The sequence below is a fragment of the Pseudomonas sp. TH07 genome (genome assembly GCF_016651285.1).
In the GTDB taxonomy this organism is placed as follows: Bacteria; Pseudomonadota; Gammaproteobacteria; order Pseudomonadales; family Pseudomonadaceae; genus Aquipseudomonas.
Genome location: NZ_JAEKED010000001.1, coordinates 2,833,122 through 3,060,289 on the forward strand (window position 1 = coordinate 2,833,122; position 227,168 = coordinate 3,060,289).

Sequence of the window (227,168 nt, forward strand, 5' to 3'; positions counted from 1 at the left end):
TGATATGGGGGACGTCGATCAAGGTGTAGATGCTCAGGTTGCGGACCCGGGCGCTGGCTTCTTCGGCGGTTTCGCGGATGGCGGCCTGTTCGATGGTCTCGCCGTTTTCCATAAAGCCTGCGGGCAGGGTCCAGTAGCCACGGCGTGGCTCGATGGCGCGGCGACACAGCAGCACCTGGGTGCCCCAGGTCGGCACGCAGCCGGCGACGATATTCGGGTTCTGGTAGTGGATGGTCTGGCAGTGGTCGCAGACAAACCGCAGGCGTGAGTCGCCCTCGGGAATACGCTGGGTTACCGGTTTACCGCACTGGCTGCAAAATTTCATGCTGGGCTTCCGAAAAGGCTGGGCCTATCTTGGCGTGCGGCCAGTTTGTCGGCAAGTTGTCGTTAAGCGACATGCCAGGGGCCGGGGGTTGGGCCGATGCCGGGATTGGTGCATGATGCACGGTAGCCAACAGATCGAGATGACTCATGCTGGACGAGCTACTTCATCGGGTAACCAACCATACGCCACGAACGCTGGAGACTGATCGCCGTTTTCCGGAGGCGGCGGTGCTGGTGCCTATTACCCGCAGTGAAGAGCCGGAACTGGTGCTGACCCTGCGTGCCAGCGGGCTGTCGACCCATGGCGGTGAAGTGGCGTTTCCCGGTGGAAGGCGTGACCCGGAAGACCCCGACCTGATCTTCACCGCACTGCGCGAGGCGCAAGAGGAGATCGGCCTGCCCCCGGGCCTGGTGGAAGTCATTGGTCCCTTGAGCCCGCTGATTTCGTTGCACGGGATCAAGGTCACTCCCTATGTCGGGGTGATTCCCGATTATGTCGAGTACCTGGCCAACGACGCCGAGATTGCCGCGGTGTTCAGTGTGCCGCTGGAGTTCTTCCGCCAGGACCCGCGCGAGCATACCCACCGCATCGACTATCAGGGCCGCAGTTGGTATGTGCCCAGTTATCGCTTTGGCGAATACAAGATCTGGGGTTTGACGGCGATCATGATCGTCGAACTGATCAATCTGCTGTATGACGCCAAAATCAGCCTGCATCACCCCCCCAAGAGCTCTATCAATATTTGAAGCCATCGCTCGTATGGCATGAACCCGCGGCCGCCTGAGCCCTGAGGATAAGAAGATGAAATACCGCCTGGGCGATGCCCGAGTTGAAACCCACCCGCAAAGCTGGGTCGCCCCGAACGCCACGCTGGTGGGCAAGGTCAAGCTGGAGGAGGGCGCCAATGTCTGGTTCAACGCGGTGTTGCGTGGCGACAACGAACTGATCCTGATCGGCAAGAACAGCAATGTGCAGGATGGCACGGTGATGCACACCGATATGGGCTACCCGCTGACCATCGGCACCGGCGTCACCATCGGTCATAACGCCATGCTGCATGGCTGCACCGTTGGCGATTACAGCCTGATCGGTATTAATGCGGTGATCCTCAACGGGGCGAAAATCGGCAAAAACTGCATCATTGGCGCCAATTCGCTGATTGGCGAAGGCAAGGAAATTCCCGATGGCTCGCTGGTGATGGGTTCGCCCGGCAAAGTGGTGCGCGAACTGACCGAACCGCAAAAGAAAATGCTCGAAGCCAGTGCCGCGCACTATGTGCATAACGCCCAGCGCTACGCCCGTGACCTGGTCGAGCAAGAACAATGACCAGCGCCGAGCGCCCGGTTGCCTCGCCCTGCGTCAGCATCTGCGCCCTGGATGATGACGACATCTGCACCGGCTGCCAGCGAACCGTGGATGAAATCACCCGCTGGAGCCGCATGGACAACGACGAGCGGCGCAAAGTGCTCGGCCTGTGCCACGAGCGAGCCAAAGCCAGCGGCCTGGTGTGGATGGTGGGCACCTCCAACTGACCTGTAGCCGCTGCCGCATGCTGCGCTGGCCATCAGACACCGTCCATTCCATCCGGATTCACGATCTCTTTTAGGGCCAGCGTCCGAACGCGGCCCGACCCTGCGGCAGCGGCACCGGTGGGATGATTGGAGGGCGGCAGATTTTGCGTGCGCCTGGCCGCTCAAGTACCCTGTGCGCCTTATCTACAGGTACCTTTCGCGCCATGCTCTTCCTGATCGCTTACATCAGCAGCGTCGTGCTGATCAACTACGCCTTTTCCAGTGCCCCGCATCTGGACATCATCTGGTCGGCCTGGGGTGGGTTGGTGTTTGTGCTGCGCGATATGGTGCAGACCCGCTTCGGCCACGGTGCACTGCTCGCCATGCTGGCGGCGCTGGTGCTGTCTTACGTGACCTCCGATCCGACGATCGCCCTGGCCAGCGCCACGGCATTCGCGGTCTCCGAGTGCATCGACTGGCTGGTGTTCAGCATTACCAAGCGCCCGCTGCACGACCGGCTATGGATCAGTTCGGCGCTGAGCATCCCGCTGGACACCTTTATCTTCTTCGGCCTGATCGACGCGCTGACGCCTGGAGTCGTGCTCACCGCCCTGGGTTCCAAATTCGCCGGCGTGACGGTGGTCTGGCTGGCCATGGCCTGGCGCTTGCGCAAGGCGACGTGCGCCAGCTGAGGCCAAACCTCGCGGTTCATGTAAAATGCCGCGCTTTCTCCCCATGGGTCGCCCGTCTGGTGCGCGGCCCTCGATGATCCGCTCCTTTTGAGGACCTGCAGATGACCCGTATCGGAACTCCATTGTCGCCAACCGCGACCCGCGTTTTGCTTTGTGGCTGTGGCGAGTTGGGCAAGGAAGTGGTGATCGAGCTGCAGCGCCTGGGCGTTGAAGTGATTGCCGTGGATCGCTATGCCAATGCGCCGGCGATGCAAGTGGCTCACCGCAGCCACGTCATCAACATGCTCGACGGCGCGGCCCTGCGGGCAGTGATCGAGGCGGAGAAACCGCACTTTATCGTGCCGGAGATCGAAGCCATCGCCACGGCGACCCTGGTCGAACTGGAAGCCGAAGGCTTCACCGTGATCCCGACTGCGCGTGCCACGCAACTGACCATGAACCGTGAAGGCATCCGCCGCCTGGCCGCTGAAGAGCTGGACCTGCCGACCTCGCCCTACCACTTCGCCGACACCTTCGAGGACTATTCCAAGGCGGTTCAAGACCTGGGCTTCCCCTGCGTAGTCAAGCCGGTCATGAGCTCCTCGGGCAAGGGTCAGAGCCTGCTGCGCAGCGCCGACGACGTGCAGAAGGCCTGGGATTACGCCCAGGAAGGCGGACGTGCTGGCAAGGGCCGGGTGATCATCGAAGGCTTTATCGATTTCGATTACGAAATCACCCTGCTGACCGTGCGTCACATCGGCGGCACCACCTTCTGCGCGCCGGTCGGGCACCGTCAGGAGAAAGGTGACTATCAGGAGTCCTGGCAGCCCCAGGCCATGAGCCCCAAAGCCCTGGCGGAATCCGAGCGCGTGGCTAAAGCCGTGACCGAGGCGCTGGGTGGCCGTGGCCTGTTTGGCGTCGAGCTGTTTATCAAGGGCGATCAGGTGTGGTTCAGCGAAGTGTCGCCGCGCCCGCATGACACCGGCCTGGTGACCCTGATTTCCCAGGACTTGTCGCAATTTGCCCTGCATGCGCGGGCGATCCTGGGCTTGCCGATTCCACTGATTCGCCAGTTCGGGCCATCGGCTTCGGCAGTGATTCTGGTGGAAGGCCAGTCGACCCAGACCGCATTCGCCAACCTGGGCGCCGCCCTGAGCGAGCCAGACACCGCCCTGCGCCTGTTCGGCAAGCCGGAAGTCAATGGTCAGCGCCGCATGGGCGTGGCCCTGGCGCGTGACGAGTCGATCGAGGCCGCACGGGCCAAGGCGACCCGCGCTTCGCAAGCGGTGGTGGTCGAGCTCTAAAGGCCGCGCCGGCAAGCTGGCCCCTACAGGTGTGCGTTTAACCGTGTAGGGGCCGGATTGCCGGCGATCCGTTCTATCAAGCGACCCGATTCAGGTCGTTATCCCGCGTTTCTTTCAGGCACAGCACAGCGATCAAGCTGAGCAGCGCTGCCGCCGACACATACCCGCCGACATAACTCAGGCCGCCCATCGCCACCAGCTTCGTGGCAAAGAAGGGCGCCGCCGATGCGCCGACAATTCCGCCCAGGTTATACGCCGCCGAAGCGCCGGTATAACGCACGCGGGTCGGGAACAGTTCCGGCAGCATAGCGCCCATCGGGGCGAAGGTCACACCCATCAGGAACAGTTCCAGGGCCAGGAACAGCGCCACTGCCCAGGTCGAGCCGTGGGTCAGCAGCGGCTCCATGGTGAAGCCCGACAGGATGGCCAGCACCGCGCCGACGATCAGCACCGGCTTGCGCCCGTAACGGTCGCTGGCCAGGGCGGCAATCGGTGTCGCCAGGCCCATGAACAGCACGGCGAAGCACAAGAGTCCGAGGAAGGTTTCACGGCTGTAGCCCAGGGTCGACACGCCGTAGCTCAGGGAAAACGCCGTGGTGATGTAGAACAGCGCGTAACACACCACCATTGACGCCGCGCCCAGCAGGACCGGCAGCCAATGCTGGCTGAACAGTTCTACCAGCGGCACTTTGACGGGCGCTTCGTGGGCCACCGCGTTGGCAAACACCGGGGTTTCATGCAGCTTCAAGCGGGCATACAGGCCAACCATCACCAGCGCGGCGCTGAGAATGAACGGGATGCGCCAGCCCCAACTGCGGAACTGCTCGTCGCTGAGGTTCATGGCCAGGATCAGGAACAAGCCGTTGGCTGCCAGGAAGCCGATGGAGGGTCCCAGTTGCGGAAACATGCCGAACCAGGCGCGCTTGCCCTTTGGCGCGTTTTCGGTGGCCAGCAACGCCGCGCCGCCCCATTCGCCGCCGAGGCCCAGGCCCTGGCCGAAGCGCAGTACGCACAACAGGATCGGCGCCCAGGCCCCGATGCTGTCATAGCCGGGCAGCAAGCCGATCAGCGTGGTACAGACCCCCATCAGCAGCAGGGAGGCCACCAGGGTCGATTTGCGGCCGATGCGATCGCCAAAATGGCCGAACAGCGCCGAACCCATGGGGCGGGCGATAAAGGCAATGCCGAAGGTCAGGAACGAGGCAAGCATCTGCGCCGTGCCGGAGGTTTGCGGGAAAAACACCGGGCCGATCACCAGCGCGGCGGCCGTGGCGTAGATGTAGAAGTCGTAGAACTCGATGGCAGTGCCAACGATGCTCGCCGTGGCAACGCGAGCGGTCGAGTTGGTCGGGGCGGCGGTCGCGGCCTCGTTATAGGTGGTGCTCATTGAAATATCCCTGACGGTCATTGCGCGTTTGGACGCGGATTATTATTAGTCGTACACCCCCTGGGTCAGGGGCGTGCGCGGGGTGGCTCGGGATGGGAGCAAACACCGTTCAGACACAATAAAGCGGTGCCTGGACGCGCTGAGTGCGGGTAGCACGCGGTCGGGCGGGGCTTGGGTAAGCCAGGGGATTATAGGAAGGGGGCTATCGATTCAACAAGGGGGAAAAACAGCGTTTTTTTTCAGAAAACAGCCGCTATCTTGCGGGTTTAATCGCTATGAGGCGGCTGTTTTGCGCTGATTTCGCCTTCGCTTGAGATTTATCTCGTGACGGGTGTCGAGCTGGTGTGCCAGATCAACACGCGGCTGATGCGGTTGTCTTCGGTCTCGAGGATTTCCAGGCGATAGCGGCCGATCTTCAGGCAGACGGCGCTGTCGGGGATGGTTTCCAAGGCTTCGGTGACCAGGCCGTTGAGGGTTTTCGGGCCATCGCTGGGCAGGTGCCAGCCCAGGCTCTTGTTCAACTCGCGAATCGACGCGGCCCCTTCGATCACGTAGCGACCATCGGCTTGCGGGTGGATGTGCGGGTTGTCGAGGCTGTGTTCGCTTTCGAACTCGCCGACGATTTCTTCGAGAATGTCTTCCAGGGTGACGATGCCCAGGACTTCGCCGTATTCGTCGACCACCATGCCCAGGCGGCGCTGCTGTTTGTGAAAGTTCAGCAGTTGCAGTTGCAGCGGTGTGCTTTCCGGCACGAAGTAGGGTTCGTGGCAGGCGCTGAGCAGAGCGTCCTTGGTCAGGCTGGCATCCGGCAGCAGATGGCGGATCTGCCGGGTGTTGAGCACCGCCTCGACCTGGTTGATATCACTGTGGAACACCGGCAGCCGAGTGCGCTTGGAGACGCGCAGCTGCTCGATGATGTCTTCGATGGGGTCGTCGAGGTTGATCCCGTCGACTTCACTGCGCGGCACCAGGATGTCGTTGACCGTGATGTTGTCCAGGGCATGGATGCCCGACAGCAGGTGCGGGCGGCAGTTGGCAGGTTCGTGGCTCGACGGATGTTCCGACTCGGGCGCCAGGTCATCCTCGCTGTGCTTGACCACGCCGACCTTCGGGGTAAAGGGGCGCAGCAGCAACAGGCTGATGGCATTCAGCAACCAGGCGCCCGGATAGATGATCTTCAGTGGTACGCCCAGCAGGGTATTGCCCAGGGCCAGAACCCCTTCCGGGTAGCGCACGGCGAGGGCTCGCGGCAGGTAGTCGGCGAGCACCAGGAGCAGGCAGGTGGCGATCAGGCAGGCCATCCACGGGCCGTTCTGTTCCCAGTAGAACAGCGCGAGCAGGGTGCTGAGGATCACCGTCAGCACCCGGCACAGGGTGTTGCACAGGATCAGGCTTTCGCGAGGGAAGCTCAGGCGGGCCAGGGGCCTGTCGCCGGAGCGAGAGGCGTTGCGCAGGGTCAGCAGGTGCTGCTGGGCGATTTCGATGGCGGTGAACAGTGCCGACCATAAAACCAGCAAGGCCAATACAGCGAGCATCGGCCCTATGGGCAAGTTGTCCATGATGGCTGCTCGTCAGATATGCAGGATGTATTCGCGGACCAGCTTGCTGCCGAAATAGGCCAGCATCAGCAGGCAGAAACCGGCCAGGGTCCAGCGAATGGCCTTGTGGCCGCGCCAGCCGAGGCGGTTGCGCCCCCACAGCAGCACGCTGAACACGATCCACGCCAGGCAGGCCAGCAGGGTCTTGTGCACCAGGTGTTGGGCGAACAGGTTTTCGACGAACAGCCAGCCGGAAATCAGCGACAGCGACAGCAGGGTCCAGCCGGCCCAGAGGAATCCGAACAGCAGGCTTTCCATGGTTTGCAGCGGCGGGAAGTTCTTGATCAGTCCGGAGGGGTGCTTGTTCTTGAGTTGATGGTCCTGCACCAGCAGCAGCAAGGCCTGGAACACGGCGATGGTGAACATGCCGTAGGCCAGGATCGACAACAGGATGTGGGCGAGAATCCCCGGCGCTTCGTCGATGATCTGCACCGTGCCGGTGGGCGCGAACTGCGCCAGCAGCACCGTGGCTGCACCCAATGGGAACAGCAGCAACAGCAGGTTTTCCACTGGGATCCGCGAGCAGGCCAGCAGGGTCAGCGCGATCACTGCAGCGGCAATCAGGCTGGCGGCGCTGAAGAAATCCAGGCCGAGGCCGACCGGCGTCATCAGGTGGGTGAAAAGGCTGGCACTGTGGGCCAGCAGGGCGAGGATGCCCAGCGTGACCAGCAGGCGCTTGTTCGCCTTGGCGCCCTTGGCCAGACGAGTGCCTTGATAGAAGGTCGCAGCGGCATATAAACAGGCGGCGGCGAGAGTGGTTAGCAAGCTGGGTGACAAGGGGAGCATAAATCCTGTGAGACAAGCCCGAAAGGCGTTGAGTTTGGCATAGAACCCTTATGGCACGAAAGACCGCGCAACCAGACAGCGAGGTGTCCGCCGCGCGCAGTCTTCGCTATAATCCGCGACCTGCCCACGCCGCAGGCTCGCCGAGCACATGTTGATTCCGGTCTGGGCCGCCATTATCCCGGTCTACACAGGGCCTGAAAGGATCGCGCAATGTTTGAAAACTTAACCGACCGTCTCTCGCAGACGCTGCGCCATGTCACCGGCAAGGCCAAGCTGACCGAGGACAACATCAAAGACACCCTGCGTGAAGTGCGCATGGCGTTGCTCGAAGCCGACGTCGCCCTGCCGGTGGTCAAGGACTTCGTCAACTCGGTGAAGGAGCGTGCGGTCGGCACCGAAGTGTCGCGCAGCCTGACACCGGGCCAGGCCTTCGTGAAGATCGTCCAGGCTGAACTCGAAAGCCTGATGGGCGCGGCCAACGAGGACCTTAACCTCAGCGCCGTACCGCCTGCCGTGGTGTTGATGGCCGGTTTGCAGGGCGCGGGTAAAACCACCACCGCCGGTAAACTCGCGCGCTTCCTTAAAGAGCGCAAAAAGAAATCGGTGATGGTGGTGTCCGCCGACGTTTATCGTCCGGCAGCCATCAAACAGCTGGAAATGCTCGCAGGCGAAGTCGGTGTCACCTTCTTCCCGTCCGACCTGAGCCAGAAGCCGGTCGATATCGCGCAAGCAGCTATTAAAGAAGCAAAACTCAAATTCATCGACGTGGTAATCGTCGATACCGCCGGTCGCCTGCACATCGATGAAGAGATGATGGGCGAGATCAAGGCCCTGCACGCCGCGATCAACCCGGTAGAGACCCTGTTCGTGGTCGACGCCATGACCGGCCAGGACGCCGCCAACACGGCCAAGGCCTTTGGCGATGCGTTGCCGCTGACCGGTGTGATCCTGACCAAGGTCGACGGCGATGCCCGGGGTGGTGCCGCGCTGTCGGTGCGGGCCATTACCGGCAAGCCGATCAAGTTCATCGGTATGGGCGAGAAGAGCGAAGCGCTCGAGCCGTTCCACCCCGAGCGTATCGCTTCGCGGATCCTCGGCATGGGCGACGTGCTCAGCCTGATCGAGCAGGCTGAAGCGACCCTCGACAAGGACAAGGCCGACAAACTGGCCAAGAAGCTGAAGAAGGGCAAGGGCTTCGACCTCGAAGACTTCCGTGATCAGCTGCAACAGATGAAGAACATGGGCGGCCTCGGCGGCCTCATGGACAAGCTGCCGAATATCGGTGGCGTCAACCTGGCGCAAATGGGCAATGCCCAGGGTGCGGCAGAGAAGCAATTCAAGCAGATGGAAGCCATCATCAATTCCATGACCCCGGCCGAGCGCCGCGACCCTGAGCTGATCAGCGGTTCGCGCAAGCGTCGGATCGCCATGGGCTCCGGCACCCAGGTGCAGGACATCGGTCGCTTGATCAAGCAGCACAAGCAGATGCAGAAGATGATGAAGAAGTTCTCCGCCAAGGGCGGAATGGCCAAAATGATGCGCGGCATGGGCGGAATGTTGCCCGGCGGCGGCATGCCGAAGATGTAAAGAATCCGCGTCGGCAGTCATGCCGGCGCTTTCCACGGGGACGTGGAATCTCCAGCAAACCCGCACTTGGGGGCGCTGACCAGCCGTTGTTCGCAATGGCTCCATAGCAAATCTGGATGGCGAGCCGATAGGCGCCGGAAAAAGACATTTGCAAAAGTCCGGATATTCCTTAGAATATGCGGCCTTTCGGGCACCTATGCCCGCTGTGCATTTAGATTTGCAGCACCGACTACAGGAACGATGTTCACATGCTAACAATCCGTCTTGCCCTTGGCGGCTCCAAAAAGCGCCCGTTTTACCACTTGACCGTGACCGACAGCCGTAACCCACGCGACGGTTCGCACAAAGAACAAGTTGGTTTCTTCAACCCGATCGCTCGTGGTCAAGAAGTCCGCCTGTCCGTGAACCAAGAGCGCGTAGCCTACTGGCTGAGCGTTGGTGCACAACCTTCTGAGCGCGTTGCTCAGTTGTTGAAGGATGCATCTAAGGCTGCGGCCTGAGCAATATGAACGCGACGCCTGCCATTGCTGATGATTTGATCGTTATCGGCAAGATTTATTCTGTTCATGGCGTTCGCGGCGAAGTGAAGGTTTATTCCTTTACTGATCCAACCGAAAACCTGTTGCAGTACAAAACCTGGACGCTCAAGCGCGAGGGTAGTGTGAAACAGGTCGAGCTGGTCAGTGGACGCGGGAGCGATAAGTTCCTGGTCGCAAAGCTCAAGGGTCTTGATGATCGTGAAGAAGCTCGTCTTCTGGCTGGTTATGAGATCTGCGTGCCGCGCAACCTGTTCCCTGAATTGACCGACGGCGAGTACTACTGGTACCAGCTAGAAGGTCTGAAGGTTATTGATCAACTTGGGCAATTGCTCGGGAAAATCGATCATCTTCTGGAAACCGGCGCCAATGATGTAATGGTGGTCAAGCCTTGCGCTGGCAGCCTGGATGATCGTGAACGCTTGTTGCCCTATACCGGGCAATGCGTGTTGGCCGTCGACCTGGCAGCGGGCGAGATGAAGGTGGAATGGGACGCGGACTTCTAAGCGTGGCTAATTTGCGCGTTGAAGTGATCAGTTTGTTTCCCGAGATGTTTTCCGCCATCAGCGAGTACGGCATCACCAGTCGTGCGGTGAAACAGGGGCTGTTGCAGCTCACCTGTTGGAATCCGCGAGACTACACGACGGATCGACATCACACTGTGGACGATCGCCCATTTGGCGGTGGTCCGGGCATGGTGATGAAGATCAAGCCCCTGGAAGATGCTCTGGTTCAGGCCAAGGCAGCCGCCGGGGAGGCGGCGAAGGTTATTTACCTGTCCCCCCAAGGCCGTCAACTGACTCAGTCGGCGGTACGCGAGTTGGCGAATGAGGATGCACTGATCCTGATTGCCGGCCGCTATGAAGGCATTGACGAGCGTTTTATTGAAGCTCATGTCGATGAAGAGTGGTCGATTGGCGACTATGTACTCTCCGGTGGCGAGCTGCCGGCGATGGTCCTGATAGATGCGGTTACACGACTGCTGCCTGGAGCTTTAGGGCATGCGGACTCCGCCGAGGAAGATTCCTTTACGGACGGTCTGCTTGATTGCCCGCATTACACCCGACCGGAGGTGTATGCGGATCAGCGTGTTCCCGACGTGTTGCTAAGTGGCAACCACGCACACATCCGGCGTTGGCGTTTACAGCAGTCCCTTGGTCGGACCTTTGAACGACGCGCCGATCTTCTGGAAAGCCGCTCGCTTTCTGGAGAAGAGAAGAAGCTGCTCGAGGAATACATCCGCGAGCGGGACGATAGTTAACAACGTATCGATGGTAAGTCAGACGATTTACCTTAGGAGCACAGCATGACTAACAAAATCATTCTTGCACTCGAAGCAGAGCAGATGACCAAAGAGATCCCTACCTTTGCCCCGGGCGACACTATTGTCGTTCAGGTGAAAGTGAAGGAAGGCGACCGTTCGCGTCTGCAAGCGTTCGAAGGCGTCGTAATCGCCAAGCGTAACCGTGGTGTGAACAGTGCTTTCACTGTTCGTAAAATCTCCAACGGTGTTGGCGTAGAGCGTACTTTCCAGACCTACAGCCCGCAAATCGACAGCATGGCTGTTAAGCGTCGCGGTGACGTACGTAAAGCCAAGCTGTACTACCTGCGTGACCTGTCGGGTAAAGCAGCTCGCATCAAGGAAAAACTGGCTTAAGTCCAGCTTCCGATGCAGAAAAAGCAGCCTACGGGCTGCTTTTTTATTGCCTGGCATTTAGCGCCCTGACGGATTCAGCAGGGCGCAGACGGTATTGGCGATCCTCTCCAGCAGCACCTCGTCATACGGCAGCCAGGGCAGGGCAGCCAACTTGCCACTTTGCGCCGCCAACGCCACATCCGCCGGCGCTCCGTCGCGCGACACGCGCCCGGTGACCAGGTGCACCGCGTAATCCCCGACCCGCACATGACGCCCATCCATCGCCACCTTGCCTTCCTCGATCAGCGGGGCGAAGGCCGTGCTCAGTACCTGTCGGCGCATCAGCGTCATCTGGTTGAGATTGTGTCCAGACAGAAGCTCCAGGCGTTGCTCCCTCTTGCCTGGGGGCATTGGGCTGATGGGCTCGCCAGCGGCGTTCTGCGTCAGCTCCTCGATGGCGAAACTGCTGATGCTGACCAGTAGATCGATGGCCCGGCAGGCTTCTGAAAATACCTGTGGCGGCACATTTTTCAGCAGCACGGGCCGCCAGTGTTTCTCGCTACGCCGGGCGAAATGTACGGCGCCGGACAGGCAGTGGCCTTGCAGGCCCGGGTAGAGTTCGGCTCCCACTTCGAAGGTGACCCGGATATCCCCCAGGTTCCGGTTCAGGCCGCCGTCGCGGTCGATCTTCCAGCCTTCGCGACGCGCCAGGCCGATCAGCGGGCGGATGGACAGGCTGTGCCCGGCGAATAGCTGACTGGTGTGGCTCTCCGGTTCCTCTGCTGGCGGCAGGTAGTACTCGCGAAACACCTGGCGCACTGGTTGCTTGATCCGGCGTTCGATGATCAGGCGTTGCCAGGCCTGGCGTTCCGCTGCGGCGGCTGACAATGGATGCCACAGCGAAATCCGGCCCCCGGCCTCCAGTGTCAGCGGCTGACCCTGGGCATCAACCGCATGGGCGTTGGCGTTCAGCACAAAGCTGCGATCTGGCCCCTGGTCCTGATGGGCAACCCATATCAGTGAGCGGGCAAAGGGCGCGCCTACGGCGGAGTCCGCCAGTTGCGCTCGCCAGTCGCTAAAAGACAGCTCAAAGGGCTGCCACAGCCCGGACTCCAGGCAACTGGCCAGGAGTGCGTGCTGGGCCTTGCCGGGCGCGCTGGTCGGTGCCAGGCGCAGGGCGATTTCGGGGCGTTGCGCCAGGCCGCGTTCGGCAGGCTTGAGGTTGCGCGTGAGTTTTTTCTGGACGCTGGCATGCCGCACCAGGCTCAAGGCGCTGCGCAGAGCCTGCACGCTTTCCGGAGTGGGGACCTGCTCGATGCAGTGACCCAGGGCGATGGCCAGGGATTGCGACGGCGCGGTCTTGGCCTGGGTCGGGGCGACGCAGGCCTTGGGCAGCAAGCTATCCATCAGCGGCGGCAGCCACGGGGCATCGCGCATTAACGCGACCCGGGCAGCGCGGGCGATCACCGGCGTGTCATCGATGGTGAAGGCGCCATCGGCCACATAGGGCGTGTGACCGCTGTGGATATCTTCCAGGCGCCGGGCGGCGAGGTTGAGGATGTGCTGCGAGAACTCGACGTACACGGCGTCCCCCATCAGCACCCAGGCGGGATCGGCGCTCAGGTGGTGATGACCGGTCCAGTAGTCGCTGCCGGCAAGGGCCAGCCGTGATTGTGGCTCCAGGTGCTCAAGCAGCTCGAATTCCTGTCGGGCATAGGGCGCATTGGCGTAACGCTCTTGCACGCAACGTCGCAGCGCGGCCTGGGCTTCTTCATCGACCCACTGCGTCAGGACGTAGGCCTGGTGGTAATTCGCCGCCCAGTGCGCAGAGGGTTCATCGAGGATCCTGCGCAGCTCGCTGGCCAATGCGGCGCTCGGCTGGCCGGTGGCATAAGCCAGTTGCTCCACAGCTTCCTGCCAGTTCAGGCAAGTGCGCAGGGCCTCCAGCAGGGTGCCTTGATCGAGAGTCGGGCTCAGTTCCAGCTGCGTGACCTGTTGCAGGATCGAGGTCGCCATCTGTTGCGCAGCCGGGTTTGCATAGTCGCGCAGGGCCCGGTGAATGGCCGGCCAGAGGCTGCCCAACTGAGCGGGTGTCAGGGGGCTGATATCGATCGGTGCGCCAACAAAGGCTGGATGATCCGGCCTGTCGGTGCTCAGGCGTTGCAGCAGGTGCTCGACGAGCAAGGGCGTGGGCAGGGCATCCATGGCGCATGGGTCTCCTTTTTCGGTGCGCGGATAATCGCATTTTTTTGTGGCTGAGCGTCGCCTCTGGCGTATCGCGGGTTCTATCGGCCCCAGGCGGGCGGCGATATACTCGCCGCCCCAATAAAGTGTGATCGCCCGAGCCATGCAGCCTGCATGGGCCAGAGGGTGCGTCACATCCTCCCGGCGGCCCCGGCCTGTTGTTATCCACAGGCGGGCGGCCACCCCGTTGTTCCCATCGAGCCCCTGGTCGCTGCCGTGCAGCGCTCATCGGCCCTTTATGCCCGCAGCGTGCCCATGCGCGGATCGACCCATTCAGGCAGTAGACCCATGACCCTTCGTGAGCAAGAAATCCAGCGCCGTACCGAGCTGTCGGTCACCCGTGTGACCAAGGCGGTCTTCCCCTCCACCACCAACCACCACAACACCCTGTTCGGCGGCACGGCCCTGGCCTGGATGGACGAAGTGTCGTTTATCGCCGCGACCCGTTTCTGCCGCCTGCCGCTGGTGACCGTGTCCACCGATCGCATCGACTTCAACCACCCGATTGCCGCCGGCTCGATCGTCGAGCTGGTGGGGCGGGTGGTGAAAGTGGGGAATACCAGCCTCAAGGTCGAGGTCGAGGTGTTTGTCGAAAGCATGAGTTGCGATGGGCGTGAAAAGGCCATTCACGGCCTGTTCAGCTTTGTCGCGATTGACGAAGACAAACGCCCGGTCCCGGTGCTGCCGGGTTTTGCCGTCTGAGTAACGCCTCAGGCGCTGTCCTTCTCGATCAGCGCCAGCAAGGTCCAGCCGGCAGTCGGTTGCAATGCGCTCTCTGGCGTGACCACGTGCACCCAGCCGCTGCTGTCGCGGGCGAAGAGCAGGGTCGCGCGTTCGCCGTGCAGGGCCTGGTAGTCGTCCCAGGTGAACCCGGTGGTCAGGTGGGTGCTGTAGAGCTCGGCGCCCTGATTCAGCAGGCTGGCCAGCCTGTTGTAGGTCAGGGTTTCACTGCCCAGCAGGTGCCCGCGGTGCTCAAGGCTGGCGCGGTGTTTGTCGGTGCGACGGTTTTCCAGGCCGCTGGTCAGGGTGAACAGGCGCTGGTGGCCGAAGTCGTGGCGAAAGCGCATGGCGGCCACGGCATTCAGCTCGCCAGCGGGAGACAGCGCCAGCAGGTGGCCGAGGCCGACCAGGTCCAGGTGGGCGTCGGCATGCTGTGACGCCGGGTTGCCGAAGTAGGTCGGCAGGCCGTCCATGCGGGCGGCGCGGATGTTCTCCCAGTTGGAGTCGGTGAGCAGTACCCGGCTGCCCAGTTGCTGCAGGGCTTTGCCGATGGTTCGCGCGGGTGTGTTGGCGCCGACGATCAGAAAGCCGCTGGGCGCCGGCTCCGCGACTTTCAGCAGGCGCGCCAGTGGGCGTGCGGTGGCGCTTTGCAGGACCACAGTGCCAATGATCACGGCAAAGGTCAGCGGCACCAGCAGCAAGGCGCCTTCGTGGCCGGCCTGGTCGAGGCGGATGGCGAAGATTGCCGACACGGCTGCGGCGACGATGCCCCTGGGGGCAATCCAGCAGAGCAGGGCGCGCTCGCGCCAGTTCAGGCTTGAGCCGGCGGTGGACAGCATGACGTTCAGCGGGCGGGCGATGAACTGGATCACCAGCAGCAGAATCAGCACCAGTGGCCCGAGGGCGATCAGTGCCTGCAGGTCCAGGCGCGCCGCCAGCAGAATGAACAGGCCGGAAATCAGCAGCACACTGAGGTTTTCCTTGAAGTGCAGGATCTGCCGCACATCGACGCCCTTCATATTGGCCAGCCACATGCCCATCACCGTCACCGCCAGCAGGCCCGACTCGTGCATCACCTGGTTGGCGGCAATGAAAATCCCCAGCACCGTGGCCAGGGTGGCGAGGTTGTGCAGATACTCCGGCAGCCATTGATGACGCATGACACTGCCCAGGGCCCAGCCGCCGCCGATACCGAACAGGCTGCCGCACAGGATCACGCCGCCAAAGGTCATCAGGCTGTGGCTCAGGCCGTCGCCGGATGCGCTGGCAATGATGAAGCTGTAGACCACCACCGCCAGCAGGGCGCCGATGGGGTCGATGACAATCCCTTCCCAGCGCAGGATGTTGGCGATCGAGGCCCGGGGGCGCACCACCCGTAACATCGGCACGATCACTGTGGGGCCGGTGACCAGGGTCAGGGTTCCGAACAGCAGGGCCAGCATCCAGTCGAAGCCCAGCAGCCAATGGGTTGCCAGGCTGATCACGGCCCAGGTCGAAAGGGCGCCGATGGTCACCAGGCGCCGCACGACTCGGCCGATTTCGTGCCACTCGGAAAGGCGCAGGGTCAGGCTGCCTTCAAACAGGATCAGCGCCACCGCCAGCGACACCATGGGCATCAGCAGCGGGCCGAACAGCTCTTGCGGGTCGAGCCAGCCGAGCAGCGGGCCGGCGAGGATCCCGCTCAGCAGCAGGAACAGGATGGCCGGCAGCTTCAGGCGCCAGGCCAGCCATTGGCAGCCCAGGGCAGCGACGCCGATGCCGCCGATGGCCAGCAGTATCTGTTGTTCGTTCATTGAAGCTCCCTGTTCCTTGAAATAGCCGGCTATGAAAGACTAGCGACCCTCAGCACAGTTCACTATTTATTTAAGCGCGGCCTTTGGCCTGCGCCTTTCGAGTATTTATGGCCGCCATCGACCATCCCCTGATCGACCGTTTTCTCGATGCGCTGTGGCTGGAAAAAGGCCTGTCGGACAACACCCGCGATGCCTATCGCAGTGACCTGGCGCTGTTCAACGGCTGGTTGCAGGAGCAAGGGCTGGAGCTGCCCAATGCCGGGCGCGAGCTGATCCTCGATCACCTGGCCTGGCGCGTCGAGCAGGCGTACAAGCCGCGTTCCACCGCGCGTTTTCTATCCGGGGTGCGGGGCTTCTACCGTTACTTGCTGCGGGAAAAACTGATCGCCGTCGACCCGACCCTGCAAGTCGACATGCCGCAACTCGGCCGGCCGCTGCCCAAGTCGCTGTCGGAAGCGGATGTCGAAGCCCTGCTGGCCGCGCCGGACTTGAGCGATGCCATCGGCCAGCGCGACCGCGCCATGCTCGAAGTGCTGTATGCCTGCGGCTTGCGGGTCACTGAATTGATCAGCCTGACCCTGGAACAGGTCAACCTGCGCCAGGGCGTGTTGCGGGTGATGGGCAAGGGCAGCAAGGAGCGCCTGGTGCCCATGGGCGAGGAGTCGATTGTCTGGGTCGAGCGCTATATGCGCGATGCCCGGGGCGAGTTGCTCGGCGGACGGCCCAGCGATGTGCTGTTCCCCAGTCAGCGCGGTGAGCAGATGACCCGCCAGACCTTCTGGCATCGCATCAAGCACCAGGCCAAGGTCGCCGGGATCGGTAAGTCGCTGTCGCCCCACACCTTGCGCCATGCCTTTGCCACCCACCTGCTCAACCATGGCGCCGACCTGCGCGTGGTGCAGATGTTGCTGGGGCACAGCGACCTCTCGACCACCCAGATCTACACCCATGTGGCCCGCGCCCGCCTGCAGGATCTGCATGCCCGGCATCATCCGCGCGGCTGATCGATAACCGACCGCTGCCAACGCTCTTGCGTCAGCTGTAGTCGGCCCCTGCGGGCATATGTGATAGGCTTTGCCGGTTTGCAAAGTGGGCGGTTATGACCCGGTGTTCCAGTACGGGCGTTCTACCCGTCCCATTTGTCCGCCTCCAGGAGTTCCCATGCGCGTGACCCAGATTATCGCCGCCGCAGCCATTGCGTTGGTCAGTACCTTTGCCGTTGCCGATGACGGCGCTGAAAAAGCCATTCGCAAGAGCCTTGAAAGCCTGCAGCTTGAAGTGCCGGTGGAAAGCATCACCCTCAGCCCGCTGCCCGGTCTGTACGAAGTCAAGCTCAAGGGCAGTCGCGTGCTGTACGCCAGCGCCGACGGCCAGTTCGTGATGCAGGGTTACCTGTTTCAGCTCAAGGACGGCAAGCCGGTCAATCTGACCGAAAAAACCGAGCGCCTGGGCATTTCCAAATTGATCAACGGCATCCCTGTTGCGGAAACCGTGGTTTACCCGGCCATCGGCGAAACCAAGACCCACATCACTGTCTTTACCGACACCACCTGCCCTTACTGCCACAAGCTGCACGCCGAAGTGCCCGAGCTGAACAAGCTGGGTATCGAAGTGCGTTATGTTGCGTTCCCGCGCCAGGGTCTTGGCTCGCCGGGCGACGAGCAGTTGCAGGCGGTCTGGTGTTCGGCGGATAAAAAAGCCGCCATGGACAAGATGACCGACGGCAAGGAAGTCAAGGCGGCCAAGTGCGCCAACCCGGTTTCCAAGCAGTTCGCCCTGGGCCAGTCGATTGGTGTGAACGGTACGCCGGCCATCGTTTTGGCTGATGGCCAAGTGATTCCGGGCTACCAGCCTGCGCCACAAGTCGCCAAACTGGCGCTGGGTGCGAAATAATCCTGCGTCGTCGAGCCTTTGACGATCATGGCGTGGCGCTTTCGGTCGCTGCGTCATTAATAGAGAGCCGCGCGGTCTGCGGCTGATTTCCACGGCCGACCTTGAGTCGGCCGTTTTATGGGGAGTTCAAAGTGAATCCGGTCAAAGTAGGCATCTGTGGGCTGGGTACCGTCGGTGGCGGCACCCTCAACGTACTTCAGCGTAACGCCGAGGAGATTGCCCGCCGTGCCGGGCGTGGAATCGAAGTGGCACAAATTGCCATGCGTACGCCAAAGCCTCAGTTCCAGACGACCGGTATTGCGATTACCAACGATGTCTTCGCCGTGGCCACCAACCCTGAAATCGATATCGTCATCGAGTTGATGGGTGGCTACACCGTGGCCCGCGAGCTGGTGCTCAAGGCCATCGAAAACGGCAAGCACGTGGTTACCGCGAACAAGGCGCTGATTGCCGTCCACGGCAATGAAATCTTCGCCAAGGCCCGTGAAAAGGGCGTGATCGTCGCCTTTGAAGCCGCAGTGGCCGGCGGTATCCCGGTGATCAAGGCGATTCGTGAAGGCCTGTCAGCCAACCGCATCAACTGGGTGGCCGGGATCATCAACGGCACCGGTAACTTCATCCTCACCGAAATGCGCGAGAAGGGCCGTACCTTCGAAGACGTGCTGGCCGAAGCCCAGGCCCTGGGCTATGCCGAAGCCGATCCGACCTTTGACGTCGAAGGCATCGATGCGGCGCACAAGCTGACCATCCTGGCGTCCATCGCCTTTGGTATCCCGCTGCAATTCGACAAGGCCTACACCGAAGGCATCACCAAGCTGACCACCGCCGACGTGAACTACGCCGAGGCCCTGGGCTACCGCATCAAGCACCTGGGCGTGGCGCGCAGCACCGCTGCCGGCATCGAGTTGCGCGTGCACCCGACACTGATCCCGGCTGATCGCCTGATCGCCAATGTCAACGGCGTGATGAACGCCGTGATGGTCAATGGCGACGCCGCCGGTTCGACCCTGTTCTACGGCGCTGGCGCCGGCATGGAGCCGACCGCTTCGTCGGTGATCGCCGACCTGGTGGACGTGGTTCGTGCCATGACCAGCGACCCGGAAAACCGCGTGCCGCACCTGGCCTTCCAGCCGGACTCGTTGTCGGCCCACCCGATCCTGCCGATCGAGGCCTGCGAAAGCGCCTACTACCTGCGGATCCAGGCCAAGGATCATCCTGGCGTGCTGGCCCAGGTGGCGAGCATTCTGTCGGAGCGCGGCATCAACATCGAATCGATCATGCAGAAAGAAGTCGAAGAGCATGACGGCCTGGTGCCGATGATCCTGCTGACCCACCGCGTGGTGGAACAGCGCATCAACGATGCGATCAACGCCCTGGAAGCCCTGCAGGGTGTCGTGGGTCCGGTGGTCCGCATCCGTGTCGAACATCTGAATTAACAGCAGCTGCAAGCCTCAGGCTTCAAGCTGCAAGTGAGAGCAGAGCCGCTTTTCACTTGTCGCTTGCAGCTTGCAGCTTGCAGCTCAAACCGAAGGTTTGCTCCTATGCGCTATATCAGTACTCGTGGCCAGGCACCGGCCCTGAATTTCGAAGATGTGCTGCTGGCAGGTTTGGCCAGTGATGGTGGTCTCTATGTGCCGGAGTGCCTGCCACGTTTCACCCAGGAAGAAATCGCCTCCTGGGCCGGCCTGCCGTATCACGAGCTGGCGTTCCGGGTCATGCGCCCGTTCGTTGCAGGCAGCATTCCGGATGCGGATTTCAAGAAGATCCTGGAAGAGACCTACGGTGTGTTTTCCCACAGCGCCATCGCCCCATTGCGTCAGCTGAATGGCAATGAGTGGGTCCTGGAGCTGTTCCATGGCCCGACCCTGGCGTTCAAGGACTTCGCCCTGCAACTGTTGGGTCGCCTGCTCGATTACGTGCTGGCCAAGCGTGGCGAGCGCGTGGTGATCATCGGCGCGACCTCCGGTGATACCGGCTCGGCGGCGATTGAAGGTTGCAAGCATTGCGAAAACGTCGACATCTTTATCCTGCACCCGCACAAGCGTGTGTCGGAAGTGCAGCGTCGGCAGATGACGACCATCTTTGGCGAGAACATCCACAACATCGCCATCGAAGGCAACTTCGACGACTGCCAGGAAATGGTCAAGAACAGCTTCGCTGACCAGGGCTTCCTCAAGGGCACGCGGCTGGTGGCGGTGAACTCGATCAACTGGGCGCGGATCATGGCCCAGATCGTCTATTACTTCCACGCAGCTCTGCAGTTGGGCGGCCCGGCACGTTCGGTGGCGTTCTCGGTGCCGACCGGCAACTTCGGCGACATCTTTGCCGGTTACCTGGCGCGCAACATGGGCTTGCCGATCAACCAGTTGATCGTCGCCACCAACCGCAACGACATCCTGCACCGCTTCATGAGCGGCAATCAGTACGTCAAGGAAACCCTGCACGCGACCCTGTCGCCGTCCATGGACATCATGGTCTCGTCGAACTTCGAGCGTCTGCTGTTCGACCTGCACGGTCGCAACGGCGCGGCCATCGCCGGCCTGATGGACAGCTTCAAGCAGGGTGGTGGTTTCAGCGTTGAAGAAGAGCGCTGGACCGAAGCCCGCAAGCTGTTCGATTCCCTGGCCGTGGATGACGCACAGACCTGCGAGACCATCGCTGAAGTCTTCGCCCAGTGCGGCGAGCTGCTGGACCCGCACACCGCCATCGGCGTGAAAGCGGCCCGCGAGTGCCGTCGCAGTCTGGATACGCCGATGGTGATCCTCGGTACCGCACACCCGGTCAAGTTCCCGGAAGCGGTGGAGAAGGCCGGTGTTGGCAAGGCCCTTGAGCTGCCGGCGCACCTGTCCGATCTGTTCGAGCGCGAGGAGCGCTGCACGGTCCTGGCCAACGACCTGAAAGCGGTCCAGGGGTTTGTCAGCCAGCACGGTAACCGCGGCAAGCCGCTCTGATCGAGCAGGCTGCGCAGCTCTTGAAGCCCGTCTGATGACGGGCTTTTTTGTGGTTGTCGCCCAGGCGGATTGTGCCGATGGGAACCGGTCTGTGTTTTATCCTTGTCATCTTTGCCGTGCATGCTCGCAAGACTCGGGTCGGCATGACCTGGGGCCTGCTGACGAACTTTCTTCTCGGGCCGGTGGTCACTTATTGTGGACACGCCCTAAAGCACTGTGTTTTCGGACTATTGAGTGGTGATCGAGATGGAAAGTATCAGCCTATTGCTGGGTGAAGCTTTGAGCCCGTATCAGGTAACTCTGACCCCGTCGGGTGCCCATGGCGAATGCCTGGTGACCTTGAAAAATGTGCAGGGCGCCATCGTGCTCGAACGTGAGATCAATCAGGCGCAGTTGACTGACAAGCGCCTGTTGACCGATGTCGTTGATGGCCTGCACCGAGATTTGTTGATTGCCGAAGGGCGTCTGGAACCCTGCGTGATTGCAGCCTTGCGCAATGCGGCGCAAGAAAAGGCCTTCGACAGAAGGCCCTGATTTAACTTTTTGCGGAACCTTCCTGCCCCAGGGTCGTCAGACCTTGTATCAGCAGGATCAAGCATTGTGCTCCGGTGCTTGTAGCTTGTTGTACTGGTCTTTGTAGGCCACGTTTAACCCCGAGTCGTCTCCCCACTTCTCGGGGTTTCTTTTGTCCGGCGTTTATTACTGCTCGGGTTTTTCGCGAAAAAGCGCCAGGGCATCCTTGCGGTATTCCTCGCGTATCGGCGGCTCCAGCCAGGCGGCATACAGCTCGATCAGGCGGTTCTGGCGCAGTTGCAGCAGGGTCTGGTTGATGCGCTCGATGGCGTGTCGCCCCTTGGCCGTGTTCGAGCAGCCGACATGCACCGCCTGGTATTTTTGTACGCCAATAATCGGATAGAACTCCAGACTGCTCGGGTCGATGCCTTGCTGTTGCGCCTGGAAGCGGATTTCCGGCTGGTAGCCGATCAGGGTCTTGAGCCTGCCCAGGCGCTGCATCTGCAGCAGGTTGGCGATGGCGCTGTTGCCATAGTGGGCGGTCAGGGCGTCGCTGGGGGCTTTGCCCAGCAGGCTGTCGATCTGATCGCCATAACTGCGCTCGGCGACGATGCCGACGCTACGCGGTCCGCTGGCCAGCAACGCTGCCAGGTCCAGCCGACCGTCCTGGATAAATGGCCGCAGGCTGGCATGATCCTGGCGCAGGGCTGCCACGCCATTGCTGAAGGCGCGAAAACTGATTTTGGAAAACGCCACCCACTGCGCGCGCTGCGGGGTCAGCATCAATGATGGGTCGCAGGCGAAGGGCGAGTCGCGGAGCATCTGTATGCCGCGGGCGCGGTTGACGTGGACGATGGTGTGTTCGTATTCCGGCATGCTGGCGAACAGGGCGGGCAGTATTTGATCGACCACGCCCTGGTCTTTTTGCGGGCCATCGAAAATCGTGGTCGGCGGCAGGTCGCGTAACAGCCAGAGTAGGGTTTCCTTGGCCTGGCCGATCTGTGGAAACCCGCTCAATACCAGCAGCAGCGGCAGGATGCGCTTCACGGAAGTGGTTCGCCGGCTGCTGCGTGGGTCCATCAGGGGGTCGATTCTCTGTGGCAAACATTCATCCTGCTGCATCCTCGTCAGGGGCTAGATCGCCCCGGCTGCGCGCAGACGGCTGATCTGCTCGCGGTCATAACCCAATGCGTCCAGCACCTGCGTGGTGTGCTCGCCCAATTGCGCGCCGACCCATTCGCAAGTACCCGGCGTCTCAGAGAGTTTCGGCACGATGCCGGGCATCTTGAAATCTTTCCCGTCCGGCAGCTTGGCCTGGAGGAACATTTCCCGGGCCAGAAACTGCGGGTCGCTGAACATGTCCTCGGCGCTGAAGATCCGGCTGGCGGGCACTTCGGCGCGGTTCAGCTGTTCGACCACCTGGTCCAGCGGCAGCGAACTGACCCAGCGATCGATCACCCCGTACAGTTCGTCTCGCCGGCTGTCACGCCCGTCATTGCTGGCCAGGACCGGGTCGTTAGCCAGGTCTTCGCGACCGATCAGCAGCATGAAGCGCTTGAAAATCGCATCGCCGTTGGCCCCGATCTGCACGTGTTTGCCGTCGGCGCTGGTGTGAATGGACGAGGGGGTGATGCCGGGCATGATATTGCCGGTGCGCTCGCGGATAAAGCCGAATACATCGAACTCCGGAACCATGCTTTCCATCATCGCGAAAATGGCTTCATACAACGCCACGTCGACCACCTGGCCCTGGCCGCCGTTGACCTCTCGATGGCGGAGCGCCATCAATGCGCCGATCACGCCCCACAGGGCGGCAATCGAGTCGCCGATGGAAATCCCGGTGCGTACCGGCGGGCGATCCTCGAAGCCGGTGATGTAGCGCAGGCCGCCCATGGATTCACCGACCGCGCCAAAACCCGGCTGGTCCTTCATGGGGCCGGTCTGGCCGAAGCCGGAGAGGCGCACCATCACCAGCTTCGGGTTGAGGGCGTGGAGGACGTCCCAGCCCAGCCCGAGTTTTTCCAGGACGCCGGGGCGGAAGTTCTCGATCAGGATGTCGGCATCGCTCAATAACTGTTTGAGGATGGCCAGGCCGTCGGGGTGCTTGAGGTTGAGGGTCAGGGACTTTTTATTGCGTGCCTGGACAAACCACCATAGCGAAGTGCCCTCATACAGCTTGCGCCACTTGCGCAGTGGATCGCCGCCATCCGGGGACTCGACTTTGATCACCTCGGCCCCGAACTCGGCGCAGATGCGCGAGGCAAAGGGGCCGGCAATCAGGGTGCCGAGTTCGATCACTTTCAATCCGGCGAGAGGCTTGCTGAGGGTATCCATGGGGCGTCCGCGAGGCAGGAAAATCCGCCTAGCCTAGACCATTGATGGCGTTTAGGGCACTGCCGGGCGCTGGCCTTTTTCCTGGGCGGCGTGGCGTGGCCGGGCAATTGGTGCTTCTCATTCAGGGCTCCAGCGGGTTTAATTGCCGTCTGCCAAGGATTGCGCGCTTCGGAAAACCAGGGAAAGGTCCTCGTGTCTTGTTTACCTCCCTCCCTTTTTCCGGCTTCAGGCGTGCCCTGAGGTTTTGTTTTGCGTGCCGAAAAAATGTCTTTTTAGTATCACGCGTGATGCTATTGAAATTCTCACGCGTGATGAATTAATCTCTCTTCCATGCAAACCGAGTCCTCAGTTAATACCCACGAATATTTCGCCAACGCCTGCATGACCGGGGCCCGGTGGAAAAGGAAGGAGACATGAGCATGCCGCAAACCTGGAATGCCCAAGCACTGTGTCAGGCCCTGGCCGGCACCGAGTTGTTCAGCGCTGGCGATGCCAGTGTCGAGTTGCTCGACGGCGCCGACGCCAGCCTCCACGTGACGATGCATGAATACGGCGACTTGCCGCTGTTCGTGGCCTTGCACGGAGGGCAGATCCTGGTTGAGGCGCTGCTCTGGCCGCAGAGCGCGGTGAGTGATGTGGCGGCTTTCAACGAGGAAGTGCTGCTCAGTCGCCAACTGTTTCCGCTGTCGAGCATCGGTCTGGACGCCCAGGCCGATGGCGAACGCTGCTACAGCATGTTCGGCGCCTTGAGCGCGACCTCGCTGCTGTCCAACGTGCTGTACGAGATCGAGACCCTGGCCAGCAACGTGATTCGCGCGACCGAGGCTTACGAAGGCTATCTCAAGGCTCAGGCCTGATTGGAGGAATGCACATGAACGTTTGGAGCAAATTGCTCACCGCTCTGCGTGGTGGCGCGACGGAAGCCGGCGAGGCCCTGGTGGACAGCCAGGCGCTGCGTATTCTCGATCAGGAAATCCGCGATGCCGAGCAGGCGTTGCGCTCATCAAGAGAGTCTCTGGCGCAGATCATGGCGCGCCAGAAGCTGGCGTCCGAGCAGGTGCAGAAAACCGCGGCCCGTGTCAGTGAATACGAAACCCATGCCCTCAAGGCCCTGGAAGTCGGCAACGAAGCCCTGGCCCTGGAAGTGGCAGAGAAGATCGCCCAGCTCGAAGCCGAGTTGCGTGCCGAGCGGGAACAGGCCGAGGGCTTTGCCGCCAGCGTCAGTCAGTTGCGCAAGGCGGTGAATCAGACCGAGGGCAATATCAAGCATTTGAAACAACAGGTGGATACGGTCAAGGCCACCGAAAGCGTGCAAAAGGCCCAGTTGGCCGTGGCCCAGCGTTATGGCGGTACCCAGAACAAACTGCAAACCGCGGTCGAGTCCCTGGAGCGCATCAAGCGCCAGCAGGCTGAACGCGCGGCGCAGATGGAGGCGGCCGAGGAGTTGGCCAGCGCCGCCAGCCCCGAGGACGCGCTGCATGCCAAGCTGCGGGCCGCCGGGATCATTGAAGACCGCCATAGCGCCAACAGCGTGCTGGCGCGTCTGAAGGACCAGGGCAAGACCTGATTCACCGTTGTCGATGGGCGGGGCCAACTGGCCTTGCCCGCTTTTTTCAGGGATAGGAACGCGATGGAAATCTTCCTGCAGACCGTATTGTCATTTCCCACCGTGCTGTTCAGCTTCATGCTGTGCCTGGCGGTCATCTACTGGGCGATCGTCGCCCTGGGCATGATCGACATCGACCTGCTGGACGTCGAGGCCGACTCGCTGCTCGAAGGCACTGGCAACGCCGAGGGCCTGGCCGGCCTGCTGATCAAGTTCAAACTCAACGGCATTCCGCTGACCCTGGTCCTGACCCTGCTGTTTTTCTTCAGCTGGTTCATTACCTATTTCGCCGAGCTGTTCGTTCTCAGCCACCTGGACCTGGGGCTGTTGCGCTATCCCCTGGGCCTGGTGCTGGCCGTGATCGCGCTGTTTATCGCCGCGCCCATCAGTGCGCTGGTATGCAGCCCGTTGCGGCCCTTGTTTCACAAGATGGAAGCGCCCAACAGCCGATCAGTGATCGGGCAAACGGCGGTGATACGCAGTGGCCGGGTCACCCTGGAGCACGGCGAAGCCATTCTGCAAGACGGTGGCGCGGGCCTGATCCTGCGCGTGCGTGCCGATGAGGCACTGGCTTTCAAACGCGGCGATCGCGTCGTGTTACTGGAGTATCTGGAGGCGCAACACGCCTATCGGGTCATTACCGAGGCCGAGTTCCGGGGCATCTGACCCCGACTCCCTCAGATCAAAGGAGATTGATTTCAATGAACTTACCGTCACTGCTGCCCATCCTGTTCGGGGTCGGCCTTGTCGTTCTGGTGGTCTTCGGCCTGCTGGCGCTGTTCAAGGCGTTCTACATCAAGGTCCCGCAGGGCACCGCGCTGATCGTCAACGACATGTCCTCGACACCCAAGGTGCATTTCACCGGCGCCCTGGTGTACCCGGTCATCCACCTCAAGGAGTTCATGAAGATCTCCCTGCTGACCCTGGAAGTCGACCGTCGCGCCAAGGACGGGCTGATTTGCCGTGACAACATGCGCGCCGACATCACCGTGGCTTTCTACCTGCGGGTCAATGAAACCCAGGAAGACGTGCTCAAGGTGGCCAAGGCCATCGGTGTCGATCGTGCCTCCGATCGCTCGGCAGTCAACGAGCTGTTCAACGCCAAGTTCTCCGAAGCCCTGAAAACCGTCGGCAAGCAGTTCGACTTCGTGCAGCTGTTCGAGAACCGCCAGGATTTCCGCGATCGCATCATCGAAGTGATCGGCAACGACCTCAACGGCTATGTGCTGGAAGACGTGGCCATCGATTACCTGGAACAGACCGCCAAGCACTCCCTGGACCCGAGCAACATTCTCGACGCCGAGGGCATTCGCAAGATCACCGAACTGACCGCCATGCAGAACGTGATCACCAACGAACTGGAGCGCAACCAGGAACTGGCGATCCAGAAGAAAAACGTCGAGACCCGCGAAGCCTCGCTGTCCCTCGAACGCCAGCAGGCCGATGCCGAAGCGCGGCAGAAGCGCGAGATCGAAACCATCCGCGCCCGCGAAGAAGCCGAGACCTCCAAGGTCCAGCAAGAGGAGCGCCTGAAGTCCGAGCAGGCTCGCATCCAGACCCAGCAGGAAATCGACGTACGCACCGAGAACCATCAGCGCGAAGTCGAAGTGGCGCAGCAGAACCGCCAGCGTGCGGTGGTGATCGAGGTGGAGAAAGTCACCCGCGCCAAAGACCTGGAAATCGTCTCGCGCGAGCGTGAAGTCGAGCTGCAACGCATCGACAGCGAAAAAGCCCTGGAAGAGCAGCGCAAGAACATCGCCGTGGTGATTCGTGAGCGCGTGGCGGTCGAGAAGACCGTGGCCCAGGAAGAAGAGCGGATCAAGGAAGTGCGCGAGATCTCCCAGGCCGAGCGCGCCAAGCAGGTCGTCGTACTCCAGGCGCAAGCCGAAGCCGAGCAGGAAATGGTCCGCCAGGTGAAACAGGCCGAAGCCGACGAAACCCGCTCCAAGCATCGCGCGGTGGAAATCAACAACCTGGCCCAGGCCGATCTGGAAGCCGCATCCAAGCAGTCCGAAGCCAAGAAACGCCTGGCCGAAGGCCTGGAAGCCGAACGCGCTGCACCTGGCCTGGCCGATGCGCGGGTTCTGGAAGTCACCGTCGCCGCGCAAGAGAAGGAAGGCATGGCCCAGGCACGGGTTCGCGCCGAGCAGATGATCGCTGAAGCCCGTGGCGAGCAGGAAAAAGGCCTGGCCGACGCCCGCGTCATGGAAGCCCAGGCGCAAGCCAAAGAGAAAGATGGCCTGGCCGAAGCCAAGGTCATGGAAGAGAAACTCGGTGCCCAGGCCCGTGGCGAAGCCCAGTTGGGCGCGGCCAAGGCCCAGGCCACCAAGGACATGGGTTCGGCCGAGGCCGAAGTATTGCTGGAGCGCCTGAACGCCGAAGCCGAAGGCCTGGGCAAGAAGTTCGGTGCCCTGGATTCCCTCAGCGACAGCGCCCGTCAGCACGAAGAGTTCCGCATGCAGCTGGAGAAGAACTTCGAGGAAGCGATGGCTGCCATCGCCGCCAACAAGGACATCGCCAAGGACCAGGCACAAGTGCTGTCCGCCGCCCTCAGCAAGGCGAAGATCGAAATCGTCGGTGGCGAAGGCGACTTCTTCAACTCCTTCGCCAAGTCGCTGTCGGTGGGCAAGGCCATCGAGGGCGTGGTCGGCAAGAGCCCGGTGGTCCAGGACGTCCTGTCCCGCTTGCTCAATGGCAAAGGCATTCCCGCCGTAGCCGCCGAGCTGGCCGCCGCTGCTGCCGAGCGCAAGCTCGAAACTCCGGCAGCCGAAGCCTGATGCACCTGTAGTCGCTGCCGAGCCCGCGAGGCTGCGCTGGCCCTGACAACCCTCCGGATAACCCCGGAAGATCAACGGTTTGTCAGGCGCCAGCGCCCTCAACCTTCAGCAGCCACGCCAGCTACAGCCCATCGCATCAACTAGCAGCGCCCAGTTTCTTTTTTTGTACACCGCCGTAGATCCAGGAAGGCCACGATGTCGGACGCACAAGCCGCAACTCCCGCACAGGATGTATTGGACAAGGCCGTCGCCGAAGGCGGCGCCTATGAGGTGCTGCAAAAGCGCCTGCTGGACCAGGGCCAACGCCTGCGGCAAACCGCCGAAGGCCTCAACCAGCGCCGCCTGGAAGAGTTCGGCAACAGCCGCATGGAAGTGGTCGGGCGCGTGCGCATCCGCACCGAAAACAACTGCATCGCCCGGGACATCGTCCAGGTCGGCGACTGCCTGCTGTTTGGCTACAACGTTTTTATCGGCCTGAAGAAGGAGACCAGCGTCGCCGACGTGTTCTCCCTCTATCGGCTGGTGGAAGAGGGCGAAGGCTACGAGGCCGAACCCGTGCCGCTGGAAGGCACTTTCCTTGCCGCCCAGGGCTTTCTCAACGACTTCAACGAGCTCTACACCTATTACAAGAACACCCGCCTGCTGCAACTGGCGATTCGCGACGGCAAGCTGCTGGCGAGTTTCCAGATTGGTGAACGCATCACCGACGTGCGGGTGTTCCGTTGGTCCATCTCCCTGGATGGGCGCGACGTGCGCTACATCGACAACCGCGGCGAGCGCGACATAGCGCTGCCGGCCCCGTTCGATTTCGAGTGGCGCAAAGCAACCCGGGAAATGGCCGTCGAAGGCCGTTTCCCGCACATGAACATCCTCGACACCGTGTTCGTCGAAACCATGGGCGGCGACCTCACCGTCAAGGTCGAGAACAACACCGAGGATGGCCTGGGCATCTACCGCGAAGAGGTGCTGGACAAGACCCAGTCCCTGGACGACGGCCAGATCGAATTCGCCCGCCTGGGCAGCCTGATCCTGCTCAAGATCCTGCCGTACCGCGAAGAGCAGTGGCGCTACCTGGTGTTCAACAGCCTGACCCGTCAGGTCGAGCGCATCGATGCCATTGGCCTGGCCTGCGTGCAGCTGCCGGAAGACCACGGCATCATCTTTCCCGGTGGCTACTACCTGCAGAGCGGCGAGTACAAGACCTTCGAGCAATCGATGGAAGGCATGCGCTTCAAGCGCTCGGTACGCTCGCCCAACGGCGAAGACGTGCAGTACATCTTCTATCACCCCGAGCAGGGGCGTTCGGTCCTGCTCACCTACAACATGATCAACCGCCAGTTGCAGAACCCCTTGTTCGGCCACGGCTACGCGCGCCTGGAAGACGGGCGCATGGTGATCTTTGCCGCCGAAGGTGATGAGCCGACCCGTATCCACCCGATGCAGGTCTGGCAGACGCCGTTTTTCACCGAGGAATACGCGGCTCGTCAGCCGGCGCGCAGCGGTTTCCTGGGGCGTATCGGCAATGCCGAGCTGGTGCGCAGCGTGTCCGACCTCTACGACCTGTGCCGTGAGATCGGCACTCCGGCGGTGTCGGTGCAGCGCTATTCGCTGCTGTGCCAGAACACCCGTCGCCTGTTCGACGTCTACCACTGGCTGGGCAGCGAGGAAGTCGGCGGCCTGGCGCCGCTGCTGCGCGAAGTGGCCGCCACCTCGGAGCTGGTGCTCGATGAGTACGAGAAGGTCGAGGGCATTCGTCGCCAGTCCGACCAGGCCATGCTCAGCGCCGAGGACAAGCAGAAAGCCCTGCTCGCCGGCCTGCTGGTGGACAGCTGGGACCAGGTGCAGAACTTCGTCGATGCGCTCAACGCCATCACCGCCCAGCGCGGCCTGCTGCTGACCATTCGCGAATACCGCTACATCGACGTGGCGCGCATCGACGCCATGGAAGCCGAGCTGCTCCAGGCCCAGGAACGCACCGCCGCTGGCACCGCGACCTTCCTCGCCAGCGAGCAGGCGCTGCAGCCGTTTGTCACGCGCCTGGAGGCCCTCGACGGCGAGGCGCAGAAAGCCCAGACCGTGGCTCAGTTGGCCGAGCCGCTGAAGGCCTTGCAAGCCATGGCCGCCGACCTGGACATGCTGTCCGGACTGATGGCTTCGCTGCAGATCGACGACGCGACCCAGCGCACGCGGATCATCGAGTCCATCTCCGAGATCTACGCCCGCCTGAACCAGGCCAAGGCCCGCGCCGAACAGCGGCGCAAGGCCCTGGGCTCGACCGAGACCGTGGCCCAGTTCGGCGCCCAGTTCAAACTGTTCAGCCAGGGCATCACCAATGCCCTGGCACAGGCCCAGGACCCGGAGCGTTGCGACGAACAATTGTCGCGCCTGCTGGTGCAACTGGAGGAGCTGGAAAGCCGCTTCGGCGATCACGAACAATTCATGGGCGACATCCTCACCAAGCGTGAGGAGTTGCTGGAAACCTTCGAAGCCCACAAGCAATCCCTGCTCGACGAGCGCCAGCGCAAGGCCCAGGGCCTGCTCGACGCCGCGCGGCGGATTCTCGACAGCCTGACCCGGCGTACCGCCAAGTTCACCCAGGCTGAAGAGCTCAATGCATTCTTTGCCGCCGACCCGCTGATCCTCAAGTTGCGCGAGTTGGCCGAACGCCTGCGCCAGCTCAAGGACAGCGTCAAGGCCGATGACGTCGAGGCCCGCCTCAAGGGCGCTCGCGACCAGGCGGTTCGGGCCTTGCGCGACAAGACCGAGCTGTTCGAAGAGGGCGGCAATGTCATCAAGCTCGGCCCGCGCCATCGCTTCAGCGTCAACACCCAGGAACTCGACCTGACCCTGATGCCCCGGGGTGACGAGTTGCACCTGCACCTGACCGGCACCGATTTCCTCGAGCCGTTGCACGATGCCGAACTCGAAGCGCTGCGCGACTTCTGGCAGGTGGCGCTGGAGTCCGAATCGGCCCAGCTGTACCGCGCCGAATACCTCGCCGGCCAGGTGCTGGATGCGGCCGATGCCGGGCAGGAAGGCCTGAGTCTGGAACTGCTCAAGCCGCTGTTGGCGCAGCCGGAAGAACTGGCGCGGGTGATTCGTGATTTCGCCGCGCCACGCTACAAGGAAGGCTACGAAAAAGGCATCCACGATCACGACGCGGCGGCGATTCTGATCCAGCTACTGCCGCTGCGCGAAAGCGCCGGGCTGCTGCGCTACGGCCCGCTGCCACGGGCCTTCGCCAGTGTGTTCTGGAACCTGCAACGCAGCCTTGAAGCCCCGGCGCAGTGGCCCGAGCGAGCGCGCACCAGCCGGCATATCCAGCAACTGTTCGGGCGTCGCGAAGGGCTGTTGCAATTGCAGGCGGAAATCGCCACGGCGATGCAGCAGTTTTTGCTTGAACAACCCCTGGCGCTCAATGGCTCGCAGGTGGCCGAGGCCGCCGAGTACCTGGTCCAGGAACTGGCTGCCGAACGCATCGAATTCACCTTCAGCAAGTACGCCAAGCAACTGCAGGAAGCACTCAAGGTGCGCTTGCAGGGCGCGCGCATGTGGGACGACTACCAGCAGGCGCTGGCGCGGCTTGAGGATCGCCCGGCGGCGCAATGGGCGCTGGCCGGCAACTGGCTCGATGGCTTGTGCTCGGAGGCCGAATTGGCCGCCTTGGCGGACTACGTGCCCGAGGCCGTGGCCCTGTCGCTGCTGCCCCAGGACTTCGCCAAGCGCATTACCGAAGTCGATCTGCGGTTCAGCGTCGACAACCTGATGGGTGAACACCCGCGGATCAAGGAGCGCAGCTTGACCCTGGCGGTGGACGAGTTCTTCGCCCGCCTGCGCAGCCATCGCGAGCACTTCCTGCCGGGCCTGCAGCGCTACCAGGCATTGCGCCAGGGCATCATCGGCCGCGAGCGCGAGGCTTTGCGCCTGAGCGAATTCAAGCCGCGTCCGTTGAGTTCCTTCGTGCGCAACAAGCTGATCAACGATGTGTACCTGGGGGTGATCGGCGACAACCTGGCCAAGCAGATGGGCACGGTCGGCGAGAACAAGCGCACCGACCTCATGGGCCTGTTGATGCTGATTTCGCCACCGGGCTACGGCAAGACCACCCTGATGGAATACGTCGCCCATCGCCTGGGCCTGATCTTCATGAAGATCAACGGTCCGGCCCTGGGGCACGACGTGCGCTCCCTGGACCCGGCCCAGGCCCCGGACGCCACCTCGCGCCAGGAACTGGAGAAACTCAACCTGGCCCTGGAGATGGGCAACAACGTGATGCTGTATGTCGACGACATCCAGCACACCCATCCCGAGTTCCTGCAGAAATTCATCTCGCTGTGCGACGGCACCCGGCGCATCGAAGGCGTATGGAAGGAACGGACCAAGACCTACGACATGCGCGGCAAGAAGTTCTGCGTAGTGATGTCGGGCAACCCGTACACCGAGTCCGGCGATGTGTTCAAGATCCCCGACATGCTCGCCAACCGGGCCGATATCTATAACCTGGGCGACACCCTGGGCGGCATGCAGGAATCCTTCGCCCTGAGCTACATCGAAAACGGCCTGACCTCCAACCCGGTGCTGGCGCCGCTGGCCACCCGCGACATGGCCGACGTCTATCGCTTCGTGGCCAAGGCCGAGGGCAAGCCGTTCTCCAGCAACGAGTTGAGCCACAGCTACAGCGGTGCCGAGATCAACGAGATCACCACCACCTTGCAGCGCCTGATGCAAGTGCGCGACGTGGTGCTCAAGGTCAACCAGCAGTACATCGCCAGTGCGGCCCAGGCCGACCAGTACCGCACCGAACCGCCGTTCAAGTTGCAGGGCAGCTACCGCAACATGAACAAAATGGCGGAGAAGATTTCCGCGGTGATGAACGACGCCGAGCTTTTGCAATTGCTCGCCGATCACTACCAGGGCGAGTCCCAGCTGCTGACCACCGGTGCCGAGGAAAACCTGCTCAAGCTCGCCGAGCTGCGCGGTAACCAGACACCGGAGCAGGTGCAACGCTGGACGCAGATCAAGCGCGACTTCCAGCGCAACCGCTCCATGGGCGGCAGCGACAGCGACGTTGGCAGCCGCGTGGTGGCCCAGCTCAACGACCTGGTGGAAGGTGTGCGTGGCCTGGCGCGCCAGCCTGCGGCTGAAAATGCCGAAGGCGGCTTGCCATGGCGCGAGCTGCTGGCCGGGCTGGAGCAGTTGGGGCGCCAGCCGACCAACATCGAGGTCGAAGTGCTGGCGCCGGAGCAAAAGGGCCTGCGCGAGGTCCTGGAAAGCCTGGCGGTGAACCTGGAGAGCAGTTTCTTGCCGCTGATCAAGGTCATGCACAAGAAGATCGACGTCGACCTCTACACCCACCACCGCATCACTGACATCTCCAACCGTCTCAATGAGCTGGGGCAGATGCTTGGCAATGGCCAGGTGCCGACCCTGGACGACAAGCAGCCTTGAACCGGGGCGCCCGGGTCAAGGCTGCGGGCGCCACTTGCGTGGATCTGAACAACAGGGAGTTTGCATGGACTTTGAAGGGCTGGACCGTCAACTGCGCGACAGCGTGCTGGACCTGCGGCTGAGCAACGAAGAGCGCGACGAGCTGCGCCAGCTGGGCAGTGAACTGGGTCAGGACCAGGTGCGCTACATGCGTAACCGTGCCTTTGACCTGGTGCGCGAGCTGGCCCTGGCCGACAGCGCCAATGTGCTGCCGGCGTTGAAATGGCTGGAGCAGGTGATCAAGACCCTGGATGTCAACAACGCCCCGGTGCGAGACCAGGCGAGCGCCCACTTCAGCCCTGGCGAAGACTGCCGGCGCAAGATCCGCGATCTGTGTCGCCAGGCCCGAATCTCGGTGGATATCTGCGTGTTCACCATTTCCGATGATCAACTGAGCGATGAAATCCGCGCCTGCCACCAGCGCGGCGTGGCCGTGCGGGTGATCAGCGACAGTGAAAAGCAGTTCGATGTCGGCAGTGATATCGCCGCGTTGCGCGAGGCCGGCGTGCCGGTACGGATCGACGACACGCCGTTCCACATGCACCACAAGTTCGCTGTGTTCGATGGCCGTACCTTGCTCAACGGCAGCTTCAACTGGACCCGCAGCGCCACCACCGGCAATGAGGAAAACCTGCTGGTGATCGACCATCCGCTACTGGTGACCAGTTATCTCAAGGAGTTCAACGAGCTCTGGAGCCGCTACGCGCCGCGTTAAGGCGTGCAGCGGCTGGCCTCGACACGGCCTCAGGCAGCGTTCGGGTAACCCCAGGCGCTCTCGGCAGCCAGGCTGTCGATCAGTTTCTGGCGCAGCCCCTGGGCTTTTTCCGGGGCGCTGTGGCTCAGGGTTTCCAGGGCCAGGTGCAACTGTTGCACCGGGTTTTCGCCGATAAACAGATTGCGCAGCTCCAGGCCGGCAATCGCCTCCTCAAAGCGTTGCTGGCGGATATGGTTCAGCACCATGGCCTGGCTCAACTGGTGGGTGAAGGTCGCCTGTTGTTCCAGGCGGGTCTGCAGCGCGAGCGCTTTTGCCTGGTCGTCGATGTAGACGTAGCTCAGCGCCAGCTGTTCCAGGAACAGGTTTTTTTCCCCAGGTTCCAGCGCCGCATTCTGACTCTCGTCGTCGAGGGCTTGCACGGCCTGGTCCAGCAGTTCGCCGGCTTGCCGGGTCTGCTCCAGGTCGTGCAGCAGCTTGGCCTGCAAGGCCTGTTTCATCGGGCGATCGGCGTATTCGAGCTGGGTGCTGAGGCGCGCCATCTCCTCCAGGTTGTTGCGGATCAGCCAGCTGTCGCGGCGCAGGCGCGGCAGGTCGGCCTGGACCCGCAGTTGGGTTTCCAGGATCAGCAGGCGCAACCACGGCCATTGCTCATCGCCACGCAAGGTCTCCAATGCCTGCAAGGCCTGCTCCAGCAGGTGGGCGCACCATTGCGCGTGTTCCTCGACGTAGGTGCCCCACAGGCAGATCAGGCACCAGATACGCTGCCCGGTCGAAACGGCACAGGCCTGCAAGGCCGACTCGGCTTCGGCCATCTCATTGCGCGCGACATGCCAATTCAACAGGCTCAACAGCAGCTCGCTGGCGTAGGTCTCCGGCACCTGGGCGATCAGCTGTCGCGCCAGGTCCGGGCGGTTGGCGTCCAGGATCAGCTTGAGCAGCGGCGGGTAGCCGAAGTAATCGTCGGGCTCGGGGTTCTGCTCCAGCACGTCGAACGCGGCGTCGAATTCCCCGGCCTGCATCAGCAGCACTACCACGATGATCTGCGCCGACTCGGGCAAATGCGCGGCCATGGCCGGGAACTGCGCATCCTGTCCCTGGGCCCGGTACTCGAGCAGGGTCTGTTCCACTTCATGCGGGTCCAGCTCGTTGGCCGGCTGTTTCAGCAGCAGTTGCCAGGCCAGGCCGATGCTGATGGCGGCTTTGTCGGCCAGGCCCAGGCTGCGTTGCAGCATGGCCAACTGACGGTACTCGCGGGGGGCGTCCGGGCTCGACGGGTTGACGCCGAAGGTCACCAGCAGCGCGCGGGCCTGCTCGTGTTCACCCATGGCCACCAGCAGCGGGATGCGCAGCATGGGCGCTGACGGCAGGGGTTGATGCAGGCGCTCCAGCAGGCTCAGCACCGCCTGCGGGCCCTCTTGGTCGAGCAGGGTTTCGAGCAGTTGGTTCAGCGCCATGGGCTGGTAGGTTTCATCGAGTTCGGCCAGTACTTCCAGGGCCTGCTCCTGGTTTCCCTGCTTGTACAGCGCTGCGGGCATCTGGAACAGCCCCAGCTGCCGGGCCTTGCCCGTCAGGCGCTGGGCCAGTTGCAAGGCCACCTGGGGTTCGATGACGCTGAGGTGGGCGGCGCGATTGATCTGCGCCGCTTCGCCCTCGGTGATGCCCAGGGCATTGCTGGTGCTGCTGCTCTTGTGGGCATACACCACCAGCAGCGAGATCACGCCGGTGATGAGCAGCAGGATGATAAACACTTCCATGATTCGATTTTCCTCTGGTACGGGTCAGGGCCGGCGTGGACCACCGGGCTGCGGCTAGGCGGGTATCAGTCCGGGGTGCCTGTGGTCAGCGAGCTATTGATCAGGGTGTCGAGCAGTTGCTGGTGCAAGGCGTGGGCCTGCTCCGGTTGCTGCAACTGCAAGTGCTGCAAGGCCTGGTACAAGGCCGTCAGCACGCGGTTCGGGTCGATCAGGATGCTGAAATCGATGGCGGCGATGGCCTCGGCAAAGCGCTGGTGCTGGACGTGGTTGAGCACGATGCCCTGGATCAGTTCGTGACGGTAGAGCGCCTCAAGTGTGCGCAAATCCTCGTGCAGCGCGATGGCCGGCTCGACCTGGTCGATGCCCAGATAGACCCGCGCCACTCGCTCCAGATCGAACAGCTGCTCGATGTCATCCGCCTCCTGATTGCCGCGAAGTTGCTGCACCAGGTGATCGAGGAGCTGGACGGCGTATCCAGTCTGGCCAAACAGGTGCAGGAGTGGGGCCTGGGCGCAGTAGCGATCGAGCTTTTCTTCCAGGTTCAAGTCCGGGTTGAGTACCTGCAGTTGCGCCAGATTGTGGCTGATCAGGTTTTGGTCGCGACGAGCCTCGGGCAGGCGGGCCTGGGCCTGCAACTGGCCTTCCAGGATCAGCAGGCGATGCCAGTTGTCGGCTTCACCGTGCAGGGTCACTGGCAGAAACTCCGAGGCCCGATCCAGGAGTGCGGCACTCCATTGCGGCTGGCTGGCATGGCTCATGTTCACCAGCCTGAGCAGCACCTCCAGGCGGTGTTCGGGAGGGTGGATGCGGGTTTCCAGCAGTTCCTCGGCGAGGGTGGTGGCGCCGCGTTTCGCGTGCCAGTTCATCAGTCCCAACAGCAATTCATGGTGTTCGTAGGCGGGGGCGAGTTCGATCAAGCGCTCGGCCTTGTCCAGCTCGTCGGCGGCCAGGGCCTGGCGCTGCAACTGCTCGTAGGCGTCGTGAGGCAGGTGTTTGCCGGCTTCGCCCAGCAGGGTCATGGCGGGTTCCAGATCACCGAATTCGAACAGCACGCTGGCGGCGATGGCTTTCTCGCTTGCGTGCAGTTGCTGGGCCAGCTCAATCACCCGCGTAGCGCCGTCCTGCAGGTAGAACTCATGCAAGAGGGCACGCAGTTTTTTCGGCGCCAGGCTGCCGTCTGCCTCGCGTGCATTGATCCAGGCCCAGGCGATGCTCATGGCGGCGCACTCGGTCTGCCCGAACTGGCGTTGCAGCGGGGCGATACGCAGGCTGTCGTGGGCCGAGACCAAGTCCGCGCCTGACTGGGTCTGGACACTGCCGATCATCTTGAGTATTTGCAGGGCGCCGTCTTTGTCGCCTTTGGCGAACCGCAGTTTCATCAGCGCGATATGCCCGTCGACTGGCATCAATACCCCGGTCTGATCCAGCAGGGCCTGTGCGGCCAGGTGATCACCCTGGTCCAGCAGCAGCTCGACCACTTCCTTGAGGGGCTGTGGCAGGTTGTTTTTTTCCAGCTCGCCCAAGGCCTGCAGGCCTTCCTGGCGGTAGCCGGCACCGACCAGCAGCGGGGCCAGGCCTTGCAGGGCGATTTGCCGGGCATGGCCATCCAGCTGCCGGGCTATCTCAAGGCCCACCAGGGGGTTGCTGCGCGCCAGGAGCAGGGCGCGATTGATCACCGCCCACTGCGACGCCGTCACGCGCAGGGTCAGGGCGTTGCGGTAGCGGTAAAAGCTATAGGCCGCGACGCCGGCAATGGCCACGGCCAATCCGGTTGCTGTGAGTGTATCCATGAGCTTTCCTGTACATGGCGGGTGGTGCCCGCGTCCGTCAGCGGCGCGCGGGCATCTGGGTCATGGCGCTGGCTAGAGGTCGCCGTTGATCAAGGTGTCGAGGAGCTTTTCCCGCAACTCGCGATAGCGGGTCGGGGCTTGTGCCTGCAACTGTTCAATGGCCTGGTGCAGCGGCGCCAGCAGGTTTTCACCGCCTGTCAGGGTGCTCACATCGATCGCTTCGATGGCTTGCGTCAGGCGCTGGTGGCGGATGTGATTGAGCGCGATCTGCAGCGACACGTCACGGCACGGATAGTCGTGCCGCTCGAGTTCATCGCGCAGGGCAATGGCGGGCAGCGGATGGTCGATCCGCAGATAGGCCTCGGCCACGCACTCCAGGTCCAGTTTCTGGCTGAAGCCATAGCTGCCCGGGCCTTCGTCCTCCTCCTCGTCATCTTCATCCGGATGGTCCTTGATGTACTGCGCCAGCGCCTGCAGCCGCTGGCCGGCAGCATCGTCCTGGCCCAGGGCATGCAGGAGCACGGCTTGTGCTTCATAACGCTCCTGGATGGCCGGCATTTCCAGCGCGGTGTTGAGCTCGGCGATCTGTTGCAGAAGGTTGCCTATCAGCGCCTGATCGCGGCGTGCTACGGGCAGGTGAGCCTGGGCCTGCAACTGGCCTTCCAGCACCAGCAACTGATACCACACCTCGTTTTCTCCACCCTGCAAATGCTCCAGCTGTTGCTCGGTGCGCTGGCGCAAGGCAAGGCTCCATTGCGGCTGGTAGGCGTGGCTGAATGTCGCCAGCTCCAGACCCAGCGTCAGGTACTGCTCGGGTGTTTTCAGGCGGGCCTGGATCAGGGCGTCGGCGGCTGCGGTTTCACCGCGCTGCACGTGCCATTGCAGCAGTGTGAGCAGCAGATCGTCGGTGTTGTACTCAGGATCCGCGTCAATCAGGCGCAGGGCGTCATCCAGGCGCTCGGCAGCGAGGGCCAGCGCCAGCAGTTGCGGGTAAGTTTCATAGGGCAGATCCGCGCCGGCCTGGCCCAGCAGGATAAAGGCCGGTTCCAGTGCGCCACCTTCAAACAGCACGCTGGCGGCGCAATCCTTATAGGACTCGGGCAGTTGCTCGGCGAGTTCGATAACCCGCGCGGCGCCGTCCTGGGCGAAAAACTCCTGGAGAATGGCGCGTATTTCCTGGCGGTCCAGGGTGCCATCGGCGCCCAGGGTCGACCAGGCCCAGGCGATGCTCACGGACGCGGCTTGCTTCATATGCATGGCGCGCTGGCGGGCCGCCATTTTCAGGCTGTCGGCGCGCGACAGGACAAAGGCCCCGGCGACTTCCTGGAGTTCAGTGATGGCTTTGAGTTGTTGCACCGCCGAGGCCTTGTTGCCGGTGGCCAGGGCCAGGTCGATGCCGACGATATGCCCGTCGATCGGCAGTTGCGAGCCCTTGATATCCAGCAGCTCCCGGGCGGCTTTGGGATCGCCTTGTTCGAGAAGGATCTCGAGGATGGTTTTCAGCGGGTCGGCGTGGTTGGGCTTGACCAGTTCGGCCAGGGCCTGGAAGCCGGCGGCGCGGTGCCCGTTCCTGACCAACTGCGGGGCCACATATTGCAACGCCAGCTGCCGCGCATACCCTTCCAGGCGTTGGGCGATTTCCAGCGCCAGCAGCGGTTCGCTCCTGAGCACCAGATTGACCCGATTGATCTGGGCGACGTCGTGGGGGCTAAGGCGCAGGGCCTTGGCTTTCTTGTGCCGGTAAAACCAATAGCCTGCCGCGACCACGGCAACCACGGCACCGATTCCTACAAACACTTCCATGAGCTTCCTTTTCCGTTGATGGCTTCAGGTCGACACAACGCACATCCTGAATCGCGCGAGCGTTATAAAGCCCTCGGCGCCTGGGAACAACCCCTGCTAGCGCGGATCGTGGCAATCGGTGCCAGGGTCTTGCCTTCGCCTGCCTGCTTGGATAGCGGCCGCCGGGCTGGCGTGGGGTGGCGCCAGGTGCCCGACGGCGGGTCATCGGCCGGGCAGGGGGAAAGGTTTCGGGTTAGACTTGCCGCCTTTTCGCACATCAAGAAGCGCGCACATGGCCCAGCCGTCCACCACCTACAAGTTTGAACTGAACCTCACCGACCTCGACCGTGGGGTGTACGAGAGCGTCAAGCAGACCATCGCCCGTCATCCTTCGGAAACCGAAGAGCGCATGACCGTGCGGCTGCTGGCCTACGCCTTCTGGTACAACGAGCACTTGTCGTTCGGTCGCGGCCTGTCGGATGTGGATGAGCCGGCCCTGTGGGAAAAGAGCCTGGATGATCGCGTCCTGCACTGGATCGAAGTCGGCCAGCCGGATGCCGACCGCCTGACCTGGTGCTCGCGTCGCACCGAGCGCACCAGCCTGCTGGCCTACGGCAGCCTGCGTGTGTGGCAGACCCGGGTGGTCGACACCCTGAAGAACCTGAAAAACGTCAACATCGCCGGCGTGCCCCAGGACGTGCTGGAGACCCTGGCCAAGGACATGCCCCGGGTGATCAAGTGGGACGTGATGATCAGCGAAGGCACGATCTTCGTCACCGATGACCGTGGCCAGCACGAAGTCCAGCTCGAATGGCTGATGGGCGATCGCGGCTGATTGCCAACCGTTCGTTCCCGTCCTCTGACGTCACCCTGCATTAGAAGAGAAGCCCCAATCGCCCCATGCGTATCGAACCCCGTGAGTTGCCCGCCACCCTGCCGTTTCTCGGTGATCTGCCGCCCTTGCTGACCCGCCTGTACGCCGCCCGCGGCGTGCAGTCCGAGGCCGAGCTGGATAAGAGCCTGGCGCGGCTGATTCCCTATCAGCAACTCAAGGGTATCGATGCCGCCGTGGATTTGCTGGTGGTGGCCCTGGAGCAGCGCCAGCGCATTCTGATCGTCGGCGATTTCGATGCCGACGGTGCCACCGCCAGCACCGTGGGCGTGCTGGGCCTGCGACTGCTGGGGGCGGCCCATGTCGACTACCTGGTGCCTAACCGCTTCGAATACGGCTACGGCCTGACCCCGGAAATCGTCGCCGTGGCCCTGCAGCGCGAGCCGCAGTTGCTGATCACGGTGGACAACGGTATTTCCAGCGTCGAGGGCGTGGCCGCAGCCAAAGCAGCGGGTTTGCAGGTGCTGGTGACCGACCACCACTTGCCGGGCCATGAGCTGCCGGCGGCCGATGCCATCGTCAACCCCAATCAGCCGGGTTGCGAGTTCCCGAGCAAGGCCCTGGCCGGGGTCGGGGTGATCTTTTATGTGCTGATGGCGCTACGCGCTCGCCTGCGCAGCCTGGGCAAGTACGAGCAGCAGCCGCAGCCGAACATCGGCGAGCTGCTGGACCTGGTGGCCCTGGGCAGCGTGGCCGACGTGGTGCCGCTGGATGCCAATAACCGGATCCTGGTGCATCAGGGCCTGGAGCGGATTCGCGCCGGGCGTGCGCGGCCGGGGCTCAAGGCGATTCTTGAGGTGGCCAAGCGCGATCACGCCCGTATCACCTCCACGGACCTCGGTTTTATCATCGGCCCACGCTTGAACGCGGCGGGGCGCCTGGACGACATGAGCCTGGGCATTGAATGCCTGCTCACCGCCGATGTGGCGGCAGCGCGGGAAATGGCCGGGCAGCTCGACGAGCTGAACCAGGACCGCAAATCCATCGAGCAGGGCATGCAGCGCGAGGCCCTGGCCCAGCTCAAGGACCTGCCGCTGGAGTCCATGCCGTTCGGCCTGTGCCTGTTTGATGCCGACTGGCACCAGGGGGTGATCGGGATTCTCGCGTCGCGCCTCAAAGAGCGTTATCACCGGCCGACCATCGCCTTCGCCGATGCCGGCGAGGGCATGCTCAAGGGCTCGGCGCGCTCGGTGCCGGGGTTCCATATTCGCGATGCGCTGGACGCGGTGGCCGCCAGGCACCCGCAGTTGATCAGCAAGTTCGGCGGGCATGCCATGGCGGCCGGTTTGTCGTTGCCTGAGGGGAATTTCCCGGCATTTGCCGAGGCGTTCGATGAAGAAGTCCGACGCCAGTTGCAGGAGGAAGACTTGACCGGACGCCTGCTGTCGGACGGTACCCTGGCTATCGAAGAATTCCACCTGGAACTGGCCCGGGCCCTGCGTCATGCCGGGCCCTGGGGGCAGCATTTTCCGGAGCCGCTGTTCCATGGTGTGTTCCAGTTGGTGGAACAGCGCGTCGTCGGCGAGCGCCATTTGAAGGTGGTGCTGCGCAGCGAGTGCGGTTCGCTCAAACTCGACGGCATTGCCTTCGGCATCGACCGCGAAGTCTGGCCCAACCCGACCATCCGCTGGGTGGAGCTGGCCTACAAACTCGACGTCAACGAATTCCGGGGCCAGGAAACCGTGCAATTAATGATCGCCCATATCGAACCCCGCTGATCCTGATGGCCAGCACCGCCTGACACCCCTCGGCCGGCTCCTGTAGCCGCCGCCATTCTCCCGATACTCCAGCGCCTACCCTTCAGGGGCTTTTTACCAGGAACCCTGCTCCGGCCAATGTTGTCGACTAGTCTCTAAGCACTGTCTGATTGGCCTTGTGACCTCTTGTCCTTTTTCACCCCGCGGGGGCGGGCGTTGCACCTTGTTGTCACTCGTCGACTTTTCAAACAGAACCCTGGAGCCTGACCATTGATCGAGAGGTGCCCCATGAGTCTGCTGCTTGAACCCTATACCCTGCGTCAACTGACCCTGCTCAACCGCATCGCGGTTTCACCCATGTGCCAATACTCCGCCGTCGATGGCCTGGCCAACGACTGGCATCTGGTCCACCTGGGCAGCCGTGCCGTGGGCGGTGCCGGGCTGATTTTCACCGAGGCCACGGCGGTCACCGCCGACGGGCGCATCACCGCCCAGGACCTGGGCCTGTGGCATGACGAACAGATCGAACCCCTGCAACGCATCACCCGCTTTATCGCCGCCCAGGGCGCGGTAGCCGGGATTCAACTGGCCCACGCCGGGCGCAAGGCCAGCACCCATCGGCCATGGCTGGGCAAGCATGGCAGCGTCAAGGTCGAAGACGGCGGCTGGACCCCGGTCGGGCCTTCGCCGATTGCCTTCGACCCGCAGCACACGCCACCGACCCAATTGGACGAGGGGCAGATCGTCGAGGTGATCCAGGCCTTTGTCGACGCCGCCAAACGCGCGCTGGTTGCCGGTTTCAAGGTGGTCGAAGTGCATGCGGCCCATGGGTACCTGCTGCACCAGTTCCTCTCGCCGTTGAGCAATCAGCGGCGCGATCAGTACGGGGGCTCGTTTGACAACCGGATTCGCCTGGTGCTGCAAGTCAGCGAAGCCGTGCGCGCGGTCTGGCCGCAAGAGCTGCCGCTGTTTGTGCGGGTGTCGGCCACCGACTGGGTGGAAGACGGCTGGAACCCGGATGAAACCGTAGAGCTGGCACGCCGCCTGAAAGCGTTGGGGGTGGACCTGATCGATGTTTCGTCCGGAGGCACGGCGGCCAATGCCGAGATTCCTGTCGGCCCCGGCTATCAGACGCGCTTCGCCGAGCGGGTGCGCAAGGATGCCGGGATTGCCACCGGCACCGTCGGCATGATCACCGAGCCGGCTCAGGCCGAGCACATCCTGCGCACGTGCCAGGCCGATATCATCTTCCTTGCTCGCGAACTGCTGCGCGATCCGTACTGGCCGCTGCACGCCGACGATGACCTGGGCGGACGCAAGGCCACCTGGCCGGCGCAGTACCAGCGGGCGACCCACAGGGACCAGCCGATTCATGAATCGGATCTGCGCGACTGACAAACCCGCGGCATAAAAAACCGGCCCTGTCGGCTAATGCCAGTCAGTTAAGGGCAAGCACCGTCATTGTGGCGAGGGAGCTTGCTCCCGCTGGGCCGCGCAGCGGCCCCAAAAATGGGGTTGCTACGCCCCGGAGCTCCGGCCGGCCCCACGGGAGCAAGCTCCCTCGCCACAGGTCATGTTTCGTGCGCTCTAGCGCTTAACTGATCGGCATTGGCCCTGTAGACCGGTTTTTTATGGCGCGCCGTAATCGAAGGGTCGGTAAAAGCATCGAGTACAGCTGACACGGCACGGCGCCCTTTTGGGGCCGGCGCAGCCTGCGGCAGCGGCTACAGAGTGTGTGCCGCTGCCGGGCTGCGAGGTTACGGGTCAGGGGTATTTGCGTTTTTCCGGGGCGGGCGGGAAGTACTGGTACAGCCAGGTTTCGCTCAGGGTGCGGTCGTGGGTGCGGATGAACAGCCGCAGCTCTACCGGATCGACGCTGTCGTTGGTGGGGAACCAGTCGAAGGTGATGCGGTAGCCCTTGATTTCGTCCAGCACCAGCACATTGAAGTCCTTGACCTGACCGTTGGAGGCGGTGACCACCGGTTCGATGCCGGTGCCGGCCGGCAGGCGATCGAGGCCGCCACCGGTGAAGTCCACGGCAAAGCGCCGGGCCCAGACCTCGGGGTAGTGCTCGCCCGGGGCCCAGCCCTCGACGAAGCCGCCCATGCCCGAACGCGTGGCATGCACCCGCGCCAGCGGCGTGCCCACCGGTGGCAGGGCGCTCCAGTACAGCTTGTAGCCATAGTTCAGCGATTCGCCGGCGGCCACCGGTTTTTTCGGGGTCCAGAAGGCCACGATGTTGTCCAGGGTCTCGCCGGTGGTCGGGATCTCCAGCAGGTCGATCGAGCCTTCGCCCCAGGCCGTGGTGGGTTCGACCCACAGGCTCGGGCGCCGGCTGTACCAGTCCACGGTGTCCTGATAGCTGGCGAACTCGTGGTCGGTCTGTACCAGGCCGAAACCTTTCGGATCCTTGTCGGCGAAGGCGTTGAATTGCAGGTTCGCCGGGTTATTCAGCGGGCGGCAGATCCATTCGCCATTGCCGCGCCACATGGCCAGGCGGTCGGAGTCGTGGATCTGCGGGTGGATGGTGTCGCACATGCGCCGCTCATGGGTGCCGCAGCTGAACATGCTGGTCATCGGGGCGATGCCCAGTTGCTCGATGGCGGTGCGCGCGTTGATATGGGCGTCGATGTCCATCACCACGCGCTCGGCCTGGCAGTCGATGTCGAAGCGATAGGCACCGGTGGCGCTTGGCGAGTCGAGCAGGGCGTAGACCACGAAGCGGGTGCTGTCCTTGTCCGGGGTTTCGAACCAGAACTGGGTGAAGTCGGGGAATTCTTCGCGTTTTTTGGCGTAGGTATCAATTGCCAGGCCACGGGCTGACAAGCCGTACTGGCCGGTGGCGTCCACCGCGCGGAAGTAGCTGGCGCCGAGGAAGGACACCACGTCGTGCTTGTCCAGCTCCGGAGCCTTGAACAGCTTGAACCCGGCAAAACCCAGGTCGCCCTTGAGCTGCGTGGTGTCGACGCTGGTGTTCTGGTAGTTGAACAGCGGCGGACGGAAGTGCACTTCCCGCGCCTGGCGGGTCTTCGGATCGACGCTGTGCATGCGCACCGGCTGCTTGAAGCCCATGCCGACGTGGAAGAACTGCACGTCCAGCTGGCCATTCAGGTCGTTCCACAGCGAGTGTGCGCCGTCGTACTGGATGGCATTGAAGTTCTGCGGGGTCATGGTCGCCAGGGTGGGCGGCAACACCTGCTTGGTGTCCTGGTAGCGACTGCTGGCCAACTGCTTGGCCTGGGCCTTGAGGCCCTCGAAATCAAAAGTCTGCGCCTCGCCATCGGCAGCGCCGGCCCAGGCACGGGCCGCCAGCAGGCCGCTGGCCGAAAGGCCGGTGTAGGCAGCCAGAGCCATGGAGGCTTTGAGTAGATTCCTGCGGTGCATAGGTGAACCTTGTTCTGGGGATCCCGAGGCCTTCCTGGCTGCGCGCTGGATCGCTATGTGAGGTTCGGTCATGCCTTCGGCCAAACGCAACGGACTTTAAACAGATGCCGCAGAGGATAAACGGTTCGCCATATCTGAAAAAATGATTAGCTGTATCCATTGGTAAAAAAGCCATCGCGCCAGCAAAAAGCCCTTATTCCCCCCCGGTTTTGCTGGCCGAAAGCATGGATCAGCGGCGCCAGTCCATTGCCCGATACACTCAACCGGCGGTCGGTGCCGGGGCTTGCAGGCAGCTGACCCCAGGCTGTGGCACCTTGCCTTCCTTGGCGTAGTGGACCAGGTTCTGCAGCACGCTCGGCTCATGGCGGTCGGCGGCTTCCTTGAAGCAGGACAGGGCACGCGGCAGGTCGGTGGTGCCCCAAAGGCCTTCGCTGTAGCCATAGCCGAGCGTGGCATAGGCCATGCCGGTGTCGAACTGTCGGGCGGCCTGGGTCACGGTGTCTTCGGCCTGGCGCGGCGCCTGGCATTTTCGTTCCGACACCTGATTGCCACGGAAGCAGTAAAAGTCCGCCAGCAGCAGCTTGGCCTCGACGTCCGATTCGGCATAGGTGCTCAGCAGGGATTCGATCCGTGCCGGCTCCACTTCCGGTGACATCCCCGAATAACCCAGGATCACGGCCCGGGTGGCGCCGGCGGCCGAGCCGTTGTCGGCGGCGTGCAGGTCGATGCGCTGCGCCAGCTCGAAAAAGTACGTGGTCAGCGGATACAGCTCCACCGCGCCATAACCTTCGAACAGGTCGGCTTTGCGCAGCTCGCGCTGTAGGGGCGTTTCATTGGCCGGCACCCGCTCATCGAGCAGGCCTTGCAGCGACCACTGTTCGACCCGGACCAGGGTCCAGCACGGCAACTGCTGGAACACAAAGACCTGCAGCACATCGCCCAGGCTGTCGTGCACCACCAGGCTGCGCTTGTCGATCCAGAAGGTCTGCAAACCGGCCTTGCCCTGGACCTTAGGGTCGAGCAGGGCCAGGCTCGCGGGGTTGGCGGCGGGCACTTTGTGCAGGGTCGTGACCCCATAGCCCTGATCGCCATAGGCCGGGCGCTGTTCGATCAGCGGCGAGCGAGTGAAGGTCTTTTGCAACTCGGGGCTGCTGGCGAACGCCTGGACGAAGCTCGGCAGATCGCCGTTCGGACAGCCGGATTCCGCCGCCATCAGGGCCGGGGGCGCGAGGCTGATCAGCAGCCCGATCAGGGCCAGGCCCAGGGTGTTGAAGGGAGAGGGCATCGAGAGCTCCGTCGCGGGTGGGGCAAAAGGGATTATTGGCTGTCCGGGTCGCAGTACAGCACCGAGCCGCCGGGATTCTTCGGGTCGGCAATCAACAACGGGGCCTGTACACCGTCGCCGTCGAAGCCTTGGCCCAGTTGCTGGCGCGCCGTCTGCACATCGGCGTCAAGGTACAGCGCGTGCACTGAAAACGGCCCGCGATACGGAATGCCGATGGCATGCACCGCCAGCCCGTGGAACTGGTCCTTGACGCAAAAGCGCGCACCTTCGTCGAGGTCGCAGGGTTGCAGTTGGCGCTCGACAAAGTACTGGCCGCTGAGCTGCTGGTTGCTGGGGTCGAGAAACACCTGCTCGACGCTGCAACTGGCCAGGCCGGCGAACTGCTGGTCCAGGCTCATGGCCAGGCAATTGCCGCTTGCGCCCAGCACCAGCAGCAGGCTCAGGTACCGAAGGGGCGCCGACAGGCGCAGGCCATCACTCATGGGGCAGGTCCTTGGGGCGTAGCAATCGATGCAGGCGCTGCGCCAGCCAGATCGCCAGTAACGGCAAGCCGCTGGACAAGGCGCAATACACCATTCCGCGTATGGGGTTGCTGGGGAAAAACATCCAGGCGCTGGCCAGCACCGGCAGCAGGATCAGGCCCAGCTTGAGCTTGAGGTTGGGCACCAGCGCGGCCAGTACGTTGACCCCGATAAACAGGATGAACAGGTAATAGACCCCAAGCCCCACCGCGACACCACGCGAGATCGAGCCGAACAGCTGCAGGTAGAGCGGCACGCCCAGCAGATGCGCCAGGTAAAACAGCGCCACCGCCAGGCCGTGTGCCAATAGCGCGCAGCCTATGCGGATGAACGTGTCGCGGCTCACGGGGCGCAGGCTCGTTTCGCCCTTGGGCTGAGCAACTGATGCAGCCCTCGGGACAGATAGATCGCCGCCAAGGGCAGCAGGCCGAGCTCCGAGCAGTAGACCAGGCCACGAATCGGGTTGTGGGGGAACATTATGTAAGCGGTCAGCAGCAACAGCGGCAGGATCAGCAACAGCTTGATCCTGAGCACCGGAATGATAGCGATCAGCAGATTGACCCCGACGAACAGGCAGAACAGGGTGCGCATCATCGGGCCAAAGCCAAAAAACTTGCTGATGCTGCCGAACATCTGCTCGTAGAACGGGATGCCGTAGTAATCGATCAACACGCAAGCGGCCACCGCGAGGCTGTGGGCCAGAAGGGCGGTGATCAGGCGAATCAGCTCGTCACGGGCGGAAGTCATCGCCGGGCGCTCCGCAGCGGAGTCGACCCGCTTCGGACGGACAATGGTGGGTATGACATGGGGGCGTCCTTGCTACCTGGGTACGTTTCAAGCGCCCCGGTGGAGGGCGGCGGGCACTTTATGGCGGCGGATAGTGCCGCAACTTGATTCGCTTATCCAGAACTCGTTCAATGGCGCCTTTTCAGGGAGATCAGGTCAATGAATTGCAGCCTCCAGGGCGCTGCCCGATGAAGCTCAGGAAGACCGTTTTCGGACTGCTGATACTGCTTGCCTGCGGCGCCGGGGTGTTCATCCAACAGTTGAGTGAGGTGCTCAATCGCGAGCCTTACACCAGCAGAGGATCCTCGGGACGCTACCTCTTGCAGCATGTCCATGCCGGTAACCTGTTCATACCCTTCAGGCACCTGGGGTATCTGCAGGTGGTTGACCTCCAGAACCCGCAGCGGGTTTACCGCTCGCCCTTGATCTACGACGATTCGCTGGACATGCGCATGTCGGAGAGTGCCCGGGAACTGAGTATTTTCGGCGTGACATTCAACACCGAGACCAAGACCTACTTTATCCAGTGGCGGGACTGGGAGCCCCATTGGCTCAACTGGTTTATCAGCAATACGCCGTATGGGGTGTGCAGCGACGCCGAAGGCACCTGCTTTTGAGCCGCGGCACGTTGCAAGCGGCAAGTTGCGAGTAGAACCCGCGCTCATTTGCAGCTTGTAGCTCGCCGCCAGCAACTGCTCCTAAAGGTCGGTACCATGGCGGGCCATGATGTGCCGTACCACGCTGTAGTCCTGCAGCGAATCACTGGACAGGTCCTTGCCGTAGCCGGAGCGTTTCAGGCCGCCGTGGGGCATTTCGCTGACCAGCATGAAGTGGCTGTTGATCCAGGTGCAGCCGTATTGCAGGCGCGCCGCAACCTGCATCGCCTTGTCCAGACTCTGGCTCCAGACCGAGGACGCCAGGCCGTATTCCGAATCGTTGGCCCAGTCCACCGCCTGGCTCAGTTCGTCGAAGCGGGTCACGGTGACCACCGGGCCGAACACTTCGCGCTGGACGATTTCGTCACTTTGCTTGCAGCCGGCGAGCAGGGTCGGTTGGTAATAGAAGCCAGGGCCTGTGTGCACGGCGGCTCCGGTGACCCGCTCGATATGGGGCTGGCCCAGGGCGCGTTCGACAAAGCTGGCCACGCGGTCGCGCTGGCGGGTGCTGATCAGCGGCCCGATTTCGTTGTCGGTGTCACGCTTGCCGGCAAAGCGCAGGCTGCTGACGGCGGCGCCGAGTTCGGCCACCAGACGGTCATGGATTCCGGCCTGGGCGTAGATACGGCAGGCGGCGGTGCAGTCCTGCCCGGCGTTGTAGTAGCCATAGCTGCGCACGCCGGCGACCACCGCCTGCAAGTCGGCATCGTTGCAGACAATCACCGGCGCCTTGCCGCCCAGTTCCAGGTGGGTGCGCTTGAGGGTCTTGGACGCGGCCTGGAGGATTTTCTGCCCGGTGACGATATCCCCGGTCAGCGACACCATGCGCACTTTCGGGTGGCTGACCAGGTGGCTGCCGACGCCTTCACCGCCGCCACAGATGATGTTGATCACCCCGCGCGGCAGCAGTTGGGCCAGGGTCGGCGCCAGGGCCAGGATCGATAGGGGCGTGTGCTCCGAGGGCTTGAACACCAGGGTATTGCCGGCGGCCAGGGCCGGGGCGATTTTCCAGGCGGCCATCATGATCGGGTAGTTCCACGGCGCAATCGACGCCACCACGCCGATCGGATCGCGGCGCACCATGCTGGTAAAGCCCGGCAGGTATTCGCCGGACAACTGGCCGGTCTGGCAGCGCACCGCACCGGCGAAGAAGCGAAACACATCGACGGTGGCGCTCAGGTCGTCCTGGCGCGCCAGGTGCAATGGCTTGCCGCAGTTCAGGGATTCAAGGCGGGCCAGGTGATCGGCGTGTTTTTCAATGGCGTCGGCGATGGCCAGGAGGATGTTCGAGCGCTGCTGGGGCGTGGTCCGCGACCAGCCGGAGAAGGCGCGGTGCGCGGCCAGAATCGCGCTCTCGACCTGTTCGGTACTGGCTTCGGCAATGTGCGTCAGCACGTCCCCGGTGGCCGGATTGATGATCGGCTCGACAAAGCCCTGGCCGGCCACCAGTTCACCATCGATCAATAACGCGGTCAGTAACGGAGTGTGCACGCCAGCCATTTTGCGGGTTCTCTTTTCTTGCGTAGCCATGGTTGCTCCCGGGTGCCCGGTGTCCGACCACCGCCGCTTCCGGAGTGGGAAGAGACTAGTGGCCGGGCAGAAGGGCGACAAATACTAAATACAGAATTGAACATTCGATTAAATCGATGGCTTGCGCCCACCGTGGGGCTGCTCGCGGGCCACGGTCAGGAACGGGTCCACCAGTGCCGGACGGGCGGTGCCACGGCGCCAGGCCAGGCCGACGTCGAGGGTCTGGCCGAGGTCCGCGAGGGAGCGTGCCTCGATGATGTCGCCCTCCAGCGACCACGGGCGGTAGGTCATGTCCGGCTGGATCGACACCCCCAGCCCGGCAGCCACCAGGCTGCGCACCGCTTCGGTGGATGCCGTGCGCAGGGTGATTCGCGGTTGCAGGCCGGCGCCGGTCCACATGCGCTGGGCGTTGTGGTCCATTTCATCGACGTTGAGCTGGATCAGCGGCTCGCCGGCAACGTCTGCCAGGCTGATGCTGTCGCGCTCCAGTAGCGGATGCTGGGCCGGCAGCCAGAGCCGGTGCGGCGAGTGGGTCAGGACCTCGGTCTGCAGCGCGTGACGGTCTTCCAGGTTGGAGATGATCAGCACCCCGACATCGATCTCGCCGCTGACCAGCAGGTGCTCGATGTACGGGCGTTCGTCCTCCATCACGCGGATTTCCACATTGGGGTAGGCACGCTGGAAACGGGTCAGCAGGTCCGCCAGGTAGTAGCCGGCCACCAGACTGGTCACGCCGACGATCAATTGCCCGGCCACCTGGTCGGTGCTCTGTTGCAGGCTGCGCTTGGCGTTGTCGACGGTGGCCAGGATCAGGTGCGCCTGGCGCAGGAACTGGTGGCCCTGGTGGGTCAGGGTCATGCCTTTGGCGTGGCGATTGAACAGGTTGACGCCGATCTCCTGCTCCAACTGCTGGATCGCCAGGGTCAGGGTCGATTGCGAGATGAACACTGCCTGGGCGGCGGCGGAGATCGAGCCGGTTTCGGCCACGGCGATAAAGTGACGGATCTGGCGCAGGGTCATCATGGTGGGGGATACCGGTTGGACGGTTTTATAGATTTTTCGCAGTGTATATCTTTTTAATCGATGGGCCGCTGCGTCCAGGCAACATCCCGAAGCACTCTCGAGCACAGCGCACGGGCACTTCCCACTAGGCTGGTGGCCTTATTTAGCCACTGAACCGAAGTTTCCGGAGGTCGCAATGAATACCCGTGGATTGCTCGATCAATTGCTCAAGTCCGGCCAGGACCTGCTGCAGAACAAGGCCTCAGGCGCATCGGGCAAGGCCCCGGCCGGCAAGGGCGCGCTGGGCGGTTTGCTCGGTGGCAGTGCCGGCGGTCTGGGCGGCCTGTTGTCCGGTGCCGGCGGCGGTGCATTGGCCGCCGGCGCCATGGGCCTGCTGCTGGGCAATAAAAAAGCCCGCAAGTTCGGCGGCAAGGCGGTGGTCTATGGTGGCCTGGCCGCCCTCGGGGTGATCGCCTACAAGGCCTATGGCAACTGGCAGGCGCAGCAGGGAACCGCTCCCCAGCGCGAACCCCAGACCATTGACCGCCTGCCGGCGCAGCAGGTCGAACAGCATAGCCAGGCGATCCTCAAGGCGCTGGTGGCCGCGGCCAAGGCCGACGGGCATGTCGATGAGCGCGAACGGGCCCTGATCGAGGGCGAGTTCACCCGCCTGGATAACGATCAGGAGTTGCAGCACTGGCTGCACGCCGAGCTCAACAAACCGCTGGATCCGGCGGATGTCGCCCGCGCCGCCAGCACCCCGGAAATGGCCGCGGAAATGTACATCGCCAGCGTGATGCTGGTGGATGAAGAGAACTTCATGGAGAAGTCCTACCTGGACGAACTCGCGCGTCAGCTCAAACTCGAGCCGGGGCTCAAGCGCGAACTGGAAAACCAGGTGCGTCTGGCCGCGACCTGAGGCCAGGGGCGGGGACGTTGCGGCGTGGGTGCGCCGGGGGCAGGGTGGATGGCGGATATGCTGGCTGTATTTACCGAAACAGCACTGGCTCGCGCTCGGTCATATGGCGGAAAGTAGCCACCCAGAGCCCACGCAGGCTTTAGCGCCGAGTGAGACCTGGTGCGCAAACCGCAGATAAATGATGGCCCGCCCTCGGCTATACTGCCCCCCATTTGAACGGCCCCGAGGACTGACTGTGAAGAACTGGACGTTGCGCCAACGCATTTTGGCGAGCTTTGCGGTGATTATCGCCATCATGCTGTTGATGGTCGTGGTCTCGTACTCCCGTCTGTTGAAAATCGAGGCCGGTGAAGAGCGCATGCGCACCGACGCCATCCCCGGGGTTTATTACAGTTCGATGATTCGCAGCGCCTGGGTCGACAGCTACCTGCTGACCCAGCAGATCCTCGGGTTCAAGCAAGGGCAGGGGATCAGCCCCGAAAACGCCGCGGACTTCAAATCCTTCGAACAACGCCTGCAGCAACACATGGCCAGCTACAGGGCCACCATCAACGGCCGTGAAGATCAGGTCGAGTTCGACGCCTTCGAAACCCAGCATCAGGAATTCAACCGGATCCAGGCGGTGGTTCTCGACCTGCACCAGCAAAACAAGGATGCCGAGGCCAATCGCACTTTCAACGAACAACTGACCCCAGCCTGGATCGCCGGGCGCATGCGTCTCAACGATGTGATCAGCGAGAACAAGTCGGTGGCCGATGCCGCCACCACGGCGATCGATGATGCCGTGGCCGCGGCCAAAGTGAGCATGGGCCTGTCGCTGTTGATCGCGGTGCTGGCCGCCGGATTGTGCGGGCTGCTGTTGATGCGCGCGATCATGGCGCCGATGAACCGCATCGTGAAGATTCTCGACGTAATGCGTACGGGTGACCTCAGTGGGCGCCTCAACCTCGACCGCAAGGACGAATTCGGCGCAGTGGAAACCGGCTTCAACGACATGATGACCGAGCTCACGGCCCTGGTGTCCCAGGCCCAGCGCTCTTCGGTGCAGGTCACGACCTCGGTGACCGAGATTGCCGCCACTTCCAAGCAGCAACAGGCCACCGCCACGGAGACTGCGGCCACGACCACGGAGATCGGTGCCACTTCCCGGGAAATCGCCGCCACATCCAAGGACCTGGTCCGCACCATGACTGAAGTATCGACCGCCGCCGACCAGGCGTCGGTATTGGCGGGCTCCGGCCAGCAAGGCCTGGCGCGGATGGAAGACACCATGCACTCGGTGATGGGCGCGGCCGACCTGGTCAACGCCAAGCTGGCGATCCTCAATGAGAAGGCTGGCAACATCAACCAGGTGGTGGTGACCATCGTCAAGGTCGCCGACCAGACCAACCTGTTGTCGCTCAACGCTGCGATCGAGGCCGAAAAAGCCGGTGAGTACGGACGCGGGTTTGCCGTGGTGGCGACCGAAGTCCGGCGCCTGGCGGACCAGACCGCCGTAGCCACCTATGACATCGAACAGATGGTGCGCGAGATCCAGTCGGCGGTGTCGGCCGGGGTGATGGGCATGGACAAGTTCTCCGAGGAGGTGCGCCGCGGCATGTCCGAGGTGCAGCAGGTGGGTGAGCAACTGTCGCAGATCATTCATCAGGTCCAGGCGCTGGCGCCACGGGTGCTGATGGTCAACGAAGGCATGCAGGCCCAGGCCACCGGCGCCGAGCAGATCAACCACGCGCTGGTGCAACTGGGCGATGCCAGCAGCCAGACCGTTGAATCCCTGCGCCAGGCCAGCTTCGCCATCGACGAGTTGAGCCAGGTGGCCGTGGGGCTGCGTAGCGGCGTCTCGCGTTTCAAAGTCTGATGAGCGATCTCGCGGCCAGGCGCGGCTCACAGGCGCCGCCGAAGAAGGTGTTGTTTCTGGTGTTTCGCATCGGCAACCAACGTTATGCCCTGCAGGCCACCGAGGTGGTCGAAGTCCTGCCGCGCCTGTTGCTCAAGCCCATCGCCCAGGCCCCGGCCTGGGTTGCCGGGATCTTTGCCTATCGGGGCGTGGTGGTGCCGGTCATCGACCTCAGCGCCCTGACGTTTGGCCAGCCGGCACAGGCACGGACCAGCACCCGCCTGGTGCTGGTGCACTATCGCGCGAGCCCCGGGCAGGCCGGCCAGTTGCTGGGCTTGATCCTGGAGCAGGCCAGCGACACCTTGCGCTGCGACCCGGCGCAGTTCCAGCCCTACGGCCTGGATAACCGGCAGAGCCCGTACCTGGGCCCGGTGCGTGAAGACGAGCACGGCCTGCTGCAATGGGTGCGGGTCGACGACCTGCTCGATACCCAGGTGCGTGCGCTGCTGTTTCCGTCTCCGCCGCTGGATCCGGCGCTGCTCGAGGAACTGCCGTGAGCCGCGACCAGCGTTTTTTCGATTTTCTCAAGGAGCGCATCGGCCTCGACGTGGCGTCGGTGGGCGAGGCCATCATCGAGCGCGCGGTGCGCCAACGCATGACCGCGCAACAGGCCCGGGATGCCGAGGAGTACTGGAACACCCTGCGCGGCAGCAAGGATGAGCAGCAGGCACTGATCGAGGCAGTGATCGTCCCGGAGACCTGGTTCTTTCGCTATCCGGAGTCTTTCGCAACCCTGGCCAAACTGGCCCAGGCGCGCCTGGCCGAGATTCGCGGCATGCGCGCCCTGCGCCTGCTCAGCCTGCCGTGCTCCACCGGTGAAGAACCCTATTCCATTGCCATGGCCCTGTTGGATGCCGGCATCGCGCCGCACCAGTTCAAGGTCGATGGCCTGGACGTCAGCCCGCTGTCGGTGGAGCGGGCCAAGGCGGCGGTGTATGGCAAGAATTCCTTTCGCGGCCAGCAGAGCGGATTTCGCGAGCGCCACTTCAGTGCCGAGGACGAGCGCTATCGACTGGATGAGCGGGTCCGCGAGCAGGTGCGCCTGCAAGTCGGCAACTTGCTCGACCCCCACCTGCTGGCCAATGAGCCGCCCTATGACTTTGTGTTCTGCCGCAATCTGCTGATCTATTTCGACCAGCCGACCCAGCAGCAGGTGTTCGAGGTGCTGAAGCGGCTGACCCATGTCGACGGCGTGCTGTTTATCGGCCCGGCCGAAGGCAGCCTGTTGGGCCGCCTGGGCATGCGCTCGATCGGTATTGCGCAGTCCTTTGCCTTCAGTCGCCATGTCGAGCCGGCACCGTTGCCGGTTCCTGCCCCGGTCCTGGCGCCACCGGTGTTGCCCCTGGCGCCGCGCCAGCCACTGCGCAGTGTGCCGCCGCCGGCACCACGCGCTCGGCCTTTCAGTTCCATGCCGGCGCCTGCGCGGCCGGCTCCGGCAGCGCCGCCCAGCGACGCCAACGCCTTGTTGGCGAAGATTGCCGCGCTGGCCAATGAAGGCAAGAGCGCCGAAGCCCGTGCCGCCTGCGAGCTGTATCTGCGTAGCCATGAGCCGGTCGCCCAGGTGTTTTACTGGCTGGGCCTGCTCAGTGATGTGGCCGGCAGTACCCTGCAAGCCCAGGGTTTTTATCGCAAGGCCCTGTACCTGCAGCCGCAGCATCCCGAGGCGCTGGCGCACCTGGCCGCCTTGCTGGCCTCCCAGGGCGATACCGCGGGTGCCCGTCGATTGCAGGAGCGTGCCGCCCGCAGCGTACGCACCGTTGACCGTGAGCCTGAACGATGAGCAGCTCCTATTCATTGAACGTGACCCATGAAGATGCCCAGCAGATCGATGACTGCTGGAATCGCATCGGCATCCATGGCGACAAATCCTGTCCGCTGCTGGTCGAGCATATCCATTGCCGCAACTGTTCGGTGTACTCGGCGGCGGCCACCCGCTTGCTCGATCGCTATTCGTTGCAGCAACAGGACCGCGTGCAATCCATGGCGCTGGAGGTCGACAGCGACATCGTCACCCGTTCGCTGTTGATGTTCCGCCTGGGCGAGGAGTGGCTGGGCCTGCCGACCCGTTGCCTGGTCGAGGTGGCGCCGTTGCAGACCATTCACTCGTTGCCTCACCAGCGCTCGCGCGCCCTGCTGGGCGTGGCCAATGTGCGCGGCGCGCTGGTGGCCTGCCTGTCCCTGGTCGAGCTGCTGGGGCTGGATGCGACTGTCGGCGTGGCGTCGGGCGCACGGATCATGCCGCGCATGCTGATCATCGCGGCCCATGGCGGGCCAGTGGTGGTGCCGGTGGATGAGGTGGACGGCATCCACGCCATCGATGAGCGCACCCTCAATGCCGCTTCGGTTTCGGGTTCGCAGGCCAGCGCCCGCTACACCCGTGGCGTGTTGCAGTGGAAGGGGCGCAGTTTGCGCCTGCTGGATGAAGAGCAATTGCTCGCGGCCGTGACCCGGAGCCTTTCATGACCCCCGATCAAATGCGCGACGCATCGCTGCTGGAGTTGTTCAGCCTGGAGGCCGAGGCCCAGACCCAGGTGCTCAGCGCCGGGCTGCTGGCCCTGGAGCGCAACCCGACCCAGGCCGACCAGTTGGAAGCCTGCATGCGCGCGGCGCACTCCCTCAAGGGCGCGGCGCGGATTGTCGGCGTCGATGCCGGCGTCAGCGTCGCCCACGTCATGGAAGATTGCCTGGTCAGTGCCCAGGAAGGGCGCCTGTACCTGCTGCCTGAACATATTGATGCCTTGCTCCAGGGCACTGACTTCCTGATGCGCATCGCCACCCCGGGCAGTGCCAATGTCGGGCCCCAGGATATCGAGGCCTATGTCGAGCTGATGGCGCGCCTGCTGGCGCCGGCAACGCCTGGCGCGAGCCCGGTCCCGCCGCCCGTGGCGCCTCCGCCGATGGCCGAGTTACAGTTGCAGGCGCCGAGTAGCGAGCCCGCTGCCGAGCCCAACCCCGAGACGCTGCTGCCCGAGGCTCCTGCGGAGTCCGTGGCGGCCCCGGTGCGCAAGGGCTCGCGCCTGACCGAAGGCGGCGAGCGAGTATTGCGGGTCACCGCCGAACGCCTCAATAGCCTGCTCGACCTGTCGAGCAAGTCGCTGGTGGAAACCCAGCGCCTGAAACCTTATCTGGCCAATCTGCAGCGCCTCAAGCGCATGCAGAACAACAGCCTGCGCGCCCTCGAAAGTCTCAATGTGCACCTCAAGGAGCACGCCCTGAGCCTGGAGGCCCAGGAAGCGCTGGAGGATGCCCGCCGGCTGTTGGCCGAATCGCAACAGTTGCTCGCGGAAAAGACCGCCGAGCTCGACGAGTTCGGCTGGCAGGCCAGCCAGCGCGCCCAGGTGCTCTACGACACCGCGCTGGCCTGTCGCATGCGCCCGTTCGCCGATGTGCTGGCAGGCCAGGTGCGGATGGTCCGCGACCTGGGCCGCAGCCTCGGCAAGCAGGTGCGCCTGGAGATTGAAGGTGAAAAGACCCAGGTCGACCGCGATGTGCTGGAAAAGCTCGAAGCACCCCTGACCCACTTGCTGCGCAATGCCGTCGATCATGGCATCGAGCCGCCGGACCAGCGTCTGCTGGCCGGCAAGCCGGCCGAAGGCCTGATCCGCTTGCGGGCCTCGCACCAGGCCGGCCTGCTGGTATTGGAGCTGACTGACGACGGTCACGGCGTGGACCTGGACCGGCTGCGGCAGAACATCATCGAACGGCAATTGTCCCCGGCGGAAACCGCCGCCCAGCTCAGCGAAGAAGAGCTGCTGACCTTTCTGTTCCTGCCCGGCTTCAGCCTGCGTGACAAAGTCACCGAGGTCTCGGGACGGGGCGTGGGGCTGGATGCGGTGCAGCACATGGTTCGCCAGCTGCGCGGCGCGGTGGTGCTGGAGCAGACCGCCGGTGAAGGCAGTCGCTTCCACCTAGAAGTACCGCTGACCCTGTCGGTGGTGCGCAGCCTGGTGGTGGAGGTCGGCGGCGAGGCCTATGCGTTCCCGCTGGCCCATATCGAACGCATGTGCGACCTCGCGCCCGAGGACATTGTGCAGGTCGAGGGGCGCCAGCATTTCTGGCATGAAGGCCGCCACGTCGGCCTGGTGGCCGCCAGCCAGTTGTTGCAGCGCCCCGCGGCGCAAGGCAGCCAGCAGACCCTGAAAGTGGTGGTGATTCGCGAGCGCGACGCGGTGTATGGCGTGGCGGTAGAGCGTTTTATCGGCGAACGGACCCTGGTGGTGCTGCCGCTGGATGATCGGTTGGGCAAGATCCAGGATATTTCCGCCGGTGCGCTGCTCGACGATGGTTCGGTGGTGCTGATCGTCGATGTCGAAGACATGCTGCGTTCGGTGGACAAACTGCTCAATACCGGGCGTCTGGAACGGATTGCCCGGCATGACCGGCCCCAGGCCGAGGCCGCGCGCAAGCGCATTCTGGTGGTCGACGATTCGCTGACGGTGCGTGAGTTGCAGCGCAAGCTGCTGCTCAATCGCGGTTATGACGTGGCGGTCGCGGTCGATGGCATGGATGGCTGGAACGCCTTGCGTTCCGAAGACTTCGACCTGCTGATCACCGACATCGATATGCCCCGCATGGACGGTATTGAATTGGTCACACTTTTACGTCGCGACAACCGTTTGCAGTCGCTACCGGTGATGGTGGTTTCCTACAAGGATCGGGAAGAGGACCGCCGTCGTGGACTGGACGCCGGAGCCGACTATTATCTAGCCAAAGCCAGTTTCCACGACGACGCCCTGCTCGACGCGGTGGTGGAGTTGATTGGAGGAGCGCGGGCATGAAAATCGCTATTGTCAACGACATGCCCATGGCCGTGGAGGCCTTGCGCAGAGCCCTGGCTTTCGATCCGAGCCATGAGTTGGTGTGGGTTGCCACCAACGGCGCGGAGGCGGTCAAATACTGCGCCGAGCTGACCCCGGACCTGATTCTCATGGACCTGATCATGCCGGTCATGGACGGCGTGGAGGCGACGCGGCGGATCATGGCCGAATCTCCCTGCGCCATTGTGATTGTCACCGTCGACCGCCAGCAGAACGTGCACCGGGTGTTCGAGGCCATGGGCTATGGCGCCCTGGACGTGGTCGACACCCCGGCCCTGGGCGCCGGCAATGCCCAGGAGGCGGCCGCGCCACTGTTGCGCAAGATCCTCAATATCGGCTGGCTGATCGGCCAGCGTGGCAGCCGCGTGCGTTCGGCGCCGGCGCCCTTGCGCAGCAGCGCGCCGCGCCAGAGCCTGGTGGCCATCGGCTCCTCCGCAGGCGGTCCGGCGGCCCTGGAGGTCCTGCTCAAGGGCTTGCCCCAGGACTTTCGCGCCGCCATTGTGCTGGTCCAGCACGTTGATCAGGTGTTTGCCGCGGGCATGGCCGAATGGCTCAGCAGCGCTTCCGGGCTCAAGGTTCGCCTGGCCCGGGAAGGCGAGCCGCCGCAAAGCGGCACGGTGCTGCTGGCGGGCACCAATCACCATATCCGTCTGTTGAAGAACGGCACCCTGGCGTACACCGCCGAGCCGGTGAACGAAATCTATCGACCCTCGATCGATGTGTTTTTCGAGAGCGTCGCCACCTACTGGAATGGCGATGCGGTTGGCGTGCTGCTGACCGGCATGGGGCGCGACGGTGCCCAGGGCCTCAAACTCATGCGTGATCAAGGCTATATGACCATCGCGCAGGACCAGAACAGCAGCGCGGTGTATGGCATGCCCAAGGCGGCCGCTGCCATCGACGCCGCCGTAGAGATTCGCCCACTGGACAAGATCGCTCCACGTTTGCTGGAGATATTTGCCAAATGACTGACACACGCAGCTGTCCTGGCCAGGTAGCAATTCAGGTGACAACCCATGAATGATTTACAGCTCGACGAATTCAAGACCGATGAAAATGCCGCCATGGTGTTGTTGGTCGATGACCAGGCAATGATCGGTGAAGCTGTCCGGCGTGGGTTGGCCAATGAAGAAAACATTGATTTCCACTTCTGTGCCGATCCGCACCAGGCCATCGCCCAGGCGATCCGTATCAAGCCGACGGTGATTCTGCAGGACCTGGTGATGCCCGGTCTCGACGGCCTGACCCTGGTGCGTGAGTACCGCAATCACCCGGCGACCCAGAACATTCCGATCATTGTGCTTTCGACCAAGGAAGACCCGCTGATCAAGAGTGCGGCCTTCGCTGCCGGGGCCAATGATTACCTGGTCAAGCTGCCGGACAACATCGAGCTGGTGGCGCGTATTCGCTACCACTCGCGGTCCTACATGACCCTGTTGCAGCGTGACGCGGCCTACCGGGCCCTGCGCGTCAGCCAGCAGCAACTGCTGGACACCAACCTGGTGCTGCAACGGCTGATGAATTCCGATGGCCTGACCGGGCTGTCCAACCGCCGCCACTTCGACGAATACATGGAGCTGGAGTGGCGCCGGGCCATGCGCGATCAGACCCAGCTGTCGCTGCTGATGATCGATGTCGACTACTTCAAGTCTTACAACGACAACTTCGGCCACCTGGAGGGCGACGAGGCCCTGCGCAAAGTGGCCACGGCCATCCGCGAGGCCAGCAGCCGGCCTTCGGACCTGCCGGCGCGCTATGGCGGTGAGGAGTTCGCCCTGGTGCTGCCCAACACCTCGCCGGGCGGGGCGCGCCTGGTGGCTGAAAAGCTGCGCCAGACCGTTGCCATGCTGAAAATCCCCCATCTGGCGCCGACCGAAGGTTCGAGCCTGACCATCAGCATCGGCCTGTCGACCATGACCCCGCAGCCCAACAGCCACTGCCGGCAGTTGATTTCGGCGGCGGACAAGGGCCTGTACCTGGCCAAGCACAATGGGCGCAATCAGGTCGGGATCGAGTAGGCGTTTTCAGCGTGCCGCCTGTGGGACGGCCTCGTTGGCGACAACCTGCGCGGGTGTCGCTTCGACCAGGGTCTCCCGGAACAGGTAATAGCTGACGGCCGAGGTCTGCGGGCAGGTGAGTGTGACCGCCTCAATGCGGTACTGGGTGTGGGTGTTGAGGGTGTTGTCGATAAACCAGTTGTTCAACAGGTTGCTGCCGGCAATCGTGTAGTCGCCAAAGCGATAGTCGAAGTGGAAGTTCCGGTGGGCATACACCGGGTGTGCGCTGAAGCTGGCTAGCAGCCATTGGGTTTGCGCGCCGACCTCATCGACCATCGCTCGCAGGCGGTAGCAGACCCACCACCACAGAAAGATCAGCCAAACCAACCCCAGCACGCAGGCCAGCTCCGGCGAGACAATCAGCCAGACCCCCATCAACGGCATAAAGACCAGTGCACTGAGCAGCGCCGAGATGAACGCCTGGCCACCCCTGAGGTTTCGGCGCTCCCGGCGCTTGATGTGTTCGATCTCGGCGTGGCTGAGTCGTCTGCCCATGGTGCCTGCTGCTTCCTTGTCATTTCGCCCGGGGATTGTATAGCGCGGGCCGGTCCCGGGGTACCGTGGTTGTCCGCGGCTACGAGGGGGCGGGGCGATACGCGGGATCAAATTGCTCGTACAGCAGGTTTTTGCAGGCCTTATCGGCAAAATTAGATGGCCGATTCGCCGCTAAACCCGCTAAGCGGGCTGCCGTGAATCGGCGATTCCGTTATACTCGCCGGCTTTCAAAAGTTCGCCAACGAGTGCTGCCCGCCATGGAAATCAACCCGATCCTTAACACCATCAAGGACCTGTCCGAGCGCTCCGAAACTATTCGGGGGTATCTTTGACTACGATCAAAAGCATGAGCGTCTGACCGAGGTCAATCGCGAGCTTGAAGATCCGAGTGTCTGGAACAAACCTGAATACGCCCAGGAACTGGGCCGCGAGCGCGCTGCGCTGGCGCAGATCGTCGAAACCCTCGACGAACTGAACACCGGTCTGGGCGATTGCCGCGACCTGCTGGACATGGCCGTCGAAGAAGATGACGAGAGCGCAGTGGGCGATGTTGTCGCCGAGCTGGCCCGCCTCGAGGAAAACCTCGCCAAGCTTGAATTCCGCCGCATGTTCAGCCACGAAATGGACCCGAACAACGCCTACCTGGACATCCAGGCCGGTTCCGGCGGCACCGAGGCCCAGGACTGGGCCAACATTCTGCTGCGCATGTACCTGCGCTGGGCCGACAAACGCGGTTTCGACGCGACCATCATGGAGCTGTCGGCCGGTGAAGTGGCCGGTATCAAGGGCGCGACCGTACACATCAAGGGTGAATACGCCTTTGGCTGGTTGCGGACCGAGATCGGCGTGCACCGTCTGGTGCGCAAGAGCCCATTCGACTCCGGCAACCGTCGCCACACCTCGTTCTCCGCGGTGTTCGTCTCGCCAGAGATCGACGACAAGGTGGAAATCGAGATCAACCCGGCCGACCTGCGGATCGACACCTACCGTTCCTCCGGTGCCGGTGGTCAGCACGTAAACACCACCGACTCGGCCGTACGTATTACCCACGTACCGACCAACACCGTGGTCAGCTGCCAGAACGAACGATCCCAGCACGCGAACAAGGACACCGCCATGAAAATGCTGCGGGCCAAGTTGTACGAGCAGGAAATGCAGAAACGCAACGCCGCTTCCCAGGCGCTGGAAGACACCAAGTCGGATATCGGCTGGGGTCACCAGATCCGTTCGTATGTGCTCGATGCATCGCGGATCAAGGATCTGCGCACTAACATCGAACGCAGCGACTGCGACAAGGTGCTCGACGGCGATATCGACGAATACCTGGAAGCCAGCCTGAAATCGGGGCTGTAAACCGTCAGCCTAGACCTTAAGTCCCCTGCCACCCGTGGGGGCAACGAACCTGTGATGGAATTTCAAAAGACATGAGCGACCAACAACTCGACCCGCAAGCCCTGCAACAGGAAGAAAACACCCTGATCGCCCTGCGCAAGGAAAAGCTTGCTGCCGAGCGCGCCAAGGGCAACGCCTTCCCCAACGACTTCCGCCGTGACAGCTACTGCCAGGACCTGCAGAAGCAGTACGTCGACAAGACCAAGGAAGAGTTGGCAGAGGCTGCGATCCCGGTCAAGGTTGCTGGTCGCATCATGCTCAACCGTGGCTCGTTCATGGTGATCCAGGACATGACCGGGCGCATCCAGGTCTACGTCAACCGCAAGACCCTGCCGGAAGAAACCCTGGCCGAGGTGAAAACCTGGGACCTGGGCGACATCATCGCTGCCGAAGGCACCCTGGCCCGTTCCGGCAAGGGTGACCTGTACGTTGAAATGACCAGCGTGCGTCTGCTGACCAAATCCCTGCGCCCGCTGCCGGACAAGCACCACGGCCTGACCGACACCGAGCAGCGTTATCGCCAGCGCTACGTCGACCTGATCGTCAACGAAGAAGTACGCCAGACGTTCCGCGTGCGTTCGCAAGTGATCGCCCACATCCGCAGCTTCCTGATGCAGCGTGACTTCCTGGAAGTCGAAACGCCGATGCTGCAAACCATTCCTGGCGGCGCGGCAGCCAAGCCGTTCGAAACCCACCACAATGCGCTGGACATGGAAATGTTCCTGCGGATCGCCCCGGAGCTGTACCTCAAGCGCCTGGTGGTTGGCGGCTTCGAGAAAGTGTTCGAGATCAACCGCAACTTCCGTAACGAAGGCGTTTCGACTCGTCACAACCCTGAATTCACCATGTTGGAGTTCTACCAGGCCTACGCCGACTACGAAGACAACATGGACCTGACCGAAGAGCTGTTCCGCGAACTGGCGCAACTTGTTCTCGGGACAACCGACGTGCCTTACGGCGACAAGGTGTTCCACTTCGGCGAGCCGTTCGTGCGCCTGTCGGTATTCGACTCGATCCTCAAGTACAACCCGGACCTGACGGCCGATGACTTGAACGACATCGACAAGGCCCGTGCCATCGCCAAGAAAGCCGGGGCCAAGGTCCTGGGCTTTGAAGGCCTGGGCAAGTTGCAGGTGATGATTTTCGAAGAGCTGGTGGAACACAAGCTGGAGCAGCCGCACTTCATTACCCAGTACCCGTTCGAAGTGTCGCCGCTGGCCCGTCGCAACGATGAGAACCCGAACGTCACCGACCGTTTCGAACTGTTCATCGGTGGCCGCGAAATCGCCAACGCCTACTCCGAGCTCAATGACGCGGAAGACCAGGCCGAGCGCTTCATGGCCCAGGTGGCCGACAAGGACGCCGGCGACGACGAAGCCATGCATTACGATGCCGACTTCGTACGTGCCCTGGAATACGGCATGCCGCCGACCGCCGGTGAAGGCATTGGTATCGACCGCCTGGTGATGCTGCTGACCAACTCGCCGTCGATCCGTGACGTGATCCTGTTCCCGCACATGCGGCCGCAGGCGTAAGTGCCTTGAATAATCAGCCGCCTTTATCAGGCGGCTTTTTATTGTCTGTGTGGAACTGACGTACCGCTTTTAATTCTGTGTGATTTTTAAGAGGAAGACCTGTCGTGAACCGTGCAATTGCTCAAGAAGGCGCAGCGGGTATCGCCACTGCGGTAGCTGAAAGCGTTCAGTACCAGGGGCGCAAAGCCAGCCGGCAGGGCAGCGAGCAACGGCGACAGGACATTCTCGACGCCGCCATGCGCATTGTCGTGCGTGACGGCGTGCGCGCCGTGCGCCATCGCGCGGTGGCCGCCGAAGCCGGTGTACCGCTGTCGGCCACCACCTACTACTTCAAGGATATCGATGACCTGCTCACCGATACCTTTGCCCAATACGTCGAGCGCAGTGCCGCGTACATGGCCAAGTTCTGGACCAACAATGAAGGCCTGCTGCGCGAGATGGTGGCCTACGGCGACGGCAGTCCCGAGTCGCGCTCCCATCTGGCCGATGACATTGCCCGGCTCACGGCTGACTACGTCCAGCGCCAGTTGCAAAACCGCCGCGAGCACCTGATGGCTGAACAGGCGTTCCGCCAGGAAGCCTTGCTCAACCCGCGCCTGGCGCTGTTGGTGCGCTCGCACCAGCAAATTCTGTTGCAGGGCACTTGCCAGTTTTTTCAGGTATTGGGTTCCCGGGAGCCACAACAAGATGCCAAAGTGTTGACGGCGATTATCGGACGGATGGAATATCAGGGCCTGCTCAACGGCGCAGAGCCTCTGGCTGACGAAGACATGCTCGGTATCCTCACCCGCTACATGCACCTGGTGCTGGCCTCGGTCTGAGGTTCACCGGTCACCGCCGCCGGCCCACTGTTGTGTCCATTAGGAGTGTTGAATGAAAGCCTGGCGTGCCCTGATCGCCTTGTCGTTTCTCCTGCTCAGCGGCTGCCTGGTGACCTTCAAGGACCCGCTGCCCGCCGATCAGGCCGCGCCTGCGGCGTTGCTGGGCAAATGGACCAGCAAGAATGCCTGGGGCGAGCCCCTGAGCCTTGAACTCAAGCGCATTGCCAGCAATCGCTACCAGGCCGTGACGTCTCACCCGGGGCAATCCCGGCAGCGCGAGAGCTATGATTTCACCGTGTCGCGCCATGGCAACCGCTGGTACCTGTCGGCGGCGGTTCCCCAGCGTCTGGGCGGACGCTTCACCATCGCCGGTTTTGAACTCAACGAGCAGCACGAACTGGTGCTGTACAACCTCGATCTGGAACAGATCAACCAGGCCCTGGGTCAAAGAGCCCTGAGCGGCGAAGCCTTTACTACCAACGAAGGCGATGGCGTGCTGATCAGCAGCCCGTTGCCTGAGGTTTTCGCGTACCTGGACGACCCGGCCAACTCTGACGTGTTTGTCGAGGCGGCGCGCTTCACCCGCGCGGGCAAGTAACCAGGGCGCGGCACAAACGTTATCAAGAGGAACTTCGGGTGGACGATTACCAGCAGACGATACGCACCTTGTCCGATCGCATAGTGCTGGCACAAACGCCAATCCGGGTACTGGATGCGGTGAAGTGGGACGACAACATCCGCAAGGGCTTCCTCAAGGCCCAGGGCAAGGAAATGCCTGCGGTCGACCGTGATTACTACCAGAACCGACCCCTGTCCTTCGACTCCAGCGCGGTCAAGCTGGAGTTCCAGAACATCGAGCGCGACATCACCCGCCAACTCGGGCAGTTCAACCCGGTCGGGCAGATCATGCGGCGCATGTGCAAGGAATACCGCATGGTGGTGCGCATGCTCGAAGCCCGCGGCACCGAGGACTTCGGCCTGATCTCCCAGGAGCTGTACGGCGCCGCATCCGATGCGTTTCACGCCGGCGACCCGACCCTGGCCGACCTCGGGCTGATGCTTTCCGACTACCTGAACAACATCGACGGCCGTGGCGACCTCAAGGACGAGCCCAAGACCCTGACCGCCAAGGACGCCGTAAGCCTGCTGCAAAGCCGGCTGAACAAGGTGTTCGGCGAGGCCGAGGAAACCATTCGCGTATTCGAGTCGGACGGGATCGTCGCCGATGCCGCGGCTGGCGCCGACTACATCAAGATCCGCGCCGACGCCATGTTCAACGACCGTGACGTGCGCGCCCTGGAAGTCCACGAAGGCCTGGTGCATGTGGGCACCACCCTCAATGGGCAGAACCAGCCGATCTGCACCTTCCTGTCCAAGGGGCCGCCTTCGTCGACCGTGACCCAGGAAGGCCTGGCGATCCTGATGGAGATCATCACCTTCGCGTCCTACCCCAGCCGCCTGCGCAAACTGACCAACCGTACCCGGGCGATCCACATGGTGGAGGAGGGCGCCGACTTTTTGCAGGTGTTCGAGTTCTTCCGCGAGCAGGGATTTGAAATGGCCGAAAGCTACGGCAACGCCAGCCGGGTGTTCCGTGGTTCGGTGCCGACCGGGCTGCCATTTACCAAAGACTTGTCCTATCTCAAGGGCTTTATCATGGTTTACAACTACATTCAGTTGGCCGTGCGTAAAGGCAAGCTGGAGCAAGTGCCGCTGTTGTTCTGCGGCAAGACCACCCTGGAAGACATGCGTACCCTGCGCCAGCTGGTGGACGAAGGCCTGGTGGTGCCGCCCAAGTACCTGCCGGACCAGTTCCGCGACATGAACGCGTTGTCGGCCTGGATGTGCTTCTCCAACTTCCTCAATCACCTGAGCCTGGACCGGATCGAGGCCGACTACTCCAATATCCTTTGACGCTCATGGGGGCTGCACATGGACGCTTCACCCACCACTTGTAGCCGCTGCCGCAGGCCGCGCTCGACAGCGCTGCCGACGCCCAGCGTGAGCTCACCCCTGACCTCAAAAGTCGCCACCGGGGGCGCGCGATGATCCGAATCGTTGCCGCCCTGGCGCTGCTGCTCTCTCTCAGCGCTTGCAGCTCACTGCTGTTCTACCCCGAGCAGGGCCTGCCCTTTACCCCCGAGCGCGCCAAGCTCGAGTACCGCGACGTCACCCTGACCACCGCCGATGGCCTGAAGCTGCATGCCTGGTGGCTGCCGGCCAAGGCCGGGGTGCCGCTCAAGGGCACGGTGCTGCATCTGCACGGCAATGGCGGCAACCTGGCCTGGCACCTGGGTGGCAGTTGGTGGTTGCCGGAACAGGGTTACCAGGTGTTGCTGGTGGACTATCGCGGTTATGGCCTGTCCCAGGGCGCGCCCAGCCTGCCGGCGGTCTATCAGGACGTCGATGCCGCCTTCAAATGGCTGGACCAGGCTCCGGAGGTCCAGGGCAAGCCGCTGATCGTGCTCGGCCAGAGCCTGGGCGGCGCGCTGGCGATTCATTACCTGGTGGAGCACCCGGAGCGTCAGCGCCAGCTCAAGGCCATCGTGCTCGATGGTGTGCCGGCCAGTTACCGCGATGTCGGGCAGTACGCCCTGAGCACCTCATGGCTGACCTGGCCGTTGCAGGTGCCGCTGTCGTGGCTGGTGCCGGACGCCGACAGCGCCATCCACGCCATACCGCGCCTGACCGGGGTGCCGAAACTGCTGTATCACAGCATCGATGACCCGATCGTGCCCCTTTCCAATGGCATCCGTCTGTATCAAGCTGCGCCCGCGCCGCGGGTGCTGCAACTGACCCGAGGCGGCCACGTGCAGACCTTTGCCGATCCGACCTGGCGCCAGGTGATGCTGCGCTACCTCGAGGATCCGCTGCACTTCAACGGCCTGCGCCGCCTTGGCGAGATCCCGAACTACCCGACACCCCCGAATTCAGAAGTTGAACCTCCAGAGAGTCCGCAATGAGCGAAGAACGTAACGCCATCCCCCTGATCATCACCGGTATCTGCACCATCCTCGGCACCGTGGGTTGCCTCTGGTACTACGGTTACCTGCACTTCGCCAAACCCGAGGATGCGCTGCTGCTCAGCGATTTCACCATGCTCAAGACCGTGCCGGGCGAGGACTACAAGGTTTCCCTGGAACCGGCGGCGCAAGTTGCCCAGTGCATCGACGGCGTGCTGGTGCTGTTCGATACCGAGCAGAAGGGCCTGAGCGGCGTGCTGATCAACAGCAAGAAAAAAGCCGTGCGCTGCATGGGCCAGGAAACCCCGCAGCTGCAACAGTAAGCACACGGGCGAGAGATCGCGGTCAAAAAAAAGCCCCGCCTATCTGCATAGGCGGGGCTTTTTACTGGCGGTTACCAGGCTGGGGGCGACCCCGGCTTAGTTGCTCATCGAAGAACGTGGGGCAACCGGCTGGTTGTCGTTGGAAATGGTGACTTCCACACGACGGTTCATGGCACGACCGGAAACGCTGGTGTTATCCGCTACCGGGTATTCCTTGCCATAGCCCTGGACCACGATGCGCGATGGATCGACACCCATCTTGATCAGCGCAACCTGCACGGAAGTGGCGCGACGCTCGGACAGCGACTGGTTGTAAGCCGCCGAACCGGTGCTGTCGGTGTAGCCTTCGACAATCACTTTGCGATCAGGGTTTTCCTGAAGGAACTGCGCCAGCTTGTTGATGTTCACCAGACCGCTGGATTTCAGGTCGGCCTTGTTGGTGGCGAACAGCACGTCACCGAAGGTCACCAGGGTGCCGCGTTCGGTCTGCTTGGCGTTGAGGCTGTTCTGCAGTTGCTTGATCTGTGCGTCACGAGCGTCCAGGCGGGCCTGGGCACGTTGCGCAGCGGCATCTTTCAGATTGGCTTCAGCGGTGCGCAGGGCGATGGTCTGCTTGGCCACTTCAACGCGCTGGTTGGTCAGGTAAGCCAGTTGGTCGACCTTGGCCTGGTCTTCCTTGTTCATATAGGCCTTGTCGGCCTTGTCCAGCCAATCGCTGGCGTCCTTGGTTTCCAGGGCCGCTACTTTGCTGGCCTGAGGGTTGGCTTGCAGCGCCGAGTAATTGGTCCGGGCTTGTTCCAGGTTCACGTTTGGCTGTGAGGAACAGGCCGCCAGGCCAACGCTCAGGGCCAGAAGGGCTGGGATCATCAATTGTTTACGCATAATGGTTCGTCCTTTCTATCGGTTGAAACTTCAGGTAACGAGGTTCGGTAGGCGTGGGCACGGTGCTTATTGCACGGTGCGCTGGCTTTCCTGACGCAGTTCCTGAACACCTTTCTGAGAGTCCTTCACAGCCTGTTCGGCTTTGGCGGCCTGGGCCTTGCGTTCGGCGACGCGGGCGTCCCACTCGGCCTGTTCGGCCAGACGCTTGGCTTCGTCATACTTTTTGTCGTGCATGGCAATCTCGGCTTGCTTGAGCTTGTCCTGGGCCGACTTCATTTCCACGGCAGCAAACTCGGTACCGCCGGCGCTGACGGCGCTGTTGACCGCAGATTGGGTCACAGCGTACTGCTCGGTTGGCGGGTTGCCGGCACAACCGGCCAGAACCAGGCTGCTACCGAGGGCCAGGGCGGCCAGTTTGAGCCCGCGCAAAGGGTTAGACGAGGATGTGGCAGTGCTGATCTTCATGGTCTTCAACTCCATTGGGTAACTCCTGGAAAACATCTAAATCCATCCCGGTTCTAGCGCCGCGACCCTGAGTGGCAGTGACGCTCTTCACAAAATTTGAAACGGCTGTTCCAGTGATGGCTACTGGCTGTGACCCGAGGCTTTTTTGAATAGTTCAGCGCAGATGGCGAATTGCCTAAAAAAATTTCTGACCGAACGGACAGCGCTCTAGGCCGGGAACTTTTGCGGCGCGCAGGGGTATTCCCGACCCGGGGACGGGTCAGGAATAACGCTGTGCAAGGTCAGGAAAGGGGCAGTTGGATCAGTGCTTTTGTTCGTCGGGTTGCGCCGACAAATCCTGCAGATGACGCCGGGACAAGGCCAGGAAGCGCGGTGTAGGGCCGACGTCCTCGTACAATGGATCGCCCTCCTCATCGGTAGCAACGACGTGCTGGCCCTGGACGTAGGGGAAGCTGGCTTCCAGTTCTTCGAGGGCGGCGCCGATGAGTTCGCCCAGCAGTTCCTCGGTCTGGCGTTTGGGGTACATCTCGGCAATGGCGGCCAGGCGTGCAGCGGCTTCGACATCCAGATGGATCACATAGCCGGTCTTGGTCAGGCGACCCTTGGCGTTTTCTTCCCAGTGTTGCGCGAGCTCACGGATTTTCATGGCGACCTCAATCGACACCTGCTCGTGGCAGGGGTGGGTGAATGACCGGCCCGGGCCGGCGCTGCGCCGTTGTGCGGCGTACTCTTGAGACTAGCCGCAACGCGCAAGGTTTAAAGTCAGTTGGTCGCGCGCTTGCTAAGCACCTTGTGCTGACGGCACTCTTGAAGCTTGCGAGCCGCCCCGAATCAGCCGGAGAACAGGTACATGAGCGATATTGATGCGCGCCTGCGCGAAGATGTTCACCTCTTGGGTGAGCTGTTGGGCAACACCATCCGCGAGCAGTACGGGGAGGGTTTTCTCGACAAGATCGAGCAGATTCGCAAGGGCGCCAAGGCCGACCGGCGTGGTTCGGCCAGCGCCGAACTGAGTGCCAGCCTGGACCAGTTGAGCGAAGACGAGCTGCTGCCGGTGGCCCGGGCCTTCAACCAGTTTCTCAACCTGGCGAACATCGCCGAGCAATACCAATTGATTCACCGTCGCGATGAGTCGCAACCGGCGCCGTTCGAGGCGCGAGTCCTGCCCGAGCTGCTGGCGCGGCTGCGTGCCGAGGGCCACGGTGCCGAGTCCCTGGCCAAGCAGTTGGGGCGCCTGGAAATCGAACTGGTACTGACCGCGCACCCCACCGAAGTGGCCCGTCGCACCCTGATTCAAAAGTACGATGCGATTGCCGCGCAATTGGCAGCCCAGGACCATCGCGACCTGACCAGTGCCGAGCGCGCGCAGATCCACGAACGCCTGCAACGGCTGATCGCCGAAGCCTGGCACACCGAAGAAATCCGCCGCACCCGGCCGACGCCGGTGGACGAGGCCAAGTGGGGCTTTGCGGTCATCGAGCATTCCCTGTGGCAGGCCATCCCGAGCTATCTGCGCAAGGCCGACAAAGCCCTGCATGCGGCGACCGGCCTGCACCTGCCGCTGGAGTCGGCACCGATCCGCTTCGCTTCGTGGATGGGCGGCGATCGCGACGGCAACCCCAATGTCACGGCCGCAGTGACCCGCGAGGTGCTGCTGCTGGCACGCTGGATGGCGGCGGACCTGTACTTGCGCGATATCGATCACCTGGCGGCCGAACTGTCCATGCAACAGGCCAGTGCCGCCCTGCAGGCCAAGGCCGGGGACAGCTCTGAACCCTATCGCACGGTGCTCAAACAATTGCGCGAGCGGCTGCGGGCGACCCGCAACTGGGCGCAGGCGGCGCTCAAGGGACCGGTGCCGGCCACCCCGGATGTGCTGCAGAACAATCGCGACCTGCTTGATCCGTTGCTGCTTTGCTACCACTCGCTGCACGAATGCGGCATGGGCGTGATCGCCGATGGGCCGTTGCTCGATTGCCTGCGCCGGGCGGTGACCTTTGGCCTATTCCTGGTCCGCCTGGATGTGCGCCAGGACTCCAGCCGCCACAGCAGCGCCATGAGCGAAATCACCGACTACCTGGGGTTGGGCCGTTACGAGGACTGGAGCGAAGAGCAGCGCATCGAGTTCCTGATGCGCGAACTGAGCAACCGTCGTCCCTTGCTGCCGGGCCATTTCAAACCCTCGGCGGACACCGCCGAAGTGCTGGCCACCTGTCGCGAAGTGGCCGCTGCGCCGGCTGCGTCCCTGGGTTCTTACGTGATTTCCATGGCCGGCGCCGCCTCGGACGTCCTTGCGGTGCAACTGCTGCTCAAGGAATCCGGCGTGCTGCGGCCGATGCGCGTAGTACCGCTGTTCGAGACCCTGGCCGACCTCGATAACGCCGGTCCAGTGATCGAGAAGCTGCTGCTGTTGCCGGGCTATCGTTCGCGCTTGCACGGCCCGCAGGAAGTGATGATCGGCTACTCCGATTCGGCCAAGGATGCTGGCACCACCGCGGCCGCCTGGGCGCAGTACCGGGCCCAGGAACAATTGGTCGAAATCTGCCGCGAGCAGCAGGTCGAGCTGCTGTTGTTCCACGGCCGTGGTGGCACCGTAGGGCGGGGCGGTGGCCCGGCACACGCGGCGATTCTGTCCCAGCCGCCGGGGTCGGTGGCCGGGCGTTTCCGCACCACCGAGCAAGGGGAAATGATTCGTTTCAAATTCGGCCTGCCGGACATCGCCGAGCAGAACCTCAACCTGTACCTGGCCGCCGTGCTGGAGGCGACGTTGCTGCCGCCACCGCCGCCGCAGCCGGCCTGGCGCCACCTGATGGACGAACTGGCCAGCGATGGGGTCAAGGCCTACCGCGCGGTGGTGCGCGAGAACCCGCAGTTCGTCGAGTATTTCCGCCAATCCACACCAGAGCAGGAGCTGGGCCGCTTGCCCCTGGGCAGCCGGCCGGCCAAGCGCCGCGCCGGCGGCATCGAAAGCCTGCGCGCCATCCCGTGGATTTTCGGCTGGACCCAGACCCGCCTCATGCTGCCGGCCTGGCTCGGCTGGGAAGCGGCCCTGAGCAAGGCATTGGAACGCGGCGAGGGTGAGTTGCTGGGGCAGATGCGTGAGCAGTGGCCGTTTTTCCGCACCCGTATCGATATGCTGGAAATGGTCCTGGCCAAGGCCGACGCCGACATCGCCCGCTCGTATGACGAGCGCCTGGTAGAGGCGGATCTGCTGCCTTTGGGCGCCCATTTACGCGACCTATTGTCGCAGGCGTGCACCGTGGTCCTGGGCCTGACCGGCCAGTCGCAGTTGCTGGCACATAGCCCGGACACCTTGGAGTTCATCCGCTTGCGCAACACCTACCTGGACCCGCTGCATCTATTGCAGGCCGAACTGCTGGCACGCTCGCGGCAACCGGATGTGGTCCAGGGCAGCCCGGTAGAACAAGCGCTGCTGGTGTCTGTAGCGGGGATCGCCGCCGGGTTGCGCAATACCGGTTGAGGTATTTGCCGGTATTTCAGGGGCTTGGCGCCGTCGGCCGGTAACCGTGCGTCGGGCCCTGGTCAGCGTCGCCAGGCGACAGTTTGTTATGGGGTTGCGACTTGTCGCACCCCGTCGCCAGGGCACAAAGGGAGCGGGTTCCTCCGACTTTCGGCTGCTTGTGTGCTCTGTGTCGGCTGTGTATCTTGATCAGCCTTTGGCCGTTTGGGCGGCCGCGATCCTATTTCCGAGATTGGCCCCACGAGGCGAATCCGAGCGTTTCTAAATAAAAAATTGAGGAGCACATCGATGCGCGTAATTCTGCTGGGAGCTCCCGGGGCCGGTAAAGGTACTCAGGCTAAGTTCATCACCGAAAAATTCGGCATTCCGCAAATCTCCACCGGCGACATGCTGCGTGCAGCGGTCAAGGCCGGCACCGAGCTGGGCCTGATCGCCAAGAGCGTCATGGACAGCGGTGGCCTGGTATCCGACGACCTGATCATCAACCTGGTCAAGGAACGCATCAGCCAGGCTGACTGCGCCAACGGTTTCCTGTTCGACGGTTTCCCGCGCACCATTCCCCAGGCTGAAGCACTGGTCAAGGCCGGCGTCGAGCTGGACAACGTGGTCGAAATCGCCGTCGATGACGAAGAAATCGTCCAGCGTATCGCCGGTCGCCGTGTACACGAGGCCTCTGGCCGGGTTTACCACACCGTCTACAACCCGCCGAAAATCGCTGGCAAGGACGACATCACCGGTGAAGAGCTGGTGCAGCGCAAAGACGACACCGAAGAAACCGTGCGTCATCGCCTGTCGGTCTACCACTCCCAGACCAAACCGCTGGTCGAGTTCTACCAGAACCTGGCCGCCAGCCAGGGCAAGCCAAAGTACAGCCACATCGCTGGCGTTGGCTCGGTAGAAGCGATCACCGGCAAGGTGCTTGAAGCACTGAGCTGATAAGTCGGTTTTGCTGCATCTTCAACGGCCCGCTTGCGGGCCGTTGCTGTTTATAATGCGTGACTTTTTTACTCCCACTTTGTAACGGAAACATCGATGAGCACCTTGCTGGCCCTGGACACCGCGACTGAAGCTTGCTCCGTTGCCTTGCTGCATGACGGCAAGGTCACGAGCCATTACGAGGTGATCCCGCGCCTGCATGCGCAAAAACTGTTGCCGATGATTCAGCAACTGCTGGCCGATGCCGGCACCACCTTGCAGGCGGTCGACGCGATTGCCTTTGGCCGGGGCCCGGGGGCTTTCACCGGGGTGCGGATTGCGATCGGAGTGGTCCAGGGCCTGGCATTTGCCCTGGAACGCCCCGTATTGCCGGTGTCGAACCTGGCGGTGCTGGCCCAGCGCGCCCTGCGTGAACACGGCGCCACCCAAGTGGCCGCGGCCATCGATGCGCGGATGGATGAAGTCTACTGGGGCTGCTATCAGGAAACCGCCGGCGAGATGCGTCTGGTCGGTGCTGAAGCGGTGTTGCCACCCGAAGCGGCAGCGCTGCCTGTCGATGCCAGCGGCGATTGGTTCGGTGCCGGCACCGGCTGGGGTTATGCCGAACGCATTGGCGTCAAAACGGCGGGGCAGGATGCGGCCATGCTGCCCCACGCCGAAGACCTGCTGAGCCTGGCGCGGTTTGCCTGGGCTCGGGGCGAGGCGATTGCCGCGGATGACGCGCAACCGGTGTATCTGCGCGATAAAGTGGCCACGCCCAAGGCCCGCTGAGGCTGGCTGCCAGGTTGCCCGGCGTGCCGACCACGCCGGATTTTCTGCGGTTTTCTCTTTAGGATCTGGTCAATCGTCTGGTTTTCATGCCAGATTTCCCCGGTTTTTAAACCTTTTACGTTTTCTGTGTTCTAGTTATCACTTGGGCATTTGCTAAGTCGGTGTTGTGCCGCTAAATTGCCATCATTGATACCGGGCATGTATTTATGCGCATCGACGGCGTTTCCTCTCACTCGTATCCCATCAAGCGCAAGCCTCGCAAAGGTAATGTGCTGGTTGACGAGTCCCTGGAAGATGCCGATGCCGTTGACGTTCAAGCCGACGCCAGCCCCGCCCAACCGCGTTCCCAGGCATCCGCCGGACGCACCAGCAATCTCCCCGCCCGCCAGCAAGACATGATTTTCCAGCGCGCCATGAGCAAAAGCGTGGCCAATGCCCTGGCCAGTTACCTGACCACCGCCGGTTTTGTTGATTGGGACATGGAAGTGCTGGGGCTCGATCTGCATATCTGATGCTGCCGTATTACCTGGGTTGCCCTTCCTGGAGCGAAAACGCCTGGCGTGAGTACCTGTACCCGGATAACGCGCGCCCGACGGACTTCCTCGGGCTGTACAGCCAGGTGTTCAACGCGGTGGAAGGCAATACCACGTTCTATGCCAGGCCCTCGGCCAGTACTGTGGAGCGCTGGGCGCAGATCATGCCCGAGACGTTTCGCTTCACCGCCAAGTTCCCCGGCGACATCAGCCACGGCGGTGACCTGCGCGAGCAACTGACCGCCGCCGAAACCTTTGTGCAGTTGCTCAGCCCCATGGGTGCGAGGGTTTCGCCCTTGTGGTTGCAACTGCCGGCAAGCTTCGCCCCGCAGCGCCTGGCGGAGCTCGCGGGCTTTATCGATGGCCTTGAGCGGCCGTTGGCGGTGGAGGTCCGGCACCCGGAGTTCTTCGCCAAGGGCGATGCCGAGCGCATGCTCAACCGCTTGCTGCTGGAGCGCGGCGTGGAGCGGATCTGCCTGGATCCACGAGCGTTGTTCAGCTGCACTTCCACCGCGCCATCGGTGCTCCACGCCCAGTCGAAAAAGCCCAAGGTGCCACCACGGCCCGCGGCCTTCACTCAGTTTCCCCAGGTGCGCTTTATCGGCCATCCGGAGCTTGAGGCCAATGATCCGTTCCTGGTGCCCTGGGTCGAGAAAATCGCCGGCTGGATCGAGGAAGGGCGCACCCCCTATATCTTCCTGCACACCGCCGACAACCGTCTGGCTGCCGAGCTGGCGCGGCGTTTTCATCAGCAACTGATGGCACGTTTGCCTGGCTTGCCCGCCTTGCCTGAGTTATACAGAGAACCCGCCGCGGAGCAGCTCGGTTTGCTCTGACGCAGGTTCCCGACCTTCTTCAGGAGTGAGCCCATGGATGCTCAAACCCGCCGTGCCCATGCCTTCAAAGCCCTGCACCAGCGCGATGGTGCTTTTGTAATCCCCAACCCCTGGGATGCCGGTTCAGCCAGGATGCTGGCGAGCTTGGGTTTTGAGGCATTGGCCACTACCAGCGCCGGTTTTGCCTTTTCCCTGGGGCGTCCGGATGCCGAAGGCGCGTTGTCCCTGGAGGACACCCTGGGCAATGTGCGGGCGATTGTCGGCGCCAGCGACCTGCCGTTGGCGGTGGACCTGGAGAACGGCTTCGCCGACAGCCCGGCCGGTTGCGCCCAGGCGCTGTTGCAAGCGGCCGCCAGTGGCGCGGTCGGCGCCTCGATTGAAGACGCCACGGGCCGCGCCGAGGACCCTATCTATGACTTCCAGCTGGCTGTGGAGCGCATCCAGGCCTCGGTCACGGCAGTGCGCAGTCTCGGCCTGCCTTTCACCCTGACGGCGCGCGCCGAAAACCTGCTGCATGGCCGCAATGACTTGGCGGACACCATTCGCCGCCTGCAGGCATTCGCCGAAGCCGGCGCCGATGTGCTGTATGCCCCGGGGCTGCGGACCCCTGAAGAGGTCCTGGCGGTGGTGCGCGCGGTGGCGCCAAAACCGGTGAACGTGCTGATGTCCGGCGGCCTCAGCCTGACCGTGGCCGAGCTTGGGGCCCTGGGGGTCAAGCGAATCAGTCTCGGCTCGACGCTGGCCTGCGCCGCCTACGGGGCGTTTTATGCGGCGGCACAGGAGATTCAGGGCCAGGGGCGCTTTGACCTGGCCAACCAGGCGATGCCGTTCGGGCAGATCAATCAATTGTTCAAGAACTGATCAGCCAGGAGTTGTCGTGCGGTCCTTGAAAGTGCTTTTGCCGTTACTGCTCATCATTGCCCTGTTTGTCCTCAGTGCCTGGCGCGACTGGTTGCCGCCGGCCTGGAATCCCTGGGCGCCGCTGGATGTGCGCGCCGAACCGAACCTGCTGACCCGCTACAAGCTGAGCCGCCTGCGGGACAACCCGCAATTGTGCGATCAGGTGCTGAGCCGGTCCGGCCTGCGGGTGACCCGCCAGCAGGACAGCCGCCCGGATGTGACGTGCCCGCTGAGCAATACCTTGCGGGTGCAGGGCGGTGAGGTGGCGTTGAGCAGCAGCTTTCTCGCCAGCTGCCCGTTGGCCGTGGCCTTTGCCCTGTTCGAGCGTCACGGGCTGCAGCCGGCCGCTCAAGCGGTGTATGGGCAGGCGGTGGTGCGGGTCGATCATCTGGGCAGCTTTGCCTGCCGCAACATGTACGGGCGCGAGCAGGGTGCCCGCAGCCAGCATGCCAGTGCCAATGCCCTGGACATCGCCGGCTTTCGCCTGGCCGACGGGCGCAGCATCAGCGTACTCAAGGACTGGCCCAAGCAAGGGGCGGACGCGCGTTTTCTGCGCCTGGCCCGGGATGGGGCCTGCGACAGTTTCAATGTGGTGTTGGGCCCGGACTACAACGCTGCCCATCGCAATCACTTCCATCTGGATGTGGGACCGTGGTGGATCTGTCGCTGAAGCGGGTAGGGGTCAGGCGGCGATGCGCAGGTTCTGCAGGACCAGCGGGCGCGCCCAGCCGATATCGAAATCGAACTGGCGGTTCTGCTCGATGATTTCCTGAGGCGGGAACGGCTCGGCCGGTTTGTCCAGCAGGTCCATTTCAAACTCGGCGATGGGCAGGTGCAGCGGCCGTGGCTCGGGCGCCGGGCCCGGCTCAGGCAGTGGCTGGCCGGCGTTGAGCACGATTGGGCGGACCCAACCGCTCTCGAAATCCTGCTGGCGCTGCTGGGCGGTGATTTCTTCCGGCGGGAAGGGCGGGAACGGTTTGTCCAGCAGGTCGGTCTCGAACTCGGCGATGGGCAGGAACAACGGTTCCGGCGGACGGACTTCGGTGTCTTTTACGTCGCACTGGCGCTGGCTGACGATCTGCATCAACAGGTCACTGCCGGCGCTGGGTTCGACTGCAGGGTCAAGTTCTGCCAGCGGCTGGTCGCCAACAGCCTTCGCTCCATCACCCTGTTGCTCGGCCAATGCCCGGGCAAAGAAATCCTGCCACAGATGGCTGACGCCGCTCAGTGCCTGGGAATTGCGCAAGCCGTAATCGCCATAGGGCGAGATAAAGCCTACTGGGATGGATTGAATGTCTGACATTTCTCTCGGTCGACGCTCAGCTCTGGCAAAATGCCTGATAGTTCTTTTATCGGCAGTTTTTGCCGATCATTAATTTTTTGAGCGTGTTTTAACGATGAGTGAGCAACCAGCGGCCTGCCGCATCAGAGTCGAGGCCTTGGCCGAGGCGTTCGCCGACCCGGCACGGCAGTGGGCCGAGCGCCTGGGCTTGCCGTTGCAGGACGCAGATGCCGAGTTTGCCCTGCAGTTCGGCGAGCAGGGGTTGCAGTTGCAGCAACTGGGGCCGGACGCTCCGGGGCCGGTGCGGGTCGACTTTGTCGAGGGTGGTGCGGCCCATCGCAGGCTGTATGGCGGCGGCAGTGGGCAGATGATCGCCAAGGCAGTCGGCGTCGCCCAGGGTGTGCGCCCCAGGGTGCTGGATGCCACCGCCGGGCTGGGCAAAGATGCATTCGTGCTGGCCAGCCTGGGTTGTCAGATGAGCCTGATCGAGCGCCAGCCGCTGATCGGTGCCCTGCTGGAAGATGGCCTGTTGCGGGCTGCCGCGGATTTTGAAGTGGCGCCGATCGTCGCGCGCATGCAGTTGCTCAAGGGCAACTCCATCGAGTTGATGCGCAATTGGCAGGGCGAGCCGCCTCAGGTGATCTACCTCGACCCGATGTTCCCCCACCGCGAGAAAACCGCGCTGGTGAAAAAAGAAATGCGCCTGTTCCGGCCCTTGGTTGGCGACGACCCCGATGCCCCAGCGCTGCTTGAGGCGGCCCTGGCCTTGGCCAGCCACCGGGTGGTGGTCAAGCGGCCGCGCAAGGCGCCCTGCATCGAGGGGCCCAAGCCCAGCCACGCGCTGGACGGCAAGTCCAGCCGCTACGACATCTATCCGAAAAAAGCGCTCAAGGCCTGATGGCCGCCGCGTCGGTCCTTGCAGGTCATGCCTGCAGGGGCCGACCTGCCAGGGCGTTATTTCTCAGGCCGGTTCAGGCCGATAAGCCCGCATAAACAATTCCACCACTTCCAGCAGGTGAGCTTCTGCTGCGTCGCCGATCAGGACGTCGCCGCAGCCGAACAACAAACGGAAGTTGGCGCCGCCCTTGACCAGGCAAAAGAAGTGTTCGGCGGCATTGTGCGGTTTTTCAATGTGCAGGGTGCCGAGCTGATGGACCTTGCTCAGCAGGCGCTCCATGCCTTTGAGCACGCGTTCGGGCCCGGCTTCGAAGAAGATCAGCGACAGCTTCGGGTCCTGGCTGCCCAGGGCCATGATCAGCCGATGCAGGTTCACCGAGTCTTCACTGTTGATCAGCACGTTGAAACCGCGCGCGATATTGAGCAGCACCTGCTTGATCGGCACGCCGTCCGGCAGCTCGAACATCAAGTTCGGCAATTGGGTCTCGCACTTGGCCACCACGGCGGCCGAGAACAGGGTTTCCTTGTCGGTGAAGTGGCTGTAGACCGTGAGTTTTGACACGCCGGCTTCGGCGGCTACCGCATCCATGCTGGTGTTTGCATATCCGTTGCTCAAAAACAGTTTTTTAGCTGCTTCGAGAATGGCCTGGCGTTTTGCCAGGTCCTTGGGGCGGCCGGGGCCGGTGGATACGGAATTATTGTCTGACATTCTTCGCTTTTAATACTGGACTGGTGAGTTTGCTATTAATAACATACCGGCCAGTATAATTATTCCAAGCGCCATTAGCGAAAGGTCCGCCACCATGTTCCGCTATGCCCTGCCCATCGCCCTGCCAGTCAGTCTGGCTTTTTTATTGTCTGCCTGCGGGCATGAAGAACCGGTGCAGACCACCGTGCGTCCGGCCATGGTGGTTCAGCCAGAGCCATCGGCGCGCGGCATGGACAGCTATCCCGGTGAGGTGCGGGCACGCTACGAGCCGGATCTCGCGTTCCGCATCCCGGGTAAAGTCAGCCGACGACTGGTCGACGAGGGTGAGCGGGTCAAGGCCAACCAGCCCCTGGCGGAGCTCGATCCCCAGGACGTGCGCCTGCAACTGGAGGCCAGTCGCGCGCAGGTCGCGGCGGCCCAGGCCAACCTGAGCCTGGTGCGGGCCGAGCGTGATCGCTACAAGACCTTGCTCGAGCGGCAGATGGTCAGTCGTTCGCAGTACGACAACGCCGAAAACCTCTACCGTTCCGGCGAAGCACGTCTCCAGCAGATCAAGGCCGAGTTCGACGTCGCCAATAACCAGGCTGGCTACGCAGTGCTGCGTGCGCCCCAGGATGGCGTGGTGGCCAAGCGTGCGGTGGAAGTCGGACAAGTGGTGGCGGCTGGGCAAACCGTGTTCACCCTGGCCACCGATGGCGAGCGTGAAGTGCTGATCAGCTTTCCCGAGCAGAGCTTCGGGCGTTTCAAGATCGAGCAGCCGGTCTCGGTCGAACTCTGGACCCAGCCGGGCCAGCGTTTTGCCGGGCGGATCCGTGAGTTGTCGCCGGCGGCCGACCCCAAGTCGCGGACTTTCGCCGCGCGTATCGCCTTCAGCACCGGCAAGGTTCCTGCTGAGCTGGGGCAGAGCGCCCGGGTGTTTATCCAGAGCGCCGATGTGGTGCCGCTGTCCGTACCGCTGTCGGCGCTGACGGCGGAAAACGGCGCAACCTATGTCTGGCGCGTGGATGCCAACAACACCTTGCAGAAGACCCCGGTCCGGGTCGGTGCGTTCGGTGAAAACAGCGTGCCGGTGCTCGAAGGCCTGAATGCCAGCGACTGGGTGGTGGCTGCCGGGGTCCATGTGCTCCATGAGGGCCAGCAAGTTCGCCCGGTGGATCGCTCCAACCGCGTGGTCAATCTGGCGGCCAAGGAGTAATTCCCGATGGGTTTCAACCTTTCTGCATGGGCGTTGCGCAATCGCCAGATCGTCCTGTTCCTGATGCTGCTGCTGGCCACGGTCGGCGCCTTGTCCTACACCAAGTTGGGGCAGAGCGAAGACCCGCCCTTTACCTTCAAGGCCATGGTCATCCAGACCAGTTGGCCGGGGGCCACCGCCGAGGAAGTCTCGCGCCAGGTCACCGAGCGTATTGAAAAGAAGCTGATGGAAACCGGCGAGTACGACCGGATCATCTCTTTCTCGCGCCCTGGCGAATCCCAGGTGCGTTTCGTTGCCCGGGACTCGATGCACTCGGCAGAGATCCCCGACCTCTGGTATCAGGTGCGCAAGAAGGTCAGCGATATCCGCCAGAACCTGCCACCGGGTGTGCAGGGGCCTTTTTTCAACGATGAGTTCGGCACCACCTTCGGCAACATCTATGCCCTGACCGGCGACGGTTTTGACTACGCGGTGCTCAAGGATTACGCCGACCGCGTGCAGATCCAACTGCAACGGGTCAAGGACGTGGGCAAGGTCGACCTGCTGGGTTTGCAGGACGAGAAAATCTGGATCGAGCTGTCGAACGTCAAGCTGGCCACCCTCGGCCTGCCCCTGGCTGCGGTGCAGCAGGCGTTGCAGGAGCAGAACGCGGTATCTACCGCTGGCTTCTTCGAGACCTCCAGCGAGCGCCTGCAACTGCGGGTTTCCGGTAATTTCCAGAGCGTCGAGCAGATCCGGAACTTCCCGATTCGCGTCGACAATCGCACCTTCCGCATCGCCGATGTGGCGGATGTGCACCGTGGTTTCAGCGACCCGCCATCGCCCCGCATGCGCTTTATGGGGGAAGACGCCATAGGCCTGGCCGTGGCGATGAAGGACGGTGGCGACATCCTGGTCCTGGGCAAGGCGCTGGAGGTCGAGTTTGCGCGGATCCAGAAGCATCTGCCGGCCGGCATGGAGCTGCGCAAGGTGTCTGACCAGCCGGCGGCGGTGAAAACCGGGGTCGGCGAGTTTGTCCAGGTGCTGGTCGAGGCCCTGGCGATCGTGTTGCTGGTGAGCTTCTTCTCCCTAGGCGTGCGCACCGGCATGGTGGTGGCACTGGCGATTCCCCTGGTGTTGGCGATGACGTTTGCCACCATGTATTACCTGGGCATCGGCCTGCACAAGATTTCCCTGGGGGCGCTGGTCCTGGCCCTGGGCCTGTTGGTGGACGACGCGATCATTGCCGTGGAAATGATGGCGATCAAGATGGAGCAGGGCTACGACCGGATCAAGGCCGCCAGCTTCGCCTGGACCAGCACCGCGTTCCCGATGCTCACCGGGACCCTGATCACCGCTGCCGGCTTCCTGCCGATTGCCACCGCGCAGTCCGGCACCGGCGAGTATACCCGTTCGATTTTCCAGGTGGTGACCATTGCCCTGATCGCCTCGTGGATTGCCGCGGTGGTGTTCGTGCCGTACCTGGGTGAAAAACTGCTGCCGGACCTGGCGAAGATTCATGCCGCCAAGCACGGCACCGGCGACGGCCAGCCGGACCCGTACGGCACGCCGTTCTATCAGCGGGTACGGGGTCTGGTGGGCTGGTGCGTGCGGCGGCGCAAGACCGTGATCACCCTGACCGTGGTGCTGTTCGTGGCCTCGGTGGTGCTGTTCCGCTTCGTGCCGCAGCAGTTCTTCCCGGCTTCGGGCCGCCTGGAATTGATGGTCGATCTGAAGCTGGCCGAAGGCGCCTCCCTGAGCAACACCGCCGAGCAGGTCAAGCGCCTGGAAGCGATGCTCAAGGACCACGCGGGGATCGATAACTACGTGGCCTATATCGGCACCGGGTCACCGCGTTTCTATCTGCCCCTGGATCAGCAACTGCCGGCGGCAAGCTTTGCCCAGTTCGTGGTGCTGGCCAAGACCATCGAGGAACGTGAAGCCCTGCGCAGCTGGCTGATCGCAACCCTCAATGAACAGTTCCCGGCCTTGCGCTCGCGGGTCACGCGCCTGGAAAACGGCCCGCCCGTGGGTTACCCGGTGCAGTTCCGGCTGTCGGGGGAGAACATCGCCGAGGTGCGCGCCCTGGCGCGCAAGGTGGCAGCCAAGGTCCGCGAGAACCCGCATGTGGTCAACGTGCACCTGGACTGGGAAGAACCGAGCAAGGTGGTGTACCTCAACGTCGACCAGGACCGGGCGCGGGCCCTGGGGGTGAGCACCGCGAACCTGTCGAAGTTCCTGCAAAGCTCGCTGTCCGGCTCCAGCGTCAGCCAGTACCGCGAGGACAACGAGTTGATCGAGATCCTGCTGCGGGGCACCGTGCATGAGCGCACCGAACTGTCGTTGCTGCCGAGCCTCTCGGTGCCTACCGACAACGGCAAAAGCGTGTCGTTGTCACAGATTGCTACCCTGGAGTACGGCTTCGAAGAGGGCATTATCTGGCGCTACAACCGCCTGCCGAACGTCACGGTCCGTGCCGATATCTATGGCCAGGAACAACCGGTGACCCTGGTGAAGCAGATTCTGCCGACCCTGGAGCCGATCCGTGCCGAGCTGCCTGACGGCTACCTGCTGGACGTGGGCGGCACCGTCGAAGACTCGACCCGTGGCCAGAACTCGGTGAAGGCCGGTGTGCCGCTGTTTATCGTGGTGGTGCTGACCTTGCTGATGCTGCAACTGCGCAGCTTCTCGCGCACGGTCATGGTGTTCCTCACCGCGCCCCTGGGGCTGATCGGCGTGACCCTGTTCCTGATTGTGTTCCGCCAGCCCTTCGGCTTTGTGGCAATGCTCGGCACCATCGCCCTGTCCGGGATGATCATGCGCAACTCGGTGATCCTGGTGGATCAGATCGAGCAGGACATCAGCGCTGGCCTCAAACCCTGGGATGCGATTATCGAAGCCACGGTACGGCGTTTCCGCCCAATCGTGCTGACCGCGCTGGCGGCGGTGCTGGCGATGATCCCGCTGTCACGCAGCGTGTTCTTCGGACCGATGGCGGTGGCGATCATGGGGGGCTTGATTGTGGCGACGGCGTTGACCCTGCTGTTCCTGCCGGCGTTGTATGCGGCGTGGTTCAGGATCAAGAAGACTTAGCAGCCAGCGCCCGGGAGTTGCTCCCGGGCACCGGTGGGGTGCGGGGTTTTACAGGGTGCCGAAGACTTTCTTGGCCAGGCTGGTGGCAGCGGCTGCCGGGTTCTGGCGAATGGTTTCTTCCTGCTTGCCAATCATTTCGAACAGGCCGTCGAGGGCTTTTTCGGTGACGTAGCTTTCGATATTGGCGCTCTTGGCATCCACCACGCCAAGGGTCGCGGCCTGGCCGGCGAACGAGTTGTACTGCTTGGCCAGGCCCACCTGATCGGTGGCTTGTTTGACGATGGGCAGGAACTTGGCGCGAATCTGCTCGCGGCTCGACTTGTTCAGGTATTGGGTCGCGGAATCATTGCCACCGCTGAGGATGCCCTTGGCATCGGCCACGGTCATTTTCTTCACGGCATCCACCAGCAGTGCCTGGGCTTGCGGCACAGCGGCCTCGGCGGCTTTGTTCATGCTGGTTTCCAACTGGTCGACCTGATCGCCCATGCCGAACTGCTTCATCTTTTTCGCGACTTTGCCCAGGTTGCCCGGCAGCTCGATGCGCACCTCGGGGTTGTTGCTGAAACCACCCGGGGTACCCAGTTGCTTGACGGCGATTTGCGCGCCTTGGGTCAGGGCGTCCTTGAGGCCGCCGCTGGCGTCACTCTGGGACAGGTCGCTGAGCGACAGGGCCAGGGCGCTGGCGGACAGCAGCAGGCCTGCACACAGGCCGGTGAAGCGAAGGGAGGAGCGGAGCATGGCGGCTTCCTTGTTCAAGGGGGATTAACGGACGGCGTCGACGCGGATTTTCAACGGCTGAGGATCCTGGCCGTCGAGGTTGACTGCGTGATGTTCGGTGCTGATAAAGATGAGCTGGCCATCGACCTCGATCCGCGCACTCACCGAGTAGCGGTGGCCGGGCTTGACCTGGGCCGGGTCGTAGCTGAGGTGGAAGGGTAGCGGAACCTGGCCCTTGACCGGGCCTTTCTGCCCGGCCAGGACCACCGCCGGCGCATCGGCCAGGGACACGTCCTGCAGGCTGACACTCAGGGTCGCCGCCGGTGGCAGGGCGATGCGTTGCAGGTAGAACACTTCTCCTGAAAGGTCGGCCTTGGCCGCGGGGTGCAGGGTCTGACAGGCGCCAAGTAAAGTGCTGACGGCCAGCAGGCAGATTTTTTTCATGGTGGATCTCCGTCTAAGGCGCCAGCGACAACCTGGCGCCAGTAAGAATCTAGTCGGTTTGTACGGGGGCTGCGAGCTGCTCGGCGGCGTCTTCGCTGGCGTCCTCGCTGCGGTGCAACGCGACCTGGCGGATCGACAGGCGGATGTCCGCCGGCAATACGCGCTTGGCCGCACCTTCGGCCAACTCGCCGAGGGCCGGGTGATAACTCAGCTTGCCGGCTTCGTCGCGGCGCAGCACGCCGACGTCGAGCAGGGTCTGGATAAAGTGGCGGAACAGGCTCTTGTCGAAGAACTCCGGGGCATTCAAGCCATGCAGGATCGACAGGCGCTGGGCCATGACCGTGCACAGGTCTTCCAGCTCCTCGGCGCTGATGCTGTTCTGGCCGCTGTTGAGCAGCAGCGAGATGGCCATGTAGAAGCGTTGCAGGGTCTGGGCGATGCTTTTGGAGAGCAGGGTCAGCAGCACAAAATGCCGTGAGCTGGGGGCCGGCCGCAGGTAAACCTCGCCTTCAAAGCGCAGCAGGCCTTGTTCGACGAACGCTTCCAGCCACTGATCGACCACCGCGTCCAACTCCTCCAGCGACCAGCGAATGAACAGCTCTGCCTGCAGGTAGGGGTAGAGCGCGCGGGTGTAACGCAGGATCTGCTCGCGGCTCATGCGCGACGAGCTCTGGAAGAAACTCGCCAGCAGCGCCGGCAAGGCAAAGATATGCAGCACGTTGTTGCGGTAGTAGGTCATCAGGACGGCGTTCTGCTCATCCAGATACAGGATCTTGCCCAGGGCATCGCTCTGCTCGGACAGCAGGTCCATATCTTTGACGTGCTTGATCAGTGCCTGACCATCGCCCTCGGGCAGGGTGGTGTGGGCCGAGTAGGGCACGCGTCGCAGCAGCGCCAGGTACAGGTCGAGGACCCGAGCCATAGCGCGATCGTCCAGGGCCAGGCGACTGGTGGAAAGCAGGGCCAGGGCCACCAGGTTGACCGGGTTGATCGCCGCCGCTTCGTTCAGGTGCTGGGCCACACGCTCGCCCAGGCGGTTGGTGGTGTCATTGAGCCAGGCCGGGCGGAACTGCGGGCCCAGCTCCTGGGCGCGCCAGTCCGGTTGCTCCTGATCGAGGAATTCGGCCAGCTTGATCGGCTCGCCGAAGTTCACCGCGACCTGGCCGAAGCGCTGCTTGAGTGCGCCGATGACTTTGAAGATGTCGAAGATCGACTCTTTCTTCTTGCTCGCGCCGCGCAGCTCACCCAGGTAGGTGCGGCCTTCCAGCACGCGCTCGTAGCCGATGTACACCGGTACGAAGACGATCGGCATGCGCGAGTTGCGCAGGAAGCTGCGCAGGGTGATCGCCAGCATCCCGGTCTTGGGTTGCAGCATGCGCCCGGTGCGCGAGCGCCCGCCCTCGACGAAGTACTCCACCGGGAAGCCCTTGGTGAACAGGGTGTGCAGGTATTCGTTGAACACCGAGGTGTACAGCGGGTTGCCCTTGAAGGTGCGACGCATGAAAAACGCGCCGCCGCGCCGCAGCAGGCTGCCGATCACCGGCATGTTGAGGTTGATCCCGGCGGCGATGTGTGGCGGGGTCAGGCCGTTGCGGAACAGCAGGTAGGACAGCAGCAGGTAGTCGATATGGCTGCGGTGGCAGGGCACATAGATCACCTCGTGCCCCTGGGCGACCTTTTGCACGCCTTCGATGTTGTTGACCTTGATCCCGTCGTAGATCTTGTTCCAGAACCAGCTCAGCACCACTTCCAGGAAACGGATCGCGGTGTAGGTGTAGTCCGAGGCGATCTCGTTGCCATAGCGCAGGGCTTGGGCCTTGGCTTTTTCCGGGGTGATCTTCTCGCGCTCGGCTTCGTCGAGGATTGCCTGCTTGACCAGGGGCTGGTTGAGCAGGCCCTTGACCAGGTTGCGTCGGTGGGAGATGTCCGGGCCGATAACGGCGGCCTTGAGGTTGCGAAAGTGCACCCGCAGGATGCGCTGGGCCATGCGCACGGTGCGTTCGTGGCCCTTGTTGTGTTCGATCAGCTCGCGCAGGTGGATCGGTGCCGAGAACTGCACCCGGGTCTTGCGCCCCAGGATCATGATGCTCAACAGCCGGCGCAGGCGCCCGGTGACGGCCCAGCTGTCGGCGAACAGCAACTTCCAGGGGCTGGATTCGCTGTCTGGCGACTGGCCCCAGAACACGCTGACTGGAATGATCTGGGCGTCTTCGGCGGCGTTCTGGGTCAGGGCGCTGACCAGTCGGGTCAGGGTCGGTGGCGCGCCGCGTTTGTCCTGGCGGCCGAGCCAGTCGGGCTCCGGGGTCAGGTAGAAAAAGGCCGCGGGTTCCATCAGGTTGCCCACCGAGACCGGCAGCACCGGGCGCGGCAGGCCGGCCTTGGTGCATTCGGCGTCGACCACTGCCAGGTCGGTCAGCGATGGGTTTTGCAGGACGTAGAACACCGGCCGGCTGCGGTCGAGGTTAAGGGTGAAGGACGACTGGTTGATCGTCTCCGAGCGAACCCAGAGGTACAACAGTCGGCGCAAGGTGCCAAACACAAGACGACGGATCGGAGAGCGGGTCATACGGCTTCTGCGTAAGTGAGTGAAAACCGAGCAGTTGCTCGGGTTCGACAGTGTGCCGTATTCGCCGAAGTTCGGCAAAAAAGCCACCCGTTAATATTGAGTTGAGAGTTTTTCTGCCTGTCATATACTCGGCCGGCTGTCCGCCGGGCTCGTCAACCCGGCATATGGATTACCCAATGCTGACGAAAGTTCTCAAGACACGCGTTCAAGGTTCTGTTTTCCAGAGCCAATCCCATAATAAAAAGATGGAGTACCGATTCATGTCTACTCGCGAGACCGGCAATGTGAAGTGGTTCAACGACGCCAAGGGCTATGGCTTTATCCAGCGTGAGGGTGGTGCGGACGTGTTTGTGCACTACCGCGCGATCCGTGGCGAAGGCCATCGCTCGCTGCTCGAAGGCCAGCAAGTGGAATACGCGGTGGTGGAAGGGCAGAAAGGCTTGCAGGCCGAAGACGTGGTCGGCCTGTAATCCGGTCGCTGGCCAGGCTCAGCCTCCAGCGCTTCGAAAGGCCCCATGCCGCGCATGGGGCCTTCGCAATCAGGCAGTACGCCAGGTAATTTCTTCTTCGCCATCGGCGCTGATGCGCATCCAGCGATCAGCCGACTCCTCACCTTCTTCCTCGACCCAACTGCCGGGTGCGCAACGCACTTCAACGTTCAGCGCGGCAAAGGCGGCGCGGGCGCAGGCGATGTCGTCTTCCCACGGCGTCTGGTCGCTCTCCAGGTACAGGCTGTTCCACTTGCCCACGGCCTTGGGCAGCCAGGTGACCGGGACATTGCCGGCCTTGCACTTGTAGGTCTGGCCTTTCTGAACCCAGTCGGTGCAAGGGCCCAGGGCGGTGCCGAGCCAGGCGGCAATCGCCTTGTAGTCGACGTCGGCGTCTTTCAGGTAAATCTCGATATCGGGTTGGCGCATGGATGTCCTCACTGCGGGTCTGAAAAATCCATTCGCGGATTTATTCGGCCTCGGGCAGATGCTCAAGGCCTTGGGTTAAAGGGTTATTGCAGCACGAAATAATCGTAGCGCATCGACACGCTGACCTTGAGCGGCTCGGCCTGCTCGATGACCTCGGCCCGGCGTTCGGCGCTGGCGCGCCAGCCATGAGGGGTCATGGCCAGCAGGTTGGCACGGTCCTGGGGCTGGTCCAGGTTCAAGGTGAACTCCAGGGTTTCGCTGTGTTGCAGGCTCATGCCCTCGGGAACCAGGGCCAGGTGCTTGTCATCGGTGTACTCGCGCACTTCGTCGTACAGGCGTTCGCGCAGCTCCATCAAGTGGCCGCTGGTGGGGCCGACTTTCATCAGGCCGCCACCGGGGCTGAGCAGGCGCTTGGCTTCTTCCCAGTCCAGGGGGCTGAACACGCTGGCCAGAAACTGGCAGCTGGCGTCAGCCAGGGGAATGCGCGCCATGCTGGCGATCAACCAGGTCAGGTGCGGGTTGCGTCGACAGGCGCGCTTGACCGCCTCGCGGGAGATATCCAGGGCATAACCATCGGCCTCGGGCAGGGCCTCGGCGATTTGCGCAGTGTAGTAACCCTCGCCACAACCGATATCGACCCAGCGCTGGGGGGCGCGCTCGGCGGCCAGTTCCGCCAGGCGCCGGGCCACGGGGGCGTAATGCCCGGCGTTGAGGAAATCGCGGCGAGCTTCGACCATGGCCTGGTTGTCACCCGGGTCACGGCTGTTCTTGTGCTGCACCGGCAGCAGGTTGAGGTAACCCTGGCGCGCGCGGTCGAAACGGTGGCCGACCGGGCATGCCACGCCATTCTCGACGCTGCCCAGCGGTGCGCTGCAAATGGGACAGGCGAGCATCAGGCGAGCAACTTGATCAGGGTCTGGTAGTAGATTTCGGTCAGCACGTCGAGGTCGCTGGCCAGGATCCGCTCGTTGACCTGGTGGATGGTGGCATTCACCGGGCCCAACTCGACCACCTGGGTGCCCATGGTCGCGATAAAGCGACCGTCGGAAGTACCGCCACTGGTGGACGCCTTGGTTTCGCGGCCGGTGATCTGCTTGATGCTCGCCGATACGGCGTCGAGCAGGGCGCCCGGCTCGGTGAGGAACGGTAGGCCCGACAGCGCCCATTCGACGTGCCAGTCCAGGCCATGTTTGTCGAGGATGGCGGCGACCCGTTGTTGCAGGGCCTCGACCGTCGACTCGGTGGAGAAACGGAAGTTGAACACCGCCACCAGGTCACCGGGGATCACGTTGGTCGCGCCGGTGCCGGAATTGAGGTTGGAGATCTGGAAGCTGGTCGGCGGGAAGAAGCTGTTGCCGTTGTCCCAGTGCTCGGCGGCCAGTTCGGCCAGGGCCGGAGCGGCGAGGTGGATCGGGTTCTTGGCCAGGTGCGGGTAGGCCACGTGGCCCTGCACGCCGCGCACGGTGAGCGTGGCGCCGAGGGAGCCGCGCCGGCCGTTCTTGACCACATCACCGACCAGGCTGGTGCTCGACGGCTCGCCGACGATGCACCAGTCCAGGCGCTCCTTGCGCGCGGCCAGGCGTTCGACCACAGCCTTGGTGCCGTGATGGGCCGGGCCTTCTTCGTCGCTGGTGATCAAGAACGCCACAGAGCCCTTGTGGTCCGGGTAGTCGCCGACGAAACGCTCGGCGGCTACCAGCATCGCCGCCAGGCTGCCTTTCATATCAGCAGCGCCTCGCCCGCAGAGCATGCCGTGTTCGTCGATCAGAGCCTGGAACGGGTCGTTCTGCCAGGCCTGGACCGGGCCGGTGGGCACCACGTCGGTGTGACCGGCAAAGCACAGGACCGGGCCGGGATGCTTGCCATGGGTGGCCCAGAAGTTATCCACATCCTCGATGCGCATCGGCTCGAGCGCAAAACCGGCATCACCCAGGCGCTGCATCATCAGCTTCTGGCAGTCGGCATCGATCGGGGTCACCGACGGACGACGGATCAGGTCACAGGCGAGTTGCAGGGTCGGCGAAAGCTCGGCGGGGGCCGTCATGGGAAAACTCCGGTGCAGGGCGTTATGTAGGGGCCGGTTTGCCGGCGGTGGCGGTTTATCAGGGACACCGCGTGGTTTTGATCGCTGGCAAGCCAGCTCCTACAGGTAATGGGGGGCGCGCAAAATGGCGGATATCTTAAAGCAAAACGGCGGCCAGAGGCCGCCGTTTAGTCGTTGCTGCGGATTTAGACCGCCGGTGCCGCCTCTGTTTCCACCGCCGGTTTAGGCAGCGACGACAGGAACGCCATGATCAGCGCGGCCAGATACGGCAGCGACTGCACCAGCAGCATGGTCACCCAGAAGCGCATGTCGTTGCTCGGCAGGCCCTGCACCAGGAAGATCCCCAGCGCCGCGCCCCACAGCAGGAGCATGATGAACACCTCTTCCCGAGCTTCCGAGATCGCCACCCAGAAGCCGTGGTTATCGGCATTCTTCGGGGTGCGGAAGAACGGAATGCTGCTGGTGAAGAAGCCGTACAGCACCGCCTTGGCGATGGTGTGGGACAACGCCAGGCCCGCCAGGGCCGCGCAGAACGCATCCTTGAGGTTGACCCCTACCGCGCGACGGTAGAGGAAAATGATCTTGCCGACCTTGAACACGAACAGCGCCAAAGGCGGGATCGCGAAGATCAGCAGCGGCGGATCGACCCGTTGCGGCACGATGATCATCGCCGCCGACCACAGCAGGGCGCCGACGGTGAAGAAGATGTTCATGCCGTCCGCCACCCACGGCAACCAGCCCGCGAGGAAGTGGTAGCGCTGGCCACGGGTCAGCTCGGTGTCCTTGCCGCGCAACAGGCTCGCGGTGTGCCGCTTGATGATCTGAATCGCCCCATAGGCCCAGCGGAAACGCTGTTTCTTGAAGTCGATAAAGGTATCGGGCATCAGGCCCTTGCCGTAGCTGGTGTGGTAATACGCAGCCGACAGGCCTTTTTCGAATACCCGCAGGCCCAGTTCGGCGTCTTCGCAGATGCACCAGTCGGCCCAGCCCAGCTCTTCGAGCACCGAGCGCCGGGTCATGGTCATGGTGCCGTGCTGGATGATCGCGTCACGGTCGTTGCGGGTGACCATGCCGATATGGAAGAAGCCCTTGTACTCGGCGTAGCAGAGCTTCTTGAAGGTGCTTTCGTTCTGGTCGCGATAATCCTGTGGCGACTGCACCACGGCGATTTTCGGGTCGGCGAAGTGCGGGACCATGTGCTTGAGCCAGTTCGGATCGACGCAGTAGTCGGAGTCGATCACCGCAATCACTTCGGCGTCCTTGGCGGTATGCGGGATCAGGTAGTTCAGCGCACCGCCCTTGAAACCGGCCAGGGGCGCGACGTGGAAGAACTTGAAGCGCGGGCCCAGGGTCTCGCAGTAGGCTTGCACCGGCTCCCAGACCGCGGGGTCCTTGGTGTTGTTGTCGATGATCAGGACTTCGTAGTCCGGATAGTCGAGGGCGGCCAGGGCGTCGAGGGTCTGTTTGACCATCTCCGGCGGCTCGTTGTAGCAGGGCACGTGGATCGAGACCTTCGGCCGGTAGTCGGAATCGCCCACCACTGGCAGGAATTCACGTCGCCGCTTGTGGGTCCAGACCGCTTCAGCCAGTTCATGGGCCTCGGTCAGCAGCACGATAAACACCCCGAGGGCACCGAGGGCGAGCAGGAAACCCACCGTCAGGCTGAACCAGGTGCTGTATTGCTGGCTGTAGTCGTAGCCGATCCACACCAGCACCGAACCGCAGAGGAAGGCGATAAAGGTCAGGAAGGTCCGACCGCGCTGGCGCAGTGCCGAGCCGTCGATCATCAGCAGGGTCAGGGACAGCAGCGCCAGCACCACCGAGCCGATGGCCAGCACGCGCCATTGCGGAATGGCCACCACCGGGCCTTCAAAGTTGAATTTCTGCTGGCGCGCAGCGTTGAACACGCCCCAGTAGGCGCCCACCGAACCTTCGTCGCTGGCCTTCCACGGCTGGTCGAAGGCTTCGATCACGAAATAGTTGTAACCCTGGCGGTTGAGCTTGTTGACCAGGGTGCGCAGGTAGATCGCCTGATCCGCCGGGCTGGCATCAGCACCGCCACGCATGCGGCCGTTGCTCGGCCAGCCGACTTCGGACAGCAGCAGCGGCTTTTTCGGGAACATCTTTTTCAGGTCGCGGGCACGGTCGAGCACGAACTGGCCGGCCTGATCCACCGGCACGAATTCCCAGTAGGGCAGGACGTGAGCGGCAATCAGGTCGACGTGCTTGGCCAGGCTCGGGTTCTCTTCCCAGACGTGCCATTGCTCGGAGGTGGTCACCGGGACCTTCACAGCCGCGCGGACCCGATCCAGGATCACGCTCAGTTCTTCGGCGGTGATTTCCTTGCGGAAGATCGCCTCGTTACCCACCACCACCCGCACTACGCTGCGCGAGCTGTTGGCCAGTTCGATGGCGCGGGTGATTTCCCGTTCGTTGCGCTCCTGGTCCGGGCTGATCCAGATCCCGAGGGTCACGCGCAGGCCGAACTCTTCAGCCAGCTTGGGGATGTCCTGCAGGGTGCCGTCGACCGAGTAGGTACGGATGTTGTCGGTCAGCTTGCTCATGATTTCCAGGTCGCGACGCATTTCGTCGTCGGACGGGAACTGGTCTTTCTGTGGGAACTGGCCTTGCTGGAAAGGCGAGTAGGAAAAACCGGAGATCTGTTCAGGCCAGTTGGGGGCCGTGACCGGGCGATTGATCAGCGCCCAGAAACCGGTGAAGAGCGCAGCAATTGCCAGCACCACCACCAGATTGAGTCCAAATTTACGCGATGACATAGCTATTTCGGGTTCCAAAAGGTGTGGAACGAGGGAAGGGTTGGCAGGCGCCAAACGGTGGGCATCCTACACCGGCCCTCAATTGAGCGTACAGCGCACAAAGAAAAGCCAGACCTTGGGCACTGTATTTGCTCTTAAGTTCTTAACTTGTAGCTGGCAACTTAAAACTTGTCGCTGCGAAGCCCTATAATGCGCGCCGGTTTTTCAGGTAATGGTCATGAGCACAGAAGATCCACGGTTTGCTGGCGTCGCCCGTTTATATGGCATCGAGGGCCTGGCACGCTTGCGCGCGGCCCATGTGGCGATCGTCGGGGTGGGCGGGGTCGGCTCCTGGGCGGCCGAGGCCATTGCCCGTTGCGGGGTGGGCGAAATTTCGCTGTTTGACCTGGACGACGTCTGCGTCAGCAACAGCAACCGCCAGTTGCATGCCCTGGACAGCACCGTGGGCAAACCCAAGGTCGAGGTCATGGCCGAGCGTTTGCGCGGGATCAACCCGGACTGCAACGTGCACCCGGTGGCGGATTTCGTCACCCGCGAGACCATGGCCGAGTACATCACCCCCAACATTGACTGCGTGATCGACTGCATCGACAGCGTGAACGCCAAGGCGGCGCTGATTGCCTGGTGCAAACGCCGCAAGATCCAGATCATCACCACCGGTGGCGCGGGCGGGCAGATCGACCCGACGCTGATCCAGGTCTGCGACTTGAACCGCACCTTCAATGACCCGCTGGCCTCCAAAGTGCGCTCCACCTTGCGTCGGGACTACGGTTTTTCACGCACCGTGACCCGCCACTACAGCGTGCCCTGCGTGTTCTCCACCGAGCAGCTGCGCTATCCGAAGCCCGATGGCAGCATCTGCCTGCAGAAGAGCTTTGTCGGCGATGGGGTCAAGCTCGACTGCGCCGGTGGTTTCGGTGCGGTGATGATGGTCACCGCCACTTTCGGCATGGTCGCCGCCACCAAGGCTGTGGATAAGCTCGTTGCCGGCGTGCGCCGCCCCGCAGAGCGCGTCAAACCCGCGTAACCCCGTAGCCGCCGCCAGGCTGCGCTGGCCTTCAATACCGCAACAAGTTGACCGCCCACAGGCACAGCCCCAGCCCACAGGCCATACCGGCCAGCGCAGCCTGCGGCAGCGGCTACAGGGCCAGTTCGCGCATGCGTTGCAGCACGGCGTTGAGGCCGTTGCTGCGGGAGGGGGAGAGCTGGCGCGACAGGCCCAGTTGGTTGAACCAGTCGGGCAGGTCCACCTCTTGCAGCTCCTGGGTCGACAAGCCATTGACCCGCGCCAGCAACAACGCGACCAACCCGCGAATCAGGCGTGCGTCGCTGCTGGCGGCAAACTGCCAATGCCCTGCATGCACCGCGCCCAGCAACCAGACCTGGCTTTCACAGCCATGCACCCGGTTGGCCTCGACCTTGTCGACGTCGTCCAGGGCCGGCAGGCGATCACCCCATTGCATCAGCAGGCGCGCGCGCTGCTCCCAGCCGGTGGCCTGTTGAAAGGTCTGCAACGCCAGCAGCGCCTCGGCCGGCAGGCTCATCGCAACATCTCCAGCGCCTGGTCCAGGGCTTCGAAGAAGCGCTCCAGATCGGCGGAATCGTTATACAGCGCCAGCGACACCCGGATCGCCCCCGCCAGGCCGAAGCTTTTGAGCAGGGGCATGGCGCAGTGATGCCCGGCGCGTACGGCGATGCCCTGTTCGGTGAGCAAGTGCGCCAGGTCGGCGTTATGCACGCCGTCGACCACAAAACTGGCCAGCGCCAAGTGCGGTGCGCCCAGCAGGCGGATGCCTTTGCGCGCCTGCAGGCCGTGCAGCAGATAGTCGTGCAGCGCGGCTTCATGGGCGGCGACCGCGTCCTGGTCGAGGCCGGCCAGGTAGTCCAGGGTCGCGCCCAGGCCGATCACGCTGGCGATGGGCGGTGTCCCCGCCTCATAACCCAGGGGCGCAGGGCGGAAGGTCGCGTGCTGGTACTCAGCGTCCTGCACCATTTCGCCACCGAACTGCCAGTGACGCAGGCCTTGCAGCGCCTCGTTGCGCCCGTACAGCACCCCAAGGCCGTCCGGCCCATAGAGCTTATGGCTGGAAAATACATAAAAGTCGCAGCCCAGCGCCTGCACGTCATGCCGACCATGGACCACGCCCTGGGCGCCATCGACCACGGTCAGCGCCTGCCGCGCCTTGGCCATGGCCAGCAATTGCGGCAGCGGCTGCCAGGCGCCGAGCACGTTCGACAGTTGGCTGACGGCCAGCAAACGGGTGCGCGGGCCGATCAACTGCGCGGCGGCTTCGAGATCGATCAGGCCGGCAGTGTCCAGGGGCAAGACCACCAGCTCCAGGCCGCGGCGTTGCGCCAGTTGCTGCCACGGCAGCAGGTTCGCGTGGTGCTCCAGGGCGCTGATGACCAGCTCGTCGCCCGGGTTGAATTGGTGTTCCAGGCCGTAGGCCAGGAGGTTCAACGCAGAAGTCGCGCCGTGGGTGAAGACGATCTGCCCGCTGTCACCGGCATTGAGCCATTGCGCCACTTTGCTGCGGCTGTCCTCGAACGCTTGGGTCGCATGGGCGCCGGGCAGGTGCTGCGCGCGATGCACATTGGCTGCGCCATTGGCGTAGTAATGGGTCAGGGCGTCAATCAGGGCTTGGGGCTTTTGCGTGGTGGCGGCGTTGTCCAGGTAGGTCTGGTCTTGCCGTTGCAGGGCGGCGATGGCCGGAAAATCGGCGCGCCAGGGGGAGGGCACAAGCATGGTGGTCGGGACTCGTATAAGCAGGCCGGGCGCTGATGATACGCGCCCGGACGCTGCTGGTGCGAGTTGCTGCTTAGTCTCTGTACGACAACTGCCTGCGCTTCGATCATGCGGCGTTAAAAACAGGCGCGCCTGATCTTTGCTCGGCGAGTTTTGGTACAGATCCTAGTTGTGAGCGTGCAGCGCTTCGTTCAGTTCGATGGCCGACTTGTGGGTTTTGCACTCCACGGCGCCGGTCTGCGAATTGCGACGGAACAACAGGTCCGGCTGGCCAGCCAGCTCGCGAGCCTTGAGCACCTTGACCAGTGCGTTGTTTTCATCGAGCAGCGCAACCTTGGTCCCGGCGGTGATGTACAGGCCCGATTCCACGGTGTTGCGGTCGCCCAACGGGATACCGATACCGGCGTTGGCGCCGATCAGGCAGCCTTCGCCGACCTTGATCACGATGTTGCCGCCGCCCGACAGGGTGCCCATGGTCGAGCAACCGCCGCCCAGGTCCGAGCCCTTGCCGACGAATACGCCAGCCGAAACACGGCCTTCGATCATGCCCGGGCCTTCGGTGCCGGCGTTGAAGTTGACGAAACCTTCGTGCATCACGGTGGTGCCTTCGCCCACGTAGGCGCCCAGGCGGATACGCGCGCTGTCAGCGATACGCACGCCTGCTGGCACCACGTAGTCGGTCATTTTCGGGAACTTGTCCACCGAGAACACTTCCAGCAGGTCGCCACGCAGGCGGGCTTCCAGTTGACGCTCGGCCAGCTCGCTGATGTCGATCGCGCCCTGGCTGGTCCAGGCCACGTTCGGCAGCTGCGGGAATACGCCCGCCAGGCTCAGGCCGTGGGGCTTGACCAGGCGATGGGACAGCAGGTGCAGCTTGAGGTAGGCCTCGGGAGTGGAGGTCAGCGCGGCGTCTTCGGCCAGCAGGGTGGCGACCAGCGGCTTGTGGCTTTCGGCCAGGCGGGTCAGCAGGGCAGCCTGGGCGGCATCGACATTTTTCAGTGCGTCGGCCAGTTGCGAGGCCTGGGCCACGGTGAAGGTGATGGCCTGGTTGCCTTCGGTGTAACCCAGTACCGGGGCGATGGCCGCGATGATTTCGGCAGATGGGTTGAGCAGTGGCTGCGCGTAGAACACTTCCAGCCAGGCACCTTGGCGGTTCTGAGTGCCGACGCCGAAGCCCAGGCTGAACAGGGAATTGGACATGTTGTTACCTCTACAAAAAATGAATGGGCAGGCCTACTTGAGGGCCGCCGAATAAATATCTGGCTTGAAGCCAATCAGGGTTCGGTCACCGAGATCGAGCACCGGGCGCTTGATCATCGAGGGTTGTGCGAGCATCAGTTCGATAGCTTTCGCCTGGTCGAGATCGGCTTTGCGTTCGTCTTCGAGTTTGCGAAAGGTCGTGCCTGCACGGTTCAACACCACCTGCCAGCCGTGCTCATTGCACCACTGGGTCAAGTGTTCGCGGTCGATGCCGGCGGTTTTGTAATCGTGAAAGTCATAGCTGACAGCGTGTTCATCGAGCCAGGTGCGCGCCTTTTTCATGGTGTCGCAGGCTTTGATGCCGAAAAGGTGCAACGTTTTGCTTGAAACGGTCAAGGAATTGCCCCCTTTGCAGGTGCCGAAAATTAAAGGTCACGGATTATGCCATGGCCGCGCGACTTCGGCGTCGCCCAGCGGCCGGCTTTGTCGCAATGTATTGCGCGAATGGGGTGATTGCGACCTTTGTGCAGCGGTCGGGATCAGTCTAAGCGGCTAATATGGCACTTCTACGGGTGACTGTTGCCCTAGCTGCATGCGCTTTTGCCTGGTTTAGATGGAGAATTTTCGCTTTATGCAAACCGCCTACACCGTACTCATTCTGCTGATGTTGGTGAGTGTTTCACGACTGGTCGGGCGGATGATTCCGGTGCCGCTGCCCCTGGTACAGATTGCCGCCGGTGCCTTGCTGGCCTGGCCGACCCTTGGGCTGCATGTGGCGCTGGACCCGGAGCTGTTCCTCTTTCTGTTCCTGCCGCCGCTGCTGTTCTCCGATGGCTGGCGCATGCCCAAGCGCGAGTTCTGGCAGTTGCGCGGGCCTATCCTGACCCTGGCGGTGGGCCTGGTGCTGTTTACCGTGGTCGGCGCTGGCTACTTTATCCACTGGCTGTTGCCGACCATTCCGTTGCCGGTCGCTTTCGCACTGGCGGCGGTGCTCTCGCCAACCGACGCCGTGGCGGTCTCGGCGATCGCCCAGAACCGCTTGCCCCGGCCCTTGATGCACATGCTGCAGGGCGAGGCGCTGATGAACGATGCCTCGGGCCTGGTGACATTCAAGTTCGCCTTGGCGGCGGCGGTCACCGGGGTGTTTTCCCTGACCAATGCCAGCCTGACCTTTGTCCTGGTGGCGCTCGGTGGCCTGGCCATAGGCGTGGCCCTGAGCTGGCTGGTCGGGCGCCTGCGGGCGTGGATGATCGCCCGGGGCTGGGATGATCCGGCCACCCACGTGGTGTTCATGTTGCTGCTGCCATTCGCCGCTTATGTATTGGCCGAGCGCCTGGGCGCATCGGGGATCCTGTCGGCGGTGGCGGCGGGGATGATGCAGAGCTGGCTCGACCTGCTGCCGCGTCAGACCAGTACCCGGCTGCTCAACCGCAGCGTCTGGTCATTGCTCGAGTTCGCCTTCAACGGCTTGATCTTCCTGCTGCTGGGCTTGCAGTTGCCGGACATCATCAAGGCCGTGGCCAGCCACGAAACCTCGCTCTGGCCGACCTTGTTCTACCGTTGCCTGGACGTGCTGGCGATCTTCCTGGTGTTGCTGGTGCTGCGTTTTGTCTGGGTGCAAAGCATCTGGCGCCTGTCGGGCTGGCTGCGCCGTTGGCGCGGCAAGGGTGAATTGACCCTGGTGCCGACCGCCCGTTCCTGCTGGCTGTTGACGGTGGGTGGGGTGCGCGGTGCGGTGACCCTGGCGGGCGTGATGTCGGTGCCCCTGATGCTGGGGGCCGGGGAGGCGTTCCCCGAGCGCGATCTGCTGATCTTCATTGCCGCCGGCGTGATCCTGTTGTCATTGGTGGCGGCCTGCATCGCCCTGCCATTGCTGTTGCGCGGTATCCAGCAGAGTCCGGATGACAAGCGGCGTGGCGAGGTGCGTGATGCCTGGCGCAAGACGGCCGAGGCGGCGATTCATGCCCTGGAGGCCGAGGAGTTGGTGGAAACCAGCGATGAGCCGGACGCGGCCCAGGCAGCCCTGGCCACCGAACTCAAGGCGCGCCTGATGTCGGAATACCGCCATCAACTGGAGGTCTTCAACGATTCCGCCGAGGCTCAGGCCCTGGCCTTCCAGATGGACCAACTGGAGCGGCGCCTGCGTCTGAAAGCCCTGCGCGCGCAACGCCTGGAACTGTACCGGCTCAGCCGGCATCACCAAATTGGCGACGATGTATTGCGCGAAGTGCTGGGCGAACTGGATTTGAGCGAAGCGAATCTGGGTCCAGTCAAGTGATCGGCTGATGCCAACTGGCGCCTGCGGGGGATAAGTGCAGGTGCCAGTCGGGCGAGGTGTCAGCCGCGGCGACGCAGCACGAAGTCACGAATCCGCTCGGCGGCTTCCACGCATTCGGCCAATGGCGCCACCAGGGCCATGCGCACGCGACCGGCGCCCGGGTTGGTGCCGTCCACTTCTCGCGACAGGTACGAGCCCGGAACCACGGTCACGTGTTCTTCGGCGAACAGGTCGCGGCAGAAGGCTGCGTCGTCACCGGCCACGCTCGGCCACAGGTAGAAGCTGCCGTCGGGGCGCTGCACGTCGAGCACCGGCGCGAGGATTTCCAGCACGGCATCGAACTTCTCGCGATACAGCGCGCGGTTGGCCCGCACATGCACCTCATCGTTCCAGGCCGCGACGCTGGCCAGCTGGGTTTGAACCGGCATGGCGCAACCGTGGTAGGTGCGATACAGCAAAAAGCCCTTGAGGATCTCGGCATCACCGGCGACGAAACCGGAGCGCAGGCCCGGCAGGTTGGAGCGCTTGGACAGGCTGTGGAACACCACACATCGCTTGAAATCCTTGCGACCCAGTTCGACGCAGGCGCTGAGCAGGCCCGGCGGCGGTGTCTGTTCGTCGAAGTACAGTTCGCTATAGCACTCGTCGGCGGCGATCACGAAGTCGTGCTCATCGGCCAGGGCGATCAGTTTCTTCAGGGTGTCCAGCGGGATCAGGGCCCCGGTCGGGTTGCCCGGCGAGCACAGGAACAGGATCTGGCAGCGCTGCCAGATGTCGGCCGAAACCGCGTCGAAATCCGGGTTGAAGCCATTTTCGTCGAGGCACGGCAGGTAATGGGGCTTGGCGCCGGCGAGAAAGGCTGCGCCTTCATAGATCTGATAGAACGGGTTCGGGCTGACCACCAGCGCATCGTCGCCACGGTTGACCACGGTCTGGGTGAAGGCGAACAGCGCTTCGCGGGTGCCGTTGACCGGCAGCACGTTGCGCGCTGGATCCAGCCAGCCGCCGGGCACGCCAAAGCGTCGCTCGCACCAGCCGGCGATGGCTTCACGCAGGGCGGGGATGCCGAGGGTGGTCGGGTAGACCGCCATCTGGTCCAGGTTGTTGGCCAGGGCTTCGGCGACAAAGCTTGGCGAGCGGTGCTTCGGCTCGCCGATGGACAGCGCGATCGGCCGCTTGTCGGCATTGGGTGTCACGCTGCCGAGCAGGGCGCGCAGTTTCTCGAACGGGTAGGGCTGCAACTGGTTTAGAGCGTTGTTCATCGGTGCGGTATCTCACTCAATGCGGCGGGTCGTGGCGCGCGGTTAGATGCTCAGGCGCGACAATTCAATATTCGGTTCCTGGCTGACACTCAACTGCTCGACGATGGCGTCCTGCAGGCGGCTGCACAGTTGCGGGTCGGACAATTGCTGGTTGTGCGCGTCGGTAATGAAGAAAACGTCTTCCACGCGCTCGCCCAGGGTGGCGATCTTGGCGTTTTGCAGCGACAGATCGAACTCGAGGAAAATCTTGCCGATCCGTGCCAGCAGGCCGGGGCGGTCGGGGGCGCTCAGTTCGAGCACGGTCACCGGACGCTGGGCGTCGTTGTGAATGGTCACCTGGGGCGCAAAGGCAAAGTGCTTGAGCTGGCGCGGAACCCGGCGCTGGATGATGGTCGGGTAGTCATCCGGGTTGCGTAGGGCGTCGGTCAGGCCGTCGCGGATCTGTTTGATGCGTTGCGGGTTATCGCCGATCGAGCCGCCGTCGTTGTCGAGCACGATGTAGGTGTCGAGGGTGAACTGGCTGCTGGAGGTGATGATTCGGGCGTCGTGAATGTTCAGGTTGAGCTGATCCATCGCGGCCACGGTCACGGCGAAGAAGTCGTGCTGGTCGGGGGCGTAGATGAAAATCTGGGTGCCACCCTCGAATTCGCGCTGGGTGGTTTCCTTGATCAGCACCAGCGGGCCGCCGTCTGCGGGTTGCTGCAGGATGGCATCGCTGTGCCAGGCCACGTCGCCAGCGGTGTGGCGCAGGAAGTAGTCATCCCCCAGTTGCGACCAAAGCTGTTCGACGTCGTCCGGATCGGTGCCGCTGCGCACCAGGATGTCCAGGGCGGCGCTCTGGGTCTGGCGGATCTGCTCTTCGCGATCCACCGGGTTTTCCAGGCCGCGGCGCAGGGCGCGCTTGGTCTCGGTGTACAGCTGGCGCAACAGGCTGGCACGCCACGAGTTCCACAGGGTCGGGTTGGTGGCGTTGATGTCGGCGACGGTCAAGACGTACAGGTAGTCGAGGTGCGTCTGGTCGACCACGGTCTGGGCAAAGTCGTGGATCACTTGCGGGTCGGACAAATCCTTGCGCTGGGCGGTGGTCGACATCACCAGGTGGTTCTGAACCAGCCACACGATCAGGCGGCTGTCCCACACCGGCAACTGGTGACGTTGGCAAAAGGCTTCGGCATCCACTGCGCCGATTTCCGAGTGATCGCCATGCCGGCCCTTGCCGATGTCGTGGTACAGGCCGGCGAGGTAGATCAGCTCGGGCTTGGGCAGCTTGCCCATGAGCTTGCTGGCCAGCGGGAATTTTTCCGAGACCTGGGTGTACTGCAGTTTGCGCAGGTGCTTGATCAGATTCAGGGTGTGGGCATCGACGGTATAGATGTGGAACAGGTCGTGCTGCATCTGCCCGACGATAAAGCCGAACTCCGGCAGGTAGCGCCCGAGAATGCCGTAGCGGTTCATCCGCCGCAGGTTGCGATGGATGCCGAATTCGCATTTGAACAGCTCGATAAACAGGCTGGTGTTGCGGATGTCGTTGCGGAACTCGTCGTCGATCAGGTGCCGATGTTCGCGCAAAAGGCGAATGGTGTCGGCCCGTACGCCCTTGATTTCCGGGTGCTGGGCCATCAGCACGAAGATTTCCAGCATGGCGAACGGCGTGCGGCGGAACACGTTGTCGTTGATCGCCTCGATGTACCCGTCGTGCAGTTGGAAGCGCGAGTTGATCGGCTGCGGCGGTGCTTCGTCTTCGGGGGCGAGGATCACCTCCTCGAAGTGCTGGATGATCAGGTCGCTGAGCTGGGCGATGCTCATCACCACCCGGTAGTACTGCTGCATGAAGCTTTCGATGGCTTGCTTGGCGTCATCGCCTTCGAACCCCAGCAGCTTGGCAATCGAGCGCTGGTGATCGAACAGCAAGCGGTCTTCCGAGCGTCCAGCCAGCATGTGCAGGGCGTAGCGCACCTTCCACAGGAATTCCTGGGACGACGCCAGCAGCGCGTTTTCGCTCTCCACCAGGAACCCTTCACCCGCCAGGGCCCGCAGGTTCAGCGTGCCGTACTGGCGGCGGGCGACCCAGAGAATGGTCTGGATATCGCGCAGGCCGCCGGGGGAGCCTTTGACGTTGGGCTCCAGGTTGTATTCGGTGTCGTTGTACTTGTGGTGCCGGGCCTTTTGCTCGGCACGCTTGGCCAGGAAGAAATCCTTGCTCGGCCACATGTGTTCGGTGCTGGTGACTTCCAGCATGCGCTGGCGCAGGTGCTCGGGGCCGGCGATGGTGCGGCTTTCCATCAGGTTGGTGATCACCGTGAGGTCGGCCCGCGCCTCCTGGGCGCATTCGTCCACCGAACGTACGCTTTGCCCGACTTCCAGGCCGATGTCCCAGAGCAGGGTCAGGAAACGCTCGATGGAGTCGCGGAAAATCTCATGATCGGCGCTGTCGAGCAGAATCAGCAGGTCGATGTCGGAGTAGGGGTGCAACTCGCCCCGGCCGTAGCCGCCGACCGCCACCAGGGCGATGTCGGCGTCTTCGCTCCAACTGAACTGGTCCCAGGCCTTTTGCAGGATGTTATCGACGAACCAGGCGCGGTCCTCGATGAGCCGGCGGATATCCCGTCCGTTGCGAAAGCGTGTGTCGAGCACTTCCCGTGCCTGACGGATGGCTTTCTTGAAGGCCGCGATGGGGCTTGCCTTCAGGGCCAGTTCAGCCTGGAACTGGCCGCGGTCGAACAACTCGGGATCCACCTGCGGCATCGATTGGCTTTCCTTCTTTCTATAAGGGCAACAACCCGGCGTAGGGAATCAGGCCGAAACGCGGGGAATGGTGTCGTCGCTGCGCAAGGTGAAGATCTCGTAGCCGGTCTCGGTCACCAGCAGGGTGTGTTCCCACTGCGCGGACAGCTTGCGGTCCTTGGTGATGGCGGTCCAGCCGTCGCCCAGGACCTTGGTGTCGGCTTTGCCCTGGTTGATCATCGGCTCGATGGTGAAGGTCATGCCGGCCTTGAGTTCCATGCCGGTGCCCGCGCGGCCGTAGTGCAGGATCTGCGGCTCTTCGTGGAATACCTTGCCAATGCCGTGGCCGCAGAATTCGCGAACCACCGAGAAGCCGTTCTTTTCCGCGTGCTTCTGGATCACTTCGCCGATATCGCCCAGGCGGCAGCCCGGCTTGACCAGCTCGATGGCCTTGTACATGCATTCCTGGGTGATCTGCGACAGGCGTTCGGCCCAGACCGGCACTTTGCCGACGTGGAACATGCGACTGGTGTCGCCGTGGTAGCCATCCTTGATCACGGTGACGTCGATGTTCAGGGTGTCGCCGTCTTTGAGCGGCTTCTCGTTCGGGATGCCGTGGCAGACCACGTGATTGATCGAGGTGCAGATCGACTTGGGAAAGCCCTTGTAGTTCAGCGGCGCAGGAATTGCCTGCTGCACGTTGACGATGTAGTCGTGGCAGATGCGGTCCAGCTCTTCGGTGGTGATACCGGGTTTGACATGCTCGGCAATCATTTCCAGCACGTCGGCGGCCAGTTTGCCAGCGACACGCATTTTGGCGATGTCCTCGGGGGTTTTGAGGGTGACGGTCATACAGGCTCTCTCGACGCTCGGTGGCGCTATAAACACGGAATGGCTTGAAAACGGCAGCATTGAAGGCAAAGCCTGGGTGGGCTCGCGACGTTTTCAAAAGCCGCAAAGGTGCGATTCTAACAGACGGCCAAGGCAAATCTGACCCTCTGACGCCGCTTCTCTCTATAGAATGGAGCATTCTGGCCCGATTCCAAGGGCCTGGTAAAAAAGCCCCACAGCGCAATGCACAATCCTGGTTCCGTTTTTACCCTTCCTGTGGTATAAAATGCGCCGCTTTCCGGGGATACCCTGAAAAGCTTAAATCCACACACGTGTCGACACGATGACCTGGGTGCCGGAAGCTTTCATGCTGCTGGTTGGTCATTGGGATACGTGGAGGCCAAACCCGACTTATTAAGGAACTATCATGTCCCAAGTCAACATGCGCGATATGCTGAAGGCCGGTGTGCACTTCGGTCACCAAACCCGTTACTGGAACCCGAAAATGGGTAAGTACATTTTCGGTGCGCGTAACAAGATTCACATCATCAACCTTGAAAAAACCCTGCCAATGTTCAACGAAGCTCTGACTTTCGTAGAGCGCCTGGCCCAGGGCAAAAACAAGATTCTGTTCGTCGGCACCAAGCGTTCCGCTGGCAAGATCGTTGCTGAAGAAGCAGCACGTTGCGGTTCGCCGTACGTCGATCACCGCTGGTTGGGCGGCATGCTGACCAACTTCAAAACCATCCGTGCTTCCATCAAGCGTCTGCGTGACCTTGAAGTGCAAGCCGAAGACGGCACCTTCGCCAAGCTGACCAAGAAAGAGGCGCTGATGCGCACTCGCGATCTGGAAAAGCTGGATCGTAGCCTGGGTGGTATCAAGGACATGGGCGGTCTGCCAGACGCACTGTTCGTTATCGACGTTGATCACGAGCGCATCGCGATCACCGAAGCCAACAAGCTGGGTATCCCGGTAATCGGCGTAGTCGATACCAACAGCAGCCCGGAAGGCGTTGACTACATCATCCCAGGCAACGATGACGCAATCCGCGCTATCCAGCTGTACATGGGTGCGATGGCTGACGCTGTTATCAAGGGTCGCAACCACGTTGCTGGCGGCACCGAGCAGTTCGTCGAAGAAGCTCCGGTAGCTGCAGCTGAGTAATTGACGCCTTGGCGTTGACTCAGTAAGCAAAAAGGGGGCTTGGCCCCCTTTTTGCCAACTCGGAAATCATTTGTTGTGTGCGTATTTGCTGTTTTGTAACGCGATGCGGCTATCAAGTGTATTCGAGGCAGAGCTCAAGATTTGATCGCCCGTTCGGTCGGGTGGAATGGTTGAAAACCTATCCAAGAGGAATTTGAAAATGGCAGAGATTACTGCAGCGTTGGTTAAAGAACTGCGTGAGCGTACTGGCGAAGGCATGATGGACTGCAAAAAGGCCTTGACCAAGGCTGGCGGCGACATCGAGAAAGCCATTGATGACATGCGTGCTTCGGGCGCGATCAAAGCAGCCAAAAAAGCAGGCAACGTAGCTGCTGAAGGCGCGATCGCCATCAAAGAAGACGGCAAAGCTGCCGTGATCATCGAAGTCAACTCGCAAACCGACTTCCTGGCTCTGCAAGAAGACTTCAAAAACTTCGTTGCTGCCAGCGTTGAAAAAGCGTTCGCTGACAAGCTGACCGACGTTGCTCCGTTGATCGCTGCTCAAGAGCCGGCTCGTGAAGCGCTGGTTGGCAAAGTAGGCGAGAACGTCAACATCCGTCGTCTGGCTCGCGTTGAAGCTGACGTGCTGGGTTCGTACCTGCACGGCAACAAGATCGGCGTTGTGGTTGCCCTCAAAGGCGGCAACGTTGAACTGGCTAAAGACATCGCCATGCACGTAGCAGCCAGCAACCCTGAGTTCCTGCTGCCTTCGCAAGTTTCCGCTGAAGCCATCGAACGCGAAAAAGCCGTGTTCCTGAGCCTCAACGAAGACAAGATGAAGGGCAAGCCTGCTGAAATCGTCGAGAAGATGATTGCTGGCCGTATCAGCAAGTTCCTGGCTGAAGCCAGCCTGGTTGAGCAGCCTTTCGTCAAGAATCCAGAAGTGACCATCGGTACTCTGGCCAAGCAAGGCGGCGCTGAAATCGTTTCCTTCACTCGCTTCCAGGTAGGCGAAGGCATCGAGAAACCGGTCGACAACTTCGCTGAAGAAGTTGCTGCCCAGCTGGCTGCCAGCAAGCAATAAGACAGTTTTCAACTGTCGCCCTGAAGAGGCTGCCCGCTCACGCGCGCAGCCTCTTTTCAAATGGGGAGGCCAATTTTAGTTGGCTGCCTCCGGAACTGGCTTACAAAGCCGTGTTCTGATGGCGCTGTGACAGCGTCAAGCTAGAGTAAGCGCAGGCTGCAAACAGCTTGCAGAGAATTTTTAAAATACGCCGCAGGAGAGATTCGCAATGGCTCAGCAGGGCAGTGGTTATCAAGCTCGCTATAAACGCATTCTACTCAAGCTTAGCGGCGAGGCCCTGATGGGCTCGGAAGAGTTCGGGATCGACCCCAAAGTCCTGGATCGCATGGCGCTGGAGGTTGGCCAACTGGTCGGCATCGGCGTTCAGGTCGGTCTGGTGATTGGCGGCGGCAACCTGTTCCGTGGCGCAGCGCTGAGTGCAGCGGGCATGGATCGTGTCACGGGCGACCACATGGGCATGCTGGCCACTGTGATGAACGCCCTGGCCATGCGTGATGCGCTGGAACGTGCGAATATCTCGGCCATCGTCATGTCGGCTATTTCCATGGTGGGTGTGACCGATCACTATGATCGCCGCAAAGCCATGCGCCACCTGAACTCCAAGGAAGTGGTGATTTTCGCTGCCGGTACCGGCAACCCGTTCTTTACCACCGACTCCGCTGCGTGCCTGCGCGCGATCGAGATCGATGCCGACGTAGTGCTCAAGGCAACCAAGGTCGATGGTGTTTACACTGCAGATCCGTTCAAAGACCCGCATGCCGAGAAGTTCGATCATCTGACTTACGATGAAGTGCTGGATCGCAAGCTGGGTGTCATGGACCTGACAGCCATCTGCCTGTGCCGCGACCACAAAATGCCGTTGCGTGTATTTAACATGAACAAGCCCGGCGCCCTGCTCAATATTGTGCATGGTGGCGCCGAAGGAACCCTGATCGAGGAAGGCCAACAATGATCAACGAGATCAAGAAAGACGCTCAAGAGCGCATGAAAAAATCCCTGGAGTCCCTGGCCCATGCATTTGGTCAGATCCGTACCGGCAAGGCGCACCCGAGCATCCTGGGTAGCGTGATGGTGCCTTACTACGGTTCGGACACCCCGCTGAGCCAAGTGGCCAACGTCACTGTAAAAGACTCCCGCACCCTGCAAGTCGTGGCTTTCGAGCGCAACATGCTGGCGGCTGTCGACAAGGCGATCCAGAGCGCCGGCCTGAACCTCAATCCGACCAACCTGGGCGAATTGCTGTTGATCTCCATGCCTGCCCTGACCGAAGAAACCCGTAAGGTTTTCGCCAAGCAGGCGCGTGACGCAGCCGAAGACGCGCGGATTGCCGTGCGCAATATCCGTCGCGATGCGCTGAGCCAGTTGAAAGACCTGGTCAAGGAAAAGGAAATCAGCGAAGACGAAGAGCGTCGTGCCGCTGATGACGTGCAGAAGCTGACCGACAAGGCGGTGGCTGATATCGAAACCGCCACCAAGCAGAAAGAAGCGGATTTGATGGCCGTATAAGGGTCAGACGTTTTCATGGAAAAGACCAAGCAGTCCGTATCGTTTTCGGTGCCGCGACATGTCGCGATCATCATGGACGGTAATAATCGCTGGGCTAAAAAACGCTTTATGCCCGGTGTCGCCGGGCATAAAGCGGGTGTCGACGCTGTTCGTGCAGTGATAGAGGTGTGCGCCGAGGCCAAGGTCGAAGTGCTCACCCTGTTCGCCTTTTCCAGCGAGAACTGGCAGCGTCCGGCGGACGAGGTCAGTGCCTTGATGGATCTGTTCTTCAAGGCGCTGCGTCGCGAGGCCAAGCGTCTCAATGAGAACAACATCAGCCTGCGGATCATCGGTGACCGTTCCCGCTTCCATCCGGAACTGCAGGCGGCGATGCGCGAGGCTGAGGCCATCACGGCGGGCAGCAATCGCTTCATCCTGCAGATCGCCGCCAACTACGGCGGTCAGTGGGACATTGCCCAGGCCGCCCAGCGCCTTGCGCGCGAAGTGCAGGCCGGTCATCTGCGGCCGGAGGACATCACGCCGGAGCTGTTGCAGACCTGCCTGGCGACCGGCGACCTGCCGTTGCCCGACCTGTGCATCCGTACCGGCGGTGAACACCGCATCAGTAACTTCCTGCTGTGGCAGCTGGCTTACGCCGAGCTGTACTTCTCCGACCTGTTCTGGCCGGACTTCAAACACGATGCCATGCGTACTGCGCTGGCCGATTACGCTTCTCGCCAGCGGCGCTTCGGTAAAACGAGCGAGCAGGTCGAGGCTGGAGCCCGGGTTTAATGCTTAAACAACGAATCATTACTGCGCTGATCCTGCTGCCGATCGCCTTGTGCGGGTTCTTCCTGCTCCAGGGGGCCGGTTTCGCCCTGTTTATCGGGCTGGTAGTGACGCTTGGGGCGTGGGAATGGGCGCGTCTGGCCGGGTTCGATGGCCAGGCGGCACGCGTGGTATATGCCGCGGTGGTCGCGGTGCTGCTGTTTCTCATGTACCTGGTGCCCGGCATCGCGCCCTGGGTGCTGGGTGCTGCGGTGCTCTGGTGGGCGGCAGCGACCTTCCTGGTGCTGACCTATCCGCGCACCAGCGAACATTGGGCGGGCGCTGCCGCCAAGCTGGTGATCGGCCTGTTGATCCTGTTGCCGGCCTGGCAAGGCCTGGTGTTCATCAAGCAGCTGCCGTTGGGCAACTGGTTGATCATGGCGGTGATGGTTCTGGTCTGGGGGGCTGATATCGGCGCCTACTTTTCCGGCAAGGCGTTCGGCAAGCGCAAGCTGGCGCCGCAGGTCAGTCCGGGCAAGAGCTGGGAAGGCGTGTATGGCGGCCTGGCACTGAGCCTGGTGATCACCGCGGTGGTGGGCCTGGTTCGCGATTGGTCTGTCGCTCAGATACTGCTGGGCCTGCTGGGTGCAGCGCTGGTGGTGTTTATCTCGGTGGTCGGCGACCTGACCGAGAGCATGTTCAAGCGTCAGTCCGGGATCAAGGACAGCAGTAACCTGTTGCCCGGTCACGGCGGTGTGTTGGATCGCATCGACAGCCTGACGGCTGCTATTCCGGTGTTTGCGGTGCTGTTGTGGATGGCTGGATTGTGAGTCGTCCTCAGCAGATTACGGTTCTCGGCGCCACAGGTTCTATCGGCCTCAGTACCCTGGATGTGATTGCCCGGCATCCGCAGCGTTACCAGGTGTTTGCCTTGAGCGGCTTCAGTCGCATGGCGGAGTTGTTGGCGCTGTGCGTGCGTCATGCGCCGCGCTTTGCCGTGGTGCCTGAGGCCGCAGCAGCCGGCAGCCTGCAGGATGACCTGCGTGCTGCCGGGCTGCAGACCCGGGTCCTGGTGGGTGAAGAAGGTTTGTGTCAGGTGGCTGCCGACCCCGAGGTCGATGCGGTCATGGCGGCCATTGTCGGCGCGGCGGGTTTGCGCCCGACCCTGGCGGCGGTCGAGGCAGGGAAGAAGATTCTCCTGGCCAATAAAGAGGCGCTGGTGATGTCCGGCGCCTTGTTCATGCAGGCTGTGCGTAAAAGTGGCTCGGTACTGCTGCCGATCGACAGTGAGCACAATGCGATTTTTCAGTGCATGCCAGCGGACTTTTCCCGCGGCTTGAGCAATGTCGGTGTGCGACGGATCCTGCTGACCGCTTCCGGTGGCCCATTCAGGCAGACGCCGTTGAATGAGTTGCAGGATGTTTCTCCGGAGCAGGCCTGCGCCCATCCCAACTGGTCGATGGGGCGCAAGATATCGGTCGACTCCGCGAGCATGATGAATAAAGGCCTGGAGCTGATCGAGGCGTGCTGGCTGTTCGACGCCAAGCCTTCCCAGGTCGAAGTGGTGATCCACCCTCAGAGCGTGATTCACTCCCTGGTCGACTATGTGGACGGTTCGGTGCTGGCGCAGTTGGGCAATCCCGATATGCGCACGCCTATCGCCAATGCCCTGGCCTGGCCTGAGCGCATCGACTCCGGTGTTGCGCCCCTGGATCTGTTTGCCATTGCGCGCCTGGATTTCCAGGCTCCGGATGAGCAGCGATTCCCTTGCTTACGCTTGGCGCGTCAGGCGGCGGAGGCAGGCAATAGTGCTCCGGCCATGCTGAATGCGGCCAATGAAGTGGCAGTTTCCGCGTTTCTCGAACGGCGCATCCGTTACCCTGAGATCGCGAGTATCATCGCAGAAGTTTTAAGCCTCGAGCCGGTGGTTGCGGTCGACGAACTGGACGCTGTGTTCGCGGCGGACGCCAAAGCCCGTGTCTTGGCTGAGCAATGGTTGAGTCGCAACGGGCGATAGGCGTTGTGACTGGCCAAGCGGTCGGCACCGGATAGGATTGCGGAGAAAGTAGATGAGCGCGCTCTATATGATTGTCGGCACCCTGGTTGCGTTGGGCGTGCTGGTTACCTTCCATGAATTCGGCCACTTCTGGGTGGCGCGCCGCTGTGGCGTCAAGGTTCTGCGTTTCTCCGTGGGCTTTGGTATGCCGCTGCTGCGCTGGCATGACCGCCGTGGCACTGAGTTTGTCATCGCTGCGATCCCGCTGGGCGGCTACGTGAAGATGCTTGATGAGCGCGAAGGCGAGGTGCCTGCCGACCAGCTCGATCAGTCTTTCAATCGCAAGTCCGTGCGCCAGCGTATCGCCATTGTTGCGGCGGGCCCGATTGCCAACTTCCTGCTGGCCCTGGTGTTCTTCTGGGTGTTGGCGATGCTCGGCAGCCAGCAGGTACGACCGGTCATCGGCGCGGTGGAGGCGGGCAGTATTGCTGCCAAGGCCGGCTTGAATGTCGGCGAGGAAATCGTCGCCATCGACGGCGAGCCGACATCGGGTTGGGCCGCGGTCAACCTGCAGTTGGTGCGACGTCTGGGCGAGAGTGGCTCGTTGCTGTTCTCGGTGCGAGAGCAGGGTGCGACGGTCGACTCGCCGCGCCAGCTGGTGCTGGACAAGTGGCTCAAGGGTGCAGATGAGCCGGACCCGATCCACTCCCTGGGGATTCGACCTTGGCGACCTGCGTTGCCTCCGGTTTTGGCTGAGCTCGATCCGAAAGGGCCGGCCCTGGCGGCCGGGTTGAAGACCGGCGATCGCCTGCTGGCGCTGGATGGTCAGGCGCTGGGTGATTGGCAGCAGGTCGTCGATTGGGTGCGTGTACGTCCTGATACCAAAATTGTGCTGCAAGTCGAGCGTGATGGTGCTCAAATCGACGTCCCTGTGACCTTGGCAAGCCGTGGCGAAGCCAAGGCGGCTACCGGTTATCTGGGCGCTGGAGTGAAAGCGGTCGATTGGCCGCCGGAGATGATTCGCGAGGTCAGCTACGGTCCGTTGGCGGCTATTGGCGAAGGTGCCCGACGCACCTGGACCATGAGTGTATTGACCCTCGATTCACTGAAGAAAATGTTGTTCGGCGAGCTCTCGGTAAAAAACTTGAGTGGACCGATAACCATTGCTAAAGTGGCGGGCGCTTCTGCCCAGTCGGGTGTCGCTGATTTCCTGAATTTCCTTGCTTATCTGAGTATTAGCCTGGGGGTTCTGAATTTGCTGCCCATTCCTGTACTGGATGGGGGGCATTTGTTGTTCTATCTGATCGAGTGGGTGCGTGGTCGCCCCTTGTCGGATCGGGTGCAGGGTTGGGGGATACAGATCGGTATCAGCTTGGTGGTCGGGGTGATGTTACTTGCCCTGGTCAACGATTTGGGTCGACTGTAACGCTTCGCTGAATTGCGAATCTGCCGCATTTTGCGGCAGTTTGTTTATTGCCAGTTGGAATAAGAAAGGACTTCATGAAACGTCTGCTGCTAACTGCGGTTCTCACCGTATTGATGATCGCCGAAGTTCACGCCGAGTCCTTCACTATCTCCGATATCCGCGTCAACGGCCTCCAGCGGGTCTCCGCGGGTAGCGTCTTTGGTGCCTTGCCGTTGAACGTCGGCGAGCAGGCGGATGATCGTCGCCTGGTGGAATCCACTCGTGCGCTGTTCAAAACCGGTTTCTTTCAAGACATCCAGCTGGGCCGCGATGGCAACGTCCTGGTCATTACGGTAGTCGAACGTCCGTCTGTTGCCAGTATCGAGATCGAAGGCAACAAGGCGATTTCGACTGAAGACCTGATGAAAGGCCTTAAGCAGTCCGGTCTGGCCGAAGGTGAAATCTTCCAGCGTGCGACCCTCGAAGGCGTGCGTAACGAGCTGCAGCGCCAGTACGTCGCTCAGGGTCGCTACTCGGCCACCGTCGACACCGAAGTGGTGCCGCAGCCGCGTAACCGCGTAGGCCTCAAGGTCAACATCAACGAAGGCACGGTTGCTGCGATCCAGCACATCAACGTCGTGGGCAACACCGTATTCCCTGACGAAGACCTGATCGGCCTGTTCGAACTCAAGACCACCAACTGGTTGTCGTTCTTCAAGAACGACGACAAGTACGCCCGTGAAAAACTCTCCGGTGACCTGGAGCGTCTGCGTTCCTACTATCTGGATCGCGGCTATATCAATATGGATATTGCTTCGACCCAGGTGTCCATCACCCCGGACAAAAAGCACGTCTACATCACGGTCAACGTGAACGAAGGCGAAAAGTACAGCGTTCGCGACGTCAAGCTCAGTGGCGACTTGAAAGTGCCTGAAGACCAGGTCAAGTCCCTGTTGCTGGTGGAAAAAGGCCAGGTGTTCTCGCGCAAGCTGATGACCACTACTTCCGAACTGATTACCCGTCGTCTGGGTAACGAGGGCTACACCTTCGCCAACGTCAACGGCGTGCCTCAGCCGCACGATGAAGACCACACGGTCGACATCACCTTTGTCGTGGATCCAGGCAAGCGTGCCTACGTCAACCGCATCAACTTCCGTGGCAACACCAAGTCCGAAGACGAAGTGCTGCGTCGTGAAATGCGTCAGATGGAAGGTGGCTGGGCTTCGACCTACCTCATCGATCAATCCAAGACCCGTCTTGAGCGCCTGGGCTTCTTCAAGGAAGTTAACGTCGAAACCCCGGCAGTTCCGGGTGTCGATGACCAGGTCGACGTCAACTACGCAGTTGAAGAGCAAGCGTCCGGTTCGATCACCGCCAGCGTCGGTTTCGCCCAGAGTGCGGGCCTGATCCTGGGGGGTTCCATCACTCAGAACAACTTCCTGGGTACGGGTAACAAGGTCAGCATCGGTTTGACCCGCAGTGAATACCAGAGCCGCTATAACTTCGGTTATGTCGACCCCTACTGGACCGCTGACGGCGTGAGCCTGGGTTACAACGCTTTCTATCGCACCACTGACTACAAAGACCTTGATGTCGATGTTGCCAGCTACGCCGTTGACAGCCTGGGTGCGGGTGTCAGCGTGGGTTACCCGATCAGCGAGACCTCGCGTCTGACCTTCGGCCTGACCGCGCAACAAGACAAGATCAAGACTGGCCTGTACACCGTCGACGAAATCTTCGACTTCGTGAACAAGCAGGGCGACAGCTACCTGAACTTCAAGGCTTCGGCCGGCTGGTCCGAGTCGACCTTGAACAAAGGTGTTCTGGCAACCCGTGGCCACTCTCAGAGCCTGGTTCTGGAAACCACCACGCCTGGCAGTGACCTGTCGTTCTTCAAACTCGACTACCGTGGCCAGTTGTTCCAGCCTCTGAGCGAAAACTACACCATGCGCCTGCACACCGAACTGGGTTATGGCGATGGTTTTGGCGACACCAAGGGCTTGCCGTTCTACGAGAACTACTATGCTGGTGGCTTCAACTCGGTTCGCGGCTTCAAGGACAGCACCCTGGGTCCACGCAGTACGCCGAGTCGTGGTGTAGGTGTGACAGGTAACGCCGGTACAGCGGCCGACCCGGATCAGGATCCACTGCCATTCGGCGGTAACGTTCTGATCCAGGGTGGTGCCGAGATCCTGTTCCCGCTGCCGTTCGTCAAAGATCAGCGCTCCCTGCGTACCTCGGTATTCTGGGATGTGGGTAACGTGTTCAGTTCCAAGTGCGATTCGACTTCCAACACCATCGCCGCTTCGAACGTTAAAACGGAATGTAACGACATCAGTCTCAGCAATCTGGCCAGTTCCGTGGGTGTCGGTGTGACGTGGGTCACCGCCCTGGGACCATTGAGCTTCGCCCTGGCGATGCCGATCAAGAAACCGGATGACGCTGAAACCCAGGTGTTCCAATTCTCCCTCGGTCAGACTTTCTAAGAGTCTGATCCAAGATAATGACAATGGATTTTGTAGGAGTGCATCGTGCGTAAGTTGACTCAATTGGTTCTCCTGGCCACCGTTCTGGTCGCGACCCCGGTCTTTGCAGACATGAAGATCGCGGTACTGAACTATCAGATGGCTCTGCTGGAGTCGGACGCTGCGAAGAAGTACGCAGTGGATGCCGAGAAGAAGTTCGGTCCTCAGTTGACCAAGCTCAAGACTCTGGAAAGCAGTGCCAAGGGCATTCAGGACCGTCTGGTTGCCGGTGGCGACAAGATGCAGCAGGGCGAGCGTGAGCGCCTGGAGCTTGAATTCAAGCAAAAGGCCCGTGACTTCCAGTTCCAGTCCAAGGAGCTGAACGAAGCCAAGGCTGTTGCCGACCGCGAAATGCTCAAGCAACTGAAGCCCAAGCTCGACAGCGCAGTGGAAGAAGTGATCAAGAAGGGCGGTTTCGACCTGGTCTTCGAGCGTGGCGCAGTCATTGATGTCAAGCCTCAGTACGACATCACTCGCCAGGTTATCGAGCGCATGAATCAGCTGAAGTAACCCATGACCGCGATTATTAAGCTCGGCCGATTGGCCGAGTTCCTCGGCGCCACCTTGCGTGGCGACCAGGAGAAAGAAATCACTGGGCTAGCCACCTTGCAGGAGGCTGGCCCAGCTCAGTTGAGCTTTTTGGCAAATCCTCAGTACCGCAAGTACCTGGCTGATAGCCAGGCGGGTGCTGTGCTGCTTAAAGCGGCTGATGCCGAGAGTTATGCCGGTGATGCGTTGGTGGTGCCTGATCCTTATCTGGCCTATGCGCGAATTTCCCATCTGTTCGACCCCAAGCCCAAGGCTGTGGCTGGCGTTCATCCCTCAGCGGTGATTGCCGATGACGCCGTGGTCGATCCGTCGGCCAGTATCGGGCCGTTTGCGGTGGTCGAAAGCGGCGCGTCGATTGGCGCCGGGGTGACGGTTGGTGCGCATTGCTTTGTGGGGGCTCGCAGCGTGGTTGGCGAAGGCGGCTGGCTTGCGCCAAGGGTCACGCTGTATCACGACGTGCGGATCGGCAAGCGAGTGGTCATTCAGTCCGGTGCGGTACTGGGTGGCGAAGGGTTTGGATTCGCCAATGAGAAGGGCGTCTGGCAGAAGATTGCCCAGATTGGCGGGGTCACCATTGGCGACGATGTGGAGATTGGCGTCAATACCGCCATCGACCGTGGCGCCCTGGCCGATACCGTCATTGGCAATGGTGTGAAACTGGACAACCAGATTCAGATCGCCCACAACGTGCAAGTCGGTGATCACACCGCCATGGCCGCCTGTGTGGGGATTTCCGGCAGCACCAAGATTGGCAAGCACTGCATGCTTGCAGGTGGCGTCGGGTTGGTCGGCCATATCGAGATTTGTGACAACGTTTTCCTGACCGGGATGACCATGGTGACCCACTCGATTACCGAGGCTGGCTCCTACTCCTCCGGTACTGCCATGCAACCTGCTGCCGAGTGGCGCAAAAGCGCGGCCCGTATCCGTCAGCTCGATGACATCGCGCGACGCCTGCGGCATCTGGAAAAGCGCGTTGGGGACGTGACCCCTGACGGTAATGCTTCATCAGATGGCTGAAACCATTTCCATATCAAGTGTGCACAGCCGCTAGACTGCCTCCTTGATTTGCTAGAGGAGCACGCATTAGTCGCGCGCTCCCAATCTTTACTACAGGCTTCCCCACGAAATGATGGACATCAACGAAATTCGCGAATACCTGCCTCACCGTTACCCGTTCCTGCTGGTGGACCGGGTGGTGGACTTGGATGTTGAAGGCAAGCGCATTCGTGCCTACAAGAATGTCAGCATCAACGAGCCTTTCTTCAATGGTCACTTTCCCGCGCATCCAATCATGCCGGGCGTGCTGATCATCGAGGCGATGGCTCAAGCTGCCGGCATCCTTGGTTTCAAGATGCTGGACGTGAAGCCGGCCGATGGCACCCTTTACTACTTCGTTGGTTCCGACAAGCTGCGCTTCCGCCAGCCGGTGCTGCCGGGTGATCAACTGATCCTTGAAGCCAAGTTCCTCAGCTGCAAGCGTCAGATCTGGAAGTTCGAGTGCCAGGCTTCGGTCGATGGCAAGCCAGTCTGCTCCGCTGAAATCATCTGTGCGGAACGCAAGCTATGAGTTTGATTGACCCTCGCGCAATCATCGATCCGACGGCCGTTCTGGCCGACGACGTCGAGGTCGGCCCCTGGTCGATCGTCGGCGCTGGTGTGGAAATCGGCGAGGGTACAGTGATTGGCCCCCATGTGATTCTCAAGGGGCCAACCCGGATCGGCAAACATAACCGCATCTACCAGTTTTCCTCGGTAGGTGAGGACACGCCCGATCTCAAGTACAAGGGTGAAGAAACCCGCCTGGTGATCGGAGACCACAACGTCATCCGTGAAGGCGTGACCATTCACCGCGGTACGGTCCAGGATCGCTCCGAAACCACCTTGGGCGATCACAATCTGGTCATGGCCTATGCCCACATCGGCCATGACAGTGTGATCGGCAACCACTGCATCCTGGTCAACAACACCGCGTTGGCCGGGCATGTGCACGTGGATGACTGGGCAATCCTCTCCGGTTTCACCCTGGTTCACCAGTATTGCCACATTGGCGCCCATAGCTTTTCCGGCATGGGCACTGCCATCGGCAAGGATGTACCCGCGTTCGTCACAGTATTCGGCAACCCCGCAGAAGCCCGCAGCATGAACTTTGAAGGCATGCGCCGCCGTGGTTTCAGCGAAGACGCGATCCACGCCCTGCGCCGCGCCTATAAAGTGGTGTACCGCCAGGGGCTGACCGTTGACCAGGCCCTGGCCGAGTTGGCCGAGCCTTCTGTGCAATTCCCCGAAGTCGCGATCTTCCGTGACTCGATCCAGTCTTCGACCCGTGGCATCACTCGTTAATCATGAGCAATCTGCGTATTGCGCTGGTGGCTGGCGAGGCCTCCGGCGATATTCTCGGCGCCGGTTTGATGCGCGCACTCAAGGCCCGGCATCCTGCGGTTGAATTTATCGGTGTCGGCGGCCCGTTGATGCAGGCCGAGGGCCTGGTTTCGTACTTCCCCATGGAGCGCCTGGCGGTCATGGGGTTGGTGGAAGTGCTGGGGCGGCTGCGTGAGTTGTTGGCACGGCGCAAGAAGCTGATCCAGACCCTCATCGCCGAAAAACCTGACGTGTTTATCGGTATCGACGCACCTGATTTCACCCTGAATATCGAACTCAAGCTGCGACAGGCGGGGATCAAGACGGTGCACTATGTCAGCCCGTCCGTCTGGGCCTGGCGGCAGAAGCGTGTGCTGAAGATCCGCGAAGGTTGCGATCTGATGCTGACGCTGTTCCCGTTCGAGGCAAAATTCTACGAAGAGAAAGGTGTCCCGGTGCGGTTTGTCGGTCACTCCCTGGCCGATGCGATTCCGCTGGAAGCTGATCGTGCGGTGGCTCGTGCTGAACTGGGTTTGCCCGATGGCCCGCTGGTGGCATTGATGCCAGGCAGTCGTGGCGGTGAAGTCGGGCGCCTGGGTGCGCTGTTTCTCGATACTGCGCAACGTCTGCGAGCCATGCGCCCCGGCGTGCGCTTTGTCATGCCCTGTGCCAGCCCCGAGCGCCGCAGCCAGCTGGAGCAACTGCTGGCCGGTCGTGACTTGCCGTTGACCTTGCTTGACGGCCAGTCCCACCGGGCCTTGGCGGCTTGCGATGCGGTACTGATTGCCTCCGGCACCGCGACCTTGGAAGCGCTGCTGTACAAGCGGCCGATGGTGGTCGCCTACCGCCTGGCGCCGCTGACGTTCTGGATTCTCAAACGCATGGTTAAAAGCCCCTACATCTCCCTGCCCAACTTGCTGGCCCAGCGTTTGCTGGTGCCCGAGTTGCTGCAGGATGAGGCGACGCCCGAAGCCCTGGCGCGGACGTTGTCGCCGCTCATCGAGGGGGGCGAGGAGCAGACTCGCGGCTTCGACGAAATCCATCGGACGTTGCGTCGGGACGCCTCGAACCAGGCGGCTGATGCAGTCCTGAACCTGATCGGCAAAGCGCAATGAGTAACCTGAAGATGCAGATGGGCCTGGACTTTACCCTGGTAGCCGCCACTGAAGAGCTGGTGTGCGGCGTCGATGAAGTCGGACGCGGTCCGTTGTGCGGTGCGGTGGTCACGGCGGCGGTCATTCTGGATCCGAACCGGCCGATCCTTGGTCTCAACGATTCGAAGAAACTCACCGAAGCCCGGCGAGAAAAACTCTACGATGAGATCTGCGAGAAAGCCCTGAGCTGGTGCATTGCCCGCGCTGAAGTCGAGGAAATCGACGAGCTGAATATCCTGCACGCGACCATGCTCGCCATGCAGCGCGCGGTGGAAGGGCTGAGCATTACCCCGAAGCTGGCGATGATCGACGGTAATCGTTGCCCGAGGTTGGCCATGCCCGCGGAGGCGGTGGTCAAGGGTGATAGCAAGGTGCCGGCAATCGCCGCAGCGTCGATTCTGGCCAAGGTCAGTCGCGACCGTGAAATGGCGGCGTTCGAGCTGATCTATCCGGGTTACGGCATCGGCGGCCACAAGGGTTATCCGACGCCTGTGCACCTCGAAGCGCTGACCCGCCTGGGGCCGACGCCGATTCACCGGCGTTCGTTCGCGCCGGTCCGCCAAGCCTATGAAGCACGTGAGAGCTTGAGCGAGACACAGTCCTGAGGCTGATGTTTTAGCCGAGGCCCGGTACAATCCGGGCCTTGTTGTTTTTGTGCTTACTTACAGGATCACTATGCCGGCTTCATTCGTTCACCTGCGCCTGCACACTGAATACTCACTGGTCGACGGTCTGGTGCGGATCAAGCCGCTGGTCAAGACGCTGGCCGGCATGGGCATGCCCGCTGTGGCGGTCACCGACCAAAACAACATGTGTTCCCTGGTCAAATTCTATAAAGCCTCCATGGGCGCGGGTATCAAGCCGATCTGCGGCGCCGACCTGTGGCTGTCGAACAAGGATCCGGACAACCCACTGAGCCGGATCAGCCTGCTGGCAATGAACGCCGTCGGCTATCGCAACCTGACCGAGCTGATCTCCCGCGGTTTTATCGATGGGCAGCGTAATGGCCAGGTGATAATCGAGCGGGAATGGGTGGCCGAGGCCGCGGACGGCTTGATCATGCTGTCGGCCGCCAAGGAAGGTGAGATCGGCATCGCCTTGATCAGTGGTGACCTGGCGGAAGCCGAGACCCTCGCTCGCGATTGGATGGCGGTGTTCCCGGATCGCTTCTATCTGGAAGTCCAGCGCACCAATCGTCCTAATGACGAAGAGCAGTTGCACGCAGCCGTGGCCCTGGCCGACAAGCTCGGTGCACCGTTGGTGGCGACCAACGATGTGCGTTTCATCAAGCAGGAAGACTTCGAAGCTCACGAAACCCGTGTTTGCATCGGTGAGGGCCGCGCCCTCGACGATCCGCGGCGTTCGAAGAACTACAGCGACCAGCAATACCTGAAAAGCGCCGATGAGATGGCCGAACTGTTCAGTGACTTGCCCGAGGCGCTGGAGAACTCGGTCGAAATTGCCAAGCGCTGCAATATCGAGGTCAAGCTGGGCACTCACTTCCTGCCCAACTTCCCGATTCCCGATGGCATGACCATCGATGAGTATTTCCGCAAGGTCTCGTTCGACGGCCTGGAAGAGCGGTTGTCGGTGCTGCTGCCCAAAGACACGACCGAAGATTACGAAGCCCGGCGCCAGGTGTACGTCGATCGCTTGAATTTCGAGCTGGATATCATCATCCAGATGGGCTTCCCCGGTTACTTCCTGATCGTTATGGACTTTATCCAGTGGGCCAAGAGCAACGGTGTCCCGGTAGGTCCGGGCCGTGGATCGGGTGCCGGGTCCCTGGTGGCCTACGTGCAGAAGATCACCGACCTCGATCCGCTGGAATATGACCTGCTGTTCGAACGTTTCCTCAACCCGGAGCGGGTCTCCATGCCCGACTTCGACGTCGACTTCTGCATGGACGGTCGCGATCGGGTGATCGACTACGTGGCCGAGAAGTACGGCCGCAACGCGGTCAGCCAGATCATCACTTTCGGTTCCATGGCCGCCAAGGCTGTGGTGCGGGACGTGGCCCGGGTCCAGGGCAAGTCCTACGGCCTGGCGGATCGCCTGTCGAAGATGATCCCGTTCGAAGTCGGCATGACCCTGGAAAAAGCCTACGAACAGGAAGAGATCCTGCGCGACTTCATCAAGGTCGATGAGGAAGCGGCGGAAATCTGGGAGATGGCGCGCAAGCTTGAAGGCGTGGTGCGCAACGTCGGCAAGCACGCCGGTGGCGTGGTTATCGCGCCAACCAAGCTGACCGACTTTTCGCCGATCTATTGCGACGAAGAAGGCGATGGCCTGGTTACCCAGTTCGACAAGGATGACGTCGAGGCCGCGGGCCTAGTGAAGTTCGACTTCCTTGGTCTGCGGACCCTGACCATCATCGATTGGGCCCTCAAGACCATCAACCGCGAGCGGGCCAAGGTCGACGAAGAGCCGCTGGATATCGCCTTTATCCCGCTCGACGACAAGCCGACCTACAGCCTGCTGCAAAAGGCTGAAACCACGGCGGTGTTCCAGCTTGAGTCGCGAGGCATGAAGGAGCTGATCAAAAAGCTCAAGCCCGACTGCCTGGAAGACTTGATCGCACTGGTGGCCCTGTTCCGTCCGGGCCCTTTGCAATCGGGCATGGTGGATGACTTCATCAACCGTAAGCACGGTCGCGCCGAACTGGCCTACCCGCACTCGGATTACCAGTACGAAGGCCTCAAGCCGGTACTGGCACCGACTTACGGCATCATCCTGTATCAGGAACAGGTGATGCAGATCGCCCAGGTCATGGCCGGTTACACCCTCGGTGGTGCGGACATGCTGCGCCGGGCGATGGGTAAGAAAAAACCTGAGGAAATGGCCAAGCAGCGTGGCGGTTTCATTGAGGGTTGCGCCACCAATAATATCGACCCGGACCTGGCGGGTAACATTTTCGACCTGGTGGAGAAATTCGCCGGTTACGGCTTCAACAAATCCCACTCCGCAGCTTACGGCCTGGTGTCGTACCAGACCGCCTGGCTCAAGGCTCACTACCCGGCGCCGTTCATGGCTGCGGTGCTCTCGGCGGATATGCACAACACCGACAAGGTCGTGACCTTGATCGAGGAAGTGCGGATCATGAAGCTGCGCCTCGATGCGCCAGACGTGAACACCTCGGAGTTCAAGTTCACGGTGAACGACGAAGGTCGGATCATTTATGGCCTGGGGGCGATCAAGGGGGTTGGCGAAGGGCCGGTAGAGGCCATTACCGAGGCGCGCCAGGCCGGGCCGTTCAAGGACCTGTTTGATTTCTGCGCCCGGGTGGACCTCAAGCGTATCAACAAGCGCACCCTTGACGGTTTGATCCGCAGTGGCGCCCTGGACCGCCTGGGTCCGTATTTCCACGATGAGCCCAAGGCCTATCAGGCCAACATCGACCAGAACCGGGCGGTATTGCTGACCGCCATGGAAGAAGCGATCAAGGCGGCCGAACAGACGGCCCGGACCCACGACAGCGGCCATGCCGACCTGTTTGGCGGTCTGTTTGTGGAAGAAGACGCCGATGTCTACGCCAATCACCGCAAGGCCAAGGAACTGACCCTCAAGGAGCGCCTCAAAGGCGAGAAAGACACCCTGGGGCTGTACCTGACCGGTCACCCGATCGACGAGTATGAAGGTGAAATCCGCCGTTTTGCCCGCCAGCGCATCATCGATCTGAAGCCTGCGCGGGATACCCAGACCGTGGCGGGGATGATTATTGCCCTGCGGGTCATGAAGAACAAAAAGGGCGACAAGATGGGCTTCATTACCCTGGACGACCGTTCGGGGCGGATTGAGGCTTCACTGTTTGCCGAGGCCTTCCATTCGGCGCAGTCCCTGCTGCAGACCGACGCGATGGTGGTGGTCGAGGGCGAGGTCAGCAACGATGACTTCTCCGGCGGCCTGCGCCTGCGGGTCAAGCGCGTGATGAGCATGGAGGATGCGCGGACCAACCTGGCGGAAAGCCTGCGGCTCAAGGTTCATACCGAGGCCCTCAAGGGTGATCAGCTACGCTGGTTGGGCGAGTTGCTCAAGCGTTATCGCGGTGCCTGCCCGGTGACCATGGAATATGCCCGGGATGATTCCAAGGCCTTGCTGCAGTTCGGCGAAGGCTGGCGAATCGACCCGGCGGATGCATTGATTCAAGCCCTGCGTGACCAGTTCGGGCGAGACAACGTCTTCCTCCAATACCGTTGATGGTCAGCGGGCATTCCTTGCGTTATCGGGTTTGCCCTGACCTCGACCCGGATTTTAATCTCGACCTGAACGCGCCTGTCCCTTAAGGTAATGCGCGAATAGACAACCGGCCGACCCAAGCTCTCTTGGATGTCGACCCAAGACGGACGCCTATGAACCCGAATTTTCTAGATTTCGAACAGCCGATCGCCGACCTGCAAGCCAAGATCGAAGAGTTGCGCTTGGTCGGTAATGACAATTCGCTGAATATCGGCGATGAGATCTCCCGCCTGCAGGATAAAAGCAGCACGCTTACCGAGGACATCTTCGGCAAGCTGACCAGCTGGCAGATCGCTCGTCTGGCGCGTCACCCGCGTCGTCCGTACACCCTGGACTACATCGACCACATCTTTACCGAGTTCGACGAGCTGCATGGCGACCGTCACTTCTCGGACGATGCTGCCATTGTCGGCGGGGTTGCCCGTCTGGATGACCAGCCGGTGATGATCATTGGTCACCAGAAAGGCCGCGAAGTCCGCGAAAAGGTTCGTCGCAACTTCGGCATGCCGCGTCCGGAAGGCTATCGCAAGGCCTGCCGCCTGATGGAAATGGCCGAACGCTTCAAGATGCCGATCCTGACCTTTATCGACACGCCGGGCGCCTACCCGGGTATCGACGCCGAAGAGCGCAACCAGAGCGAAGCCATTGCCTGGAACCTGCGTGTCATGGCCCGCCTGAAGACCCCGATCATCGCCACGGTCATTGGCGAAGGTGGTTCTGGCGGTGCATTGGCGATTGGCGTTTGCGACCAGTTGAACATGCTGCAGTACTCGACTTACGCGGTTATTTCCCCAGAAGGTTGCGCGTCCATCCTCTGGAAAACCGCCGAGAAAGCCCCGGATGCCGCCGAAGCCATGGGTATCACTGCCGAGCGTCTCAAAGGCCTGGGCATTGTGGACAAGGTGATCGGCGAGCCTCTGGGGGGCGCACACCGTGACCCAGCAGCCGCTGCTGCCTCGATCCGTGCCGAGCTGACTTCGCAGTTGGCGATGCTCAAGGGCATGGACACCGAAACCTTGCTCAAGCGTCGTTATGACCGCCTGATGAGCTACGGTCTCTGATACGCCGTCGCTCCTTCTTGTAGGAGCGAGCTTGCCTGCGGTCCGGACGCGGCGGTGGATCCCTTCACCGCTCCAGCGTCTGCAGCAGGCAAGCCCGGCTCCCACAGGTCCTGTCCGTTGATGAATCACCTATCTGCCCAATTGCTGCATCGCCTGGCTCCTTGGCGTGACGCCTGCGCCTGGCGTATTGCCTATTCCGGCGGTCTGGACTCCACCGTCCTCCTGCACCTGCTTGCCGATCTGGCGCAACAACACCCACTTCCACCTTTGGCCGCCCTGCATATCCACCACGGTCTACAGGCTGCGGCCGATGCCTGGCCGGCCCATTGTCAGTCCGTGTGCGACGCGCTGGGGGTGCCCTTGCAGGTCGTGCGCGTGCAGGTGCAAGTGGGCGCCAGCCTCGAGCGTGCGGCCCGTGATGCGCGTTACGGCGCCTTTGAGCGCGCAACAGCTGACAACGAGTTGCTGCTGACTGGGCAGCATCGTGACGATCAGGCGGAAACCTTGTTGTTTCGGCTGTTGCGCGGCGCGGGGGCAAGAGGGCTGGCAGCGATGCCTGAATCCCGCCCTTTGGGCCTGGGACATTTGCTGCGGCCGTTGCTGGATGTATCGCGGGCCGAACTGCTGCGTTATGCCGATGAGCGTGGATTGAGCTGGATCGAGGATCCCTCCAATCTCGATCAGCAGTTTTCACGCAATTACCTGCGCCACGCGGTGCTTCCCCAGCTCACTGCTCGCTGGCCTCGGGCACTGGCCAGCATGGCGCGCAGCGCGGCGCATTTGAGTGAGGCTCAAGGGCTGCTCGATGAGCTGGCGCAGATGGATCTTGCTGCGGCCGACACTGCCAGCGACTTCAGTTGGTTGCGCCTGCCGTCACTGGAGTTGGCTCCCCTGCAAGCGCTTTCTCCCGCTCGCCAGCGCAACGCCTTGAGCCACTGGCTGAGCCTTCGCAGCCGTTTGCCGGATAGCGAGCACTGGGTGGGTTGGGAGACGCTACGCGATGCGGCGCAAGATGGGCATCCGATCTGGCGCCTGGCGGATGGCGAACTGCATCGAGCCTGCGGGCGGTTGTGGTGGTTGGCGGGCGCCTGGTTGCGCCCGATGCCTGATGCGCCATCCTGGGCAGACGTTTCCCGACCGCTGGTGCTACCGGATAACGGGCAGTTGCATATCACCGGCCAGGGGCCCAGGGGACCGTTGCAGGTGGCTTATCGTCAAGGTGGCGAAGTCATGCATTTACCGGGTCGAGGCCATCGCGACCTGAAGCGCTTGCTCAATGAAAGTGGCTTGCCGGCCTTTGCCCGTGGCAGATTGCCGCTGCTGTATCAGGGCGAGCAGTTGTTGGCGGTGGCAAACCTGCCAGGTCTTGTCGCAAACGCCCATGGTTGTTGGCAATTGCATTGGCAGCCGCCGACGAGCGATCAAGGTTTGAGCTGAAAGGCCCTTTCCGGTAGACTACGCTCCCTTCTTGATACAACTTCTGTGGATTCGCCTGAATTGCAGAAGTTGCCGATTACCAAGCAGTCTTTGCTGGGCGATTCCAAAAAATGTGTAGCGAGCAACGTACCGGTGTTTTTGCATCCGGTCTGTCACAACGCGGCGGTTTTTTCGAAAGATGCACTGTGATTAATGCAGGTGATCGGGGGCTTCGGCCTTCCTTCGCTTTCCCCGGCGGCTCGGACCGCTTTAACGCAGACTTCTAGGGTTTTTCATGACGCGCTACATATTCGTCACGGGCGGTGTTGTTTCTTCATTGGGGAAAGGCATTGCCTCGGCTTCATTGGCGGCCATCCTGGAGGCGCGGGGACTTAAGGTCACCATGCTGAAGCTGGACCCGTACATCAACGTCGACCCGGGCACCATGAGCCCGTTCCAGCACGGTGAAGTGTTCGTCACCCACGACGGCGCCGAGACTGACCTGGACCTGGGCCACTACGAGCGGTTCATCCGCACGACCATGACCCAGAACAACAACTTCACCACCGGCCGTGTCTATGAGCACGTGCTGCGCAAAGAGCGCCGTGGTGATTACCTGGGCGCGACCATTCAGGTGATTCCGCACATCACCGACGAGATCAAGCGCCGGATCATCAAGGGCGCCGGCGATGCCGACGTGGCCATGGTTGAAATCGGTGGCACCGTGGGTGACATCGAGTCCCAACCGTTCCTCGAAGCCATCCGCCAATTGCGTTTCGAAGTCGGCGCCAAGCGCGCGATGCTGATGCACCTGACCCTGGTGCCGTACATCGCCACAGCCGGCGAAACCAAAACCAAGCCGACCCAGCATTCGGTCAAGGAACTGCGTTCCATCGGCCTGCAGCCGGACGTGCTGGTATGCCGCTCCGATCACCCGATCGACATCTCGTCGCGTCGCAAGATCGCCCAGTTCACCAACGTTGAAGAGCGTGCGGTGATTGCACTGGAAGATGCGGACACCATCTACAAGATCCCGGGCATCCTGCACTCCCAGGGCCTGGATGATTTCGTCGTCGAGCGTTTCGGCCTGCAATGCGGCAGCGCTGACTTGTCCGAGTGGGAAGCCGTGGTTGACGCCAAGCTGAACCCGGAGCACGAAGTCACCATCGCCATGGTCGGCAAGTACATGGAGCTGCTGGACGCCTACAAGTCGCTGATCGAAGCCATGAGTCACGCCGGCATCAGCAACCGGACCAAGGTCAACCTGCGCTACATCGATTCCGAAGACATCGAAAACCAGGGCACCGCGCTGCTCGAAGGTGTCGATGCCATCCTCGTACCTGGCGGCTTCGGTCTGCGTGGCGTGGAAGGCAAGATCACCGCCGTGCAATACGCTCGTGAAAACAAGGTGCCGTACCTCGGCATCTGCCTGGGCATGCAAGTGGCCGTTATCGAGTTCGCACGTAACGTGCTGGGCTGGAAAGACGCCAACTCCACCGAGTTCGATCGCGCCAGCGGTCACCCGGTCGTGGGCCTGATCACCGAGTGGGAAGATGCCACCGGCGCTGTCGAAACCCGCACCGAGGCTTCCGATCTGGGCGGCACCATGCGCCTGGGTGCCCAGGATTGCCTGCTGGAGCCGGGTTCCCTGGTTCACGATTGCTACGCCAAGGACGTGATCGTCGAGCGTCACCGTCATCGCTACGAAGTGAACAACAACCTGCTGCCGCAAATCATGGAAGCCGGCCTGAAAATCTCCGGTCGTTCCGGTGATGGCGCGCTGGTTGAAGTGGTTGAAGCACCGGATCATCCATGGTTCGTCGCTTGCCAATTCCACCCTGAGTTCACCTCGACACCGCGCGACGGTCACCCGTTGTTCAGCGGTTTCGTCAAGGCGGCCTTGGCTCAACACCAGAAGAAGGCATAAACCCTGATGGCCCAGAAGATCATCCGTGTAGGCGATATCGAGATTGCCAACGACAAGCCCATGGTGCTTTTCGGTGGCATGAACGTGCTGGAAAGCCGCGACATGGCGATGCAGGTCTGCGAAGAGTACGTCAAGGTGACCCAGAAGCTTGGGATCCCTTACGTGTTCAAGGCCAGCTTCGACAAGGCCAACCGTTCCTCCGTGACCTCTTACCGTGGCCCCGGCCTGGAAGAGGGCATGCGGATCTTCCAGGACATCAAGCAAGCCTTCGGCGTGCCGATCATCACCGACGTCCACGAGCCTGACCAGGCGGCGATCGTCGCTGAAGTCTGCGACATCATCCAGTTGCCGGCCTTCCTGTCGCGCCAGACCGACCTGGTGGTCGCGATGGCCAAGACCGGTGCGGTGATCAACATCAAGAAAGCCCAGTTCCTTGCGCCCCAGGAAATGAAACACATCCTGAGCAAGTGCGAAGAAGCGGGTAACGATCAGTTGATCCTCTGCGAGCGCGGTTCCAGCTTCGGCTACAACAACCTGGTCGTCGACATGCTCGGCTTCGGCATCATGAAGCAGTTCGAATACCCGGTGTTCTTCGACGTGACCCATGCCCTGCAGATGCCGGGCGGCCGTGCCGATTCGGCGGGTGGTCGTCGGGCCCAGGTCACCGACCTGGCCAAGGCCGGTATCAGCCAGTCCCTGGCAGGCCTGTTCCTGGAAGCCCACCCGGACCCGGACAACGCCAAGTGTGACGGTCCTTGCGCCCTGCGCCTGGACAAGCTCGAGCCGTTCCTGGCTCAGCTCAAGGCGCTGGACGAACTGGTGAAGAGTTTTCCGACGGTAGAAACCGCCTAAAACCGATTTCTCCGGTAAAGTACCGCACGATTATTTCTCGGGCCCTCGGGCCTGAGCCTTATCGTCTGCAAGCCTGCCCGCTGCCCATCACTTGCCGACGGTAAAGAGATTTCCTACAGCTGCGTCGTTTTCGTCAACTTTGGAGTGTTTACAACAATGGCAAAAATCGTCGACATCAAAGGTCGTGAAGTTCTCGACTCCCGTGGCAATCCCACCGTCGAAGCGGACGTGCTTCTCGATAACGGCATCATCGGTAGCGCCTGCGCGCCGTCCGGTGCTTCCACCGGCTCGCGTGAAGCGCTCGAGCTGCGTGATGGCGACAAGAGCCGTTACCTGGGCAAAGGCGTGCTCAAGGCTGTAGCCAACATCAACGGTCCGATCCGCGACCTGCTGCTGGGCAAAGACCCAAGCGACCAGAAAGCGCTGGATCACGCGATGATCAAGCTCGACGGCACTGAAAACAAAGCCACCCTGGGCGCCAACGCGATCCTCGCTGTATCCCTGGCTGCAGCCAAGGCTGCTGCCCAGGACCAGGACCTGCCGCTGTACGCCCACATCGCCAACCTCAATGGCACCCCGGGCGTGTACTCGATGCCGGTTCCAATGATGAACATCATCAACGGCGGCGAGCATGCCGATAACAACGTCGATATCCAGGAATTCATGGTGCAGCCGGTTGGCGCCAAGTCTTTCTCGGAAGGCCTGCGCATGGGCACCGAGATTTTCCATCACCTCAAGGCTGTGCTGAAGGCCCGTGGCCTGAGCACTGCAGTAGGTGACGAAGGTGGTTTCGCGCCGAACCTGGCATCCAACGAAGACGCTTTGAAAGTGATCTCCGAAGCCGTGGCCAACGCCGGTTACACCCTGGGCACTGACGTGACCCTGGCTCTGGACTGCGCGGCCAGCGAATTCTATGAAGACGGCAAGTACAACCTGTCCGGTGAAGGCCACGTATTCACTTCCGAAGGTTTTGCCGACTACCTCAAAGGTCTGACCGAGCGTTACCCGATCATCTCCATCGAAGACGGCCTGGACGAGTCCGACTGGGCCGGCTGGAAAGTTCTCACCGACAAGATCGGCGAGAAAATCCAACTGGTAGGCGACGACCTGTTCGTGACCAACACCAAGATCCTGAAAGAAGGCATCGACAAGAAGATCGCCAACTCGATCCTGATCAAGTTCAACCAGATCGGCACCCTGACCGAAACCCTGGAAGCCATCCAGATGGCCAAGGCCGCCGGTTACACCGCCGTCATCTCGCACCGCTCCGGTGAAACCGAAGATTCGACCATTGCCGACCTGGCCGTGGGCACTGCGGCTGGCCAGATCAAGACCGGTTCGCTGTGCCGTTCCGACCGAGTTTCCAAGTACAACCAATTGCTGCGCATCGAAGAGCAATTGAATGGCAAAGCCAAGTACAACGGTCGCAGCGAGTTTCGCGGCTAAGCGGTAGATGGTAAAAAGACACCGGATTGTGTCGGAAAAATCGCTATAGCGGCTTTTTTGCCTCTAATCTGATGCCTTATGAGCACAAGCCTGGTTCTTCCAGGCTTCGTGCTATCAGTAGGTTCGAAGTTGTAGGCATGGCTGTCTTTTTTCACTGGATACCCGATATTCGATGCGCAGTCCCAATTGGTTGTTCCTCGTCTTGCTCTTGCTGCTGGCTGGCCTGCAGTACCGCCTGTGGGTGGGGAATGGCAGTTTGGCGCAGGTAGCCGACCTGACTCAGCAGATTGCCGATCAGCACGCCGAAAACGAGCGTTTGCTGGAGCGTAATCGCGTACTCGATGCGGAAGTCATGGAGTTGAAAAAGGGCATGGAGACCGTTGAAGAACGGGCTCGCCATGAGTTGGGCATGGTCAAGGAGGGCGAGACCCTCTACCAGTTGGCCCAATGATCGAGCGTTTGCCGGCCTTCTGGGCCGTGATTCCTGCCGCGGGCGTTGGTGCCCGTATGGCCGCGGACCGCCCCAAGCAGTATTTGCAGCTGGGCGGACGCACTATTCTTGAACACAGCCTCGGCTGTTTCCTCGACCATCCCTGCCTCAAGGGGCTGGTGGTCAGTCTCGCTGTCGACGATCCCTTCTGGCCGACCCTGGCCTGTGCCCATGACTCGCGGATTCAGCGCGTGGACGGTGGGCAGGAGCGCTCCGGTTCGGTCCTCAATGCCTTGTTGCACCTGCATGCCCAGGGCGCGGCGGATGAGGACTGGGTGCTGGTGCACGACGCGGCTCGGCCCAACCTGACCCGCGATGACCTGGACAAGCTGCTCGGCGAATTGGCGGACGACCCGGTGGGCGGTTTGCTCGCCGTGCCGGCTCGGGACACCTTGAAGCGCGTCGACAAGCATGGCCGTGTGGTGGAAACCGTCGATCGCAGTCTGATCTGGCAGGCCTACACGCCACAGATGTTTCGCCTGGGCGCCTTGCATCGGGCATTGGCTGACAGCCTGGTGGCGGATGTGCTGATCACCGACGAAGCCTCGGCAGTGGAATGGTCGGGCCAGGCGCCACGCCTGATCGAAGGGCGTTCGGACAACATCAAAGTCACCCGCCCCGAAGACCTCGAATGGCTGCGCCAGCGCTGGGCCAACCGCCGCTGATTGCGTAGCAGCGAACCACCTAGGTACATGTAAGGGCCAGCGCAGCCTGCGGCAGCGGCTACATACGTCGCCCCCGTAGCCGCTGCCGAGCCCGCGAGGCTGCGCTGGCCCTGATCAACACCGCCTTTCTCCCAGATTCAGCCCAGCGCCCAAGAGGCCCCGCGTCAGCCGCTACAAATCTTGGTACTCCGGGCGCTGGACCAGGCCTTGCTTGAGGTAATCCACCAGCTTGCGCACCTTGGGCGACAAATGCCGCTGTTGCGGATACAGCGCCCAGACGGCGGTATTTGGCGGTTGGTGGGCCTCCAGCAGGGAGATCAACGTACCGCTGCGCAGGTGTTCGAGCACGTAGTAGTCCGGCAACTGACACAACCCAACCCCTTGCAGCGCCGCGTCCAGTACTGCCTGCCCACTGTTGCAGCGCCAATTACCCTGCACCCGCTGGGAAAACTCCCGCCCGTTCTGTTCCAGTTGCCAGATATCCGAGCTGCCAATCAGGCAATTGTGTCGGCTCAACTCCGACAGGCTATGGGGGCGCCCGTAGCGCTCCAGATACGATGGCGAGGCGCACAGGTACATGCGCCGCGGCGCCAGGCGCGTGGCCACAAGGCGTGAATCCTGGAGCCGCCCCAGGCGAATCGCCAGGTCCAGCCCCTCATGTACCAGGTCCAGTGGGCGGTTGCTGAGTTCGATGTCCACCCGCAGTTGCGGATAGAGGCCCATAAAGCGGGTCACCAGCGGCACGATAAAGCGCTCGCCATAAGCCACGGCGCAGGTCATGCGCAGCATGCCTTTGGGCTCGCTGGTCAAATCACCCACGGCGCGCAACGCTTCCTCGCGGCCGTCCTGCAGGCGCTGGCAATGTTGAAGAAACGTCTGACCTGCCTCGGTCAAGGTGACGCGGCGGGTACTGCGGTAGAGCAGGCGAGTTTGCAGGCGCTCCTCGAGGCGGGCAATTTGCCGGCTGATATGGGAGGAGGACACCCCCAGGCGCTCGGCTGCTGCAGTGAACTGGCTGTATTCGGCCACTGCGACAAACTCGTCGATGCCCTCCCAGCGGTTTTCACTCATGTCGATTATCCCTGTACAGCAATAATGTTTTGCTTTTGCTTGGATTATTAATCGTTCAGCGGTGTTTTACACTGCGCGTCTCGTTTTTATTCATTGGAGACCCCCAGGATGATCAAGTCGCGCGCTGCCGTTGCCTTCGAGGCCAAGAAGCCTCTCGAAATCGTCGAAGTCGATGTGGCCATGCCCAAGGCCGGTGAAGTCTTGCTGCGGGTGGTCGCTTCCGGTGTGTGCCATACCGATGCCTACACCCTGTCCGGCGCTGATCCGGAAGGTATCTTCCCGTCGATTCTGGGGCACGAAGGCGGGGCCGTGGTTGAAGCCATCGGTGAAGGCGTGACCTCGGTTGCAGTCGGCGACCACGTCATCCCGCTGTACACCCCGGAATGCGGCAAGTGCAAATTCTGCCTGTCGGGCAAGACCAACCTCTGTCAGGCAATTCGCGCCACCCAGGGCAAAGGCCTGATGCCGGACGGCACCACGCGCTTTTCCTACAAGGGTCAGCCGATCTTCCATTACATGGGCACCTCGACCTTCTCCGAATACACCGTGCTGCCGGAAATCTCTGTCGCCAAGATCCCGAAAGAAGCACCACTGGAAAAAGTCTGCCTGCTGGGCTGCGGTGTCACCACCGGTATCGGCGCAGTGATCAACACCGCCAAGGTCAAGCCCGGCGATACCGTGGCCATCTTCGGCCTGGGCGGTATCGGCCTGTCGGCCGTGATCGGTGCGGTCAAGGCCAAGGCGGCGCGGATCATTGCCATTGACATCAACCCGGCCAAGTTTGAAATCGCCAAGCAACTGGGCGCTACCGACTGCGTCAACCCGAAAGACTTCGATCGTCCTATCCAGGAGGTCATTGTCGACATGACCGATGGCGGCGTGGATTTCTCCTTCGAATGCATCGGCAACGTGCAGTTGATGCGTGCGGCGCTGGAATGCTGCCACAAGGGGTGGGGCGAGTCGGTGATCATCGGCGTTGCCGGTGCCGGCCAGGAAATTTCCACCCGTCCATTCCAGCTGGTCACCGGGCGCGTCTGGCGCGGTTCGGCCTTTGGTGGCGTGCGCGGTCGTTCCGAGCTGCCAAGCTACGTAGAAATGGCCCAGAGCGGCGAGATCCCCTTGGACACCTTCATCACCCACACCATGGGCCTTGAAGACATCAACAAGGCTTTCGACCTGATGCATGAAGGTAAAAGCATTCGTACCGTCATTCATTTCTGAGGAGCAGCGGGGAGTTGCAGGCTGTCAGCGGCAAGTGGTTCCAGCGGTCTTGCCACTTGAAGCTGATGGCCTGCAATTGCCTCTGGAGGTCCTATGAGCTTGGAAAATATTTCGTGTCAAAAGAGCTTTGGCGGCTGGCATAAGCGCTACAAGCACCACTCCCAGGTCTTGGGCTGCGACATGGTGTTTGCCGTATACCTGCCACCGCAGGCGGAGGCGGGGAGCAAGCTGCCGGTGCTGTACTGGTTGTCCGGGCTGACCTGCACGGATGAAAACTTTATGCACAAGGCCGGCGCGATGCGCATGGCTGCAGAACTGGGGCTGATCATCGTTGCCCCGGACACCAGCCCCCGGGGCCCCGGCGTGCCGGCGGATCCCGACGGTGCCTGGGATTTCGGCCTGGGTGCCGGGTTCTACCTCAATGCAACCCAGGAGCCCTGGGCCCAGCACTATCGGATGCACGACTACGTGGTGCAGGAGCTGCCGGCATTGGTCGAGGCGCATTTCCCGGCCTCGGACAAGCGCGGTATCAGTGGGCACTCCATGGGCGGGCACGGGGCCTTGGTCTGCGCCTTGCGCAATCCCGGGCGCTACCTGTCGGTGTCGGCCCTTGCGCCGATCAGTAACCCGATGGATTGCCCATGGGGCCAGAAGGCCTTCTCCCGTTACCTGGGCGAAGAGCGTTCGCGCTGGCGTGAGTGGGATGCCAGCGTGCTGATCGCCGAAGCCAGCGAGAAGCTGCCGCTGCTGGTGGATCAAGGCGATCGGGATGATTTCCTGGCGACCCAGCTCAAGCCGGAAGCCTTGCAGCAGGCGGCAAAGGCCGCGGGTCATCCGCTGATCCTGCGTTTGCAACCGGGCTACGACCACAGCTATTTCTTCATCGCCAGTTTCATCGACGACCACCTGCAGCATCACGCGCGTGCTCTTAGCGCCTAATGTCCGACAAAGCAGGTAGAATCACGCCCTGACTAAATCGGGGCGTTTTTTTATGCGTATTGGCCACGGCTATGATGTGCACCGTTTTGCTGAAGGCGACTTCATTACTCTGGGCGGCGTGCGAATTGCACACAGCTTCGGGCTGCTCGCCCATTCCGACGGTGACGTGGTACTCCACGCCTTGAGCGATGCCTTGCTCGGTGCTGCGGCCCTGGGCGATATCGGCAAGCATTTTCCGGACACCGATCCGCAATTCAAGGGCGCCGACAGCCGTGTGCTGCTGCGTCACGTGGTCGCACTGATCCACGGCAAAGGCTGGAAAGTCGGCAATGTCGACAACACCATCGTGGCCCAGGCGCCGAAGATGGCACCCCATATCGAAGCGATGCGCGCGCTGATTGCCGCGGATCTGCAAGTTGAACTGGATCAAGTGAACGTGAAAGCTACCACCACCGAAAAACTCGGCTTTGTCGGTCGCGAAGAAGGCATCGCCGTGCACAGCGTCGCCTTGTTGCTGCGCGCATGACGGAACAGGAATTGCTGGGCCCGCGGGCCTATGGCCAGGCTTTGGGCAGCGCGGTGCTGAAAGCCAGCGCCGAGGATTTCCAGGTCGACGAAGTGCTGGATATTCCGCTGACGGGTGAAGGCGAGCATCTGTGGTTGTGGGTGGAAAAGCGTGGCCTGAACACCGAAGAGGCGGCCCGGCGGATTGCCAAGGCGGCGGGTGTGCCTTTGCGCACCGTCAGCTATGCCGGCCTCAAGGATCGCCAGGCGCTGACCCGGCAGTGGTTTAGCGTGCAATTGCCCGGCAAGGCCGACCCCGATCTTGCCGCGGCGGAAAACGACACCCTGAAGATCCTCAAGACCGCCCGCCACAAACGCAAGCTGCAACGCGGTGCCCATGCCGCCAATGGCTTTACGCTGCGTCTGACCCAGCTCAAGGCCGACCATGCCGCTATCGACGAGCGCCTGAAACTGATCGCGCAACAGGGCATTCCCAATTACTTCGGTGCCCAGCGCTTCGGCCATGACGGCGGCAACCTGGTGGACGCCCGCGGCTGGGCGGCACGCAAGGCGTTGCCGGAGCAACGTAATGTGCGCTCGCGTCTGCTTTCGACGGCCCGCAGTTATGTGTTCAATCAGGTGCTGGCGGCGCGAGTGGCCGATGGCAGCTGGCAGCGTGCCCAGGTCGGCGATTTGCTGGCGTTCACCGACAGCCGCAGTTTTTTCCCGGCCGGTGAGGCGGAATGCAGCGATCCAAGGCTGGCGATTCTTGACCTGCACCCGACCGGGCCGCAGTGGGGGGAGGGCGAATCGCCCGCCGCCGGTCTGGCCCATGCCCTGGAGCAGCAAGTCGCTACCCGCGAGGCTGACCTGTGCGATTGGTTGATAAAAGCCGGAATGAGCCACGAACGTCGCATCCTGCGGCTGCCCATTGGCGGGTTGACGTGGCATTATCCCGAGCCTGACATTCTGCAATTGGAATTCGTCCTGCCGGCTGGATGCTTCGCCACCGTATTGGTGCGCGAACTGGTCGATCTGGTGCCGGTAGGGCAGACGGACAGCCCATGCGTATTCTGATTTCTAACGACGATGGGGTAACAGCACCCGGTCTCGCCGCGCTTCATGCTGCGCTGGCGGATTATGCCGAATGCGTGGTTATCGCCCCGGATCAAGACAAAAGCGGCGCCAGCAGCTCGCTGACGCTCGACCGTCCGCTGCATCCGCATACCTTGAGCAACGGCTTTATCGGTATCAACGGTACGCCGACCGATTGCGTGCACCTTGGCCTCAATGGCCTGCTTGAGCGCGAGCCGGACATGGTGGTTTCCGGGATCAACCTGGGGGCGAACCTGGGAGATGACGTGCTGTATTCCGGCACTGTCGCGGCTGCACTCGAGGGGCGTTTCCTTGCGCTTCCGGCCTTTGCCTTTTCGCTGGCATCGCGCCAGGTCGAGAACCTGCCCACTGCCGCCTATTTCGCGCGCAAGCTGGTGGAGGCCCATGGCTCGCTGGATCTGCCGCCGCGTACAGTGCTGAACGTGAATATTCCCAACTTGCCACTCGATCATATTCGCGGCATTCAGCTGACTCGCCTGGGCCATCGTGCACGTGCGGCGGCGCCGATGAAGGTGGTTGATCCGCGCGGCAAGGCCGGCTACTGGATTGCCGCCGCGGGCGACGCCGAAGACGGCGGCCCGGGCACTGACTTCCATGCCGTCATGCAGGGTTACGTGTCCATTACCCCGTTGCAGCTCGATCGCACCTTCAGCGATGCATTCAACAGCCTCGATGGCTGGCTGGAGGGGCTGCGCTGATGGCTCGTGAGCAAGACGATTTGCTGCGTCGCGGTATCGGAATGACTTCCCAACGCACCCGCGAGCGGCTGATTCAGCGCCTGTACGACGAAGGCCTGTCCAACGCCCAGGTACTGGAAGTCATCCGGCGTACGCCACGCCATCTGTTCGTCGATGAAGCATTGGCGCACCGAGCCTACGAAGACACCGCACTGCCGATCGGCCACAACCAGACCATTTCCCAGCCCTACATGGTGGCGCGCATGAGCGAGCTGCTGCTGGCTGCCGGTCCTCTGGACAAGGTGATGGAGATTGGTACGGGGTCGGGGTATCAGACGGCAGTACTTTCGCAATTGGTCGAGCGCGTGTTTTCCGTCGAGCGCATAAAGGTGCTGCAGGATCGGGCCAAGGAGCGCCTGGTCGAGTTGAACCTACGCAACGTGGTATTCCGTTGGGGCGATGGTTGGGAAGGCTGGCCGGCGCTGGCGCCCTACAACGGCATCATCGTGACAGCTGTCGCCACCGACGTGCCCCAGGCGTTACTGGATCAACTGGCTCCTGGCGGGCGTCTGGTGATCCCGGTCGGCGCCGGCGAAGTCCAGCAACTGATGCTGATTGTCCGTGAAGAGCAGGGCTTTTCACGGCATGTGCTGGGTGCCGTGCGGTTTGTGCCGTTGCTCAATGGCCCGCTGGCCTGAGCATTTGTTTACGCGGGGTGAATTCTGTTTGATCGGCTGTGTCTTACAGCCGGACGAATCAAGAAACCCGCCATGTGCCCCCGCAAGCCTGGTGGTGCGTCCAATGATTTGGTCAAGCCCACGGTAAAGCGCGAGCGGCCAGTTATACTGGCGACACTTGATGCCCGAATCGGGCAGCTTTCATATTCCACCACCACAAAGGGAGCGGCGGGTGAGTCTCACGGTCATTGCGCAGCGTATGGGTACCACAAGCTTTCAGCGACTGATGATCGGCTTTGTCTTGAGTTCCTTGTTGGTCGGCTGTTCCAGTACCAAATCCAGCAGCGTCGGCGTGGTTGACCGCAACAATGCGGCCCCACAGCGCCCGACCGTGACCACTGGGCAATATGCCGTCAGGCGTGGCGATACCTTGTTCTCGATCGCCTTTCGTTACGGCTGGGACTACAAGGCACTGGCGGCGCGCAACAACATTCCCGAGCCCTACACCATTCACCCTGGGCAGACGATCCGTTTTGACGGCCGTACAGGTTCGGCGCCAACGACAGTTGTCACTAGTTCACAATCAACCGCCTCTTCTTCGAGTAAAACTACGGTCACGCGGCGCCCTGTCGGCGCCTCGCCAACGATTGCGAGCAAGCCGGCGCCGGCGCCATTACCGCCTGCAGGCCCCGCCCCGACTGGCTGGGGCTGGCCTTCGAACGGTATTTTGATTGGTAAATTCTCTTCAAACGGTAGTTTGAATAAAGGCATTGATATCGCCGGGGATTTGGGACAGCCTGTTTTAGCTGCGTCTGATGGGACGGTGGTTTACGCCGGGAGTGGCTTAAGGGGCTACGGCGAATTAGTCATCATCAAACACAGCGATACCTACGTCAGTGCCTACGGTCATAACCGCAGGTTGTTGGTTCGGGAGGGGCAGCAGGTCAAAGTCGGACAGACAATTGCCGAAATGGGGTCAACTGGTACAGACCGGGTGAAACTGCACTTTGAGATTCGCCGACAAGGGAAACCTGTAGATCCGCTGCAATTCTTGCCACGTCGTTGATCGGTTACCAGCCTGTTCCGTCACGTAGAGGGAACAGGCTCCAGCGTTGCCAAGGATAAAGGCGCCGCTTGAGCTTGAGGTCGAACTCACCAAAGGACTATAACAATGGCTCTCAGTAAAGAAGTGCCGGAGTTTGACATCGACGATGAGGTGCTCCTTATGGAGACCGGCATCGCTATGGATTCGATGTCGAATAATGAAGGGGCTGCACCGCCTTCCGTTCGCGCCAAATCCAAACACTCCGCAACGCTTAAGCAACACAAGTACATTGATTACACGCGAGCGCTCGACGCGACGCAGCTGTACCTCAATGAGATCGGCTTTTCCCCGTTGCTCTCCCCGGAAGAAGAAGTCCACTTTGCGCGACTGTCGCAGAGCGGTGACCCGGCCGGGCGCAAGCGCATGATCGAAAGCAACTTGCGACTTGTGGTGAAAATCGCCCGACGTTATGTCAACCGCGGCCTTTCCCTGCTGGACCTGATCGAAGAGGGCAACCTCGGGCTGATCCGGGCGGTGGAAAAATTCGATCCGGAGCGTGGTTTTCGCTTCTCGACCTACGCGACCTGGTGGATTCGTCAGACCATCGAACGCGCGATCATGAATCAGACCCGCACCATTCGGTTGCCGATTCATGTGGTCAAAGAACTCAACGTCTACCTGCGGGCCGCACGTGAGCTGACTCAAAAGCTCGACCATGAACCTTCCCCCGAAGAGATCGCCAACCTGCTGGAAAAACCAGTGGGAGAGGTCAAGCGCATGCTGGGCTTGAACGAGCGGGTTTCTTCGGTTGATGTCTCGCTGGGTCCGGATTCGGATAAAACCTTGCTGGACACCCTCACCGACGACCGTCCAACTGACCCTTGCGAGCTGCTGCAGGATGACGACCTGTCCCAGAGCATCGATCAATGGCTGTCCGAGTTGACCGACAAGCAGCGTGAAGTCGTCATCCGGCGCTTCGGCTTGCGCGGTCATGAAAGCAGCACCCTTGAAGACGTAGGGCTCGAAATCGGTCTTACCCGGGAACGAGTCAGACAGATTCAGGTAGAAGGTCTGAAACGCCTGCGGGAAATCCTTGAGAAGAACGGCCTTTCCAGCGAGTCATTGTTCCAATAACAGCGCTGGCCGCCGCAGTCGATAAAAAGCCCCGACCTGTTCGGGGCTTTTTTATGGGCTATGGAATGTTTTTAGCAAAGGAGATGCACTGCCAAATGGGAGTAGTTAGAAATCGCGTGTAAGCCAAAGCCTACTCTTTCGTAAGTGTTTGGGCTCTAACGGCTTGGAAGTTGCCCTTTTATGTGTGGGTATTTTTCTAAGTAATTGATTTGTATGTATTTATTTTTATGCGGCGGTTGAGTAAAGGCACTTCTTACAGGGTCGGCAGCAGTTGCTACCCGGCTGAAAGTCTTTAATATCAGCCCTGTGTCGACGGATAGACACTGCCATCAAGGAAGATGGTCAGGGACATCGCAGGAAGCGATTCATCAGGACGATGAAAAGGACTACAGGGAATAGGGAAAAATGTGGGCGGGTCATACCGCCCCTTTTTTTCGCCTGTAAAAAAGTGACAGTAGAAAAGCTCTTTCCCTGAAAAGCAAAAAGGCCCGCAAGGGGCCTTTTCGGGAACGCGGCGGTAATCAGCGTTCGAGGTCTTTGATCTTGCCTTTGACGCCATCCCACTCTTCGGCATCCGGCAACGATTCTTTCTTCTCAGTGATGTTGGGCCAGATCTCGGCCAGTTCAACGTTCAGCTGAATGAATTCCTGCATCTCGTCCGGGACTTCGTCTTCGGAGAAAATGGCTACAGCTGGGCATTCAGGCTCGCACAGCGCGCAATCAATGCACTCATCCGGGTGAATCACCAGGAAGTTCGGGCCTTCGTAAAAGCAGTCCACCGGACAGACTTCTACGCAGTCGGTGTACTTGCACTTGATGCAGTTGTCGGTGACGACGAAGGTCATTTCTAATTCTCTCCTCAGGCGGCGGCAGCGGAGCCCCTTCATGACGGGGTCGCCAGGTTTGGGAGCGATAGTCTGCGGACCAGGCTTAAAAGTCCGCAGCATCCCAAACCGCGCGAGATTCTAACAGCTTGAAGGCGTCTGCGTTAGATGCGTGTCTTCAATGTATAGAGCATTTCCAATGCTCTACGTGGCGTCATGTCGTCCAGATCGAGCTTGGCCAGGTCTTCAAGCACCGGATGAGGCAGGCTGGCGAACATGTCGCTTTGCTGTGGAACCGACGTTTTTTCCGAAGCCGGGCGTGCGACTTCATGGGGCAGGCTGGTGGTTTCCAGACGGCTCAGGTGCTCGCGGGCACGCAGGATCACCTCGCTCGGGACCCCGGCCAGCTGGGCCACGGCCAGGCCGTAGCTCTGGCTGGCCGGCCCTGGCAGCACGTGGTGCAGGAAGACGATACGTTCGTTGTGCTCAGTGGCATTGAGGTGCACGTTGGCCACCAGCGGCTGGTTTTCCGGCAGCACCGTCAGCTCGAAGTAATGGGTGGCGAACAGCGTGTAGGCGCGCAGGTGGGCGAGACGTTCTGCCGCAGCCCAGGCCAGGGAAAGACCGTCAAAGGTACTGGTGCCGCGGCCCACTTCGTCCATCAGCACCAGGCTGCGTTCGGTGGCGTTGTGCAGGATGTTCGCGGTTTCGCTCATTTCCACCATGAAGGTCGAGCGGCCGCCCGCCAGATCGTCGCTGGAACCGATCCGGGTGAAGATCCGGTCCACCAGTGACAGCTCGCAACTGGCGGCGGGTACGAAGCTGCCGATATGGGCCAGCAGCACAATCAAGGCGGTCTGACGCATGTAGGTGGATTTACCGCCCATGTTCGGACCGGTGATCACCAGCATGCGGGTGTTGTCATCCAGGCTCAGGTCATTGGCCACGAACGGCGTGCTCAGCACCTGCTCGACCACCGGGTGGCGCCCCTGGCTGATGCGCATGCAGGGCTCGCTGACAAAACGCGGGCAATTCAGGTCAAGGTTCAGCGCACGCTCTGCCAGGTTGCTCAGCACGTCCAGCTCGGCCAGGGCCGCGGCGGTGTCCTGCAGGGGCGGCAGGTGGCTGATCATGGTCTCCAGCAGGGCCTCGTAGAGCATTTTCTCGCGGGCCAGGGCCCGGCTCTTGGCGGACAAGGCCTTGTCTTCGAATTCCTTGAGCTCTGGAGTGATAAAGCGCTCGGCGCCCTTGAGGGTCTGGCGTCGGATGTAGTCCGCCGGAGCCTGTTCGGCCTGTTTGCTTGGCAGCTCGATAAAGTAGCCATGAATGCGGTTGTAGCCGACCTTCAGGTTGGCCAGGCCGGTGCGGGCTTTTTCCCGGGCCTCGAGATCGATCAGGAACTGCCCGGCGTTCTCGCTCAAGGATTGCAGTTCATCGAGCTCGACGTCGTAGCCGGTCCTCAGCACGCCGCCGTCGCGGATGACCGCCGGCGGATTGTCGATGATGGCTTTTTCCAGCAGCGCCGCGAGCTCCGGGTAGGTGCTGGTGGTCTGTGCCAGTTGAGTGAGGTGCGGGCCTTCCAGTTCGGCCATTGCCACTTGCAATTCGGGCAGCGCCGCCAACGCGTCACGCAGGCGCGCCAGGTCGCGCGGACGGGCATTGCGCAGGCCGATACGGGCGAGGATCCGCTCGATATCGCCGATTTCCTTCAGCTGCGGTTGCAGCTTCTCGAAGCGATAGCCATCCAGCAGGCAGGTAATCGAGGTCTGCCGCGCCTGTAGGACCTTGAGGTCACGCAGCGGACGGTTCAACCAGCGAGTCAGCAGGCGGCTGCCCATGGCGGTCTGGCAACGGTCGACCACCGATTGCAGGGTGTTGTCGCGGCCACCGGCCAGGTTGGTGTCCAGCTCCAGGTTGCGCCGGCTCGCACCGTCCAGCACCACGGTGTCGTCCAGGCGCTCGTGCCGCAGGCTGCGCAGATGGGGCAGGGCGGTGCGCTGGGTTTCCTTGGCGTAACTGAGCAGGCAACCGGCGGCGCCGATGGCCAGGGTCAGGTTCTCGCAGCCAAAGCCCTTGAGGTCCTGGGTCGAAAACTGCTGGCACAGGCTCTTGTGCGCCGAGTCACGCTCGAAGTCCCAAGGCGCGCGACGCCGCACACCACGACGCTTCTCTGCCGGCAAACCCTGCGGCCAGTCATCCGGGATCATCAGCTCGACCGGGTTGACCCGCTCCAGCTCCGCCAACAGGTTTTCCCAGCCTTTGATCTCCAGCACGGTGAAGTTGCCGCTGGTAATGTCCAGGACCGCCAGGCCAAACAGACGCTCGTCACCCAGCACCGCGGCGATCAGGTTGTCGCGGCGTTCATCGAGCAACGCCTCGTCACTGACCGTGCCCGGGGTGATGATGCGCACCACCTGGCGGTCCACTGGACCTTTGCTGGTGGCCGGGTCGCCCACTTGTTCGCAGATCACCACCGACTCGCCGAGCTTGACCAGCTTCGCCAGGTAACCTTCCGCCGCATGGTAAGGAATGCCACACATCGGAATCGCCTGGCCCGCCGACTGCCCGCGTGCTGTCAGGGTGATGTCGAGCAGCTTGGCGGCCTTTTTGGCGTCTTCGTAGAAGATTTCGTAGAAGTCGCCCATGCGATAGAACATCAACTGATCAGGGTGCTGGTTCTTGAGGCGCCAGTACTGCTGCATCATCGGTGTGTGGGAGGACAAGTCTGAGAGTGCTTTATTCATCGGGTAGGTAGGCAAATTCGTTGAAAGTGGTGGGGCAAGGGCGGGGCATCGGCCCGGCGTTTCCGCGATGGGCGCAAGGTTACCATGGGCGGTCGGCCCTTCGCAGGCGTGAGGCCGTAGGTTGTTTCTGAAAAGAATGCATAAAATATGCAAATCAGCATTTGTCATCGGCGAAAAGAACGAGCAATATGCGCGTTATGCAAAAACGCAATGTTTCTACCGTCTTAAGAGAACTGCTCGATCGCAACGGAATCTCCCCTACGGAGCTTCACCGTCGAACCGGCGTGCCTCAATCCACACTCTCGCGGATCCTCAGCGGCAAGATCGTTGATCCGTCGGACAAGCACATCTCGCGCATCGCCGAGTACTTCCAGGTGAGTACTGATCAACTGCGCGGGCGCGCTGAGATTGCCCCAGGCCGCGCGGCGATTGGCGACGAGATACATTCCGAACTCAAGGACATAAGTCTGTGGGACGACGATACACCTGTCGATGACGACGAGGTCTCGGTCCCCTTTCTTCGAGAGGTTGAATTGGCTGCAGGATCAGGAAGATTCGTCATCGAGGAAAGCGAGCGCGCCAGCCTGCGTTTTGGCAAGCGCAGCCTGCGCCATAACGGTGTGCAGTTTGACCAGGCCAAGTGCGTCACAGTGCGCGGCAACAGCATGCTGCCGGTGCTGCGCGACGGCGCCACCGTGGGCGTCAATGCCGGCAAGTGCGGTATCGGCGACATCGTCGATGGCGATCTCTACGCCATTAACCATAATGGCCAGTTGCGGGTGAAGCAGCTATATCGCCTGCCTACCGGCATTCGCCTGCGCAGCTTCAATCGCGACGAGCATCCGGATGAGGATTACAGCTTCCAGGAAATCCAGGAAGAGCAGATCACCATCCTCGGCCACGTCTTCTGGTGGGGCATGTACGCCCGCTAACCGAACCGCCGTCAGATAAAACCCGCCACCGAGCGGGTTTTTTTTCGCCTGCAGAAAAGCCGTGAGCCTTGTGCGACAAGGGTTTCATGCATACGCGCATTTATTGCGCATAAATAAATGCACGTATGCATTGACTGTATATGCATACATGCATATTCTTTGTCTCAAGCCGCTCAACAACGGCGAGCAACACCGCTCTTTAGTGGCAAAGCAAAGGCAGCGATGAACCGGCCTCAACGGTTCAGAGGGTTGGCAACTGACCCGGGTGTGCAGCGTAAAGCACCAGAAGCAGTTATCCGGCGGACAGGGTCGCGGTCGGAGGAACAATTTAAATGGATCCGTACCGCGCCAGTAGCGCCGAAAGATCAGAAGGACCGCATTACTGAAAAGCCTGGGCAACCGGGCTTTTTGGAATGCCTGCCTAACTGTATGCCCCTTGGCGATACAGGCTCACAGCAGCACCCGCATTATTTTTCCGGCCAATGAATTGGCTTTTCCCGCACTGGAGGCAAGACATGACAAACGAGCAACAAGCGTTGCTGGACATGCCGATCTGGCTGGTCATCGTCCTCGCTCTGGTGGGTGGCGTGTCCGGCGAGATGTGGCGCGCTGACAAGGAGGGCGCCCGCGGCTGGCTGCTGGTGCGACGACTGGCCCTGCGCTCCGGCGCCTGCGTGGTCTGCGGTGTCTCGGCGATCATGCTGCTGTACGGCGTCGGCGTGTCGATCTGGACCGCCTGCGCACTCGGCTGCCTGACCGCCATGGCCGGCGCCGATGTGGCCATCGGCCTTTATGAACGTTGGGCGGCCAAGCGGATTGGGGTGTGCGAGGTGCCACCGCGGGACTCTCACTCTGATCAGCCTTGATTCCCTGATCAGCATTGGCCCTCAACAAGGTCTGCCGGCCATGGACCCACAGGCGTGGCAGCGTCGACCTTCTTCTGGAACACGACAATGAACGAACTGACCCAGCTACAAGACGCCATCATGGCCACGATCAAGTTGGCGATGCCGCAGCTGCATACGGTCGAGGCCTTGCCCAAGGTGCTTGAGGACGCCACTGAGCCGGCGCTCTACCTTGCAATTACCGGCCTGGACCAGGGCACCGACCCGGGCGACGGCCGCAGTTGTATGCAGGCCACTCTCGAGGCGCGGGTGCGAGTGGATGCCAATCTTGTGCAGGCGCCTTTGCAGGCGGCCATTCTGGCGGCTCAGTTGATCGAGCTTCTACGTTGCCAGCAGTGGGACCTGGATTTTGTCGAAGGCGCAACGGCGGTCTCGGCAAAACCTGCGGATATAGTCTCGGAGCCGGCTTACAGAGCCGAGTGGATTGTGCGCTGGCAGCAGCTTATCTACCTGGGCCAGGAGCAATGGCCATGGCCGAATCAGCCATCAGGCACGCTGGTAGTGGGCTTCAGTCCCGATACCGGACCAGGTCACGAGGCTGACTATCAGTCACCGGAGCACATGGCGTGAGTTACGTATCTGCAACCCACGACCGCATGATTGCCGGCTTGATTCTCCCGTGCAGCGTGATCGGTGTGGACCTGGCTGCCGGCCTGGTGCGAGTTTGCGATGGTGCCGGCTGGACCAGTGCCTGGGTGCGCTGGCATAGCCAGGCCGCCGGCAAGGCCCGTCACTGGCGGGCGCCGAGCCTGGGTGAGCAGGGCGTCCTGATCAGCCCCAGCGGCGAGCCGGCGCAGGGCACGTTTGTACCGGGCCTGTACGGTGATGCCGGCGCTCAACCAGACAACCGTGATCATGTCGAGGTCTGGCGTTTCGATGATGGCGGCTCGCTGGTCTACGACTGGCAGGCCAAGCGCTACAGCATCAGCCTGCCCAGCGGCACGGTGGCAATCCAGGTCGGCGCCAGTTCGGCGTTGGTCACGGACAGCGCCATTACGGGCACGGCCGACAGCATCACATTGACCGGGGCAATCACCCTCAATGGCGATGTGCAAATCAACGGCGCCAGCCTGAAGCACAACGGCGTTAATGTCGGTTCGACCCATGTCCACTTGGGCGTGATGCCCGGCCCTGGATCAACCGCAACGCCTCAGTGACGCTTTGCCGATCAACGTCGGCCAGCCTACCCATGACGTAGATAAACCTGATCAATCCGCCGAGTGCGGATTTTTTGTACCCGGAGAAAAGCATGGCACTTCCGAAAAAAAAGCTCGACCGCTCGGCCGTTACTGGCGCTGCGATCTTTCGCGACACCCTCTACACCTCCCGCATTCTGATCCTGGCGGATGGCCGCGAGCTGGCGGTGGTCCAGGGAACGGTATCGGCGCCGGCGGGCGACAGCCTTGCCAGGGACTATCTGCAGCAGCATCCGGACTTTCAGCCGCAGGAGTAACACGATGATCGGAATGGATCGCCGTACTGGCCAGCCGCTGTCCGGCATCGAGCATTTGCGGCAGTCCATCGAGGACATCCTGACCACCCCTTTGGGCAGCCGGCGGATGCGACCTGAATACGGCAGCAACCTGCGCCGTTACGTCGACCTGCCGGTAACCGGCGGCTGGAAAAGCGCGGTGCAGGCCGAGGTGGCACGGGCGCTGTTGCGTTGGGAGCCACGGCTGAAGCTGGAGCGGGTGCGAGTGGTAGCGGTGGTGGAGGGCCAGGTCAGTTTCCAACTGACGGGCCAGTACCTGGGCAACAACGCGGTTTTGGAGGTGACGGCATGAGCATGCTGGATTTGTCGGCGCTGCCGGCGCCCCAGGTGCTGGAAGCCCTGGATTTTGAAGCGCTGTATCAGGACAAGCTGGCGACCTTTCGCCGCTACATGGGCGACAACTGGACGGCCAACCTGGAAAGCGACCCCGTCACCAAACATCTGGAGCTGTCCGCTTACGGCGACATGCTGTTGCGAGCCCGGGTCAACGATGCGGCCAAGGCGCTGCTGCTGGCCCATGCCAAGGGCACGGATCTGGACCAGCTGGCAGCCAACGTCAATCTGCAACGCCTGGTGATCCAGGCCGGCGACCCGCAAGCGGTGCCGCCGGTGGAGGAGATCAAGGAAGCCGATGACGCATTGCGCGAACGTGCCCAACTGGCCTACGAAGGGCTGACCACCGCTGGGCCGCGTAACAGCTACATCCTGCATGCCCGTAATGCCTCGGCCCTGGTGGCCGATGCCGAAGCCGAAAGCCCGTCACCGGCCTGTGTCACGGTTACGGTGCTGGGCCTTGAGGGCGACGGCGCTGCTGCGCCTGAGCTGCTGGCGACGGTTGCCGCAGCGCTCAATGATGAGGACGTGCGCCCCCTGGGGGATCGGGTCACGGTGAACAGTGCCCAGGTCCTGCCGTATCGCATCGACGCGGTGCTGCACATGAAAGGCCCCGGGCCTGAAAGTGATGCGGCCCTGGCCGAGGCCGAGCGCAGGCTGGCCGCCTGGGTCAACCCACGCCGGCGCCTGGGCATCGAAGTGGCGCGCTCTGCCATCGATGCCCAGCTGCATGTGGCCGGCGTGGCCCGGGTCGACCTGCGCGGTTGGCAGGACATCGCTCCGAGCAAGGCCCAGGCTGCGTACTGCACTGGCTACAGCGTCACCTTGGGGAGCTGATATGACCAGCCTGCTGCCAAGCAATAGCACCCTGTTGGAGCGCGCCCTCGAGGCGACCAACACCGGCGACACCGCCACCATGTTGCGCACCCTGTACAACCCCTCGACCTGTCCGGTGCACCTGCTGCCCCAACTGGCCTGGGCCTGGTCGGTGGACCGCTGGGACCCGCGCTGGAGCGAAACGGTCAAGCGCAACGCCATTCGCGCTTCGCTCTTCATCCATGCCCGCAAGGGCACCATCGGTGCGCTGCGCCGGGTCGTGGAGCCCCTGGGTTACCTGATCGAAGTGGTCGAATGGTGGCAGATGGTCCCCCGGGGTGAGCCCGCCACCTTTGCCCTGAAAGTCGGGGTACTGGATACCGGTATCACCGAGGAAATGTACCAGGAGCTGACCCGGCTGATCGACGACGCCAGGCCCGTGAGCCGGCACATGACCGGGCTGGCCATCAGCCTGGAAACCTCCGGGGTGATCGGCTACGGCGCCTATGTGGATCAGGGCGAAGTGCTCGACGTTTACCCCCCGGCACCCCGTGATATTGATGTGACCGGTCGATACGGCCAGGTCATGTGCATTGATGAAACAGACACCCTGGATGTGTACTCATGATCGATTCCAACAGTCAGTTCTTCGCCATCCTCACAGCAGTGGGCGAGGCGAAACAGGCCAACGCCACCGCCCTGGGCACGCCCTGGACCTTCAAGGAGATGGCAGTAGGGGATGCCAACGGCAGCGACCCCATCCCCAGCAAGACCCAGACCAAGCTGATCAACGAATGGCGCCGCGCACCGGTGAATCAGGTACGTACTGATCCGGCGAATCCCAACGTCATTATCACCGAGCAGGTAATCCCGCCCGATGTCGGTGGGCGCTGGATCCGTGAAATCGGCCTGTTCGATGCCGCCGGCGACCTGGTGGCGGTGGCCAACTGCGCGCCAAGCTTCAAGCCCCTGCTGGCCCAGGGCACTGGCAAGACCCAGGTCATCCGCATGAACTTCATCGTGGCCAACACCGCGCAGGTCGTGCTTAAGATCGATCCGGCCGTGGTCCTGGCGACCCGTGAGTACGTCGACAATGCAGTGATCGAAGCCCTGGCCAAGATGGACTTCAAGCACTCAGCGCTGGTGGCTACCACGGCCAACATCGCGTTGAGCGGGATCCTGACCATCGACGAGGTGCTGCTGCCGGCCGATGCCCGGGTGCTGGTGAAGAACCAGACCCAGGCCAAGGACAACGGCCTGTACGTGGTGTCGGCGACCGGCGTCTGGAAACGTGCGCAGGATGCCGACAGCAGCCTGGAAGTGACCCCGGGTCTGTTTGTCAGCATCGAGAAGGGCACGGTCAATGGCGACAGTGTTTGGCAGTTGGTTACGGATGGGCCGATCACCCTGGGCACCACGCCGCTGGCCTTTGAAATGGCCGTGGGCCGGAGCGGCGTCAGCGCGGGTTCGTATGCCAATGTCACGGTCGACAAGAACGGCCGGGTAATCGCGGGTACCAACCCGACCACCCTGGCCGGTCATGGCATCACCGACACCTATACCAAGGCTGAGATCGAATCCATCGTGGCGCAGGCGTCGTCGTTGCCGGTGGGTTCTATGGTGGCGTTTCCAAAGGCCAGTATGCCGCCTGGGTTCCTTGAGATTGATGGCAGTGTGAAGAGCGTTGCTACCTACCCTGATCTGGCGGCTTACCTCGGGACTACGTTCAACAAGGGCGATGAAGGGGTGGGTAACTTTCGGTTGCCGGAGTCGCGTGGCGAGTTCCTGCGGGGCTGGGATCATGGGCGCGGGGTTGACGCAGGTCGGTCTATCGGTACTTCACAGCTTGATCAGTTCCAAGGGCATAACCGGATGTGGAACCAAGCCGTTGCAAGCTCTGGTGGAACCCGGAACACCCCAATGCAGTCCAGTACATCAGGGACTGTTGATGCTCTCAAGTATCCACTAAGTGCTATTGGGGAAATCATTCCTGACGGAGTTAACGGCACTCCGCGCTTTGGTACTGAAACTCGCCCGCGTAACTTGGCGGTTATGTGGTGCATCAAGGCCTGGAACGCGCCAGTTAATCAGGGAAATATCGATGTTGCTGCGCTTGTCAAAGAGCTAGCAGCCCTGAAGTCAGCAACGCCTGTCGGTGCCATCGTTGCAATCCCCAAAGCGGATGTGCCGCCGGGGTATCTAGAACTCGACGGCAGCGTACAGAGCACCGCAACCTATCCCGACCTGGCGGCGTACCTCGGGACCACGTTCAACACGGGCGGCGAGGGTGCCGGAAACTTCCGGCTGCCTGATTCGCGGGGTGAATTTCTGCGCGGCTGGGACCATGGTCGCGGCGTTGATGCTGGGCGGGCGCTCGGCGGCTATCAGCTGGATATGCTCAAAAGCCATACCCACGAGTATTCCCCTATGCGGGGTAGTGGGGTCGTTAACAGCGTATCGAACAAAATTTCGGCGCAGTCGGATGCGAATGCCGACAACGGCGCGACTACTGGAGCTACTGGCGGTGCGGAAACCCGCCCGCGCAACTTGGCAATTATGTGGTGTATCAAGGCCTGGAACGCGCCAGTCAATCAGGGAAACATTGATATCGCAGCGCTCGCAGCTTCGATTGCTGCCCTTGATCCCGAGAACCGCCGTAAAACAAGCCCCTGGGTTCCGGTGAGCATCTCGGGATCAATTACATTCGCGCATGGATTCGGGGTGGACCCTTGGGGTGTTTCGCTAGAAATGCTGTGTGTTACGGCGGCAACGGGCTTTCCTCTTGGAACCCGTTTAACCGTGGCACCTGCGGGCGGTGGTGATGGTGGGTCGGGGTCAACAAGTAGCCCCATTGGAGTATGGGCAGATGGCGTGAATGCCTATGCAAAGTTTGGTGCCGCGACAGGGCCGTTACTAGTTCGTACAACGGACGGGGTTTTGGTGACTGTTCCAACTGGCGGTTGGCACGCACGTTTGAAGGTAGAGAAATAATGGAAGATATTGCCCGTTTTTATACATTTGAAGGCCTGTACATTGGTGCTTTTGCAGGTGGCGCTCAGCCTCCAGCGGGCTCAGTTGAAGTTATGGCCCCGATAGATATTTTGCCGACCGAGGAACAAATTTCTGTAGTCGTACTGAGTCAGCGGGACGAGCTACTTAAGGCGGCGGCGTTGCGCGTTGCGCCCCTTCAAGACGCGGTTGATATAGGTAATGCGACCGAAGAAGAATCAGCCCGACTGCTGCAGTGGAAGAGCTACCGCATCGACTTGATGCGAATCGAGCAGCAAGAGGGGTTCCCCGCTGCTATCGACTGGCCGCTATCGCCTGATGCTTTATCGGCGCTGGTGCCGGTAGAAACGCCCACCGAATAACGCCCCGCACCGCCGGGGCGTTTTCTTTCCCGCTTCCCCTTAACCCAACATCCCTTACAGCCCCCTTTACCCGGGGCTTTTTCATGTCTGGAGTTTATCCATGAGTGGTTTTTTCCACGGCGTTACCGTTACTAACGTCGACACCGGCGCGCGCACTATTTCGTTGCCGACGTCCTCGATCATCGGCCTGGTGGACACCTTCACCGAGGCCCCGGCCTTCACGGCCAAGGCCAACGACCTGCTGCTGATCACCAACGAGCGCGAGGCCATCGCGGCCTGGGGCCCGGATGCGGCCATCACCAAGGCCTGCCAGGCCATCTATCAGCGGGCCAAGGCGGTGATCGTGGCCTGCGGCGTGGCCAAGGTGGCCGAGGCAGCAGAGCAGACTTCGGCAATCATCGGCGGGGTGCTGGCCAACGGTAAACGCACCGGTTTGCAGGCGCTGCTGGACGGCAAGAGCCGTTTCAATGCCCAGCCGCGTTTGCTGGTCACCCCCAAACACAGTTCGACCCTGGCAGTCGGCACCGCCCTGGTCGCCCTGGCCGACAAGCTGCGTGGCCTGGCGATCATCGACGGCCCGAACAGCACCGACGAAGCGGCCATGGAGTACGCCAAGAATTTTGGCGCCAAGCGCGCCTACATGGTCGATCCGGGTGTTCAGCACTGGGACAACGGCGCCAGCGCCACGGTCGACGCGCCAGCCTCGGCCTGGGTCGCCGGCCTGTTTGCCTGGACTGACAACGAATACGGCTTCTGGGCTTCGCCATCCAACAAGGAGTTTGTCGGCATCACCGGCACCTCGCGCTCCATCGAGTTCCTGGACGGCGATGAAACCTGCCGCGCCAACCTGCTGAACAACGCCAACATCACCACCGTCATCCGCGACGACGGCTTCCGTCTGTGGGGTAACCGCACGCTGTCGAGCGATCCGAAATGGGCGTTTGTCACCCGGGTGCGGACCATGGACATCGTCATGGACGCCATCCTCTTCGGCCACAAGTGGGCGGTCGACCGCTCGATCACGGCGACCTATGTCAAGGACGTCACCGAGGGCCTGCAGGCGTTTATGCGTGATCTGAAAAACCAGGGCGCGATCATCAATTTCGAGGTCTACGCCGACACCGAGCTCAACACGGCCAGCCAGCTGGAGCAGGGCAAGGTGTACTGGAACATCCGTTTCACCGACGTACCGCCCGCCGAAAACCCGAACTTCCGAGTCGAGGTCACCAACCAGTGGTTGACCGAAGTCCTCGATCAAGCCGCTTAAGGAGCAGCAGCAATGGCAATGATTCCCGAAACCCTGGCGAACATGAACCTGTTCGTCGATGGCATCAGCTTTCAAGGCGACGTGCCGAGCCTGACCCTGCCCAAGTTGACCCTCAAGACCGAGGAGCATCGTGTCGGCGGCATGGATGTGCCGGTGGAGCTGGACATGGGCATGGAAAAACAGGAAGCCGGCTTCACCACCACCGGCGTGCGCCGTGAGTCGCTGAAGCTGTTCGGCCTGGCGGACGGCACCGGTTTCAGCGGTGTGTTCCGTGGTGCCTTCAAGGGCCTCAAGGGCAAGGTCACCCCGGTGATCGTCACCCTGCGTGGCCTGCTCAAGGAAGTCGACATGGGCGATTGGAAGTCCGGCGACAAGGCCGAGATCAAGCACAACGTGGCGCTGACCTACTACAAGCTCGAAGTCGACGGTCGCCTGATCTACGAAATCGATGCCTTGGGCATGAAGCGCGTGATCAATGGCGTCGACCAACTGGCCGCGCAACGTTCGGCCCTGGGCCTGTAAGGAAACCACCTCCATGTCTCAAGCAATCGACAAGAGCCCGGCCTGGATGGCCCTGAGTGCTGAAAACGTTGTCATCAGCCTCAGTAAACCGGTGCAGATGAACGGCGTGGTCTGCGACAAGGTCACCTTGCGTGCTCCAACCGTGCGCGATGTGCGTGCGGCCAATGCCGGGGCTGCCGGCGATGATGAACAGCGCGAGCTGATGCTGTTTGCCAGCCTGGCTGAAATCAGCGCCAAGGACCTGGAGGGCATGGCGCTCAAGGATTACCAGCGCCTGCAGGCCGGCTATTTTCGCCTGGTGCAAGACGACGAGCTTTGATCCGAAGGTGATGAAAATGGCAGCGAAGCGGCTCGCCAGCGAGCTGCATTTCGCCGCCGAGGAAATCATGACCATGAGGTTTTCCGACATGGTCTGGTGGCTCACGGATTGAGCCCGTCACCCAAGGAGCAGGAGAGGCAGATGGCGAGCAAACTGGAATCAGGGCTGGTGGTGATTGGTACGGCCCTCAGTTCGACGTGGGACGCCGCCTTCAAGACGGTGGAAGACCGGATCAAGAAGCTGGAGGCACAGGGCAACAAGGCCGGGGTGCTGGAAAAGGCCATCGGCCAGACCCTGCGTCTGCAGGATGAATGGAAAAAGGCCCATGACACCGGCGCCGCTTCCGCCGCCGGACTGTTGCGCCGGTTGGAAGAGAGCCGTGATGGCCTGCGCCAGCAGGGTGTTCAGGTCCACAAACTGCGCCAGGAGTACCAGGCGCTGGGTAATGTGGCTCGGGGCTCGGCTTTGCAGGCCCGAGGGCTGCAGCAGATCGGCCAGGGCAAGGCCGACTTCAAGGCGGCTTATGGCTTGGCCAAGGACGGGATCGGCAAGCTGGCCATCCCGGTCAAGGTCAGTGCCGATTATCAGGCGCTGATCCGTGATATCGCGATCAAGGCCGGTGTGGCCAATCAGCCTCAGGAAGCGCAACTGAGCCGCACCGTCATTCAGACGTCACGGGACACGGGGATGGCCCGCAACGAGGTGGCCGCTCTGGTGGGGCAGATGGCTGCCAGCGGCATGTCGCTGGACAAGGCCCAGGGCTATGCCGCGCTGGCGGCCAAGTTTGCGGTGGGCCAGGGCGCAGGTGTCGAAGATACTGCGAAGCTGATGCGAGCTCTGGAGCTGCAAGCCGGGATCAGCGATCCCAAGGTCATGGAGCAGGCCCTGGAGGCCATCGCCCAGCAGGGGCAGGCGGGCAATTTCGAAGCCGCCGACATGGCGCGCTTGCTGCCGACCCTGCTCAAGAGCGCGAAGGGGGAGGGGCTCACCGGTATGGATGCGGTGAGCCAGCTGGGCTCGATGCTGCAGGTGCAGATGAACACCGCCGCAAGTCCCGATGAGGCCGCCGGACAACTGCAGAACTGGATAGGGAAAATCGGCTCCAGTGATGCAGTCAAGGCTTACAAAGATGCCGGCATTGACTACCAGGCTTCGCTGAACACTGGTATCCAGAAGGGCATGTCGAGCCTGGAGGCGAGCTTTGCTTTGGCCATGCGCTACGTCAGGGCCATCGACCCGGCCAAGGCGGCGAAGATGGCCGAGGCCCAGGCGCAGATCAGCAAGGAAACGGACCCGGCGAAGGCCAAGGCCATGCTCGAGGCACTGGAAGAGTCTCTGCGCACCGGCGACCTGTTCACCGATATGCAGATCAAGGCGGCCTTGCTGGCTCAGACCCAGGGCCGGCAGCAGTACGAGCAAGTGAAGAAGGATTCGTTGAGTGCTTCGGGCGTTCTTGACAGGAACCTGGCCGAGCGTCGGCAAGCCTCCAAGCAGCTTTGGGCTGAAACCGCGCAGGCGGTCGACGATGGCATGCGTGCCGTGGGAGAGGCCCTGCGCCCGGCCACTGATCTGGTGGCCAAGGGCCTGACCCTGGTAGTCGGCAAGCTGACTCAATTGGCGGAGACGGCTCCATCCTTGGTGTTGGGAGTGACCGCCCTGGGCGCCGCGTATGTCGCGGTGAAAAAGCTGATGGCCGTCTACAGCATGGGCAAGGGCCTGCTGAATGTTTTCCGAGGCGGGCTGAAGATTGATCCCAAGTTTGTACAGCGGGTATTTGTCACCAACGCACTGGGAATGGGGGCGGGCGATTACGACCTCGACGGCGGCCGGGACAAGAAGGGCAACAAGGGTCGAAAGCGCCCAGGTGGCGCGAAGGCCAAGCCCGGCAGGTTCAGTAGGATTTTCCAGACACTGAAAAGTGCATTCAGTCCAGCGCGTATAGGCAGCGTTGCCAATGGTGCGCTGGGCATGGGGCGCACGGCGCTGAACTGGGTAGGGTCAATGTTCAGGAAGATAAAACCACCCAAGCTGGGTGGCTCATTCTTTTCGGTGCTAGATGCCGGTATTCAGGTGGCAGATACCTACCAGAACGCCAAGACCCGCGACGAGAAGGCTGAAGGTTATGGCGGCGCGGCGGGTGGGTTAGCAGGCGCTTTGGTCGGGGCCAAAATGGGGGCTGCTGCCGGGGCTGCCATTGGCTCTGTCATACCAGGACTAGGCACCGCCTTTGGCGGCGCTGCAGGTGTCGTCATTGGCGGTGCTCTGGGTTACAGGGGCGGCGACGCCCTGGGCTCCTATGCAGGCAAGGCGATGTTCGGCTCCGACGAGTCGCTCAAGCAGATGCCCGCAGCCGGCCCGCTGATGATGCGCAACGCCGGGCAGAACATTCCGCCGGTCATGGGCGACATCGCCAAATCCTTCCAGAAAGGCCAGACACCCCCGCTGATGGGGCAGGCGGCGCGCTCGATGGCCAGTCCATCGTCGTCTAGCGCGGCGCTGGCCACGATCACTGCGCCGGATTCATTCAAACCCCAGGTCCCCCCCGTCATCGAGCAGCAGTTCAGCTTCGCGCCTTACCTGTCGATCTCGGTCCAGGGCGATGTGCGCGACCCTGCGCAACTGGCTCGGGAGCTGGAACCGCACCTGCGCTGGCAGTTCGACGAGTTCAGCCGCCAGGCTGCCGCTCGCCAGCTGTTCGACGCGGCACACGTTTAAGGAGATCCCATGGCTTACATGGAACAGCTGCAGTCGGGGCTTGGCTCCCTGGTGGCGGCAGCGGAGGCGGGGCGGCGCAGTGCAGATGAGATGCTGGGGCCCATGAACGGTGCCATCAGCGATATCACTGGCGCCGCCCTGGAGCTGGAGAACCTGCCCTTTGTCGGGCCGGCCCTGGGCGCCAAGTTGCAGCGCACGATGCGCGGTATCAGCGCCGCGCAGTCGGTCGTTGGTGAAGTGGCGGCCAAGTACAGCCAGGCGGTGACGGTAGCGGGGCAGGTGCAGCAGCGTCTTGGCGCCTTGCAGGAGCAGGTGGCCAAGGCCGGCGCGGCGATCAACCGCATCGGCGGGCAGATCAGCCCCGCCCTGGGCAATATTTTCCCGACGGCCGCGTTTGCCGAACAGGCCACACCGGCGGCCGAAGCGGTGAAGCCCTTCCCCCACCTGTTGATCCTGCAACCGCTGGGGGCCGGTGGGCAGCCTTACTACTTCAATGTCGACACCGCGGCCTTTGAGGAGCTGCGCCGACAGACCGGGTTCCGCTGGGCCGGTCAGGAGCGCCTGAGCCGCAGTGTCGCCCAGCAGGCGGTGGGCCAGGGTGAAGAGCGCATTTCCCTCAAGGGCGCGATCTTTCCGGGGTTCAAGGGGGGCCTCGGGCAGTTGCAAACCTTGCGCAGTATCGGCCGACGCTTGCAGCCGCTGGGCCTGACCACGGGCTACGGTGAAGTGCTGGGCACCTGGTGCCTGACCAGCATCGAGGAAGATCAGAGCCACCTGCTGGCCGGTGGTATCCCCCGCAAACAAGGTTTTTCATTGGAGTTCGTAAGCTATGGCGACGACCTGCAGAACGTCTGACGGGGACCTGCTCGATACCCTGTGTCAGCAGTACTACGGCCACCTCAACGGCAGTGTCGAGGCCGTGCTGGATGCCAACCAGGGGCTGGCCGACGAACCCCAGCCGTTTCGCGCCGGGGTCTTGATCCGGCTGCCGCAACTGCCGGTTCGGGCCGAGGCCATGGTCCAGCTATGGGACTGACCCTCAACCCCTTCAACAAGCCCCGTCGAGTACGGGGTTTGCACTTTCTGGAGCACGGCTCATGACGCCAAGGTTCCGCGTTGTTGCCGATGGCCGGGACATCACCGCGCAGATCAACGACCGCTTGCTGAGCCTGCGCACCACGGACAAGCCCGGCATGGAGTCGGACGAATTCGAGCTGCGCATCGATGACCGCGACGGCGCCGTGGCGCTGCCCCGGCGAGGGGCGAGCATTGAAGTGTTCCTCGGTTACGCCGGCCAGGAACTGACCCGCCTGGGGCGCTACACCGTGGATGAGGTGGTGGTGAACGGACCGCCCGACACCCTCGAGATTCGCGGCAAGGCCAGTGACATGCGCGGCAGCGGCAAAACCACCCGCAGTGGCAGTTGGGAGAACGTCTCGCTGCAACTGATTGTGCGTGACCTGGCGGCGCGCAACGGATGGATACCGATCTGCTCGCTCGCCATCAAGGTGCCGCGCATCGATCAACTCAATGAGTCCGATTTCAACTTCATCACCCGCCTGGCCAGGCAATACGACTGCACCGCCAAAGTGGCCGAAGGCAAGCTGCTGGTACTGCCCCGGCAAGCCGGGCAAAGCGCCAGCGGCAAGGCTCTGGGCGTCGTCACCCTTACCCGCGGTGATGTCAGCCGCTATCAGTTCCGCCTGAGTGATGGCAGTACTCACAAGGCGGTGCAGACCCGGCATCAGGACAAAAAGAGTGGAGCGCTCAAAGTCATTGACCTGGGGAATGAACATGCAGCGCCAGGCGTGCCGACGGTGAACACCGATCGGCATCTGTATCCGAACAAACAGGCCGCCGAGCAGGCTGCCAAAGCGCGTTTGGCGGCCTTCAACCGCAGCACCGCCAGTTTGCGCCTGGATATGCCCGGGCGTACCGATCTGTTTGCCGAGCGAATCATCAGTGCCCAGGGCTTCAAGGTCGGACTCGATGGCGACTACCTGGTGGATTCGGTCGAACAGCTGTTCACCCAATCTGGCTGGAGTACCACGGTTGAATGCAATGGCGGCAAGCAAGGCAAGGCCAAGGCTGCGGGCAAGAAAAAGCCAGCAGCCCGGCCACTTAAGGTGGTGCAGCTTTAAGTCATTGCGCCCAACTTTAGCGTGCTTGGGCTGGACTGAGTTTTATCTACGGTTGGATCGCTATTGGGATCCATGAGCACTAGTAGTCAGTGATGAAGCGTTAGGGGCGATTGATTGAACGCTCGTTGTAAGGAGTTGCAGCAGTTTTTTGTATGCAAGGCCGTTTCAAAAATGAGCACGTAAGCTCGCAAAAACACTATCGGAGATAGTATGAAAAAGATTAAAGCAGTATTGCTCTTGAGTCTGTTTTCGTTGATGGGTACATCCCTGAATACCTGGGCGGATGCCATGTCTTGGAACTTGGCGCGGGATGTTGTCTTTATCAAGAGTAATCCTGCGCCAAACTCGCCCTGGGCATTTATGCAAAATGCCTCGGGGTTGAATAAGCCGGAGAGCTATACCCTGTTGCCTGTTTTTACGGCGGATACTTGTTCTGGTAATGCTGCCACGTGCTGGGCGGATCCATTATCGATGGCGCTTGTTTCGGTGCACTTCAAAACTTTCACCTTCACCGAGAACGGCGGTTATGTTCTGCAGCCAGGTAACTTGGCTCTTCATCCGGGAAAAAATAGTCAGACGATTGTTCGTTGGAATAGCCCGATTATTGGTGATATCAATATTCTTGGGCGTGTTAATCATATTCACGATGGCTGTGGCGATGGTGTTAGCTGGTCCCTCAATCTGGATGGCGCAGTACTTCAGTCGGGCACTTTGGCAAGAGGTAAGGGTGCTGTCTTTTCGGCAACTAAAGTGCCCGTCACCAAATCGTCCGCCCTCTATTTTGTCCTTGATAAGAAAACTAATTTTTCATGCGATACCAGCACTATCGATATGTTGATCACCAATTGATCAAAGGCAAGTCGGGTCGTATCACTGTTTGAGGCCACTCCAAGTAATCACCACCCCGATCAACGCGAAGAGAATGAACAGCGATGAATGATGAAGAACTGGCAGCGATCAATCGTCTGGTTGCGGCCCTGCAAACCCAAGCAGATGGTCAGTTGGCGTTGAACGCAGCCATCCGTCTGCTGGCCCAGAGTAATCAGGCGCTGGTCGATCTGATCAAAAGCCGAGAGCCAGATCCGAACGCCCCCCCTTATCTCGATGGCACGCCCGCTCCGTGAGCTGCCGGGCGGCCTGAGCCAGCCTTTCAAACCGAGTCATACCCATTGCCCGCCATTGCGGGTTTTTTATTGTTCGCAGGAGAACACCCGATGTCGATTCTTACCCAAGGTACTCAAATTTTTGCCCTTGTTCCGTCGCTCGCCGGCAGCGGTCCCTACACCGTGTTGGAAATCGAACACGCAACCTCTTTCGATCCAGGCGGTGCACCCGCTGAACAAATCGAAGACACCAGCCTCAACGCAGCAGAGCGCAGCTACAAAAAAGGTCTGCGTACTCCAGGCACCGCCAGCCTGGGTCTGAACGCCGACCCTGCAAACGCCAGCCATATCCGCCTGCATCAGCTTTCCGAGGCTGATGGCGACACCAGCGTCAAGTGGGTGGTGGGCTGGTCCGACGGTAAAGGCGTGGTACCCACCGTCAACACCAAGGGTGACAACTTCGAGCTACCGGCCACTCGCACCTGGTTTGCTTTCGACGGCTACGTCTCGGACTTCCCTTTCAACTTCGCGCTGAACGCGGTGGTCACTACCACCGTCACCATTCAACGCACGGGTGGCTCCACCTGGATCAAGAAAGCCTGAGAGGCCCTATGAACCTCAAACAACTGAAAGCCAAAGGCGGCATCGTCGACGGTCAAGCAGTCAAAAAGGAAGTGAGCTGGACTCATCCAGACAGCAAAACGGGGAAGGAGGTGACCGACACCTTCACCCTGCACATCCGTCGGCAGTCCTTCGGTGTGATCGAGCGCCTGTTTGCCCAGGGTGAGTCCGAGTCGAGTCGCAATGCCAGTTTCATCGCCGCATCGGTGGCATTGGGTGCTGAAGGCGCGGAAAGCCTCAGTTACGACGACGCCTATAACCTTGAACCGTCGTTGGGTTTCCTGATCCTGAACGCGGTGAATGAGGTCAACGGCACAGGTGGCGCTGTCGCAAAAAACTGAGTGCCGCCGATGAGTTCTGGCACGAACTTGTACTGAACGGAGTCGGCGGCCGGACCATAGCTGAAGCCAAGGAGCGCATGACCTATCACGAAGCCCTGGCGTGGGGGCGCTATATCGATCGATATGGCTCGCTGCATGCCGGTAGGCGGCTGGAGGCGGGCAACGCACTGGTTGCATTGCAGACCCACCGGCTGGGCGGGGGCACGGCTGAATTGCTGGATTTCATGCCTTATGAACAACGCTTGGGGATGTCACTCGAGCGCGCAATGAACGAGTGGTGCTAGGACAGGCCACTTTTCTGAAACCCGTTTCGACGGGTTTTTTCATGACCCGGAGAAACCTATGGCAACTGCTTCCCAAGGGAATCTGCTGCTGGACCTTGGCAGCCTGGAACGGGCCTTGGATAAAGCACAGCGTATTACCGATCAAGGCATGCGCAGCATGCAGCGACGAGTCGAAGAGGCCGGCAAGAAAATAGCTGATGCCTTAGCCATTTCGTCTGCGTCTGCGTTGGACGCGACTTCCAGTGCCTTCGGCGATCTACGCAAGGCCTATGACCCGGCAGCCAAAGCAGCCGATGAATTTGTAAAAAGCCAGAGCGCCTTGAACGCACTGCTCCAGCAGAACAAGAGTGTTGGAGCCGAGTATGCCCAGTCTCTGGATAAACAGTGGTTACAAAGCGCAGCGCAGGCCCCGGCGAGCTACACCGACAAGGCGGGAATCAATTTTCCAGTTGGTGATGCTTACGGCCGGGTAACGCAGCAGAGCGCCGATTACGCGACAAAACTTGATGAATTGAAGGCCAAGCACAGCGAAACCACGCAACAGATCCAGAGCGATTATGGGCAGATGGGCGAGTTGCTCGATGGATGGAAGAATGGCGCGCAGTCCGCTTTTAGCGACTACATGAGTAGCGCCAACGACGTGGCAGGCAAGACCAAGGCCGTGTTTACCAGTGCCTTCCAACAAATGGATGAGGCGATCCTGCAGTTCGCCACCACGGGCAAATTCTCCTTTTCAGATTTTGCCAAGTCGGTGCTCAAGGACATGGCGATGCTGGCGGCAAAGACGGCGGCTTCCAGTGCGCTAAGTTCGTTGTTCGGCATGATCGGTTCTACGGTAAGTAGTCTTTTCCCCAGTGCTGCCCCAGCATCCCGCACCTTCACTGTGGGTGGTGTATCGAATGTGTTCACCCCGCAACTCGATGCTTCCGGTGTAACGCCGCCGGTGTTTTCTCATGCCAAAGGTGGGGTCTTTACTAACTCCGTGGCCATGGGGCCGACGCTTGCGCCAATGGCCCTTTTCGGTGAAGCCGGACCAGAAGCCATCATGCCTTTGAGTCGTGGCTCCGACGGTTCGCTGGGTGTTGTTGCGTTGGGCGGCGGACAGTCTGGCACCACCAGTAACCAGCAAGTGGTCATCCAGCAGACCATCAATGTGGCCGACGGTCAGGCTGGCGCTTCTGGGGCCGGCATGAACTCGCAGAACCTCGCCAATGCCTACGCCAGTGCCGCCAAGCAAGGCGCTGCCGAGCAGATCGCTCGTGACCTGAAACCGGGCGGCCAAATCTGGTCCGTCATCAACGGCCGCTGATTCCCAGCGGCCGCAACGGCTCACGCCCGGAGAAAAACATGACTATTGAAACATTCACCTGGGTACCCAAGGTGGAACCCGTGGGCAGCGTCGAGTTTCGTCTTAAATCTGCCCAGTTCGGTGATGGTTATCGGCAGGTGGCGCAGGACGGGATCAACAACAAGACCCAGTCCTGGCCACTGACCTTTGTCGGTGATGACAAGAAGATCAAGCCGATCATCGACTTCATCGACTCTCATCAAGGCGCCATGCCTTTTTACTGGACGCCGCCGCTGGGCGAGCAAGGGCTGTATCGCTGCAAGACCTATCAGCCCTCGCCGTTAGGGGCGGGGATCTATTCGCTCAGCGCAACTTTTGAACAGGCGTTTCATCCATGACTATCGATCCGATCAACATTGGCAGTGCACCCAACGATGGCAATGGCCAGAACCTGCGCTCGGGTGCCCAGACCATCAACGACAATTTTGTGGAGCTGGACAGCCGCACTGCCGCCGCGCAGGCCAAGGCTGACCAGGGTGTGACGGACGCCGCAGTCGCCAAGGCCAAAGCTGATGCGGCAGTTCCAGCCTCAGCCTTGGGCACGACTGTGGCGCAGTTGGTCAACGGAACGGTGCCAGCTTCGCAGTTACCTCGAGATGTGTTGGAGTTTCCAACACTGGCCGATTTTCCGGTGATGGGGGAGGTCGGCAAGATCTATATTGCGGTCAACGATGGTGAAAGTCTGAACAACCCCACGAAGCAATATCGATGGAGTGGTTCGGCATTTGTGTTGATCCCTTCATCACCAGGATCAACCGACCAGGTGGCGGAAGGAGCGACCAACCAGTATTTCACTGCGGCCCGGGTGCGCTCGACGTCGCTGGCGGGCATGGGGGAGCAGGTCAACGCTGCAATCGTGGCTAGCGATACGCTGCTGCAGGGCTTTGCCAAGGTGCAGGGCCAGCTCAACGCCAAGCTCGGCAAGAGTGAGACAGCGGCCGACTCGGACAAGCTCGCAGGCCAGCCTGCTGCTTTTTACAGCGCCACCATGAAGGGGGCGACAGCCTCCGCTGGCGGTGCAAAAGGCCTGGTTCCCGCTCCGCCTGTGTTGGAGACGGATAACGACCGCTTCCTGTGCAGTGATGGGACCTTCAAGGAAGTGGCCAGCGGCACCGGTTTGCCTGTGGGCTCGACCATTCCCTGGACCCTGCCGGTGGAGACGATTCCAGCCGGGTTCGTGGAGCGCTCCGGACAGCTTCTGCAGCGCGCCGTATGGCCTGGGTTGTGGGCCAAGGTCCAGGCTGCAGCAGTGGCGGACGATCAATGGAAGTCCAATGTCACCCTCCGCGGCTGCTATTCCCATGGCGATGGTTCCACGACCTTCCGGATGCCGGATGACAATGGCAAATACGACCAGCTTGGTGTGGGCGGGGTCACTTACCGGGGTTATGGGCTGAACTCGATGGGTGCGGTAGGGCGGCATCAGTCAGACCAAGTTCAAAGCATGAAGCATCGCACTCCTATAAATGGAGGAGGCTCCAACTCAGTTGGGCTGAACCCTGTATTTGGTGGAGATAACACTCAGAGCACACTGGTAGGAAATGTGACGGTAGCGACTGGCTGGGCTACTTACACCGGTGGGGTTGTATCAGATGGCTCCAATGGCCCACCCCGGGTTGGCTCAGAAACCCGCATGGCCAACTCCAGCGTAATCTGGATCACGATGGCTGCCGCTGCTGCGTCTGCACCTGGAGAGGTGAATGTTCCTGCCCTGGCCACTCAGGTGGACAACAGCGCCCAGCGGGTCACGAAGTTGGAAGGAGCAATCAATCCGATTAAGCCGTCCTGGATCAGCAATTGCCTGGTCAACAGCGTTTACGCCATCGTCAATGGAGTGCTGTGGTCCGCGTGTGGTGCTGCGACTGTATACGGCAACTTTCAAGCCGGCCGCGGACCTAACGCGTCTACTTCGCTCTATGGTCTGAATAACTTCAGTCGAGTAAGTATTCCCAGCACTTCTCCGGTAATAAAAGCAGGAGCTGCGGGTTACAACGGCTATGCACTTCTTGCCAACGGGGAACTCTGGGCTTGGGGCTATAACAACCTTGGACAGTTGGGGTTGGGACACGTGGCGGTAGCGCCGCTGCCCACGTTGTCGACAAGCGGTGTACTCGATATCTATTTTCATGAGACCAATTCTGGCCACAGTGTTGACGGAGGTAAGGCGCTCATTCGCAAAGCTGATGGCTTATATGCTGCTGGCTATAACGGGTATGGCCAGCTCGGTAGTGGTGACACCACCTTGCGAAACTCCTGGACCAAAGTTTGGGATGTTCTGACTCAAGGTGAGATCAAGTCGGTTTGGAACCTTGGCAGTCACTACGGGCGTACCTGGCTACAGACCTCCGACAATCGTTTGTTCTTTGCGGGGTATAACGGGCATGGGCAGGCCGGCGTTGCTGCTCCGGTTAACATCGTCTCCTTTACCGAGGTGACTGCTGCGTGGGGTGGGGCCGATGAAGTCGCCAAACTCTTGAGTATCAAAGGCGGCAGCGGGTGGGCTGACAGCGCCGCGAACGCTAGCGGATTCACTGTGATGTGGTTCACGGACTCGGTGCGTACTTGTGGCGTCAATACTTATGCTCAACTGGGCAGCGGTAATACCACCTCCCTGGCGACTCCCTTCAAGATCCCGCAGGCCTTTACTCAACTGAGCGTTTGCGGTGGCGGTGTGGGCAGTTGCTACGGTGTGGATGCAGATGGGGCGCTTTGGGTCTGGGGCTATAACGCCACCTCGCAGTTAGGCAATGGCAATGCGACCAATCTTCTAGTGCCCACCAAACATCCGACATTTGACGGAACGACCGCAGACCGTAAAGTCAGCAAAGTCATGACTCAAGATTTTGACCGGCCTTACTACAGTTACTGTTTCCCGATGTTTATCCGGAGCGCTGCAGGCAACGTGTACCACATGGGCGTTAATGGTTATGGCGACGGGGGACGCGGCGTTGTTGGGGGCCTTACCACTCCTACACTGGTAGCGCTGCCAAAGCTTGGCAACTCCGGGAAGCCCATCACCATCGACAATATTGGCTTTCTGAACACTACTCATGCCGCTACCGGGGCCTCGGTAGTCTATGCGATGGACAACGAAGGCATGATCTACGGCTGGGGGCATCAGGGCCAATACGGGGTGTACCTCTCGAACGCTGCGGTTGATTGCCTGGTTCCTTTGCAATTCAAGCCCAACTGGATGCTTTAAGCGCTACAGCATCTGCAATCACCGCTACCCGCTCCGAGCGGGTTTATTTTTGCCTGAGGAGTCACCATGCCGATCACGGCCGATATCCAGACCCTGGAGCCAGGCGCGTGGGTGGAGCTTTTTGAGCTCGACGCCACGAGTCTTGGTGCCGAGCTTTATCGTTTTCACGGTTACCCACAGCAGTCGTCGATCTTTTGGCAGGGACTGGAGTATTCCCCTTGGCCGATTCAGGCCGAGGGTTTTGAAATGTCCGGCCAGGGCTCGCAGCCGACGCCGACACTTTCGGTGGGTAACGTCGGTGGATTTATCACTGCCCTGGTGTTGTATTTCGAAGATTTGGTGGGGGCCCGGCTGATTCGTCACCGGACCCTCGGCAAGTACCTGGATGGCCAGCCCGAAGCGGATCCTGAAGAGGAACTGCCGCCGGATATCTGGTACGTCGAGCGCAAGTCATCCGAAGACAACGAGGTGGTGAAGTTCGAGTTGGCCAGCGCCCTGGACTTTAACGGCGTGCAGCTGCCGCGGCGGCAGATTGTCGCCAACGTCTGCTGGTGGCTGAGTTGTGGTGGCTATCGCGGGCCCTATTGCGGTTATAACGGCGGCCCGGTGGCGGATAGCAACGATGTGATTGTCACGGACGCCGCCAAGGACAAATGCGGTGGGCGCCTGAGCAGCTGCAAGCTGCGTTTCGGTGAAAACAATCCGCTGCCCTTTGGCTCATTTCCAGCGGCTGGGCTACTACGGAGCTGACCATGAACAAGGCAAACCTGGCGGCCATCGAGCGCCATGCCCTGGCCGAGTACCCCCATGAGTGTTGCGGGTTGCTGATTCGTGAGGCGCGCAAGCGCGTCTACGTGCCGTGTCGCAATACTGCTACCACGCCCAGCGAGCATTTTCGCTTGGCGCCCGAAGATTATGCGGCAGCGGAAGAGCGCGGCGAGGTGCTGGCAGTGATTCACAGCCACCCGGATTATCCGCCGGCGCCCAGCGAGGCGGATCGGGTGGCTTGTGAGGCGTCGGGCCTGCCCTGGCATATTCTTGAAGTGCGCAAGGGCGACGACGGCAAGGTGCGCAAGGGCGAGTGGGCGAGCCTGGTGCCCACCGGGTATCAAGCCCCCCTGATCGGCCGTGCCTTTGCCCACGGCATACATGATTGCTTGAGCATCATCCTGGATTACTACCGCCGGGAGCTGGGTATTGAGTTGGGAAGTTATCAGCGTGAAGACGGTTGGTGGGAGAAGGGCGGCAACCTTTACCTGCAACACCTGCCGCAGGCCGGTTTCGAGCGCGTCAGTGATTTGCGTCAGGGCGATGTGGTGCTGATGCAAATTCGCTCGCCAGTCCCCAATCACGCGGCGATCTACCTGGCTGATGGCATGCTCAAGAGCGAACCGCAACATTTTCCAGCCCCGGGCTCGATCCTCCATCACCTTTACGGACGTGACAGCAAGCGCGACACCTACGGCGGTTACTGGGACGAAGTTACGGTCAGCATCTGGCGGCATCGCCAGCTTATGGCGATGGCTTGAAACCCATCGCCTTTCCATGAGTTCAACCGAGGATCTTTGTTCCTGGGAGTGATGTGATGAATCAGCAAAAAATCAGGGTCATCCGTCTTTACGGGACCCTGGGAGCGCGCTTTGGCCGAGTGCACAGGCTGGCGGTGAGCAATGCCTCGGAAGCGGTACGTGCCTTGTGCATCCTGATTCCGGGGTTCGAGGCTTTCCTGATGGGGTCCAAGGACCGCGGGCTGACCTACTCGCTGTTTCTTGGCCGCGACAATATCGGTCACGACCGTTTGAACGCGCCCAGTGGCAACAGCGATATCCGTATTGCTCCGGTAGTGATCGGCAGTAAACGTTCGGGCGGGCTTCAAACCATTATCGGCGTTGCCTTGGTGGTAGCTGCTTCCTACTTTTCAGGGGGCATGTTTGCCGCCGGAGGCAGTTCGGCACTGATCGGTGGCAGCAGCACTACAGGCTGGACCATCGCGGCCAATATCGGAATTTCCATGGCCATGGGCGGGGTCATGCAGATGATGTCGCCGCAGCTAAAGGGCCTCGGTGCCATGGATCGCCCCGACAATCGTGCCAGCTACAGTTTCAACGGTGCGGTTAACACCAGTGCCCAAGGCAACCCGGTGGGGCTGTTATACGGTCAGTTGACTGTCGGCAGTTCGGTGATCAGTGCCGGGATTTATGCGCAGGATCAGCTCTGAACCAGGCTGTATCCGTCCTTTCCTTGAAGCCCGCCTCGGCGGGTTTTTTATTGCCAGGAGAACCCCATGGGCTTGGCCGTAGAACGACAAAAGATGCAAACCGTGCTGCTGTCAGGCTCCTTGGCGAGAATGTTCGGGCGTGAGCACAGGGTGTCCATCGCCGGCGGTTTCAAGGAAGTGATGGGGTACTTCCGGCAGTTTCCCGGCTTCGAGCGCTACATGGTGCAGAGTGCGGATAAAGGATTGCGATTCGCCGTGTTCAAAGGGCGGCACAACCTTTCCGAGACCGAGATTCATCAGCCCCTGGGCAAGGAAGTGATCCGTATCGCGCCGGTTCTAAGCGGCTCGAAGCGTGCTGGAGGTTTGCAGACCATTCTCGGGGCGGTGTTGATGGCAGTGGCTTACTTCAACCCCTTCGGTTACCTGACCGGCCCAGCCGCCTCGTTTTTGATGATGACTGGGGCGACCATGGCGATGGGGGGCGTCATGCAGATGCTGGCTCCGGTGCCAAAGGGGCTAGCCGCCCAGGACAGCCCGGAAAACCGCCCCAGCTACAGCTTCAATGGCCCGGTCAACACCAGCGTCCAGGGGAATCCGGTGGGATTGCTCTACGGCCAGTTGACCGTCGGTAGCGCCGTGATCAGCTCCGGCATCTACGCCGAAGACCAACTCTAACCCCTCCCGTCTTCAATCAGCCTGCCATTGCGTGGGCCTTATTTCGCCTGAAGGAAAGCCATGACTGACCTTATTCTCGCTGGCAGCAAAGGCGGCGGCTCCAAGCCCCGTCCCTCCGTGGAGGCGCCAGACAGCCTGCAAAGCACGGCTTACGCTCGGATTCTCGACCTCGTCAGCGAGGGCGAGATCGTGGGCTTGAAGAACGGCAAACGCTCGGTGTTTCTCAACGAGACGCCCCTGGCCAATGCTGACGGTAGCCTGAACTTCTCCGGGGTCAGCCTCGAAACCCGCAACGGCAGCCAGGACCAGACCTACATTCCGGGATTTCCGGCGGTGGAGAACGAGGCCTCGGTGGCGGTGGAGTTGCGCAGCGATCAGCCCTGGAGCAAGGCCATCACCAACCTGCAACTGTCGGCGGTGCGTATCCGCCTGGCAGTCTCGCGGCTGGCGCAGACCAATACCAGCAACGGTGATACCAACGGTTATACCGTTCGTTATGCCATTGACCTTTCCACTGATGGCGCTGCCTTCGTTGAAGTGCTGCAAGCGGCGTTCAGTGGCAAGACTTCGAGCAAATATGAGCGTTCCCATCGTGTCGATCTGCCTGCTGCTACCGCCGGCTGGACGGTTCGTGTGCGCCGCCTGACGCCGAATTCCACCAGCGGTGCGATTGCCGACACCACCAGTGTCGAATCCATCACCGATGTGATCGATGCCAAGTTGCGCTACCCAGGGTCGGCGATCATCGGCCTGCAATTCGATGCCTCGCAGTTCCAGTCGATCCCCACCCGCTCCTTTGAATTGCAGGGCCGGATCATCCGCGTGCCCAGCAACTATGACCCGTTGACCCGGGTTTACAGCGGCGTCTGGGATGGCACCTTCAAGTCGGCCTGGACCGACAACCCGGCCTGGATCTACTACGACCTGTTGTTGCACCCACGTTATGGCCTGGGGCATTTGCTCAACGCCGCCCAGGTGGACAAGTGGGAGCTGTACCGCATTGGCCAGTACTGCGACCAACCGGTCTCCGACGGCAAGGGCGGCACGGAGCCGCGCTTCACCTGCAACCTCTATCTGTCGGTCCGTGCCGATGCCCTAAAAGTGCTGCAGGACCTGGCGACCACCTTCCGCGGCATGGCTTATTGGGGCGCAGGCTCGGTGATGGCCGTGGCCGATATGCCGGAAGACCCGGTGTACACCTACAGCAATGCCAACGTGGTCGACGGCAAGTTCGTCTACGGTGGCTCGGCGAAAAAGACCCGCTACAGCGTAGCGCTGGTCAGCTGGAACGACCCGACGGACTTCTACCGGCAGAAGGTGCAGTACGTCGATGACCCGGAAGGCATTGCCCGCTACGGGGTACAACAGACCGAAATCACCGCCACCGGTTGCACCTCACAGGCTCAGGCCCAGCGCATTGGCAAATGGGCGCTGCTGACTAACCGCCTGGAAACCGAAAGCGTGAGTTTCTCCGTGGGCCTGGATGGCACCCTGGCCCGTCCGGGCCAGATCATCCGGGTAGCCGATAACGACAGGGCCGGGCGCAGAATTGGCGGTCGACTGCGCTCTGCGACTCTGGACACCCTGGTGCTCGATGCCGATGTGAAAGCCTATCCGGGTGACACCGTTACCCTGATCATGCCCACCGGCAAGGCCATCTCGCGCGTGATCAAGTCGGTGGGTTATCCGCTGACCTGGGACAGTACCGGAATCACTTGGGACAACGGGGATATCACCCTCGACACCACCGGGTTCCCGGCTGAAGTTCAACGTGTGGTACTGGGCACGGATCTGGATGAGCTGCCGCCAGTGCATTCGATGTGGGCGATCGACTCCTCGACCTTGGCTGTTCAGCAGTTTCGTGTGCTGTCAGTGGCTGAAGACTTCACTGATGACTCCATCAAGTACAGCATCAGTGCTGTCAAGCATGTCGCCAGCAAGTTTGAAGCGATTGATAACGGTGCACGAATTGAACGGCCGCCGGTGACGGTGATTCCGCCAAGTGTACAGGCACCACCAGAAGCGGTCCGGGTCAGTAATGATCACTTTGTCGATCAAGGCAGTGCGGTCAATGTCATGACCATAGACTGGGTTCGACCGAGCAACGCTGTTGCCTTTGAGGCTTATTGGCGCAAGAACGACGGCGAGTGGGTATTCGCCGGGCGTACGGGAAGTAACTCGATAGAAGTCTCGGGTATCTACGCTGGGCGTTATGTGGCCAAGGTCCGGGCGATCAACGTGTTGGATATCGGATCGGTTTTTTCGACCTCACAAGAAACTGTATTGAATGGAAAAACGACTCTGCCCCCGGCTGTGTCTTCCTTGACGGCGCAATCGTTGGTGTTTGCGATCAAAGTGAAATGGTCTATTCCCGAGGAACTCAGTACGGCAGATCTGCAGCGAACAGAAATTTGGTACAGCAAGACGAACGATCTCTCAACGGCCACCAAGTTTGGTGATTATGCCTATCCGCAAACCGACTTGACCGTAATGGGCTTGGCTGCAGGTACTTCATTTTTCTTCTGGGCAAGATTGGTCGATCGTATTGGTAACGTGGGCGCCTACTCGAAGTCGGTAATGGGGCAATCGAGCAGTGATGCAGGGCCGATCCTGGAATACCTGACGGATAAGATCAGTGAAACGCAGTTGAGCAAGGCACTGCTGGAGAAGGTTGAAACCGGTGGTGGTTCGGCGATCGAGTTAAAAGCCGTGAAGGATGAGTTGGCGGCGATGTATAGCATCAAGACTCAAATGACCGTGGATGGAAAACCCTATTTGGCTGGCATTGGGGTTGGGGTAGAAAACGATAAAGGTGTCGTTACCAGTCAAGTGTTAATTGCGGCGAGCCGATTTGCAATTGTTGACCCCAATGTTGGAGAGGTTTTCTATCCGTTCGTCGTGCAAGATAATAACGTGTTTATTGATAGTGCCTTTATTAGAAATGGTTCTATTACGAACGCCCAGATTGGAGAGTATATACAATCAACCAATTACGTTGCTGGGCAGACAGGCTGGCGCTTGGATAAGTCTGGCGGTATTGAGTTTAATGGCGAGGTGGCAGGCGGTGGCCGGCTTTTTATTAATAATCAATCGCTACAGATATTTTACAGCTCTGGAAAGATTTGTTTGCGAGCGGGTATTTGGTAATGGCTGCTGGCATAGAGGTTTATAGCCCCGATGGGGTTTTATGCATGGATGGGACAGGCCGCTATGCTCGAATAATTGATATTGTAGTCATGGCGGTGGCCGGGTACTCAGGCAGTCGCACGTACAATGATATTTCCGAGAACGATCTGGACTTCGCTTATTTTCAGGGCGGAAACGCTGTAGTAAGTGTCTCCAAGACTGGGAGAACTATTAGCTGGGGAATCGCTGATAGTTATTACTTTGGCGCATTTTCAGGTGCTGCTATGTTGATTGTGGTGTCTTACTGATGATTGGGTTCGAGGCGTTTAACGAGCAGGGTTTTAAAGTCGCCGGGAGTGATTATCCTAATTTGGTTCTTTATGGGAAAGGCACTCTATATCTCTCGGCTTATAGTATTTTAGGGAGTGGATTTGAAGGTGTTAACAATATTGGATGCGCAGCACTTCCCAATGATGGAGCCACTTTAAGGTTTTATCGCTCTGCAATTCCAGTTGTTGAAAATAGAGGTGCTCTGTGGGGGAGTGCTCCAGGGTATGCGGTTGAGTACTATTCGTTCGGTCCTGTTCGAGCATCAGCCGGGCAGGGGTTAGAAGTTATGGGGGAGGATGGCAGTTTAAAATTCTCGACCTCAACTCCGTTTCTTAATCTCGCGGGTGTTTTTATTGATGGCAATGGTCCAAGCCAGAGCGGGTATTCAATACAGACATCCTTCAATCAGCCGGGACGTACCTACGCCGCGACGTTAGCGAATGGTCATTGTTTCTTTCAATTGGTTCGCCCTTTGGGACGCCCTTATAACGCGAGTTATGAATATCAGCGTATGGCCTGTTTATCCCCGGCTGGCGTTTATAGTTCGGCGATGGTAGGCACGTTGTTTTGGACTCATCCCTGGGCAAAAGAGCGTGTCCAGAAGTATCCAAACGGCGGTTTACCGCAGCGGATGTTGGTTGCTGATGTAACAGGTCTTTGAATCATTGATTCCTCTTGATCTATTTCAAGTTCTCATTCAGCCCGCCCCCAGCGGGCTTTTTATTGCCCGGTGACCCCATGAAAATCACCCCCATCTCCACCCAGCTCCGCACTCACTGCCCCAACCTCACCAACCGCATCGCTGTCGGCATCGACCTGCCTTTCCTGGAGACCGATCCCTCGCTGCAGCTCCCTGCGGCGTATATCGCGCCCCTGACCGATGTGGCGAGTCGCAGTGCGGCGCAGAACGCTAACCGTCAAATCATCCGCGATCGCTTCGAAGTGCTGCTGGTGCTTGACGCCACCGACGCTACAAAAGCGCTGGACCTCATGCACGACCTGCGCGCCGAAGTCTGGCGGGCCCTGGTCGGTTTCAAACCCGGCCTCGACTACAACCCCATCGAATACGACGGCGGCGAGCTGGTGTCGCTCAGTGCCACCCGCTTGCTCTACCGCCTGCACTTTTTCGCTGAGTTCCAGCTGGGTCGCAACCTGCCCAGCCAGCCGGCGGAAACCTGGCATGAACGTGAACTCGACGGCTTGCCGTCTTTTACCGGGGTTACGGTGCGGGTCGATGCCATCGATCCGGCCGACCCCAATCTGCAACGTCCGGGGCCCGACGGGCGTCTGGAGCTGACTTTTTCAGGAGACGTAACCCCATGACTAAACGCATCACTGTGCTGCCGGCCGCTGGCCGCGCGGTGCCGGACCCGGAAGCGGGCGATCTGTTGCCTGTCACCGGCCGTGAAGTACCGGACAACGCCTGGTGGCGTCGACGTCTGGCCGATGGCGATATCACCAGCAAAGCCGTGAAAGCGGCGAAATCACAAGGAGCCAAATAATGGCGATCGGTTTCAGTAATATCCCTGCGGACATTCGTGTACCGCTGTTCTACGCCGAGATGGACAATTCGGCAGCCAATAGTGCTTCGTCGTCCATGCGCCGCCTGATCGTGGCCCAGGTCAACGACAACACCACCAGCACCGAAGTCGGCAGCCTGGTGCTGGTATCCAGTGTGGCCCTGGCGAAAAGCATCGGCGGCACTGGTTCGATGCTCGCCGCCATGTACGAAACCTGGCGCAAGACCGACCCGGTCGGCGAGATCTGGTGCCTGCCGCTGCACAGCACCGAGGGCAGCATGGCCAAGGCCGAGCTGAAGCTCACCGGCGCGGCGACCCAGAGCGGCTTGCTCAATCTGTATGTCGGCGGTGTGCGGGTGCAGGCCTCGATCGTCACCGGCGCCACGGCCACTCAGGCCGCCGCGGCGCTGGCGCTTAAGATCAACGCCGCGGTCGATCTGCCGGTCACGGCGGCTGCCGTTGATGGCACCGTCACCCTGAGCGCCAAGTGGACCGGCGACACGGGCAATGACATCAGCCTGCAACTCAATCGCCTGGGCAAGAGCAATGGCGAGGAAACCCCGGCCGGCCTGTCGCTGACCCTGGGCAAGATGGCCGGCGGCACCGGTGTGCCGGATCAGGTCGCGGCATTGGCGGCGTTGGGCGACGAGCCTTTCGAATTTATCTGCATGCCCTGGACCGACACCTCGACCCTCAACGCCTGGCAAGCGGTCATGGATGACAGCACCGGTCGCTGGTCCTGGGCCAAGCAACTGTTCGGCCATGTCTACAGCGCCAAGCGCGGCACCGTCGGCACGCTGGTAGCAGCGGGCCAGGCGCGTAATGACCAGCACATGACCATCCAGGCCCTGGAAGCCGGCGTGCCGCAACCGGTGTGGGTGCAAGCCGCCGCCCTGGCTGCGCGGACCTCGGTGTTTATCTCTGCCGACGCCAGCCGTCCGACTCAAAGTGGCAGCCTGCCGGGTGTCGATCCGGCGCCGGCCAGCGAGCGTTTCACCCTGACCGAGCGTCAGTCGCTGCTCAACTACGGCATCGCCACCGCCTATTACGAAGGCGGTTACGTGCGGATCCAGCGTTCGATCACCACCTACCAGAAAAACGCCTACGGCCAGGCCGACAACTCCTACCTGGACAGCGAAACCATGCACCAGTCGGCGTTTATCGTGCGTCGCCTGCAAAGCGTGATCACCAGCAAATATGGGCGACACAAGCTGGCTTCCGATGGCACCCGCTTTGGCGCCGGGCAACCGATCGTGACCCCGAGCACCATCCGCGGCGAATTGATTGCCCAGTACGCCAAGCTGGAAATGGAAGGCCACGTGGAGAACGCCGAGCTGTTCGCCGAGCACCTGATCGTCGAGCGCGACGTGCAGGACCCGAGCCGGGTCAACGTGCTGTTCCCGCCGGACTACATCAATGGCCTGCGGGTGTTCGCGCTGCTCAACCAGTTCCGCCTGCAGTACGACGCGGCGGCCTGAATCGGGCCTGTTGCATAGCGTTTTTTCAGCCCGCCTCGAGCGGGCTTATTTTTTCGGAGAAATATCATGGGTCAACTGATTGCAGGCACCTGCTACGTCAAAGTGGACGGCGCGCAACTGACCATCAACGGCGGCTGCGAAGCACCGCTGATGGCCGTCAAGCGGGAAACCGTGGTCCCGGGCTTCTACAAGGAAACCGACCTCACCCCGTCGTTCAAAGTCACCGCGCTGCACACCCCGGACTTCCCGCTCAAGCAGCTGATTGCCGGTTCCGACATGACCGTCACCTGCGAGTTCGCCAACGGCAAGGTCTACGTGCTGGCCGGTGCCTACCTGGTGGACGAACCGGTGGCCAAGGGCGATGACGCCACCATCGAGCTGAGCTTCGAAGGGCAGAAGGGGACCTGGCAATGAGCAGCCTGGTGAAGCTGCAAGTGCCGATCGAAGCTCACGGCGAGCCGTTGCTGGAACTCACCCTGCGCCGGCCGACGGTGCAGGAAGTGCGCACGATCAAGGCGCTGCCGTACAAGATCGACAAGGGTGAGGAAGTCAGCCTGGACATGGACGTCGCGGCCAAATACATCGCGGTCTGCGCCGGCATTCCGCCGTCCTCGGTCAACCAACTGGACCTGGCTGACCTCAATGCCTTGAGCTGGGCGGTGGCGAGTTTTTTCATGAGTGCGGCATCGCAGCCATCGCCGACCTGATCGCTGTCGCCTATGACCTGGCCTGGTTCTGGAAGGTAGACCCCGAACAGATGCTGGCCAGGCCACTGGATGTGCTCCGGGAATCCCTGGAGCACGCGCAACGGATCAATGCGATGCAGCAGGTGCAGTGATGGCAGACACACAAACCGTAGAAAAGAAATCGGTGCTGCTCAGCGGCATCGATGAGCTGTCCCCCAAACTCGCTTCTCTTCAGGGCAAGGTCGACACGTTCAAGAAGAACCTTGAGCAGACGGGGCTGGGCAAGCTGGATATCAGCGGTCTGTTCAAGGGCGGCAGCCTGATGACGCCGTTCGTGGAGGGGATCAAGGCCTGCGATGCATTCAAGGGCAAGTTGGCCGAGGTCGGCGATTCGGCCAGCGGTACCGATATGCCGGGCGCTGCGCAAAACATGAATGTGTTCAGCCAGTCGATGGGCAAGGTTTCAGCCGCCATCGATGCGGCATTGTTGCCGGCCGTAGGTGCACTGGTGGTGGGCCTGGAGCCCATGCTTAACAGCGTGGGCAGCCTGCTCAACGACAACCCGGCGCTGGTTGAAGGGTTGGCTGCTGGCGCCATTGCTTTCTCGGCGATGCAGACGGCGGTCACCGGGGCGACTCAGGTGTTTGGCCTGATGAGCACAGTGCTCAGTGCCTCCCCTGTGATGTTGATCGCCATGGGCATCGCCCTGGCCGCCGGTTTGATCGTGGCCAACTGGACTCCGATTTCAGGCTTTTTTGTCAGCCTCTGGGAGGGCGTCAAAAGCGCCGCGGCGACGGCGATGGATGTGCTGAGCACAGTGTTCAGCTGGACTCCGCTGGGCATGGTGATTAACAACTGGGGCTCGATCACGGCGTTTTTTTCCAGTCTGTGGGACGGGATCAAAGCGCTGGCGGGCTCGGTTGTCGATTTCCTGAAGGCGGTGTTTTCCTGGTCGCCGTTGGGGTTGGTCATGGATAACTGGAGCGGCCTGACCGGCTTGTTTTCGGCGATCTGGGATCTGCTCAAGGCGTTGACGGTGCCGGTCATGGCGTTTCTCAAGGGGCTGTTCGATTGGTCGCCGTTGGGCATGATCATTAACAACTGGGGGGCGATCACCGGGTTCTTTGCCTCGATCTGGGCAGCGTTGCAACCGGCTGCCCAAGTGATCAAGACCTTCTTCGGTCTGCTGTTCGATTTTTCTCCGCTGGGGATGATCATCAACAACTGGGGGGCTATTGGCGTTTTCTTCAGTTCGATCTGGGCGGGCCTGCAATCGGCGGCTCAAGTCATCAAGGACTTCTTCGGCCTGTTGTTCGATTTTTCTCCTCTGGGGATGGTCATCAACAATTGGGGAGCCATCGGCGATTACTTCAGTTCGATCTGGGCTGCGTTGCAACCGCCGGCCGAGGCCGTCAAGGCGTTCTTCGGCACGCTGTTCGACTGGTCGCCCCTGGGGATGGTGATCAATAACTGGGAGCCGATCACCGAGTGGTTCGTGGGATTGTGGCAACGACTCCAGGACGTGATCGCACCGATCAAAGAGCTGTTTGAGGGCGGGTTCGCCGGGGTGATCGCCAATGTCACCGGCAAGGTTGAAGGCCTCACCGAGGCACAAAGAACCATCAATGCCGCGGGCAACGGGCTGGCTTCAATGCAGGGCGGCGCGCTGACGCAAAACTCCAGTGCGCTGATCCAGCAAACCGCCGCCAATAACCGTACTCAACTCGAAGGCGGCTTGATGGTGAGCTTTGCCAACGCCCCTGCCGGCCTACGCGTCGACCAAGCCCAAACCAACCAGCCAGGCCTGACCGTGGCCTCCACCGTCGGCTATCGCTCGCTTTCCCTGGGAGGTTCCAATGTCTGATTCCTGGCGTGATCGTTTATTGCCGGCGTCGTTTCGCGGCGTGGCGTTTTGGGTGGATCAGGCGAAAACCCCGGTCGGCCAAAAGGGCCAGTTGCACGAATACCCACAACGCGACCAGCCGTTTTTCGAGGGCTTGGGGCAGCAGGCGAAGATCCATGACCTGACGGCATTTATCGTCGGCGCCGATTGCCTGGAGCAGCGCGACAAACTGCTCAAGGCCCTGGAGGAGGGCGCCGGTGAGCTGGTGCACCCGTGGCTGGGGAGGATGCAGGTCAAGGTCGGCGAGTGCGAGATGACCCAGACCCGCCAGGACGGCGGACTGGTGACCTTCAGCCTGAAGTTTTACCCGGATCAGCCGCTGCGCTTTCCCTCGGCAGCGGTCAACACCCAGCAGCAGTTGCTGGTGGCCTCCGACAGCCTGCTGGGTTCGGCGGTGAGCCGTTTTGAAGAAGCGGTCAGCCTGATCAAGGCGGTGAGGATCGGGGTCAAGGAGCTGCGCGACAGCCTCAAGGACGTCTATCAGGTGATCGAGCATGAGTTCAAGCAAGTGCTCGACACCTACCGCGACCTCAGCCTGCTGGTGCGTTCGATCAAGGAACTGCCGCGTGAAGTCAGCGCCGAGTTCGAAGGCCTGCTGGGGGATATCCGCGAGCTCAAGGATTTCGCCCGGGAGGGCTATCGCGGAATTCTGGCCAATGCTTCGCAGCAGGTCGAGGCGGCGAAGCAGATCGATACGCCCAGACTCACCACTGGCAAGGACACCACGGCAGCAGCCCAGGCCATGGCCAACCTGGTGCAGGACGCACTGCTGGTGAAGCTGGGCTACAAGGTGGCGCAGATGCCGGTGGCGACGCCGGTGGTCAAGCTCAACTCCACGCCGGCCGTCGGGCAGCAGGCGGTACAACCGGTGCAGCGTCTTGAGGTGCCGGTGGCCGACGATGTGCTGACCCTGCGCGATGCCCTGAATGAGGTGATCTGGGGCGCGGCGCTGAAGGCCGATGCCCGGCACTACGAAGTGCTCAACGCACTGCGCCAGCAGTTGTTCGGCCACCTGACCTCGGTGGCGTCGTCCGGGGTGCGCCTGATTACCTTGTCGCCCACGCAGAGCCAACCGGCTCTGGTCCTGGCCTATCAGCGTTTTGCCGATGCGACGCGGGTCGGCGAAGTGATCCAGCGCAATGGCGCGGCGCACCCCGGGTTCCTGCCGGCCAAAGACCTTAAAGTCGCCCGGGAGTAAGCCATGACCGAACTACAGAATACCGTGACCCTGACCGTTGACGGCCTGGATTACAGCGGCTGGAAAAACGTGGAAATCGTTGCCGATCTGGAGCGTCAGTTTCGCACCTTCAGCATGAACATCACCTGGCAGTGGCCGGGGCAGGACCAGCAGGTGCGGATCAAGCCCGGCGCGCGCTGCCAGGTGCGTATCGGCTGCGACCTGGTACTCACCGGGCACGTGTACAAGGCGCCCATCAGTTACGACGGCAAGCAAATCAGCCTGAGTATCCAGGGCAGTTCGCTGACCCAGGACCTGGTGGATTGCGCCGCCATCAATCGCCCCAGCCAATGGCGCGAGCAGGACCTGCTGAACATTGTTCGCGCTCTGGCCCAGCCTTATGGGGTGACCGTGCGCAGCGAAATCCCTGCCACCAGCAAGTTGCACACCCACAGCATCGTCCCGGGGGAAACGGTGTTCGCTTCCATCGACCGCTTGCTGACCCTGTACCGGGTGTTTTCCACCGACGATGTCGAGGGCGCGTTGCTGTTGGCGGCACCGGGTAGCGGCGGGCGCGCGAGTGATGTGCTGGAGCTGGGCAAGAACATCCTGTCGGCGAATGCAGCGATGGATTTCTCCGCGGTGTTTTCCGAGTACAGGGTGATCGGCCAGCACAAGGGCAGCGACCAGAAAAGCGGCAGCGCGGTCAGTGAAGTGTCCGGTGTGGCGAGCGATGCGCAGACCACCCGCAAGCGGGTCACGGTGATCAGCGAGGCGGCGCAACTGACCCCGGAGCTGGCCCAGCAACGGGCCGACTGGGAAAGCGCCACCCGCCAGGGCAAGGCGCTGACCACCACCTACAGCGTGCAAGGTTGGCGTCAGGCCAATGGCGACCTGTGGCGTCATAACTGCCTGGTACGGGTGATCGACAAGGTGCTCGGCTTCGATCAGGAGATGCTGATCTCCAAGGTCACTTACTCGCTGTCCGAGCGCGGCTCCATCACCACCCTGCAAGTGGCGCCGCCCCCTACCTTCGACGCCAACCCGTTGCCGACCAAACGCTGACCCCGGGCCCGATTGAGCGCTATAGACGCCGCTTGCCGGCATTGGCGCTCCATCGGTTCTGCTCAGCATCCATGGCCAGCCCATCGGCTTCTCACCCGCGGCGACCTGCTGCAAAGGATTCCACCATGAGCCTACTGACACGCCTGTTGGCGCGCGGCACCGTCGTGCTCGCCAACTCGGCCAATAAACTGCAATCGCTGCAAATGCGCCTGACCGCCGGTGAGGTGAGCGATGACATGGAGCATTTCGAACCCTACGGCTTTACCAGCAACCCCCTGGCCGGCGCCGAAGGCATCGCCACCTTTCTCGGCGGCGACCGTTCCCATGCCGTGGTGCTGGTGGTCGCCGATCGTCGCTACCGGCTCAAGGCCCTGGCCGAGGGCGAGGTGGCGATCTACACCGACGAGGGCGACAAGATCCACTTCAAGCGCGGGCGGATCATCGACATCGACACCGCGACCCTGAACATCCGCGCCAGCAGTGCGGTAAATATCGACACGCCGACCCTGACCCAGAGCGGCCAGATCGTCTCCCAGGGCGACCAGATCGCAGGCGGCATCAGCCAGATCCAGCACGTGCACTCTGGTGTGCAGCCGGGCCCGGGGCAGACCGGCATGCCGGTGGGGGGCTGAGTATGTTGACCTCTCTGAACCTGAAAGCCGCGCTGACCCGGTCGGTGCTGATCAGCCTGTTTACCTGGCGCCGCGCCGCCGATGACGACGCCCTCGATGACGACGAGCGTTTCGGCTGGTGGGGCGACAGCTTTCCCAGTGTCGCCGACGACCGTATCGGCTCGCGCCTGTGGTTGCTACGGCGGGTCAAGCTGACCCGGCAGACCCAGCTCGACGCTGAATTCTATGCCCGCGAAGCCCTGCAATGGCTGATCGACGACGGCCATTGCAGCGCCATCGACATCATCAGCGAACGCCTCGACGCCCAGCGCCTGAACCTGCGCACGGTGCTGACCCTGGCCGATGGCGAGCGCTTGGACATCAACCCCACTCACAGTTGGCAGGTGACCTATGCCGTTTGAAACGCCTTCGCTGCCGGTGCTGATCAAGCGCACCCAAAGCGACCTGGCCAGCGATGCGCTGCGCCAGTCCGATGCGCAAGTGCTGGCCCGCACCCTCAGCGGCGCCGCCTTTGGCCTGTATGGCTACCTGGATTGGATCGCCGAGCAGATCCTGCCGGACAAGGCCGATGAGTCGACCCTGGAACGCATCGCCGCGCTGCGCCTGAACCAGCCGCGCAAAGCGGCCCAGGCCGGCAGTGGCAGTGTCAGCTTCAGTGCCGTGGCCGGTGCCGTGCTGGATGTCGATACCCTGCTGCAAAGCAGTGACGGCCGCAGTTACAAAGTGACCGCGGCGCGCACCACCAGCGCCGGCCTGAACAGCACCAGCATCCAGGCCGTGGACGCCGGCACCCTGGGCAATGCCGAAGAGGGCCTGAGCCTGATTCCGGTGCAGCCGATCCAGGGCATCGGCAACAGCTTCACGGTGCTGGCACCGGGCGTCAGTGGCGGCGTGGCCGAGGAAAGCCTTGAGTCGCTGCGGGCTCGGGTGATTCGTTCGTACCGCATCATTCCCCATGGCGGCGCCGCTGACGACTACGAGACCTGGGCCCTGGAGTGCGCCGGGATCACCCGGGCCTGGTGCCGCCGCAACTACCTGGGCCCGGGTACCGTCGGCCTGTTTGTGATGCGCGACGACGACCCGCAGCCGATCCCCAATGCCGAGCAACTGGCGCAGGTTCAGGCCTACATCGAACCGCTGCGCCCGGTGACCGCCGAGCTCTATGTGCTGGCGCCGGTGATGCAACCTGTGACCTACAGGCTGCGCCTGACCCCCGACACCAGCGCCGTGCGCGCCGCCGTCGAGGCTGAATTGCGCGACCTGCACAGCCGCGAAGCCGGGCTTGGCGAAAGCCTGCTGCTGACCCACATCAGCGAGGCCATCAGCAGTGCCACCGGCGAGCGCGATCACCGGTTGCTGGCGCCCACCCAGGATGTGCCCGCGGCCAACAACCAACTGTTGGTGTTCGGAGGTTGTGTATGGCTGGAATAAGAAGCGCCGCGCAATACCAGGGCCAACTGCGCAGCCTGCTGCCCAGCGGCCCGGCCTGGGACCCGGAGCGCCTGCCGGAATTGCAGCAGGTGCTGCAAGGCGTGGCCCAGGAACTGGCGCGCATCGACGCCCGCGCCGTCGACCTGCAAAACGAAATGGACCCGGCGAGCGTCAGCGAACTGGTGCCGGATTGGGAAAAGGTCATGAACCTGCCCGACCCCTGCCTGGGCCTGACCCCGCTGTTCGACGACCGCCGCCTGGCGGTGCGCCGCCGCTTGTTGGCCGTCGGCAGCCAGCGCGCCAGCTACTTCGTCGAAATCGCCCGCAGCCAGGGCTACCCCAACGCCAGCGTCACTGAATTGCGCACCCCGCGCATGGGTCGCTCGCGTTTTGGCGACGCGCACTTCGGCACCTGGCAGGCGCATTTCATGTGGACCCTCAACACCGGCGGCCGACTGCTGCTGGGCCGGCGCTTCGGCGCCAGCTACTGGGGAGAACGTTTTGGCACCAACCCGGGCAGCGCCCTGGAATGCCTGATTCATCGCAGTGCACCGGCGCATACGCAGGTGTACATCAACTATGACTAGAGATTAGAAAACGAGTGGATTTTCCAAAAAGTGTACCCAGCGTAGGGCTGGTGAATGGCAAGTTTGTTGATGAAAACCCGGTCACCGGCCAGGTCGGCTCGCTGATTTCCTCCGAGTGGGGCAATGCCGTGACCGACGAGTTGCTGAACGTGATTCGCGCAGGGGGTGAGCAACCCTCCGAGGCGGATCACGACCAGCTGCTGGCCGCGATCAAAACCATCGTCAAAGACTCCATCCCCCCGGAAAAAATCAGAACCACGCTGGCGCAATACGGGATCACCGACGCCTACACCAAGTCGGTGACCTACACCAAGGCCGAGATCGAGGCCCTGCTCAAGAACATGTCGGCCTTGCCGGTCGGCGCCATGGTACCGTTCCCCAAGGGCAGCGTGCCGCCGGGGTTTCTTGAAGTGGATGGCAGTGTGCAAAGCATTGCGGCGTTGCCGGATCTGGCGGCGTATCTGGGCACGACGTTCAACACGGGGGGCGAAGGGGCGGGGAATTTCCGTTTGCCGGAGTCGCGTGGGGAGTTTTTGCGGGGGTGGGATCATGGTCGCGGTGTTGACGCCGGCCGCTCGATTGGTAGTTCTCAGGCTGACGAGTTCAGGAACCATACACATGTGAACTCGCCGGCAATTATGCTGAATTCGACCCCCGGTACCGGCGGTAACGGATGGATAGCAGGCAATCAAGGTCAGGTAGCGGTGACGGGAGCCGCTGGCGGCATTGAAACCCGTCCACGCAACGTGGCAGTGATGTGGTGCATCAAAGCCTGGAACGCGCCGATCAATCAGGGAAATATCGATATCGCCACGCTGGCGGCAGAGGTGCAAAGGCTCAAGAACCTCTCGGGTGCCCCCTACAAAGGGCTCTGCGTTTCTGCTAGCGGAACCAACGCGCTGATCTCGGTCAAGGCCCGCAGTTTGATCGTGGGCAGCGGCGGTGCCGCTCAGGCCTTGAACGGCGTGGATTTGAGTATCAATCTTCAGACCACTGGACTGGATGGCCTGGATACAGGCGCGCTGGCAGCGTCCAGTTGCTACAGCACCTGGGTTGTCACCAACGGCACCCGAGTCGCGGGGATTGCAGCGCTGATGCCGCTTATCTCGTGCTCCACCACGGCGGGTTCAGCGATTGTCACCGGTATTTCCAGCACCGCGTCGATGCGCCCGGGCATGCCGTTTGGCGGGGTGAATTTTGCGCCGGGGGCTTTTATCAAGTCCGTGGACTCGGCGGGGCAGATTACGGCCAGCATGCCTGCGACCGCGACTAGTGCGAGCACTACGCTGCGTTTTGTGTATGAGCCGGTCTTGCCTGCTGATTATGTGGCTGTGCGGGTGAATGCATTTTTTACCGATTCGACGTCGAAATTCCCATTAGCGTTCGCCCAGGTCGGTTGCCGCCTCCAGTACAGACTGGCAGCAGGTTCGAATATGACGGTTTACCCGCGCATGGCTGCTCAAACATCAGGAGTCCTAGGTGTGTGGACTGCGATTTCGACTGATGCATTTGTCCCTCCTACTGCATCCTCTATTGTGGGTTTTGTTGCTTCTATTGCAGGATCCAATAGCGGGAATATTTCGGTAGCCCCCAATAATTTAACAACGCCGGGTGCTGTGCCGACGTTTGTCAATCCTATGCCAATGAGCATCACCGCAAATAGTCTAGCAGGCTCCTTTCCATTCGTTTTTATGCTTGAAGGATCTCACATCTATTGGTGTGGAGGAGGCGGTAATAACTACAACGTACTGGCTTGTCAGGGCTGGGAGGACACTCTATGAGTAAGTATGCAGTTCGAAACGACGGTCATGGTTGGAGGGCTGTTGGCGGCCCAGACGATATTGCTGCCGATGAGTGGTATTGCACGGCCTTTCCACCGGATCCGGTCCCTGTCCTTCCGAGCAGTAAGGAACTGAGTGTCGATGCTAAGGCCGCGCGTGACAAGTTGCTGGCTATCGCCGCTAACCGTATGGGGCCTTTACAAGACGCAATCGATACGGAAAGTGCTACTGAGGAAGAAGTAGAAAGGTTGCTCAGGTGGAAGCGCTACCGGATTGCGCTTAACCGAATCGAGAAACAGGAGAAGTTTCCAGTGGATGTGGAATGGCCAATGTCCCCAGACCAGCTCAAGTGACTTTATCGATTTGACTTAAGCCTGCCATCTTTTTCTTCCGCATCGTTGTTAAGTTCCAAGTATGCCGGTGTCGATTTGATACTGGTTATAACTCTTATCCCAATCGTTGAAAGCTCGGTAATTGAAGCCTCCCGTCGCGCTACACATAGCGGAGTGAATCCTGTCAGTTAGCAATGTACGGACGTCAGTCGCCGAGTAAAACGCTGCAACCCGAATTATCTGATTTATGGCACTGCGTCGAACTTTGATCGGCGCATATCAATGATAACCAAAGGACAGACGAATGGATTACCCGAAGAGTGTGCCCAGCGTTGGGCTGGTGAATGGCAAGTTTGTCGACGAGAACCCGATCACGGGCCAGGTCGGATCACTGATTTCCTCCGAGTGGGGCAACGCGGTGACCGATGAGTTGCTGAACGTGATTCGTGCCGGCGGCGATGAGCCGGTCGAGGCCGAGCATGACCAGCTATTGGCGGCGATCAAGGCGATCGTCAAAGACTCCATTCCACCGGAAAAGATCAGGACGACATTGGCGGCGTACGGGATTACCGATGCTTACACCAAGTCGGTGACCTACACCAAAGCAGAGATCGAGGCACTGCTGAAGAACATGTCGGCGTTGCCGGTGGGAGCCATGGTGCCGTTTCCCAAAGGGACGGTGCCGGCGGGGTTCCTGGAGGTGGATGGCAGTGTGCAGAGCATTGCGGCGTTGCCGGATCTGGCGGCGTATTTGGGGACTGCGTTCAACAAAGGCGATGAGGGGGGCGGAAACTTCCGCCTGCCGGATTCTCGGGGCGAGTTTGTGCGTGGTTGGGATCATGGGCGTGGAGTAGATCTTGGCCGGGCTATTGGCAGTTGGCAGGCTGACGAAGTCAAGTCGCACACGCACTCGATCAGTAACCAGTCTACATACGGAAGCGGCAGTTCTTCGGGGCCGCAGCATCAAAGCGCGAAGGTTGGGGACTTGGCGACGCCGACAAATCCTTCAGGTGGAAATGAAACCCGTCCGCGCAACCTGGCAGTGATGTGGTGCATCAAAGCCTGGAACGCCCCTATCAATCAGGGCCAGGTCGATGTAGCGGCGCTAGTGTTGGAGATGCAGAAGCTTCGAGCATTGTCCGGTTTTGGCGGCCATAAAGGATTGGTAGTTTCCGCTACTGGCACCAATGCGATTATCTCCGTCAAGGCTACAGGCCTTATTGTTGGAAGTGGCGCCACCGCGCAGGCCTTGAATGGCGTAGATGTGAACATCAACCTTCAAACACCGGGATTGAATGGTCTTGATGTTGGCTCACTGGCGGCTTCAAGTTGGTATAGCTCATGGGTTGTGACAAATGGCGCTCAAGTGGCAGGTATTGCTGCGCTGATGCCGGTTATTCAGGGTACTACTACTGCTGGTTCTTCAGTGGTTACGGGCATTGCCAGCACAAGCTCAATGCGTCCGGGAATGCGTTTTGGTGGAACGAGTTTCCCGTCAGGTGCATTTATAAAGACTGTGGATTCTGAGGGGCAGATTACTGTCAGCGTAGTTGCGAATGCTACTGCCGCGAATAGCGTTTTGCGTTTTGTTTATGATCCAGTTTTACCTGCTGGATTTGTCGCTGTTCGTGTGGGGGCGTTTCTTACAGACTCAACGGCTAATAGGTATCCGCTTAGGTTTTTTCAGAATGGGAAAACTGCAGAGTATGCAAAGCTTTCAGCAACTAACGTTGCGGAGTTCCCGATTGCCGCCAGCGGTGGGACTGGTTGGGTAATGACCGCAATTAGTTTGGCGGCATTTGTACCGCCAACCGCGACCACTGTGAAAGTTGTAGCTGCATTGACTACGTCAGAAGCGTATTCCGATATTTCTGTAGCCCCTGTAGTTGGCTACGCAAACAATGATTACTCAGGCATAAATGGTCCTTCGCTTTTTGGCTATCTCTCAGGTGGCTTTCAAGCAAATGTGATGCTTCAGAATATGGGTATGGCTTGGAACTCCAGAGCTGCAAACGGAAAGATAATTATTCTTGGATGGGAAGATAGCTTATGAGCGGCTATGCAGTTAGAAATGATGGCCAAGGATGGCGTGCAGTTGATGGGAAAGATGATGTGGGCGTTGATGAGTGGTATTGCCTAGATAATCCTCCTGATCCGGTTTCACTACCGCTCACTTTTAAAGAGTTGGAAATGAAGGCCAAGGATGAACGAGATAAGCTTCTCGTCATCGCTGCAAACCGAATGGGGCCATTGCAGGACGCCGTTGACATCGACAACGCCACAGTTGATGAACTTGAATATCTGAAACTCTGGAAGTTGTACCGTATCGCCCTGAACCGGATCGATAAACAGGATGGCTTTCCCCAGGTGATTGATTGGCCGGTCCCACCCGACGAAACTCCAAACCTCTAAGCGACCCGTACTGACGGGGCGTTTTTTACGAGACTCGAACCTCACTCATGCCAATCACCGAACAACAACTGCAACAAATCCTCCCCAACGCCCGCCGCCAAGCGGGCGTTTTTGTTTCTCCACTTAACACCGCCATGGCCCGTCGGCAGATCGATACGCCGAAGCGCCAGGCGGCCTTTCTTGCGCAGATCGGTCATGAATCCGGGCAACTGCAATACGTGTGTGAACTGGGCAGCGATCAATACCTGAGCAAATACGACACCGGTACTCTCGCGGCGCGGCTGGGTAATACCCCCGAAGCCGATGGCGATGGCCAGCGTTTTCGTGGGCGCGGACTGATCCAGGTCACCGGGCGCAGCAACTATCGTCGTTGCAGCCTGGCGCTGTTCGGTGATGAGCGCCTGCTGGAGTTGCCACAACTGTTGGAGCAGCCGCAATGGGCCGCCGAGTCGGCGGCCTGGTTCTGGGAACAGGGCGGGCTCAATGCCCTGGCCGATCGCGACGAGTTCAACAGCATTACCCGCCGCATCAATGGCGGCTTGAATGGGTTGCAGGATCGCTTGCAGCTCTGGGCTCGAGCGAGGGCGGTGTTATGCCAGCCCTCGGTCTGAACCTCGCGACTTATCGGGTGCTAGGTGTTGTCGTGCTGTTGGCCGTGGTGGCCGGCGGCTCGGCGGCGCTGGCCTGGCGTATTCAGGGCTGGCGTTACGCCGGGCAATTGGCAGAACAGGCTCGATTGCACAGTGAAACCCTGGACCAACTGGCCCTGTCGGCTGCTACGCAACAGCGCGCCGAGCAGGATAAACGCATGGTGCTGGAGCAACAGCTGCAGGCCAGCGAGCAAGTTCATTACCGAGCATTAACCGATGCACAACGTGATCAAGGTCGCTTGCGCGATCGCCTTGCCACTGCTGATTTGCGCTTGTCAGTCCTACTCGACGCCGACGATCCACGCGCCGGCTGCGCAGTGCCTGCCTCCGCCACCAGCGGCGGCCTGGTTCATGCAGGCTCACGAGCCCGACTTGACCCGGCGCATGCTCAACGAATTATCGCCATCACCGACGCCGGAGACCGCGGACTGATTGCCCTGCAGGCATGCCAGGCGTATGTCAGGGCGATCCTTCACTGACATTTTGATCCAGACTGTGTCTTGCAAGCGCAACCTGCTGGTGTACGGTAACTCACTTGCCCGCCCCATCAGGAGAAGCCTCCGTGAAAGAAATCACCCAACTCGCCGCTGAACTTGGCAGGCGTCTGCAGGTGCTCAATGCCCATGTCACGACGGCCGAGTCCTGCACCGGCGGCGGAATTGCCGAAGCCATCACTCGCATTCCCGGTAGCTCGGCCTGGTTCGAGGCCGGGTATGTCACCTATTCCAATCGGCAGAAAACCCAGCAGTTGGAAGTGCCTGCCGAGCTTTTCGCTTCGGTGGGCGCGGTCAGTCGCGAGGTGGTCGAGGCCATGGTGCGCGGCGCCCAGGATAAAAGCCTGGCCCATTTTGCCGTGGCGGTGAGTGGGGTGGCCGGGCCGGACGGGGGCTCGCCACAGAAGCCGGTGGGCACCGTCTGGCTCGCCTGGGGCGCGGGAGAGACGCTGGTCAGTGAGCTGCGGCACTTCGCCGGTAACCGGGATGAGGTCCGCCGACAAACGGTGAAGGCCGCGCTAGAGGGGCTGCTGCAACATGCCGCGGCAGAAATCTCAAATCAGGGGTAGGCGATCCTCAAGCGCTGTGGAATAATACTGGCTACTTATACAGGTGTTGGCCGTCAGGCCTTATTGATTACGTGAGGACTTTAATGGACGACAACAAGAAGAAAGCCTTGGCTGCGGCCCTGGGTCAGATCGAACGTCAATTCGGCAAGGGTGCCGTAATGCGTATGGGCGATCAGGACCGTCAGGCGATCCCGGCTATTTCCACTGGCTCTCTGGGTCTGGACATCGCGCTCGGCATTGGCGGTCTGCCAAAAGGCCGTATCGTTGAAATCTACGGTCCGGAATCTTCCGGTAAAACTACGCTGACGCTGTCGGTGATCGCCCAGGCTCAAAAAGCCGGCGCCACCTGCGCATTCGTCGACGCCGAGCACGCCCTGGACCCTGAGTACGCCGGCAAGCTGGGCGTCAACGTCGACGACCTGCTGGTATCCCAGCCGGATACCGGCGAGCAGGCTCTGGAAATCACCGACATGCTGGTGCGCTCCAACGCTGTTGACGTGATCATCGTCGACTCCGTAGCCGCTCTGGTACCAAAGGCTGAAATCGAAGGCGAAATGGGTGACATGCACGTGGGCCTGCAAGCCCGTCTGATGTCCCAGGCGCTGCGTAAAATCACCGGTAACATCAAGAACGCCAACTGCCTGGTTATCTTCATCAACCAGATCCGTATGAAAATCGGCGTGATGTTCGGCAGCCCGGAAACCACCACCGGTGGTAACGCACTGAAGTTCTATGCCTCGGTTCGTCTGGATATCCGTCGCACCGGCGCGGTTAAAGAGGGTGATGAAGTCGTTGGTAGCGAAACCCGCGTCAAAGTCGTGAAGAACAAGGTGGCTTCGCCGTTCCGTCAGGCCGAGTTCCAGATTCTCTACGGCAAGGGCATCTACCTCAACGGCGAGATGATCGATCTTGGCGTGCTGCATGGCTTCGTTGAGAAGTCCGGCGCCTGGTATGCCTACAACGGCAACAAGATCGGCCAGGGCAAGGCCAACTCGGCCAAGTTCCTGCAGGACAATCCGGATATCGCGGCAGCCCTCGAGAAGCAGATTCGCGACAAGCTGCTGACCCCGGCTCCAGATGTCAAAGCTTCGCCAGCGAAAGAAAGCGTTGCTGACCTGGCTGATGCTGATAGCTGATTGAGCCAATGACCGCCGTACTCGATACCCTCGTCGCGGTGCGGCGAACTGCAATGGACCTGCTCGCGCGACGCGAGCATGGTCGAGTCGAGCTGACGCGTAAACTGCGTCAGCGCGGCGCCTCTCCCGAAATGATCGAAGAAGCACTTGACCGTCTGACCGAGGATGGCCTGCTCTCCGAAGCTCGTTACCTCGAAAGTTTTGTCTCCTACCGTGCCCGTTCTGGTTACGGCCCTTTGCGTATCCGCGAAGAGCTGAGTCAGCGTGGCTTGCAGCGCGGCGATATCGAACTGGCCTTGCGTGAGTCGGGTATCGACTGGCAAGAACAGTTGCAGGATGTCTGGCGCCGCAAGTTTGCCGGCCATTTACCGATCGATGCCCGTGAGCGCGCCAAGCAGGGGCGCTTTTTGAGTTATCGGGGGTATTCGATGGAGTTGATCAACCGCTTGTTCAGCGGTCGATCAGACGACTGACAGTGTGGCCCTGCCCTGAAAGGTTCGGGCCACCACGTGCTGATCAAGTGACCTTGATCGGCTCCCTGACTCGGTGTTGGGTCTTGGCCTGAGTATTGGCCCAGTTTTCCGGCAGGTTGATAAAGTCGATCAGTTCTCGCAGGCGACCGTTGTTGCGCGCGTTGAAGGTAAACGCCAGCCGAGCCAAGTGGCTGAACTGGGGTTCGTCGTGCTCTTCGCCGCTGTAGGCATGCTGATGAAAGTGATCACTCAGGCACAAATCGGCAAAAGTGGCCTGCATCTGCTCCAGTGCCTCATCGCTGAGTTTGTGGTTCATGCGGATTACAAACTGATGCTTCAGCCAGCGGCTGGAGTGGAAGTTGGCGTAGAACTGGTTGATTTCCGCCACTGCCTCCTCGGTGCTGTGCACCAGGCGCATCAGCTTCATGTCGGTGGGCAGGATGTAATGATTGGCTTCCAGTTGCTGCTGGATAAAGTCCAGCGCGCCTTGCCAGAAACTGCCTCCGGGAACGTCCAGCAGTACCACTGGCACCAGCGGGCTTTTGCCGGTCTGGATCAAGGTCAGGACTTCCAGGGCTTCATCCAGGGTGCCAAAACCGCCAGGGCATAGCACCAGTGCATCGGCTTCCTTGACGAAGAACAACTTGCGCGTGAAGAAGAAGTGGAACGACAACAGGTTGTGGGTGCCGCCGACCGTTGAGTTGGCGTGCTGCTCGAAGGGCAGGGTGATATTGAACCCCAGGCTGTGATCAAGGCCCGCACCTTCATGGGCTGCCGCCATGATGCCGCCGCCGGCGCCGGTGATTACCATCAGGTCGGAGCGGGCGAGGGCGGCCCCCAGTTCCCGGGCCATGCCATAGAGCGGGTGTTCGATCGGCGTGCGTGCCGAACCGAATACCGTGACTTTGCGTCGCCCCTTGAACTGTTCCAGCACGCGGAATGCATGCTCGAGTTCGCGCAGGGCCTGCAAGGTGATTTTGGCGTTCCAGCGGTTCAGATCATCCTGAGCCATGCGTAGCACGGTCAGGATCATGTCGCGATAAAGAGGGATATTCGGGCTGTTGGGGGCAATCAGGTTGAGTTGCTCTTCGACCTTGCTAGTGAGGTCGATACCCTTGTTTTGAAAATGACGGCTGAGTAGGTCACTCGGTTCATAAGGCATTAAAAACTTCTCCTTCTGCACAGAACCTTCGGCACGGGCGAGGTATTCACCAGCGCCACGACACGGCATGTGTCGCTATTCGCCCAGACCTTTGCCTGAGCCTTCTGACTGGTCGTGGCCGTCACTGAGTGGCCTGACGAGCAGTCATGAATACCGATTCTGCTTTTCCTTGTTTGAGACAACAGTTGCACGGCAAGACGTGATCGGGCTCCTCCAACTGCCCGGGACAGTTAACGGCAGTACGCTCTGAATGACTCGATCATGTGCCCACAAAGTCTTGCCTGGCAACAGGATATTGGCGTTTGCCAGGTGATTCAGCGACAGATCAATGTGAGCCGCCAACCCGCTATGAGCAGATAAGCACCCTATCGCGCAAACAAGACATGCAGGTGTCAGCGTCAGAGGGTATGGCAGAGAGGGATAGGAGAACTCGGTCGTCGTCAGCTTGAGGGCCGATGCCATCGAGCATCAAGGGCATCGGCGGCGGCGCTCGCTGGATGGAAGCGCCGTGTACGTCAGATGCAGGCTTGCCGGTCGAGCTGCGGATCGATGATCGGCAGCTGCGCCAGTCAGTGGGTAATTACTTTTTCTTGGCGGGGGTGGCTGCGGGGCAGTCGGATTCCTGGAAGCGCGCCGAGGCCACTGGGCGGTTGGTGCGGTTCTCGGTGAATTCGTAACGCATGATCGCGCCCCTGACCATCAACTTGCGGTAGTTCGGGTTACGGCAAACGCTGGCGCCCAATTGCAGATACACCGCTTTGGGGTTCTCACGCATTTTTGCCGCGTGGTCGGCTTGCACGCTGAGGTGGTTGATCAGCTCCTTACCTTCAACCGTGTAGCCTTGGTCCAGGATGTTCTCGTTAACTTCCCGAGGGGTACCGACATTGCTTTCTTCAGCCACTTTCTGCAGCGTTTTGTTCAGTTCGAAGTCTTGCAACGACGCAGCCTGGGCACTGAAGGGCAGGGCCAGCAGCAGGGCAACGGTGGGGACGATAAAGCGCAACATGAAACTCTCCTGGTGCAGTGACTGATGCTTCGACCAGCCGCTGGGCTGTGCGTTCAGTGGCGCGAATTATAGGGGAGTGCTGGGAAGGCGGTACAGGTTTGCGCAGATAGCTCTGATAAACTTGCGCGATTTTTACCCTGCCGAGTGCTTTTCGTGTCGATTCTTCTGCTTTGCCGGGGCTGCTTGCGATGAGCCACGCTGTTTCCCGTTTGCGCGCCCAGCGCCTGGCCCGTGCCGTCAAACCCTTCGTTGCACGAGGTTCGCGGGCCGAACGCTGCCCCGGCTGCCGGGTTATTCCCTCCCATTGCATGTGTGCCTGGCGGCCCAAGGTCTCGGCCAGATCGGCCATGTGCCTGGTGATGCATGATGTGGAGCCGCTCAAACCCAGCAATACCGGCTGGCTGATCGCTGACGTGATCGATGAGACCAGCGCATTCCCCTGGTCGCGGACCGAAGTCGATCCCGAGTTGCTGGCGCTGATTGCCGATCCGCAATGGCAGCCGTACATCGTTTTTCCGGGGGAGTTCGTGGCGCCGGAGCGGGTGGTGAGCGAAGTTCGCCTGGAAGAAGGCAAGCGCCCACTGTTTATTCTGCTGGACGCGACCTGGAGCGAAGCGCGCAAGATGTTTCGCAAGAGCCCGTACCTGGAACACTTGCCAGTGCTCAGCCTGGAGCCCGAGCAACTGTCGCGCTATAAGCTGCGACGCTCCAAGCGCGACGACCACTTTTGCACTGCGGAGGTGGCCGCGTTATGCCTGGAACTGGCCCAGGACCCGCTTGCCAGTGAGGTGCTGGACGCCTATCTGGACGTGTTCAGCACTCATTATCTGGCAGCCAAGTATCAATTGGTCATCGACCCCGATGATGAGGTCCATAACCGGCTCAAGCCCTTTCTGCCGTCTGCGCCCTAAGCCGTTGCGGCTTTCTGGGCCAGAGTTGCGCCAGCAGCATGCCGCTGAGCATCAGCGCACAGCCTATATAGCCGCGCATCTGCAGGGACTCATCCAGCAGCCAGGCGCCGGCAATGGCGGCGAACACCGCTTCCAGCGATAGAATGATCGCCGCATGGGAGGCGATCGCGTCCTTTTGCGCGATCACCTGCAAGGTGTAGCCGATCCCCACGGCAATCACACCGCCATACGCGATGGCCGGGCCGGCAGCGATGATCGCGGTCCATTCAATGGGCTCAAGGCACAGGGCTAGGATCAGGCTGACCATCGAACAGGTGGTGAATTGCAGAAAGGCCAGGCGAATCGGGTCGTGACGGCTGGCGAAGATGCCGACTAGCACCACGTGCCCACCCCAGACAAAGGCGCCAATCAACTGCAGCCAGTCCCCGGAGGCCACCGTGAAGCCCTCGTTGACGCTCAGCAGAAACATCCCCACCACCGCCAGCACTGCGCCGAGCCAGGTACCCAACCCGGTCTTTTGCCCGATCAGCAGCCCCAGAAGTGGCACTACAATGACGTAGAGCCCGGTGATGAAGCCGGCATTGGTGACGCTGGTGAACATCAGTCCGACTTGTTGCAGGTTGATGCCCAGAGCCAGGGCCAGGCCCATCAGGCTGCCTCCGAGCAAAAGACCTCGGGTCAGCAGTGGCTCAGCCTTGGGCTCACCGCGCTGGCGGCGCAGCACCAAGGGCAGCAGGCACAGCGAGCCGAGGGCAAAACGCAGGCCGGAATAAAGGAAAGGACCGATGTGGTCCATGCCCGTGGTTTGGGCGACAAAGGCCGAGCCCCAGATAATGGCGGTGACCAGCATCAGGACATCGGCACGCAAGGCTCGGCTTCGCATGATGGCTCTCTTATTAGTTAGCCGGCTACGATGCCGCAAAGCTTGGAACTTGACCACCCCGGCTTCGCTGGGCATGCTTGGCGCCGATTAGGGCGCGACCGAAGTTTGAAACGCCGCTTTCCCGGGCTCTTGGCGTTGATCGTGCTGTTTTCAGATGGCGCATTCTGGCGCGCATCTGTGTTGTTTTGGTGAGGACCGAATGCATCGGTTCAGCCATAAAAAACAGGATCATTTGAAAAATGGCCACATACGAAATCCTGATAGCTGATGACCATCCACTGTTTCGTGGTGCACTGCATCAGGCGCTGACCCTGGGCCTTGGCCCTGATGTGCGGCTGGTGGAGGTGGCGAGTATCGCCGAGCTGGAATCGCGCTTGAGCGAGAAGGCCGACTGGGACCTTGTGCTGCTGGACCTGAACATGCCCGGTGCCTACGGTTTTTCCGGGCTGGTGCTGTTGCGCGGCCAGTACCCGCAAATCCCGGTGGTGATGGTTTCGGCCCAGGAAGAAGCCTCGGTCATGGTGCGTTCCCGTGAGTTCGGTGCCAGCGGTTTCATCCCCAAATCCAGTCCACTGGAAGTCATCCAGAAAGCAGTGCGCAGCGTGCTCGACGGTGACGTCTGGTGGCCGCCGCAGGCGTTTGAACAGGTCAGCGTTTCTGCCGAAGCCAAGGCCGCCAGCGAAGGCCTGGCCAGTCTCACGCCGCAGCAGTTTCGGGTGTTGACCATGGTCTGCGAAGGGTTGCTGAACAAGCAGATTGCCTACGAACTGAGCGTATCGGAGGCGACGATCAAGGCCCACGTCACGGCCATTTTCCGTAAGCTCGGGGTGCGTACCCGGACCCAGGCCGCCTTGCTCCTGCAACAACTTGAGTCAATTTCCAGCCACTGATGGTCGGTTTGTTCACGCTTTTTTGACTCTTGTTGAACTAGTTTTCCCACTTCTTTTTTTGCTCAGTTGCCTACCTTATGTCGCCTTTCAAGGGTCAAACCGGTCTTAAACGCATCCTCAACGCCTCCGGCTACTCCTTCGATGGTTTGCGTGCCGCCTTCACTGGCGAAGCCGCATTCCGTCAACTGGTGCTGCTCAACGTCATTTTGATTCCGGTGAGCTTCTTGCTGTCCGTCAGCCGGGTCGAGCGCGCGTTGCTGATTGCGGTCTGTCTGCTGGCGCTGATTGTCGAACTGCTCAATTCGGCGGTGGAAGCGGCGATCGACCGGATTTCCCTGGATCGCCACCCCCTGTCAAAAAACGCCAAGGACATGGGCAGCGCCGCGCAGTTCGTGGCACTGAGCATGATTGCCGCCGTATGGGCGGTGATCCTGATCTAGGGAATGCTCGGCAGCACGATCTCGTCGCTGCGTTGCACGCCAGCTGTGAATGCGCGGCACAGCTCCAGGAACTCGCGCATGGCTGAGGTCTGGTACTTCTGCTTATGCCAGATGAAGTAGAACTGCCGGGCCAGGTCCAGGTCCGGGGTTTCCACCGGCACCAGGCTGCCACGGCGGAAGGCATCGCGCAGGGCCAGCCGAGAGATGCAGCCAATCCCCAAACCAGACTCCACCGCGCGCTTGATGGCCTCGGTGTGCTCCAGTTCCAGGCGGATATTCAGCGCGCTACGGTGATGGCGCATTGCTTGGTCGAAGGTCAGGCGCGTACCTGAACCCTGTTCCCGCAGGATCCAGGCTTCTTGGGTCAACTCCTCCATGGTGGCGTGCCCGCGTTTGGCCAGGGGGTGCTGCGGGGCGCAGAACACCACCAGCTCATCTTCGACCCAGGTCTGGACTTCGATATCAGGATGACTGCAGTCACCTTCAATTAGACCCAGATCAATTTCGTAGTGGGCGACCTGTTGCACGATATGCGCAGTGTTCTGTACATGCAGCTTCACCTGGCTTTCCGGATGGACCTGCATGAAGCTGCCGATCAGCAAGGTGGCCAGGTAGTTGCCGATGGTCAGGGTGGCGCCCACCGACAGCGAGCCGAAGCCGGATTTGCCGTTGAGCAGGTCCTCGATTTCCTTGGCCTGGTCCAGCAGCGCCACCGCTTGCGGCAACAGCTGTTTGCCCAGGGCGTTGAGGCTCAGGCGCTTGCCGGCGCGGTCGAACAATTGGCAACTCGATTGCCGTTCGAGCTCACTGATCGAGGTACTCGCGGCGGATTGGGAAAGGGCCAGCAACCCGGCAGCGCGAGACACGCTCTCTTGCTGGGCAACGGCGACGAATACTTGAAGTTGACGGAGAGTAAATCGCATATCGATATAACCGATAACCCTTATCTTAATAATCCATTTAACAGATATTGTCGCCGCCATTAGAATGCTATGCAATTGTGCTCAGCTCATTGTGCACTGAGCTTGCGCAGACAACTTTCCAGGAGTTCCCCGTACATGAGCAACATGAACCACGAACGTGTCCTCAGTGTTCACCACTGGAACGACACGCTGTTCAGCTTCAAGTGCACCCGCGATCCGGGCCTGCGCTTCGAGAACGGTCAGTTCGTGATGATCGGCCTGCAACAACCCAACGGCCGCCCGCTTATGCGCGCTTACTCGATTGCCAGCCCTAACTGGGAAGAGCATCTCGAGTTCTTCAGCATCAAGGTTCCTGATGGTCCGCTGACTTCCCAACTGCAGCACTTGAAGGAAGGCGACGAGATCATCATCAGCAAAAAACCGACCGGCACCCTGGTGCTGGACGATTTGAAGCCTGGTAAACACCTGTACCTGCTCAGCACCGGTACTGGCCTGGCGCCCTTCATGAGCGTGATCCAGGATCCGGAAACCTACGAGCGTTTCGAAAAAGTGATCCTGTGCCACGGCGTGCGCTACGTCAACGAAGTCGCCTACCGCGAATTCATCACCGAGCACCTGCCGCAGAACGAGTTCTTCGGCGAGGCGCTGCGTGACAAGTTGATCTACTACCCAACCGTGACCCGCGAGCCGTTCGAAAACGAAGGCCGCCTGACCGACCTGATGCGTAGCGGCAAACTGTTCAGCGACATCGGCCTGCCGCCGATCAACCCGCAGGACGACCGCGCCATGCTGTGCGGCAGCCCGAGCATGCTCGACGAGACCAGCGAAGTGCTCAACAGCTTCGGCCTCAAGGTTTCGCCGCGTATGCGCGAGCCGGGGGATTACCTGATCGAGCGCGCCTTCGTCGAGAAGTAAGCGCCTCGCTCCACTAAAAAGCCCGCGTTGCCTGAGAAGGCAGCGCGGGCTTTTTTGTTTCTGCGGTTCAGGCGGCGGGGACCACTTCCAGCACTCGAATCAAGCCCGGCTCCGGATAATGCCAGCGCACGTCCAGGTCCCAAAATTGCGCGCCGTACTGGCGTTCCGGCGTGGGTGCCTGATAAGCCGGACGCGGATCCTGGGCCAGGCACTGCTCGATCAGCTCGACCAAGGGCTCTTGCAGGCGCTGAGCGTGCGTATGAGCCTGTTGCAGCGCTTCGTCGGCCCAATGCACCGGGATCAGTTGCGGTGCGGTGCTGGCGATGCTGTTGTGGGCGCTGTCGATGATGTCGGCGTACGGCACGTAGGGCTTGATGTCGAGGATCGGCGTGCCGTCCAGCAGATCGATGCCGGAGATCCACAGACGGCCGGCTTCAACTCTGTCCAACTTGACCACCGATTGGCCGATGCCGTTGGGGCGGTGGGTGGCGCGGGTGGCAAACACCCCCATGGATTTATTGCCGCCCAGGCGCGGCGGGCGCACCTTGAGCCGCGGCTTGTCCTCCAGCGCCTGGTGGAACACAAACAGCAGCCACACGTGGCTCACCTGCTCCAGGCCCTGGACCGCGTCGCCTTGATCGAATGGCGCCACCAGCTCCAGCACGCCGCGCGCGGCCGGGGCCAGTTGTGGCTGGCGCGGGATGGCGAATTTTTCCTTGAAGCAGGAACGCACGAAGCCGATGGGGGAAACGCTGTAGGTCATGGTCAGGGGTCGAGGCCGGGTGAGGCGCGCATGATAGCGCACCCGGCGGCCAGCGCCCGCGAACGCCGCTCCTTCAGAGGCTGAAGCCGCCATCCAGCGGGATGATGTTGCCGGTCATGTAGGCCCCGGCGGTACTCGCCAGGCTGATGGCCAGCGCGGCCATTTCCTCTTCGCGCCCCCAGCGCCCCATGGGGATCAGCGCGGTGTCTTCCGCCAGTGCCTGCTCATCGTTGCCGATGTGCTGGGTCATCTTGCTCGGAAAGCGCCCCGGAGCGATCACATTGACGTTGATGTGCTGGCTGACCAGCTCGCGGGCCAGGATCCGCGACAACTGGTGCAGGGCAGCCTTGCTCGGGCCGTAGGCGTACGCCTGTTCGCCAAAGGAAGAAATGCCCGCCACCGAGCCGATATTGATGATCCGCGCCGGGTTCTGCGCCGAGCCGGCTTTGCGCAGCAGCGGCAGACATTGCTGGATGCAGGTGAAGACCGAGGTCACGTTGAGCTGCATGACCTTCTCCCAGCCCTTGACCGGGTAGCTTTCCAGCGGTGCGCCCCAGGTGGTGCCGGCGTTGTTCACCAGGATGTCCAGTTGGGCGACCTCCTGCTCCAGCTGCGCGACCAATTGCTGCACGCCTTCTTCGGTGGCCAGGTTGGCAGCCAGCCCGCGGCATTGCCCCAGGGCGCCGAGTTCTTCGGCGGTCTGCCGGCAGGCCTCGGCATCGCGCGCGCACACGTAAACGCTGGCGCCGGCCTCGACAAAGGCCTTGGCGATCATTTTGCCGATACCACGGGTGCCGCCGGTCACCAGGGCGGTGCGGCCTTGCAGGGAGAAGTAGGGATGCATGGCGAGTCCTGAGGGCTTGGAGTAAGGGGTTACCCTAGTCGTCAGGTGGGTGCAGCGGAGCCACTATTTTTACAGGGAATACGGCGTCATGCGCGGAGGCGGTGACCGTAGTCAGCCGCCTCCGAGGTGCTCAGGGACGGACGCGCAGGGTCAGGCCCTTGAGGAAATTGCGCAGCCACTGGTCGCCGCACGGACGGTAGTTGGTGTGGCCGAACTTGCGGAACAGCGCGCTCAACTCAGGCTTGGACACCGGGAACTCGGCGGCCTTGAGGATGGCGTGCATGTCGTCTTCCTTGAGTTCGAAGGCCACCCGCAGTTTTTTCAGGATGATGTTGTTGGTCACCGGCACTTCGATCGGCTGCGGCGGACGGCTTTCGTCCTTGCCACGCTTGAAAATCACCAGGCCGTCGAGGAAGTGCGCCATGACTTCATCCGGGCAACGGACGAAGCCTTCTTCGTCTTCCTCTTTCTTGTCGAGGTAGGTCACCAGGTCGGCCAGGGCCACGTCCATGCCGCCGAGTTTGATGATCTCGATGACTTTCTTGTCGCTGATGTCGAGCATGTAGCGCACGCTGCGCAGTACGTCGTTATGAATCATGGTGTGCAATCCTGATATTCAGCAGTGGGCGCCGCATAAGCTGCGGCGCCGAAATGTAAGGCGGCGGCAGAGGTCTTAGAACTTCTCTTTGCCGGACAGGTAGCGCCATTGCCCCAGGGGCACTTTGCCGATGGACACGCCGCCGATGCGGATCCGACGGATGGCGACGACCTTCAGGCCGACGGCCTGGCAGAACAGGGCGATCACGCCCGGTTGCGGGTTTTTCATGGCAAAGCGCAGGCGGTTTTCGTTCTGCCAACTGGCCTTGACCGGCGGCAGCTCCTTGCCCTTGTAGGTCAGGCCGTGATTCAGGCGGTTCAAGCCATGAGCCACCATGTCGCCTTCAACCTCGACCACGTATTCCTGCTCGATCTTGCTGGCGTCGGCGGTGAGCTTGCGCAAAATCTTCCAGTCCTGGGTGAACACCAGCAGGCCGCTGGCGTTGGCCTGCAAGTCGCTGCTGGCGGTCAGGCGCAGGAAGTGCCCCTTGAGCGGGCGCTTGCCGTAGCGATGCTCCTCGCTCAGGGTGTCGGCGCTGATGCTGGCCATGGCGCTGTCTGCATCCATGCCCACCGGCACGTTCAGCAGAATCGTCACCGGCTCCGGCGCGGTGGCCTTGGCCTCCGGGTCGAGCTCGACCATCTGGTTCTCGACCTTGAACTGCGGCTCGTCGATCACCTCGCCATCCACCGTGACCCAGCCGCCCTCGATGAACAGCTCAGCCTCCCGGCGGGAACAGCCGACGAGTTCGATGAGGCGTTTGGAGAGACGAATCGGGTCAGTCATGACAGGGGCCGCAGTAAAAGGGGGTGGGCATTGTACCTGCCCGGCGCCGGTTAATCCCGGGTCCATTTGCCGGTTGTGGCTTTTAGCCGCGTCCGGCTTGCAGGTGCGGCTGTTTCAAGCGCATGTGCAGCAGCGGATAAGGCTGGCCCATGCCGTCGTGTTCCGTGCGGCCGATGACTTCGAAGCCTTGCTTGAAATAGAACCCCAGGGCCTGCGGATTCTGTTCGTTGACGTCCAGCTGGCAGGCATTCAGGTGCTCGACGGCGTACTTGAGCAACTGCCGGCCCAGGCCTTGGCCGCGATGGGCCGGGTCGATAAACAGCATCTCGATCTTGCCCGCGGCCACCCCGGCAAACCCGGTGATCTGCAGGCGATGGTCGCGGGTGCAGATCAACATCACCGCATCCAGGTAGCGGGTCAGCACCAGATTTTTCAGCAGTTCGATGTAGCTGTCCGGCAAGAAGTCGTGGGTGGCGCGTACCGACGCCTCCCAGACCCGGGTCAGTTCCGCGTAGTCGCTGTTTTTCGGGGTGTGGATGATCGCGTGCTGGCGCATGCCGCCGGGTCCTGTGTTGTGCCTGGCCGCCTTGATGGAGGCCTTCTGTTGAGCAAACGATAGACCTAAAAAAGCCCCGCATCTCGGGAAGAGAGCAGGGCTTTTCGATTTTTTTACCCGTTACAGGGTTTCGGCCCACAGGTCGTATTCGTCTGCATCGGTAACCCGGCACCAGACTTTGTCGCCCGGCTTGAGATCGCCTGCGCCATCGATAAAGACGTTGCCGTCGATTTCCGGAGCGTCGAAGAAGCAGCGGCCGACCGCGCCATTCTCATCGACTTCATCGATCAGCACTTCGATTTCCTTGCCGATGCGCTGTTGCAGACGCGCCGAACTGATTTCCTGCTGGTGCGCCATAAAGCGCTCCCAGCGGTCCTGCTTGACGTCATCGGGCACCACGTCCAGGTCCAGGTCATTGGCCGGCGCGCCTTCCACCGGCGAGTACTGGAAGCAGCCGACGCGGTCGAGCTGGGCTTCGGTCAGCCAGTTCAGCAGGTACTGGAAGTCTTCTTCGGTTTCACCCGGGAAGCCGACGATAAAGGTCGAGCGGATGATCAGCTCGGGACAGATCTGGCGCCAGTTCTTGATCCGCGCCAGGGTCTTGTCTTCGAAGGCCGGGCGTTTCATGGCCTTGAGGACTTTCGGGCTGGCGTGCTGGAACGGGATGTCCAGGTACGGCAGGATCTTGCCGGCGGCCATCAGCGGGATCAGCTCGTCCACATGCGGGTACGGGTACACGTAGTGCAGGCGGACCCAGACGCCGAGGCTGCTCAGGGCTTCGCAGAGCTCGGTCATGCGGGTTTTCACCGGCGCGCCGTTCCAGAACCCGGTGCGGTATTTGACGTCGACGCCATAGGCGCTGGTGTCCTGGGAGATCACCAGCAGCTCTTTCACGCCGGACTTGACCAGGCGCTGGGCCTCGTCGAGCACATCACCCACCGGGCGGCTGACCAGCTTGCCGCGCATCGACGGGATGATGCAGAAACTGCAGCTGTGGTTGCAGCCTTCGGAAATCTTCAGGTAGGCGTAGTGGCGCGGGGTCAGCTTGATGCCTTGGGGCGGCACCAGGTCGATCAGCGGGTTATGGTCCTGGCGCGGTGGCACCACGTCGTGCACGGCGTTGACCACCTGCTCGTACTGTTGCGGGCCGGTGACGGCCAGTACGCTGGGGTGCACGTTGCGGATAGTGCCTTCTTCCACACCCATGCAGCCGGTGACGATGACCTTGCCGTTTTCCTTGATGGCTTCGCCGATCACTTCCAGGGATTCAGCCTTGGCCGAGTCGATAAAGCCGCAGGTGTTGACGACCACGACGTCAGCGTCCTGGTAGGTGGACACCACGTCATAGCCTTCCATGCGCAGTTGGGTAAGGATGCGCTCGGAGTCGACCAGGGCTTTCGGGCAGCCCAGGGAAACGAAGCCGACTTTCGGGTTGGCCGGCGTGGAGGGGGTGGACATGTCTAACCTCGGTATGGTGTCGAATCACTTGGGGGGCAAGTGCGACGGTTGGGCGCTGGCTGCGCCTCTGATCAAAAAGTGCGCAATTCTAGCGATGCTGAAAGCACTTGACCAGCTTTATGCAGGGAAATACGACGAGTGCTGCGCTATGCTTCGCGCCGTTGCTTGCTAGTGAAATGACGCAGTCAACCGTTCGTCTGTAACAACAGGTAAAACAGCGCATGCTGCGCAGGTTTTAAGGCTTGGCGTGTTCTTGTTGCCAGGCTTTTCATATCAAGCCCCGGTCTGGGTAGTAGGAGTGGTGGTAGATGGGTCAGGCAAGTAGTCAGGCGGTGGGCGGCGAGCATTCTGCGGCCAAGCCTCTGGGGATGCTGGTAGCCGCAGTCGGGGTGGTGTATGGCGATATCGGTACCAGCCCGCTCTATACCCTTAAAGAGGTGTTTTCCGGCGGCTATGGAGTCCAGGTCAACCATGATGGGGTGTTGGGGATCCTGGCGCTGATCTTCTGGTCGCTGATCTGGGTCGTGTCATTCAAATACATGATGTTCGTGCTGCGGGCCGACAACCAGGGTGAAGGCGGGATCATGGCCCTGACCGCCCTGGCGCGGCGCGCGGCGGCGGGGCACCCGAAGCTGCGCAGCCTGTTGGTGGTGTGCGGGCTGATCGGTGCGGCGCTGTTCTACGGCGACAGCATGATTACCCCGGCTATCTCCGTGCTCTCGGCGGTCGAGGGCCTGGGGCTGGCGTTCGACGGCATCGACCACTGGGTGGTGCCGCTGTCGCTGGTGGTGCTGGTGGCGCTGTTTTTGATTCAGAGCCATGGCACTGCGCGCATCGGCATCCTGTTCGGGCCGATCATGGTCACCTGGTTTGTGGTGCTCGGCGCCCTGGGGGTGTACGGCATCCTGCAGCACCCGGAAGTCCTGAACGCGATGAACCCGGTGTGGGGCGTGCGCTTCTTTATCGTGCACCCGGGCATCGGCGTCGCCATCCTCGGCGCGGTGGTCCTGGCTCTGACCGGTGCTGAAGCGCTGTATGCCGACATGGGCCACTTCGGCCGCAAGCCGATTGCCCGTGCCTGGTTCATCCTGGTGCTGCCGGCGCTGGTGCTGAACTACTTCGGCCAGGGCGCCTTGCTGCTGGGTGATCCGGAAGCCGCGCGCAACCCGTTCTACCTGCTGGCACCGAGCTGGGCGCTGATTCCCCTGGTCGGTCTGTCGACCCTGGCCACGGTGATTGCCTCGCAGGCGGTGATTTCCGGCGCCTTCTCCCTGACCCGCCAGGCGATCCAGCTCGGCTATATCCCGCGCATGCACATTCAACACACTTCCAGTGCCGAACAAGGCCAGATCTACATTGGCGCGGTGAACTGGTCGCTGATGGTCGGCGTGATCCTGCTGGTGCTGGGCTTCGAGTCCTCCGGAGCCCTGGCCTCGGCCTACGGCGTCGCGGTGACCGGGACCATGCTCATGACCACGGTGCTGGTGTCGGCGGTGATGCTGCTGCTGTGGAAATGGCCACCGATCCTGGCGGTGCCGGTGTCCATTGGTTTCCTGCTGGTGGACGGCCTGTATTTCGCCGCTAACGTGCCGAAAATCGTCCAGGGCGGTGCCTTCCCGGTGATCGCCGGGATCGTGCTGTTCGTGCTGATGACCACCTGGAAGCGCGGCAAGCAATTGCTGGTGGATCGCCTCGACGAAGGTGGCCTGCCGCTGCCGATCTTTATCAGCAGTATCCGCGTGCAGCCGCCGCACCGGGTCCAGGGCACGGCGGTGTTTCTCACTGCGCGTCCGGACGCGGTGCCCCACGCCTTGTTGCACAACCTGCTGCATAACCAGGTGCTGCACGAGCAAGTGGTGCTGCTGACGGTGGTGTATGAGGATATTCCCCGGGTGCCGGCGCAGCGGCGGTTTGAGGTCGACTCCTACGGCGAGGGCTTCTTCCGGGTGATCCTGCACTTTGGCTTTACCGACGAGCCGGACGTTCCGGAAGCCCTGAAGCTGTGCCATCTGGACGACCTGGACTTCAGCCCGATGCGTACCACCTACTTCCTCAGCCGCGAGACGGTGATTGCCTCCAAGCTGGTGGGTATGGCCCGTTGGCGCGAGGCGCTGTTTGCCTTCATGCTGAAAAACGCCAACGGCAACCTGCGGTTCTTCAATCTGCCGGTGAACCGGGTGATCGAGCTGGGGACCCAGGTCGAGATGTAAGCGCCCCGCAAAAAAGCCCCCGTTGCCTGCCGGCAGCGGGGGCTTTTTGGTTTCTGGGGGATCAATGGCGGGCGACTTCGAGGCTCAGCCCTTGCAGCACATCGTCAATCACCGCCTTGCCCAAGGCGGTCAGGTAATGGGCGGCCCAGGCGTGGCGGTCGCTGTCTCTGCTGTAGACGGCGTCCTCGGCGAAGGCCTTGGCCAGGGACAGCAGGTCGGAGGCTTGGGCCAGGGCTTCGCCGATGGGGACGCTGTGGCTGACCTGGAATAGGGTGCGGTCTGAGCAGTAGATGAAAGGGGTGACGCCGACGGTTTTCAGTTCACAGGGTGCAGGCGGACTTGTTTGGTTCATGGTCATGCTCCTTGATCCGGTGGAGCTACCACGTTCGTTTCCAAGCGAATGGGTGGCAGCTGTGCGCAGGTTGGAAAACCGGGAATCAAGGAGACCGGTAGACCCGAAGGTCTCCCACGCACAGCCGCCATAGCTGATGGATTGCAGACGCTAAATTTATCTGCAATCAAGCGGGGTGCTAGTTGCCCTGATTCTTCGGGTTTCCAAGCCCGGTCACTGAATAGTCAGCGACATCCGGAGCCTGGCCCGTCGAAGCGCAGGCCAACAAGGCAGCAAAGTGCCCAAAACGCACCCCCTACGCAATTCTCGGAGTTTGCCTACGAGGTCATCGGGAGTCATCCGGTATTGCGCAGCCAAACGGTACGGCATGTTGCCGCCGACCCTCGGTTCCCGGCTGCAGCACGCGTAAAAAAGCCCCCGCAACCCTAAGGCGGCGGAGGCTGTTTGCGCAGCGTCGGAATCACTCCTCGGCTTTGCTTTGGCGCTTCTCGATGGCATCCACCAGGCGCTTGGCCAGGGCCGGGTAGTTCTCGTCGAAGTGGTGGCCGCCGGGCAGCTTCATCGCTTCGCCCACCGCGGTCTTGTCGGTGCAGCCGCTTTCGTCGACTTCTTCGGCACCATAGATGCACACCACTTTGGCGGCGGGCAGCTTGGCCATTTCCGGGCCGGTGGCGGCTTCCTTGCCGGCATTGCCGAGCCAGCCGTCGACTTCGATCTCGAAGCTGCCGGTGCGGGCGAAGGCCAGCAGGATAATGGCGTCCACTCGCTGCTGCTCGGCTTCCGGCAGGCGGTTGTAGATGGCCGGTAAGACGTCGGCACCGAACGAGTAACCGGTCAGCACAAAGCGCTTGGTGCCCCATTTCTGCCGGTAGTGCTGCATCAGCTCGGTGAGGTCGGTGGCGCTTTGTTCCGGAGTCTTGTGCTGCCAGTAGTAGCGCAGGGTGTCGATGCCCACGACCGGGAAGCCGATCTTGGCCATTTCCCCGGCCACATCGCGGTCCAGATCGCGCCAGCCGCCGTCACCGGAGAGGAACAGGGTCACGGTGTCCTTGGCCTGGCCGGCCGGGACTTCCACCACCGGAATATTCAGGCCGCCGTTTTCCGAGCCCACCAGCAGTTTGCGCAGTTCGTTGTTCAGCACCTGGGGCAGGTGAATGTCGTAGTCGCTGATGCTGGTGGTGGCGTTCGGCGTGTCGCGTACGAAACCGGCACTTTCGTCGTCCGGGTTGTCGTTCCAGGCCACCAGCCAATGGCCGTGGGCCAGGGTTTTCGGCAGTGGGTCGCTGCAGCCTGGCTCGTTGATGGTGAAGCCCACCGACACGGCCTGGGCCTTGTCATTGTTCTGGGTCGCTACCCAGCGCCAGGCCAGGGCTGCGCCTGGGCCGATGCCGCTGACCAGGGTCGCTGGGCCGTTGAGTTGGCCGAGGGCGTTTTGCAGGGCTTGTTCCTGGGCCTTGCAGTCGTCCTTGGGCACGATCACTTGCACGATCTGCGCGGCACCGCCCCGGCTCAGGGCCAGCAGCTGGTTGTCGCTGAGGGTCGCGTCGGCCAGGACCGCCACAGCCACCTGGGCCTTGGGCGTGGTGCCGGGGATGACGCGGGTCATGGTCGAGCCATCGGCCTGGCTCAGGTGTTCCAGGGTCGGCTCGGGGGCTGGACGATTCCAGAACCAGTAACCACCGCCCGCCATCAGGGCCAGCACCACCAGGGTGGCCAGTACATACCGCCAAGAGCGTTGAATCATTAGCGTTTCACCAATCCAGTCAAGCCGCCCGCGATCAGGGCGGCGGTATCGGCCAGGGCAACCAGCGGATCGAGTCCGGCGGGCACGGCCATGTAACGGGGTTCCCAGTCAGGCTGGAATTTGTCTTTGAAGCGGCGCAAGCCCTGGAAGTTATACAGTTGCTCGCCGCGGCGGAACACCATCGAACCCAGGCGTTGGGTCAGCGGTGCGCCGCGACGCGGTTGCAGGCCTGACAACGGCACCATCCCCAGGCTGAAACGGGCGTAGCCATGGTTTTTATAATGCTGGATCAAGCCGACCATCATGAATTCCATGGTCAGCTTGGGCGCGTCGGGGTGGGCGCGCATCAGGTCGAGGCTGGCCAGGTCATGGCCGTAGGTCTCGAGCAGATTGGCAAAGGCCACCGGGCGCCCTTCGAAGCGGATGATGGCGATGCGAAAGTGCTTGAGGTACTCATCGCTGAAACGGCCGAGGGAGAAGCCTTTCTCGCGCACGTTCTTGCCGGTCAGCCAGGCGTCGGAGATGACTTTCAGCTCGTCCATCGGCGCAAGACCGGGTTCGTGGATCTCCAGCGACAGGCCGTCGCGGGTGCCTCGGTTCCAGGTGTAGCGCAGGTCCTTCATCTCTTTGCCCTTGGCTTCGAGATCAAAGCGCTTGAGATCGACCCGGGCTTCTTCACCGAGCTTGATCGCGGTCAGGCCGATGTCCATGTAGTACGGCAGGTTCTCCGCACGCACCTGGTAGAACACCGGGCGCGCATGGTGGATGTCGCACAGGTCACGGAACTGCCAGATCATCTCGGCCCGTTGCTGGGTCGGCCCGATCGGGTCGTACAGCGCCACCAGGCTGCGCCCGCGACGGGCGTACATCAGGAACGCGTCGTCGTTGGGGTGGAACAGCAGCGCCTTGTCACCGGTCAGGGCCAGGCCGCCATCGGGCTGAGAGGAGGCCATAAGGATCTTGGCGGCTTTTTCCAGCTCTTCGGGGGTGGGCAGGTGGATCACCGGGCGCGCGGTGCGCAGCAGCCAGGTCAGCGAGACCACCACCAGCAACACCGCGGCACCCAGCAGGGAGCGCAGGCCACGTGGGGCATCGGCGTCCAGGGTGAACTGCCACCACAGCTGATGGCTGTAGGGCACGTCCTGATAGGCGAACAGCAGCAGCCAGATCGAGGCCCCCAAGACGCAGACGCTGGCCACCAGGTACAGCGGCGAGAACGGCAGTTCGGTGAGACGGCTCGGGCGATAGAACGAACGCCGGAACACCGCCAGCAGGCTGGCGGTCAGGGTCATCAGGCAGGCTTCTTCCCAGTCGAAGCCCTTGAGCAGCGAGAGCAGGGCGCCCACCAGCAGCAAGATGGTAGTCAGCATCCAGGCCGCCGACAGGCGCCGGCGCAGGCCCTGGGCCAATAGCAGGCAGAGCACGCCGATCAGGCTGGCGCCAAAGTGCGAGGCATCCACCAGGCGATGGGGGATCAGAAAACCGATGTGTTGCAGGCGGGTGTCGATCTCCGGTGTGGCCCCGGAAAACAGCAGCACCACCCCGGACAGGAATACCAGCACCGCCAGGATCGGCGCGGCCAGGCCAGAGGCGACGCGTAGCGATTGGCGAGACTGAAACAGCCGTTGCGCCTCATTGATCAGCAGCAGAATGCACGCCACCAGCATCGGCAGCACCACATAGATCAGCCGGTACAGCAGCAGGGCGGCGGCCAGGGGCGCGGCACCCAATTGATCAGCGAAGGCGGCCAGCAGAATCGCCTCGAACACCCCGACACCGCCGGGCACATGGCTGAGTACACCGGCGGCCAGGGCCAGCAGGTACACCAGCAGGAACGCGCCAAAGGGCGGAGCCTCGGGCAACAGCAGGTACAGCACGGTGGCGGCAGCGGCGACGTCGAATGCGGTGATCAGCAATTGCAGCAGGGTCAGGCGTCGGCCCGGCAGGCGCAGGGTGCGACGCCCGGCCTTGACCAGCAGGTTGTCGCGCAGCGGTTGTTCCGGCAGGCGCCGACGGTAGATGCCGATGGTCAGCACGGCAGCCAGCAACAGGACCGCCAAGGCGATCCCGCCCAACAGGCTTTCCGGCAGGCGCAGGGCCGCGGAGGCCGCCGGCAGGTTGCTCAGGGTGGCCAATGCGGCCAGCGGCGGCAGCGCGCAGCCCAGGGACAGGCTGGCGAACAGGGTCATATGGGCCACATCGGAGGCGCCCACGCCATGCCGGGCATAGAGTCGGTAGCGCACCGAACCGCCGGACAGCAGTGACAGCCCGATGGCATTGCCAATGGCAAAGGCGGTGAAGCCGCCCAGGGCCAGGGTCCGCGCCGGCAAGTCGACGCCGGCATAACGGCTGGCGGACCATTCATACCCCAGGAGGATGATGAAACCGACAATGGTTGCGCCCAAGGCGCCCAGCAGCGCCGGTTTCGGCACTTCCAGAATCGAGTCATGCAGGGCGTAGAGGTCGAGCTCGCTCAGCAGGTGGCGACAGGCGATCAGGGCGATGGCGAACAGCAGCAGGGTCACGGCCAGGCCGATAGGCTGGCGGTATTTGCTCAATAGGTCCAGCCAGCGCAAACGAGTGACTGTGATCGGTTGGGTCGCTGTAACGGTATCGGTGTCTTGTGAATCAGACGAGTTGGCGCGCATCAATCACCTCTTGGATTGTGCGCGACAGGATGGAGGTATCCAGCCAAGTTACCAATCCCTGTAGAAAAAATAATTTCAAATATTAACGCGTCTTGCCATGGTCGACGACTGTGCACCCTTGCGTGTCAAAAGGGTGTCGTTTGCGACTGAGCATAGTCTGCATAAGAAGAGTCGGGGGCGCCGGCTGACGCATCGCCATACATTGCCAGATCATTGTTGCGAAAGAACTTTTTCGACGGATACAAAAAAGGCCACTCTTTCGAGCAGCCTTTTTTGATGTTTGGTTGCGGGAGCCGGATTTGAACCGACGACCTTCGGGTTATGAGCCCGACGAGCTACCAGACTGCTCCATCCCGCGTCTGTGTGGCGGCATTCTACAGACGAACGCTTGAGTGTCAACCGTTAATGCAGAAACGGGTCAAATAAGCGTTGAACGGTTATCAGTGCGGGTAAGTCATGGTCCTGCAAGGGGTTTTGCTTTTGCTTCGGACTGGCTGAGCCGGGAAGGGGTAAAACCTGCGGACACAAAAAAGGCCACTCTTTCGAGTAGCCTTTTTTGATGTTTGGTTGCGGGAGCCGGATTTGAACCGACGACCTTCGGGTTATGAGCCCGACGAGCTACCAGACTGCTCCATCCCGCGTCTGTGTGGCGGCATTCTACAGAGGAATGCTGGGCTGTCAAATGCTAATTCAAGAAAACCTCTTCTCCTTCAATCGCTTAGCGCCTCTGGTGGGGCCTTGGAAGGGGCTGCGAGGCCTGTCGCACGGGGCTTTCAGCTCTATTGAAGGGGGGCGAACGATTGAAGAAATAAATTCATCGCGGATTTTTCCTACATTCATATCAGAGGAATCAAAGCACTGGTGCTATATACAGGTGTCAGTGAGATACTGCCGGCCCGGTTTATTGTTACCTCTGTCCGTGAACTCTGCCTTTATATGACGCAGCGCAAAATCATCCATATCGACTGTGATTGCTTCTACGCCGCCATCGAAATGCGCGATGATCCGACGCTTGCCAGCAAGCCACTGGCGGTGGGCGGTTCGGCGGAGCGGCGCGGGGTGATTGCCACCTGCAATTACGAAGCGCGGGCCTATGGCGTGCGTTCGGCAATGTCTTCGCGGCACGCCCTGACCCTGTGCCCGGACCTGACCATCGTCAAACCGCGGATGGACGCCTACCGCGAGGCGTCGAAGGAAATCCAGGCGATCTTTCGCGACTACACCGACCTGATCGAGCCGCTGTCGCTGGATGAGGCCTACCTCGATGTATCCGACAGCCAGAGCTTCGCCGGCAGTGCCACGCGCATCGCCCAGGATATTCGGCGCCGGGTGTCCAATCAGTTGCATATCACGGTGTCGGCCGGGGTCGCGCCGAACAAGTTCCTGGCCAAGATCGCCAGTGACTGGAAGAAGCCCAACGGCTTGTTTGTGATCACCCCGGACCTGGTGGAGGATTTTGTCTCGGCGCTGCCGGTCAACAAGTTGCATGGCGTGGGCAAGGTCACGGCCGACAAGCTGGGCCGGCTCGGTATCGTCAACTGTGAGGAGTTGCGCGACTGGACCAAGCTGGCGCTGGTGCGCGAGTTCGGCAGTTTTGGCGAGCGGCTGTGGGGCTTGGCGCGGGGCATCGATGAGCGCCCGGTGCAGAACGACAGCCGCCGGCAATCGATCAGCGTTGAAAACACCTACGACGTCGATCTACCGGATCTGGAAGCCTGCCTGGACAAGCTGCCCGAGCTGATGGCGACCCTGGCCGGGCGCATCGAACGTATCGACAGCAGCTATCGACCTGGCAAGCCGTTCGTCAAAGTGAAATTCCACGACTTTACCCAAACCACGCTGGAGCAGGCGGGGGCCGGCAGGGATCTGGAAAGTTATCAGCAGTTGCTGACCCAGGCGTTCAAGCGCGGCGGCAAGCCGGTGCGCTTGCTGGGGATTGGCGTGCGATTGCAGGATTTGCGCGGCGGGCATGAACAGTTGGAGTTGTTCAATCGCTGAGGTGGCAAGCCGATCACCGGTAAGCCGGCGATCGGTTGCGCAGAGGGTCAGTTGGCGCCAGGGTCGGCGACCAGACGGCCGGCGTTCTTGGTCAGCGACTTGAGAAATTCGCTTTGCAGTTCCGGGTCGTTGCGGGTCAGTTCGATCAGGCTCTGTTCCAGCTCGCTGGCTTCTTCTTCCAGGCCCAGTTCCGACAGACGCTTGACCCGGTGTACCCACTGGCTCACTTCGTCGTCTTCCAGGTCGTCGTAGATCAGCGTGTGCGCTTCGAGCAATTTGTTGCGCAGGTTGCCGCTGATGGCCAGGGAGGAGTCGGTGTGCACGTCATCCTGGGCATCTTCGACACGGATCAGCAGCTTGCCGACGTGGTTCAGGTCCTGTTCGGAGAACGGGCTGTCCAGCAGGTTCAGGCGCAACACGCCGTTGCGGTCAGTGCTCAGCTCGTGGGTCAGCTTGCCGGCCGTGACCTGCACCGGGCGCTCGCTCCAGGGCAGGCTCGAATACTCCACGCGCTTGTCGCGCTGGACTTCATCGATGCCCGCCAGGTTCTGCTGCGCGCGACCGTGGGACTGCACGTTCATGAACGGGTTGAGCCCGGCTACGCCGTAGCTGATCCAGTCCTTGGTGACGCTGTCCGGCAGGTTGCCCAGGGCGAAGACGTTGACCACATTGGCGCCGACGCCGGCAACGACCGCCACCAGGCCTGCCGGGATCTCGTAGAGTTCGCGCCAGGGCTGGTAGGGCGTATAGCGATCATAGCGGCGGGTGACCTCGAATTCGGTGACTTCGAAGGTCTTCTGCTCGTGGATACGAACCCGGCGTTGCGGCAGCTCAAGCACCTTAGGCTCACCGACATCGATCTGCAGGCTGTGATCGAGCAATTTACGCTCGACCCGCTCCTCGTGCTCGCTGCGTTGTGACATCTGATTGGCACAGCCGCTGAGCAACAGGGTGCCGCACAGGGCGGCACCACCGAGGCTTAAGGTGTTTCGCTTGAACATGACTTCTCTTGATCTGGTTTCAGCGACGGATACGGGCTTGGAGGAAGGACAGTACGTCAGCCACCGGCAACGCTTGTGCCTCGGCTTCGGTGCGGCTCTTGTATTCCAGGTTGCCTTCGGCGAGGCCGCGGTCACTGACCACGATCCGGTGAGGAATGCCGATCAGCTCCATGTCCGCGAACTTGATGCCCGGGCTGGTTTTCTTGTCGCGGTCGTCCAGCAGCACTTCAAAGCCGGCAGCGGTCAGTTCCGCGTACAGCTTGTCAGTGGCTTCGCGCACCTGTTCGGTTTCGTAGCGCAGTGGCACCAGGGCGATCTGGAACGGGGCCAGGCCGTCGCTCCAGATTATGCCGTTGGCGTCGTTGTTCTGCTCGATGGCAGCGGCTACCACGCGGGATACGCCAATGCCGTAGCAGCCCATTTCCAGGGTCACCGGCTTGCCGTTATCGCCCAGCACTTCGCACTTCATCGCCTTGCTGTACTTGTTGCCCAGCTGGAAGATGTGCCCGACTTCGATGCCGCGCTTGATTTCCAGGGTGCCCTTGCCATCCGGGCTCGGATCGCCGGCCACCACGTTGCGCAGGTCGGCAACGGTCGGAACTGGCAGGTCGCGTTCCCAGTTGACGCCAAAGTAGTGCTTGTCGTCGATGTTGGCGCCGATGCCGAAGTCGCTCATTAGCTCGACCGAACGGTCGATGATGATCGGCAGAGGCAGGTTCAGCGGGCCCAGGGAACCGGCGCCGGCGCCGATGGCGTCACGCAGTTCGGCATCCGAGGCCATGACCAGCGGGCTGGCCACGCCTGGCTGCTGGGCGGCTTTGATTTCGTTGAGTTCGTGGTCGCCACGGATCACCAGGGCGATCAGCTTGCCTTCTTCTTCGGCGTGCACGATCAGGGTCTTGATGGTCTTTTCAATCGGCAGATTGAATTTATCCACCAGGGCCGCGATGGTCTTGGTCTCCGGGGTGTCTACCAGGCGCAGCTCTTCGCTTGGTGCAGGGCGGGACGTTTCCCGTGGCACGGCTTCGGCTTTCTCGATGTTCGCCGCGTAGTCGGAACCGTTGCTGAAGACGATGTCGTCTTCGCCGGATTCGGCCAATACGTGGAACTCGTGGGAGCCGGCGCCACCGATGGAGCCGTTGTCGGCTTCAACCGGGCGGAATTTCAGGCCCAGGCGGGTGAAGACGTTGCAGTAGGCCTGGTGCATGCGGTCATAGGTGACTTGCAGCGATGCCTGGTCGGCGTGGAAGGAGTAGGCGTCCTTCATGATGAATTCGCGGCCGCGCATCAAGCCGAAGCGTGGGCGGATTTCATCGCGGAATTTGGTCTGGATCTGGTACAGATTGATCGGCAGCTGCTTATAGCTGCTCAACTCGTTGCGCATCAGATCGGTGATCACTTCTTCGTGGGTCGGGCCGGCGCAGAAGTCGCGGCCGTGACGATCCTTGAAGCGCAGCAACTCGGGGCCGTACTCTTCCCAGCGCCCGGATTCCTGCCACAGCTCAGCCGGCTGAGTGCTCGGCATCAACACTTCAAGCGAGCCGGCGGCGTTCATTTCTTCACGAACGACGGCTTCGACCTTGCGCATCACTCGCAAGCCCATCGGCAGCCAGGTGTACAGGCCCGAGGCGAGTTTGCGGATCATGCCGGCGCGCAGCATCAGCTGGTGGCTGATGACGACCGCGTCGGAAGGCGTTTCTTTCTGTGTGGCGAGCAAAAATTGACTGGTGCGCATGGTTGGCCGTTGTCGGTTGCTGATGACGAGAAATGACGGAGCATTGTACGGGCGAGATCCGCTGGCGTACAGGCGTGTGGCCGGGCCGGGCGGGGGAGGCTGGCCAAAGCCCGCAACCCCCGGGGTTTGCTATGAATTTTCGCTGGCGGCGGCAGGCGTCGTGACGGGTTCCGGCGTGGCAGTCGGCCCGGAGCGGCGACTTTCCTGGAACCAGTGCAGGGCGATCAGGATCAAGGTCGGCACGCCGAGCAGGGCGGTGATCAGGAAAAAGTCGTGGTAACCGAACTTTTCCACCATGACCCCGGAGTAGCCGCCGATCAGGCGCGGCAACAGCAACATGATCGAGCTGAGCAGGGCGTACTGGGTGGCGGAGAACTTGAGGTTGGTCAGGCTCGACAGGTAGGCGACGAACGCCGAGGTGGCCATGCCTGAGCTGAAGTTGTCCAGGGAAATGGTCACCACCAGCATCTGCAGGTTGGCGCCCATGTCGGCCAGCATCAGGAACAGCAGGTTGGTGCCGGCCGAGGCGACGCCGCCGATGAACAGAATCGGCAAAATGCCGAAGCGCACGATCAGCAGACCGCCCATGCCGGCGCCGACCAGGGTCATGATCAGCCCGAAAATCTTGCTCACGCTGGCGATCTGGTCCTTGGTAAAGCCCTGGTCGATGTAGAACACGTTGGCCATTACGCCCATCACGGTGTCGGACATGCGGTAGGTGGCGATCAGGCCCAGCAGCAGGAAGGCCTGCCAGCGGTAGCGCAGGATAAAGTCGTTGACCGGTGTCAGTACCGGCGCCAGGCCACGGCGGCCCATGGTGGACAAGCACAGGGTGGTCAGGGTGATGTAGAGAATCGCCCGCAGGAAGGCGCGGTCGTCCAGCAGCAGGTCAAGCGGGCTGGCAGCGCCGAAGAGCACGCTGGCGAAGTCGGTGTTGTACAGCTGGGTGAACATGGCCGGTACCGAGACCAGCAGCACGATCAGCACGAAGACCGACATCAGTTGGTGAACAAAGCTGTAGCGCCCGGCCGACAACTGAGTGCGCAGCGGCACCGGCGGCTCGCGCATGAAGAGGGTGGTCAGCAAGGCCGGCACCATCAGCAAGCCAAACAGGACGTAGGTGCCGGTCCAGGCCGAGTGCTTGTAGTTGAAGCCGGTGGAGCCGAAACCTTCGGCGAAGAATAGCGCGCCGGCGGTCGCCAGCAGCGCGGCAATTCGGTAGCCGGACATATAGCTGGCAGCCAGGGCGGCCTGGCGGCTGTCATCGGCGATTTCCAGGCGATAGGCGTCGACGGCGATGTCCTGGGTGGCCGAGGCGAAGGCCACGACCACGGCAATGGCGATCAACCAGGACAAATGTTTTTGCGGGTCGCAGAAGCCCATGCCGATCAGGCCGAGAATCACCAGGGTCTGGGACAGCACCAGCCAGGAGCGGCGGCGGCCCAGTTTGCCCAGCAGTGGCAGGCGCCATTGGTCGAGCAGGGGTGACCACACCCACTTGAAGGCATAGGCCAGGCCAATCAGGCTGGCATAGCCGATGGTCTCGCGGGCCACACCGGCCTCACGCAGCCAGACGGAAAGGGTCGAAAACACCAGCATGTATGGCAAGCCGGCGGCGAAACCAAGCAGCAACAGCACGAGCGTCGAGGGGCTGGCATAGGCGGCGAGCGCGGCGCGCCAGGTTTTACGGGGCATGGGCTGGAGTCTGCCTCAGATTGCGGAAACAAAGCGCGCACTCTAACCGCTGTGCTCTACCGGGCGCCAGCCATGGCACCGAATATCCACCCGATTGTTCAGGATAACGACACCTTCATCGCGCAGGCGCGCACGCTGTTCATCTCCCGAGGGGCTGCCCGCAGGCAAACTGATACGCCCGCCGGCGGCCAGGACCCGGTGCCAGGGCAGGCGGGTGTCGGCCGGCAATTGGCTGAGGGTGCGTCCGACCCAGCGCGCCGCTCGCCCCAAGCCGGCCATGTCCGCCAGTTGGCCGTAGCTCACAACCTTGCCGGATGGCACCTGGGCCAGGGTCAGGTAGAGTGCCGTGCGTAGGATTTGCGCGGGGCTTTCAGCGGCGTCGCTCGGTTCGGTCACGTTTGTGGTTCCTGATCTGCCTGTCGGTCGTTGGTCGGGGCAGTCATTTAATAGGGAGTGAGAATTGAACTCACTATAAATGCCTGGGTCAGTCCTAGCTAAGGCCTGATCCAACGGGATAATGCCGCTTTTTTTCGCAAACTCGAGCCCTGTATTTGCTTATGTTGCCAAGAACCCTGCTGTGCCTCGCTGTCTTCAGCGCCTCCACGCCCTTGCTGGCCGACACCGTCTGGTTAAAGAACGGTGACCGGTTAAGCGGCAAGATCAAGGTGTTCGACGGCGGAAAGCTGTTGATCCAGACCGACTACGCCGGGGCGATCCCGATCGACTGGAAACAGGTCAAGACCCTGGAAAGCGATCAGGAGTTGCTGGTCAAGCAAGACGCCTACACCGGCGAGAAGGCCAAATCGCTGAAGCCTGCCGATGATGGCAAGGTGGTTTTGGCCAATGGTGAGGCGCCGCGCACGGTCGAGCTGGCCAGTATCCAGCAGATCATGAAGCCCAAGCCGGTGGTCGAGGATCTGATCTGGAAAGGGCACGTCGACGTGGCCCTGGATTATCAGCGCGCGGAGAAGGATACCGACGACTACGACGTCGACTTCAAGACCTCGGCCCGTCACGGCAAATGGCGGCACACCGCCGAAGGCGAGTACAACCGCGAGTTCCAGGATGACGTGGTGACCACGGACAACTGGCGAGCCGAGTACGCGTTGGATCGCTTTATCACAGACCAGTGGTTCTGGCAGGGGCGGCTGACCTACAAGCGCGACAAGGTTGAAGACCTGTCTCGTCAGCGGGTGGTGGGTACCGGTCCGGGTTATCAGTTCTGGGATGACGAGTTGGGTGCGTTCTCCCTGGGCTCGCTGCTCAACCGTACCGATTACGAATATTCCGATGGCGGCAAGGACAACTTCTATTCCCTGGCCATGAAGTGGGACTACAACCGCTTCCTGATCGGCAAGCGAGTCGAGTTCTTCACCACGGGCGAGGTGGGCAGGCCATTATCGGGCGTGGCGGATTACGCGTTGGATGCCGAGATGGGCTTGCGGTACAAGGTTACCGACTGGGCTTCCCTCAATCTCAAGGCCGAGAAAGACGTGATCAGTGGCACCGAAGACAGCGACCTGAGCAAGACTCGCTACACCGCAGGTTTTGGCGTCACCTGGTAGTTGGCTGATTCAAGGCGGGCCTGAGGGCTCGGTCCGTCTTGAGATGCAGCGCTGCAGACAAAACAGACGGGCACAAAAAAGCCCCGCTTTTGAGGGCGGGGCTTTTTACTGGATCAGTACAAGTTAGATAACTTGAACTTCTTCAGCTTGCATGCCTTTCTGACCGCGGGTAGCGATGAAAGAAACCTGTTGGCCTTCTTTCAGGCTTTTGAAGCCGTCGGATTGGATTGCTTTGAAGTGTACGAACAGGTCGTCACCGGATTGTGGAGTGATGAAGCCGAAGCCTTTTTCATCGTTGAACCACTTAACGGTACCGGTTTGGCGATTAGACATGGTGTATCTCCTTGGACAAAGTTAACTGCGACTCAGGAAAAGCCCTGGCCGAGACTGAGTGCAAAGAGCAGGAAAAATTCTTGGAGATGGTTGGATCGAAATTCAACATCGTGTAGAGATTCTCAGTGACACAAGCAGCACAGTGGCGCCACCTTAACCCTTTTTCCGGAACGTGCCAATGGTCTTTGCGAAGGTTTCTCTGTTTTCGTGACTGACGGTGTCGGGCAACACCGGGAAGCCCCAGGGATTGCGGGGATTCGCGAGAAAAACGCCCCAGACTTTGAACCCGGCGACCTGCCCCGGTAAGATGCCGGACAGAATTTTTCCACCTCGCTATTTCAGGACACCCGCCATGAGCATCAAATCGGACAAGTGGATTCGCCGCATGGCGCAAGAACACGGGATGATCGAACCCTTCGTCGAGCGCCAGATGCGTGGCGAAGGCGCCGATCGGGTGATTTCCTTCGGTGTCTCGAGCTACGGCTACGACGTGCGTTGCGCCGATGAATTCAAGGTGTTCACCAACATCAATTCGGCCACCGTGGACCCGAAGAACTTCGACGAAAAGAGCTTCGTCGATATCAAAAGCGACGTCTGCATCATCCCGCCTAACTCCTTCGCCCTGGCGCGCACCGTCGAATACTTCCGTATTCCGCGCAATGTGCTGACCATCTGCCTCGGCAAGAGCACCTACGCGCGCTGCGGGATCATCGTCAACGTGACCCCGCTGGAGCCCGAGTGGGAAGGTCACGTGACCCTGGAGTTCTCCAACACCACCACGCTGCCGGCGAAGATTTACGCCAATGAAGGCGTGGCACAGATGTTGTTCCTGGAATCAGATGAAGAATGCGAAGTGTCCTATAAGGACCGTGGCGGCAAGTACCAGGGCCAGCGTGGCGTGACTCTGCCGCGTACCTGAGTCATTGATCTGACGAACTGTGGGAATTCCTGAGCCGGCAGGCACTCTATGAGTGTACTGCCCCGGTTCGCGCAAGGCGGGCCGCGCTTAGCTCAGGAGTGTCCTATGAAGATCGATCCGCGAATAAGCGCCGAATTGGCGAGGCTTGAACCCAATCAGGTCGGTGTACTGGCCTGGTCCCTCCTGGCCCATCCGGCCAGCATGGCAGGCGGCATCCCTGGCCAGCCTGATCCCGATACCCCGCAACCCAACCAGCCTACCGAGCCCGGCGAACCGACCCTGCCGGACGAACCGCCTCCCGTCCCCGTGGCCTGAGGCCGGTCGATGGCCAGTCAGGCGCTGCGCTGGACGCTCAACTGACTGGCCAGACCCTTTGCTCACCCACCACATAGATCCGGCTGTCCGGCATCGGCGCTATTCGATAGCCGCCGGTAAAGGCGCCGAACGCCGGCAGCAGGCTGACTTCATGTCCCAGTTGAAAGCACGGCAGGCGCAGGCTTTGCCGGCCCTTGCCCTGCAAGCGATACACCGGGTGCACGTGGCCGGCCAGTACGTGCTGGCCGGCGCGTGGGACGGGGTCGTGGCACAGCGCGAAGGGCCCGAGGCTGAGCGGTTCATCGACCACCTCGATATCCAGGTCGGCCGGCGGATCGCCGGACCGCTGGTCGTGGTTGCCGCGGATCAAGGTCACCTGCAGTGCCTGATGCCGCTGACGCCAGGCGCGCAAGGGCGCCAGGGTGGCCTCGACCTGGGAGCCCGGGCCATGCAGGAAGTCGCCGAGAAAGATCAGCCGCTCACAGTCCAGTTTGGCCAGTAACCCTTCAAGCACCAGCAGGTTGCTCGCGGTGGTGCCCCGGGGTACCGGCTGGCCCAGGCTGCGATAGGCGGCGGCCTTGCCGAAATGCGCATCGGCAATCAGCAGGCAACGCCGGGCGGGCCAGTAGATGGCTTTTTCCGCCAGCAACCATAGGGTTTCGCCCGCCAGGGTGACCGGGCAGTGCGCGCTCATGATCGGCCTGCGCGGTCAGCCGAGGTTTCCAGGTCGCTGACCATCCGCGCGATACGGTCGGCGAGTTTTTCCGAACTCATGCTTTCCCTGAAACGCTCCACCAGCAACGGAAATGCCAGGGGCGTTGCGCGTTTTATGGCATGCAGGTCGAGCCGCAACTGGCTGATATGGGCCAGGGTCTGCTCCAGGCGCTGCACATCCAGTTCTTCGCGCAGCACTTCCTCGGCAGCCTGGGCCAGCAACAGGTTGCCGGCGTCGTATTGTTTGAACACTTCAAAGAACAGGCTGCTGGACGCCTGCACCTGGCGCGTGCTTTTCGGCGCGCCGGGGTAACCGGCGAACACCAGGCCGGCGATACGCGCCACTTCGCGAAAGCGCCGTTGGGCGAGCTCCCCGGCATTGAGGCTGGCCAGGACATCGGGCAGCAGTTGCTCACGGCTTAACAGCTCGCCGTTGAATGAGTGGTGCCAGTCGATGGGCGTGGCGCTGAGCAGTTCCAGGCCGTAGTCGTTGACCGCAATGGAAAAGGTGATGGCCTGGCGCTGGCTGATACGCCACGCGAGCAGGCTGGCCAGGCCCAGGTGCACTTGGCGGCCGGCGAAGGGGTAAAGAAACAGATGCCAGCCTTCGCGGGATTTCAGGGTTTCCGCCAGCAGTGTCTGCGGCGTCGGCAGGCTCGACCAGCGTTGCTGGAGCTCCAGCAGGGGCTGCACCCGCTGCATTTCCGGGCCGCGATACTGGCCTTGGGCAGCTTCGCCAAAACGCTGGATCATCGCAGCTGCCAGCTCCCCGGAAAGTGGCATGCGTCCGCCGTTCCAGCGCGGTACGGCGGCCTTTTTCGCGGTGCTGCGACGTACATAGGCAGTCATGTTTTCCACCCGCACCAGTTCCAGCAGGCGGCCGGCGAACAAAAAACCATCTCCCGGACGCAGGCGGGCGATAAAACCTTCCTCGACATTACCCAGGGTCTTGCCGCCACCGCCCTTGCTCCAGAACTTCAATTGCAGGCTGGCGTCGCTGACGATGGTGCCGATGCTCATGCGATGGCGACGGGCGAGGCGCGCATCCGGCACGCGCCAGATGCCCTGTTCGTCCGGCTCCACCCGGCGGTAGTCGGGATAGGCGGTCAGGGACAGCCCGCCGTGGCGCACAAAGGCCAGGGCCCAGGCCCATTCGGCGTCGCTGAGGTCGCGGTAGGCCCAGGTGCTGCGTACTTCCTGCAGCAGTTGCGCCGGCTCGAAACCGCCGCCCAAAGCCATGCTCACCAAGTGCTGCACTAACACGTCCAGGGGCTTGTGCGGCGAGGTGCGCGGTTCGAGGCGGCGCTGGGCCACGGCGTCCTGTGCGGCGGCGGCTTCGATCAGTTCCAGGCTGTGGGTCGGCACCAGGGTCACCCGCGAGGCGCGCCCCGGCGCATGGCCCGAGCGGCCGGCGCGCTGTATCAGGCGCGCCACGCCTTTGGCCGAACCGATCTGCAGCACCCGCTCCACCGGCAGGAAATCCACCCCCAGGTCCAGGCTCGAGGTGCAGACCACCGCCTTGAGTTGCCCATCCTTGAGCGCGCGCTCCACCCATTCACGAGTTTCCCGGGCCAGGGAGCTGTGGTGCAGGGCGATCAGGCCGGCCCAATCCGGCCGTGCTTCGAGCAGCGCCTGATACCAGACCTCGGCCTGGGCGCGGGTGTTGGTGAACACCAGGCAACTGGGGCTGCCGTCAATTTCTGCCACCACTTGGGGCAGCAGGCGCAGCCCCATGTGCCCGGCCCAGGGGAAGCGCTCGATGACCGCCGGCAATAGGGTGTCGACCTGCAATGGCTTGCGGTTGTCGCCTTGCACGCTGAGGGCCGGCCCCTGGGGGATCAGTACCTGTTCGGCATAAGCCTGGTTGCCCAGGGTGGCGGAAACGCCCCAGACGATTAGTTCCGGGTGCCATTGGCGCAGGCGGGCCAGGGCCAGTTGCAGCTGCACGCCACGCTTGTTGCCAAGCAATTCGTGCCATTCATCCACCACCACCATGCGCAAGGTCGCCAGCGCGGTTTCGGCATCTGCGCGGGCCAGCAGCAGGGTCAGGCTTTCCGGAGTGGTGATCAGCGCCGTGGGCAGGCGCCGGCCCTGGCGTGCGCGTTCGCCGGCGCTGGTATCTCCGGTGCGCAGGCCGACGCTCCAGGCAATGCCCAGAGAGGACAGCGGCACCTGCAGCGCACGGGCGCTGTCGGCGGCCAGGGCGCGCATCGGGGTGATCCAGAGCACGGTCAGCGGGGGCGCCACGGGCTTGCGCCGGCGTGGAGCATCGCTGGTACCGGGTGCGGTCGAGCTGGCGTAGCGATTGAGCGCGGCGAACCACAGGGCGTAGGTTTTACCGGCGCCGGTGTTGGCGTGCAGCACCCCCGACTGGCCACGCTTGACCGCCGCCCACACCGCCTTTTGAAAGGTGAAGGGCTTCCAGCCTTGGGTGTTGAACCACTGGTGTGCGTAGTCGCAGGTCTTGGCCATGCAGGGGCGTGCGCTCTGAACTTCCTGATTCAGAGACCGCGGGAGCGGGCGACTAGTTTAATCGCGTTGGCCGCGGCGCCGCTCAAGGCGGCGCCCCCGGTTACTTGAGGTTGCCGCTAAGGAACTGCTGCAAGCGCTCGCTTTTCGGATTGCCCAGCACGTCTTCCGGGGTGCCTTCTTCTTCCACCAGGCCCTTGTGCAGAAACAGCACCTGGCTCGAAACCTTGCGCGCAAAGCTCATTTCGTGGGTGACCATGATCATGGTCCGGCCTTCTTCGGCCAGGCCCTGGATCACTTTCAGCACTTCGCCCACCAGCTCCGGGTCCAGGGCCGAGGTCGGTTCGTCGAACAGCATCACCTCCGGTTCCATGGCCAGGGCGCGGGCGATGGCCACCCGCTGTTGTTGGCCGCCCGAGAGAAACGCCGGGTACTGATCGGCCACCCGCGCCGGCAGCCCGACCTTGTCCAGGTAGCGCCGGGCGCGGTCTTCGGCGTCCTTTTTACTCACCCCCAGCACCCGGCGCGGGGCCATGGTGATGTTTTCCAGCACGGTCATGTGGCTCCACAGGTTGAAGTGCTGGAACACCATGGCCAGCCGGGTGCGGATCCGTTGCAGCTCGTCATCGTCGGCCACGCGCATGCCGTGGCGGTCGCTGACCATGCGGATCGGCTGGCCGTCCAGGCTCATGGCGCCGTCGTCGGGGGTCTCCAGAAAGTTGATGCAGCGCAGGAAGGTACTTTTGCCCGAGCCGCTGGCACCGATCAGGCTGATCACGTCGCCGGTCCTGGCCTTGAGCGAAACGCCTTTGAGCACTTCGTTGTCGCCGTAGCACTTGTGCAGGCCTTCGATGGTTAGTTTGTACATGGAGCGAACATCCTCAAGGCGAAAGTAGGTAGCCGCTGCGATAGGCTTCGCGGCCGGCGACATGGGCGATGACCATGCCGGCGGTGGCCATGCGCCGCAGCGAACGGGCATACAGCAGCCCGGCGTGGCGACAATGAATCGGGGTCACCCGGTCGTGGATCGGGTCGATGACTTGCGCCACCAGTTGCCCGGCTTCCAGGTACTCCCCCGGCAAGGCGGTGAACACCAGCAGGCCGCCGACCGGGGTCGTCACCGGCTCAACGCCCGCCAGGGGCGTGGCCGGGTAGGGCAGCTCGGGCAAGGGCGGCGCCTCGCCGGCAATGGCGCCGTGGTGGGTCAGGTAATCCAGCAGGGCCTGGCAGTCGAGGCTGGCCAGGCCGTGGTTGACGTCGCCCTGGCCGCGCAGTTCCAGGGTCACGGAAAAGCTGCCCTGGGGGATCGCGAAACGTTCGCCGAAGCGCTGCTGCAACTGCCACCAGAGCAGGGTGAAGCATTCGTCGAACGACTGTCCGCCAGAGTCGGTGGCCAGCAGGCTGGCCTCGGCACCGATGTAGCGCGCCAGGGGCTCGACCTGCTCCCAGGCTTCGGGGGTGGTGTAGAGGTGGGCCACGGCTTCGAAGTCGCAGTGCAGGTCGAGCACCATATCGGCGTCGCAGGCCAGGCGTTGCAGGGTCAGGCGCTGGGATTGCAGCTGGGTGGTCGCGCTGTGCAGGTCCAGGGCCTGGCGCAGGCTGGCGCGGATCAGTTCCAGGTTGAGTTGCGGGTCGTCACCCAACTGGCCTTCGAGGGCGTTGCCCACCTGTTCGCCAAGGTCGACGAACCAGCGGTTGAAGTTCTGCCCGCTTTCCAGCTCGTAGCGCCCCAGGGGCACGTCCATCAGCACCTGCTCCAGGCCCACCGGGTTGGCCACCGGCACCAGGACGATTTCACTGAGCAGTTGGCCGGCGGCTTCGAGCTCCGCCAGGCGCAGTTTCAGGTGCCAGGCCACCAGCATGCCGGGCATTTCATCGGCGTGCAGGGACGCCTGGATATAGATTTTGCCGGCGGCGTGCTGCGGCCCGAAGTGGAAGCTGTGGATCTGCCGCGCAGTGCCGGGCAGCGGGGCGAGCAGGTCGTGGATCTGGTGGCGCATGTGCAAGTCCTAGTGGGTCGGCCCGAGGAAGGCCAGCCAGCGACGTTCGGCCAGGCGGAACAGGCCGACCAGGGCGAAGGTCACGCAGAGGTAGATCACCGCGGCAATCCCGAACGACTGGAAGGTCAGGAAGGTGGCCGAGTTGGCATCGCGCGCGACTTTCAACACATCCGGGATGGTCGCGGTGAAGGCCACGGTGGTGGAGTGCAGCATCAGGATCACTTCATTGCTGTAGTAGGGCAGCGAGCGGCGCAGGGCCGAGGGCATGATCACGTAGGCATACAGCTTCCAACCGCTGAGGCCATAGGCCTTGGCCGCCTCGACTTCGCCATGGGCCATGCTGCGGATCGCCCCGGCGAAGATCTCCGTGGTGTAGGCGCAGGTGTTGAGGGCGAAGGCGAGGATGGTGCAGTTCATGGCATCGCGAAAGAACGCGTCCAGCACCGGCTGCGCGCGGATCGCGGCAATGCTGTAGATCCCGGTGTAGCAGATCAGCAGCTGGATATAGAGCGGGGTGCCGCGAAACAGGTAGGTGTAGAACTGCACCGGCCAGCGGATGTAACGCTTGGGCGAGACCCGGGCGATGGACAGCGGGATCGACACCAGAAAGCCGATGCAGATCGAGGCGCTGAGCAGCCACATGGTCATGGCCAGCCCGGTGATGTTGTAGCCGTCGCTGTAGAGGAACGGCCGCCAGTATTCCTGCAGGAGCTCGATCATCGTACGGCCTCCCGGGAACCGGCGGCGTAGCGGCGTTCGAGCCAGCGCAGGACGACGTTCGAGGCGCTGGTGATCAACAGGTAGATCAGCGCCGCGATGACCAGGAAGTAGAACAGCTGGTAGGTGCTCTTGCCCGCATCCTGGGCAGCCTTGACCAGGTCGGCCAGGCCGATGATCGAGACCAGGGCGGTGGCCTTGAGCATCACCATCCAGTTATTGCCGATGCCCGGCAGGGCGAAACGCATCATTTGCGGAAACACCACGAAGCGAAAGCGCTGGCCGCGCTTGAGGCCATAGGCGGTGGCGGCTTCGACCTGGCCCCGGGGCACGGCGAGGATCGCGCCGCGAAAGGTTTCGGTGAAGTAGGCGCCATAGATAAAGCCCAGGGTGATGACCCCGGCGCTGAATGGGTTGATTTCGATGTATTCCCATTCCATCAAGTCGGTGAAGGAGGTCAGCCAGGTTTGCAGGCTGTAGAAAATCAGCAGCATCAGCACCAGGTCCGGCACCCCGCGAATCAGCGTGGTGTAGAGCTGGGCCGGGACCCGCAGCAGGGCCAGGCTGGAAAGTTTGGCGCTGGCGCCGATCAGGCCGAGCAGTACGGCGACCAACAGCGACAACACGGACAGCTTGATCGTCATCCAGGTGCCTTCCAGCAGCAGGGGGCCGAAACCCTTCAGGCTGAAGGCGGAAAGCCCTAGGGTTTGCAAGAGTTCTTCGAACATAAATCAGGGACCTGTGGCGATAAAAAAGCGCCCATCGAAGATGGGCGCCAGAGCATTACTTACCGCTGTAGAGATTCAGGTCGCCGAAGTGCTTTTTCTGGATGGTGGCGTAGGTGCCATCATCGTGTAACGCTTTGATACCTTTATCGAGGAGGGCTTTGAGGTCTTTGTTACCTTTCGAGATGCCGACGGCGGTCTTGGCTGGCAGCAATGGGCTGTCCACCGGCTTGCTGACTTCGTAATCCGCACCTTGTGGCGACTTGAGGAAGCCCAGTTCGGCTTGCAGCATGTCCTGGATCGACGCATCGAGACGCCCGGAGATCAGGTCGGCGTAGACCTGGTCCTGGTTCTGGTAGGCCTGGGTCTTGACCCCGGCCTTGTCCAGCACGGCCTTGGCGTAGGCTTCCTGGATGGTGCCCTGCTCGTAGCCGACGGTCTTGCCCTTGAGGGACGCGAGGTCTTCGCTCAGGCCTGCGCCTTTTTTGAACACGAAGGAGGTCGGGCCGGAGAACAGTTCATTGGAGAAATCGATGACCTTTTCACGGGCCGGAGTGACGGTCATGGAAGAGATCACACCGTCGAATTTGTTGGCTTTGAGGCCAGGGATCATGCCGTCGAAGTCACTTTCTACCCATTTGCACTTGACCTTGAGCTCGGCGCAGATCGCATTCCCCAGATCGATATCGAAGCCCACCAGGCTGCCGTCGGCGGCTTTGGATTCAAAAGGTGCATAGGAGGGGTCGACGCCAAAACGCAGTTCCTTGTATTCCTTGGCCAGCGCGGAACCGGCGGCCATGCAGAGAGCCAGTGCAGAAAGGGTCAGCAATGCTTTTTTCATTATTCAATCCCTAAAAACCAATATGAGCGCTTGTGGCGCATGGGTACTGTTACTGGAATGCAGCAGACTCAATGAAAGTAGCAATTTCCGAACCAGAGTCCCGAACAAGTGTTTTAAAAGGTGGCACGAGTGTTTGGCCGGTGCGACCCATGCGCCGAAACAGGGCGCGCGCCAGGCGCCGCATCAATAAGGTGCAAGGCGGGCTGACAGGGGTTCAGCCCAATAGATCCTGGAGGGTGGCGAGGCTGTCGGCGTCTTCGACGCGCTTGTCCTGGCGCCAGCGCAGCATGCGCGGGAAGCGCACGGCAATTCCGCTTTTATGCCGCTTGGACAGGGCGATGCCCTCGAATCCCAGCTCGAACACCAGGCTTGGGGTAACACTGCTCACCGGGCCGAACTTCTCGACTGTGGTCTTGCGCACGATGCTGTCGACGTTGCGCATCTCTTCATCGGTCAGCCCGGAATAGGCCTTGGCGAACGGCACCAGGTTGCGCTCGCTGGCGCCGGGCGGGCCATCCCACACAGCAAAGGTGTAATCACTGTAGAGACTGGCGCGCCGGCCATGGCCGCGCTGGGCATAAATCAGCACCGCATCGACGCTGAACGGCTCGACCTTCCACTTCCACCACACGCCCATGTCCTTGGTCCGGCCAACCCCATAGAGCGCGTCGCGGGCCTTGAGCATCATGCCTTCGACCCCCAGGCTGCGGGATGCTTCGCGCTGGCGCGCCAGGTCGAACCAGTCTCGGCCCTGCAAAACCTCGGAGGACAACAGCAGCGGGCTGGCGCACTCCTTGATCACCTGCTCGAGTTGGCTGCGGCGCTGCGCCTGGGGCTGGTTGCGCCAGTCCTGGCCCTGCCATTCCAGCAGGTCGTAGGCCAGTAGCACCACCGGGGCGTCGGCGAGGACCTTCTTGCTCACATTGCGTCGACCAATGCGCTGTTGCAGCAGGGCAAAGGGCTGCACTGACGGGGCCGGCACCGCGCCGGGCGCGGCGTCATCCGGCGCGGG

At 61.6% G+C, this 227,168-nt stretch carries 214 protein-coding genes and 2 tRNA genes (2 of these 216 cut by a window edge); 147 read left to right on the forward strand and 69 right to left on the reverse strand.

What is annotated here, in order from left to right; all coding sequences use genetic code 11:
• A protein-coding gene (locus JFU57_RS13200) for an NUDIX hydrolase (protein WP_201129588.1) crosses the window boundary here: on the reverse strand, positions 1–325 show its 5' portion. 227 nt of this gene lie to the left of the window's left edge; only the first 325 of its 552 coding nucleotides appear in the window; its start codon is at positions 323–325; its stop codon lies off the left edge, out of view.
• Between the two features lie 146 nt (positions 326–471).
• On the opposite strand from JFU57_RS13200, the gene JFU57_RS13205 reads away from it, so the two are divergent.
• The 5 genes from JFU57_RS13205 to purT all read left to right on the forward strand — a co-directional run bounded on the left by JFU57_RS13205 (position 472) and on the right by purT (position 3,811).
• A complete protein-coding gene (locus tag JFU57_RS13205) occupies positions 472–1,071 on the forward strand; it encodes a CoA pyrophosphatase (protein WP_020298968.1) in 600 nt (199 codons plus the stop codon).
• 55 nt (positions 1,072–1,126) lie between these two features.
• On the forward strand, positions 1,127–1,651 hold the full coding sequence (locus tag JFU57_RS13210; protein WP_020298969.1) for a gamma carbonic anhydrase family protein: 525 nt from the start codon (positions 1,127–1,129) through the stop codon (positions 1,649–1,651).
• Positions 1,648–1,857 carry a DUF1289 domain-containing protein gene (locus JFU57_RS13215; protein WP_201129589.1) on the forward strand — a complete coding sequence of 70 codons (210 nt, stop codon included), beginning with the start codon at positions 1,648–1,650 and terminating at the stop codon, positions 1,855–1,857. The genes JFU57_RS13210 and JFU57_RS13215 overlap by 4 nt, the downstream gene beginning before the upstream one ends.
• 203 nt (positions 1,858–2,060) lie before the next feature.
• On the forward strand, positions 2,061–2,528 hold the full coding sequence (locus JFU57_RS13220; protein WP_078469960.1) for a VUT family protein: 468 nt from the start codon (positions 2,061–2,063) through the stop codon (positions 2,526–2,528).
• Between the two features lie 101 nt (positions 2,529–2,629).
• A complete protein-coding gene (gene purT / locus JFU57_RS13225; RefSeq protein WP_078469961.1) occupies positions 2,630–3,811 on the forward strand; it encodes a formate-dependent phosphoribosylglycinamide formyltransferase in 1,182 nt (393 codons plus the stop codon).
• Between the two features lie 76 nt (positions 3,812–3,887).
• On the opposite strand, the gene JFU57_RS13230 is transcribed toward purT, so the two are convergent.
• The 3 genes from JFU57_RS13230 to JFU57_RS13240 form a co-directional block, all read right to left on the reverse strand.
• Positions 3,888–5,198, reverse strand: coding sequence for an MFS transporter (locus tag JFU57_RS13230; RefSeq protein ID WP_020298973.1), 1,311 nt, complete (start codon positions 5,196–5,198; stop codon positions 3,888–3,890).
• A gap of 317 nt (positions 5,199–5,515) precedes the next feature.
• Positions 5,516–6,757 (reverse strand): transporter associated domain-containing protein, encoded by a 1,242-nt coding sequence (locus JFU57_RS13235; RefSeq protein ID WP_201129590.1) that lies wholly within the window; start codon positions 6,755–6,757, stop codon positions 5,516–5,518.
• 12 nt (positions 6,758–6,769) lie between these two features.
• Positions 6,770–7,582 carry a cytochrome C assembly family protein gene (locus JFU57_RS13240; protein WP_020298975.1) on the reverse strand — a complete coding sequence of 271 codons (813 nt, stop codon included), beginning with the start codon at positions 7,580–7,582 and terminating at the stop codon, positions 6,770–6,772.
• 210 nt (positions 7,583–7,792) lie between these two features.
• On the opposite strand from JFU57_RS13240, the gene ffh reads away from it, so the two are divergent.
• The 5 genes from ffh (at position 7,793) to rplS (ending at position 11,362) form a co-directional block, all read left to right on the forward strand.
• The gene (ffh, locus tag JFU57_RS13245) at positions 7,793–9,169 is read left to right on the forward strand and encodes a signal recognition particle protein (protein WP_003209589.1); all 1,377 of its coding nucleotides are present in this window, start codon (positions 7,793–7,795) and stop codon (positions 9,167–9,169) included.
• 248 nt (positions 9,170–9,417) lie between these two features.
• Positions 9,418–9,669, forward strand: a complete 252-nt coding sequence (gene rpsP, locus JFU57_RS13250; protein ID WP_003209587.1) for a 30S ribosomal protein S16 — start codon at positions 9,418–9,420, stop codon at positions 9,667–9,669.
• A 5-nt stretch (positions 9,670–9,674) separates the two neighbouring features.
• Positions 9,675–10,211 carry a ribosome maturation factor RimM gene (rimM, locus tag JFU57_RS13255; protein ID WP_020298976.1) on the forward strand — a complete coding sequence of 179 codons (537 nt, stop codon included), beginning with the start codon at positions 9,675–9,677 and terminating at the stop codon, positions 10,209–10,211.
• On the forward strand, positions 10,193–10,966 hold the full coding sequence (gene trmD, locus JFU57_RS13260) for a tRNA (guanosine(37)-N1)-methyltransferase TrmD (protein ID WP_177326797.1): 774 nt from the start codon (positions 10,193–10,195) through the stop codon (positions 10,964–10,966). Before rimM ends, trmD begins: the two co-directional genes overlap by 19 nt.
• A gap of 45 nt (positions 10,967–11,011) precedes the next feature.
• The gene (rplS, locus tag JFU57_RS13265) at positions 11,012–11,362 is read left to right on the forward strand and encodes a 50S ribosomal protein L19 (RefSeq protein WP_003175895.1); all 351 of its coding nucleotides are present in this window, start codon (positions 11,012–11,014) and stop codon (positions 11,360–11,362) included.
• Between the two features lie 57 nt (positions 11,363–11,419).
• Here the strand turns inward: rplS and JFU57_RS13270 are convergent, their stop codons facing one another.
• Complete coding sequence (locus JFU57_RS13270) at positions 11,420–13,546, reverse strand: DUF4132 domain-containing protein (RefSeq protein WP_201129591.1); 2,127 nt, start codon at positions 13,544–13,546, stop codon at positions 11,420–11,422.
• Positions 13,547–13,873: 327 nt separating this feature from the next.
• On the opposite strand from JFU57_RS13270, the gene JFU57_RS13275 reads away from it, so the two are divergent.
• Positions 13,874–14,287: an acyl-CoA thioesterase gene (locus JFU57_RS13275; protein ID WP_201129592.1), complete on the forward strand. Its 414-nt coding sequence runs from the start codon at positions 13,874–13,876 to the stop codon at positions 14,285–14,287.
• 8 nt (positions 14,288–14,295) lie between these two features.
• Here the strand turns inward: JFU57_RS13275 and JFU57_RS13280 are convergent, their stop codons facing one another.
• Entirely contained in the window at positions 14,296–16,098 is a 1,803-nt protein-coding gene (locus tag JFU57_RS13280; protein WP_201129593.1) for a cation:proton antiporter, read from the reverse strand.
• A gap of 107 nt (positions 16,099–16,205) precedes the next feature.
• Here JFU57_RS13280 and xerD point away from each other — a divergent pair, with 107 nt between their 5' ends.
• The 5 genes from xerD (at position 16,206) to JFU57_RS13305 (ending at position 21,476) form a co-directional block, all read left to right on the forward strand.
• Entirely contained in the window at positions 16,206–17,102 is an 897-nt protein-coding gene (xerD, locus tag JFU57_RS13285; protein ID WP_078469966.1) for a site-specific tyrosine recombinase XerD, read from the forward strand.
• A 157-nt stretch (positions 17,103–17,259) separates the two neighbouring features.
• Positions 17,260–17,991, forward strand: a complete 732-nt coding sequence (locus tag JFU57_RS13290; protein WP_078469967.1) for a thioredoxin fold domain-containing protein — start codon at positions 17,260–17,262, stop codon at positions 17,989–17,991.
• Between the two features lie 131 nt (positions 17,992–18,122).
• Positions 18,123–19,427 carry a homoserine dehydrogenase gene (locus JFU57_RS13295; RefSeq protein WP_020298983.1) on the forward strand — a complete coding sequence of 435 codons (1,305 nt, stop codon included), beginning with the start codon at positions 18,123–18,125 and terminating at the stop codon, positions 19,425–19,427.
• Between the two features lie 105 nt (positions 19,428–19,532).
• Entirely contained in the window at positions 19,533–20,942 is a 1,410-nt protein-coding gene (thrC, locus tag JFU57_RS13300) for a threonine synthase (protein ID WP_020298984.1), read from the forward strand.
• A gap of 246 nt (positions 20,943–21,188) precedes the next feature.
• A complete protein-coding gene (locus JFU57_RS13305; RefSeq protein WP_020298985.1) occupies positions 21,189–21,476 on the forward strand; it encodes a DUF3509 domain-containing protein in 288 nt (95 codons plus the stop codon).
• Positions 21,477–21,641: 165 nt separating this feature from the next.
• On the opposite strand, the gene JFU57_RS13310 is transcribed toward JFU57_RS13305, so the two are convergent.
• Positions 21,642–22,535 (reverse strand): TIGR02285 family protein, encoded by an 894-nt coding sequence (locus tag JFU57_RS13310; protein ID WP_201132108.1) that lies wholly within the window; start codon positions 22,533–22,535, stop codon positions 21,642–21,644.
• Positions 22,536–22,589: 54 nt separating this feature from the next.
• Positions 22,590–23,789, reverse strand: coding sequence for a CaiB/BaiF CoA transferase family protein (locus JFU57_RS13315; RefSeq protein WP_020298987.1), 1,200 nt, complete (start codon positions 23,787–23,789; stop codon positions 22,590–22,592).
• A 362-nt stretch (positions 23,790–24,151) separates the two neighbouring features.
• Here JFU57_RS13315 and JFU57_RS13320 point away from each other — a divergent pair, with 362 nt between their 5' ends.
• The 6 genes from JFU57_RS13320 to JFU57_RS13345 all read left to right on the forward strand — a co-directional run bounded on the left by JFU57_RS13320 (position 24,152) and on the right by JFU57_RS13345 (position 34,374).
• Positions 24,152–24,646, forward strand: coding sequence for a DUF2170 family protein (locus JFU57_RS13320; RefSeq protein WP_201132109.1), 495 nt, complete (start codon positions 24,152–24,154; stop codon positions 24,644–24,646).
• Between the two features lie 14 nt (positions 24,647–24,660).
• Positions 24,661–25,356, forward strand: coding sequence for a PspA/IM30 family protein (locus tag JFU57_RS13325; protein WP_078469969.1), 696 nt, complete (start codon positions 24,661–24,663; stop codon positions 25,354–25,356).
• A 63-nt stretch (positions 25,357–25,419) separates the two neighbouring features.
• Positions 25,420–26,061, forward strand: coding sequence for a hypothetical protein (locus tag JFU57_RS13330; RefSeq protein WP_078469970.1), 642 nt, complete (start codon positions 25,420–25,422; stop codon positions 26,059–26,061).
• 35 nt (positions 26,062–26,096) lie between these two features.
• The gene (locus tag JFU57_RS13335) at positions 26,097–28,172 is read left to right on the forward strand and encodes a flotillin family protein (RefSeq protein WP_078469971.1); all 2,076 of its coding nucleotides are present in this window, start codon (positions 26,097–26,099) and stop codon (positions 28,170–28,172) included.
• 195 nt (positions 28,173–28,367) lie between these two features.
• Positions 28,368–33,620, forward strand: a complete 5,253-nt coding sequence (locus JFU57_RS13340) for a DNA repair ATPase (protein WP_201129594.1) — start codon at positions 28,368–28,370, stop codon at positions 33,618–33,620.
• 64 nt (positions 33,621–33,684) lie between these two features.
• Positions 33,685–34,374: a phospholipase D-like domain-containing protein gene (locus tag JFU57_RS13345; protein WP_201129596.1), complete on the forward strand. Its 690-nt coding sequence runs from the start codon at positions 33,685–33,687 to the stop codon at positions 34,372–34,374.
• A gap of 29 nt (positions 34,375–34,403) precedes the next feature.
• On the opposite strand, the gene JFU57_RS13350 is transcribed toward JFU57_RS13345, so the two are convergent.
• The 3 genes from JFU57_RS13350 to JFU57_RS13360 all read right to left on the reverse strand — a co-directional run bounded on the left by JFU57_RS13350 (position 34,404) and on the right by JFU57_RS13360 (position 39,721).
• Positions 34,404–36,128 carry a hypothetical protein gene (locus JFU57_RS13350; protein WP_201129597.1) on the reverse strand — a complete coding sequence of 575 codons (1,725 nt, stop codon included), beginning with the start codon at positions 36,126–36,128 and terminating at the stop codon, positions 34,404–34,406.
• Between the two features lie 65 nt (positions 36,129–36,193).
• Entirely contained in the window at positions 36,194–37,918 is a 1,725-nt protein-coding gene (locus JFU57_RS13355) for a hypothetical protein (protein ID WP_201129598.1), read from the reverse strand.
• A gap of 72 nt (positions 37,919–37,990) precedes the next feature.
• A complete protein-coding gene (locus JFU57_RS13360) occupies positions 37,991–39,721 on the reverse strand; it encodes a hypothetical protein (protein ID WP_201129599.1) in 1,731 nt (576 codons plus the stop codon).
• Between the two features lie 271 nt (positions 39,722–39,992).
• Between JFU57_RS13360 and JFU57_RS13365 the strand changes: the two genes are divergently transcribed.
• From JFU57_RS13365 to JFU57_RS13375, 3 genes are all read left to right on the forward strand, one after another.
• Positions 39,993–40,535 carry a YaeQ family protein gene (locus JFU57_RS13365; protein WP_020298997.1) on the forward strand — a complete coding sequence of 181 codons (543 nt, stop codon included), beginning with the start codon at positions 39,993–39,995 and terminating at the stop codon, positions 40,533–40,535.
• A 65-nt stretch (positions 40,536–40,600) separates the two neighbouring features.
• Positions 40,601–42,310 (forward strand): single-stranded-DNA-specific exonuclease RecJ, encoded by a 1,710-nt coding sequence (gene recJ, locus JFU57_RS13370; RefSeq protein WP_201129600.1) that lies wholly within the window; start codon positions 40,601–40,603, stop codon positions 42,308–42,310.
• A gap of 267 nt (positions 42,311–42,577) precedes the next feature.
• A complete protein-coding gene (locus JFU57_RS13375) occupies positions 42,578–43,684 on the forward strand; it encodes an NADH:flavin oxidoreductase/NADH oxidase (protein WP_201129601.1) in 1,107 nt (368 codons plus the stop codon).
• A gap of 369 nt (positions 43,685–44,053) precedes the next feature.
• Here the strand turns inward: JFU57_RS13375 and JFU57_RS13380 are convergent, their stop codons facing one another.
• The 5 genes from JFU57_RS13380 to JFU57_RS13400 all read right to left on the reverse strand — a co-directional run bounded on the left by JFU57_RS13380 (position 44,054) and on the right by JFU57_RS13400 (position 48,226).
• Entirely contained in the window at positions 44,054–45,673 is a 1,620-nt protein-coding gene (locus JFU57_RS13380; protein ID WP_201129602.1) for a glucan biosynthesis protein D, read from the reverse strand.
• Between the two features lie 259 nt (positions 45,674–45,932).
• Positions 45,933–46,958 carry a hypothetical protein gene (locus JFU57_RS13385; protein WP_201129605.1) on the reverse strand — a complete coding sequence of 342 codons (1,026 nt, stop codon included), beginning with the start codon at positions 46,956–46,958 and terminating at the stop codon, positions 45,933–45,935.
• Between the two features lie 32 nt (positions 46,959–46,990).
• Complete coding sequence (locus JFU57_RS13390) at positions 46,991–47,440, reverse strand: hypothetical protein (protein ID WP_201129607.1); 450 nt, start codon at positions 47,438–47,440, stop codon at positions 46,991–46,993.
• Entirely contained in the window at positions 47,433–47,825 is a 393-nt protein-coding gene (locus JFU57_RS13395) for a hypothetical protein (RefSeq protein WP_201129609.1), read from the reverse strand. Before JFU57_RS13395 ends, JFU57_RS13390 begins: the two co-directional genes overlap by 8 nt.
• Positions 47,822–48,226, reverse strand: coding sequence for a hypothetical protein (locus JFU57_RS13400; RefSeq protein WP_201129610.1), 405 nt, complete (start codon positions 48,224–48,226; stop codon positions 47,822–47,824). The genes JFU57_RS13395 and JFU57_RS13400 overlap by 4 nt, the downstream gene beginning before the upstream one ends.
• 227 nt (positions 48,227–48,453) lie before the next feature.
• On the opposite strand from JFU57_RS13400, the gene JFU57_RS13405 reads away from it, so the two are divergent.
• Entirely contained in the window at positions 48,454–48,882 is a 429-nt protein-coding gene (locus JFU57_RS13405) for a hypothetical protein (RefSeq protein ID WP_078469984.1), read from the forward strand.
• 81 nt (positions 48,883–48,963) lie between these two features.
• Here the strand turns inward: JFU57_RS13405 and JFU57_RS13410 are convergent, their stop codons facing one another.
• Both JFU57_RS13410 and JFU57_RS13415 read right to left on the reverse strand, forming a co-directional pair.
• Positions 48,964–50,451 carry a gamma-aminobutyraldehyde dehydrogenase gene (locus JFU57_RS13410; RefSeq protein WP_201129611.1) on the reverse strand — a complete coding sequence of 496 codons (1,488 nt, stop codon included), beginning with the start codon at positions 50,449–50,451 and terminating at the stop codon, positions 48,964–48,966.
• 108 nt (positions 50,452–50,559) lie between these two features.
• Positions 50,560–51,474, reverse strand: a complete 915-nt coding sequence (locus JFU57_RS13415; protein ID WP_078469986.1) for a LysR family transcriptional regulator — start codon at positions 51,472–51,474, stop codon at positions 50,560–50,562.
• Between the two features lie 175 nt (positions 51,475–51,649).
• Here JFU57_RS13415 and JFU57_RS13420 point away from each other — a divergent pair, with 175 nt between their 5' ends.
• The 8 genes from JFU57_RS13420 (at position 51,650) to JFU57_RS13455 (ending at position 61,104) form a co-directional block, all read left to right on the forward strand.
• Positions 51,650–52,372 carry a tellurite resistance TerB family protein gene (locus JFU57_RS13420; RefSeq protein WP_201129612.1) on the forward strand — a complete coding sequence of 241 codons (723 nt, stop codon included), beginning with the start codon at positions 51,650–51,652 and terminating at the stop codon, positions 52,370–52,372.
• A 235-nt stretch (positions 52,373–52,607) separates the two neighbouring features.
• Entirely contained in the window at positions 52,608–54,230 is a 1,623-nt protein-coding gene (locus JFU57_RS13425) for a methyl-accepting chemotaxis protein (RefSeq protein WP_078469988.1), read from the forward strand.
• The gene (locus tag JFU57_RS13430) at positions 54,230–54,766 is read left to right on the forward strand and encodes a chemotaxis protein CheW (protein ID WP_078469989.1); all 537 of its coding nucleotides are present in this window, start codon (positions 54,230–54,232) and stop codon (positions 54,764–54,766) included. Before JFU57_RS13425 ends, JFU57_RS13430 begins: the two co-directional genes overlap by 1 nt.
• The gene (locus JFU57_RS13435; protein WP_201129613.1) at positions 54,763–56,049 is read left to right on the forward strand and encodes a CheR family methyltransferase; all 1,287 of its coding nucleotides are present in this window, start codon (positions 54,763–54,765) and stop codon (positions 56,047–56,049) included. The genes JFU57_RS13430 and JFU57_RS13435 overlap by 4 nt, the downstream gene beginning before the upstream one ends.
• Entirely contained in the window at positions 56,046–56,732 is a 687-nt protein-coding gene (locus tag JFU57_RS13440; RefSeq protein ID WP_078469991.1) for a chemotaxis protein CheW, read from the forward strand. Before JFU57_RS13435 ends, JFU57_RS13440 begins: the two co-directional genes overlap by 4 nt.
• Positions 56,729–59,047: a hybrid sensor histidine kinase/response regulator gene (locus JFU57_RS13445; protein ID WP_201129614.1), complete on the forward strand. Its 2,319-nt coding sequence runs from the start codon at positions 56,729–56,731 to the stop codon at positions 59,045–59,047. Before JFU57_RS13440 ends, JFU57_RS13445 begins: the two co-directional genes overlap by 4 nt.
• A complete protein-coding gene (gene cheB, locus JFU57_RS13450; protein ID WP_201129616.1) occupies positions 59,044–60,054 on the forward strand; it encodes a chemotaxis response regulator protein-glutamate methylesterase in 1,011 nt (336 codons plus the stop codon). The genes JFU57_RS13445 and cheB overlap by 4 nt, the downstream gene beginning before the upstream one ends.
• Before the next feature lie 48 nt (positions 60,055–60,102).
• Entirely contained in the window at positions 60,103–61,104 is a 1,002-nt protein-coding gene (locus JFU57_RS13455) for a response regulator (protein ID WP_020296663.1), read from the forward strand.
• 6 nt (positions 61,105–61,110) lie between these two features.
• Here the strand turns inward: JFU57_RS13455 and JFU57_RS13460 are convergent, their stop codons facing one another.
• On the reverse strand, positions 61,111–61,638 hold the full coding sequence (locus JFU57_RS13460; RefSeq protein ID WP_201129617.1) for a hypothetical protein: 528 nt from the start codon (positions 61,636–61,638) through the stop codon (positions 61,111–61,113).
• A gap of 257 nt (positions 61,639–61,895) precedes the next feature.
• Here JFU57_RS13460 and prfB point away from each other — a divergent pair.
• The 7 genes from prfB (at position 61,896) to JFU57_RS13495 (ending at position 68,672) form a co-directional block, all read left to right on the forward strand.
• Positions 61,896–62,991 (forward strand): peptide chain release factor 2 gene (gene prfB / locus JFU57_RS13465; RefSeq protein ID WP_102047897.1). Its coding sequence is split into 2 segments (ribosomal slippage): positions 61,896–61,967 and positions 61,969–62,991, totalling 1,095 coding nucleotides; the frame shifts between segments, so codons are not numbered across the junction.
• A 71-nt stretch (positions 62,992–63,062) separates the two neighbouring features.
• On the forward strand, positions 63,063–64,565 hold the full coding sequence (lysS, locus tag JFU57_RS13470; RefSeq protein WP_020296660.1) for a lysine--tRNA ligase: 1,503 nt from the start codon (positions 63,063–63,065) through the stop codon (positions 64,563–64,565).
• A 104-nt stretch (positions 64,566–64,669) separates the two neighbouring features.
• Positions 64,670–65,386 carry a TetR/AcrR family transcriptional regulator gene (locus tag JFU57_RS13475; RefSeq protein ID WP_020296659.1) on the forward strand — a complete coding sequence of 239 codons (717 nt, stop codon included), beginning with the start codon at positions 64,670–64,672 and terminating at the stop codon, positions 65,384–65,386.
• Between the two features lie 52 nt (positions 65,387–65,438).
• Positions 65,439–65,984 carry a hypothetical protein gene (locus tag JFU57_RS13480; protein WP_078469995.1) on the forward strand — a complete coding sequence of 182 codons (546 nt, stop codon included), beginning with the start codon at positions 65,439–65,441 and terminating at the stop codon, positions 65,982–65,984.
• A gap of 38 nt (positions 65,985–66,022) precedes the next feature.
• A complete protein-coding gene (locus tag JFU57_RS13485; protein WP_078469996.1) occupies positions 66,023–67,300 on the forward strand; it encodes a flavohemoglobin expression-modulating QEGLA motif protein in 1,278 nt (425 codons plus the stop codon).
• A 134-nt stretch (positions 67,301–67,434) separates the two neighbouring features.
• Positions 67,435–68,349: an alpha/beta fold hydrolase gene (locus tag JFU57_RS13490; RefSeq protein WP_201132110.1), complete on the forward strand. Its 915-nt coding sequence runs from the start codon at positions 67,435–67,437 to the stop codon at positions 68,347–68,349.
• Positions 68,346–68,672 carry a hypothetical protein gene (locus tag JFU57_RS13495; protein WP_020296655.1) on the forward strand — a complete coding sequence of 109 codons (327 nt, stop codon included), beginning with the start codon at positions 68,346–68,348 and terminating at the stop codon, positions 68,670–68,672. The genes JFU57_RS13490 and JFU57_RS13495 overlap by 4 nt, the downstream gene beginning before the upstream one ends.
• Before the next feature lie 96 nt (positions 68,673–68,768).
• On the opposite strand, the gene JFU57_RS13500 is transcribed toward JFU57_RS13495, so the two are convergent.
• The 3 genes from JFU57_RS13500 to JFU57_RS13510 all read right to left on the reverse strand — a co-directional run bounded on the left by JFU57_RS13500 (position 68,769) and on the right by JFU57_RS13510 (position 70,665).
• Positions 68,769–69,554 (reverse strand): OmpA family protein, encoded by a 786-nt coding sequence (locus tag JFU57_RS13500; RefSeq protein WP_078469997.1) that lies wholly within the window; start codon positions 69,552–69,554, stop codon positions 68,769–68,771.
• Positions 69,555–69,620: 66 nt separating this feature from the next.
• Positions 69,621–70,034: a DUF4398 domain-containing protein gene (locus tag JFU57_RS13505; protein ID WP_020296653.1), complete on the reverse strand. Its 414-nt coding sequence runs from the start codon at positions 70,032–70,034 to the stop codon at positions 69,621–69,623.
• 286 nt (positions 70,035–70,320) lie between these two features.
• The gene (locus JFU57_RS13510; RefSeq protein WP_020296652.1) at positions 70,321–70,665 is read right to left on the reverse strand and encodes a hypothetical protein; all 345 of its coding nucleotides are present in this window, start codon (positions 70,663–70,665) and stop codon (positions 70,321–70,323) included.
• A 204-nt stretch (positions 70,666–70,869) separates the two neighbouring features.
• Between JFU57_RS13510 and ppc the strand changes: the two genes are divergently transcribed.
• The 7 genes from ppc to JFU57_RS13545 all read left to right on the forward strand — a co-directional run bounded on the left by ppc (position 70,870) and on the right by JFU57_RS13545 (position 78,146).
• A complete protein-coding gene (gene ppc / locus JFU57_RS13515; protein WP_201129618.1) occupies positions 70,870–73,500 on the forward strand; it encodes a phosphoenolpyruvate carboxylase in 2,631 nt (876 codons plus the stop codon).
• Positions 73,501–73,788: 288 nt separating this feature from the next.
• Positions 73,789–74,436, forward strand: coding sequence for an adenylate kinase (gene adk, locus JFU57_RS13520; protein ID WP_020296650.1), 648 nt, complete (start codon positions 73,789–73,791; stop codon positions 74,434–74,436).
• A 96-nt stretch (positions 74,437–74,532) separates the two neighbouring features.
• Entirely contained in the window at positions 74,533–75,207 is a 675-nt protein-coding gene (tsaB, locus tag JFU57_RS13525; protein WP_078470046.1) for a tRNA (adenosine(37)-N6)-threonylcarbamoyltransferase complex dimerization subunit type 1 TsaB, read from the forward strand.
• Between the two features lie 206 nt (positions 75,208–75,413).
• Positions 75,414–75,719, forward strand: a complete 306-nt coding sequence (locus JFU57_RS13530; protein WP_078470047.1) for a hypothetical protein — start codon at positions 75,414–75,416, stop codon at positions 75,717–75,719.
• Positions 75,716–76,576 (forward strand): DUF72 domain-containing protein, encoded by an 861-nt coding sequence (locus JFU57_RS13535; protein ID WP_178102925.1) that lies wholly within the window; start codon positions 75,716–75,718, stop codon positions 76,574–76,576. The genes JFU57_RS13530 and JFU57_RS13535 overlap by 4 nt, the downstream gene beginning before the upstream one ends.
• A gap of 33 nt (positions 76,577–76,609) precedes the next feature.
• On the forward strand, positions 76,610–77,437 hold the full coding sequence (locus JFU57_RS13540) for an isocitrate lyase/PEP mutase family protein (RefSeq protein WP_201129619.1): 828 nt from the start codon (positions 76,610–76,612) through the stop codon (positions 77,435–77,437).
• A 16-nt stretch (positions 77,438–77,453) separates the two neighbouring features.
• Positions 77,454–78,146 (forward strand): extensin-like domain-containing protein, encoded by a 693-nt coding sequence (locus JFU57_RS13545; RefSeq protein WP_078470050.1) that lies wholly within the window; start codon positions 77,454–77,456, stop codon positions 78,144–78,146.
• Positions 78,147–78,158: 12 nt separating this feature from the next.
• Here the strand turns inward: JFU57_RS13545 and JFU57_RS13550 are convergent, their stop codons facing one another.
• Positions 78,159–78,779 carry an energy transducer TonB gene (locus JFU57_RS13550; RefSeq protein WP_201129620.1) on the reverse strand — a complete coding sequence of 207 codons (621 nt, stop codon included), beginning with the start codon at positions 78,777–78,779 and terminating at the stop codon, positions 78,159–78,161.
• A gap of 94 nt (positions 78,780–78,873) precedes the next feature.
• Here JFU57_RS13550 and JFU57_RS13555 point away from each other — a divergent pair, with 94 nt between their 5' ends.
• The gene (locus JFU57_RS13555) at positions 78,874–79,656 is read left to right on the forward strand and encodes a class I SAM-dependent methyltransferase (RefSeq protein WP_078470052.1); all 783 of its coding nucleotides are present in this window, start codon (positions 78,874–78,876) and stop codon (positions 79,654–79,656) included.
• Positions 79,657–79,719: 63 nt separating this feature from the next.
• Here JFU57_RS13555 and JFU57_RS13560 read toward each other — a convergent pair whose 3' ends face one another.
• Entirely contained in the window at positions 79,720–80,364 is a 645-nt protein-coding gene (locus JFU57_RS13560; RefSeq protein ID WP_078470053.1) for a TetR/AcrR family transcriptional regulator, read from the reverse strand.
• Between the two features lie 94 nt (positions 80,365–80,458).
• Here JFU57_RS13560 and JFU57_RS13565 point away from each other — a divergent pair, with 94 nt between their 5' ends.
• Both JFU57_RS13565 and JFU57_RS13570 read left to right on the forward strand, forming a co-directional pair.
• Positions 80,459–81,559, forward strand: a complete 1,101-nt coding sequence (locus JFU57_RS13565) for an efflux RND transporter periplasmic adaptor subunit (RefSeq protein ID WP_078470054.1) — start codon at positions 80,459–80,461, stop codon at positions 81,557–81,559.
• A 6-nt stretch (positions 81,560–81,565) separates the two neighbouring features.
• Positions 81,566–84,631 (forward strand): efflux RND transporter permease subunit, encoded by a 3,066-nt coding sequence (locus JFU57_RS13570; RefSeq protein WP_078470055.1) that lies wholly within the window; start codon positions 81,566–81,568, stop codon positions 84,629–84,631.
• A gap of 48 nt (positions 84,632–84,679) precedes the next feature.
• Here JFU57_RS13570 and JFU57_RS13575 read toward each other — a convergent pair whose 3' ends face one another.
• The 3 genes from JFU57_RS13575 to plsB are packed head-to-tail and all read right to left on the reverse strand — an operon-like array spanning position 84,680 to position 88,358.
• Complete coding sequence (locus JFU57_RS13575) at positions 84,680–85,369, reverse strand: DUF4197 domain-containing protein (RefSeq protein WP_078470056.1); 690 nt, start codon at positions 85,367–85,369, stop codon at positions 84,680–84,682.
• A gap of 24 nt (positions 85,370–85,393) precedes the next feature.
• Positions 85,394–85,792, reverse strand: coding sequence for a YbaY family lipoprotein (locus JFU57_RS13580; protein ID WP_201129621.1), 399 nt, complete (start codon positions 85,790–85,792; stop codon positions 85,394–85,396).
• A 49-nt stretch (positions 85,793–85,841) separates the two neighbouring features.
• Positions 85,842–88,358 carry a glycerol-3-phosphate 1-O-acyltransferase PlsB gene (gene plsB / locus JFU57_RS13585; protein WP_078470058.1) on the reverse strand — a complete coding sequence of 839 codons (2,517 nt, stop codon included), beginning with the start codon at positions 88,356–88,358 and terminating at the stop codon, positions 85,842–85,844.
• Between the two features lie 260 nt (positions 88,359–88,618).
• Between plsB and JFU57_RS13590 the strand changes: the two genes are divergently transcribed.
• A complete protein-coding gene (locus tag JFU57_RS13590) occupies positions 88,619–88,828 on the forward strand; it encodes a cold-shock protein (RefSeq protein ID WP_020296636.1) in 210 nt (69 codons plus the stop codon).
• 69 nt (positions 88,829–88,897) lie between these two features.
• On the opposite strand, the gene JFU57_RS13595 is transcribed toward JFU57_RS13590, so the two are convergent.
• The 4 genes from JFU57_RS13595 to JFU57_RS13610 all read right to left on the reverse strand — a co-directional run bounded on the left by JFU57_RS13595 (position 88,898) and on the right by JFU57_RS13610 (position 94,096).
• Positions 88,898–89,275, reverse strand: coding sequence for a hypothetical protein (locus JFU57_RS13595; protein WP_020296635.1), 378 nt, complete (start codon positions 89,273–89,275; stop codon positions 88,898–88,900).
• A gap of 83 nt (positions 89,276–89,358) precedes the next feature.
• The gene (locus JFU57_RS13600; RefSeq protein WP_201129622.1) at positions 89,359–90,168 is read right to left on the reverse strand and encodes a putative RNA methyltransferase; all 810 of its coding nucleotides are present in this window, start codon (positions 90,166–90,168) and stop codon (positions 89,359–89,361) included.
• On the reverse strand, positions 90,168–91,319 hold the full coding sequence (gene dapE / locus JFU57_RS13605; RefSeq protein WP_020296633.1) for a succinyl-diaminopimelate desuccinylase: 1,152 nt from the start codon (positions 91,317–91,319) through the stop codon (positions 90,168–90,170). Before dapE ends, JFU57_RS13600 begins: the two co-directional genes overlap by 1 nt.
• Positions 91,320–91,504: 185 nt before the next feature.
• A complete protein-coding gene (locus JFU57_RS13610) occupies positions 91,505–94,096 on the reverse strand; it encodes a glycosyltransferase (protein ID WP_201129623.1) in 2,592 nt (863 codons plus the stop codon).
• 217 nt (positions 94,097–94,313) lie between these two features.
• On the opposite strand from JFU57_RS13610, the gene tcdA reads away from it, so the two are divergent.
• The gene (gene tcdA / locus JFU57_RS13615) at positions 94,314–95,123 is read left to right on the forward strand and encodes a tRNA cyclic N6-threonylcarbamoyladenosine(37) synthase TcdA (protein ID WP_421547964.1); all 810 of its coding nucleotides are present in this window, start codon (positions 94,314–94,316) and stop codon (positions 95,121–95,123) included.
• A gap of 112 nt (positions 95,124–95,235) precedes the next feature.
• On the opposite strand, the gene JFU57_RS13620 is transcribed toward tcdA, so the two are convergent.
• From JFU57_RS13620 to JFU57_RS13635, 4 genes are all read right to left on the reverse strand, one after another.
• On the reverse strand, positions 95,236–95,640 hold the full coding sequence (locus JFU57_RS13620; RefSeq protein WP_078470062.1) for a SufE family protein: 405 nt from the start codon (positions 95,638–95,640) through the stop codon (positions 95,236–95,238).
• Positions 95,637–96,842, reverse strand: coding sequence for an aminotransferase class V-fold PLP-dependent enzyme (locus tag JFU57_RS13625; protein WP_201129626.1), 1,206 nt, complete (start codon positions 96,840–96,842; stop codon positions 95,637–95,639). The genes JFU57_RS13620 and JFU57_RS13625 overlap by 4 nt, the downstream gene beginning before the upstream one ends.
• Before the next feature lie 165 nt (positions 96,843–97,007).
• Positions 97,008–98,042: a 2,3,4,5-tetrahydropyridine-2,6-dicarboxylate N-succinyltransferase gene (gene dapD / locus JFU57_RS13630; protein ID WP_078470064.1), complete on the reverse strand. Its 1,035-nt coding sequence runs from the start codon at positions 98,040–98,042 to the stop codon at positions 97,008–97,010.
• Between the two features lie 33 nt (positions 98,043–98,075).
• On the reverse strand, positions 98,076–98,438 hold the full coding sequence (locus tag JFU57_RS13635; RefSeq protein WP_043229113.1) for an ArsC family reductase: 363 nt from the start codon (positions 98,436–98,438) through the stop codon (positions 98,076–98,078).
• A 235-nt stretch (positions 98,439–98,673) separates the two neighbouring features.
• Here JFU57_RS13635 and JFU57_RS13640 point away from each other — a divergent pair, with 235 nt between their 5' ends.
• Complete coding sequence (locus tag JFU57_RS13640; protein WP_078470065.1) at positions 98,674–100,320, forward strand: Na+/H+ antiporter; 1,647 nt, start codon at positions 98,674–98,676, stop codon at positions 100,318–100,320.
• Between the two features lie 59 nt (positions 100,321–100,379).
• Here JFU57_RS13640 and dapC read toward each other — a convergent pair whose 3' ends face one another.
• Genes dapC through map form a run of 3 tightly spaced genes read right to left on the reverse strand, consistent with a single transcriptional unit; the run spans position 100,380 to position 105,158 of the window.
• A complete protein-coding gene (gene dapC, locus JFU57_RS13645; RefSeq protein ID WP_201129627.1) occupies positions 100,380–101,582 on the reverse strand; it encodes a succinyldiaminopimelate transaminase in 1,203 nt (400 codons plus the stop codon).
• A 42-nt stretch (positions 101,583–101,624) separates the two neighbouring features.
• Positions 101,625–104,327, reverse strand: a complete 2,703-nt coding sequence (locus JFU57_RS13650; RefSeq protein ID WP_020296624.1) for a [protein-PII] uridylyltransferase — start codon at positions 104,325–104,327, stop codon at positions 101,625–101,627.
• 48 nt (positions 104,328–104,375) lie between these two features.
• Positions 104,376–105,158 (reverse strand): type I methionyl aminopeptidase, encoded by a 783-nt coding sequence (gene map, locus JFU57_RS13655; protein ID WP_078470067.1) that lies wholly within the window; start codon positions 105,156–105,158, stop codon positions 104,376–104,378.
• Between the two features lie 406 nt (positions 105,159–105,564).
• Here map and rpsB point away from each other — a divergent pair, with 406 nt between their 5' ends.
• From rpsB to ispD, 23 genes are all read left to right on the forward strand, one after another.
• Positions 105,565–106,302 carry a 30S ribosomal protein S2 gene (rpsB, locus tag JFU57_RS13660; protein ID WP_020296622.1) on the forward strand — a complete coding sequence of 246 codons (738 nt, stop codon included), beginning with the start codon at positions 105,565–105,567 and terminating at the stop codon, positions 106,300–106,302.
• Positions 106,303–106,501: 199 nt separating this feature from the next.
• Positions 106,502–107,365: a translation elongation factor Ts gene (gene tsf / locus JFU57_RS13665; RefSeq protein ID WP_020296621.1), complete on the forward strand. Its 864-nt coding sequence runs from the start codon at positions 106,502–106,504 to the stop codon at positions 107,363–107,365.
• A 208-nt stretch (positions 107,366–107,573) separates the two neighbouring features.
• Positions 107,574–108,317 carry a UMP kinase gene (gene pyrH / locus JFU57_RS13670; protein ID WP_003189161.1) on the forward strand — a complete coding sequence of 248 codons (744 nt, stop codon included), beginning with the start codon at positions 107,574–107,576 and terminating at the stop codon, positions 108,315–108,317.
• Positions 108,314–108,871 carry a ribosome recycling factor gene (gene frr / locus JFU57_RS13675; protein WP_020296620.1) on the forward strand — a complete coding sequence of 186 codons (558 nt, stop codon included), beginning with the start codon at positions 108,314–108,316 and terminating at the stop codon, positions 108,869–108,871. The genes pyrH and frr overlap by 4 nt, the downstream gene beginning before the upstream one ends.
• A 15-nt stretch (positions 108,872–108,886) precedes the next feature.
• Positions 108,887–109,642 (forward strand): polyprenyl diphosphate synthase, encoded by a 756-nt coding sequence (gene uppS, locus JFU57_RS13680; RefSeq protein WP_020296619.1) that lies wholly within the window; start codon positions 108,887–108,889, stop codon positions 109,640–109,642.
• Complete coding sequence (locus JFU57_RS13685; RefSeq protein WP_078470069.1) at positions 109,642–110,448, forward strand: phosphatidate cytidylyltransferase; 807 nt, start codon at positions 109,642–109,644, stop codon at positions 110,446–110,448. The genes uppS and JFU57_RS13685 overlap by 1 nt, the downstream gene beginning before the upstream one ends.
• A complete protein-coding gene (gene ispC, locus JFU57_RS13690; protein WP_201129628.1) occupies positions 110,445–111,635 on the forward strand; it encodes a 1-deoxy-D-xylulose-5-phosphate reductoisomerase in 1,191 nt (396 codons plus the stop codon). The genes JFU57_RS13685 and ispC overlap by 4 nt, the downstream gene beginning before the upstream one ends.
• 52 nt (positions 111,636–111,687) lie before the next feature.
• Positions 111,688–113,040 carry a sigma E protease regulator RseP gene (rseP, locus tag JFU57_RS13695; protein WP_201129629.1) on the forward strand — a complete coding sequence of 451 codons (1,353 nt, stop codon included), beginning with the start codon at positions 111,688–111,690 and terminating at the stop codon, positions 113,038–113,040.
• A 74-nt stretch (positions 113,041–113,114) separates the two neighbouring features.
• On the forward strand, positions 113,115–115,505 hold the full coding sequence (gene bamA, locus JFU57_RS13700) for an outer membrane protein assembly factor BamA (protein WP_020296615.1): 2,391 nt from the start codon (positions 113,115–113,117) through the stop codon (positions 115,503–115,505).
• Positions 115,506–115,550: 45 nt separating this feature from the next.
• A complete protein-coding gene (locus JFU57_RS13705) occupies positions 115,551–116,054 on the forward strand; it encodes an OmpH family outer membrane protein (protein ID WP_020296614.1) in 504 nt (167 codons plus the stop codon).
• A gap of 3 nt (positions 116,055–116,057) precedes the next feature.
• The gene (gene lpxD / locus JFU57_RS13710) at positions 116,058–117,113 is read left to right on the forward strand and encodes a UDP-3-O-(3-hydroxymyristoyl)glucosamine N-acyltransferase (protein ID WP_078470072.1); all 1,056 of its coding nucleotides are present in this window, start codon (positions 116,058–116,060) and stop codon (positions 117,111–117,113) included.
• 109 nt (positions 117,114–117,222) lie between these two features.
• Positions 117,223–117,663, forward strand: coding sequence for a 3-hydroxyacyl-ACP dehydratase FabZ (fabZ, locus tag JFU57_RS13715; RefSeq protein WP_007907157.1), 441 nt, complete (start codon positions 117,223–117,225; stop codon positions 117,661–117,663).
• On the forward strand, positions 117,660–118,436 hold the full coding sequence (lpxA, locus tag JFU57_RS13720) for an acyl-ACP--UDP-N-acetylglucosamine O-acyltransferase (protein ID WP_020296612.1): 777 nt from the start codon (positions 117,660–117,662) through the stop codon (positions 118,434–118,436). The genes fabZ and lpxA overlap by 4 nt, the downstream gene beginning before the upstream one ends.
• 2 nt (positions 118,437–118,438) lie before the next feature.
• Complete coding sequence (gene lpxB, locus JFU57_RS13725; protein ID WP_207202189.1) at positions 118,439–119,569, forward strand: lipid-A-disaccharide synthase; 1,131 nt, start codon at positions 118,439–118,441, stop codon at positions 119,567–119,569.
• Between the two features lie 11 nt (positions 119,570–119,580).
• Positions 119,581–120,213 (forward strand): ribonuclease HII, encoded by a 633-nt coding sequence (rnhB, locus tag JFU57_RS13730; RefSeq protein WP_201132112.1) that lies wholly within the window; start codon positions 119,581–119,583, stop codon positions 120,211–120,213.
• A gap of 70 nt (positions 120,214–120,283) precedes the next feature.
• A complete protein-coding gene (dnaE, locus tag JFU57_RS13735) occupies positions 120,284–123,805 on the forward strand; it encodes a DNA polymerase III subunit alpha (RefSeq protein ID WP_078470076.1) in 3,522 nt (1,173 codons plus the stop codon).
• Between the two features lie 152 nt (positions 123,806–123,957).
• Positions 123,958–124,905: an acetyl-CoA carboxylase carboxyltransferase subunit alpha gene (locus JFU57_RS13740; protein ID WP_078470077.1), complete on the forward strand. Its 948-nt coding sequence runs from the start codon at positions 123,958–123,960 to the stop codon at positions 124,903–124,905.
• Positions 124,906–125,025: 120 nt separating this feature from the next.
• On the forward strand, positions 125,026–126,342 hold the full coding sequence (tilS, locus tag JFU57_RS13745; RefSeq protein WP_201129630.1) for a tRNA lysidine(34) synthetase TilS: 1,317 nt from the start codon (positions 125,026–125,028) through the stop codon (positions 126,340–126,342).
• A 274-nt stretch (positions 126,343–126,616) separates the two neighbouring features.
• On the forward strand, positions 126,617–128,248 hold the full coding sequence (locus JFU57_RS13750) for a CTP synthase (protein WP_020296606.1): 1,632 nt from the start codon (positions 126,617–126,619) through the stop codon (positions 128,246–128,248).
• A gap of 6 nt (positions 128,249–128,254) precedes the next feature.
• Positions 128,255–129,100, forward strand: coding sequence for a 3-deoxy-8-phosphooctulonate synthase (gene kdsA / locus JFU57_RS13755; RefSeq protein ID WP_020296605.1), 846 nt, complete (start codon positions 128,255–128,257; stop codon positions 129,098–129,100).
• A gap of 156 nt (positions 129,101–129,256) precedes the next feature.
• The gene (eno, locus tag JFU57_RS13760) at positions 129,257–130,546 is read left to right on the forward strand and encodes a phosphopyruvate hydratase (protein ID WP_078470079.1); all 1,290 of its coding nucleotides are present in this window, start codon (positions 129,257–129,259) and stop codon (positions 130,544–130,546) included.
• A gap of 172 nt (positions 130,547–130,718) precedes the next feature.
• Positions 130,719–130,997, forward strand: a complete 279-nt coding sequence (ftsB, locus tag JFU57_RS13765) for a cell division protein FtsB (protein ID WP_011059544.1) — start codon at positions 130,719–130,721, stop codon at positions 130,995–130,997.
• Positions 130,994–131,701 carry a 2-C-methyl-D-erythritol 4-phosphate cytidylyltransferase gene (gene ispD / locus JFU57_RS13770; RefSeq protein WP_078470080.1) on the forward strand — a complete coding sequence of 236 codons (708 nt, stop codon included), beginning with the start codon at positions 130,994–130,996 and terminating at the stop codon, positions 131,699–131,701. Before ftsB ends, ispD begins: the two co-directional genes overlap by 4 nt.
• A gap of 171 nt (positions 131,702–131,872) precedes the next feature.
• Here the strand turns inward: ispD and JFU57_RS13775 are convergent, their stop codons facing one another.
• Positions 131,873–132,772, reverse strand: coding sequence for a LysR substrate-binding domain-containing protein (locus tag JFU57_RS13775; protein WP_020296602.1), 900 nt, complete (start codon positions 132,770–132,772; stop codon positions 131,873–131,875).
• Positions 132,773–132,880: 108 nt separating this feature from the next.
• Between JFU57_RS13775 and JFU57_RS13780 the strand changes: the two genes are divergently transcribed.
• The 8 genes from JFU57_RS13780 to rpoS all read left to right on the forward strand — a co-directional run bounded on the left by JFU57_RS13780 (position 132,881) and on the right by rpoS (position 140,085).
• Positions 132,881–133,993 (forward strand): S-(hydroxymethyl)glutathione dehydrogenase/class III alcohol dehydrogenase, encoded by a 1,113-nt coding sequence (locus JFU57_RS13780; RefSeq protein WP_020296601.1) that lies wholly within the window; start codon positions 132,881–132,883, stop codon positions 133,991–133,993.
• Positions 133,994–134,086: 93 nt separating this feature from the next.
• Complete coding sequence (gene fghA / locus JFU57_RS13785) at positions 134,087–134,932, forward strand: S-formylglutathione hydrolase (RefSeq protein ID WP_201129631.1); 846 nt, start codon at positions 134,087–134,089, stop codon at positions 134,930–134,932.
• 52 nt (positions 134,933–134,984) lie between these two features.
• The gene (ispF, locus tag JFU57_RS13790; protein ID WP_020296599.1) at positions 134,985–135,458 is read left to right on the forward strand and encodes a 2-C-methyl-D-erythritol 2,4-cyclodiphosphate synthase; all 474 of its coding nucleotides are present in this window, start codon (positions 134,985–134,987) and stop codon (positions 135,456–135,458) included.
• Positions 135,455–136,513 carry a tRNA pseudouridine(13) synthase TruD gene (gene truD / locus JFU57_RS13795; RefSeq protein WP_201129632.1) on the forward strand — a complete coding sequence of 353 codons (1,059 nt, stop codon included), beginning with the start codon at positions 135,455–135,457 and terminating at the stop codon, positions 136,511–136,513. Before ispF ends, truD begins: the two co-directional genes overlap by 4 nt.
• Positions 136,501–137,250, forward strand: coding sequence for a 5'/3'-nucleotidase SurE (gene surE, locus JFU57_RS13800; protein WP_078470084.1), 750 nt, complete (start codon positions 136,501–136,503; stop codon positions 137,248–137,250). Before truD ends, surE begins: the two co-directional genes overlap by 13 nt.
• 41 nt (positions 137,251–137,291) lie before the next feature.
• Positions 137,292–137,927 carry a protein-L-isoaspartate(D-aspartate) O-methyltransferase gene (locus JFU57_RS13805; protein WP_177326767.1) on the forward strand — a complete coding sequence of 212 codons (636 nt, stop codon included), beginning with the start codon at positions 137,292–137,294 and terminating at the stop codon, positions 137,925–137,927.
• A 211-nt stretch (positions 137,928–138,138) separates the two neighbouring features.
• Positions 138,139–138,972, forward strand: coding sequence for a peptidoglycan DD-metalloendopeptidase family protein (locus JFU57_RS13810; RefSeq protein ID WP_020296595.1), 834 nt, complete (start codon positions 138,139–138,141; stop codon positions 138,970–138,972).
• Between the two features lie 105 nt (positions 138,973–139,077).
• On the forward strand, positions 139,078–140,085 hold the full coding sequence (gene rpoS, locus JFU57_RS13815) for an RNA polymerase sigma factor RpoS (RefSeq protein ID WP_020296594.1): 1,008 nt from the start codon (positions 139,078–139,080) through the stop codon (positions 140,083–140,085).
• 521 nt (positions 140,086–140,606) lie between these two features.
• Here the strand turns inward: rpoS and fdxA are convergent.
• Complete coding sequence (fdxA, locus tag JFU57_RS13820) at positions 140,607–140,930, reverse strand: ferredoxin FdxA (RefSeq protein ID WP_020296593.1); 324 nt, start codon at positions 140,928–140,930, stop codon at positions 140,607–140,609.
• Positions 140,931–141,073: 143 nt separating this feature from the next.
• On the reverse strand, positions 141,074–143,653 hold the full coding sequence (gene mutS, locus JFU57_RS13825) for a DNA mismatch repair protein MutS (protein WP_201129634.1): 2,580 nt from the start codon (positions 143,651–143,653) through the stop codon (positions 141,074–141,076).
• A 188-nt stretch (positions 143,654–143,841) separates the two neighbouring features.
• Between mutS and JFU57_RS13830 the strand changes: the two genes are divergently transcribed.
• The 53 genes from JFU57_RS13830 to recX all read left to right on the forward strand — a co-directional run bounded on the left by JFU57_RS13830 (position 143,842) and on the right by recX (position 190,040).
• A complete protein-coding gene (locus tag JFU57_RS13830; protein WP_078470086.1) occupies positions 143,842–144,585 on the forward strand; it encodes an XRE family transcriptional regulator in 744 nt (247 codons plus the stop codon).
• A gap of 515 nt (positions 144,586–145,100) precedes the next feature.
• On the forward strand, positions 145,101–145,451 hold the full coding sequence (locus JFU57_RS13835; RefSeq protein ID WP_020296590.1) for a phage holin family protein: 351 nt from the start codon (positions 145,101–145,103) through the stop codon (positions 145,449–145,451).
• Positions 145,452–145,538: 87 nt separating this feature from the next.
• The gene (locus tag JFU57_RS13840) at positions 145,539–146,060 is read left to right on the forward strand and encodes a hypothetical protein (RefSeq protein WP_201129635.1); all 522 of its coding nucleotides are present in this window, start codon (positions 145,539–145,541) and stop codon (positions 146,058–146,060) included.
• The gene (locus tag JFU57_RS13845; RefSeq protein WP_201129636.1) at positions 146,057–146,647 is read left to right on the forward strand and encodes a phage baseplate assembly protein V; all 591 of its coding nucleotides are present in this window, start codon (positions 146,057–146,059) and stop codon (positions 146,645–146,647) included. Before JFU57_RS13840 ends, JFU57_RS13845 begins: the two co-directional genes overlap by 4 nt.
• Before the next feature lie 92 nt (positions 146,648–146,739).
• Positions 146,740–146,943 carry a hypothetical protein gene (locus tag JFU57_RS13850; RefSeq protein ID WP_201129637.1) on the forward strand — a complete coding sequence of 68 codons (204 nt, stop codon included), beginning with the start codon at positions 146,740–146,742 and terminating at the stop codon, positions 146,941–146,943.
• Between the two features lie 4 nt (positions 146,944–146,947).
• On the forward strand, positions 146,948–147,274 hold the full coding sequence (locus tag JFU57_RS13855; protein ID WP_020296586.1) for a GPW/gp25 family protein: 327 nt from the start codon (positions 146,948–146,950) through the stop codon (positions 147,272–147,274).
• Positions 147,271–148,152 (forward strand): baseplate assembly protein, encoded by an 882-nt coding sequence (locus tag JFU57_RS13860; RefSeq protein WP_078470090.1) that lies wholly within the window; start codon positions 147,271–147,273, stop codon positions 148,150–148,152. The genes JFU57_RS13855 and JFU57_RS13860 overlap by 4 nt, the downstream gene beginning before the upstream one ends.
• Position 148,153: 1 nt before the next feature.
• Positions 148,154–148,759, forward strand: a complete 606-nt coding sequence (locus JFU57_RS13865; protein ID WP_078470091.1) for a phage tail protein I — start codon at positions 148,154–148,156, stop codon at positions 148,757–148,759.
• Entirely contained in the window at positions 148,756–151,122 is a 2,367-nt protein-coding gene (locus JFU57_RS33240; protein WP_242487482.1) for a phage tail-collar fiber domain-containing protein, read from the forward strand. Before JFU57_RS13865 ends, JFU57_RS33240 begins: the two co-directional genes overlap by 4 nt.
• Positions 151,122–151,502, forward strand: a complete 381-nt coding sequence (locus JFU57_RS13885; RefSeq protein WP_242487481.1) for a tail fiber assembly protein — start codon at positions 151,122–151,124, stop codon at positions 151,500–151,502. The genes JFU57_RS33240 and JFU57_RS13885 overlap by 1 nt, the downstream gene beginning before the upstream one ends.
• A 100-nt stretch (positions 151,503–151,602) precedes the next feature.
• Positions 151,603–152,769 carry a phage tail sheath subtilisin-like domain-containing protein gene (locus tag JFU57_RS13890; RefSeq protein WP_201129638.1) on the forward strand — a complete coding sequence of 389 codons (1,167 nt, stop codon included), beginning with the start codon at positions 151,603–151,605 and terminating at the stop codon, positions 152,767–152,769.
• Between the two features lie 12 nt (positions 152,770–152,781).
• Positions 152,782–153,291 (forward strand): phage major tail tube protein, encoded by a 510-nt coding sequence (locus JFU57_RS13895; protein ID WP_201129639.1) that lies wholly within the window; start codon positions 152,782–152,784, stop codon positions 153,289–153,291.
• A 13-nt stretch (positions 153,292–153,304) separates the two neighbouring features.
• Complete coding sequence (locus JFU57_RS13900; protein ID WP_020296579.1) at positions 153,305–153,610, forward strand: phage tail assembly protein; 306 nt, start codon at positions 153,305–153,307, stop codon at positions 153,608–153,610.
• A 141-nt stretch (positions 153,611–153,751) separates the two neighbouring features.
• On the forward strand, positions 153,752–156,325 hold the full coding sequence (locus JFU57_RS13905; protein ID WP_201129640.1) for a phage tail tape measure protein: 2,574 nt from the start codon (positions 153,752–153,754) through the stop codon (positions 156,323–156,325).
• 9 nt (positions 156,326–156,334) lie between these two features.
• A complete protein-coding gene (locus JFU57_RS13910) occupies positions 156,335–157,180 on the forward strand; it encodes a phage tail protein (RefSeq protein WP_201129642.1) in 846 nt (281 codons plus the stop codon).
• Positions 157,155–157,361 (forward strand): tail protein X, encoded by a 207-nt coding sequence (locus JFU57_RS13915; RefSeq protein ID WP_020296575.1) that lies wholly within the window; start codon positions 157,155–157,157, stop codon positions 157,359–157,361. The genes JFU57_RS13910 and JFU57_RS13915 overlap by 26 nt, the downstream gene beginning before the upstream one ends.
• A 61-nt stretch (positions 157,362–157,422) precedes the next feature.
• Positions 157,423–158,466 (forward strand): phage late control D family protein, encoded by a 1,044-nt coding sequence (locus tag JFU57_RS13920; protein WP_201129644.1) that lies wholly within the window; start codon positions 157,423–157,425, stop codon positions 158,464–158,466.
• A 210-nt stretch (positions 158,467–158,676) separates the two neighbouring features.
• Complete coding sequence (locus JFU57_RS13925) at positions 158,677–159,315, forward strand: hypothetical protein (RefSeq protein WP_201129646.1); 639 nt, start codon at positions 158,677–158,679, stop codon at positions 159,313–159,315.
• Between the two features lie 83 nt (positions 159,316–159,398).
• Positions 159,399–159,590 carry a hypothetical protein gene (locus JFU57_RS13930; RefSeq protein ID WP_201129647.1) on the forward strand — a complete coding sequence of 64 codons (192 nt, stop codon included), beginning with the start codon at positions 159,399–159,401 and terminating at the stop codon, positions 159,588–159,590.
• Positions 159,591–159,680: 90 nt separating this feature from the next.
• On the forward strand, positions 159,681–160,172 hold the full coding sequence (locus JFU57_RS13935) for a phage tail tube protein (RefSeq protein WP_201129648.1): 492 nt from the start codon (positions 159,681–159,683) through the stop codon (positions 160,170–160,172).
• A gap of 8 nt (positions 160,173–160,180) precedes the next feature.
• Positions 160,181–160,531 carry a phage tail assembly chaperone family protein, TAC gene (locus tag JFU57_RS13940; RefSeq protein ID WP_201129649.1) on the forward strand — a complete coding sequence of 117 codons (351 nt, stop codon included), beginning with the start codon at positions 160,181–160,183 and terminating at the stop codon, positions 160,529–160,531.
• Positions 160,532–160,608: 77 nt separating this feature from the next.
• Positions 160,609–160,815, forward strand: coding sequence for a hypothetical protein (locus tag JFU57_RS13945; protein WP_201129650.1), 207 nt, complete (start codon positions 160,609–160,611; stop codon positions 160,813–160,815).
• A gap of 58 nt (positions 160,816–160,873) precedes the next feature.
• On the forward strand, positions 160,874–162,124 hold the full coding sequence (locus tag JFU57_RS13950; protein WP_201129651.1) for a phage tail tape measure protein: 1,251 nt from the start codon (positions 160,874–160,876) through the stop codon (positions 162,122–162,124).
• 38 nt (positions 162,125–162,162) lie between these two features.
• The gene (locus JFU57_RS13955) at positions 162,163–162,501 is read left to right on the forward strand and encodes a phage tail protein (RefSeq protein WP_201129652.1); all 339 of its coding nucleotides are present in this window, start codon (positions 162,163–162,165) and stop codon (positions 162,499–162,501) included.
• Positions 162,498–165,365, forward strand: a complete 2,868-nt coding sequence (locus JFU57_RS13960; RefSeq protein ID WP_201129653.1) for an RCC1 domain-containing protein — start codon at positions 162,498–162,500, stop codon at positions 165,363–165,365. Before JFU57_RS13955 ends, JFU57_RS13960 begins: the two co-directional genes overlap by 4 nt.
• A 66-nt stretch (positions 165,366–165,431) precedes the next feature.
• Positions 165,432–166,115, forward strand: coding sequence for a phage minor tail protein L (locus JFU57_RS13965; RefSeq protein ID WP_201129654.1), 684 nt, complete (start codon positions 165,432–165,434; stop codon positions 166,113–166,115).
• Between the two features lie 2 nt (positions 166,116–166,117).
• Positions 166,118–166,894, forward strand: coding sequence for a C40 family peptidase (locus JFU57_RS13970; protein WP_201129656.1), 777 nt, complete (start codon positions 166,118–166,120; stop codon positions 166,892–166,894).
• A gap of 56 nt (positions 166,895–166,950) precedes the next feature.
• A complete protein-coding gene (locus JFU57_RS13975) occupies positions 166,951–167,583 on the forward strand; it encodes a tail assembly protein (RefSeq protein ID WP_201129658.1) in 633 nt (210 codons plus the stop codon).
• A gap of 66 nt (positions 167,584–167,649) precedes the next feature.
• The gene (locus JFU57_RS13980; RefSeq protein ID WP_201129659.1) at positions 167,650–168,258 is read left to right on the forward strand and encodes a tail assembly protein; all 609 of its coding nucleotides are present in this window, start codon (positions 167,650–167,652) and stop codon (positions 168,256–168,258) included.
• Between the two features lie 60 nt (positions 168,259–168,318).
• The gene (locus JFU57_RS13985; protein ID WP_201129662.1) at positions 168,319–171,405 is read left to right on the forward strand and encodes a host specificity protein J; all 3,087 of its coding nucleotides are present in this window, start codon (positions 168,319–168,321) and stop codon (positions 171,403–171,405) included.
• Positions 171,405–171,692 (forward strand): hypothetical protein, encoded by a 288-nt coding sequence (locus JFU57_RS13990; protein WP_201129664.1) that lies wholly within the window; start codon positions 171,405–171,407, stop codon positions 171,690–171,692. Before JFU57_RS13985 ends, JFU57_RS13990 begins: the two co-directional genes overlap by 1 nt.
• Positions 171,692–172,375: a hypothetical protein gene (locus tag JFU57_RS13995; RefSeq protein WP_201129666.1), complete on the forward strand. Its 684-nt coding sequence runs from the start codon at positions 171,692–171,694 to the stop codon at positions 172,373–172,375. Before JFU57_RS13990 ends, JFU57_RS13995 begins: the two co-directional genes overlap by 1 nt.
• Before the next feature lie 77 nt (positions 172,376–172,452).
• Positions 172,453–173,037 (forward strand): phage tail terminator protein, encoded by a 585-nt coding sequence (locus JFU57_RS14000; protein WP_201129668.1) that lies wholly within the window; start codon positions 172,453–172,455, stop codon positions 173,035–173,037.
• On the forward strand, positions 173,034–173,216 hold the full coding sequence (locus tag JFU57_RS14005; protein WP_078470101.1) for a DUF2635 domain-containing protein: 183 nt from the start codon (positions 173,034–173,036) through the stop codon (positions 173,214–173,216). Before JFU57_RS14000 ends, JFU57_RS14005 begins: the two co-directional genes overlap by 4 nt.
• Positions 173,216–174,712: a phage tail sheath subtilisin-like domain-containing protein gene (locus JFU57_RS14010; protein WP_201129670.1), complete on the forward strand. Its 1,497-nt coding sequence runs from the start codon at positions 173,216–173,218 to the stop codon at positions 174,710–174,712. The genes JFU57_RS14005 and JFU57_RS14010 overlap by 1 nt, the downstream gene beginning before the upstream one ends.
• A gap of 66 nt (positions 174,713–174,778) precedes the next feature.
• A complete protein-coding gene (locus JFU57_RS14015; protein WP_020296570.1) occupies positions 174,779–175,126 on the forward strand; it encodes a phage tail tube protein in 348 nt (115 codons plus the stop codon).
• Positions 175,123–175,419, forward strand: a complete 297-nt coding sequence (locus JFU57_RS14020) for a phage tail assembly protein (protein ID WP_078470103.1) — start codon at positions 175,123–175,125, stop codon at positions 175,417–175,419. The genes JFU57_RS14015 and JFU57_RS14020 overlap by 4 nt, the downstream gene beginning before the upstream one ends.
• A gap of 130 nt (positions 175,420–175,549) precedes the next feature.
• On the forward strand, positions 175,550–177,262 hold the full coding sequence (locus tag JFU57_RS14025; RefSeq protein WP_201129672.1) for a phage tail protein: 1,713 nt from the start codon (positions 175,550–175,552) through the stop codon (positions 177,260–177,262).
• Positions 177,255–178,499, forward strand: a complete 1,245-nt coding sequence (locus JFU57_RS14030) for a DNA circularization protein (RefSeq protein ID WP_201129674.1) — start codon at positions 177,255–177,257, stop codon at positions 178,497–178,499. The genes JFU57_RS14025 and JFU57_RS14030 overlap by 8 nt, the downstream gene beginning before the upstream one ends.
• A gap of 3 nt (positions 178,500–178,502) precedes the next feature.
• The gene (locus JFU57_RS14035) at positions 178,503–179,543 is read left to right on the forward strand and encodes a phage baseplate assembly protein (RefSeq protein ID WP_201129676.1); all 1,041 of its coding nucleotides are present in this window, start codon (positions 178,503–178,505) and stop codon (positions 179,541–179,543) included.
• A 125-nt stretch (positions 179,544–179,668) separates the two neighbouring features.
• Entirely contained in the window at positions 179,669–180,175 is a 507-nt protein-coding gene (locus JFU57_RS14040) for a phage baseplate assembly protein V (RefSeq protein ID WP_078470107.1), read from the forward strand.
• Positions 180,176–180,177: 2 nt separating this feature from the next.
• Positions 180,178–180,576 carry a phage GP46 family protein gene (locus JFU57_RS14045; RefSeq protein WP_020296564.1) on the forward strand — a complete coding sequence of 133 codons (399 nt, stop codon included), beginning with the start codon at positions 180,178–180,180 and terminating at the stop codon, positions 180,574–180,576.
• Complete coding sequence (locus JFU57_RS14050; RefSeq protein ID WP_201129678.1) at positions 180,566–181,606, forward strand: baseplate J/gp47 family protein; 1,041 nt, start codon at positions 180,566–180,568, stop codon at positions 181,604–181,606. Before JFU57_RS14045 ends, JFU57_RS14050 begins: the two co-directional genes overlap by 11 nt.
• Positions 181,594–182,193, forward strand: a complete 600-nt coding sequence (locus tag JFU57_RS14055; protein ID WP_201129680.1) for a YmfQ family protein — start codon at positions 181,594–181,596, stop codon at positions 182,191–182,193. Before JFU57_RS14050 ends, JFU57_RS14055 begins: the two co-directional genes overlap by 13 nt.
• A gap of 14 nt (positions 182,194–182,207) precedes the next feature.
• Positions 182,208–183,974, forward strand: coding sequence for a phage tail protein (locus JFU57_RS14060; protein WP_342032567.1), 1,767 nt, complete (start codon positions 182,208–182,210; stop codon positions 183,972–183,974).
• Positions 183,971–184,327 (forward strand): tail fiber assembly protein, encoded by a 357-nt coding sequence (locus JFU57_RS14065; RefSeq protein ID WP_207202191.1) that lies wholly within the window; start codon positions 183,971–183,973, stop codon positions 184,325–184,327. Before JFU57_RS14060 ends, JFU57_RS14065 begins: the two co-directional genes overlap by 4 nt.
• Before the next feature lie 283 nt (positions 184,328–184,610).
• Entirely contained in the window at positions 184,611–186,359 is a 1,749-nt protein-coding gene (locus tag JFU57_RS14070) for a phage tail protein (protein ID WP_201129682.1), read from the forward strand.
• Complete coding sequence (locus JFU57_RS14075) at positions 186,356–186,718, forward strand: tail fiber assembly protein (RefSeq protein WP_201129684.1); 363 nt, start codon at positions 186,356–186,358, stop codon at positions 186,716–186,718. Before JFU57_RS14070 ends, JFU57_RS14075 begins: the two co-directional genes overlap by 4 nt.
• 47 nt (positions 186,719–186,765) lie before the next feature.
• A complete protein-coding gene (locus JFU57_RS14080) occupies positions 186,766–187,329 on the forward strand; it encodes a glycoside hydrolase family 19 protein (RefSeq protein ID WP_201129686.1) in 564 nt (187 codons plus the stop codon).
• Positions 187,311–187,847, forward strand: a complete 537-nt coding sequence (locus JFU57_RS14085) for a lysis system i-spanin subunit Rz (protein ID WP_201129689.1) — start codon at positions 187,311–187,313, stop codon at positions 187,845–187,847. The genes JFU57_RS14080 and JFU57_RS14085 overlap by 19 nt, the downstream gene beginning before the upstream one ends.
• Positions 187,848–187,930: 83 nt before the next feature.
• On the forward strand, positions 187,931–188,431 hold the full coding sequence (locus JFU57_RS14090) for a nicotinamide-nucleotide amidohydrolase family protein (protein WP_201129691.1): 501 nt from the start codon (positions 187,931–187,933) through the stop codon (positions 188,429–188,431).
• An 83-nt stretch (positions 188,432–188,514) separates the two neighbouring features.
• A complete protein-coding gene (recA, locus tag JFU57_RS14095; RefSeq protein WP_020296553.1) occupies positions 188,515–189,567 on the forward strand; it encodes a recombinase RecA in 1,053 nt (350 codons plus the stop codon).
• Positions 189,568–189,575: 8 nt separating this feature from the next.
• A complete protein-coding gene (gene recX / locus JFU57_RS14100; RefSeq protein WP_201129693.1) occupies positions 189,576–190,040 on the forward strand; it encodes a recombination regulator RecX in 465 nt (154 codons plus the stop codon).
• Positions 190,041–190,083: 43 nt separating this feature from the next.
• Here the strand turns inward: recX and JFU57_RS14105 are convergent, their stop codons facing one another.
• Both JFU57_RS14105 and JFU57_RS14110 read right to left on the reverse strand, forming a co-directional pair.
• Complete coding sequence (locus tag JFU57_RS14105; RefSeq protein WP_201129696.1) at positions 190,084–191,202, reverse strand: LOG family protein; 1,119 nt, start codon at positions 191,200–191,202, stop codon at positions 190,084–190,086.
• 580 nt (positions 191,203–191,782) lie between these two features.
• The gene (locus JFU57_RS14110; protein WP_201129698.1) at positions 191,783–192,208 is read right to left on the reverse strand and encodes a PA3611 family quorum-sensing-regulated virulence factor; all 426 of its coding nucleotides are present in this window, start codon (positions 192,206–192,208) and stop codon (positions 191,783–191,785) included.
• Between the two features lie 188 nt (positions 192,209–192,396).
• Here JFU57_RS14110 and JFU57_RS14115 point away from each other — a divergent pair, with 188 nt between their 5' ends.
• Positions 192,397–193,119, forward strand: coding sequence for a tRNA-uridine aminocarboxypropyltransferase (locus tag JFU57_RS14115; protein ID WP_078470116.1), 723 nt, complete (start codon positions 192,397–192,399; stop codon positions 193,117–193,119).
• Here the strand turns inward: JFU57_RS14115 and JFU57_RS14120 are convergent.
• Positions 193,091–194,002 (reverse strand): DMT family transporter, encoded by a 912-nt coding sequence (locus JFU57_RS14120; RefSeq protein WP_201129700.1) that lies wholly within the window; start codon positions 194,000–194,002, stop codon positions 193,091–193,093. The genes JFU57_RS14115 and JFU57_RS14120 overlap by 29 nt on opposite strands.
• Positions 194,003–194,241: 239 nt before the next feature.
• On the opposite strand from JFU57_RS14120, the gene erdR reads away from it, so the two are divergent.
• Together erdR and JFU57_RS14130 are read left to right on the forward strand one after the other, a co-directional pair.
• The gene (erdR, locus tag JFU57_RS14125) at positions 194,242–194,892 is read left to right on the forward strand and encodes a response regulator transcription factor ErdR (protein WP_020296547.1); all 651 of its coding nucleotides are present in this window, start codon (positions 194,242–194,244) and stop codon (positions 194,890–194,892) included.
• Positions 194,893–194,969: 77 nt separating this feature from the next.
• Positions 194,970–195,332 (forward strand): diacylglycerol kinase, encoded by a 363-nt coding sequence (locus JFU57_RS14130; protein ID WP_078470118.1) that lies wholly within the window; start codon positions 194,970–194,972, stop codon positions 195,330–195,332.
• Here the strand turns inward: JFU57_RS14130 and JFU57_RS14135 are convergent.
• Positions 195,329–196,255, reverse strand: a complete 927-nt coding sequence (locus JFU57_RS14135) for a LysR family transcriptional regulator (protein WP_078470119.1) — start codon at positions 196,253–196,255, stop codon at positions 195,329–195,331. The two genes, JFU57_RS14130 and JFU57_RS14135, sit on opposite strands and share 4 nt — an antisense overlap.
• 135 nt (positions 196,256–196,390) lie before the next feature.
• On the opposite strand from JFU57_RS14135, the gene fpr reads away from it, so the two are divergent.
• The gene (fpr, locus tag JFU57_RS14140; RefSeq protein WP_003443014.1) at positions 196,391–197,170 is read left to right on the forward strand and encodes a ferredoxin-NADP reductase; all 780 of its coding nucleotides are present in this window, start codon (positions 196,391–196,393) and stop codon (positions 197,168–197,170) included.
• Between the two features lie 67 nt (positions 197,171–197,237).
• On the opposite strand, the gene tsaA is transcribed toward fpr, so the two are convergent.
• The 6 genes from tsaA to rimO all read right to left on the reverse strand — a co-directional run bounded on the left by tsaA (position 197,238) and on the right by rimO (position 202,175).
• Positions 197,238–197,933 carry a tRNA (N6-threonylcarbamoyladenosine(37)-N6)-methyltransferase TrmO gene (gene tsaA, locus JFU57_RS14145; RefSeq protein ID WP_078470230.1) on the reverse strand — a complete coding sequence of 232 codons (696 nt, stop codon included), beginning with the start codon at positions 197,931–197,933 and terminating at the stop codon, positions 197,238–197,240.
• A gap of 73 nt (positions 197,934–198,006) precedes the next feature.
• Positions 198,007–198,777 (reverse strand): SDR family oxidoreductase, encoded by a 771-nt coding sequence (locus JFU57_RS14150; protein ID WP_201129702.1) that lies wholly within the window; start codon positions 198,775–198,777, stop codon positions 198,007–198,009.
• A 130-nt stretch (positions 198,778–198,907) separates the two neighbouring features.
• The gene (locus JFU57_RS14155; RefSeq protein WP_201129704.1) at positions 198,908–199,375 is read right to left on the reverse strand and encodes a DUF1456 family protein; all 468 of its coding nucleotides are present in this window, start codon (positions 199,373–199,375) and stop codon (positions 198,908–198,910) included.
• Between the two features lie 75 nt (positions 199,376–199,450).
• Positions 199,451–200,161 (reverse strand): rRNA pseudouridine synthase, encoded by a 711-nt coding sequence (locus JFU57_RS14160; RefSeq protein WP_201129706.1) that lies wholly within the window; start codon positions 200,159–200,161, stop codon positions 199,451–199,453.
• 82 nt (positions 200,162–200,243) lie between these two features.
• Positions 200,244–200,717 (reverse strand): GNAT family N-acetyltransferase, encoded by a 474-nt coding sequence (locus tag JFU57_RS14165; protein WP_078470121.1) that lies wholly within the window; start codon positions 200,715–200,717, stop codon positions 200,244–200,246.
• Between the two features lie 120 nt (positions 200,718–200,837).
• Positions 200,838–202,175: a 30S ribosomal protein S12 methylthiotransferase RimO gene (gene rimO / locus JFU57_RS14170; protein ID WP_201129708.1), complete on the reverse strand. Its 1,338-nt coding sequence runs from the start codon at positions 202,173–202,175 to the stop codon at positions 200,838–200,840.
• Between the two features lie 368 nt (positions 202,176–202,543).
• Here rimO and JFU57_RS14175 point away from each other — a divergent pair, with 368 nt between their 5' ends.
• The gene (locus tag JFU57_RS14175) at positions 202,544–204,385 is read left to right on the forward strand and encodes a potassium transporter Kup (RefSeq protein ID WP_421548324.1); all 1,842 of its coding nucleotides are present in this window, start codon (positions 202,544–202,546) and stop codon (positions 204,383–204,385) included.
• Positions 204,386–204,446: 61 nt separating this feature from the next.
• On the opposite strand, the gene JFU57_RS14180 is transcribed toward JFU57_RS14175, so the two are convergent.
• The 5 genes from JFU57_RS14180 to JFU57_RS14200 all read right to left on the reverse strand — a co-directional run bounded on the left by JFU57_RS14180 (position 204,447) and on the right by JFU57_RS14200 (position 209,770).
• Positions 204,447–204,737 carry a DUF3077 domain-containing protein gene (locus JFU57_RS14180; RefSeq protein ID WP_201129710.1) on the reverse strand — a complete coding sequence of 97 codons (291 nt, stop codon included), beginning with the start codon at positions 204,735–204,737 and terminating at the stop codon, positions 204,447–204,449.
• Positions 204,738–205,197: 460 nt separating this feature from the next.
• Positions 205,198–206,481, reverse strand: coding sequence for a virulence factor family protein (locus JFU57_RS14185; RefSeq protein WP_078470125.1), 1,284 nt, complete (start codon positions 206,479–206,481; stop codon positions 205,198–205,200).
• Positions 206,481–209,129, reverse strand: coding sequence for a bifunctional lysylphosphatidylglycerol flippase/synthetase MprF (mprF, locus tag JFU57_RS14190; RefSeq protein WP_078470126.1), 2,649 nt, complete (start codon positions 209,127–209,129; stop codon positions 206,481–206,483). Before mprF ends, JFU57_RS14185 begins: the two co-directional genes overlap by 1 nt.
• A gap of 281 nt (positions 209,130–209,410) precedes the next feature.
• Positions 209,411–209,487: transfer RNA gene (locus JFU57_RS14195), tRNA-Met, on the reverse strand.
• Between the two features lie 206 nt (positions 209,488–209,693).
• A tRNA-Met gene (locus JFU57_RS14200) sits at positions 209,694–209,770 on the reverse strand.
• A gap of 295 nt (positions 209,771–210,065) precedes the next feature.
• Here JFU57_RS14200 and dinB point away from each other — a divergent pair.
• Complete coding sequence (dinB, locus tag JFU57_RS14205; RefSeq protein WP_020296533.1) at positions 210,066–211,127, forward strand: DNA polymerase IV; 1,062 nt, start codon at positions 210,066–210,068, stop codon at positions 211,125–211,127.
• 47 nt (positions 211,128–211,174) lie between these two features.
• Here the strand turns inward: dinB and JFU57_RS14210 are convergent, their stop codons facing one another.
• From JFU57_RS14210 to JFU57_RS33245, 4 genes are all read right to left on the reverse strand, one after another.
• Positions 211,175–212,128, reverse strand: a complete 954-nt coding sequence (locus tag JFU57_RS14210; RefSeq protein WP_078470128.1) for a hypothetical protein — start codon at positions 212,126–212,128, stop codon at positions 211,175–211,177.
• A 19-nt stretch (positions 212,129–212,147) separates the two neighbouring features.
• A complete protein-coding gene (locus JFU57_RS14215) occupies positions 212,148–213,863 on the reverse strand; it encodes a proline--tRNA ligase (RefSeq protein ID WP_201129712.1) in 1,716 nt (571 codons plus the stop codon).
• Between the two features lie 129 nt (positions 213,864–213,992).
• Positions 213,993–215,558: an AmpG family muropeptide MFS transporter gene (locus JFU57_RS14220; RefSeq protein ID WP_201129714.1), complete on the reverse strand. Its 1,566-nt coding sequence runs from the start codon at positions 215,556–215,558 to the stop codon at positions 213,993–213,995.
• 42 nt (positions 215,559–215,600) lie between these two features.
• On the reverse strand, positions 215,601–215,954 hold the full coding sequence (locus tag JFU57_RS33245) for an MGMT family protein (protein WP_201129716.1): 354 nt from the start codon (positions 215,952–215,954) through the stop codon (positions 215,601–215,603).
• Between the two features lie 161 nt (positions 215,955–216,115).
• On the opposite strand from JFU57_RS33245, the gene JFU57_RS14230 reads away from it, so the two are divergent.
• The gene (locus tag JFU57_RS14230) at positions 216,116–217,123 is read left to right on the forward strand and encodes a DUF481 domain-containing protein (RefSeq protein ID WP_078470132.1); all 1,008 of its coding nucleotides are present in this window, start codon (positions 216,116–216,118) and stop codon (positions 217,121–217,123) included.
• A 123-nt stretch (positions 217,124–217,246) separates the two neighbouring features.
• Here JFU57_RS14230 and JFU57_RS14235 read toward each other — a convergent pair whose 3' ends face one another.
• Positions 217,247–217,456, reverse strand: coding sequence for a cold-shock protein (locus JFU57_RS14235; RefSeq protein WP_002554837.1), 210 nt, complete (start codon positions 217,454–217,456; stop codon positions 217,247–217,249).
• 352 nt (positions 217,457–217,808) lie between these two features.
• Between JFU57_RS14235 and dcd the strand changes: the two genes are divergently transcribed.
• Both dcd and JFU57_RS14245 read left to right on the forward strand, forming a co-directional pair.
• Positions 217,809–218,375 carry a dCTP deaminase gene (gene dcd, locus JFU57_RS14240; protein WP_017129950.1) on the forward strand — a complete coding sequence of 189 codons (567 nt, stop codon included), beginning with the start codon at positions 217,809–217,811 and terminating at the stop codon, positions 218,373–218,375.
• 105 nt (positions 218,376–218,480) lie between these two features.
• Positions 218,481–218,690, forward strand: coding sequence for a hypothetical protein (locus JFU57_RS14245; protein WP_078470133.1), 210 nt, complete (start codon positions 218,481–218,483; stop codon positions 218,688–218,690).
• A 37-nt stretch (positions 218,691–218,727) separates the two neighbouring features.
• Here JFU57_RS14245 and pdeM read toward each other — a convergent pair whose 3' ends face one another.
• The 8 genes from pdeM to JFU57_RS14285 form a co-directional block, all read right to left on the reverse strand.
• Complete coding sequence (gene pdeM / locus JFU57_RS14250; RefSeq protein ID WP_078470134.1) at positions 218,728–219,384, reverse strand: ligase-associated DNA damage response endonuclease PdeM; 657 nt, start codon at positions 219,382–219,384, stop codon at positions 218,728–218,730.
• Entirely contained in the window at positions 219,381–221,876 is a 2,496-nt protein-coding gene (locus tag JFU57_RS14255) for a ligase-associated DNA damage response DEXH box helicase (protein ID WP_201129718.1), read from the reverse strand. Before JFU57_RS14255 ends, pdeM begins: the two co-directional genes overlap by 4 nt.
• A gap of 100 nt (positions 221,877–221,976) precedes the next feature.
• A complete protein-coding gene (locus JFU57_RS14260) occupies positions 221,977–222,741 on the reverse strand; it encodes an ABC transporter ATP-binding protein (RefSeq protein WP_078470136.1) in 765 nt (254 codons plus the stop codon).
• A 13-nt stretch (positions 222,742–222,754) separates the two neighbouring features.
• Positions 222,755–223,873 (reverse strand): succinylglutamate desuccinylase/aspartoacylase family protein, encoded by a 1,119-nt coding sequence (locus JFU57_RS14265; protein WP_201129720.1) that lies wholly within the window; start codon positions 223,871–223,873, stop codon positions 222,755–222,757.
• 9 nt (positions 223,874–223,882) lie between these two features.
• Positions 223,883–224,593, reverse strand: coding sequence for an ABC transporter permease (locus JFU57_RS14270; RefSeq protein WP_020297209.1), 711 nt, complete (start codon positions 224,591–224,593; stop codon positions 223,883–223,885).
• Positions 224,590–225,318, reverse strand: a complete 729-nt coding sequence (locus JFU57_RS14275) for an ABC transporter permease (protein ID WP_078470138.1) — start codon at positions 225,316–225,318, stop codon at positions 224,590–224,592. Before JFU57_RS14275 ends, JFU57_RS14270 begins: the two co-directional genes overlap by 4 nt.
• 55 nt (positions 225,319–225,373) lie before the next feature.
• Entirely contained in the window at positions 225,374–226,156 is a 783-nt protein-coding gene (locus JFU57_RS14280) for a transporter substrate-binding domain-containing protein (protein ID WP_020297207.1), read from the reverse strand.
• Positions 226,157–226,370: 214 nt separating this feature from the next.
• Positions 226,371–227,168, reverse strand: the final stretch of a protein-coding gene (locus tag JFU57_RS14285) for an ATP-dependent DNA ligase (RefSeq protein WP_201129722.1). Its footprint extends 882 nt past the window's final position; the window shows 798 of its 1,680 coding nt (coding positions 883–1,680); its start codon lies off the right edge, out of view — the gene reads right to left on this strand; its stop codon occupies positions 226,371–226,373.

Bases quoted from the DNA above. Each gene is read 5' to 3' on its own strand.
- JFU57_RS13205 (WP_020298968.1), top strand. From the start codon at position 472: ATGCTGGACGAGCTACTTCATCGGGTAACCAACCATACGCCACGAACG.
- JFU57_RS13210 (WP_020298969.1), top strand. From the start codon at position 1,127: ATGAAATACCGCCTGGGCGATGCCCGAGTTGAAACCCACCCGCAAAGC.
- JFU57_RS13215 (WP_201129589.1), top strand. From the start codon at position 1,648: ATGACCAGCGCCGAGCGCCCGGTTGCCTCGCCCTGCGTCAGCATCTGC.
- JFU57_RS13220 (WP_078469960.1), top strand. From the start codon at position 2,061: ATGCTCTTCCTGATCGCTTACATCAGCAGCGTCGTGCTGATCAACTAC.
- purT (WP_078469961.1), top strand. From the start codon at position 2,630: ATGACCCGTATCGGAACTCCATTGTCGCCAACCGCGACCCGCGTTTTG.
- JFU57_RS13230 (WP_020298973.1), bottom strand. From the start codon at position 5,198: ATGAGCACCACCTATAACGAGGCCGCGACCGCCGCCCCGACCAACTCG.
- JFU57_RS13235 (WP_201129590.1), bottom strand. From the start codon at position 6,757: ATGGACAACTTGCCCATAGGGCCGATGCTCGCTGTATTGGCCTTGCTG.
- JFU57_RS13240 (WP_020298975.1), bottom strand. From the start codon at position 7,582: ATGCTCCCCTTGTCACCCAGCTTGCTAACCACTCTCGCCGCCGCCTGT.
- ffh (WP_003209589.1), top strand. From the start codon at position 7,793: ATGTTTGAAAACTTAACCGACCGTCTCTCGCAGACGCTGCGCCATGTC.
- rpsP (WP_003209587.1), top strand. From the start codon at position 9,418: ATGCTAACAATCCGTCTTGCCCTTGGCGGCTCCAAAAAGCGCCCGTTT.
- rimM (WP_020298976.1), top strand. From the start codon at position 9,675: ATGAACGCGACGCCTGCCATTGCTGATGATTTGATCGTTATCGGCAAG.
- trmD (WP_177326797.1), top strand. From the start codon at position 10,193: ATGGGACGCGGACTTCTAAGCGTGGCTAATTTGCGCGTTGAAGTGATC.
- rplS (WP_003175895.1), top strand. From the start codon at position 11,012: ATGACTAACAAAATCATTCTTGCACTCGAAGCAGAGCAGATGACCAAA.
- JFU57_RS13270 (WP_201129591.1), bottom strand. From the start codon at position 13,546: ATGGATGCCCTGCCCACGCCCTTGCTCGTCGAGCACCTGCTGCAACGC.
- JFU57_RS13275 (WP_201129592.1), top strand. From the start codon at position 13,874: ATGACCCTTCGTGAGCAAGAAATCCAGCGCCGTACCGAGCTGTCGGTC.
- JFU57_RS13280 (WP_201129593.1), bottom strand. From the start codon at position 16,098: ATGAACGAACAACAGATACTGCTGGCCATCGGCGGCATCGGCGTCGCT.
- xerD (WP_078469966.1), top strand. From the start codon at position 16,206: ATGGCCGCCATCGACCATCCCCTGATCGACCGTTTTCTCGATGCGCTG.
- JFU57_RS13290 (WP_078469967.1), top strand. From the start codon at position 17,260: ATGCGCGTGACCCAGATTATCGCCGCCGCAGCCATTGCGTTGGTCAGT.
- thrC (WP_020298984.1), top strand. From the start codon at position 19,533: ATGCGCTATATCAGTACTCGTGGCCAGGCACCGGCCCTGAATTTCGAA.
- JFU57_RS13305 (WP_020298985.1), top strand. From the start codon at position 21,189: ATGGAAAGTATCAGCCTATTGCTGGGTGAAGCTTTGAGCCCGTATCAG.
- JFU57_RS13310 (WP_201132108.1), bottom strand. From the start codon at position 22,535: ATGGACCCACGCAGCAGCCGGCGAACCACTTCCGTGAAGCGCATCCTG.
- JFU57_RS13315 (WP_020298987.1), bottom strand. From the start codon at position 23,789: ATGGATACCCTCAGCAAGCCTCTCGCCGGATTGAAAGTGATCGAACTC.
- JFU57_RS13325 (WP_078469969.1), top strand. From the start codon at position 24,661: ATGAACGTTTGGAGCAAATTGCTCACCGCTCTGCGTGGTGGCGCGACG.
- JFU57_RS13330 (WP_078469970.1), top strand. From the start codon at position 25,420: ATGGAAATCTTCCTGCAGACCGTATTGTCATTTCCCACCGTGCTGTTC.
- JFU57_RS13335 (WP_078469971.1), top strand. From the start codon at position 26,097: ATGAACTTACCGTCACTGCTGCCCATCCTGTTCGGGGTCGGCCTTGTC.
- JFU57_RS13340 (WP_201129594.1), top strand. From the start codon at position 28,368: ATGTCGGACGCACAAGCCGCAACTCCCGCACAGGATGTATTGGACAAG.
- JFU57_RS13345 (WP_201129596.1), top strand. From the start codon at position 33,685: ATGGACTTTGAAGGGCTGGACCGTCAACTGCGCGACAGCGTGCTGGAC.
- JFU57_RS13350 (WP_201129597.1), bottom strand. From the start codon at position 36,128: ATGGAAGTGTTTATCATCCTGCTGCTCATCACCGGCGTGATCTCGCTG.
- JFU57_RS13355 (WP_201129598.1), bottom strand. From the start codon at position 37,918: ATGGATACACTCACAGCAACCGGATTGGCCGTGGCCATTGCCGGCGTC.
- JFU57_RS13360 (WP_201129599.1), bottom strand. From the start codon at position 39,721: ATGGAAGTGTTTGTAGGAATCGGTGCCGTGGTTGCCGTGGTCGCGGCA.
- JFU57_RS13365 (WP_020298997.1), top strand. From the start codon at position 39,993: ATGGCCCAGCCGTCCACCACCTACAAGTTTGAACTGAACCTCACCGAC.
- recJ (WP_201129600.1), top strand. From the start codon at position 40,601: ATGCGTATCGAACCCCGTGAGTTGCCCGCCACCCTGCCGTTTCTCGGT.
- JFU57_RS13375 (WP_201129601.1), top strand. From the start codon at position 42,578: ATGAGTCTGCTGCTTGAACCCTATACCCTGCGTCAACTGACCCTGCTC.
- JFU57_RS13380 (WP_201129602.1), bottom strand. From the start codon at position 45,673: ATGCACCGCAGGAATCTACTCAAAGCCTCCATGGCTCTGGCTGCCTAC.
- JFU57_RS13385 (WP_201129605.1), bottom strand. From the start codon at position 46,958: ATGCCCTCTCCCTTCAACACCCTGGGCCTGGCCCTGATCGGGCTGCTG.
- JFU57_RS13390 (WP_201129607.1), bottom strand. From the start codon at position 47,440: ATGAGTGATGGCCTGCGCCTGTCGGCGCCCCTTCGGTACCTGAGCCTG.
- JFU57_RS13400 (WP_201129610.1), bottom strand. From the start codon at position 48,226: ATGACTTCCGCCCGTGACGAGCTGATTCGCCTGATCACCGCCCTTCTG.
- JFU57_RS13405 (WP_078469984.1), top strand. From the start codon at position 48,454: ATGAAGCTCAGGAAGACCGTTTTCGGACTGCTGATACTGCTTGCCTGC.
- JFU57_RS13410 (WP_201129611.1), bottom strand. From the start codon at position 50,451: ATGGCTACGCAAGAAAAGAGAACCCGCAAAATGGCTGGCGTGCACACT.
- JFU57_RS13415 (WP_078469986.1), bottom strand. From the start codon at position 51,474: ATGATGACCCTGCGCCAGATCCGTCACTTTATCGCCGTGGCCGAAACC.
- JFU57_RS13420 (WP_201129612.1), top strand. From the start codon at position 51,650: ATGAATACCCGTGGATTGCTCGATCAATTGCTCAAGTCCGGCCAGGAC.
- JFU57_RS13430 (WP_078469989.1), top strand. From the start codon at position 54,230: ATGAGCGATCTCGCGGCCAGGCGCGGCTCACAGGCGCCGCCGAAGAAG.
- JFU57_RS13440 (WP_078469991.1), top strand. From the start codon at position 56,046: ATGAGCAGCTCCTATTCATTGAACGTGACCCATGAAGATGCCCAGCAG.
- JFU57_RS13445 (WP_201129614.1), top strand. From the start codon at position 56,729: ATGACCCCCGATCAAATGCGCGACGCATCGCTGCTGGAGTTGTTCAGC.
- cheB (WP_201129616.1), top strand. From the start codon at position 59,044: ATGAAAATCGCTATTGTCAACGACATGCCCATGGCCGTGGAGGCCTTG.
- JFU57_RS13455 (WP_020296663.1), top strand. From the start codon at position 60,103: ATGAATGATTTACAGCTCGACGAATTCAAGACCGATGAAAATGCCGCC.
- JFU57_RS13460 (WP_201129617.1), bottom strand. From the start codon at position 61,638: ATGGGCAGACGACTCAGCCACGCCGAGATCGAACACATCAAGCGCCGG.
- lysS (WP_020296660.1), top strand. From the start codon at position 63,063: ATGAGCGACCAACAACTCGACCCGCAAGCCCTGCAACAGGAAGAAAAC.
- JFU57_RS13480 (WP_078469995.1), top strand. From the start codon at position 65,439: ATGAAAGCCTGGCGTGCCCTGATCGCCTTGTCGTTTCTCCTGCTCAGC.
- JFU57_RS13495 (WP_020296655.1), top strand. From the start codon at position 68,346: ATGAGCGAAGAACGTAACGCCATCCCCCTGATCATCACCGGTATCTGC.
- JFU57_RS13500 (WP_078469997.1), bottom strand. From the start codon at position 69,554: ATGCGTAAACAATTGATGATCCCAGCCCTTCTGGCCCTGAGCGTTGGC.
- JFU57_RS13505 (WP_020296653.1), bottom strand. From the start codon at position 70,034: ATGGAGTTGAAGACCATGAAGATCAGCACTGCCACATCCTCGTCTAAC.
- JFU57_RS13510 (WP_020296652.1), bottom strand. From the start codon at position 70,665: ATGAAAATCCGTGAGCTCGCGCAACACTGGGAAGAAAACGCCAAGGGT.
- ppc (WP_201129618.1), top strand. From the start codon at position 70,870: ATGAGCGATATTGATGCGCGCCTGCGCGAAGATGTTCACCTCTTGGGT.
- adk (WP_020296650.1), top strand. From the start codon at position 73,789: ATGCGCGTAATTCTGCTGGGAGCTCCCGGGGCCGGTAAAGGTACTCAG.
- tsaB (WP_078470046.1), top strand. From the start codon at position 74,533: ATGAGCACCTTGCTGGCCCTGGACACCGCGACTGAAGCTTGCTCCGTT.
- JFU57_RS13530 (WP_078470047.1), top strand. From the start codon at position 75,414: ATGCGCATCGACGGCGTTTCCTCTCACTCGTATCCCATCAAGCGCAAG.
- JFU57_RS13540 (WP_201129619.1), top strand. From the start codon at position 76,610: ATGGATGCTCAAACCCGCCGTGCCCATGCCTTCAAAGCCCTGCACCAG.
- JFU57_RS13550 (WP_201129620.1), bottom strand. From the start codon at position 78,779: ATGTCAGACATTCAATCCATCCCAGTAGGCTTTATCTCGCCCTATGGC.
- JFU57_RS13555 (WP_078470052.1), top strand. From the start codon at position 78,874: ATGAGTGAGCAACCAGCGGCCTGCCGCATCAGAGTCGAGGCCTTGGCC.
- JFU57_RS13560 (WP_078470053.1), bottom strand. From the start codon at position 80,364: ATGTCAGACAATAATTCCGTATCCACCGGCCCCGGCCGCCCCAAGGAC.
- JFU57_RS13565 (WP_078470054.1), top strand. From the start codon at position 80,459: ATGTTCCGCTATGCCCTGCCCATCGCCCTGCCAGTCAGTCTGGCTTTT.
- JFU57_RS13570 (WP_078470055.1), top strand. From the start codon at position 81,566: ATGGGTTTCAACCTTTCTGCATGGGCGTTGCGCAATCGCCAGATCGTC.
- JFU57_RS13575 (WP_078470056.1), bottom strand. From the start codon at position 85,369: ATGCTCCGCTCCTCCCTTCGCTTCACCGGCCTGTGTGCAGGCCTGCTG.
- JFU57_RS13580 (WP_201129621.1), bottom strand. From the start codon at position 85,792: ATGAAAAAAATCTGCCTGCTGGCCGTCAGCACTTTACTTGGCGCCTGT.
- plsB (WP_078470058.1), bottom strand. From the start codon at position 88,358: ATGACCCGCTCTCCGATCCGTCGTCTTGTGTTTGGCACCTTGCGCCGA.
- JFU57_RS13590 (WP_020296636.1), top strand. From the start codon at position 88,619: ATGTCTACTCGCGAGACCGGCAATGTGAAGTGGTTCAACGACGCCAAG.
- JFU57_RS13595 (WP_020296635.1), bottom strand. From the start codon at position 89,275: ATGCGCCAACCCGATATCGAGATTTACCTGAAAGACGCCGACGTCGAC.
- JFU57_RS13600 (WP_201129622.1), bottom strand. From the start codon at position 90,168: ATGCTCGCCTGTCCCATTTGCAGCGCACCGCTGGGCAGCGTCGAGAAT.
- dapE (WP_020296633.1), bottom strand. From the start codon at position 91,319: ATGACGGCCCCCGCCGAGCTTTCGCCGACCCTGCAACTCGCCTGTGAC.
- JFU57_RS13610 (WP_201129623.1), bottom strand. From the start codon at position 94,096: ATGTCATCGCGTAAATTTGGACTCAATCTGGTGGTGGTGCTGGCAATT.
- tcdA (WP_421547964.1), top strand. From the start codon at position 94,314: ATGAGCACAGAAGATCCACGGTTTGCTGGCGTCGCCCGTTTATATGGC.
- JFU57_RS13620 (WP_078470062.1), bottom strand. From the start codon at position 95,640: ATGAGCCTGCCGGCCGAGGCGCTGCTGGCGTTGCAGACCTTTCAACAG.
- JFU57_RS13625 (WP_201129626.1), bottom strand. From the start codon at position 96,842: ATGCTTGTGCCCTCCCCCTGGCGCGCCGATTTTCCGGCCATCGCCGCC.
- dapD (WP_078470064.1), bottom strand. From the start codon at position 98,042: ATGTCCAATTCCCTGTTCAGCCTGGGCTTCGGCGTCGGCACTCAGAAC.
- JFU57_RS13640 (WP_078470065.1), top strand. From the start codon at position 98,674: ATGCAAACCGCCTACACCGTACTCATTCTGCTGATGTTGGTGAGTGTT.
- dapC (WP_201129627.1), bottom strand. From the start codon at position 101,582: ATGAACAACGCTCTAAACCAGTTGCAGCCCTACCCGTTCGAGAAACTG.
- JFU57_RS13650 (WP_020296624.1), bottom strand. From the start codon at position 104,327: ATGCCGCAGGTGGATCCCGAGTTGTTCGACCGCGGCCAGTTCCAGGCT.
- map (WP_078470067.1), bottom strand. From the start codon at position 105,158: ATGACCGTCACCCTCAAAACCCCCGAGGACATCGCCAAAATGCGTGTC.
- rpsB (WP_020296622.1), top strand. From the start codon at position 105,565: ATGTCCCAAGTCAACATGCGCGATATGCTGAAGGCCGGTGTGCACTTC.
- tsf (WP_020296621.1), top strand. From the start codon at position 106,502: ATGGCAGAGATTACTGCAGCGTTGGTTAAAGAACTGCGTGAGCGTACT.
- pyrH (WP_003189161.1), top strand. From the start codon at position 107,574: ATGGCTCAGCAGGGCAGTGGTTATCAAGCTCGCTATAAACGCATTCTA.
- frr (WP_020296620.1), top strand. From the start codon at position 108,314: ATGATCAACGAGATCAAGAAAGACGCTCAAGAGCGCATGAAAAAATCC.
- uppS (WP_020296619.1), top strand. From the start codon at position 108,887: ATGGAAAAGACCAAGCAGTCCGTATCGTTTTCGGTGCCGCGACATGTC.
- JFU57_RS13685 (WP_078470069.1), top strand. From the start codon at position 109,642: ATGCTTAAACAACGAATCATTACTGCGCTGATCCTGCTGCCGATCGCC.
- rseP (WP_201129629.1), top strand. From the start codon at position 111,688: ATGAGCGCGCTCTATATGATTGTCGGCACCCTGGTTGCGTTGGGCGTG.
- bamA (WP_020296615.1), top strand. From the start codon at position 113,115: ATGAAACGTCTGCTGCTAACTGCGGTTCTCACCGTATTGATGATCGCC.
- lpxD (WP_078470072.1), top strand. From the start codon at position 116,058: ATGACCGCGATTATTAAGCTCGGCCGATTGGCCGAGTTCCTCGGCGCC.
- fabZ (WP_007907157.1), top strand. From the start codon at position 117,223: ATGATGGACATCAACGAAATTCGCGAATACCTGCCTCACCGTTACCCG.
- lpxA (WP_020296612.1), top strand. From the start codon at position 117,660: ATGAGTTTGATTGACCCTCGCGCAATCATCGATCCGACGGCCGTTCTG.
- lpxB (WP_207202189.1), top strand. From the start codon at position 118,439: ATGAGCAATCTGCGTATTGCGCTGGTGGCTGGCGAGGCCTCCGGCGAT.
- rnhB (WP_201132112.1), top strand. From the start codon at position 119,581: ATGCAGATGGGCCTGGACTTTACCCTGGTAGCCGCCACTGAAGAGCTG.
- dnaE (WP_078470076.1), top strand. From the start codon at position 120,284: ATGCCGGCTTCATTCGTTCACCTGCGCCTGCACACTGAATACTCACTG.
- JFU57_RS13740 (WP_078470077.1), top strand. From the start codon at position 123,958: ATGAACCCGAATTTTCTAGATTTCGAACAGCCGATCGCCGACCTGCAA.
- tilS (WP_201129630.1), top strand. From the start codon at position 125,026: ATGAATCACCTATCTGCCCAATTGCTGCATCGCCTGGCTCCTTGGCGT.
- JFU57_RS13750 (WP_020296606.1), top strand. From the start codon at position 126,617: ATGACGCGCTACATATTCGTCACGGGCGGTGTTGTTTCTTCATTGGGG.
- kdsA (WP_020296605.1), top strand. From the start codon at position 128,255: ATGGCCCAGAAGATCATCCGTGTAGGCGATATCGAGATTGCCAACGAC.
- eno (WP_078470079.1), top strand. From the start codon at position 129,257: ATGGCAAAAATCGTCGACATCAAAGGTCGTGAAGTTCTCGACTCCCGT.
- ftsB (WP_011059544.1), top strand. From the start codon at position 130,719: ATGCGCAGTCCCAATTGGTTGTTCCTCGTCTTGCTCTTGCTGCTGGCT.
- ispD (WP_078470080.1), top strand. From the start codon at position 130,994: ATGATCGAGCGTTTGCCGGCCTTCTGGGCCGTGATTCCTGCCGCGGGC.
- JFU57_RS13775 (WP_020296602.1), bottom strand. From the start codon at position 132,772: ATGAGTGAAAACCGCTGGGAGGGCATCGACGAGTTTGTCGCAGTGGCC.
- JFU57_RS13780 (WP_020296601.1), top strand. From the start codon at position 132,881: ATGATCAAGTCGCGCGCTGCCGTTGCCTTCGAGGCCAAGAAGCCTCTC.
- fghA (WP_201129631.1), top strand. From the start codon at position 134,087: ATGAGCTTGGAAAATATTTCGTGTCAAAAGAGCTTTGGCGGCTGGCAT.
- ispF (WP_020296599.1), top strand. From the start codon at position 134,985: ATGCGTATTGGCCACGGCTATGATGTGCACCGTTTTGCTGAAGGCGAC.
- truD (WP_201129632.1), top strand. From the start codon at position 135,455: ATGACGGAACAGGAATTGCTGGGCCCGCGGGCCTATGGCCAGGCTTTG.
- surE (WP_078470084.1), top strand. From the start codon at position 136,501: ATGCGTATTCTGATTTCTAACGACGATGGGGTAACAGCACCCGGTCTC.
- JFU57_RS13805 (WP_177326767.1), top strand. From the start codon at position 137,292: ATGACTTCCCAACGCACCCGCGAGCGGCTGATTCAGCGCCTGTACGAC.
- rpoS (WP_020296594.1), top strand. From the start codon at position 139,078: ATGGCTCTCAGTAAAGAAGTGCCGGAGTTTGACATCGACGATGAGGTG.
- fdxA (WP_020296593.1), bottom strand. From the start codon at position 140,930: ATGACCTTCGTCGTCACCGACAACTGCATCAAGTGCAAGTACACCGAC.
- mutS (WP_201129634.1), bottom strand. From the start codon at position 143,653: ATGAATAAAGCACTCTCAGACTTGTCCTCCCACACACCGATGATGCAG.
- JFU57_RS13830 (WP_078470086.1), top strand. From the start codon at position 143,842: ATGCGCGTTATGCAAAAACGCAATGTTTCTACCGTCTTAAGAGAACTG.
- JFU57_RS13835 (WP_020296590.1), top strand. From the start codon at position 145,101: ATGACAAACGAGCAACAAGCGTTGCTGGACATGCCGATCTGGCTGGTC.
- JFU57_RS13840 (WP_201129635.1), top strand. From the start codon at position 145,539: ATGAACGAACTGACCCAGCTACAAGACGCCATCATGGCCACGATCAAG.
- JFU57_RS13850 (WP_201129637.1), top strand. From the start codon at position 146,740: ATGGCACTTCCGAAAAAAAAGCTCGACCGCTCGGCCGTTACTGGCGCT.
- JFU57_RS13855 (WP_020296586.1), top strand. From the start codon at position 146,948: ATGATCGGAATGGATCGCCGTACTGGCCAGCCGCTGTCCGGCATCGAG.
- JFU57_RS13860 (WP_078470090.1), top strand. From the start codon at position 147,271: ATGAGCATGCTGGATTTGTCGGCGCTGCCGGCGCCCCAGGTGCTGGAA.
- JFU57_RS13865 (WP_078470091.1), top strand. From the start codon at position 148,154: ATGACCAGCCTGCTGCCAAGCAATAGCACCCTGTTGGAGCGCGCCCTC.
- JFU57_RS33240 (WP_242487482.1), top strand. From the start codon at position 148,756: ATGATCGATTCCAACAGTCAGTTCTTCGCCATCCTCACAGCAGTGGGC.
- JFU57_RS13885 (WP_242487481.1), top strand. From the start codon at position 151,122: ATGGAAGATATTGCCCGTTTTTATACATTTGAAGGCCTGTACATTGGT.
- JFU57_RS13890 (WP_201129638.1), top strand. From the start codon at position 151,603: ATGAGTGGTTTTTTCCACGGCGTTACCGTTACTAACGTCGACACCGGC.
- JFU57_RS13895 (WP_201129639.1), top strand. From the start codon at position 152,782: ATGGCAATGATTCCCGAAACCCTGGCGAACATGAACCTGTTCGTCGAT.
- JFU57_RS13900 (WP_020296579.1), top strand. From the start codon at position 153,305: ATGTCTCAAGCAATCGACAAGAGCCCGGCCTGGATGGCCCTGAGTGCT.
- JFU57_RS13905 (WP_201129640.1), top strand. From the start codon at position 153,752: ATGGCGAGCAAACTGGAATCAGGGCTGGTGGTGATTGGTACGGCCCTC.
- JFU57_RS13910 (WP_201129642.1), top strand. From the start codon at position 156,335: ATGGCTTACATGGAACAGCTGCAGTCGGGGCTTGGCTCCCTGGTGGCG.
- JFU57_RS13915 (WP_020296575.1), top strand. From the start codon at position 157,155: ATGGCGACGACCTGCAGAACGTCTGACGGGGACCTGCTCGATACCCTG.
- JFU57_RS13920 (WP_201129644.1), top strand. From the start codon at position 157,423: ATGACGCCAAGGTTCCGCGTTGTTGCCGATGGCCGGGACATCACCGCG.
- JFU57_RS13925 (WP_201129646.1), top strand. From the start codon at position 158,677: ATGAAAAAGATTAAAGCAGTATTGCTCTTGAGTCTGTTTTCGTTGATG.
- JFU57_RS13930 (WP_201129647.1), top strand. From the start codon at position 159,399: ATGAATGATGAAGAACTGGCAGCGATCAATCGTCTGGTTGCGGCCCTG.
- JFU57_RS13935 (WP_201129648.1), top strand. From the start codon at position 159,681: ATGTCGATTCTTACCCAAGGTACTCAAATTTTTGCCCTTGTTCCGTCG.
- JFU57_RS13940 (WP_201129649.1), top strand. From the start codon at position 160,181: ATGAACCTCAAACAACTGAAAGCCAAAGGCGGCATCGTCGACGGTCAA.
- JFU57_RS13945 (WP_201129650.1), top strand. From the start codon at position 160,609: ATGACCTATCACGAAGCCCTGGCGTGGGGGCGCTATATCGATCGATAT.
- JFU57_RS13950 (WP_201129651.1), top strand. From the start codon at position 160,874: ATGGCAACTGCTTCCCAAGGGAATCTGCTGCTGGACCTTGGCAGCCTG.
- JFU57_RS13955 (WP_201129652.1), top strand. From the start codon at position 162,163: ATGACTATTGAAACATTCACCTGGGTACCCAAGGTGGAACCCGTGGGC.
- JFU57_RS13960 (WP_201129653.1), top strand. From the start codon at position 162,498: ATGACTATCGATCCGATCAACATTGGCAGTGCACCCAACGATGGCAAT.
- JFU57_RS13965 (WP_201129654.1), top strand. From the start codon at position 165,432: ATGCCGATCACGGCCGATATCCAGACCCTGGAGCCAGGCGCGTGGGTG.
- JFU57_RS13970 (WP_201129656.1), top strand. From the start codon at position 166,118: ATGAACAAGGCAAACCTGGCGGCCATCGAGCGCCATGCCCTGGCCGAG.
- JFU57_RS13975 (WP_201129658.1), top strand. From the start codon at position 166,951: ATGAATCAGCAAAAAATCAGGGTCATCCGTCTTTACGGGACCCTGGGA.
- JFU57_RS13980 (WP_201129659.1), top strand. From the start codon at position 167,650: ATGGGCTTGGCCGTAGAACGACAAAAGATGCAAACCGTGCTGCTGTCA.
- JFU57_RS13985 (WP_201129662.1), top strand. From the start codon at position 168,319: ATGACTGACCTTATTCTCGCTGGCAGCAAAGGCGGCGGCTCCAAGCCC.
- JFU57_RS13990 (WP_201129664.1), top strand. From the start codon at position 171,405: ATGGCTGCTGGCATAGAGGTTTATAGCCCCGATGGGGTTTTATGCATG.
- JFU57_RS13995 (WP_201129666.1), top strand. From the start codon at position 171,692: ATGATTGGGTTCGAGGCGTTTAACGAGCAGGGTTTTAAAGTCGCCGGG.
- JFU57_RS14000 (WP_201129668.1), top strand. From the start codon at position 172,453: ATGAAAATCACCCCCATCTCCACCCAGCTCCGCACTCACTGCCCCAAC.
- JFU57_RS14005 (WP_078470101.1), top strand. From the start codon at position 173,034: ATGACTAAACGCATCACTGTGCTGCCGGCCGCTGGCCGCGCGGTGCCG.
- JFU57_RS14010 (WP_201129670.1), top strand. From the start codon at position 173,216: ATGGCGATCGGTTTCAGTAATATCCCTGCGGACATTCGTGTACCGCTG.
- JFU57_RS14015 (WP_020296570.1), top strand. From the start codon at position 174,779: ATGGGTCAACTGATTGCAGGCACCTGCTACGTCAAAGTGGACGGCGCG.
- JFU57_RS14020 (WP_078470103.1), top strand. From the start codon at position 175,123: ATGAGCAGCCTGGTGAAGCTGCAAGTGCCGATCGAAGCTCACGGCGAG.
- JFU57_RS14025 (WP_201129672.1), top strand. From the start codon at position 175,550: ATGGCAGACACACAAACCGTAGAAAAGAAATCGGTGCTGCTCAGCGGC.
- JFU57_RS14030 (WP_201129674.1), top strand. From the start codon at position 177,255: ATGTCTGATTCCTGGCGTGATCGTTTATTGCCGGCGTCGTTTCGCGGC.
- JFU57_RS14035 (WP_201129676.1), top strand. From the start codon at position 178,503: ATGACCGAACTACAGAATACCGTGACCCTGACCGTTGACGGCCTGGAT.
- JFU57_RS14040 (WP_078470107.1), top strand. From the start codon at position 179,669: ATGAGCCTACTGACACGCCTGTTGGCGCGCGGCACCGTCGTGCTCGCC.
- JFU57_RS14045 (WP_020296564.1), top strand. From the start codon at position 180,178: ATGTTGACCTCTCTGAACCTGAAAGCCGCGCTGACCCGGTCGGTGCTG.
- JFU57_RS14050 (WP_201129678.1), top strand. From the start codon at position 180,566: ATGCCGTTTGAAACGCCTTCGCTGCCGGTGCTGATCAAGCGCACCCAA.
- JFU57_RS14055 (WP_201129680.1), top strand. From the start codon at position 181,594: ATGGCTGGAATAAGAAGCGCCGCGCAATACCAGGGCCAACTGCGCAGC.
- JFU57_RS14065 (WP_207202191.1), top strand. From the start codon at position 183,971: ATGAGTAAGTATGCAGTTCGAAACGACGGTCATGGTTGGAGGGCTGTT.
- JFU57_RS14070 (WP_201129682.1), top strand. From the start codon at position 184,611: ATGGATTACCCGAAGAGTGTGCCCAGCGTTGGGCTGGTGAATGGCAAG.
- JFU57_RS14075 (WP_201129684.1), top strand. From the start codon at position 186,356: ATGAGCGGCTATGCAGTTAGAAATGATGGCCAAGGATGGCGTGCAGTT.
- JFU57_RS14080 (WP_201129686.1), top strand. From the start codon at position 186,766: ATGCCAATCACCGAACAACAACTGCAACAAATCCTCCCCAACGCCCGC.
- JFU57_RS14085 (WP_201129689.1), top strand. From the start codon at position 187,311: ATGCCAGCCCTCGGTCTGAACCTCGCGACTTATCGGGTGCTAGGTGTT.
- recA (WP_020296553.1), top strand. From the start codon at position 188,515: ATGGACGACAACAAGAAGAAAGCCTTGGCTGCGGCCCTGGGTCAGATC.
- recX (WP_201129693.1), top strand. From the start codon at position 189,576: ATGACCGCCGTACTCGATACCCTCGTCGCGGTGCGGCGAACTGCAATG.
- JFU57_RS14105 (WP_201129696.1), bottom strand. From the start codon at position 191,202: ATGCCTTATGAACCGAGTGACCTACTCAGCCGTCATTTTCAAAACAAG.
- JFU57_RS14110 (WP_201129698.1), bottom strand. From the start codon at position 192,208: ATGTTGCGCTTTATCGTCCCCACCGTTGCCCTGCTGCTGGCCCTGCCC.
- JFU57_RS14115 (WP_078470116.1), top strand. From the start codon at position 192,397: ATGAGCCACGCTGTTTCCCGTTTGCGCGCCCAGCGCCTGGCCCGTGCC.
- JFU57_RS14120 (WP_201129700.1), bottom strand. From the start codon at position 194,002: ATGCGAAGCCGAGCCTTGCGTGCCGATGTCCTGATGCTGGTCACCGCC.
- erdR (WP_020296547.1), top strand. From the start codon at position 194,242: ATGGCCACATACGAAATCCTGATAGCTGATGACCATCCACTGTTTCGT.
- JFU57_RS14130 (WP_078470118.1), top strand. From the start codon at position 194,970: ATGTCGCCTTTCAAGGGTCAAACCGGTCTTAAACGCATCCTCAACGCC.
- JFU57_RS14135 (WP_078470119.1), bottom strand. From the start codon at position 196,255: ATGCGATTTACTCTCCGTCAACTTCAAGTATTCGTCGCCGTTGCCCAG.
- fpr (WP_003443014.1), top strand. From the start codon at position 196,391: ATGAGCAACATGAACCACGAACGTGTCCTCAGTGTTCACCACTGGAAC.
- tsaA (WP_078470230.1), bottom strand. From the start codon at position 197,933: ATGACCTACAGCGTTTCCCCCATCGGCTTCGTGCGTTCCTGCTTCAAG.
- JFU57_RS14150 (WP_201129702.1), bottom strand. From the start codon at position 198,777: ATGCATCCCTACTTCTCCCTGCAAGGCCGCACCGCCCTGGTGACCGGC.
- JFU57_RS14155 (WP_201129704.1), bottom strand. From the start codon at position 199,375: ATGATTCATAACGACGTACTGCGCAGCGTGCGCTACATGCTCGACATC.
- JFU57_RS14160 (WP_201129706.1), bottom strand. From the start codon at position 200,161: ATGACTGACCCGATTCGTCTCTCCAAACGCCTCATCGAACTCGTCGGC.
- JFU57_RS14165 (WP_078470121.1), bottom strand. From the start codon at position 200,717: ATGCGCCAGCACGCGATCATCCACACCCCGAAAAACAGCGACTACGCG.
- rimO (WP_201129708.1), bottom strand. From the start codon at position 202,175: ATGTCCACCCCCTCCACGCCGGCCAACCCGAAAGTCGGCTTCGTTTCC.
- JFU57_RS14175 (WP_421548324.1), top strand. From the start codon at position 202,544: ATGCTGGTAGCCGCAGTCGGGGTGGTGTATGGCGATATCGGTACCAGC.
- JFU57_RS14180 (WP_201129710.1), bottom strand. From the start codon at position 204,737: ATGAACCAAACAAGTCCGCCTGCACCCTGTGAACTGAAAACCGTCGGC.
- JFU57_RS14185 (WP_078470125.1), bottom strand. From the start codon at position 206,481: ATGATTCAACGCTCTTGGCGGTATGTACTGGCCACCCTGGTGGTGCTG.
- mprF (WP_078470126.1), bottom strand. From the start codon at position 209,129: ATGCGCGCCAACTCGTCTGATTCACAAGACACCGATACCGTTACAGCG.
- dinB (WP_020296533.1), top strand. From the start codon at position 210,066: ATGACGCAGCGCAAAATCATCCATATCGACTGTGATTGCTTCTACGCC.
- JFU57_RS14210 (WP_078470128.1), bottom strand. From the start codon at position 212,128: ATGTTCAAGCGAAACACCTTAAGCCTCGGTGGTGCCGCCCTGTGCGGC.
- JFU57_RS14215 (WP_201129712.1), bottom strand. From the start codon at position 213,863: ATGCGCACCAGTCAATTTTTGCTCGCCACACAGAAAGAAACGCCTTCC.
- JFU57_RS14220 (WP_201129714.1), bottom strand. From the start codon at position 215,558: ATGCCCCGTAAAACCTGGCGCGCCGCGCTCGCCGCCTATGCCAGCCCC.
- JFU57_RS14230 (WP_078470132.1), top strand. From the start codon at position 216,116: ATGTTGCCAAGAACCCTGCTGTGCCTCGCTGTCTTCAGCGCCTCCACG.
- JFU57_RS14235 (WP_002554837.1), bottom strand. From the start codon at position 217,456: ATGTCTAATCGCCAAACCGGTACCGTTAAGTGGTTCAACGATGAAAAA.
- dcd (WP_017129950.1), top strand. From the start codon at position 217,809: ATGAGCATCAAATCGGACAAGTGGATTCGCCGCATGGCGCAAGAACAC.
- JFU57_RS14245 (WP_078470133.1), top strand. From the start codon at position 218,481: ATGAAGATCGATCCGCGAATAAGCGCCGAATTGGCGAGGCTTGAACCC.
- pdeM (WP_078470134.1), bottom strand. From the start codon at position 219,384: ATGAGCGCGCACTGCCCGGTCACCCTGGCGGGCGAAACCCTATGGTTG.
- JFU57_RS14255 (WP_201129718.1), bottom strand. From the start codon at position 221,876: ATGGCCAAGACCTGCGACTACGCACACCAGTGGTTCAACACCCAAGGC.
- JFU57_RS14260 (WP_078470136.1), bottom strand. From the start codon at position 222,741: ATGTACAAACTAACCATCGAAGGCCTGCACAAGTGCTACGGCGACAAC.
- JFU57_RS14265 (WP_201129720.1), bottom strand. From the start codon at position 223,873: ATGCGCCACCAGATCCACGACCTGCTCGCCCCGCTGCCCGGCACTGCG.
- JFU57_RS14270 (WP_020297209.1), bottom strand. From the start codon at position 224,593: ATGATCGAGCTCCTGCAGGAATACTGGCGGCCGTTCCTCTACAGCGAC.
- JFU57_RS14275 (WP_078470138.1), bottom strand. From the start codon at position 225,318: ATGTTCGAAGAACTCTTGCAAACCCTAGGGCTTTCCGCCTTCAGCCTG.
- JFU57_RS14280 (WP_020297207.1), bottom strand. From the start codon at position 226,156: ATGAAAAAAGCATTGCTGACCCTTTCTGCACTGGCTCTCTGCATGGCC.